General features: G+C 69.6%; 234 protein-coding genes and 3 tRNA genes (1 of these 237 cut by a window edge). 66 read left to right on the forward strand and 171 right to left on the reverse strand.

The annotated features are described in order from the left end of the window. Nucleotides 1-82: 82 nt before the first annotated feature. The 44 genes from truA to ACWEQG_RS10815 form a co-directional block, all read right to left on the reverse strand. Nucleotides 83-973, reverse strand: a complete 891-nt coding sequence (truA, locus tag ACWEQG_RS10600; RefSeq protein WP_452283625.1) for a tRNA pseudouridine(38-40) synthase TruA — start codon at nt 971-973, stop codon at nt 83-85. An 85-nt stretch (nt 974-1,058) separates the two neighbouring features. Next, nucleotides 1,059-1,580 (reverse strand): 50S ribosomal protein L17, encoded by a 522-nt coding sequence (gene rplQ / locus ACWEQG_RS10605; protein WP_452283627.1) that lies wholly within the window; start codon nt 1,578-1,580, stop codon nt 1,059-1,061. Between the two features lie 149 nt (nt 1,581-1,729). Continuing rightward, nucleotides 1,730-2,746 (reverse strand): DNA-directed RNA polymerase subunit alpha, encoded by a 1,017-nt coding sequence (locus ACWEQG_RS10610; RefSeq protein ID WP_030508347.1) that lies wholly within the window; start codon nt 2,744-2,746, stop codon nt 1,730-1,732. A gap of 155 nt (nt 2,747-2,901) precedes the next feature. After that, the gene (rpsD, locus tag ACWEQG_RS10615) at nt 2,902-3,528 is read right to left on the reverse strand and encodes a 30S ribosomal protein S4 (protein ID WP_142563118.1); all 627 of its coding nucleotides are present in this window, start codon (nt 3,526-3,528) and stop codon (nt 2,902-2,904) included. Between the two features lie 20 nt (nt 3,529-3,548). After that, nucleotides 3,549-3,953: a 30S ribosomal protein S11 gene (gene rpsK, locus ACWEQG_RS10620; RefSeq protein WP_020542285.1), complete on the reverse strand. Its 405-nt coding sequence runs from the start codon at nt 3,951-3,953 to the stop codon at nt 3,549-3,551. 34 nt (nt 3,954-3,987) lie between these two features. Then, the gene (gene rpsM / locus ACWEQG_RS10625) at nt 3,988-4,368 is read right to left on the reverse strand and encodes a 30S ribosomal protein S13 (protein WP_169951815.1); all 381 of its coding nucleotides are present in this window, start codon (nt 4,366-4,368) and stop codon (nt 3,988-3,990) included. A 224-nt stretch (nt 4,369-4,592) separates the two neighbouring features. Continuing rightward, nucleotides 4,593-4,706 (reverse strand): 50S ribosomal protein L36, encoded by a 114-nt coding sequence (gene rpmJ / locus ACWEQG_RS10630; RefSeq protein WP_003956441.1) that lies wholly within the window; start codon nt 4,704-4,706, stop codon nt 4,593-4,595. Nucleotides 4,707-4,751: 45 nt separating this feature from the next. Beyond that, entirely contained in the window at nt 4,752-4,973 is a 222-nt protein-coding gene (infA, locus tag ACWEQG_RS10635) for a translation initiation factor IF-1 (protein WP_030508344.1), read from the reverse strand. A 434-nt stretch (nt 4,974-5,407) separates the two neighbouring features. Continuing rightward, on the reverse strand, nt 5,408-5,863 hold the full coding sequence (locus ACWEQG_RS10640; protein WP_452283629.1) for a DUF1707 SHOCT-like domain-containing protein: 456 nt from the start codon (nt 5,861-5,863) through the stop codon (nt 5,408-5,410). A gap of 68 nt (nt 5,864-5,931) precedes the next feature. Continuing rightward, entirely contained in the window at nt 5,932-6,759 is an 828-nt protein-coding gene (gene map / locus ACWEQG_RS10645) for a type I methionyl aminopeptidase (protein WP_363468307.1), read from the reverse strand. Between the two features lie 87 nt (nt 6,760-6,846). Next, entirely contained in the window at nt 6,847-7,500 is a 654-nt protein-coding gene (locus ACWEQG_RS10650) for an adenylate kinase (RefSeq protein ID WP_169985176.1), read from the reverse strand. Continuing rightward, a complete protein-coding gene (gene secY, locus ACWEQG_RS10655) occupies nt 7,500-8,807 on the reverse strand; it encodes a preprotein translocase subunit SecY (protein ID WP_452283631.1) in 1,308 nt (435 codons plus the stop codon). The genes ACWEQG_RS10650 and secY overlap by 1 nt, the downstream gene beginning before the upstream one ends. Before the next feature lie 181 nt (nt 8,808-8,988). Then, on the reverse strand, nt 8,989-9,444 hold the full coding sequence (gene rplO, locus ACWEQG_RS10660; RefSeq protein ID WP_346225631.1) for a 50S ribosomal protein L15: 456 nt from the start codon (nt 9,442-9,444) through the stop codon (nt 8,989-8,991). Between the two features lie 2 nt (nt 9,445-9,446). Beyond that, nucleotides 9,447-9,629, reverse strand: coding sequence for a 50S ribosomal protein L30 (gene rpmD, locus ACWEQG_RS10665; protein WP_079319858.1), 183 nt, complete (start codon nt 9,627-9,629; stop codon nt 9,447-9,449). Nucleotides 9,630-9,631: 2 nt separating this feature from the next. Further along, nucleotides 9,632-10,264 (reverse strand): 30S ribosomal protein S5, encoded by a 633-nt coding sequence (rpsE, locus tag ACWEQG_RS10670; RefSeq protein ID WP_030508336.1) that lies wholly within the window; start codon nt 10,262-10,264, stop codon nt 9,632-9,634. A gap of 64 nt (nt 10,265-10,328) precedes the next feature. Then, the gene (gene rplR, locus ACWEQG_RS10675) at nt 10,329-10,712 is read right to left on the reverse strand and encodes a 50S ribosomal protein L18 (protein WP_363468314.1); all 384 of its coding nucleotides are present in this window, start codon (nt 10,710-10,712) and stop codon (nt 10,329-10,331) included. Nucleotides 10,713-10,714: 2 nt separating this feature from the next. After that, complete coding sequence (gene rplF, locus ACWEQG_RS10680; protein WP_452283632.1) at nt 10,715-11,257, reverse strand: 50S ribosomal protein L6; 543 nt, start codon at nt 11,255-11,257, stop codon at nt 10,715-10,717. A gap of 18 nt (nt 11,258-11,275) precedes the next feature. Then, on the reverse strand, nt 11,276-11,674 hold the full coding sequence (gene rpsH / locus ACWEQG_RS10685; protein WP_111699902.1) for a 30S ribosomal protein S8: 399 nt from the start codon (nt 11,672-11,674) through the stop codon (nt 11,276-11,278). Between the two features lie 111 nt (nt 11,675-11,785). Then, nucleotides 11,786-11,971, reverse strand: a complete 186-nt coding sequence (locus ACWEQG_RS10690; RefSeq protein WP_030451489.1) for a type Z 30S ribosomal protein S14 — start codon at nt 11,969-11,971, stop codon at nt 11,786-11,788. Nucleotides 11,972-11,973: 2 nt separating this feature from the next. Continuing rightward, the gene (rplE, locus tag ACWEQG_RS10695) at nt 11,974-12,543 is read right to left on the reverse strand and encodes a 50S ribosomal protein L5 (RefSeq protein ID WP_030508332.1); all 570 of its coding nucleotides are present in this window, start codon (nt 12,541-12,543) and stop codon (nt 11,974-11,976) included. Beyond that, nucleotides 12,543-12,842 (reverse strand): 50S ribosomal protein L24, encoded by a 300-nt coding sequence (gene rplX, locus ACWEQG_RS10700; protein ID WP_452283933.1) that lies wholly within the window; start codon nt 12,840-12,842, stop codon nt 12,543-12,545. The genes rplE and rplX overlap by 1 nt, the downstream gene beginning before the upstream one ends. An 8-nt stretch (nt 12,843-12,850) precedes the next feature. Continuing rightward, complete coding sequence (gene rplN / locus ACWEQG_RS10705; protein WP_030508330.1) at nt 12,851-13,219, reverse strand: 50S ribosomal protein L14; 369 nt, start codon at nt 13,217-13,219, stop codon at nt 12,851-12,853. A gap of 190 nt (nt 13,220-13,409) precedes the next feature. Next, complete coding sequence (gene rpsQ, locus ACWEQG_RS10710) at nt 13,410-13,697, reverse strand: 30S ribosomal protein S17 (protein ID WP_346225635.1); 288 nt, start codon at nt 13,695-13,697, stop codon at nt 13,410-13,412. Further along, on the reverse strand, nt 13,690-13,926 hold the full coding sequence (gene rpmC, locus ACWEQG_RS10715) for a 50S ribosomal protein L29 (protein ID WP_030508328.1): 237 nt from the start codon (nt 13,924-13,926) through the stop codon (nt 13,690-13,692). Before rpmC ends, rpsQ begins: the two co-directional genes overlap by 8 nt. Beyond that, a complete protein-coding gene (gene rplP, locus ACWEQG_RS10720; RefSeq protein WP_030508327.1) occupies nt 13,926-14,345 on the reverse strand; it encodes a 50S ribosomal protein L16 in 420 nt (139 codons plus the stop codon). Before rplP ends, rpmC begins: the two co-directional genes overlap by 1 nt. Before the next feature lie 2 nt (nt 14,346-14,347). Beyond that, entirely contained in the window at nt 14,348-15,196 is an 849-nt protein-coding gene (gene rpsC / locus ACWEQG_RS10725) for a 30S ribosomal protein S3 (RefSeq protein ID WP_363468319.1), read from the reverse strand. After that, nucleotides 15,196-15,549, reverse strand: a complete 354-nt coding sequence (gene rplV, locus ACWEQG_RS10730) for a 50S ribosomal protein L22 (protein WP_079319864.1) — start codon at nt 15,547-15,549, stop codon at nt 15,196-15,198. The genes rpsC and rplV overlap by 1 nt, the downstream gene beginning before the upstream one ends. A gap of 33 nt (nt 15,550-15,582) precedes the next feature. Continuing rightward, nucleotides 15,583-15,861: a 30S ribosomal protein S19 gene (gene rpsS, locus ACWEQG_RS10735; protein ID WP_030508324.1), complete on the reverse strand. Its 279-nt coding sequence runs from the start codon at nt 15,859-15,861 to the stop codon at nt 15,583-15,585. Between the two features lie 11 nt (nt 15,862-15,872). Continuing rightward, nucleotides 15,873-16,709, reverse strand: coding sequence for a 50S ribosomal protein L2 (rplB, locus tag ACWEQG_RS10740; protein WP_346225637.1), 837 nt, complete (start codon nt 16,707-16,709; stop codon nt 15,873-15,875). A 123-nt stretch (nt 16,710-16,832) separates the two neighbouring features. Beyond that, nucleotides 16,833-17,135, reverse strand: coding sequence for a 50S ribosomal protein L23 (rplW, locus tag ACWEQG_RS10745; RefSeq protein WP_076432505.1), 303 nt, complete (start codon nt 17,133-17,135; stop codon nt 16,833-16,835). After that, nucleotides 17,135-17,785, reverse strand: a complete 651-nt coding sequence (gene rplD / locus ACWEQG_RS10750) for a 50S ribosomal protein L4 (protein ID WP_363468325.1) — start codon at nt 17,783-17,785, stop codon at nt 17,135-17,137. The genes rplW and rplD overlap by 1 nt, the downstream gene beginning before the upstream one ends. Next, a complete protein-coding gene (gene rplC / locus ACWEQG_RS10755; protein ID WP_363468327.1) occupies nt 17,782-18,438 on the reverse strand; it encodes a 50S ribosomal protein L3 in 657 nt (218 codons plus the stop codon). Before rplC ends, rplD begins: the two co-directional genes overlap by 4 nt. Before the next feature lie 13 nt (nt 18,439-18,451). Beyond that, a complete protein-coding gene (gene rpsJ / locus ACWEQG_RS10760; protein ID WP_012887830.1) occupies nt 18,452-18,760 on the reverse strand; it encodes a 30S ribosomal protein S10 in 309 nt (102 codons plus the stop codon). A gap of 245 nt (nt 18,761-19,005) precedes the next feature. Then, entirely contained in the window at nt 19,006-20,199 is a 1,194-nt protein-coding gene (gene tuf, locus ACWEQG_RS10765) for an elongation factor Tu (RefSeq protein ID WP_346225640.1), read from the reverse strand. Nucleotides 20,200-20,366: 167 nt separating this feature from the next. Next, nucleotides 20,367-22,415, reverse strand: coding sequence for an elongation factor G (gene fusA / locus ACWEQG_RS10770; protein WP_452283935.1), 2,049 nt, complete (start codon nt 22,413-22,415; stop codon nt 20,367-20,369). A gap of 84 nt (nt 22,416-22,499) precedes the next feature. Then, a complete protein-coding gene (gene rpsG / locus ACWEQG_RS10775) occupies nt 22,500-22,970 on the reverse strand; it encodes a 30S ribosomal protein S7 (RefSeq protein WP_363639182.1) in 471 nt (156 codons plus the stop codon). Nucleotide 22,971: 1 nt separating this feature from the next. Continuing rightward, complete coding sequence (gene rpsL, locus ACWEQG_RS10780) at nt 22,972-23,346, reverse strand: 30S ribosomal protein S12 (RefSeq protein WP_030508316.1); 375 nt, start codon at nt 23,344-23,346, stop codon at nt 22,972-22,974. A 573-nt stretch (nt 23,347-23,919) separates the two neighbouring features. Further along, entirely contained in the window at nt 23,920-27,795 is a 3,876-nt protein-coding gene (locus ACWEQG_RS10785; RefSeq protein WP_363473858.1) for a DNA-directed RNA polymerase subunit beta', read from the reverse strand. A gap of 19 nt (nt 27,796-27,814) precedes the next feature. Further along, nucleotides 27,815-31,288 carry a DNA-directed RNA polymerase subunit beta gene (rpoB, locus tag ACWEQG_RS10790; protein ID WP_452283634.1) on the reverse strand — a complete coding sequence of 1,158 codons (3,474 nt, stop codon included), beginning with the start codon at nt 31,286-31,288 and terminating at the stop codon, nt 27,815-27,817. A 420-nt stretch (nt 31,289-31,708) separates the two neighbouring features. Further along, nucleotides 31,709-32,215 (reverse strand): hypothetical protein, encoded by a 507-nt coding sequence (locus ACWEQG_RS10795; protein WP_452283636.1) that lies wholly within the window; start codon nt 32,213-32,215, stop codon nt 31,709-31,711. After that, nucleotides 32,212-32,700: a hypothetical protein gene (locus ACWEQG_RS10800; protein ID WP_452283638.1), complete on the reverse strand. Its 489-nt coding sequence runs from the start codon at nt 32,698-32,700 to the stop codon at nt 32,212-32,214. The genes ACWEQG_RS10795 and ACWEQG_RS10800 overlap by 4 nt, the downstream gene beginning before the upstream one ends. Nucleotides 32,701-32,894: 194 nt before the next feature. After that, nucleotides 32,895-33,290 (reverse strand): 50S ribosomal protein L7/L12, encoded by a 396-nt coding sequence (gene rplL / locus ACWEQG_RS10805; RefSeq protein ID WP_079319156.1) that lies wholly within the window; start codon nt 33,288-33,290, stop codon nt 32,895-32,897. Nucleotides 33,291-33,368: 78 nt separating this feature from the next. Further along, the gene (gene rplJ, locus ACWEQG_RS10810) at nt 33,369-33,893 is read right to left on the reverse strand and encodes a 50S ribosomal protein L10 (protein ID WP_079319155.1); all 525 of its coding nucleotides are present in this window, start codon (nt 33,891-33,893) and stop codon (nt 33,369-33,371) included. Between the two features lie 224 nt (nt 33,894-34,117). After that, nucleotides 34,118-34,963 (reverse strand): LolA-like protein, encoded by an 846-nt coding sequence (locus ACWEQG_RS10815; RefSeq protein WP_363469024.1) that lies wholly within the window; start codon nt 34,961-34,963, stop codon nt 34,118-34,120. A gap of 183 nt (nt 34,964-35,146) precedes the next feature. Here ACWEQG_RS10815 and ACWEQG_RS10820 point away from each other — a divergent pair, with 183 nt between their 5' ends. Further along, entirely contained in the window at nt 35,147-36,355 is a 1,209-nt protein-coding gene (locus ACWEQG_RS10820; protein WP_452283640.1) for an amidohydrolase family protein, read from the forward strand. Nucleotides 36,356-36,368: 13 nt separating this feature from the next. On the opposite strand, the gene ACWEQG_RS10825 is transcribed toward ACWEQG_RS10820, so the two are convergent. The 6 genes from ACWEQG_RS10825 to ACWEQG_RS10850 form a co-directional block, all read right to left on the reverse strand. Next, nucleotides 36,369-36,866: a MarR family winged helix-turn-helix transcriptional regulator gene (locus tag ACWEQG_RS10825; RefSeq protein ID WP_452283642.1), complete on the reverse strand. Its 498-nt coding sequence runs from the start codon at nt 36,864-36,866 to the stop codon at nt 36,369-36,371. A gap of 127 nt (nt 36,867-36,993) precedes the next feature. Continuing rightward, on the reverse strand, nt 36,994-37,707 hold the full coding sequence (gene rplA, locus ACWEQG_RS10830) for a 50S ribosomal protein L1 (protein WP_169988796.1): 714 nt from the start codon (nt 37,705-37,707) through the stop codon (nt 36,994-36,996). Nucleotides 37,708-37,823: 116 nt separating this feature from the next. Beyond that, nucleotides 37,824-38,255, reverse strand: a complete 432-nt coding sequence (gene rplK / locus ACWEQG_RS10835; RefSeq protein WP_030510282.1) for a 50S ribosomal protein L11 — start codon at nt 38,253-38,255, stop codon at nt 37,824-37,826. 94 nt (nt 38,256-38,349) lie between these two features. Continuing rightward, the gene (gene nusG / locus ACWEQG_RS10840; protein ID WP_452283644.1) at nt 38,350-39,123 is read right to left on the reverse strand and encodes a transcription termination/antitermination protein NusG; all 774 of its coding nucleotides are present in this window, start codon (nt 39,121-39,123) and stop codon (nt 38,350-38,352) included. 55 nt (nt 39,124-39,178) lie between these two features. Then, nucleotides 39,179-39,436 carry a preprotein translocase subunit SecE gene (secE, locus tag ACWEQG_RS10845; RefSeq protein WP_363469032.1) on the reverse strand — a complete coding sequence of 86 codons (258 nt, stop codon included), beginning with the start codon at nt 39,434-39,436 and terminating at the stop codon, nt 39,179-39,181. Between the two features lie 75 nt (nt 39,437-39,511). Further along, nucleotides 39,512-39,584, reverse strand: a tRNA-Trp gene (locus ACWEQG_RS10850). Between the two features lie 235 nt (nt 39,585-39,819). Here ACWEQG_RS10850 and ACWEQG_RS10855 point away from each other — a divergent pair. Further along, complete coding sequence (locus ACWEQG_RS10855) at nt 39,820-41,025, forward strand: pyridoxal phosphate-dependent aminotransferase (protein WP_452283646.1); 1,206 nt, start codon at nt 39,820-39,822, stop codon at nt 41,023-41,025. A 444-nt stretch (nt 41,026-41,469) separates the two neighbouring features. On the opposite strand, the gene ACWEQG_RS10860 is transcribed toward ACWEQG_RS10855, so the two are convergent. Beyond that, nucleotides 41,470-42,468: a PASTA domain-containing protein gene (locus tag ACWEQG_RS10860; RefSeq protein WP_452283648.1), complete on the reverse strand. Its 999-nt coding sequence runs from the start codon at nt 42,466-42,468 to the stop codon at nt 41,470-41,472. After that, nucleotides 42,465-42,965, reverse strand: a complete 501-nt coding sequence (locus ACWEQG_RS10865; RefSeq protein WP_452283650.1) for a SigE family RNA polymerase sigma factor — start codon at nt 42,963-42,965, stop codon at nt 42,465-42,467. The genes ACWEQG_RS10860 and ACWEQG_RS10865 overlap by 4 nt, the downstream gene beginning before the upstream one ends. A 74-nt stretch (nt 42,966-43,039) precedes the next feature. Between ACWEQG_RS10865 and ACWEQG_RS10870 the strand changes: the two genes are divergently transcribed. Continuing rightward, complete coding sequence (locus tag ACWEQG_RS10870; protein ID WP_452283652.1) at nt 43,040-44,059, forward strand: adenosine deaminase; 1,020 nt, start codon at nt 43,040-43,042, stop codon at nt 44,057-44,059. 9 nt (nt 44,060-44,068) lie between these two features. Here the strand turns inward: ACWEQG_RS10870 and ACWEQG_RS10875 are convergent, their stop codons facing one another. Both ACWEQG_RS10875 and ACWEQG_RS10880 read right to left on the reverse strand, forming a co-directional pair. Next, nucleotides 44,069-44,812, reverse strand: a complete 744-nt coding sequence (locus ACWEQG_RS10875; protein ID WP_452283654.1) for a hypothetical protein — start codon at nt 44,810-44,812, stop codon at nt 44,069-44,071. Continuing rightward, the gene (locus ACWEQG_RS10880; RefSeq protein ID WP_452283656.1) at nt 44,802-45,338 is read right to left on the reverse strand and encodes an RNA polymerase sigma factor; all 537 of its coding nucleotides are present in this window, start codon (nt 45,336-45,338) and stop codon (nt 44,802-44,804) included. The genes ACWEQG_RS10875 and ACWEQG_RS10880 overlap by 11 nt, the downstream gene beginning before the upstream one ends. A gap of 172 nt (nt 45,339-45,510) precedes the next feature. Here ACWEQG_RS10880 and ACWEQG_RS10885 point away from each other — a divergent pair, with 172 nt between their 5' ends. The 4 genes from ACWEQG_RS10885 to ACWEQG_RS10900 all read left to right on the forward strand — a co-directional run bounded on the left by ACWEQG_RS10885 (nt 45,511) and on the right by ACWEQG_RS10900 (nt 50,394). After that, on the forward strand, nt 45,511-46,242 hold the full coding sequence (locus tag ACWEQG_RS10885) for a class I SAM-dependent methyltransferase (RefSeq protein WP_452283658.1): 732 nt from the start codon (nt 45,511-45,513) through the stop codon (nt 46,240-46,242). 139 nt (nt 46,243-46,381) lie between these two features. Then, entirely contained in the window at nt 46,382-47,080 is a 699-nt protein-coding gene (locus ACWEQG_RS10890) for a response regulator transcription factor (RefSeq protein WP_169988807.1), read from the forward strand. Between the two features lie 10 nt (nt 47,081-47,090). Then, nucleotides 47,091-48,476, forward strand: a complete 1,386-nt coding sequence (locus ACWEQG_RS10895) for a sensor histidine kinase (RefSeq protein ID WP_452283659.1) — start codon at nt 47,091-47,093, stop codon at nt 48,474-48,476. A gap of 40 nt (nt 48,477-48,516) precedes the next feature. Further along, the gene (locus ACWEQG_RS10900; RefSeq protein WP_452283661.1) at nt 48,517-50,394 is read left to right on the forward strand and encodes an acyl-CoA dehydrogenase family protein; all 1,878 of its coding nucleotides are present in this window, start codon (nt 48,517-48,519) and stop codon (nt 50,392-50,394) included. A 64-nt stretch (nt 50,395-50,458) separates the two neighbouring features. On the opposite strand, the gene ACWEQG_RS10905 is transcribed toward ACWEQG_RS10900, so the two are convergent. After that, nucleotides 50,459-50,617, reverse strand: a complete 159-nt coding sequence (locus ACWEQG_RS10905; RefSeq protein ID WP_346227517.1) for a hypothetical protein — start codon at nt 50,615-50,617, stop codon at nt 50,459-50,461. 291 nt (nt 50,618-50,908) lie between these two features. Here ACWEQG_RS10905 and ACWEQG_RS10910 point away from each other — a divergent pair, with 291 nt between their 5' ends. Continuing rightward, nucleotides 50,909-51,058: a hypothetical protein gene (locus tag ACWEQG_RS10910; RefSeq protein ID WP_169988811.1), complete on the forward strand. Its 150-nt coding sequence runs from the start codon at nt 50,909-50,911 to the stop codon at nt 51,056-51,058. 61 nt (nt 51,059-51,119) lie between these two features. On the opposite strand, the gene ACWEQG_RS10915 is transcribed toward ACWEQG_RS10910, so the two are convergent. From ACWEQG_RS10915 to ACWEQG_RS10945, 7 genes are all read right to left on the reverse strand, one after another. Continuing rightward, nucleotides 51,120-52,265, reverse strand: a complete 1,146-nt coding sequence (locus ACWEQG_RS10915) for an acetyl-CoA C-acetyltransferase (protein ID WP_363469050.1) — start codon at nt 52,263-52,265, stop codon at nt 51,120-51,122. Nucleotides 52,266-52,353: 88 nt separating this feature from the next. Continuing rightward, nucleotides 52,354-53,247, reverse strand: a complete 894-nt coding sequence (locus tag ACWEQG_RS10920; protein ID WP_452283663.1) for a hypothetical protein — start codon at nt 53,245-53,247, stop codon at nt 52,354-52,356. A 79-nt stretch (nt 53,248-53,326) separates the two neighbouring features. Beyond that, nucleotides 53,327-54,235 (reverse strand): class F sortase, encoded by a 909-nt coding sequence (locus tag ACWEQG_RS10925; protein WP_452283665.1) that lies wholly within the window; start codon nt 54,233-54,235, stop codon nt 53,327-53,329. 9 nt (nt 54,236-54,244) lie between these two features. Beyond that, on the reverse strand, nt 54,245-55,168 hold the full coding sequence (locus tag ACWEQG_RS10930; protein WP_452283667.1) for a hypothetical protein: 924 nt from the start codon (nt 55,166-55,168) through the stop codon (nt 54,245-54,247). Between the two features lie 156 nt (nt 55,169-55,324). Beyond that, nucleotides 55,325-56,638, reverse strand: a complete 1,314-nt coding sequence (locus ACWEQG_RS10935) for a hypothetical protein (protein ID WP_452283669.1) — start codon at nt 56,636-56,638, stop codon at nt 55,325-55,327. Between the two features lie 240 nt (nt 56,639-56,878). Next, on the reverse strand, nt 56,879-57,769 hold the full coding sequence (locus ACWEQG_RS10940) for a class F sortase (protein ID WP_363472280.1): 891 nt from the start codon (nt 57,767-57,769) through the stop codon (nt 56,879-56,881). An 11-nt stretch (nt 57,770-57,780) separates the two neighbouring features. Continuing rightward, on the reverse strand, nt 57,781-59,214 hold the full coding sequence (locus tag ACWEQG_RS10945) for a hypothetical protein (protein WP_452283671.1): 1,434 nt from the start codon (nt 59,212-59,214) through the stop codon (nt 57,781-57,783). A 237-nt stretch (nt 59,215-59,451) separates the two neighbouring features. On the opposite strand from ACWEQG_RS10945, the gene ACWEQG_RS10950 reads away from it, so the two are divergent. Continuing rightward, on the forward strand, nt 59,452-60,597 hold the full coding sequence (locus ACWEQG_RS10950; RefSeq protein ID WP_452283672.1) for an acyl-CoA dehydrogenase family protein: 1,146 nt from the start codon (nt 59,452-59,454) through the stop codon (nt 60,595-60,597). Between the two features lie 8 nt (nt 60,598-60,605). Here the strand turns inward: ACWEQG_RS10950 and ACWEQG_RS10955 are convergent, their stop codons facing one another. Both ACWEQG_RS10955 and ACWEQG_RS10960 read right to left on the reverse strand, forming a co-directional pair. Beyond that, nucleotides 60,606-60,767, reverse strand: a complete 162-nt coding sequence (locus ACWEQG_RS10955; RefSeq protein WP_169988820.1) for a hypothetical protein — start codon at nt 60,765-60,767, stop codon at nt 60,606-60,608. 68 nt (nt 60,768-60,835) lie between these two features. After that, nucleotides 60,836-61,612: an alpha/beta fold hydrolase gene (locus ACWEQG_RS10960; protein WP_452283674.1), complete on the reverse strand. Its 777-nt coding sequence runs from the start codon at nt 61,610-61,612 to the stop codon at nt 60,836-60,838. A 153-nt stretch (nt 61,613-61,765) separates the two neighbouring features. On the opposite strand from ACWEQG_RS10960, the gene ACWEQG_RS10965 reads away from it, so the two are divergent. Continuing rightward, a complete protein-coding gene (locus ACWEQG_RS10965; protein ID WP_452283676.1) occupies nt 61,766-62,656 on the forward strand; it encodes a hypothetical protein in 891 nt (296 codons plus the stop codon). 36 nt (nt 62,657-62,692) lie between these two features. Here the strand turns inward: ACWEQG_RS10965 and ACWEQG_RS10970 are convergent, their stop codons facing one another. After that, nucleotides 62,693-64,918 carry a SpoIIE family protein phosphatase gene (locus ACWEQG_RS10970; protein ID WP_452283678.1) on the reverse strand — a complete coding sequence of 742 codons (2,226 nt, stop codon included), beginning with the start codon at nt 64,916-64,918 and terminating at the stop codon, nt 62,693-62,695. Nucleotides 64,919-65,038: 120 nt separating this feature from the next. Further along, a complete protein-coding gene (locus ACWEQG_RS10975; RefSeq protein ID WP_363472269.1) occupies nt 65,039-65,743 on the reverse strand; it encodes a metal-dependent transcriptional regulator in 705 nt (234 codons plus the stop codon). 111 nt (nt 65,744-65,854) lie between these two features. Between ACWEQG_RS10975 and ACWEQG_RS10980 the strand changes: the two genes are divergently transcribed. Beyond that, nucleotides 65,855-66,433: a UdgX family uracil-DNA binding protein gene (locus tag ACWEQG_RS10980; RefSeq protein ID WP_452283680.1), complete on the forward strand. Its 579-nt coding sequence runs from the start codon at nt 65,855-65,857 to the stop codon at nt 66,431-66,433. 16 nt (nt 66,434-66,449) lie between these two features. Here ACWEQG_RS10980 and pdxH read toward each other — a convergent pair whose 3' ends face one another. Next, nucleotides 66,450-67,094, reverse strand: coding sequence for a pyridoxamine 5'-phosphate oxidase (pdxH, locus tag ACWEQG_RS10985; protein ID WP_346227501.1), 645 nt, complete (start codon nt 67,092-67,094; stop codon nt 66,450-66,452). 170 nt (nt 67,095-67,264) lie between these two features. Between pdxH and ACWEQG_RS10990 the strand changes: the two genes are divergently transcribed. From ACWEQG_RS10990 to ACWEQG_RS11005, 4 genes are all read left to right on the forward strand, one after another. Further along, nucleotides 67,265-68,371, forward strand: coding sequence for a citrate synthase 2 (locus ACWEQG_RS10990; RefSeq protein ID WP_452283682.1), 1,107 nt, complete (start codon nt 67,265-67,267; stop codon nt 68,369-68,371). A 225-nt stretch (nt 68,372-68,596) separates the two neighbouring features. Then, entirely contained in the window at nt 68,597-69,709 is a 1,113-nt protein-coding gene (gene serC / locus ACWEQG_RS10995; protein ID WP_452283684.1) for a phosphoserine transaminase, read from the forward strand. 149 nt (nt 69,710-69,858) lie between these two features. Continuing rightward, the gene (locus ACWEQG_RS11000) at nt 69,859-70,425 is read left to right on the forward strand and encodes an RNA polymerase sigma factor (protein ID WP_363473585.1); all 567 of its coding nucleotides are present in this window, start codon (nt 69,859-69,861) and stop codon (nt 70,423-70,425) included. Further along, a complete protein-coding gene (locus ACWEQG_RS11005) occupies nt 70,422-71,096 on the forward strand; it encodes a hypothetical protein (protein WP_452283686.1) in 675 nt (224 codons plus the stop codon). Before ACWEQG_RS11000 ends, ACWEQG_RS11005 begins: the two co-directional genes overlap by 4 nt. A gap of 12 nt (nt 71,097-71,108) precedes the next feature. On the opposite strand, the gene ACWEQG_RS11010 is transcribed toward ACWEQG_RS11005, so the two are convergent. Beyond that, nucleotides 71,109-71,735 carry a rhomboid family intramembrane serine protease gene (locus ACWEQG_RS11010; protein WP_452283688.1) on the reverse strand — a complete coding sequence of 209 codons (627 nt, stop codon included), beginning with the start codon at nt 71,733-71,735 and terminating at the stop codon, nt 71,109-71,111. Between the two features lie 135 nt (nt 71,736-71,870). On the opposite strand from ACWEQG_RS11010, the gene ACWEQG_RS11015 reads away from it, so the two are divergent. Both ACWEQG_RS11015 and ACWEQG_RS11020 read left to right on the forward strand, forming a co-directional pair. Beyond that, entirely contained in the window at nt 71,871-72,473 is a 603-nt protein-coding gene (locus tag ACWEQG_RS11015; protein WP_452283690.1) for a TetR/AcrR family transcriptional regulator, read from the forward strand. Then, a complete protein-coding gene (locus ACWEQG_RS11020; protein WP_452283692.1) occupies nt 72,470-73,378 on the forward strand; it encodes an SDR family oxidoreductase in 909 nt (302 codons plus the stop codon). The genes ACWEQG_RS11015 and ACWEQG_RS11020 overlap by 4 nt, the downstream gene beginning before the upstream one ends. 65 nt (nt 73,379-73,443) lie before the next feature. Here ACWEQG_RS11020 and ACWEQG_RS11025 read toward each other — a convergent pair whose 3' ends face one another. The 8 genes from ACWEQG_RS11025 to ACWEQG_RS11060 form a co-directional block, all read right to left on the reverse strand. Then, nucleotides 73,444-74,283, reverse strand: coding sequence for a hypothetical protein (locus ACWEQG_RS11025; RefSeq protein ID WP_452283694.1), 840 nt, complete (start codon nt 74,281-74,283; stop codon nt 73,444-73,446). A 278-nt stretch (nt 74,284-74,561) separates the two neighbouring features. Beyond that, nucleotides 74,562-75,359: a crotonase/enoyl-CoA hydratase family protein gene (locus ACWEQG_RS11030; protein WP_363465020.1), complete on the reverse strand. Its 798-nt coding sequence runs from the start codon at nt 75,357-75,359 to the stop codon at nt 74,562-74,564. A gap of 15 nt (nt 75,360-75,374) precedes the next feature. After that, nucleotides 75,375-76,154: an SDR family NAD(P)-dependent oxidoreductase gene (locus tag ACWEQG_RS11035; protein ID WP_363465017.1), complete on the reverse strand. Its 780-nt coding sequence runs from the start codon at nt 76,152-76,154 to the stop codon at nt 75,375-75,377. Between the two features lie 33 nt (nt 76,155-76,187). Beyond that, complete coding sequence (locus tag ACWEQG_RS11040) at nt 76,188-76,532, reverse strand: STAS domain-containing protein (RefSeq protein ID WP_363465015.1); 345 nt, start codon at nt 76,530-76,532, stop codon at nt 76,188-76,190. Between the two features lie 40 nt (nt 76,533-76,572). Further along, nucleotides 76,573-77,337, reverse strand: coding sequence for an energy-coupling factor ABC transporter ATP-binding protein (locus tag ACWEQG_RS11045; RefSeq protein WP_363465013.1), 765 nt, complete (start codon nt 77,335-77,337; stop codon nt 76,573-76,575). Then, nucleotides 77,322-78,086, reverse strand: a complete 765-nt coding sequence (gene cbiQ, locus ACWEQG_RS11050; protein WP_363465011.1) for a cobalt ECF transporter T component CbiQ — start codon at nt 78,084-78,086, stop codon at nt 77,322-77,324. Before cbiQ ends, ACWEQG_RS11045 begins: the two co-directional genes overlap by 16 nt. A 210-nt stretch (nt 78,087-78,296) precedes the next feature. Further along, the gene (locus ACWEQG_RS11055) at nt 78,297-79,346 is read right to left on the reverse strand and encodes an energy-coupling factor ABC transporter permease (RefSeq protein ID WP_452283695.1); all 1,050 of its coding nucleotides are present in this window, start codon (nt 79,344-79,346) and stop codon (nt 78,297-78,299) included. A gap of 75 nt (nt 79,347-79,421) precedes the next feature. Further along, nucleotides 79,422-81,278 (reverse strand): glycosyltransferase family 2 protein, encoded by a 1,857-nt coding sequence (locus ACWEQG_RS11060; RefSeq protein ID WP_452283697.1) that lies wholly within the window; start codon nt 81,276-81,278, stop codon nt 79,422-79,424. A gap of 182 nt (nt 81,279-81,460) precedes the next feature. Here ACWEQG_RS11060 and ACWEQG_RS11065 point away from each other — a divergent pair, with 182 nt between their 5' ends. From ACWEQG_RS11065 to ACWEQG_RS11085, 5 genes are all read left to right on the forward strand, one after another. Beyond that, a complete protein-coding gene (locus ACWEQG_RS11065) occupies nt 81,461-83,815 on the forward strand; it encodes a GH1 family beta-glucosidase (RefSeq protein WP_452283699.1) in 2,355 nt (784 codons plus the stop codon). A gap of 105 nt (nt 83,816-83,920) precedes the next feature. Further along, a complete protein-coding gene (locus ACWEQG_RS11070; protein ID WP_452283701.1) occupies nt 83,921-84,559 on the forward strand; it encodes an HD domain-containing protein in 639 nt (212 codons plus the stop codon). Between the two features lie 75 nt (nt 84,560-84,634). Then, the gene (locus tag ACWEQG_RS11075) at nt 84,635-84,856 is read left to right on the forward strand and encodes an EF-hand domain-containing protein (protein ID WP_452283703.1); all 222 of its coding nucleotides are present in this window, start codon (nt 84,635-84,637) and stop codon (nt 84,854-84,856) included. Between the two features lie 88 nt (nt 84,857-84,944). Next, entirely contained in the window at nt 84,945-85,568 is a 624-nt protein-coding gene (locus ACWEQG_RS11080) for an acyl-CoA-like ligand-binding transcription factor (RefSeq protein ID WP_452283705.1), read from the forward strand. A 239-nt stretch (nt 85,569-85,807) separates the two neighbouring features. After that, nucleotides 85,808-87,346 (forward strand): FAD-dependent monooxygenase, encoded by a 1,539-nt coding sequence (locus ACWEQG_RS11085; protein ID WP_452283706.1) that lies wholly within the window; start codon nt 85,808-85,810, stop codon nt 87,344-87,346. A 4-nt stretch (nt 87,347-87,350) separates the two neighbouring features. Here the strand turns inward: ACWEQG_RS11085 and ACWEQG_RS11090 are convergent, their stop codons facing one another. After that, entirely contained in the window at nt 87,351-87,920 is a 570-nt protein-coding gene (locus tag ACWEQG_RS11090; protein ID WP_452283708.1) for an isochorismatase family protein, read from the reverse strand. Between the two features lie 91 nt (nt 87,921-88,011). Between ACWEQG_RS11090 and ACWEQG_RS11095 the strand changes: the two genes are divergently transcribed. Continuing rightward, entirely contained in the window at nt 88,012-88,455 is a 444-nt protein-coding gene (locus ACWEQG_RS11095; RefSeq protein ID WP_452283710.1) for a MarR family winged helix-turn-helix transcriptional regulator, read from the forward strand. A gap of 4 nt (nt 88,456-88,459) precedes the next feature. Here ACWEQG_RS11095 and ACWEQG_RS11100 read toward each other — a convergent pair whose 3' ends face one another. Both ACWEQG_RS11100 and ACWEQG_RS11105 read right to left on the reverse strand, forming a co-directional pair. Next, nucleotides 88,460-89,695: an MFS transporter gene (locus tag ACWEQG_RS11100; RefSeq protein ID WP_452283712.1), complete on the reverse strand. Its 1,236-nt coding sequence runs from the start codon at nt 89,693-89,695 to the stop codon at nt 88,460-88,462. A gap of 75 nt (nt 89,696-89,770) precedes the next feature. Then, entirely contained in the window at nt 89,771-90,202 is a 432-nt protein-coding gene (locus ACWEQG_RS11105; RefSeq protein ID WP_452283713.1) for a nitroreductase family deazaflavin-dependent oxidoreductase, read from the reverse strand. 361 nt (nt 90,203-90,563) lie between these two features. Here ACWEQG_RS11105 and ACWEQG_RS11110 point away from each other — a divergent pair, with 361 nt between their 5' ends. Further along, nucleotides 90,564-91,103, forward strand: coding sequence for a GNAT family N-acetyltransferase (locus tag ACWEQG_RS11110; RefSeq protein ID WP_452283715.1), 540 nt, complete (start codon nt 90,564-90,566; stop codon nt 91,101-91,103). 105 nt (nt 91,104-91,208) lie between these two features. Continuing rightward, nucleotides 91,209-93,056 carry an FAD-dependent oxidoreductase gene (locus ACWEQG_RS11115; protein ID WP_452283717.1) on the forward strand — a complete coding sequence of 616 codons (1,848 nt, stop codon included), beginning with the start codon at nt 91,209-91,211 and terminating at the stop codon, nt 93,054-93,056. 101 nt (nt 93,057-93,157) lie between these two features. Here ACWEQG_RS11115 and ACWEQG_RS11120 read toward each other — a convergent pair whose 3' ends face one another. The 3 genes from ACWEQG_RS11120 to ACWEQG_RS11130 form a co-directional block, all read right to left on the reverse strand. Beyond that, nucleotides 93,158-93,559 (reverse strand): hypothetical protein, encoded by a 402-nt coding sequence (locus tag ACWEQG_RS11120; RefSeq protein WP_452283719.1) that lies wholly within the window; start codon nt 93,557-93,559, stop codon nt 93,158-93,160. Beyond that, entirely contained in the window at nt 93,556-94,113 is a 558-nt protein-coding gene (locus ACWEQG_RS11125; RefSeq protein WP_452283721.1) for a MarR family winged helix-turn-helix transcriptional regulator, read from the reverse strand. The genes ACWEQG_RS11120 and ACWEQG_RS11125 overlap by 4 nt, the downstream gene beginning before the upstream one ends. A gap of 69 nt (nt 94,114-94,182) precedes the next feature. Continuing rightward, nucleotides 94,183-94,671, reverse strand: coding sequence for a MarR family winged helix-turn-helix transcriptional regulator (locus tag ACWEQG_RS11130; protein WP_452283723.1), 489 nt, complete (start codon nt 94,669-94,671; stop codon nt 94,183-94,185). An 83-nt stretch (nt 94,672-94,754) separates the two neighbouring features. On the opposite strand from ACWEQG_RS11130, the gene ACWEQG_RS11135 reads away from it, so the two are divergent. Further along, on the forward strand, nt 94,755-95,399 hold the full coding sequence (locus ACWEQG_RS11135; protein WP_452283725.1) for an FMN-dependent NADH-azoreductase: 645 nt from the start codon (nt 94,755-94,757) through the stop codon (nt 95,397-95,399). Nucleotides 95,400-95,492: 93 nt separating this feature from the next. On the opposite strand, the gene ACWEQG_RS11140 is transcribed toward ACWEQG_RS11135, so the two are convergent. Next, a complete protein-coding gene (locus tag ACWEQG_RS11140; RefSeq protein ID WP_452283727.1) occupies nt 95,493-97,010 on the reverse strand; it encodes an alpha/beta hydrolase domain-containing protein in 1,518 nt (505 codons plus the stop codon). Nucleotides 97,011-97,281: 271 nt separating this feature from the next. Between ACWEQG_RS11140 and ACWEQG_RS11145 the strand changes: the two genes are divergently transcribed. Together ACWEQG_RS11145 and ACWEQG_RS11150 are read left to right on the forward strand one after the other, a co-directional pair. Beyond that, nucleotides 97,282-97,887, forward strand: a complete 606-nt coding sequence (locus ACWEQG_RS11145) for a DUF1707 SHOCT-like domain-containing protein (protein WP_452283728.1) — start codon at nt 97,282-97,284, stop codon at nt 97,885-97,887. 55 nt (nt 97,888-97,942) lie between these two features. Then, complete coding sequence (locus ACWEQG_RS11150) at nt 97,943-98,593, forward strand: class I SAM-dependent DNA methyltransferase (RefSeq protein ID WP_452283730.1); 651 nt, start codon at nt 97,943-97,945, stop codon at nt 98,591-98,593. 28 nt (nt 98,594-98,621) lie between these two features. Here the strand turns inward: ACWEQG_RS11150 and ACWEQG_RS11155 are convergent, their stop codons facing one another. After that, nucleotides 98,622-99,467: a class I SAM-dependent methyltransferase gene (locus ACWEQG_RS11155; protein WP_452283732.1), complete on the reverse strand. Its 846-nt coding sequence runs from the start codon at nt 99,465-99,467 to the stop codon at nt 98,622-98,624. 182 nt (nt 99,468-99,649) lie between these two features. Here ACWEQG_RS11155 and ACWEQG_RS11160 point away from each other — a divergent pair, with 182 nt between their 5' ends. After that, nucleotides 99,650-101,095 (forward strand): serine hydrolase domain-containing protein, encoded by a 1,446-nt coding sequence (locus ACWEQG_RS11160; RefSeq protein ID WP_452283734.1) that lies wholly within the window; start codon nt 99,650-99,652, stop codon nt 101,093-101,095. A 36-nt stretch (nt 101,096-101,131) separates the two neighbouring features. Here the strand turns inward: ACWEQG_RS11160 and ACWEQG_RS11165 are convergent, their stop codons facing one another. Next, on the reverse strand, nt 101,132-101,506 hold the full coding sequence (locus ACWEQG_RS11165; protein ID WP_452283736.1) for an ArsR/SmtB family transcription factor: 375 nt from the start codon (nt 101,504-101,506) through the stop codon (nt 101,132-101,134). Nucleotides 101,507-101,625: 119 nt separating this feature from the next. Here ACWEQG_RS11165 and ACWEQG_RS11170 point away from each other — a divergent pair, with 119 nt between their 5' ends. Further along, entirely contained in the window at nt 101,626-102,081 is a 456-nt protein-coding gene (locus ACWEQG_RS11170; protein WP_452283738.1) for an ArsI/CadI family heavy metal resistance metalloenzyme, read from the forward strand. A gap of 1,132 nt (nt 102,082-103,213) precedes the next feature. Here the strand turns inward: ACWEQG_RS11170 and ACWEQG_RS11175 are convergent. The 8 genes from ACWEQG_RS11175 to cysS all read right to left on the reverse strand — a co-directional run bounded on the left by ACWEQG_RS11175 (nt 103,214) and on the right by cysS (nt 110,327). After that, nucleotides 103,214-103,753 (reverse strand): GNAT family N-acetyltransferase, encoded by a 540-nt coding sequence (locus tag ACWEQG_RS11175; RefSeq protein WP_452283740.1) that lies wholly within the window; start codon nt 103,751-103,753, stop codon nt 103,214-103,216. A 340-nt stretch (nt 103,754-104,093) separates the two neighbouring features. Further along, a complete protein-coding gene (locus ACWEQG_RS11180; protein WP_452283741.1) occupies nt 104,094-104,375 on the reverse strand; it encodes a hypothetical protein in 282 nt (93 codons plus the stop codon). 216 nt (nt 104,376-104,591) lie between these two features. Beyond that, nucleotides 104,592-105,395, reverse strand: a complete 804-nt coding sequence (locus tag ACWEQG_RS11185) for a hypothetical protein (protein ID WP_452283743.1) — start codon at nt 105,393-105,395, stop codon at nt 104,592-104,594. A gap of 1,590 nt (nt 105,396-106,985) precedes the next feature. Further along, nucleotides 106,986-107,411 carry an NUDIX hydrolase gene (locus ACWEQG_RS11190; protein WP_452283745.1) on the reverse strand — a complete coding sequence of 142 codons (426 nt, stop codon included), beginning with the start codon at nt 107,409-107,411 and terminating at the stop codon, nt 106,986-106,988. Nucleotides 107,412-107,421: 10 nt separating this feature from the next. Then, nucleotides 107,422-107,706, reverse strand: a complete 285-nt coding sequence (locus ACWEQG_RS11195) for a UTRA domain-containing protein (RefSeq protein ID WP_452283747.1) — start codon at nt 107,704-107,706, stop codon at nt 107,422-107,424. 120 nt (nt 107,707-107,826) lie between these two features. Further along, nucleotides 107,827-107,899 (reverse strand) — tRNA-Thr (locus ACWEQG_RS11200). Between the two features lie 51 nt (nt 107,900-107,950). After that, a complete protein-coding gene (rlmB, locus tag ACWEQG_RS11205) occupies nt 107,951-108,910 on the reverse strand; it encodes a 23S rRNA (guanosine(2251)-2'-O)-methyltransferase RlmB (RefSeq protein ID WP_452283749.1) in 960 nt (319 codons plus the stop codon). Between the two features lie 22 nt (nt 108,911-108,932). After that, the gene (gene cysS / locus ACWEQG_RS11210; RefSeq protein ID WP_452283751.1) at nt 108,933-110,327 is read right to left on the reverse strand and encodes a cysteine--tRNA ligase; all 1,395 of its coding nucleotides are present in this window, start codon (nt 110,325-110,327) and stop codon (nt 108,933-108,935) included. A 405-nt stretch (nt 110,328-110,732) separates the two neighbouring features. Between cysS and ACWEQG_RS11215 the strand changes: the two genes are divergently transcribed. Beyond that, nucleotides 110,733-112,331, forward strand: coding sequence for a DUF2637 domain-containing protein (locus ACWEQG_RS11215; protein ID WP_452283753.1), 1,599 nt, complete (start codon nt 110,733-110,735; stop codon nt 112,329-112,331). A 366-nt stretch (nt 112,332-112,697) separates the two neighbouring features. On the opposite strand, the gene ACWEQG_RS11220 is transcribed toward ACWEQG_RS11215, so the two are convergent. From ACWEQG_RS11220 to ACWEQG_RS11230, 3 genes are all read right to left on the reverse strand, one after another. Beyond that, nucleotides 112,698-112,967, reverse strand: a complete 270-nt coding sequence (locus ACWEQG_RS11220) for a GlsB/YeaQ/YmgE family stress response membrane protein (RefSeq protein ID WP_346227461.1) — start codon at nt 112,965-112,967, stop codon at nt 112,698-112,700. A gap of 192 nt (nt 112,968-113,159) precedes the next feature. Continuing rightward, nucleotides 113,160-113,618, reverse strand: a complete 459-nt coding sequence (gene ispF, locus ACWEQG_RS11225) for a 2-C-methyl-D-erythritol 2,4-cyclodiphosphate synthase (protein WP_169987292.1) — start codon at nt 113,616-113,618, stop codon at nt 113,160-113,162. Between the two features lie 17 nt (nt 113,619-113,635). Beyond that, complete coding sequence (locus ACWEQG_RS11230; protein WP_030510364.1) at nt 113,636-114,118, reverse strand: CarD family transcriptional regulator; 483 nt, start codon at nt 114,116-114,118, stop codon at nt 113,636-113,638. Between the two features lie 257 nt (nt 114,119-114,375). On the opposite strand from ACWEQG_RS11230, the gene ACWEQG_RS11235 reads away from it, so the two are divergent. Continuing rightward, nucleotides 114,376-115,023: a copper chaperone PCu(A)C gene (locus tag ACWEQG_RS11235; RefSeq protein WP_452283755.1), complete on the forward strand. Its 648-nt coding sequence runs from the start codon at nt 114,376-114,378 to the stop codon at nt 115,021-115,023. A gap of 82 nt (nt 115,024-115,105) precedes the next feature. On the opposite strand, the gene ACWEQG_RS11240 is transcribed toward ACWEQG_RS11235, so the two are convergent. Both ACWEQG_RS11240 and ACWEQG_RS11245 read right to left on the reverse strand, forming a co-directional pair. Then, a complete protein-coding gene (locus ACWEQG_RS11240; RefSeq protein ID WP_363464933.1) occupies nt 115,106-115,795 on the reverse strand; it encodes a response regulator transcription factor in 690 nt (229 codons plus the stop codon). After that, nucleotides 115,792-116,982, reverse strand: a complete 1,191-nt coding sequence (locus ACWEQG_RS11245; protein WP_452283757.1) for a sensor histidine kinase — start codon at nt 116,980-116,982, stop codon at nt 115,792-115,794. The genes ACWEQG_RS11240 and ACWEQG_RS11245 overlap by 4 nt, the downstream gene beginning before the upstream one ends. Before the next feature lie 103 nt (nt 116,983-117,085). Between ACWEQG_RS11245 and phoU the strand changes: the two genes are divergently transcribed. Together phoU and ACWEQG_RS11255 are read left to right on the forward strand one after the other, a co-directional pair. Then, complete coding sequence (gene phoU, locus ACWEQG_RS11250) at nt 117,086-117,745, forward strand: phosphate signaling complex protein PhoU (protein WP_452283759.1); 660 nt, start codon at nt 117,086-117,088, stop codon at nt 117,743-117,745. 106 nt (nt 117,746-117,851) lie between these two features. Further along, a complete protein-coding gene (locus tag ACWEQG_RS11255; protein WP_452283760.1) occupies nt 117,852-119,291 on the forward strand; it encodes a hypothetical protein in 1,440 nt (479 codons plus the stop codon). 45 nt (nt 119,292-119,336) lie between these two features. Here the strand turns inward: ACWEQG_RS11255 and ACWEQG_RS11260 are convergent, their stop codons facing one another. From ACWEQG_RS11260 to mshA, 3 genes are all read right to left on the reverse strand, one after another. Next, nucleotides 119,337-120,080, reverse strand: a complete 744-nt coding sequence (locus ACWEQG_RS11260; protein WP_452283762.1) for a phosphoglyceromutase — start codon at nt 120,078-120,080, stop codon at nt 119,337-119,339. A gap of 39 nt (nt 120,081-120,119) precedes the next feature. Next, nucleotides 120,120-120,605, reverse strand: coding sequence for a type III secretion system chaperone family protein (locus ACWEQG_RS11265; protein WP_030510371.1), 486 nt, complete (start codon nt 120,603-120,605; stop codon nt 120,120-120,122). A 167-nt stretch (nt 120,606-120,772) separates the two neighbouring features. Next, nucleotides 120,773-122,056, reverse strand: a complete 1,284-nt coding sequence (mshA, locus tag ACWEQG_RS11270; RefSeq protein ID WP_452283764.1) for a D-inositol-3-phosphate glycosyltransferase — start codon at nt 122,054-122,056, stop codon at nt 120,773-120,775. A gap of 128 nt (nt 122,057-122,184) precedes the next feature. Here mshA and ACWEQG_RS11275 point away from each other — a divergent pair, with 128 nt between their 5' ends. From ACWEQG_RS11275 to ACWEQG_RS11285, 3 genes are read left to right on the forward strand one after another with little or no spacing between them, the layout of a single operon-like run. Next, a complete protein-coding gene (locus ACWEQG_RS11275; protein WP_452283937.1) occupies nt 122,185-122,976 on the forward strand; it encodes an SDR family oxidoreductase in 792 nt (263 codons plus the stop codon). Further along, nucleotides 122,973-123,782 (forward strand): class I SAM-dependent methyltransferase, encoded by an 810-nt coding sequence (locus ACWEQG_RS11280; protein ID WP_452283766.1) that lies wholly within the window; start codon nt 122,973-122,975, stop codon nt 123,780-123,782. Before ACWEQG_RS11275 ends, ACWEQG_RS11280 begins: the two co-directional genes overlap by 4 nt. Before the next feature lie 28 nt (nt 123,783-123,810). Then, on the forward strand, nt 123,811-124,335 hold the full coding sequence (locus tag ACWEQG_RS11285) for a GNAT family N-acetyltransferase (RefSeq protein ID WP_363461499.1): 525 nt from the start codon (nt 123,811-123,813) through the stop codon (nt 124,333-124,335). A gap of 17 nt (nt 124,336-124,352) precedes the next feature. Here ACWEQG_RS11285 and ACWEQG_RS11290 read toward each other — a convergent pair whose 3' ends face one another. After that, on the reverse strand, nt 124,353-124,871 hold the full coding sequence (locus ACWEQG_RS11290) for an O-acetyl-ADP-ribose deacetylase (protein ID WP_452283768.1): 519 nt from the start codon (nt 124,869-124,871) through the stop codon (nt 124,353-124,355). Nucleotides 124,872-124,922: 51 nt separating this feature from the next. Between ACWEQG_RS11290 and ACWEQG_RS11295 the strand changes: the two genes are divergently transcribed. The 5 genes from ACWEQG_RS11295 to ACWEQG_RS11315 all read left to right on the forward strand — a co-directional run bounded on the left by ACWEQG_RS11295 (nt 124,923) and on the right by ACWEQG_RS11315 (nt 127,671). Next, nucleotides 124,923-125,279: a BlaI/MecI/CopY family transcriptional regulator gene (locus ACWEQG_RS11295; protein WP_363461495.1), complete on the forward strand. Its 357-nt coding sequence runs from the start codon at nt 124,923-124,925 to the stop codon at nt 125,277-125,279. Then, the gene (locus tag ACWEQG_RS11300; protein WP_452283770.1) at nt 125,276-126,190 is read left to right on the forward strand and encodes a M56 family metallopeptidase; all 915 of its coding nucleotides are present in this window, start codon (nt 125,276-125,278) and stop codon (nt 126,188-126,190) included. The genes ACWEQG_RS11295 and ACWEQG_RS11300 overlap by 4 nt, the downstream gene beginning before the upstream one ends. Nucleotides 126,191-126,274: 84 nt before the next feature. Further along, nucleotides 126,275-126,709 carry a helix-turn-helix domain-containing protein gene (locus tag ACWEQG_RS11305; RefSeq protein WP_363461491.1) on the forward strand — a complete coding sequence of 145 codons (435 nt, stop codon included), beginning with the start codon at nt 126,275-126,277 and terminating at the stop codon, nt 126,707-126,709. Nucleotides 126,710-126,712: 3 nt separating this feature from the next. Next, nucleotides 126,713-127,081 (forward strand): hypothetical protein, encoded by a 369-nt coding sequence (locus tag ACWEQG_RS11310; protein WP_452283771.1) that lies wholly within the window; start codon nt 126,713-126,715, stop codon nt 127,079-127,081. 230 nt (nt 127,082-127,311) lie between these two features. Beyond that, complete coding sequence (locus ACWEQG_RS11315) at nt 127,312-127,671, forward strand: DUF2516 family protein (protein WP_310742274.1); 360 nt, start codon at nt 127,312-127,314, stop codon at nt 127,669-127,671. A gap of 7 nt (nt 127,672-127,678) precedes the next feature. On the opposite strand, the gene ACWEQG_RS11320 is transcribed toward ACWEQG_RS11315, so the two are convergent. Beyond that, nucleotides 127,679-128,650, reverse strand: coding sequence for a magnesium transporter CorA family protein (locus ACWEQG_RS11320; RefSeq protein ID WP_452283773.1), 972 nt, complete (start codon nt 128,648-128,650; stop codon nt 127,679-127,681). Between the two features lie 50 nt (nt 128,651-128,700). Then, nucleotides 128,701-129,117, reverse strand: a complete 417-nt coding sequence (locus ACWEQG_RS11325; protein WP_452283775.1) for a VOC family protein — start codon at nt 129,115-129,117, stop codon at nt 128,701-128,703. 110 nt (nt 129,118-129,227) lie between these two features. Between ACWEQG_RS11325 and ACWEQG_RS11330 the strand changes: the two genes are divergently transcribed. Further along, nucleotides 129,228-130,832: a DUF2207 domain-containing protein gene (locus ACWEQG_RS11330; protein WP_452283777.1), complete on the forward strand. Its 1,605-nt coding sequence runs from the start codon at nt 129,228-129,230 to the stop codon at nt 130,830-130,832. Between the two features lie 15 nt (nt 130,833-130,847). Here ACWEQG_RS11330 and ACWEQG_RS11335 read toward each other — a convergent pair whose 3' ends face one another. Further along, nucleotides 130,848-131,789: an asparaginase gene (locus ACWEQG_RS11335; protein ID WP_452283779.1), complete on the reverse strand. Its 942-nt coding sequence runs from the start codon at nt 131,787-131,789 to the stop codon at nt 130,848-130,850. 45 nt (nt 131,790-131,834) lie between these two features. Between ACWEQG_RS11335 and dtd the strand changes: the two genes are divergently transcribed. Next, nucleotides 131,835-132,260: a D-aminoacyl-tRNA deacylase gene (gene dtd / locus ACWEQG_RS11340; protein WP_363461478.1), complete on the forward strand. Its 426-nt coding sequence runs from the start codon at nt 131,835-131,837 to the stop codon at nt 132,258-132,260. Nucleotides 132,261-132,296: 36 nt separating this feature from the next. Beyond that, the gene (locus ACWEQG_RS11345; protein WP_452283781.1) at nt 132,297-132,815 is read left to right on the forward strand and encodes a VanZ family protein; all 519 of its coding nucleotides are present in this window, start codon (nt 132,297-132,299) and stop codon (nt 132,813-132,815) included. Between the two features lie 8 nt (nt 132,816-132,823). Here the strand turns inward: ACWEQG_RS11345 and ygfZ are convergent, their stop codons facing one another. The 9 genes from ygfZ to ACWEQG_RS11390 all read right to left on the reverse strand — a co-directional run bounded on the left by ygfZ (nt 132,824) and on the right by ACWEQG_RS11390 (nt 141,241). Further along, nucleotides 132,824-133,891 (reverse strand): CAF17-like 4Fe-4S cluster assembly/insertion protein YgfZ, encoded by a 1,068-nt coding sequence (gene ygfZ / locus ACWEQG_RS11350; protein WP_452283783.1) that lies wholly within the window; start codon nt 133,889-133,891, stop codon nt 132,824-132,826. A 64-nt stretch (nt 133,892-133,955) separates the two neighbouring features. After that, nucleotides 133,956-135,530, reverse strand: coding sequence for a SpoIIE family protein phosphatase (locus ACWEQG_RS11355; RefSeq protein ID WP_452283785.1), 1,575 nt, complete (start codon nt 135,528-135,530; stop codon nt 133,956-133,958). Beyond that, entirely contained in the window at nt 135,523-137,241 is a 1,719-nt protein-coding gene (locus ACWEQG_RS11360; protein ID WP_452283787.1) for an ATP-binding protein, read from the reverse strand. Before ACWEQG_RS11360 ends, ACWEQG_RS11355 begins: the two co-directional genes overlap by 8 nt. Then, nucleotides 137,241-138,236: an ATP-binding protein gene (locus tag ACWEQG_RS11365; protein ID WP_452283788.1), complete on the reverse strand. Its 996-nt coding sequence runs from the start codon at nt 138,234-138,236 to the stop codon at nt 137,241-137,243. The genes ACWEQG_RS11360 and ACWEQG_RS11365 overlap by 1 nt, the downstream gene beginning before the upstream one ends. Nucleotides 138,237-138,243: 7 nt before the next feature. Next, complete coding sequence (locus ACWEQG_RS11370) at nt 138,244-138,645, reverse strand: anti-sigma regulatory factor (protein ID WP_452283790.1); 402 nt, start codon at nt 138,643-138,645, stop codon at nt 138,244-138,246. Further along, entirely contained in the window at nt 138,642-139,007 is a 366-nt protein-coding gene (locus tag ACWEQG_RS11375) for an STAS domain-containing protein (protein WP_169987339.1), read from the reverse strand. Before ACWEQG_RS11375 ends, ACWEQG_RS11370 begins: the two co-directional genes overlap by 4 nt. Further along, a complete protein-coding gene (locus ACWEQG_RS11380; protein ID WP_452283792.1) occupies nt 139,007-139,849 on the reverse strand; it encodes an STAS domain-containing protein in 843 nt (280 codons plus the stop codon). Before ACWEQG_RS11380 ends, ACWEQG_RS11375 begins: the two co-directional genes overlap by 1 nt. Nucleotides 139,850-139,923: 74 nt before the next feature. Further along, on the reverse strand, nt 139,924-140,337 hold the full coding sequence (locus ACWEQG_RS11385) for a Fur family transcriptional regulator (protein ID WP_363461461.1): 414 nt from the start codon (nt 140,335-140,337) through the stop codon (nt 139,924-139,926). A gap of 412 nt (nt 140,338-140,749) precedes the next feature. Beyond that, nucleotides 140,750-141,241: an FABP family protein gene (locus tag ACWEQG_RS11390; protein ID WP_346227433.1), complete on the reverse strand. Its 492-nt coding sequence runs from the start codon at nt 141,239-141,241 to the stop codon at nt 140,750-140,752. Between the two features lie 119 nt (nt 141,242-141,360). Here ACWEQG_RS11390 and ACWEQG_RS11395 point away from each other — a divergent pair, with 119 nt between their 5' ends. After that, nucleotides 141,361-141,723: a DsrE family protein gene (locus tag ACWEQG_RS11395; RefSeq protein ID WP_169987347.1), complete on the forward strand. Its 363-nt coding sequence runs from the start codon at nt 141,361-141,363 to the stop codon at nt 141,721-141,723. A 21-nt stretch (nt 141,724-141,744) separates the two neighbouring features. Here ACWEQG_RS11395 and ACWEQG_RS11400 read toward each other — a convergent pair whose 3' ends face one another. The 4 genes from ACWEQG_RS11400 to ACWEQG_RS11415 all read right to left on the reverse strand — a co-directional run bounded on the left by ACWEQG_RS11400 (nt 141,745) and on the right by ACWEQG_RS11415 (nt 148,889). Beyond that, nucleotides 141,745-142,452 carry a type 1 glutamine amidotransferase gene (locus tag ACWEQG_RS11400; protein WP_363461458.1) on the reverse strand — a complete coding sequence of 236 codons (708 nt, stop codon included), beginning with the start codon at nt 142,450-142,452 and terminating at the stop codon, nt 141,745-141,747. Continuing rightward, nucleotides 142,442-143,716: a MurT ligase domain-containing protein gene (locus ACWEQG_RS11405; protein WP_452283794.1), complete on the reverse strand. Its 1,275-nt coding sequence runs from the start codon at nt 143,714-143,716 to the stop codon at nt 142,442-142,444. Before ACWEQG_RS11405 ends, ACWEQG_RS11400 begins: the two co-directional genes overlap by 11 nt. A gap of 28 nt (nt 143,717-143,744) precedes the next feature. Further along, nucleotides 143,745-146,834 carry an ATP-binding protein gene (locus tag ACWEQG_RS11410; RefSeq protein ID WP_363461454.1) on the reverse strand — a complete coding sequence of 1,030 codons (3,090 nt, stop codon included), beginning with the start codon at nt 146,832-146,834 and terminating at the stop codon, nt 143,745-143,747. A 126-nt stretch (nt 146,835-146,960) separates the two neighbouring features. After that, nucleotides 146,961-148,889: a hypothetical protein gene (locus ACWEQG_RS11415; RefSeq protein ID WP_452283796.1), complete on the reverse strand. Its 1,929-nt coding sequence runs from the start codon at nt 148,887-148,889 to the stop codon at nt 146,961-146,963. A gap of 145 nt (nt 148,890-149,034) precedes the next feature. Between ACWEQG_RS11415 and ACWEQG_RS11420 the strand changes: the two genes are divergently transcribed. The 3 genes from ACWEQG_RS11420 (at nt 149,035) to ACWEQG_RS11430 (ending at nt 151,318) form a co-directional block, all read left to right on the forward strand. Continuing rightward, a complete protein-coding gene (locus ACWEQG_RS11420; RefSeq protein WP_452283798.1) occupies nt 149,035-149,694 on the forward strand; it encodes a hypothetical protein in 660 nt (219 codons plus the stop codon). After that, entirely contained in the window at nt 149,694-150,371 is a 678-nt protein-coding gene (locus ACWEQG_RS11425) for a DUF4352 domain-containing protein (RefSeq protein WP_452283800.1), read from the forward strand. The genes ACWEQG_RS11420 and ACWEQG_RS11425 overlap by 1 nt, the downstream gene beginning before the upstream one ends. Before the next feature lie 95 nt (nt 150,372-150,466). Next, nucleotides 150,467-151,318 (forward strand): hypothetical protein, encoded by an 852-nt coding sequence (locus tag ACWEQG_RS11430; protein WP_452283802.1) that lies wholly within the window; start codon nt 150,467-150,469, stop codon nt 151,316-151,318. On the opposite strand, the gene ACWEQG_RS11435 is transcribed toward ACWEQG_RS11430, so the two are convergent. The 12 genes from ACWEQG_RS11435 to ACWEQG_RS11490 all read right to left on the reverse strand — a co-directional run bounded on the left by ACWEQG_RS11435 (nt 151,272) and on the right by ACWEQG_RS11490 (nt 158,066). Then, a complete protein-coding gene (locus ACWEQG_RS11435; protein WP_452283803.1) occupies nt 151,272-152,594 on the reverse strand; it encodes a hypothetical protein in 1,323 nt (440 codons plus the stop codon). The genes ACWEQG_RS11430 and ACWEQG_RS11435 overlap by 47 nt on opposite strands. Nucleotides 152,595-152,710: 116 nt before the next feature. Then, nucleotides 152,711-152,980, reverse strand: a complete 270-nt coding sequence (locus tag ACWEQG_RS11440) for a ribbon-helix-helix domain-containing protein (protein WP_452283805.1) — start codon at nt 152,978-152,980, stop codon at nt 152,711-152,713. 1 nt (nt 152,981) lies between these two features. After that, a complete protein-coding gene (locus ACWEQG_RS11445; protein ID WP_452283807.1) occupies nt 152,982-153,254 on the reverse strand; it encodes a hypothetical protein in 273 nt (90 codons plus the stop codon). Between the two features lie 113 nt (nt 153,255-153,367). Continuing rightward, nucleotides 153,368-153,667 carry a DUF1416 domain-containing protein gene (locus ACWEQG_RS11450; protein ID WP_030510411.1) on the reverse strand — a complete coding sequence of 100 codons (300 nt, stop codon included), beginning with the start codon at nt 153,665-153,667 and terminating at the stop codon, nt 153,368-153,370. Continuing rightward, entirely contained in the window at nt 153,667-154,506 is an 840-nt protein-coding gene (locus ACWEQG_RS11455) for a sulfurtransferase (protein WP_363461440.1), read from the reverse strand. The genes ACWEQG_RS11450 and ACWEQG_RS11455 overlap by 1 nt, the downstream gene beginning before the upstream one ends. Continuing rightward, nucleotides 154,503-154,913: a DUF4395 domain-containing protein gene (locus ACWEQG_RS11460; protein ID WP_363461438.1), complete on the reverse strand. Its 411-nt coding sequence runs from the start codon at nt 154,911-154,913 to the stop codon at nt 154,503-154,505. The genes ACWEQG_RS11455 and ACWEQG_RS11460 overlap by 4 nt, the downstream gene beginning before the upstream one ends. Before the next feature lie 57 nt (nt 154,914-154,970). After that, nucleotides 154,971-155,060 (reverse strand): putative leader peptide, encoded by a 90-nt coding sequence (locus ACWEQG_RS11465; protein ID WP_310742276.1) that lies wholly within the window; start codon nt 155,058-155,060, stop codon nt 154,971-154,973. 26 nt (nt 155,061-155,086) lie between these two features. Then, nucleotides 155,087-155,452, reverse strand: coding sequence for a TlpA family protein disulfide reductase (locus ACWEQG_RS11470; RefSeq protein WP_363461509.1), 366 nt, complete (start codon nt 155,450-155,452; stop codon nt 155,087-155,089). A 138-nt stretch (nt 155,453-155,590) separates the two neighbouring features. Then, entirely contained in the window at nt 155,591-156,526 is a 936-nt protein-coding gene (locus tag ACWEQG_RS11475) for an anti-sigma factor family protein (RefSeq protein ID WP_452283809.1), read from the reverse strand. Further along, complete coding sequence (locus ACWEQG_RS11480) at nt 156,523-157,035, reverse strand: sigma-70 family RNA polymerase sigma factor (protein ID WP_256862628.1); 513 nt, start codon at nt 157,033-157,035, stop codon at nt 156,523-156,525. Before ACWEQG_RS11480 ends, ACWEQG_RS11475 begins: the two co-directional genes overlap by 4 nt. Before the next feature lie 61 nt (nt 157,036-157,096). After that, nucleotides 157,097-157,777, reverse strand: coding sequence for an LmeA family phospholipid-binding protein (locus ACWEQG_RS11485; RefSeq protein WP_452283811.1), 681 nt, complete (start codon nt 157,775-157,777; stop codon nt 157,097-157,099). 40 nt (nt 157,778-157,817) lie between these two features. After that, complete coding sequence (locus tag ACWEQG_RS11490) at nt 157,818-158,066, reverse strand: MoaD/ThiS family protein (protein ID WP_169987494.1); 249 nt, start codon at nt 158,064-158,066, stop codon at nt 157,818-157,820. A gap of 246 nt (nt 158,067-158,312) precedes the next feature. On the opposite strand from ACWEQG_RS11490, the gene ACWEQG_RS11495 reads away from it, so the two are divergent. Next, nucleotides 158,313-159,026, forward strand: coding sequence for a winged helix-turn-helix transcriptional regulator (locus ACWEQG_RS11495; protein ID WP_346227418.1), 714 nt, complete (start codon nt 158,313-158,315; stop codon nt 159,024-159,026). A gap of 40 nt (nt 159,027-159,066) precedes the next feature. Here ACWEQG_RS11495 and ACWEQG_RS11500 read toward each other — a convergent pair whose 3' ends face one another. Continuing rightward, nucleotides 159,067-160,857 carry a bifunctional metallophosphatase/5'-nucleotidase gene (locus ACWEQG_RS11500; protein WP_452283813.1) on the reverse strand — a complete coding sequence of 597 codons (1,791 nt, stop codon included), beginning with the start codon at nt 160,855-160,857 and terminating at the stop codon, nt 159,067-159,069. A gap of 130 nt (nt 160,858-160,987) precedes the next feature. Between ACWEQG_RS11500 and mshD the strand changes: the two genes are divergently transcribed. Further along, complete coding sequence (gene mshD / locus ACWEQG_RS11505) at nt 160,988-161,878, forward strand: mycothiol synthase (protein WP_452283815.1); 891 nt, start codon at nt 160,988-160,990, stop codon at nt 161,876-161,878. 55 nt (nt 161,879-161,933) lie between these two features. Here the strand turns inward: mshD and ACWEQG_RS11510 are convergent, their stop codons facing one another. The 3 genes from ACWEQG_RS11510 to dcd all read right to left on the reverse strand — a co-directional run bounded on the left by ACWEQG_RS11510 (nt 161,934) and on the right by dcd (nt 164,282). Further along, nucleotides 161,934-162,932 (reverse strand): inorganic phosphate transporter, encoded by a 999-nt coding sequence (locus ACWEQG_RS11510; RefSeq protein ID WP_363461428.1) that lies wholly within the window; start codon nt 162,930-162,932, stop codon nt 161,934-161,936. Next, nucleotides 162,933-163,550 carry a DUF47 domain-containing protein gene (locus ACWEQG_RS11515; protein ID WP_169987386.1) on the reverse strand — a complete coding sequence of 206 codons (618 nt, stop codon included), beginning with the start codon at nt 163,548-163,550 and terminating at the stop codon, nt 162,933-162,935. 156 nt (nt 163,551-163,706) lie between these two features. Beyond that, a complete protein-coding gene (gene dcd / locus ACWEQG_RS11520) occupies nt 163,707-164,282 on the reverse strand; it encodes a dCTP deaminase (RefSeq protein ID WP_346227414.1) in 576 nt (191 codons plus the stop codon). A gap of 119 nt (nt 164,283-164,401) precedes the next feature. Between dcd and ACWEQG_RS11525 the strand changes: the two genes are divergently transcribed. Further along, nucleotides 164,402-164,475: transfer RNA gene (locus ACWEQG_RS11525), tRNA-Gly, on the forward strand. A gap of 101 nt (nt 164,476-164,576) precedes the next feature. Here the strand turns inward: ACWEQG_RS11525 and ACWEQG_RS11530 are convergent. The 9 genes from ACWEQG_RS11530 to ACWEQG_RS11570 form a co-directional block, all read right to left on the reverse strand. Further along, entirely contained in the window at nt 164,577-165,908 is a 1,332-nt protein-coding gene (locus ACWEQG_RS11530) for a tyrosine-type recombinase/integrase (RefSeq protein ID WP_452283817.1), read from the reverse strand. After that, complete coding sequence (locus ACWEQG_RS11535) at nt 165,908-166,114, reverse strand: excisionase family DNA-binding protein (protein WP_452283819.1); 207 nt, start codon at nt 166,112-166,114, stop codon at nt 165,908-165,910. The genes ACWEQG_RS11530 and ACWEQG_RS11535 overlap by 1 nt, the downstream gene beginning before the upstream one ends. A 13-nt stretch (nt 166,115-166,127) precedes the next feature. Next, entirely contained in the window at nt 166,128-167,741 is a 1,614-nt protein-coding gene (locus ACWEQG_RS11540; protein ID WP_452283821.1) for a replication initiator, read from the reverse strand. After that, complete coding sequence (locus ACWEQG_RS11545; protein WP_452283823.1) at nt 167,738-167,929, reverse strand: hypothetical protein; 192 nt, start codon at nt 167,927-167,929, stop codon at nt 167,738-167,740. The genes ACWEQG_RS11540 and ACWEQG_RS11545 overlap by 4 nt, the downstream gene beginning before the upstream one ends. After that, a complete protein-coding gene (locus ACWEQG_RS11550) occupies nt 167,926-169,347 on the reverse strand; it encodes an FtsK/SpoIIIE domain-containing protein (RefSeq protein WP_452283825.1) in 1,422 nt (473 codons plus the stop codon). Before ACWEQG_RS11550 ends, ACWEQG_RS11545 begins: the two co-directional genes overlap by 4 nt. Nucleotides 169,348-169,433: 86 nt before the next feature. Then, the gene (locus ACWEQG_RS11555; protein WP_452283827.1) at nt 169,434-169,736 is read right to left on the reverse strand and encodes a hypothetical protein; all 303 of its coding nucleotides are present in this window, start codon (nt 169,734-169,736) and stop codon (nt 169,434-169,436) included. Beyond that, nucleotides 169,733-170,155, reverse strand: a complete 423-nt coding sequence (locus ACWEQG_RS11560; protein ID WP_452283829.1) for a plasmid replication, integration and excision activator — start codon at nt 170,153-170,155, stop codon at nt 169,733-169,735. The genes ACWEQG_RS11555 and ACWEQG_RS11560 overlap by 4 nt, the downstream gene beginning before the upstream one ends. A 117-nt stretch (nt 170,156-170,272) precedes the next feature. Beyond that, nucleotides 170,273-170,962, reverse strand: a complete 690-nt coding sequence (locus ACWEQG_RS11565) for a GntR family transcriptional regulator (RefSeq protein WP_452283831.1) — start codon at nt 170,960-170,962, stop codon at nt 170,273-170,275. Nucleotides 170,963-171,239: 277 nt separating this feature from the next. Continuing rightward, a complete protein-coding gene (locus ACWEQG_RS11570) occupies nt 171,240-171,524 on the reverse strand; it encodes a hypothetical protein (RefSeq protein WP_079315398.1) in 285 nt (94 codons plus the stop codon). A 350-nt stretch (nt 171,525-171,874) separates the two neighbouring features. On the opposite strand from ACWEQG_RS11570, the gene ACWEQG_RS11575 reads away from it, so the two are divergent. Beyond that, on the forward strand, nt 171,875-173,170 hold the full coding sequence (locus ACWEQG_RS11575) for an XRE family transcriptional regulator (RefSeq protein WP_452283833.1): 1,296 nt from the start codon (nt 171,875-171,877) through the stop codon (nt 173,168-173,170). A gap of 39 nt (nt 173,171-173,209) precedes the next feature. Here ACWEQG_RS11575 and ACWEQG_RS11580 read toward each other — a convergent pair whose 3' ends face one another. From ACWEQG_RS11580 to ACWEQG_RS11610, 7 genes are all read right to left on the reverse strand, one after another. After that, on the reverse strand, nt 173,210-174,604 hold the full coding sequence (locus tag ACWEQG_RS11580; protein ID WP_452283835.1) for a hypothetical protein: 1,395 nt from the start codon (nt 174,602-174,604) through the stop codon (nt 173,210-173,212). Nucleotides 174,605-174,826: 222 nt separating this feature from the next. Next, complete coding sequence (locus tag ACWEQG_RS11585) at nt 174,827-175,402, reverse strand: HNH endonuclease signature motif containing protein (RefSeq protein ID WP_452283837.1); 576 nt, start codon at nt 175,400-175,402, stop codon at nt 174,827-174,829. A 664-nt stretch (nt 175,403-176,066) separates the two neighbouring features. Further along, nucleotides 176,067-176,492, reverse strand: coding sequence for a type II toxin-antitoxin system VapC family toxin (locus tag ACWEQG_RS11590; protein WP_452283839.1), 426 nt, complete (start codon nt 176,490-176,492; stop codon nt 176,067-176,069). Then, on the reverse strand, nt 176,489-176,734 hold the full coding sequence (locus ACWEQG_RS11595; protein WP_191055146.1) for a hypothetical protein: 246 nt from the start codon (nt 176,732-176,734) through the stop codon (nt 176,489-176,491). Before ACWEQG_RS11595 ends, ACWEQG_RS11590 begins: the two co-directional genes overlap by 4 nt. Nucleotides 176,735-176,743: 9 nt before the next feature. Then, nucleotides 176,744-177,751, reverse strand: coding sequence for a tyrosine-type recombinase/integrase (locus tag ACWEQG_RS11600; RefSeq protein WP_452283841.1), 1,008 nt, complete (start codon nt 177,749-177,751; stop codon nt 176,744-176,746). A gap of 468 nt (nt 177,752-178,219) precedes the next feature. Then, nucleotides 178,220-178,930, reverse strand: a complete 711-nt coding sequence (locus ACWEQG_RS11605; RefSeq protein WP_452283843.1) for a hypothetical protein — start codon at nt 178,928-178,930, stop codon at nt 178,220-178,222. Nucleotides 178,931-178,996: 66 nt separating this feature from the next. Then, nucleotides 178,997-185,605: a DNRLRE domain-containing protein gene (locus ACWEQG_RS11610; RefSeq protein ID WP_452283845.1), complete on the reverse strand. Its 6,609-nt coding sequence runs from the start codon at nt 185,603-185,605 to the stop codon at nt 178,997-178,999. Nucleotides 185,606-186,001: 396 nt separating this feature from the next. Between ACWEQG_RS11610 and ACWEQG_RS11615 the strand changes: the two genes are divergently transcribed. Further along, nucleotides 186,002-186,214, forward strand: a complete 213-nt coding sequence (locus ACWEQG_RS11615) for a CPCC family cysteine-rich protein (protein WP_452283847.1) — start codon at nt 186,002-186,004, stop codon at nt 186,212-186,214. Nucleotides 186,215-186,664: 450 nt separating this feature from the next. Here ACWEQG_RS11615 and ACWEQG_RS11620 read toward each other — a convergent pair whose 3' ends face one another. Both ACWEQG_RS11620 and ACWEQG_RS11625 read right to left on the reverse strand, forming a co-directional pair. Continuing rightward, the gene (locus ACWEQG_RS11620; RefSeq protein ID WP_452283849.1) at nt 186,665-187,285 is read right to left on the reverse strand and encodes a shikimate kinase; all 621 of its coding nucleotides are present in this window, start codon (nt 187,283-187,285) and stop codon (nt 186,665-186,667) included. Between the two features lie 271 nt (nt 187,286-187,556). Next, nucleotides 187,557-187,952 (reverse strand): hypothetical protein, encoded by a 396-nt coding sequence (locus ACWEQG_RS11625; RefSeq protein WP_452283850.1) that lies wholly within the window; start codon nt 187,950-187,952, stop codon nt 187,557-187,559. Nucleotides 187,953-188,247: 295 nt separating this feature from the next. Here ACWEQG_RS11625 and ACWEQG_RS11630 point away from each other — a divergent pair, with 295 nt between their 5' ends. Beyond that, complete coding sequence (locus ACWEQG_RS11630; protein WP_452283852.1) at nt 188,248-188,727, forward strand: hypothetical protein; 480 nt, start codon at nt 188,248-188,250, stop codon at nt 188,725-188,727. Between the two features lie 117 nt (nt 188,728-188,844). Here the strand turns inward: ACWEQG_RS11630 and ACWEQG_RS11635 are convergent, their stop codons facing one another. Then, nucleotides 188,845-189,438: a DUF6461 domain-containing protein gene (locus ACWEQG_RS11635; RefSeq protein WP_452283854.1), complete on the reverse strand. Its 594-nt coding sequence runs from the start codon at nt 189,436-189,438 to the stop codon at nt 188,845-188,847. A 1,066-nt stretch (nt 189,439-190,504) separates the two neighbouring features. Beyond that, nucleotides 190,505-190,894, reverse strand: a complete 390-nt coding sequence (locus ACWEQG_RS11640) for a YccF domain-containing protein (RefSeq protein ID WP_452283855.1) — start codon at nt 190,892-190,894, stop codon at nt 190,505-190,507. Between the two features lie 387 nt (nt 190,895-191,281). Here ACWEQG_RS11640 and ACWEQG_RS11645 point away from each other — a divergent pair, with 387 nt between their 5' ends. Next, on the forward strand, nt 191,282-191,662 hold the full coding sequence (locus ACWEQG_RS11645; protein WP_452283857.1) for a PLDc N-terminal domain-containing protein: 381 nt from the start codon (nt 191,282-191,284) through the stop codon (nt 191,660-191,662). A 179-nt stretch (nt 191,663-191,841) separates the two neighbouring features. On the opposite strand, the gene ACWEQG_RS11650 is transcribed toward ACWEQG_RS11645, so the two are convergent. Together ACWEQG_RS11650 and ACWEQG_RS11655 are read right to left on the reverse strand one after the other, a co-directional pair. Next, nucleotides 191,842-192,846 (reverse strand): hypothetical protein, encoded by a 1,005-nt coding sequence (locus tag ACWEQG_RS11650; RefSeq protein WP_452283939.1) that lies wholly within the window; start codon nt 192,844-192,846, stop codon nt 191,842-191,844. A gap of 112 nt (nt 192,847-192,958) precedes the next feature. Further along, nucleotides 192,959-193,366 carry a winged helix-turn-helix transcriptional regulator gene (locus ACWEQG_RS11655; protein WP_452283859.1) on the reverse strand — a complete coding sequence of 136 codons (408 nt, stop codon included), beginning with the start codon at nt 193,364-193,366 and terminating at the stop codon, nt 192,959-192,961. An 82-nt stretch (nt 193,367-193,448) separates the two neighbouring features. Between ACWEQG_RS11655 and ACWEQG_RS11660 the strand changes: the two genes are divergently transcribed. Further along, nucleotides 193,449-194,345, forward strand: a complete 897-nt coding sequence (locus tag ACWEQG_RS11660; protein ID WP_452283861.1) for an NmrA family NAD(P)-binding protein — start codon at nt 193,449-193,451, stop codon at nt 194,343-194,345. A gap of 6 nt (nt 194,346-194,351) precedes the next feature. On the opposite strand, the gene ACWEQG_RS11665 is transcribed toward ACWEQG_RS11660, so the two are convergent. Next, on the reverse strand, nt 194,352-194,936 hold the full coding sequence (locus ACWEQG_RS11665; RefSeq protein ID WP_452283863.1) for a dihydrofolate reductase family protein: 585 nt from the start codon (nt 194,934-194,936) through the stop codon (nt 194,352-194,354). A gap of 111 nt (nt 194,937-195,047) precedes the next feature. Continuing rightward, on the reverse strand, nt 195,048-195,866 hold the full coding sequence (locus ACWEQG_RS11670) for a hypothetical protein (RefSeq protein ID WP_452283865.1): 819 nt from the start codon (nt 195,864-195,866) through the stop codon (nt 195,048-195,050). A 141-nt stretch (nt 195,867-196,007) separates the two neighbouring features. Here ACWEQG_RS11670 and ACWEQG_RS11675 point away from each other — a divergent pair, with 141 nt between their 5' ends. Beyond that, nucleotides 196,008-196,304 (forward strand): hypothetical protein, encoded by a 297-nt coding sequence (locus tag ACWEQG_RS11675; RefSeq protein ID WP_452283867.1) that lies wholly within the window; start codon nt 196,008-196,010, stop codon nt 196,302-196,304. An 81-nt stretch (nt 196,305-196,385) separates the two neighbouring features. Continuing rightward, a complete protein-coding gene (locus ACWEQG_RS11680) occupies nt 196,386-199,490 on the forward strand; it encodes a BTAD domain-containing putative transcriptional regulator (RefSeq protein ID WP_452283868.1) in 3,105 nt (1,034 codons plus the stop codon). A 32-nt stretch (nt 199,491-199,522) separates the two neighbouring features. Here the strand turns inward: ACWEQG_RS11680 and ACWEQG_RS11685 are convergent, their stop codons facing one another. Together ACWEQG_RS11685 and ACWEQG_RS11690 are read right to left on the reverse strand one after the other, a co-directional pair. After that, nucleotides 199,523-200,371 (reverse strand): ABC transporter permease, encoded by an 849-nt coding sequence (locus ACWEQG_RS11685; protein WP_452283870.1) that lies wholly within the window; start codon nt 200,369-200,371, stop codon nt 199,523-199,525. Next, entirely contained in the window at nt 200,368-201,351 is a 984-nt protein-coding gene (locus tag ACWEQG_RS11690) for an ATP-binding cassette domain-containing protein (RefSeq protein ID WP_452283872.1), read from the reverse strand. The genes ACWEQG_RS11685 and ACWEQG_RS11690 overlap by 4 nt, the downstream gene beginning before the upstream one ends. A gap of 246 nt (nt 201,352-201,597) precedes the next feature. Between ACWEQG_RS11690 and ACWEQG_RS11695 the strand changes: the two genes are divergently transcribed. The 4 genes from ACWEQG_RS11695 to ACWEQG_RS11710 all read left to right on the forward strand — a co-directional run bounded on the left by ACWEQG_RS11695 (nt 201,598) and on the right by ACWEQG_RS11710 (nt 205,533). Then, nucleotides 201,598-202,431 carry a CPBP family intramembrane glutamic endopeptidase gene (locus tag ACWEQG_RS11695; RefSeq protein WP_452283874.1) on the forward strand — a complete coding sequence of 278 codons (834 nt, stop codon included), beginning with the start codon at nt 201,598-201,600 and terminating at the stop codon, nt 202,429-202,431. Then, on the forward strand, nt 202,428-203,579 hold the full coding sequence (locus ACWEQG_RS11700; RefSeq protein ID WP_452283875.1) for a sensor histidine kinase: 1,152 nt from the start codon (nt 202,428-202,430) through the stop codon (nt 203,577-203,579). The genes ACWEQG_RS11695 and ACWEQG_RS11700 overlap by 4 nt, the downstream gene beginning before the upstream one ends. Continuing rightward, complete coding sequence (locus ACWEQG_RS11705) at nt 203,576-204,235, forward strand: response regulator transcription factor (protein WP_363461382.1); 660 nt, start codon at nt 203,576-203,578, stop codon at nt 204,233-204,235. Before ACWEQG_RS11700 ends, ACWEQG_RS11705 begins: the two co-directional genes overlap by 4 nt. 113 nt (nt 204,236-204,348) lie before the next feature. After that, nucleotides 204,349-205,533, forward strand: a complete 1,185-nt coding sequence (locus ACWEQG_RS11710) for an SRPBCC family protein (RefSeq protein WP_452283877.1) — start codon at nt 204,349-204,351, stop codon at nt 205,531-205,533. On the opposite strand, the gene ACWEQG_RS11715 is transcribed toward ACWEQG_RS11710, so the two are convergent. The 7 genes from ACWEQG_RS11715 to ACWEQG_RS11745 all read right to left on the reverse strand — a co-directional run bounded on the left by ACWEQG_RS11715 (nt 205,534) and on the right by ACWEQG_RS11745 (nt 216,738). Beyond that, a complete protein-coding gene (locus ACWEQG_RS11715) occupies nt 205,534-207,261 on the reverse strand; it encodes an IlvD/Edd family dehydratase (RefSeq protein WP_452283879.1) in 1,728 nt (575 codons plus the stop codon). Nucleotides 207,262-207,308: 47 nt separating this feature from the next. Further along, nucleotides 207,309-208,190: a carbohydrate ABC transporter permease gene (locus ACWEQG_RS11720; protein ID WP_452283880.1), complete on the reverse strand. Its 882-nt coding sequence runs from the start codon at nt 208,188-208,190 to the stop codon at nt 207,309-207,311. Further along, a complete protein-coding gene (locus ACWEQG_RS11725; protein WP_452283882.1) occupies nt 208,190-209,131 on the reverse strand; it encodes a carbohydrate ABC transporter permease in 942 nt (313 codons plus the stop codon). Before ACWEQG_RS11725 ends, ACWEQG_RS11720 begins: the two co-directional genes overlap by 1 nt. 75 nt (nt 209,132-209,206) lie before the next feature. Next, nucleotides 209,207-210,604, reverse strand: a complete 1,398-nt coding sequence (locus tag ACWEQG_RS11730) for an extracellular solute-binding protein (RefSeq protein ID WP_452283884.1) — start codon at nt 210,602-210,604, stop codon at nt 209,207-209,209. Between the two features lie 194 nt (nt 210,605-210,798). Beyond that, the gene (locus ACWEQG_RS11735) at nt 210,799-212,976 is read right to left on the reverse strand and encodes an alpha/beta hydrolase-fold protein (RefSeq protein ID WP_452283886.1); all 2,178 of its coding nucleotides are present in this window, start codon (nt 212,974-212,976) and stop codon (nt 210,799-210,801) included. 165 nt (nt 212,977-213,141) lie between these two features. Then, complete coding sequence (locus ACWEQG_RS11740) at nt 213,142-214,182, reverse strand: LacI family DNA-binding transcriptional regulator (RefSeq protein WP_452283888.1); 1,041 nt, start codon at nt 214,180-214,182, stop codon at nt 213,142-213,144. Between the two features lie 162 nt (nt 214,183-214,344). Continuing rightward, entirely contained in the window at nt 214,345-216,738 is a 2,394-nt protein-coding gene (locus ACWEQG_RS11745; RefSeq protein WP_452283890.1) for a glycoside hydrolase family 3 N-terminal domain-containing protein, read from the reverse strand. Between the two features lie 137 nt (nt 216,739-216,875). Between ACWEQG_RS11745 and ACWEQG_RS11750 the strand changes: the two genes are divergently transcribed. Further along, complete coding sequence (locus ACWEQG_RS11750) at nt 216,876-217,745, forward strand: fumarylacetoacetate hydrolase family protein (RefSeq protein ID WP_452283891.1); 870 nt, start codon at nt 216,876-216,878, stop codon at nt 217,743-217,745. Between the two features lie 28 nt (nt 217,746-217,773). Here ACWEQG_RS11750 and ACWEQG_RS11755 read toward each other — a convergent pair whose 3' ends face one another. Beyond that, nucleotides 217,774-218,502 (reverse strand): hypothetical protein, encoded by a 729-nt coding sequence (locus tag ACWEQG_RS11755; RefSeq protein WP_452283893.1) that lies wholly within the window; start codon nt 218,500-218,502, stop codon nt 217,774-217,776. 122 nt (nt 218,503-218,624) lie between these two features. Between ACWEQG_RS11755 and ACWEQG_RS11760 the strand changes: the two genes are divergently transcribed. Next, entirely contained in the window at nt 218,625-219,353 is a 729-nt protein-coding gene (locus ACWEQG_RS11760) for a LuxR C-terminal-related transcriptional regulator (protein WP_452283895.1), read from the forward strand. Nucleotides 219,354-219,432: 79 nt separating this feature from the next. Then, complete coding sequence (locus ACWEQG_RS11765; RefSeq protein WP_452283897.1) at nt 219,433-220,017, forward strand: hypothetical protein; 585 nt, start codon at nt 219,433-219,435, stop codon at nt 220,015-220,017. Here ACWEQG_RS11765 and ACWEQG_RS11770 read toward each other — a convergent pair. The 3 genes from ACWEQG_RS11770 to ACWEQG_RS11780 form a co-directional block, all read right to left on the reverse strand. Next, nucleotides 219,948-221,234 (reverse strand): MFS transporter, encoded by a 1,287-nt coding sequence (locus tag ACWEQG_RS11770; protein ID WP_452283899.1) that lies wholly within the window; start codon nt 221,232-221,234, stop codon nt 219,948-219,950. The genes ACWEQG_RS11765 and ACWEQG_RS11770 overlap by 70 nt on opposite strands. Before the next feature lie 71 nt (nt 221,235-221,305). Beyond that, nucleotides 221,306-221,710 carry an SRPBCC family protein gene (locus ACWEQG_RS11775; protein WP_452283901.1) on the reverse strand — a complete coding sequence of 135 codons (405 nt, stop codon included), beginning with the start codon at nt 221,708-221,710 and terminating at the stop codon, nt 221,306-221,308. A gap of 52 nt (nt 221,711-221,762) precedes the next feature. Then, nucleotides 221,763-222,455, reverse strand: the 3' portion of a protein-coding gene (locus ACWEQG_RS11780; RefSeq protein ID WP_452283903.1) for an SDR family NAD(P)-dependent oxidoreductase. 15 nt of this gene lie beyond the right edge of the window; only the last 693 of its 708 coding nucleotides appear in the window; its start codon lies off the right edge, out of view; the stop codon is at nt 221,763-221,765.

Consider the following 222,455-nt stretch of genomic DNA (forward strand, 5'->3'; position numbering starts at 1 on the left):
GGCAACGGCAGGCCGGGGGCGGCGGCGCTGTGGGGTGCGGGTTCCACCGTGCCGCGGCGACCCGACGCCCCTCGGCCGACGGTCAGCGGTTCAACGTGCGCACGCGGCGGGTGGCGGCGGCCCGCCGCGCCAGTTCCTCCGGCTCGGGGTAGCGCACCTCCTCCAGCGTGAGGCCGTGCGCGGGCGCGACGTGCACGCCCGAATCCCGTACGGCTCGCGCCAGCACCTCAACCGGCCACTCGACGGGCCGCCTGCCCTCCCCCACGGTCAGCAGCGACCCGACCAGCGCCCGGACCATCGAATGGCAGAACGCGTCGGCGACCACCGTCGCGAGGAGGATCCCGTCCTCGCCCCTGACCCAGTCGAGCCGCTGCAACTCGCGGATCGTGGTGGCGCCCTCGCGCCTGCGGCAGAAGGCGGCGAAGTCGTGCTCGCCCAGAAGCCGGGCTGCCGCCGCGTTCAGCAGGTCCACGTCCAGCGGCCGGGCATACCACAGCACCTCGCGTCGCCGCAGCGGGTCGACCCCGCCGGGGGCGTCGGCGACCCGGTAGCCGTACCGCCTCGACAGCGCGGAGAACCGGGCGTCGAAGCCCTCTGGGGCCACGCTGACGGCGTGCACCCGCACGTCGGGGGGCAGCAGACCGGCGAGCCGCCTCGTCAGCGCAGCGAGCCACTCAGCGCCGCGCTCCTCCCACGCCTCCTCCGGCTCCGCCGGGACGGGGGCGCGCCCGGAGGCGGCGGCGGCCAGTGCGGCGAGCGGAACGTCGGCGTGCGCCACCTGTCCCCTCGCGTGGACGCCGGCGTCGGTGCGGCCCGCGACCGTGAGCGGCGGCGGGGCGTCCAGGCGCAGGATCCGGCCGAGCGCGTCCTCGATCTCCCCCTGCACGGTCCGCCGCCCGGGCTGGCGCGCCCAGCCCGAGAAGTCCGTGCCGTCGTAGCCCAGGTCCAGCCTCAGCCGCAGTTCTCGCCTCACGACATCCCTCGTACGGTGCACCACAAAAGAAGAGCGGGCCCAGCGTCCCCCGAAGGGAAGCTGAGCCCGCTCACGGAGCCTGGGATCAGGCCTCGTCCTTCTTGTCGCCCTCCGCCGGGGCGGCCTCGGCGGCCTCGGCGGTGGTGCTCTCCGCGGCCTCGTCCTGCGCCGCCGGCGTCTCCTCGACCTCCGCGGGGGCCGGAGCGGCCTCGGCGGCGGGAGCCGTGCGGGAGACCCGGACCGGGTTCAGCTGCTCGGTCACCAGCTCGATGACCGCCATGGGGGCAGCGTCGCCCTTACGCGGGCCGAGCTTGGTGATCCGGGTGTAGCCACCGGGACGCTCGGCGTACGTCGGGGCGATCTCGGTGAAGAGGTGGTGGACGACGCCCTTGTCGCGGACGACCGTCAGCACCTGGCGACGGTTGTGGATGTCGCCCTTCTTCGCCTTGGTGATCAGCTTCTCCGCGAGCGGGCGGAGACGCCTGGCCTTGGCCTCGGTGGTGGTGATCCGGCCGTTCTGGAACAGCGCGGTGGCGAGGTTCGCCAGGATCAGCCGCTCGTGGGAGGGGCTGCCGCCGAGGCGGGCGCCCTTGGTGGGCTTGGGCATGTGATGCTCCTCATGGATAACCCGCTCCGGCCGTGTCAGGTACCGGGGTCGGGCCGACCGGCGTACCGGTCGTGACTTGTCATCGCCGTCTCATGCCGCCCCGGAAGGGCGGCACGAGACGGAGGTGGCACTACTGGTGAGACGGACGCTCAGTACTGCTCGGTCTCGATGAACCCGCCGTCCTCGTCGTCGTACCCGCCGCCGGCGACGGCGGAGGGGTCGAACCCGGGCGGGGAGTCCTTGAGAGCCAGGCCCATCTCGTGCAGCTTCTGCTTGACCTCTTCGATCGACTTGGCGCCGAAGTTGCGGATGTCCAGCAGGTCCTGCTCGCTGCGGGCGACGAGCTCACCCACGGTGTGGATGCCCTCGCGCTTGAGGCAGTTGTACGAACGGACGGTGAGGTTGAGCTCCTCGATCGGCAGTGCCAGGTCGGCCGCGAGAGCCGCGTCCGTCGGCGACGGGCCGATGTCGATGCCCTCGGCCTCCACGTTGAGCTCGCGGGCCAGGCCGAACAGCTCGACCAGGGTCTTGCCGGCCGAGGCCACCGCGTCGCGGGGCTTCATGGACGGCTTGGTCTCGACGTCGAGGATGAGGCGGTCGAAGTCCGTGCGCTGCTCGACACGGGTGGCCTCGACCTTGTAGGTGACCTTGAGCACCGGGGAGTAGATCGAGTCGATCGGAATCCGGCCGATCTCCTGACCCGGCTGCTTGTTCTGCGCGGCGGAGACGTAGCCGCGGCCGCGCTCGACGGTCAGCTCCATCTCCAGCTTCGCCTTGCCGTTCAGCGTGGCGATGTGCAGGTCGGGGTTGTGCACCTCGACACCGGCCGGAGGCGCGATGTCGGCGGCGGTGACCTCACCGGGGCCCTGCTTGCGCAGGTACATGACCACGGGCTCGTCGTGCTCGGAGGAGACGACCAGCGACTTGAGGTTCAGGATGATGTCGGTGACGTCTTCCTTGACCCCGGGCACGGTCGAGAACTCGTGGAGCACGCCCTCGATGCGGATGCTGGTGACCGCCGCCCCCGGAATGGAGGACAGCAGCGTGCGCCGCAGCGAGTTGCCGATGGTGTAGCCGAAGCCCGGCTCGAGCGGCTCGATGATGAACCTGGACCGGTGCTCCTCGAGCGACTCCTCCTGGAGGCTCGGGCGCTGTGCGATGAGCATCTGGATCTCCTGGATCCGGGACGGCCCCGCCACCGTGGACGAGGGGTCCCTGGGTTACGGCGACGCCCGCTATTTGACGCCGCTCGCCTACAACCATGATGCCGTACGGCCGGGAGTGTACCGGCCGTACGGCGTCATTAAATGCCGGGGCCCTACTACTTGGAGTAGAGCTCGACGATGAGCTGCTCCTGGACCAGCGTGTCGATCTGCTGGCGGACCGGAAGCTGGTGCACGAGGATGCGCATGTTCTCGGCGGAGACGCCCAGCCAGGCCGGGACGGTCTTGTCGCCGGCGGTCGCGCGGGCCACCTCGTACGGGAGCAGGTTGCGCGACTTCTCGCGGACCTCGATGATGTCGTGCTCGCGGACGCGGTACGACGGGATGTCGACCTTCTTGCCGTTCACGAGGAAGTGGCCGTGGCGCACCTGCTGGCGGGCCGCGTCACGCGACTCGGCGAAGCCGGCGCGGTAGACCACGTTGTCGAGACGGCTCTCCAGGATCTGGAGGAGGTTCTCACCCGTCTTGCCGGCCTTGCGGTTGGCTTCCTCGTAGTAGTTGTGGAACTGCTTCTCGAGGACGCCGTAGATGCGGCGGGTCTTCTGCTTCTCACGGAGCTGGAGCTGGTACTCCGACTCCTTCGGACGGCCGCGGCCGTGCTCACCCGGCGGGTACGGGCGGATCTCGATGGGGCACTTGGCGGACTCGCACTTCTTGCCCTTGAGGAAGAGCTTGGTCTTCTCACGGCGGCAGAGCTTGCAGTCCGGACCCGTGTAACGAGCCATTTCTCTCTACTCTCCTGAGCTCAGACGCGACGGCGCTTGGGCGGACGGCAGCCGTTGTGCGGAACCGGGGTCACGTCCTGGATGGACCCGACCTCGAGGCCGGTCGCCTGCAGCGAACGGATCGCGGTCTCACGGCCGGAGCCGGGGCCCTTGACGAAGACGTCGACCTTCCGCATGCCGTGCTCCATGGCGCGGCGGGCGGCGTTCTCGGCAGCCATCTGGGCGGCGAACGGGGTGGACTTGCGGGAGCCCTTGAACCCGACGTGGCCGGCGCTGGCCCAGGAGATCACGTTCCCGTTCGGGTCGGTGATCGAAACGATGGTGTTGTTGAACGTGCTCTTGATGTGGGCGTGCCCGTGAGCGACGTTCTTCTTTTCCTTGCGGCGCACCTTCTTCGGTGCGCCCTGGCGGCTCTTCGGCGGCATTTAAGCGCTATCTCCTGGCAGTGGCTGCTAAGGACTACTTCTTGCCCGGCTTCTTCTTGCCGGCAACGGTCTTCTTCTTACCCTTGCGGGTACGCGCGTTCGTCTGCGTCCGCTGACCGTGGACAGGCAGCCCCTTGCGGTGCCGGATGCCCTGGTAACAGCCGATCTCGATCTTGCGTCGGATGTCGGCCTGAATCTCGCGGCGGAGGTCGCCCTCGATCTTGTAGTTCGCCTCGATGAAGTCACGCATCGGGACGAGCTCGGCGTCCGTGAGCTGGTGGACGCGCAGGTCGGGGCTGATGCCGGTCGCGTCAAGGATCTCCTTGGCGCGGGTGCGGCCGATTCCGAAAACGTAGGTGAGAGCGATCTCCAGCCGCTTGTCGCGGGGGAGGTCGACGCCAACCAGGCGGGCCATGGTCGGGCATTCTCCTTCAATGTGGCGGAGGTCTTGCGCCGCACTTCCCCTCCCATGCCCGGGCGAGGGCCCCGGCCTCCGACCGGGGGTCTCCCGCGTGGTACGGCTTGCGCCGCCTGCGCGGGTGTGTGACGCGATTTCGTTGTTCCGGCCCTCACGCGGCTCGAGCCCGCCACATGGGCGGACTCAGCAGGGGCCTGGTGGCGACGTACTGAGAGCTGGGCTCAGCCCTGGCGCTGCTTGTGGCGCAGGTTGTCGCAGATCACCATGACACGACCGTGCCGGCGAATCACCTTGCACTTGTCGCAGATCTTCTTGACGCTCGGCTTGACCTTCATAGTCCTTATTCGTTCCGCATACGGCCCGTCCCGCTGGCGGGCGGGCTACTTGTACCGGTAGACGATCCGTCCGCGACTCAGGTCGTAGGGGCTCAGCTCCACGACCACCCGGTCATCGGGCAGGATCCTGATGTAGTGCATCCGCATTCGCCCGCTGATGTGGGCCAGGACCTTGTGACCGTTGTCGAGTTGCACCCGGAACATCGCGTTCGGGAGCGACTCAATAACAGTGCCCTCAATCTCGATGGCGCCGTCTTTCTTGGCCATGGCCCTCGCGTTTCACAGATCGGATCGTCAGAGGCTTCGGAACACTAAGCAGCCGCGACCTTCGGGCGCTTGCAGAGAGCGGCGACCAGCCAGGCCGCCTAGGCGCAAAGGTCATAGTGAACCGACAAAGGAGTGTACGACAACCCGGGCCGAATTGCGAAACGACGGCAGGGGTCCCTACACAACCAGATCACAGGGTACCCCCGGCGAAGGCCGACGGCCAATCCCACGCGCGCGCATCGCGTGGTGGAGGGGAAACCACCGCACCCGCCCGCCCGGCACCGCCGAAATGCCGGGACGGGGCGGGTGCGGCCTGATCACCGCGGGGGCACGGCCCGAGTGGTGCCGTGCGTCGCGACACCGGACATCTACCCGCCCGCGGCTCCCGCGACGGCGGCCCTCCGGTAAAAAACGCTCAGGCGCCTGAAGAACGCTCAGGCGCCGCGCCGCCGGGACTGCCCGGCCGTACCGGCGATCGTGCTGACGAGGAGGATGACGCCCCAGGGGCCCATCACCCACAGCGGCCACGGATAGACGAAGTGGCCGGAGGACAGGCCGACGATGAGCCAGACCACCCAGTTCACGCCGCTGGCGCCCGCCCAGGTGGACCAGGCGGCCCGCAGACCCGCCCGCGCCTTGTCGTCGTCACGCCGGGCCGGCCGGGACCCTTGCGCGGGCTCGACGGCGGCCGGCAGGCGGTTCAGGTCGATGCCGGGCAGGTCGGAGGTGAGCCTGGCCAGTTCCCCGTACGTGCGGCTCTGGTAGACCTGCTCCAGCCGCTCGTTGAACTCGTCGAGCGTGAGCCTGCCCTCGGCCACGTGCTCGCGCAGCGCCGCGGCGACCCGGTCACGGTCGCCGTCCGAGGCCCGCATCTCCGGCGCTGCCGCCATCACCATCTCCCGGCTGTTCGAGCGATATGACCATTATGGTGCAGGTGCCGCCAGGACGGGCGGAGCCGTCAGGAGGTCTCCCCCGCCTCGGCCCCGGCGCCCGAGAAGCGGGAGGCGCCTCCGTCGAGCGCGGTGAGGACCAGCGGGCCGTTCTCCGTCACCGCGACGCTGTGCTCGAAGTGGGCGGACGCGCGGCCGTCGAGGGTGACGACGGTCCAGTCGTCGGCCAGCACCTTGGTCCGGTCGGTGCCGAGGTTCACCATCGGCTCGACCGCGAAGCACATGCCCACCTCGAAGCGGGGGCCCCGCCCCGGACGGCCGTGGTTGGCCACCCAGGGGTCCATGTGCATCTCGGTGCCGATGCCGTGCCCGCCGTACTCCTGGGGGATGCCGTAGCGGCCCTGAGAGCGCACGTACTGCTCGATCCGGTGGCCGATGTCGCTCAGGTGCCCGCCGACCCGCAGGGCCGCGATGCCCCGCCACATGGCCTCCTCGGTCACCCGCATGAGCTCGGTCAGCTTCGGGTCCACCTCTCCGATCCCCACGGTGATCGCGGAGTCCCCGTGCCACCCGTCGAGGATCGCGCCGCAATCGATGGAGATGATGTCGCCCTCGCGCAGCGCGCGGCGGTCGGTGGGGATGCCGTGGACGACCTCGTCGTTCACGGAAGCGCAGATCGTGGCGGGGAAGCCCTGGTAGCCCTTGAACGACGGGATCGCGCCCTCGCTCCGGATCGCCTCCTCGGCGATGGCGTCGAGGTCCAGCGGCGTCATCCCGGGCCGGACCGACGTCCGGAGCAACTCCAGCGTCCGGCCGACGACCAGGCCGGCCGCGCGCATCTTCTCCAGTTGCTCCGCGCTCTTGATCTGAATTCCGTGCCGGTTCTTTTTGAACACGTAGTCACACCCCCTGCCGAAATTCTCCCATATAAGCCTGAACGCCACCCCATGGAGTGGAGTGGCGTTCCCGGCCGCGGTAATGGTTCAGTCGGCGAACCGTCGCAGCGCCGACATCGCCCGCTGAGTGATCTCCTCGACCGGCCCGGTCGCGTCGACCCCCTGCAGAATGCCCTCGTCGGCGTAGAACGAGATGAGCGGCGACGTCTGCTCCTGATAGACCTCCAGGCGCCGCCTGATGGTCTCCTCGCGGTCGTCGTCCCGCTGGAAGAGCTCCCCGCCGCAGGCGTCGCAGACGCCCTCCACCGCGGGCGGGTCGAACAGCACATGCCACACCTTGCCGCAGGAACGGCACGTACGGCGCCCCGCGAGCCGGCGGACGACCTCGTCGTCCTCGACGACCAGGTTGAGGACCACGTCGAGCGCCGTGCCGAACTCGGCCAGCATCTTCTTGAGGACCTCGGCCTGGGGCACGTTGCGGGGAAAGCCGTCCAGGAGGAAGCCCTCCTGCGCGTCGTCCTCCGACAGCCGGTCGCGGACCATGGCCACGGTCACCTCGTCGGGGACGAGGTCACCGCGGTCCATGTACTCCTTGGCGAGTTTGCCGAGCTCCGTGCCGCCGGACACGTTGGCACGGAAGATGTCGCCTGTCGAGATTTTCGGGATCGACAGGTGCGATGCGATGAACTGGGCCTGCGTCCCCTTACCCGCTCCGGGGGGCCCAACCAGGACGACGCGCACTATCTCAGGAAGCCCTCGTAGTTGCGCTGCTGAAGCTGGCTCTCGATCTGCTTGACCGTGTCCAGACCAACACCAACCATGATCAGAATGCTGGTCCCTCCGAACGGGAAGTTCTGGCTCGCGCCGACCGCCCCGAGCGCGATGATCGGGATCAGCGAGATGAAGCCCAGATACGGAGCGCCCGTGGCCGTGAGCCTGTTGAGCACGTAGCTCAGGTACTCAGCGGTCGGCCGGCCCGGGCGGATGCCCGGAATGAACCCACCGTACTTCTTCATGTTGTCGGCCACTTCAGGGGGGTTGAAAGTGATGGACACGTAGAAGTACGTGAAGAACACGATCATCGCGAAGAACACGGCCATGTAGACCGCGCTGTCGCCCTGAACCAGGTTCCGGGCCAGCCAGTCGATCACCGCGTTGGGGTTCTGGCTGTTGCCGAACAGCGTCACCAGAAGCTGGGGCAGGTACAGCAGCGACGAGGCGAAGATGACCGGGATGATGCCCGCCTGGTTCACCTTGAGCGGGATGTAGGTCGAGGTGCCGCCGTACATCCGGCGGCCGACCATCCGCTTGGCGTACTGCACCGGGATACGGCGCTGCGCCTGCTCGATGAAGACGACGACGCCGATCATCACGATTCCGACGATCATGACGATGACGAACTTGAACGGGCTCTGGCGGAAGATGTTCACCAGCTCGGACGGGAACACCGCGATGACCTGCGTGAAGATCAGGATCGACATGCCGTTGCCGACGCCGCGGTCGGTGACGAGCTCGCCCAGCCACATGATCACGGCGGTACCCGCGGTCATCGTGACCACCATGGTCACCAGGGGGAAGACCTCCTGGCTCAGCAGGATCTGCTCGTTACAGTTGGGGAACAGCTGGCCGCTGCGCGCCAGTGCGACGAACGCCGTCGACTGCAGCACCGCCAGTCCGATGGTCAGATAACGTGTGTACTGCGTGATCTTCGCCGTCCCCGACTGGCCCTCCTTCTTGAGGGCCTCCAACCGGGGAATCACCACCGTCAGCAGCTGCAGGATGATGCTCGCGGTGATGTACGGCATGATGCCGAGCGCGAACACTGAAAGTTTCAACAGGGCGCCGCCGCTGAAGAGCTGCACCATCCCGTAGATGTTGCCGGAGTCTCCCGCCTGGGCCTGCTCGAGACACAGGGCCACGTTCTGGGCGTTGACGCCCGGCGTGGGAAGCACCGAGCCAAGCCGGAACAGCACGATGATGCCCAATGTGAAGAGCAGCTTCTTGCGCAGGTCCGGCGTCCGGAACGCCCGGGTAATCGCGGTCAGCACGGTCCCTCCTGCGCGCCAGTGACGCGGTAACGGTCGGCGATGGCCCGCAAGGCGTCCATCGACATGTCTTCCTGCCAGAGTGCTTGGTCAGGCACGGATGGAGCCCCGTGCCAGGCGAACTCTAACGCACTACGGGCGCGGAGGCTCATAACGAACCTCCGCGCCTCGTGCAGCGTCATGCCTACAGCTCGGAGACCGAGCCACCGGCCGCGGCGATCTTCTCCTTCGCGCTGGCGGAGAAGGCGTGCGCCTGCACGTTCACCGCCACGGAGATCTCGCCGGTGCCCAGCACCTTCACGGGCTGGTTCTTGCGGACCGCACCCTTGGCCACCAGGTCGTCGAGCGTGACGTCGCCGCCCTGGGGGAACAGCTCCCCGAGCCTGTCCAGGTTGACGACCTGGTAGGTCGTCTTGAACAGGGCGTTGGAGAAGCCCTTCAGCTTCGGCAGCCGCCGCTGGAGCGGGACCTGGCCGCCTTCAAAGCCCGGCATGACTGCCGTACGGGCCCGGGTGCCCTTGGTGCCACGGCCGGCCGTCTTGCCCTTGGAGCCCTCGCCACGGCCCTTGCGGGTCTTGGCCTTGTTGGAGCCGGGGGCCGGACGGAGGTCGTGGATCTTGAGCGGAGCGTTCTCGGTCATGACTAGTCGACCTCCTCAACCTCGACGAGGTGCGACACCTTGGCGACCATGCCCCGGATCTCGGGACGGTCCTCCTTGACGACCACGTCGCCGATTCGCTTCAGGCCCAGCGAACGCAGCGAGTCGCGCTGGTTCTGCTGGCCGCCGATCTTGGACCGGGTCTGGGTGATCTTCAGGCGAGCCATCGCTAGCTCACCGCCTTGGCGGCCGCCGCGGCCTCGGCCAGGCCCTCGGCGCGAGCCTTCAGCATGGCCTTGGGAGCGACGTCCTCGATCGGCAGGCCACGCCGGGCGGCGATCTCCTCGGGCCGGCTGAGGCCCTTCAGAGCCGCCACGGTGGCGTGCACAATGTTGATCGGGTTGTCCGAGCCGAGCGACTTGGACAGCACGTCGTGGATCCCGGCGCACTCCAGGACCGCGCGGACCGGACCACCCGCGATGACGCCCGTACCGGGCGAGGCCGGACGCAGAAGGACGACGCCGGCGGCGTCCTCGCCCTGCACCGGGTGCGGGATGGTGCCCTGGATGCGCGGGACCTTGAAGAAGTGCTTCTTGGCCTCCTCGACGCCCTTGGCGATCGCCGCGGGCACCTCCTTGGCCTTGCCGTAGCCGACCCCGACGAGGCCGTTGCCGTCGCCGACGATGACCAGCGCGGTGAAGCTGAAGCGCCGGCCGCCCTGGACGACCTTGGCCACTCGGTTGATCTTTACGACGCGCTCGATGTACGAGACGCCCTTGTCTGCGGCGCCACCGCGGCGGTCATCACGACGGTCACGCCGCTCGCCACCGCCGCCGGCACCGCGACGCGGAGCTGCAGCCATCAGTGGTTCCTCTTCTCGTTGCTCTTGGGACGGGTCATGAGGCGCGACCCTCGGACCGGAGCCATCAGAACTCCAGCCCGCCTTCACGGGCGCTGTCCGCGAGAGCGGCGATCCGCCCCGCGTAGCGGTTGCCACCGCGGTCGAACACGACAGCGGTGATCCCGGCGGTCTTGGCCCGCTGAGCGAGAAGCTCGCCGACCTTCTTCGCCTTCTCGGTCTTGTCACCCTCGGCGCCGCGCAGGGAGGCGTCCATGGTGGAGGCGCTCACCAGCGTGTGGCCCTGGGTGTCGTCGACGATCTGCACGAACAGGTGACGCGTGGACCGGTTGACGACCAGACGCGGACGCTCGGCCGTGCCGAACACGTTCTTGCGGACGCGGTTGTGCCGGCGGGCCCGGGAGACCGTGCGGGCGGCCGTGTGCTTGCCGAACGCAGCCTTTCCAGCCATGCCTACTTACCAGCCTTTCCGACCTTGCGGCGGACAACCTCGCCCTGGTAGCGCACGCCCTTGCCCTTGTACGGGTCCGGCTTGCGCAGCTTCCTGATGTTCGCGGCGACCTCGCCGACCTTCTGCTTGTCGATGCCGTCCACGTGGAACAGGGTCGGCTTCTCGACACGGAAGGAGACGCCCTCGGGCGCGTCGACGATCACCGGGTGGCTGAAGCCCAGCGAGAACTCCAGCTGCGTCGGGCCCTTGGCCGCGACGCGGTAACCGACGCCGACGATCTCCAGCGTCTTCGTGTAGCCCTGCGTGACACCCGCCACCATGTTGGCGATGAGCGTGCGCGACAGGCCGTGCAGCGCACGAACCTTGTTCTCGTCGTTCGGGCGGGTGACGGCGATGGTGCCGTCCTCGCCACGCGAGACCTCGATGGGCTCGGCGACCGTGTGAGTGAGCGTGCCCTTGGGCCCCTTGACCTGGACCGCCCGGCCGTCGATCGTGATGTCGACACCCGCCGGTACGGGGATGGGCAGCCGTCCGATTCGCGACATGCTGAGTTCCTCCCCTCGTTACCAGACGTAGGCGAGGACTTCCCCGCCCACTCCACGCTTGCTCGCCTGCCGGTCCGTCATCAGGCCGCCGGACGTCGAGATGATCGCGACGCCCAGACCGCCCAGAACGCGGGGCAGGTTGTCCTTCTTTGCGTAGACCCGCAGACCGGGCTTCGACACCCGGCGCAGGCCGGCGATGGAGCGCTCGCGGGTGGGGCCGAACTTCAGCTCCATCACGAGGTTCTTGCCGACCTTCGCGTCCTCGACGCTCCAGCCCTGGATGTAGCCCTCCTGCTGGAGGATCTCCGCGATGTGTGCCTTGATCTTCGAGTAAGGCATGCTCACGGTGTCGTGATAGGCCGAGTTCGCGTTCCGCAGACGCGTCAGCATGTCTGCGATCGGGTCGGTCATCGTCATGGCCGGTGGCCTTCCTCACCGCGGTTTCCCGATGGGACCTTCGGTGTGGTCGTGGGCGCTGTGGTCAGCGCCCGGTTGATAAGACTTCTTTGCGGCTGGCCCCGCGAGGGCTTACCAGCTCGACTTGGTGATGCCGGGCAGCTCGCCCCGGTGAGCCATCTCGCGGAAGCACACGCGGCACAGCCCGAACTTGCGGTAGACAGCGCGGGGACGGCCACAGCGGGAGCAACGAGTGTACGCCCGGACCTCGAACTTCTGCTTGCGCGCTGCCTTGACCTTCAGCGACGTCTTCGCCATGATCAGGCCTCCTTGAAGGGGAAACCGAGGAGCTTCAGCAGCGCCCGGCCCTGCTCGTCGTTCTTCGCGGTGGTCACGACCGTGATGTCCATGCCCCGCTGCCGGTCGACCTTGTCCTGGTCCACCTCGTGGAACATGACCTGCTCGGTGAGGCCGAAGGTGTAGTTGCCGTTGCCGTCGAACTGCTTCGGCGACAGGCCGCGGAAGTCCCGGATACGCGGCAGCGCCAGGGACAGCAGGCGGTCGAGGAACTCCCACATGCGGTCGCCGCGCAGTGTCACGTGCGCGCCGATCGGCATGCCCTCACGCAGCTTGAACTGCGCGATGGACTTGCGGGCGCGGGCGACGGCCGGCTTCTGGCCGGTGATGGCGGTGAGGTCGCGCACGGCGCCCTCGATGAGCTTCGAGTCGCGAGCGGCCTCGCCGACGCCCATGTTCACCTTGATCTTGGTGATCGTGGGCACCTGCATGATGTTCTCGATGCCGAACTCCTCGCGCAGCTTCGCGATGATCTCCTCGCGGTAGCGCTGCTTGAGGCGCGGAACGGTCCGCTCTTCAGTGGTCGCGGTCATCAGTTGTCCTCACCCGTCGCCTCGGCGTCGCCCTTCGCGGCGGCCTTCTTCTCGGGCTTCTTCTCGTCATCCTTGAGCTTCTTGACGTTGCTCACGTGGATGGGAGCCTCCATGGTCTGCACGCCGCCCTCCTGAGCGCCGCGCGGTCCCTGGTTGGTGACCTTGGAGTGCTTCTTGATCATGTTGACGCCCTCGACCACCACGCGCTCCTCGCGCGGGTAGGCGGCGATGATCCGGCCCTTGGCGCCCTTGTCCTTGCCGGCGATGACCTGGACGAGGTCGCCCTTCTTCACGTGCAGCTTCGGCATCACAGCACCTCCGGCGCGAGCGAGATGATGCGCATGAACTTCTTGTCGCGCAGTTCACGGCCCACCGGGCCGAAGATGCGGGTGCCCCGGGGGTCGCCGCTGTCCTTGATGATGACCGCGGCGTTCTCGTCGAAGCGGATGTAGGAGCCGTCGGGGCGGCGGCGCTCCTTCACGGTGCGCACCACGACAGCCTTGACAACGTCGCCTTTTTTAACGCCTCCGCCGGGAATGGCGTCCTTCACCGTGCCAACGATGATGTCGCCGATTCCCGCGTAGCGCCGACCCGAGCCGCCGAGCACGCGGATGCAAAGGATTTCCTTCGCACCCGTGTTGTCGGCGACCTTGAGCCGCGACTCCTGCTGGATCACGTCTACTCCTGTGTGTCGTGCCGGTTCTCACCCTCGTGGTGAGCCTGGCCGAACTGATGTGGTCTTTTTCCCTCGGCGACAGCCGTACGACCGCCGCCGCTGGCGGACGGGGCCGACAGCCGGCCCCGCCCCTTGGACACCGTCGTGGGGGGCGGGTCTCCCACCCCCCACGAGGCGCGTCTATGTGAGGTTACTTGGCCTTCTCGAGGATCTCGACGACTCGCCACCGCTTGGTGGCCGACAGCGGCCGGGTCTCCATCAGGAGGACGCGGTCGCCGACGCCGCAGGAGTTCTGCTCGTCGTGGGCCTTGTACTTCGTAGTACGGCGGATGACCTTGCCGTACAGCGGGTGCTTGACGCGGTCCTCGACGGCGACGACGACGGTCTTGTCCATCTTGTCGCTGACGACCAGGCCCTCACGGGTCTTGCGGTAGTTCCGCTGCGTCTCGGTGGTCGGGGTCTCGGTTGCTTCAGACATCGCTCGGCTCCTTCTCGACCGTGACGATCCCGAGCTCGCGCTCGCGCATCACGGTGTAGATGCGGGCGATCTCGCGGCGGACGGCGCGCAGCCGCCCGTGGCTCTCCAGCTGCCCGGTCGCCGACTGGAAGCGGAGGTTGAACAGCTCCTCCTTGGCTTCCTTCAGCTTCTGGACCAGGACCTCCTGGTCCTCGACTCGCAGCTCCGCGGCGGTCAGACCCTTAGCCATCACGCCTCACCCACTTCACGCTTGACGAAACGGCACTTCATGGGGAGCTTGTGCATCGCGCGCCGCATGGCCTCGCGGGCCACGGGCTCGGCGACACCGGACAGCTCGAACATGACACGGCCGGGCTTGACATTGGCGATCCACCACTCCGGAGAGCCCTTACCGGAACCCATGCGGGTCTCGGCCGGCTTCTTCGTCAGGGGACGGTCCGGGAAGATGTTGATCCACACCTTGCCGCCACGGCGGATGTGCCGGGTCATGGCGATACGTGCGGCCTCGATCTGGCGGTTGGTCACGTAGGAGTGCTCAAGCGCCTGAATGCCGAACTCGCCGAAGACGACCCGGGTGCCGCCCTTGGCGGCGCCGCTGCGGTCGGGCCGGTGCTGCTTGCGGTGCTTGACCCTGCGCGGGATCAGCATGGTCAGCTCCCTTCAGCACCCGGCTGCTCCGCCGGGCCGGTCTCGGGGGCGGCCTGCGCGGCCGCCTCAGTCCTGGGTGCACGGTCGGTACGGCCCGCGCCGCCGCGACGCGGACGGTCGCCGCCACCGCGACGCGGACGCTCGCCCGCACCACCGCGACGGTCGTCACGCTCACGACGCTGGCTCGCGCGGGCACCGGCCGCGGCCGCCTCCCGCTCGGAGCGGCTGGTCGGCGCCTCGCCCTTGTAGATCCACACCTTCACGCCGATGCGGCCGAAGGTGGTGCGGGCCTCGTAGAAGCCGAAGTCCACGTCCGCACGGAGCGTGTGCAGGGGCACGCGGCCCTCGCGGTAGAACTCCGAGCGCGACATCTCGGCGCCGCCGAGACGGCCGGAGCACTGGACACGGATGCCCTTGGCCCCGCTCTTCATGGCGGACTGCATGGCCTTGCGCATGGCCCGGCGGAACGAGACGCGGCTGGACAGCTGCTCGGCCACGCCCTGCGCGACGAGCTGCGCGTCGATCTCGGGGTTCTTCACCTCGAGGATGTTCAGCTGGACCTGCTTCTTGGTCAGCTTCTCCAGGTCGCCGCGGATACGGTCGGCCTCGGCGCCGCGACGGCCGATGACGATGCCCGGCCGGGCGGTGTGGATGTCGACCTGGACGCGGTCGGTCGTGCGCTCGATCTCGACCTTGGAGATGCCGGCCCGCTCCATGCCCTTCTGCAGCATGCGACGGATCGCCACGTCCTCAGCGACGTACGACTTGTACAGCTTGTCGGCGTACCACCGGCTCTTGAAGTCGGTCGTGATGCCGAGGCGGAACCCGTGCGGGTTAACCTTCTGGCCCACTAGCGGGTCCTTCCCTTCGGCTCGCGGGACTCCACGATCACGGTGATGTGGCTCGTCCGCTTGTTGATCCGATAGGCACGACCCTGGGCACGCGGGCGGAAGCGCTTGAGCGTCGGGCCCTCGTCGACCCACGCCCGGCTCACGAAGAGCGTGTCCCGGTCGAGCTTGAAGTTGTGCTCAGCGTTCGCGATCGCGCTCGAGAGCACCTTGTAAACGGTCTCGCTCGCCGCCTGGGGAGCGAACTGCAGCACGGCCTGCGCCTCCGAAGCGGGCAGCCCGCGAATGAGGTCCACCACACGGCGGGCCTTCCGGGGCGTGTGGCGCGCGTACCGCGCCTGTGCCCTGGCTTCCATCGCTTTCTCCTCTAACTGCTTGCTTGAAGGCGCTTACCGCCGGCTGCGGCGGTCTTCCTTGACGTGGCTGCGGAACGTCCGCGTGGGAGCGAACTCACCGAGCTTGTGACCGATCATCGACTCGGTGACGAAGACCGGAACGTGCTTGCGGCCGTCGTGCACGGCGATCGTGTGACCGATCATGTCCGGCACGATCATGGAGCGCCGCGACCACGTCTTGATGACGTTCTTGGTGCCCTTCTCGTTCTGAGCGTCCACCTTCTTCTGAAGGTGGTCGTCCACGAAGGGACCCTTCTTAAGACTACGTGGCATATCGGCTGCTCCTACCGCTTCTTCCTCTTGCTCCGACGACGGATGATCAGCCGGTCGCTGGGCTTGTTCGGCTGCCGGGTACGACCCTCGGGCTTACCCTTCGGGTTCACCGGGTGGCGACCACCGGAGGTCTTGCCCTCACCACCGCCGTGCGGGTGGTCGACCGGGTTCATGGCGACACCGCGGACCGTGGGGCGCTTGCCCTTCCAGCGGTTACGGCCGGCCTTGCCGATGCTGATGTTGGCCTGCTCGGCGTTGCCCACCTGGCCCACCGAGGCCCGGCAGCGCACGTCGACCTGACGCATTTCTCCGGACGGCATACGCAGGGTCGCGTACATGCCCTCCTTGGCGAGCAGCTGGATCTGCGCGCCGGCGCTGCGGCCGAGCTTGGCCCCGCCACCGGGACGCAGCTCCACCGCGTGGATGAAGGTACCGGTCGGAATGTTGCGCAGCGGCAGGCAGTTGCCCGGCTTGATGTCGGCCGTGGGGCCGTTCTCGATCCGGTCCCCCTGCTTGAGGCCGGCCGGAGCGAGGATGTAGCGCTTCTCGCCGTCGGCGTAGTGCAGCAGCGCGATGCGGGAGGTGCGGTTGGGGTCGTACTCGATGTGCGCGACCTTGGCCGGGATCCCGTCCTTGTCGTGGCGGCGGAAGTCGATGATCCGGTAGGCGCGCTTGTGCCCGCCTCCCTGGTGCCGGGCGGTCACCCGGCCGTGGACGTTGCGGCCGCCCTTGCTGTGCAGGGGGGCAAGCAGCGACTTCTCCGGAGTGCTGCGCGTGATCTCGGCGAAGTCCGAGACGCTCGCGCCGCGACGACCCGGTGTCGTCGGCTTGTACTTACGGATGCCCATCTTTTTCGTTCATCCTTCGTCGGTTCGTACCGGTCGGGGTCCGCCTCACGGCGGTCCCCCCGGCGCTTTCTCGTTGGGGCCCTCGCACGAGGCGAGGGACCCGTCTCCCCGCTGCGGCAGGTGCTAGCCGATCTGACCGAAGATGTCGATCCGCTCGCCCTCGGCCAGGCTCACGATCGCGCGCTTGGTGTCCGGGCGCTGGCCGTAGCCGTGCCGGGTCCGCTTGCGCTTGCCCTGGCGGTTGATCGTGTTCACGCCGGTCACCTTGACGCCGAAGATCTGCTCGACGGCGATCTTCACCTGCGTCTTGTTGGCACCCTTGCGCACCAGGAACGTGTACTTGTTGTGCTCATCGATCAGGCCGTAGCTCTTCTCGGAGACGATCGGCTTGAGGATGATGTCACGCGGGTCGGCGATCTTCTGCATCAGGCCTCTTCCTTCCCGCTCTTCGCCAGCCGGGCCACGACCTGGTCGTAGGCCTCACGGGTGAAGACCACGTCGTCGTGGCACAGCACGTCGTAGGTGTTCAGCTGTCCCGCGTCCAGCAGGTGGACCTCGGGCGCGTTGCGCAGGCTGAGCCAGGTGAGCTCGTCGTTCTCGTCGACCACGACGAGCACGCTGCGGGCCTGCGTGATCTTGCGCAGCGCCTCCAGGGTGGCCTTGGTCTTGGGCGTGTCGCCCGTGACCAGGCTGTCCACCACGTGGACGCGGCCGCCGCCGGCGCGGTCGGACAGCGCGCCCTTCAGGGCGGCCGCCTTCATCTTCTTGGGCGTCCGCTGCTCGTACGAGCGCGGCTGCGGGCCGTGGACGGTGCCGCCGCCGGCGAACTGCGGCGCGCGGGTCGAGCCCTGGCGGGCGCGGCCGGTGCCCTTCTGCCGGTACGGCTTCTTACCGCCGCCGGAGACGTCGCCGCGGGTCTTGGTCGCGTGGGTGCCCTGCCGGCGAGCGGCGAGCTGGGCGACGACCACCTGGTGGATCAGCGGGACGTTGACCTTGGTCCCGAAGACCTCCTCGGGGAGGTCGACGGTCCCCGTCTTGGCGCCGCTGGCGTCGAGGACGTCAATGGTCGTGGTCACTTCGCAGCAACCCCCTTCTTGGCAGCGGTGCGGAGGAGAACCAGGCTGCCGTTGGCGCCGGGGATCGCACCCTTGATCAGGATGAGGCCCTTCTCGGCGTCCACGGCGTGCACCTTGAGGCTCTGGACCGTCGTGCGCACGTTGCCCATCCGGCCGGCCATGCGCAGGCCCTTGAAGACGCGGCCCGGGGTGGCGCAACCGCCGATGGAGCCCGGGGAGCGGTGCTTGCGCTGGGTACCGTGCGAAGCGCCCAGACCACGGAAGTTGTGGCGCTTCATGACACCGGCGTAGCCCTTGCCCTTGCTCTTGCCAGTGACGTCGACGTACTGGCCGGCCTCGAAGGTGTCGGCGAGAAGCTCCTGGCCGACCGTGTACTCGGAGGCGTCGTCGGTGCGTACCTCGGTGAAGTAGCGGCGCGGGGTGATGTCGTGCTTGCGCAGGTAGTCGCCCAGGGGCTTGTTCACCTTGCGCGGGTCGATCTGCCCGTAGCCGAGCTGGATGGCGGAGTAGCCGTCCTTCTCCGGAGTGCGGACCCGGGTCACCACGCACGGACCGGCCTCGACGACGGTGACCGGGATCACCCGGTTCGCCTCATCGAAGACCTGGGTCATGCCGAGCTTCTTGCCCAGGACGCCCTTGATCTGCTTAGCCATGTCAGTGCGTTCCTTAGAGCTTGATCGAAATGTCCACGCCGGCGGGAAGGTCGAGACGCATGAGCGAGTCGACCGTCTTCGGCGTCGGGTCGATGATGTCAATCAGCCGCTTGTGCGTACGCATCTCGAAGTGCTCGCGGCTGTCCTTGTACTTGTGCGGCGACCGGATGACGCAGTACACGTTCTTCTCGGTCGGCAGCGGCACCGGGCCAGCGACCTTGGCGCCGGTCCGCGTCACCGTCTCGACGATCTTCTTGGCCGAGCTGTCGATGACCTCGTGGTCATACGCCTTAAGCCGGATGCGGATCTTCTGTCCCGCCATAATGGCCTCGGTGTCCTTCGCTGTCGTCCTATAAAGCTTCGCGCGGCCTGTTGCCGCAGGTCTGTTTCCACGAGGCCGACGCCCGGATCCCGTCCGGTGTTCCGTGATCTGGCAGTGGCTTCGGTCGAAGTGCGGCCGAAAGCACTGCGAGATCACGGTCTCGTCGTTCGTGGGGGGTCGTCTCCGGCCCCTGCGCGGTGCGGCGGTCAGGCCCCTGTGGACCCGACCGCCGCCCAGCGGTGCTGCTACTTGATGACCTTCGTCACGCGACCGGCGCCGACGGTGCGGCCACCCTCACGGATCGCGAACTTCAGGCCCTCCTCCATGGCGACCGGCTGGATGAGCTGGACGGTCATCTCGGTGTTGTCACCGGGCATGACCATCTCGGTGCCCTCCGGCAGGTTCACCACGCCCGTCACGTCAGTCGTACGGAAGTAGAACTGAGGACGGTAGTTGTTGAAGAACGGCGTGTGGCGGCCGCCCTCGTCCTTGGACAGGATGTAGACCTGCGCCTCGAACTCGGTGTGCGGGGTGGTCGTGCCCGGCTTGATGACACACTGACCGCGCTCGACCTCCTCACGCTTGATGCCGCGCAGGAGCAGACCGACGTTGTCGCCGGCCTGGCCCTCGTCAAGGAGCTTGCGGAACATCTCGACGCCGGTGACCGTCGTCGTGGTGCTCTTCTCCTTGATGCCGATGATGTCGACGGTCTCGTTGACCTTGACGATGCCGCGCTCGATACGGCCGGTGACGACGGTGCCGCGACCGGTGATCGAGAACACGTCCTCGATCGGCATGAGGAAGGGCTTGTCGGTGTCACGAACGGGCTCGGGGACGTTCTCGTCCACGGCGTTCATGAGCTCGATGATGGAGTCGCCCCACTTCTCGTCGCCCTCGAGCGCCTTGAGCGCCGATACGCGCACGACCGGCAGGTCGTCGCCCGGGAACTCCTGGGCGGACAGCAGCTCGCGGACCTCGAGCTCGACGAGCTCCAGGATCTCCTCGTCGTCGACCATGTCGGCCTTGTTGAGGGCCACGACGATGTAGGGGACGCCGACCTGGCGGGCCAGGAGGACGTGCTCCTTCGTCTGCGGCATCGGGCCGTCGGTCGCCGCGACCACCAGGATCGCGCCGTCCATCTGGGCGGCACCGGTGATCATGTTCTTCACGTAGTCGGCGTGACCGGGGCAGTCCACGTGGGCGTAGTGGCGCTTCTCGGTCTGGTACTCGACGTGCGCGATGGAGATGGTGATTCCGCGAGCCTTCTCCTCGGGCGCCTTGTCGATCTTGTCGAACGGGGTCGCCTCGTTGAGCTGCGGGAAACGGTCGTGAAGCACCTTGGTGATCGCCGCGGTCAGAGTGGTCTTGCCGTGGTCGATGTGCCCAATGGTGCCGATGTTCACGTGCGGCTTGTTCCGCTCGAACTTGGCCTTGGCCACTGGTCTGTCTCCTTAGAGATTCTGACTTGACTTGCGTCTTTTACCTCAGGCTCCGTACAGCGGGGCACCCGAAAGCGCCCCACCGTACAGCGAGCGGAACTGATCGTCCCGAGCCCCTCTGGCTACGGGGCGACGATCTCTCGGCGCCCCGCCACAGTGGTGCGGAACTATTCGCCCCGAGCCTTCGCGACGATCTCCTTGGCGATGCCCGGGGGCACCTCCGCGTAGGAGTCGAACTGCATGCTGTAGCTCGCCCGCCCCTGAGTGCGGCTGCGCAGGTCACCCACGTAGCCGAACATCTCGGAGAGCGGAACGAGCGCCCTGATGACACGGGCGCCGGACCGTTCGTCCATTGCCTGGATCTGCCCGCGACGACCGTTCAGGTCGCCGATGACATCTCCCATGTAGTCCTCGGGCGTGGTGACCTCAACGGCCATCATCGGCTCGAGGAGTACGGCGTCCGCCTTGCGCGCGGCCTCCTTGAAGGCCATCGAGCCGGCAATCTTGAAGGCCATTTCCGACGAGTCGACCTCGTGGAAGGCACCGTCCTGAAGCGTGACCTTGACGCCGACCATCGGGTAGCCGGCGAGCACGCCGAACTCGGCCGCCTCCTGCGCACCCGCGTCCACGGACGGGATGTACTCCCGCGGGATGCGGCCGCCGGTGACCTTGTTCTCGAACTCGTAACCGTCGTTGCCCTCGCCCAGCGGCTCCAGGTTGATGATCACGCGAGCGAACTGGCCGGAACCACCGGTCTGCTTCTTGTGCGTGTACTCGACCTTCTCCACCTTGCGGCGGATGGTCTCGCGGTAGGCGACCTGCGGGCGGCCGACGTTCGCCTCGACCTTGAACTCGCGGCGCATCCGGTCGACGAGGATCTCCAGGTGGAGCTCGCCCATACCCCAGATGACCGTCTGGCCGGTCTCCTCGTCACGGCGGACCTGGAAGGACGGGTCCTCCTCGGCCAGCCGCTGGATCGCGGTGCCCAGCTTCTCCTGGTCGCCCTTGGTCTTGGGCTCGATGGCGACGTTGATGACCGGCGCGGGGAACGTCATCGACTCGAGGACGACCTGCTTGACCGGGTCCGACAGAGTGTCGCCGGTGGTGGTGTCCTTCAGGCCCATGACGGCCACGATCTGACCAGCGGTCGCGGACGGGCGCTCCTCGCGCTTGTTCGCGTGCATCTGGTAGATCTTGCCGATCCGCTCCTTCTTGCCCTTGACCGAGTTCACCACGGTGGTGCCGGTCTCGAGCGTCCCGGAGTAGACGCGGATGTAGGTGAGCTTGCCAAGGTGCGGGTCGCTCATGATCTTGAATGCCAGCGCCGCGAAGGGCTCGTTCGGGTCCGCGTGGCGCTCGACGATCTCCTCCTCGTTGCCCACCGCGTGGCCCTTGAAGGCCGGGATGTCGGTGGGGGCGGGGAGGTAGGCGACGATCGCGTCGAGCAGGGGCTGCACGCCCTTGTTCTTGAACGCGGTGCCGCACAGGACCGGGTTGATCGCGCCGGCGACCGTCGCCCTGCGGATGGCCGCGACGAGCTGCTCCTCGGTGGGCTCGACACCCTCCAGGAAGAGCTCCATGAGCTCGTCGTCGTTCTCGGCGACCGTCTCGACCAGCTTGTCGCGCCACTCGCGGGCCGCGTCGGCGTGGTCGGCCGGGATGTCGACGGTGTCGTACATCTCGCCCTTGGCCGCCTCGGCGCTCCAGAGCAGGCCCTTCATCTTCACCAGGTCGATGACGCCCTTGAAGTCGGCCTCGACGCCCCAGGGAAGCTGGATGACCGCCGGGGTGGAACCCAGCCGGCTGATCATCATGTCGACGCAGCGGTGGAACTCCGCACCGACCCGGTCCATCTTGTTCACGAAGCAGATGCGGGGCACGCCGTAACGGTCGGCCTGACGCCAGACCGTCTCGGACTGCGGCTCCACGCCGGCGACGCCATCGAACACCGCGACCGCGCCGTCGAGAACACGCAGCGACCGCTCGACCTCGATGGTGAAGTCCACGTGTCCGGGCGTGTCGATGATGTTGATCGTGTGATCAAGCCAGCTGCAGGTGGTGGCGGCAGACGTGATGGTGATGCCGCGCTCCTGCTCCTGCTCCATCCAGTCCATGGTGGCAGCGCCCTCATGGACCTCACCCAGCTTGTAGTTGATGCCGGTGTAGAACAGGATGCGCTCAGTCGTCGTGGTCTTGCCCGCGTCGATATGGGCCATGATCCCGATGTTGCGGACCCTGGCCAGGTCAAGAGCGGTCGTGGTGGCCACTTCTTCGCGTCCTTAACTCGTCGTCGGTGCTCACTACCAGCGGTAGTGCGCGAAGGCCTTGTTGGACTCGGCCATCTTGTGCGTGTCCTCGCGCCGCTTCACGCTGGCGCCGAGGCCGTTGCTCGCGTCGAGCAGTTCGTTCATGAGCCGCTCGGTCATGGTCTTCTCGCGGCGCGCCCGGGAGTACTGGACGATCCACCGCAGCGCCAGCGTGGTGCTACGCGAGGCCTTGACCTCGACCGGCACCTGGTAGGTGGCGCCACCGACGCGGCGGCTCTTCACCTCAAGCGTCGGGCGGACGTTGTCGAGAGCGCGCTTGAGGGTGACGACCGGGTCGTTGCCGGTCTTCTCCTTGCAGCCCTCGAGGGCGCCGTAGACGATCGACTGCGCGAGGGAGCGCTTGCCGTCCAGGAGAACCTTGTTGATCAGCGCGGTGACCAGCGGCGAGTTGTGCACCGGGTCAGCGACCAGCTGGCGGCGGCCAGGGGAACCCTTGCGCGGCATGTCAGCTCTTCTCCTTCTTCGCGCCGTAGCGGCTGCGGGCCTGCTTGCGGTTGCGGACAGCCTGGGTGTCCAGCGAACCACGGATGATCTTGTAGCGAACACCCGGCAGGTCCTTCACACGACCACCGCGCACGAGCACCATCGAGTGCTCCTGGAGGTTGTGGCCCACCCCGGGGATGTAAGCCGTGACCTCGATGCCGTTGGTGAGCCGAACACGGGCCACCTTGCGCAGCGCCGAGTTGGGCTTCTTGGGGGTCGTCGTGTAAACGCGGGTGCAAACGCCGCGCCGCTGCGGGCTCCCCTTGAGGGCAGGAGTCTTGGTCTTGCTGACCTTGTCCTGCCGGCCCTTTCGGACCAACTGCTGAATGGTGGGCACCGCGTCTCCGTTTCGTGCCTAGCCGGTGATACGTAGGACCCGATCGAGGTGGCGATGCCGCCTCTCACAGGCTTGCAGGTACTGCCGGTGTCATGACCTGCTGGTTTTCGCTCCCCTTCGACCCACGCGCTCGGGCGTGTCGCGCTCTTGTCGCAGCACTCCCGGGCGGACCCGGTCGATCTGGAGGAGTCACACGGCGCCCCCCACGCGCCTCCCTATCGGAAAGCGGCATTTGAGCGCACGCATGCGAGCCCACAGACGGGCACGAAGGTAAAGCCTACCCGCCCCCGTACAACACGTCAAAACAGAGGAGGACGCCCCGGAGGGACGTGCCCCGCTGTCCTGACGTGCCGCTTCGCCGACGGCCCGAGCCGGACCGTCGAAGGACTCGGCCCCCTATCATACCGCCCCCACGAGGGGCTTCTCACGGTTTCGGCGCCGTCCCCGCCCTCGTGCCGCCGGATCCCCATGCCCGTACGCGGACCGCGCACAACGGGAAGCGGCCCGGGGCGTCATGCCCCGGGCCGCTTCCGTATGTTCACCGCCGCGGCGATCGCTCACCGCGGCGACCTGTCATCGGCCGTACTGGCCGAAGTCGTACTCCTCCAGCGGGACGGCCTCGCCGCTGCCCGAGCCGAAGGTGTAGTCCGCCGCCGAGCCGTCGTAGCCGCCGACCGTGTACATCGCGGCCTTGGCCTCCTCGGTCGGCTCCACCCGGATGTTGCGGTACTGGGGCATGCCCGTACCGGCCGGGATGAGCTTACCGATGATGACGTTCTCCTTGAGGCCGAGCAGCGAGTCCGACTTGGCGTGGATCGCCGCGTCGGTGAGGACTCGCGTCGTCTCCTGGAAGGACGCCGCCGACAGCCACGACTCGGTGGCCAGCGAGGCCTTGGTGATGCCCATCAGGACCGGACGACCGGCGGCCGGCTGGCCGCCCTCCGCCACGGTCTGACGGTTGATCGCCTCGAAGCGCGGCCGCTCGACCAGCTCGCCGGGCAGCAGCTCGGTGTCGCCGGACTCCAGCACGTTCACGCGCTTGAGCATCTGCCGGACGATGACCTCGATGTGCTTGTCGTGGATCGACACACCCTGCGAGCGGTAGACCTGCTGCACCTCGTCCACCAGGTGGAGCTGGACGGCGCGCGGGCCGAGGATGCGCAGGACCTCGTTCGGGTTGCGCGCACCGGCGATCAGGAGCTGACCGACGTCCACGCGCTGCCCCTCCGAGACCAGCAGCCGCGACCGCATCGACACCGGGTAGGCGATCTCGTCGGAGCCGTCGTCCGGAGTGATGACGATCTTGCGGGTCTTGTCGGTCTCGTCGATCCGGACGCGGCCGGCGACCTCGCTGATCGGGGCGACACCCTTGGGGATGCGCGCCTCGAACAGCTCCTGCACACGCGGCAGACCGTGGGTGATGTCCGCACCCGCCACACCACCGGTGTGGAAGGTACGCATGGTCAGCTGGGTGCCGGGCTCACCGATCGACTGGGCCGCGATGATGCCGACGGCCTCACCGACGTCCACCAGCTTGCCGGTGGCCAGCGAGCGGCCGTAGCAGGTCGCGCAGACACCGATCTTGGCCTCGCAGACGAGCGTGCTGCGGGTCCTGACGGTCTCGATGCCGGCGTTCACCAGCGCCGTGACCACGTCGTCGTTGATGTCGACGCCCGCCGACGCGACGAGCTTGCCGTCCACCTCGACGTCCTCGGCCAGGATGCGGCCGTGCACGTTGCTCTCGGCGTTCTCGGCCTTGACCAGGTTGCCCTGCGGGTCGCGCTCGCCGACGTGCAGCGGGACGGCCCGGTCGGTGCCGCAGTCGATCTCGCGCACGATGACGTCCTGCGCGACGTCGACCAGACGACGGGTCAGGTAACCGGAGTCGGCGGTCCGCAGAGCGGTGTCCGCCAGACCCTTCCGCTGGCCGTGGGTCGAGATGAAGTACTCCAGCACCGACAGGCCCTCGCGGAACGAGGACTTGATCGGCCGCGGGATCGTCTCACCCTTGGTGTTGGACACCAGGCCGCGGATGCCGGCGATCTGCCGCACCTGCATGCGGTTACCGCGGGCGCCGGAGTTGACCATCATCCAGACCGGGTTGGTCGCCGGGAACGCGTTGACCATGTCGGTCTCGACGTCCGCCGTCGCGTGGGTCCAGATCTCGATGAGCTCCTGACGGCGCTCCTCGTCGGTGATCAGACCGCGGTCGTACTCCCGCTGGACCTTGTCGGCGCGCTTCTCGTAGGACTCCATGATGGCGGCCTTGTTCGGCGGCGCCACGACGTCCTCGATGGAGATCGTGACACCGGCGCGGGTCGCCCAGTAGAAGCCGGCGTCCTTAAGCGAGTCGAGCGCGTTGGCCACCTCCACCTTCGGGTACCGCTCGGCCAGCTCGTTGACGATCGCCGAGAGCTGCTTCTTGCCGACCTGGTAGTTCACGAAGGGGTAGTTGGCGGGCAGCGTCTGGTTGAACAGGCACCGGCCCAGCGTGGTCTCCAGCCGGATCGGGTCGCCGGTCTCCCAGCCCTCGGGGGCCTCCCAGCCGCGCGGCGGCGGGACGTCCTTGAGGCGGACCTGGATCTTGGCCTGGATGTCCAGCTCGTGGCGGTCGTGGGCCATGAGGGCCTCCGACACCGTGGTGAACACCCGGCCCTCGCCCAGGCCACCCTCCTTCTGGGTGGTCAGCCAGTACAGACCGATGACCATGTCCTGGGTGGGCATCGTCACCGGCTTGCCGTCCGCCGGCTTGAGGATGTTGTTGGTGGACAGCATCAGGATCCGCGCCTCGGCCTGTGCCTCGGCCGACAGCGGCAGGTGCACCGCCATCTGGTCGCCGTCGAAGTCCGCGTTGAACGCGGTGCAGACGAGCGGGTGGATCTGGATGGCCTTGCCCTCGACCAGCTGCGGCTCGAAGGCCTGGATGCCCAGGCGGTGCAGGGTGGGGGCGCGGTTGAGCAGCACCGGGTGCTCGGTGATGACCTCTTCCAGCACGTCCCACACGACCGGCTTGGACCGCTCGACCATCCGCTTGGCGGACTTGATGTTCTGCGCGTGGTTGAGATCGACCAGACGCTTCATCACGAACGGCTTGAACAGCTCCAGCGCCATCTGCTTGGGCAGGCCGCACTGGTGGAGCTTGAGCTGCGGGCCGACGACGATGACCGAACGGCCGGAGTAGTCGACACGCTTGCCGAGCAGGTTCTGCCGGAAACGACCCTGCTTACCCTTCAGCATGTCGCTGAGGGACTTCAGCGGACGGTTGCCGGGGCCCGTGACCGGGCGGCCGCGGCGGCCGTTGTCGAACAGGGCGTCGACGGCCTCCTGGAGCATCCGCTTCTCGTTGTTCACGATGATCTCGGGCGCGCCGAGGTCGAGCAGACGCTTGAGGCGGTTGTTCCGGTTGATGACCCGGCGGTACAGGTCGTTCAGGTCCGAGGTGGCGAAGCGGCCACCGTCGAGCTGGACCATCGGCCGCAGGTCCGGCGGGATCACCGGGATGCAGTCGAGGACCATGCCGCTCGGCGAGTTGCGCGTGTTGAGGAACGCCGCGACGACCTTGAGCCGCTTGAGGGCGCGGGCCTTCTTCTGGCCCTTGCCGCTGCGGATGGTCTCCCGCAGGTTCTCCGCCTCGGCCTCCAGGTCGAAGCTGGCCAGCCGCTCCTGGATGGCCTGGGCGCCCATGCCGCCGCGGAAGTAGCGGCCGAACCGGTCGCGCATCTCGCGGTAGAGCAGCTCGTCGCCCTCGAGGTCCTGGACCTTGAGGTTCTTGAAGCGGCTCCAGACCTCCTCGAGCCGGTCCAGCTCGCGCTGGGCCCGGTCGCGGAGCTGGCGCATCTCGCGGTCGGCGCCCTCGCGCACCTTGCGGCGGGCGTCGCCCTTGGCGCCGGCGGCCTCCAGCTCGGCCAGGTCGGCCTCGAGCTTCTTCTGCCGGGCCTCGATGTCGGCGTCACGGCGCTGCTCGATGTGCTGCCGCTCGACGGAGATCTTCGCCTCCAGCGAGGGCAGGTCACGGTCACGCATCTCGTTGTCGACATGCGTGATCATGTACGCCGCGAAGTAGATGACCTTCTCCAGGTCCTTCGGGGCGAGGTCGAGCAGGTAGCCGAGGCGCGACGGGACACCCTTGAAGTACCAGATGTGGGTGACCGGCGCGGCCAGCTCGATGTGGCCCATCCGCTCGCGGCGCACCTTGGCGCGCGTGACCTCGACGCCACAACGCTCACAGATGATGCCCTTGAAGCGGACGCGCTTGTACTTGCCGCAGTAGCACTCCCAGTCCCGGGTCGGACCGAAGATCTTCTCGCAGAAGAGCCCGTCCTTTTCCGGCTTGAGGGTCCGGTAGTTGATGGTCTCCGGCTTCTTCACCTCGCCGTGCGACCACTGCCTGATGTCGTCGGCGGTCGCGAGGCCGATGCGCAGCTCGTCGAAGAAGTTGACGTCGAGCACTAGATAATCCCCTTTTGAATCAGACCTCGTCGACGGTCATCGCGCCCTCGTGGGGGCGCCGGGACAGGTCGATGCCGAGCTCCTCCGCCGCGCGGAAGACGTCCTCGTCGGTATCCCTCATCTCGATCGACATGCCGTCGCTGGAGAGAACCTCGACGTTCAGGCAGAGCGACTGCATTTCCTTGATGAGGACCTTGAAGGACTCGGGAATGCCCGCCTCGGGGATGTTCTCGCCCTTGACGATGGCCTCGTAGACCTTCACGCGGCCCAGCACGTCGTCGGACTTGATCGTCAGCAGCTCCTGCAGCGCGTACGCCGCGCCGTAGGCCTCCAGCGCCCACACCTCCATCTCGCCGAAGCGCTGGCCGCCGAACTGCGCCTTACCACCCAGCGGCTGCTGGGTGATCATCGAGTACGGGCCGGTCGAACGAGCGTGGATCTTGTCGTCGACCAGGTGCAGCAGCTTCAGGATGTAGATGTAGCCCACCGAGATCGGGTGCGGGAACGGCTCGCCGGAACGGCCGTCGAACAGCCGCGCCTTGCCGTTCTCCCCCACCATGCGGGAGCCGTCCCTGTTGACCAGGGTGCTGTCGAGCAGGCCGACGATCTCCTCCTCGTTAGCGCCGTCGAACACCGGCGTGGCGACCTTGGTCCAGGGCTCGACCCTGTCCATGTCCTTCTCACGCAGGCGCTCGGCCCAGGCCTCCTCGACACCGGAGACGTCCCACCCGCGAGCGGCGATCCACCCGAGGTGTGTCTCCAGCACCTGGCCGACGTTCATCCGCCCGGGGACGCCCAGCGGGTTCAGGACGATGTCGACCGGGGTGCCGTCCTCGAGGAACGGCATGTCCTCCACCGGGAGGATCTTGGAGATGACGCCCTTGTTGCCGTGACGGCCGGCGAGCTTGTCCCCATCGGTGATCTTGCGCTTCTGCGCCACATACACCCGGACCAGCTCGTTGACGCCCGGAGGAAGCTCGTCGCCCTCCTCGCGGCTGAACACGCGCACCCCGATGACCTTGCCGGACTCACCGTGCGGCACCTTCAGCGAGGTGTCACGCACCTCACGCGCCTTCTCTCCGAAGATCGCACGCAGCAGCCGCTCCTCGGGCGTCAGCTCCGTCTCACCCTTGGGCGTCACCTTGCCCACCAGGATGTCGCCGGTCACAACCTCGGCGCCGATCCGGATGATGCCGCGCTCGTCGAGATCGGCCAGCGCGTCCTCGGAGGCGTTGGGGATGTCGCGGGTGATCTCCTCGGGGCCCAGCTTGGTGTCGCGGGCGTCGACCTCGTGCTCTTCGATGTGGATCGACGACAGCACGTCGTCCTGCACCAGACGCTGGGACAGGATGATCGCGTCCTCGTAGTTGTGGCCCTCCCACGGCATGAACGCCACCAGCAGGTTCTTGCCCAGCGCCATCTCACCGTTGTCGGTGCACGGCCCGTCGGCGACGACCTGACCCTGCTCGACCCGGTCACCTTCGGCCACGATCGGCTTCTGGTTGAAACACGTGCCCTGGTTGGACCGCTTGAACTTCGCCACCCGGTAGGTCGTCCGCGTGCCGTCGTCGTTCATCACCGTGATGTAGTCGGCCGAGACCTCCTCCACCACGCCGGCCTTCTCGGCCGTGATCACATCACCGGCATCGGTCGCGGCACGGTACTCCATGCCGGTCCCGACCAGCGGCGCCTCGCTCTTCAGCAGCGGCACCGACTGACGCTGCATGTTCGAACCCATCAGCGCGCGGTTGGCGTCGTCGTGCTCGAGGAACGGAATCATGGCGGTCGCCACCGACACCATCTGGCGCGGCGAGACGTCCATGTAGTCGACCTCGGACGGGTGGACGGCCTCGAACTCGCCGCCCTTGCGGCGGGCGAGCACGCGGGTCTCGGCGAAGGTTCCGTCGGCGTTCAGGCCCGTGTTGGCCTGCGCGACGACGTGCCGGTCCTCCTCGTCCGCGGTCAGGTAGTCGATCTCGTCGGTGACCCGGCCGTCGACGACGCGACGGTACGGGGTCTCGACGAAGCCGAAGGAGTTGACCCGTCCGTAGGAGGACAGCGAGCCGATCAGGCCGATGTTCGGGCCTTCCGGCGTCTCGATCGGGCACATCCGGCCATAGTGGGACGGGTGCACGTCGCGGACCTCGAAGCCCGCGCGCTCACGCGACAGACCACCCGGGCCGAGGGCCGACAGACGCCGCTTGTGCGTCAGGCCGGCCAGCGGGTTGGTCTGGTCCATGAACTGCGACAGCTGCGAGGTGCCGAAGAACTCCTTGATCGACGCCACGACCGGGCGGATGTTGATCAGGGTCTGCGGCGTGATCGCCTCGACGTCCTGCGTCGTCATGCGCTCGCGCACGACGCGCTCCATACGGGCCAGGCCCAGCCGGACCTGGTTCTGGATCAGCTCGCCGACGCTGCGCAGACGGCGGTTGCCGAAGTGGTCGATGTCGTCGGTCTCGACGACCACCGAGTTGTCCGGGCCCATCGTCTCCTCGCCGGCGTGCAGCCGGACGATGTACTCGATGGTGGACACGATGTCCTCGTCGGTCAGCGTGCCCTGGGTGATGTCGGCCTGGACGCCCAGCTTCTTGTTGATCTTGTAGCGGCCGACCTTGGCCAGGTCGTAGCGCTTCGGGTTGAAGTACAGGTTCTCCAGCAACGCCTGCGCCGACTCCTTGGTCGGCGGCTCACCCGGACGCAGCTTGCGGTAGATGTCCAGCAGCGCGTCGTCCTGGCCGGAGGTGTGGTCCTTCTCCAGGGTCGCCCGCATCGACTCGTACTGGCCGAAACGCTCAAGAATCTGGTCGTTGGTCCAGCCGAGCGCCTTGAGCAGCACGGTGACCGGCTGCTTGCGCTTGCGGTCGATGCGCACGCCGACGCTGTCCCGCTTGTCGATCTCGAACTCGAGCCACGCGCCGCGCGACGGGATCACCCGGCAGCCGAACAGGTCCTTGTCGGAGGTCTTGTCGACCGAGCGGTCGAAGTAGACACCGGGCGACCGGACGAGCTGGGAGACCACGACACGCTCGGTGCCGTTGATGATGAACGTGCCCTTCGACGTCATGAGCGGGAAGTCGCCCATGAACACCGTCTGGCTCTTGATCTCACCTGTGGTGTTATTGATGAACTCCGCCGTGACGAACATCGGGGCGGAGTAGGTCATGTCCTTGTCTTTGCACTCATCGACTGAGTACTTGGGCGGCTCGAACCTGTGGTCCCGGAACGACAGGGACATGGTTCCGGAGAAGTCCTCGATGGGACTGATCTCCTCGAAGATCTCTTCGAGACCCGACTGGGCCGGGACGTCCTTGCGCCCGGCCTGGCGAGCCGCCTCAACCCGGCCCTTCCATCTCTCGTTACCGAGCAGCCAATCGAAGGACTCGGTCTGCAGGGCGAGAAGGTCGGGTACTTCGAGCGGCTCCTCGATACGTGCGAACGACACGGTACGGGGACCGGCGGGTACGGCGGAGGCGTTGCGCGAGGCTGCCAACAGATGTCCTTCCGAGGGCTCGCGGACTGACTACACGCACGCCAGACGACCAGGACTAAGAGTTACTCAGAGAGACGGTCGTCAAAGGGCAGCGCAAAGGGGCAGTGTAGCCGATCGGCATACACCTGTCCACTCCGCTATCGCTCTGCGCTCCACGTTGGTGGCAGCATCACCCGTCAGCGCCGAAACGTCAAGCCCGAGAGCCGACATTTCGCCTAACCGGCGGGCGTCACGCTGGGTTTTTCCCGCCCTTGGGACCGAGCGAGCGCCGGGACCCAGTCCCTACCCGGGACCGGAGACGGGTAACGCTCAGTCACACGAACGGGCCAACGCTGACCGTGGGTCGACGCCGCCATGCCCTGAATACCCAGCCCTAGCCCCGGCCTAAACGTCTTCTTTACTAACAATTTAGCCACGGGCCTAGGGGACGGGCGTGTCACCCAGCAGCGTGGACAGCCGGGAGGCTCTCCAGCCGTCGCCCTGCGTCACCATGACCAGGCGCGCTCTCCCCTGGCTGACCTGCTGCTTCGGCTGATCCTGACCCGGGCCCGAACGCGTCGTGACCATGTTCACGAACAGCAGCACCCGGACCTCTTCCGGCGTCGCCGACTCCACACCGGCCGCGGCCACGACGGCGTGCTGAACCGTCCGCCGCTCACGCGCCCGCGGTCCGAGTGTCGCCGCGAGCGTCCGGTAGTGCTCCGCCAGCTGCCCGGTGGCGTGCGCGCGCGCCCTCAGCATGTCCCGGTCGATCGTACGGTAGTCGTACGACAGCATGTCGGGCGCGTACGACCGGGCGGCCGCCAGGGCCTCGCGGGAGGCCGTCTCGGCCGCCTGGAGGCGGCGCAGGTCGAGCAGCAGCCACACGGCGGCGACGGCCAGCCCGGCCGCCACGAGGGCCGTCACCGACACCAGGAGGCGCCTCACCGCACCAGCTCCGCGCGGGAGACCAGCCACAGGCCCGAGGCGTTCGTGACGTCCATGCGCCAGCGGAAGAAGCGCTCCTCGGGAGGCGCCTTCCTGCCGTCCTCCCAGTGGATCACCGCATCGCCGACGATCAGCACCTGCGCCGTGCGCCGGTCGCCGTCGAGGGATGCGAGCGCGGAGGCCCGTAGGACACCCGTCTGGACGGCCTTGTTCTTCAGCGTGGCGTCCCGCAGCGCCGCCTGCCCGGCCGCGTAGCGTGCGCGCTCTGGGCCCGTGGAGGTGGCCAGCGCGCGCTTGATGTCGTCGTCGATGCGGCGGTGGTCGATGGACATGAGGCTCACGGCGTGCGCCGCGGCGGCCCTCACGGCCATCTCGCGGTCCTGTTCCGCCGCCAGGGCCTCCGTACGGGCCTGGAAGAGGCGCAGGACCGCCAGGGCCGACACGGCCACCAGGAGGACGAGCCCGACGGTCAGTGCGCGCCGCATCCCCGCACCTCCTGAGCACCGGTGGTCTCGGCCCGATCATGTCGCGCGGATCCTATGTCCGCACGATAGATCAACGGGCCCGGCCTGCTCATAAGGGTCTGGATCGCACTCGACTTCCGGACACGCGAAAGGGGCGGTCCCATCCGGCACCTGGATGGACCCGCCCCTTCGGTGAAGCGTGTTGCGAGACCGTCTTACTTGACGGTGACGGTGGCGCCGGCGCCCTCGAGGGCGGCCTTCGCCTTCTCGGCCTGCTCCTTGTTGACCTTGCCGTCGAAGACCGGCTTCGGAGCGCCGTCCACGAGGTCCTTGGCCTCCTTGAGGCCCAGGCTCGTCAGGGCGCGGATCTCCTTGATGACCTGGATCTTCTTGTCGCCGGCGGCCTCGAGGATGACGTCGAACTCGTCCTGCTCCTCGGCCTCCTCGGCGGCGGCACCGGCGCCACCGGCGGCCGGGGCGGCGGCGACGGCGACCGGAGCGGCGGCCTTGACGTCGAAGGTCTCCTCGAAGACCTTCACGAACTCGGACAGCTCAAGGAGGGTCATCTCCTTGAAGGTCTCGAGCAGCTCGTCGGTGCTGAGCTTCGCCATGATGTGTTCCTCCAGTGGATCTAGCAAAAAAGTGAAAAGGGACCGCGGTGCGCGCTTCCCCCCGTCCGCTGCGCGGACCTACTCACCGGCCTCTTCGCGCTTGGCGCGCAGAGCCTCGGCCAGTCGAGCCATGGTGGTGGGCAGCGCGGCGAAGGTGGCGGCAGCCTGGGACTGCTTGGCCTTCAGCGCACCGGCCAGCTTCGCGAGGAGCACCTCACGGGACTCAAGGTCGGCAAGCTTCGTGATCTCGTCGGGGGTCATCGACTTGCCGTCGACGACGCCGCCCTTGATCACCAGGAGGGGGTTGGCCTTGGCGAAGTCACGCAGACCCTTGGCCGCCTCCACGACGTCGCCCTTGACGAACGCGATGGCGGTCGGGCCCTGGAACAGGTCGTCCAGGGCGGTGATCCCGGCGTTGTTGGCCGCGATCTTGGTGAGCGTGTTCTTCGCCACGGCGAACTTCGCATTCCCACCGAGAGAAACGCGCAGCTGCTTGAGCTGAGCGACGGTGAGACCGCGGTATTCGGTCAGAACGGCGGCGCTGGATCCCTCGAACTCACTCTTGAGCTCGGCGATCGCGACGCTCTTCTCCGCCTTCGCCATGGGCCTCCTTCCAGATGTGCCGCCGGCGAAGGCCCTCGGAAAACAGACAAGCCCCGGCGCAGGCGCACGGGGCTTGGACGGACGTCGAACGTCCTCAAGCGTCTCCACACCTACGCGGGCCGTCCACTCAACGTGGATCCTTCGGTCGCCGGGCTGTACGCCCAGCGACGACCGGCGGTCTTCGGCAGGAGACAGACTACGTTGTCAACCGGCTGGACGCCAAATCAGCCGCCGAGGCCGGACGGCTGCGGCAGCGTCTGCGGCAGTTCGCCCACCTGGTCGGCGGCCGGCGCCTTGATCGAGACCGGCTCGTTGAACGACTTGAACATCGCGGTGGCCTTGAACGTGCCGGCGTCCGGCTTGCCGCCGCTCAGCTCGACCTTGCGGGGCAGGCCCTGGGCGTCGATCCACGCGTCGAACTTGACGTCCTTGGCGCTCGCGAGCTCGCCCTGCAGACGCCCGCGCTGCTCCTCGGAAAGCTGCTTGACCGCCTGGTCGACCGGGAACGTGCCCGAGTAGTGGGTGGTGTCCACCCCGCCGACCTGCTCGCTGCCGACCGACTTCACGTCCTTGGACGCGGTCAGCAGGGCGGCGCTCGTCTTCAGGTCGAACTGCTGGGCCTGGCCGAGGAACTGGTCGACGTTCACGCCGGCCTGCGAGCCGAGCTGCTTCAGGTCGAGCCTGATCCACGGCTTGGTGGCGCCCACCAGGGTCTTGAGCATGTCGAGCTTCACGTACGCCACGTCGCCCTGGAGGATCACCCGCACGCCGCCGGGCACGCTCTGCCCGTTGAACGACAGCTGGCTGAGGTTGATGTCAGAGGCGATCTGCGGTGTCTTCTGGTAGAGCATCGTCCCCTGGACGACCCCGCCCTGACCGCCCTTGGCGTCGGTCACGTTGACCACGAGGTCCGCGGCATAGGTGTTGACCTCGTCGGCCTTCTGCGCGGTCTGCTGAATGACCTCGGCCGCCGAGAGCTGCGCGTTCTGGAGAGACGGAGTCGCGGTCGTCCCGCATCCCGCGACCGTGATCGCGGCCACCGCTCCGGCGGCCACCAGTAGTCGTCGCATTGTGTCCATCCCTTCGGTTTCCCCCTTTACCTGCCCTTGACCCTATGTGCCTAACGCGCCGGGCGCGTCGGCTCCGGACGAACCACCACCAGGCCTGCACAATCCCCGCACATTCACGGTAGTTTGCAGCACCATAGTTAGTCTTCGTACTATCGGTTATCGAACTACACGGGGAGAGCGGACATGCGGACCCTGATTCGGGACGTGCGCGTCTTCGACGGCGAACGGACCATCCCCCGGGCGGACGTGCTCGTCGAGGACGGCCTCATCGCCGAGTACGACGGACGACGGGTGGACACCGAGATCGACGGAACGGGCAGGACGGTCCTCCCCGGCCTGATCGACGCGCACACCCATGTCTCCGACGGCATGCTCGCCCAGGCGCTGGCCTTCGGGGTGACGACGGAGCTCGACATGTTCTGCCTGCCGTCCAACCTCGCCAGGCAGCGGAGGCTCGCCGCCGAGCGGGACGACGTGGCCGACCTGCGCAGCGCCGGCGTCCTGGCCACCGCACCGAACGGCCACCCCAGCCAGATCATGGCCGCCGAGGCCGCCGCCGTCGCTCACCTCGGCGACGCCGTGGGCGCCTTCGACACGATCGCCGGCGCCGGGCAGGCGAAGGAGTTCGTCGAGGCCCGGCTGGCGGAGGGCATCGACTATCTGAAAATCGTCGTGGACGACGGCTCAGCGGCGGGGCTCGACCTGCCGGTTCTCGGCCCGGACGTCGTCGCCGCGCTCGTCGAGGCCGGGCACGCCGCGGGCCTGGCGGCCATCGCCCACGTGGCGACCGTGCGGGACGCCGCTGTCGCGATCGAGGCGGGGGTCGACGGCCTGGCGCACGTCTTCCACGACGCCCCGCCCGGTGATCCCGCCGTCGAGGAACTGGCGGCGCGGGCCGCCGCCCGCGGAGTGTTCGTGATCAGCACGCTGAGCTACATCGAGGCGATCACCGGCGGGACGGGCGGGGCGGAACTCGTCCGGGACGAGCGGGTCGCGTCGCGGCTGCCCGGCCACGCGCGGGCCGCCGTCCGCGACGACCCCGGTGCCGTACCCGTGCACCCCCAGGGCGTGGTGAACGCCGCGCACGCGGCCCTGGCCCTGCACCGCGCGGGCGTGCCCCTGCTGGCAGGCACGGACGCGAACTTTTTCGCCCCGCTGCACGGCGCGAGCATGCATCGCGAACTGCCGCTCCTCACCGAGGCCGGGCTCACTCCCGAGGAGGCGCTCGCGGCGGCCACCAGCGTCCCCGCCCGGCATTTCGGGCTTCACGACCGGGGGCGGATCGCGCCTGGCATGCGCGCGGACCTGCTGCTGGTGGACGGTGACCCGACCCGCGACATCACCGCCACCCGTGCCATCGCGGGTGTCTGGCGCCGCGGCGTACGCCGATGAGCCGGCGAGCGTGTCAGGCCAGCGAGGTGAGCAGGTCGCGCAGCAACCGGTCGAGCGTGTCGGCCTCCCGCCGGGAGAGCCCCGACGCGAGCCGGGCGAGGTTCGCCGCGTGGTCGGTGAGGGTCGCGTCGATCACCTCGCGCCCCTTCTCCGACAAGGTGATTTTGAAGCTGCGCCGGTCGGCCGGGTCGAGGCTGCGCTCGACCAGCCCGGCGGCCTCCAGCCGGTCGAGCCGGCTCGTCATGCCGGCACGCGACATCATCACCATGTCCGACAACTCGGAGGGGATCAGCGTGTACGGCGGGCCGGAACGGCGTAGCGCGGCCAGGACGTCGAAGTCTCCCGCACGCAGGCCGTGCCGGTCGAGGACCTCCTCGACCCGGCCCTCGACCATCCGGGTCACCTGGGCGAGACGGCCGAAGACCCCCATGGCCGACAGGTCCAGGTCGGGCCGCTCGCGTTGCCACTGGTCAAGGATGTGATCGACGGAATCCCTGCGCTCTTCGGTCACGCGCCGAGTTTATGCGCCGTCTGATCATGGGAAGACGCGCGGGAGCTCGTGATCCGTCCAAGACGCGCGGAAGCCCCCGCCCAGTGAGGGCGGGGGCTTCCGTCGTCGTACGGGCCGGGGCGACGGCTCAGGCGTCGATCTCGGCGGTCATCGCCCGCGTCACGTTGGGGTCGACCGGGATGCCCGGGCCCATGGACGTGGTGAAGGTGACCTTCTTGAGGTAACGGCCCTTGGCCGCCGACGGCTTGAGACGCAGGACCTCGTCCAGCGCCGCGGCGTAGTTCTCCACGAGCTGACGGTCGTCGAAGGACGCCTTGCCGATGATGAAGTGCAGGTTCGCGTGCCGGTCGACCCGGAACTCGATCTTTCCGCCCTTGATGTCGGTGACGGCCTTGGCCACGTCGGGCGTGACGGTGCCGGTCTTCGGGTTCGGCATGAGGCCGCGGGGGCCGAGCACGCGGCCCAGGCGACCGACCTTGCCCATCAGGTCCGGGGTGGCGACGACCGCGTCGAAGTCGAGACGGCCCTTGGACACCTCGTCGATCAGCTCGTCGGAGCCGACGATGTCGGCGCCCGCCGCGCGGGCCTCCTCGGCACGGTCACCGGTCGCGAAGACCAGGACCCGGGCGGTCTTGCCGGTGCCGTGCGGGAGGTTGACGGTGCCGCGGACCATCTGGTCGGCCTTGCGGGGGTCGACGCCCAGCCGCAGGGCGACCTCGACGGTCGCGTCGAACTTCGTGGTCGCGGTCTTCTTGGCCAGCCGTACGCCGTCGAGCGGGTTGTACAGGGCCGCGCGGTCGACCTCGGCCGCCGCGTTCTTCCAGTTCTTGCTGCGCTTCACTTCATGCTCCTCGTGGAGATCGTGGTCCGGGCCTGCGCTTCGGCCCTCCCACAGCGTTGGATTGCCGCGCCTGCGGCGCGGCGCCTCGGGCGCTTACGAGCCCCCGCGGAAGATTCTCAGTCGGCGATCGTGATGCCCATGGAGCGGGCGGTGCCGGCGATGATCTTCTCGGCGGCCTCGACGTCGTTGGCGTTGAGGTCCTGCATCTTGGTCTCGGCGATCTGGCGAAGCTGCTCGCGAGTCAGCTTGCCCACCTTGTCCTTGTGCGGGTTCGCGCTGCCCTTCTGCAGACCGGCGGCCTTCTTGATCAGCTCGGGCGCCGGCGGCGTCTTCGTGATGAAGGTGAAGGTGCGGTCTTCGAAGATGGTGATCTCGACGGGGATGATGTTGCCCCGCTGGGCCTCCGTCGCCGCGTTGTACTGCTTGACGAAGTCCATGATGTTGACGCCGTGCGGACCGAGCGCGGTACCGACCGGCGGCGCGGGGGTGGCCTGTCCAGCGGGAAGCTGGACCTTCACCAGGGCCGCGACTTTCTTCTTTGGAGGCATTTGTCCTTCTCCGGGTCCTTTGTCCTACAAAAGCCTCACGGGCACGCCGAAGCAGGGCGTGCGTGAGGACGGCTATCGAGTCTACGCGAGACGGTCAGATCTTCGAGACCTGGTTGAACGACAGCTCGACCGGGGTCTCTCGACCGAAGATCGACACGAGGACCTTGAGTTTCTGCGACTCGGCGCTGATCTCGCTGACCGTGGCCGGCAGCGTGGCGAACGGCCCGTCCATGACCGTGACGGACTCGCCGACCTCGAAGTCGACGGTCGCGGTGGTCGTCTTGGTCGTGGCCTTCTTGACTTCCTCGGAAGGCTCCGGGGCGAGCAGCTTGGCGACCTCGTCGAGGTTCAGCGGGCTCGGCTTGTTGGACAGGCCGACGAAGCCGGTCACACCGGGCGTGTTACGCACCGCGGCCCAGGATTCGTCGGTCAGGTCCATCCGGACCAGGACGTAACCGGGAAGCACGCGCTCCTTGATCGGAGTCTTCTTGCCGCCCTTGAACTCCGTGATCGTGTGCGTCGGCACCTCGACCTGGAAGATGAAGTCCTCCATGTTGAGGGACCCGATACGGCTCTCGATGTTCTGCTTCACGCGGTTCTCGTAACCGGCGTACGAGTGGATGACGTACCACTCGCCGAACTGACCGCGAAGCTGGCGCTTGAACTCCTCGACCGGGTCGACATCCGGGAGGACGTCACCGTCCTCGTCGACCTGCGGGGCGACCTCAGCCGCGTCTTCGCCGCCGTCACCACCGTCTGAGTCGGCGACCGTGGTCTCCTCGACCTCTGCTACGGCCTCGTCCTGCTCGGTGCCCCACTCGTCATCCTCGTCATGGGAGCGGTCGGCCGGCATCGGGGACTCGGACACGGGACTCTTCCTTCTTCGCTTGGTGTCTTGACGCGCTGCGACGTCTTGGGCGGGATCAGGATCCGCCGAAGAGCCAGAGCACACCCTTACCCAGCAGCGTATCGATCCCGAACACGAGCCCAACCATGATCACGACGAAGACCAGGACAACTACCGTGTACGAGATCAGCTCATTGCGCCTGGGCCAGATGACCTTGCGCAGCTCGGCGACGACCTGCCGGTAGAAAAGAGCGGGCGAGGTGCGCTTTGCCTTCTTCTCATTGGTCGGCTTGCCTGGCTTGCCAGCGGTCTCGCCGCGGGTGTCGATCGCCACAGTCCTCACCTGATCCGTCGTGTCCGTCGCAGTTGCGGCGCGCTTTCACGCCATTGTTGCGCGGACCGCACTCCGCAGGGCACGAGGGACTCGAACCCCCAACCGCCGGTTTTGGAGACCGGTGCGCTACCAATTGCGCTAGTGCCCTATGCCGTGCACCACGATACCCGAGAAACGCGGAGAAGCGTCCGTCCCGTCGTTCACGTGGCCCACTAGTCGGTGAAGTGTACGCGGGTTTCACCAGTCCGTCGAACCACGTGGTCGCCGCGCCGCCCGGAGAGGTGGCCCGAGTGCCGTTCGTGCGGTTCAAAGCTACCGCGAGAACCCGTCCGCATCCTGGATATGGAGACGAAACCGCATGGCGCGTCTGGAACGATGGAGCCATGACCCGACCTCGCATCTCCGCGCGTATTTCCGCGATCTCCGAGTCCGCGACTCTGGCCGTGGACGCCAAGGCCAAGGCGATGAAGGCGGCCGGTCGCCCGGTCATCGGCTTCGGCGCCGGCGAGCCCGACTTCCCCACGCCCGACTACATCGTCGAGGCGGCCGTCGAGGCGTGCCGGAACCCCAGGTTCCACAAGTACACCCCGGCCGGGGGCCTGCCCGAGCTCAAGCAGGCGATCGCCGAGAAGACGCTGCGCGACAGCGGGTTCCAGGTGGAGGCCGCCCAGGTCCTGGTGACCAACGGCGGCAAGCAGGCGGTCTACGAGGCCTTCGCCACGCTGCTCGACCCGGGTGACGAGGTCCTGGTCGTGGCGCCGTACTGGACGACGTACCCGGAGGCGATCAAGCTCGCGGGCGGCGTCCAGGTCGACGTGGTCACCGACGAGACGACCGGCTATCTGGCCTCGGTCGAGCAGCTGGAGGAGAAGCTGACCGACCGCACCAAGGTGCTGCTGTTCGTCTCGCCGTCGAACCCGACAGGGGCCGTCTACACCCCTGCCCAGGTCGAGGAGATCGGCCGCTGGGCGCTCGACAAGGGCCTGTGGGTCGTCACCGACGAGATCTACGAGCACCTGGTTTACGGCGAGGCGAAGTTCTCCAGCATCGCCACCGCCGTGCCCGAGCTGCGCGACCGGGTCGTCGTGCTGAACGGCGTGGCCAAGACGTACGCGATGACCGGCTGGCGGGTGGGCTGGCTGATCGGCCCGGCCGACGTGGTCAAGGCGGCGACGAACCTGCAGTCCCACGCCACCTCCAACGTCTCCAACGTCGCCCAGGCCGCGGCGCTCGCCGCCGTCTCCGGCGACCTGTCCGCCGTCGCCGAGATGCGGACGGCCTTCGACCGGCGCCGCCAGACCATGGTCCGGATGCTCAACGAGATCCCCGGCGTGGTCTGCCCCGAGCCGTTCGGCGCGTTCTACGCGTACCCGTCGGTGAAGGCCCTGCTCGGCAAGGAGCTTCGCGGCAGGCGCCCGCAGACCTCGGCCGAGCTGGCCGAGCTCATCCTGGAGGAGGCCGAGGTCGCGCTGGTGCCCGGCGAGGCGTTCGGCACTCCGGGTTACTTCCGTCTGTCGTACGCCCTGGGCGACGACGACCTGGTCGAGGGCGTCAGCCGGGTGACCAAGCTCCTGGCCGAGACGCACTGAGAAGCCGAGACGCACTGAGAAGCCGAAATGCGCTGAGAAGCCGAGACGCACTGAGGTGACGAGGCGCGCCGGCGTCACGAACCCGGCACGGAGGCCCGGTCCCCGCCACGCGGGACCGGGCCTCCGCCAATCCGCCGACCAGCCGGAACCCGGCTGCCGCCGACATCGCGGACGGCCTGTTCCACCACGCTGTGCGGGTCTCAGGACCACAGGACGCCGATGGGGGCGGCGACGATCCTCTCGTCCATCTCGTGGACGCGTGGGCCGGTGTGCAGGACGACACCGGCCACGAACCGTTCACCCAGCTCGTCCCGCAGCCAGCGCAGGTGCTTCGCGTCGTCGTGGCGTGGGGCGCGAGTACAAAGATGACCCAGGTGCCACTACAAAGACGACCCACCGCCTACCGGCCCCGGCCGGGGCGCGGAGGCGGTGGGACCGGCGGGGTCACTTGCCGAGGGTGGCTCCGGCGGCGATCTTCTTCAGCTCCTTGTCGGCCTCCGCCGTGCCGAGCTTGGCCGCGTAGTCAGGGCTGATCATGACCTCGGCCCCGACGCCGGGCGCGAGGGTCCACACGATCGTCCGGGTGCCGCCGTCCAGGATCCGGTCGCCGCCCTCCGACACGCTGACCAGGTAGGCCTTCCTGCCGCCGACCTTGACCGGCTCGGCGCCCTGCGCGGCGAAGCTCTGCATGCGCTTGGCCAGCACGCTCGCGGCGTCCTTCCGATAGACGACCATCTGGACGTTGTACATGCCGGGTTCCAGGCCGGGCTCCACCCAGCTCGTGGTGTAGGTCTCCTTGCCGAACCCGTCCTTGCCGGACCACTTGCCCCATTCGAGCCCTTCGGGCAGGTAGCCGAGGTGCACACCGCCGAGCGTCCGGCCGTCCCCCAGGTCGCCGAGGTCCTGGGGCATCCGCGGATCCTCGGCGCCTTCGGAAGGGGCGGAGGCCGGGCCGGCCGTTGTGGCGATCATGATCGTGACCGCCGCCCCGGGGGGAGCGGCCGTCCCCGGCTGCGGCATCTGGGCGAAGACCGTGCCCGCCGGGGCGTCGTCGTTGAGCATCTTCATGATCCTCACCGTGTAGCCGGCCTCTTTCAGGATGGCGTTGACCTCCGCGGCGCTCTTGCCGACCACGTCGGGGACGAGCACTTCCGGGGTGGCGACGGTGTCGCCGGAGGCGGCCGCGGACGCGACCGGGCCTTCCTGGCCGGTGGCGCCACTCCCGGCGAGGCCGCCTGCGTTGGAGGCGGTGCCGGGCCATGCGGTCAACGCCACCGGCACGCCCACGGCGACCGCCCCGGCGAGCACGACCGCCCCCGCCACACGAAATCTGACGACGTGGCGGCGGTTGCGCCGCCGGACGGCCTGGCCCAGGGACGGCGACGCGTGCACGCCGGCGACCTGAGCGGCCATGGCATCTCTCAGTGCCTCTTCGACGTTCATGCGGACGCTCCTTCCAGGTTCTCCATGCGTGCGCGCACGCGTGCCAGACCGCGGGCGGCCTGGCTCTTGACGGTGCCGACCGAGCAGCCGAGCAGCGCGGCGGTCTCGGCCTCCGACATGTCCTCCCAGTAGCGGAGGACCAGTACGGCCCGCATCCGGGCCGGCAGCTTCCTGAGCTCGGTGACGAGCACGTCGCGCAGGCCGAGATCCGGCGACTCCACGGGTGTCTCCGGCGGCTGGGCGAAGGTGATCTCCTGGAGCACCCTGCGCCGCCTGGCCCTGCTGATCGCGCCGTTCACCACGACCCGGCGCGCGTACGCCTCGGGGTTGTCGTGCCGGATGCGCGGCCAGTGCCGGTACACCTTCTCCAGCGCGCTCTGGACCATGTCCTCGGCGTCGGTCGCCGAGGCGCCGCAGACCAGGATCGCGGTGCGCAGAAGAGCGGTGCTGCGCGCGGCCAGGAACTCGTCGAAGGCCGCCTCGTCTTCTTCGGTCATGAGCTCCCCTTTCGCCCCTCCCCAACGCGCCAACCCGCCGACGGGTTGTCAACGGGATGCGGCAACATATGGAGATGGCACGTCCACTCGACACGCTCCCCAAAGCACACCTGCACCTGCACTTCACCGGCTCGATGCGGCATTCGACGCTGATCGAGCTCGCCCGGGAGCAGGGCGTCCATCTCCCCGACGCGCTCGTCGAGGACTGGCCGCCCAAACTGCGGGCCACCGACGAACGCGGCTGGTTCCGGTTCCAGCGGTTGTACGACATCGCGCGGTCGGTGCTGCGCCGGCCGCAGGACGTCTACCGCCTGCTGCGTGAGGCCGCCGAGGACGAGGCCCGGGAGGGGTCGCGCTGGCTGGAGATCCAGGTCGACCCGTCCGGGTACGCCCAGCGTTTCGGCGGGCTGACCGAGACCCTCGAACTCGTCCTCGACGCGACGGAGAAGGCCGCCAGACAGGCCGGGATCGGCATGGCGGTGATCGTGGCCGCCAACCGCACCCGGCACACTCTCGACGCCAGGACGCTGGCCCGCCTGGCGGTGCGGTACGAGGGCAGGGGCGTGGTCGGCTTCGGCCTGTCCAACGACGAGCGGCGCGGCCGGGCCAGGGACTTCGAGCACGCCTTCCGGATCGCCAGGAGCGCCGGGCTGCTCGCGGTGCCGCACGGCGGCGAGCTGCTGGGCGCGGCGAGCGTCGCCGAGTGCCTCGACGACCTGGGCGCCGACCGGATCGGCCACGGGGTGCGCGCGGCCGAGTCGCCCCGCCTGATGGAGCGGCTGGCCGACCGGCAGATCACCTGCGAGGTGTGCCCGCTGTCCAACGTGGGCCTCGGCGTGGCGGAACGGCCCGAGGACGTGCCGCTGCGGCGGCTGTTCGAGGCCGGGGTGCCGATCGCCCTCGGCGCCGACGACCCGCTGCTGTTCGGCGCCCGTCTGCTGCCGCAGTACGAGCTCGCCAGGGACGTGTACGGCTTCAGCGACGCCGAGCTCGCCGAGCTCGCCAGGCAGTCGATCCGGTCGTCCAGGGCGCCCGACGCGGTCAGGAAGGAGTTGCTGAGCGAGGTCGACGGCTGGCTCGCCTCCCCCGAGTGACGTTCCGGTTCATCGGACCGAGGAGGCGATCCGTACGGCCTCGGCGCGGTCCGGTCCCTCCAGCCGCATGCCGACCAGCCTGTGCTGCCAGACGAGCGTCGGCCCTGCCACCCGCTCCTCACGCGGCGTGCCGCCGAACGGCACGTACGACACGCCGTGGGGCTGCTGGATCCACCATCCGCGGACGGCGTCCACCTGCTCGGGAAACGGCTCGCCGAGTTCCTTGTGCCAGACGACGCTCAGCGTCCCGTCGAACTCGTCGAGCCGGACACCGGGCCACAGCAGCGTCACCACCCGGCCGCCGTCGGCGAGCCGCACGTCGGCGGGCTCGCCGAGCGCGGACGGCACGGCGAGGGGGAACCGCGCGGTCCGCCGCGCCTCCTCCAGCGTCACCCGGCGCTCGCCGGGCAGCGGGCTCGGCACTCCCGTGGGCAGCGGCCCGGCGCCGCCGACCTGGATCTCCACGCCCGCGAAGCGCAGCACCGACACCACCGCGGCCCGGCCCTGCGGGGTGGCCCCGAGCAGCACGGCCAGCAGGACCGCCACCGACGCCGCCGCCACGCGCGGCGACGGCCGCCGACCAAGCCGCCGCCAGCCGAGCCGCCGCGCCCGCTCGTCCTCGACACCCTCGTCCTCCAGCCGGGCACGTACGGCACGGGCCACGTCGGCGGGGGGCGGCGCGGGCACGGTCAGGTCGGCGCCGAGAGCACGCAGGCGCTCCTCGATCGACTCCGGCCGGTTGTCATCGCTCATCGCCCACCTCCTCCCGCAGGTGCCGCAGGGCCCGGAACGTCCGCGACTTCACCGTGCCGAGCCGTACGCCGAGGACCTCGGCCGTCTCCGCCTCCGACAACTGCAGGAAATACCGGCAGACCACGGCTTCGCGTTCCCCCTGGGGCAGCGCGCGTACGGCCTCCAGCAGGCGGGACCTGCCGTCGGCGTCCACGGCCGCGCTCTGCGGGTCCTCCGGCCCGTACGGCTCCCGCTCGCGGCCCAGCCGCACGGCGAGGTCGGAGCGGCGGCCACGCGACCGGGTGAGGTCGTGGGTCTCGTTGGCCACGATGCGCAGCAGCCAGGGGCGGAAGGACGAGCCCCGGCGGAAGCCCTTCAGGTGGCGGAACGCCTTGACGAACGCCTCCTGGACGACGTCCTCCGCCTCGTCGGCCGCGCCCAGCAGGCTCGCCGTACGGTGGGCGACCGCGCTGTACCGGGCGACCAGCACCTCGTAGGCGTCAAGGTCGCCGGCCAGGGCACGGGTCACTGCCTCGTCGTCGTCCATCTGAGGGAAATCGGGGCGGATCGGCGGACGGAGGTGAAGCCTACGAGCAGCCGGGCATTCCGTCCACAGCGTCGTCGGCAGCCCGCGGGCGGCCCCTCCGGCGAAGCGGACACCCGCCGATGGGGCGGGCACTACACTTTCCAAGACCGTCAGCGTGCAGATCGAGGATCCTATGTCTGGGTATGACCGAGTAGTCCAGCCGGCGGCCGGGGACGAGGCTCTGGAGAACCACCTCGGCGGCGACGAGGCCAAGAACTACCGGCAGTACGAGTTCGACATGGTCGCGCCGCACGTCGGGCGGTCGCTGCTGGAGATCGGTTCGGGTCTCGGGCACTTCGCCGAGCAGTTCCTGCCGCGCCTGGACAGGCTCGTGGTGAGCGACTTCGATCCCTACTGCGTCGAGCAACTGCGCAAGAGGTTCGCGGACCGCGACGACGTGTCGGTGCTCCAGTTCGGCCTGCCGACCGACATCCCTCTGGCCGAGCCGGTCGACACCGTCGTGATGATGAACGTCCTCGAGCACATCGAGGAGGACGCCGAGGCGCTGCGGTCGCTGGCCAGGGTGACCGCCCCCGGCGGCCGGATCGTCATCTGGGTGCCCGGCTACATGCAGCTCTACGGGGACTTCGACCGCAAGGTGGGACACGTCACCCGCTACACCCCCGCCACGCTGCGCAAGACGGTCACCGCCGCGGGCCTCGACGTCCAGGTGCTCAAGCCGATCAACTTCCTCGGCGGAATCGCCTGGTGGGCGGCAGTGCGGCGGGGTGGCGTGGGCTACCCCGACCCCCGGCTCGTGAAGATCTACGACCGGACCGTCGTGCCGATGACCCGGCTCATCGAGCGGTTCGTCCGCCCGCCGTTCGGCCAGACCGTGTTCTGCGTCGCCAGGGTCCCCAAGTAGCCGCGCCCGACCAGCGGGGCGCCAGGTAGCGGGGCACCAAGTAGCAGGGTGCCATGTAGCGGGGCGCCCAGGTGACGGTGCCGGAGCCGCGGACCCGAATTGTGCGACATATGCTTCCTGCCTGCACAATGGGTGCCGCATGAGTGAAACCAGGATCCTCGTCGTCGAGGACGAGCCGAACATCCGGGACATCGTGGAAGTCGCCCTCAGATTCCACGGCTTCCGGGTGACGGCCGTGGGCACGGGGGCCGCGGCGCTCGGCGAGGTCATGAAGGACCAGCCCGATCTGGTCGTCCTCGACGTCATGCTCCCCGACATCGACGGCTTCGAGGTGTGCCGGCGGATCCGGGCCGGCGGCGTGCATCCTCCTGTGATCTTCCTCACCGCCCGCGACGCGGTCGCCGACACCGTACGCGGGCTGACCCTCGGTGGCGACGACTACGTCACCAAGCCCTTCTCCGTCGAGGCGCTGGTCGCGCGGATCCGCGCCGTGCTGCGCCGTACGAGCGTGCCGGAGGCGGCCGAGCGGGCGCACGGGCCGATCCTGCGGGTCGCGGATCTGGAGCTCGACGAGGCGCGCTGGGAGGTGCGGCGCGGCGGCGTCCCGGTGGACCTGTCGCCGACCGAGTTCCGCCTGCTGGCCTTCCTGATGGCGAACGCCGGTCTGGTGCTCACCAAGCGGCGCCTGCTCGAGGAGGTCTGGGGCTACGGCGGCAGTTCCCAGGTGCTGGAGACCTACATCTCCTACCTGCGCCGCAAGCTCGATCCGCTCGGTCCGCCGCTGATCCACACCCAGCGCGGCATCGGATACGCGCTGCGCCCGCCGCAGGACATGTGACGGACCCGTGATGTCGCTCAGGACGCGCCTGCTCGCCGGGCTGCTCGGGGTGAGCGCGGTCCTGCTCGTCGTGCTCAGCTTCGTCAGCGTCGTCGTCCTGCGCGGGCACCTGCGTACGCGCCTGGAGGGGCAGGTGGTGGCGGCGACCGTCACCGCGGCACGCCGGGTGGTCGTGGGAGACCCGCTCGCGCAGGCGCTGACGGGCTCCACCTACGCCGTCGCCGCCTACGACCTCACGGACGGCCGGGCCCGCCTGGTGAGCGGCGACGCCGCCGACGCCGCGGCCGTGCCCGACCTCGCCGAGAGGCTCGGCGAGGACAACCTGCTGGCGTACGCGGCGCAGGGCCGCACCTTCGACCTCGACCCGAGCGGCGGCCACGACATGATCGCGGCCGCGGCGATGTCGCCGAGCGGCCTGCGGCTGGTGGTCGTCGCGGTCCCCCTGGACGCGGTCGACGATCCGGTGCGTCACCTCCTGATCAGCGAACTGGCGACCGGCGGGGCGCTGATCCTGCTGCTGGCGGCGGGCGGCCGGCTGCTGATCGCCGGCGGCCTGGCGCCCCTGGGCAAGATGGCGCGGACCGCGCATCTCGTGGCCGAGCGAGGCGACCTGTCGGCCCGGATGCCGGAGGGGCCTTCCGAGGTCGGCAGGCTCGGCGCGGCGATCAACCTCATGCTCGACCGCATCGCCGGCGCCTTCCGCGACCGCCAGGCGTCGGAGGACCGCGTGCGCCGGTTCGCCGCCGACGCCTCCCACGAGCTGCGCACTCCGCTGTCGACCATCTCGGGCTACGCGGAGCTCTACCGGGCCGGGGCGATCCCGCCCGAGGACCTGCCCAAGATCATGGGCCGGATCGAGGCCGAGGCCGACCGCATGGGCCGTCTGGTGGGCGAGATGCTGGAGCTCGCGCGGCTCGACCGGGGCGCCGCACTCGCGCTGAGCGAGACCGACCTGGCCGAGATGGCCCGCGAGGTGGCCGCCGACTCGGCCGCTCTCGATCCCGCCTATCCCGTGACGGTGGAGGCCCCGATCTCCCTGGTCGCGACGGTGGACGAGGCCAGGGTCCGCCAGGTGCTCGTCAACCTGCTCGGCAACGTCCGGGCGCACACCCCCGAGGGCACGAAGGCCACCGTACGGCTGGTACGCGCCCGGGACGCGGTGACGATCGAGGTGCGCGACACCGGCCCGGGGATGAGCCCGGACCAGGCGGAACGCGCCTTCGACCGGTTCCAGCGGGGGGAGGACCATCTGTCCGGCGGGGCGGGGCTCGGCCTGTCGATCGTGAAGGCCATCGTGGAGGCGCACGGCGGGCGATGCCGGATCGACTCCTCTCCCGGCGGAGGCACCGCCGTACACATCGAGCTCCCGGCGGTGCAAGAGGCTACTGGCGGGTAGGTAACGGGTACAGCTCGTTTCACCGCCGAGGAGGTCGAGGATGACGACCGATTACGCCAAGGCCAGGGAGGTGGCCGAGCAGGCGCGCGAGACGGAATGGACCCGCCCGAGCTTCGGCAGGCAGCTCTTCCTGGGGAACTTCCGGTTGGACCTCGTGCATCCCGCACCCCGCCTCACCGAGGAGGAGATCAAGAAGGGGGACGACTTCCTGCGCGCCCTGCGAGGGTTCCTGCAGGAGAAGGTCGACTCCGCGCTCATCGAGCGCACCGCCGTGATTCCCGACGAGGTGGTCAAGGGCCTGGCGGCCATCGGCGCGTTCGGCATGACCATCGAGGAGGAGTACGGCGGGCTGGGCCTGAGCCACCTGTACTACTGCCGTGCGCTGGAACTCGTGACGTCCTGCTCCCCCGCGCTCAGCGCGCTGCTGTCGGCCCACCAGTCCATCGGGGTTCCCCAGCCGCTACGGCTGTTCGGCACCCCCGAGCAGAAGCGCCGGTTCCTGCCCCGCTGCGCCCGTGGCGAGATCTCGGCGTTCCTGCTCACCGAGCCGGACGTCGGGTCCGACCCCGCCCGGCTGTCGACGATCGCCGTCCGCGACGGCGACGCGTACGTCATCAACGGGGTCAAGCTGTGGACGACCAACGGCGTGGTGGCCGACCTGCTGGTCGTGATGGCCAGGACCGGTGCCAAGATCTCGGCCTTCGTGGTCGAGGCCGACGCTCCCGGCATCACCGTCGAGCACCGCAACCAGTTCATGGGCCTGCGGGGGATCGAAAACGGCGTCACCCGCTTCCACCAGGTACGCGTGCCCGTGGAGAACCTGATCGGCCGCGAGGGCCAGGGCCTGAAGATCGCCTTGACCACGCTCAACACGGGACGTCTCTCGCTGCCCGCCACCTGCGTCGGCGCGGCGAAGTGGGCGACGAAGATCGCCCGCGAGTGGGGCCGCGAGCGGGTCCAGTGGGGCCGGCCGGTCGGTCAGCACGAGGCCGTGGCCCGCAAGGTCGCCTTCATCGCCGCCACCACGTACGCGCTGGAGTCGGTGGTGGACCTCGCCAGCCGGATGGCCGACGACGAGCGCAACGACATCCGCATCGAGGCCGCGCTGGCCAAGTTGTACGGCTCGGAGATGGCCTGGCGGCTCATGGACGAGCTCGTGCAGATGAGAGGCGGCCGCGGCTACGAGACCGCCGAGTCGCTGCACGCCCGCGGCGAGCGCGGCGTGCCGGTCGAGCAGATGCTGCGCGACATGCGGATCAACCGCATCTTCGAGGGCTCGACCGAGATCATGCACCTGCTCATCGCCCGCGAGGCGGTGGACGCGCACCTGTCGGTCGCGGGCGAGCTCGTCGATCCGAAGGCCGGCCTGCGGGCCAAGGGGCGGGCCGCCACCCGGGCCGGCGCCTTCTACGCCAGGTGGCTGCCGAGCCTGGTGACCGGGCCCGGCCAGGTGCCCACGTCGTACGCCGAGTTCGGCCCGCTGGCCCCGCACCTGCGGTACGTCGAGCGGACCAGCCGCAAGCTCGCCAGGTCGACGTTCTACGGCATGTCGCGCTGGCAGGCGCGGCTGGAGCACAGGCAGGGGTTCCTGTCGCGGATCGTCGACATCGGCGCCGAACTGTTCGCCATCACCGCGGTATGCGTGCGCGCCCAGGAGGAGTCGGCCGAGTTCGGGCGCAAGCCGTACGAGCTCGCGGACACCTTCTGCCACCAGGCCAGGCAGCGGGCCGAGGCGCTGTTCGACCGGCTGTGGGACAACACCGACGCCGGCGACGTGCGGCTGGCCCACCGGGTGCTCGACGGGCGGTACACGTTCCTGGAGGAGGGCATCGTCGACCCGTCGATGGAGGGCCCGTGGATCGCCCCGCAGCGCACCGGGCCGTCGATGTTCGAGGACGTCCACCGGCACATCGGCTGATGGGAACGGAACGGCCCCGCCCCCGGCGTGCGGGGGCGGGGCCGTGTCGCGAGGCCGGTCAGGCTCACACGTCGAGGCAGTACATCCAGCCGTAGCCCGAGACGTAGCAGCGGTACCAGCCATCGGGCTTCTGGGCGTGCGCCGGGGCGGACAGGACGCCGAAGGTGGTGACGGCGACGGCGGTGGTGGCGAGAACGGCCGCGGCGCGCTTGAGCGACTTCACTGGTATCTCCTGTGCAGGGGACGTTTGTTTGACGAGTCCGAGTACACAGGAACCCACTTGGCGAGATCTGGTGGGCGACTTGGAGGCCACTTGCACGGTTTGGATGCGTGAAAACCCTTTGTCCCGCGATGCGCGGGCTTGTTACTGTCACTCGCATGTGGATTCTGTACGGCGACCGCTGATCAGCCTCTGAGCCGCTGATCCGCTCAGCTTTCCGGCCCTGTCCATCCGACGCGGCAGCTGAGTGTCGGCACCTCGGTGCCGCGTTCCCGACGTACAAGGAGATCCCGTATGCGTACTCGCGCGTCCAGCAAGGGCGGCAAGCAGCAGAACCCGCGCACGCCGCAGCCCCAGCGTTCCTTCCCGCCGCCGCCGCGGCAGATCCCGGCCCCGCCCATGCGGCCGGTACGGCAGCCGCGGCGGCTGCCGAGGGCCAAGTAACCCCGTCCGGACACGGAAAGGGCACCCCGTCGCTCGACCGGGGTGCCCTTCGCCGTGAGCGTCAGAGGCGCTCGATGATCGTGACGTTGGCCTGGCCGCCGCCCTCGCACATCGTCTGCAGGCCGTACCGCCCGCCGGTGCGCTCGAGCTCGTGCAGCAGCTTGGTCATGAGGATCGCGCCGGTGCCGCCCAGCGGGTGTCCCAGCGCGATCGCGCCGCCGTTGGGGTTGGTCCTGGCCGGGTCGGCCCCGAGCTCCTTGAGCCAGGCCAGCGGAACCGGGGCGAACGCCTCGTTGATCTCGATGACGTCGATGTCCTCGATCGAGAGCCCGGCCTTGGCCAGCGCCTTCCGCGTGGCCGGGATCGGCGCCGTCAGCATGTAGACGGGATCGTCGCCGACCAGCGTCAGCGTGACGATCCGGGCGCGCGGGATCAGGCCGTGGTCGCGCACCGCCTGCTCCGAGGCGATGAGCAGCGCGCCGGAGCCATCGGAGATCTGCGAGGAGGTGGCCGCGGTGATCCGGCCGCCCTCCCGCAGGGTCTTGAGCTCGGCCATCTTCTCGAGCGTGGTGTCGGGCCGCGGGCCCTCGTCGTCGCTCACGCCGTTGACGGGGGCGATCTGCTCCTTGAAGTGGCCGTTGGCGATCGCCTTCGCGGCCCGCTGGTGGCTCTCGTAGGCGAATACCTCCAGGTCCTGCCGGGAGAATCCCCACTTCTCACACATCAGCTCCGCGCCGCGGAACTGGGAGATCTCCTGCTTGCCGTACCGCTCGACCCACTTGTCACCGAACGGGAACGGCATGCCCTTCTCCAGCGCCGCCGTGATGCTCGACCCCATCGGGACGATGGACATCGACTCGACGCCGGCCGCCACGACGAGGTCCTGCGTGCCCGACAGCACTCCCTGCGCGGCGAAGTGGATCGCCTGCTGCGACGAGCCGCACTGCCGGTCGATGGTGACCCCGGCCACCGTCTCCGGGAGGCCCGCGCTGAGCCACGCGTTGCGCGCGATGTCCATGGACTGCGGGCCGAACTGCATCACGCAGCCCATGATCACGTCGTCCACGGCGGCGGGGTCGACGCCGGTGCGCTCCACGAGCGCGGAGAGAGTGTGGGCGGCCAGGTCGACCGGGTGGACCGTGGAGAGCCCGCCCTTCTTCTTGCCGACCGGAGAGCGGACCGCCCCGACGATGTACGCCTCTGCCACAGTGCCTCCATAAGAAACCGAGCAATGTTCGGTTAGTGAGAGGTTACATCAGAACTTTCGTCCGGGCAGGCGACGATACGGGCAGGGCTCAGGCGTGACGTCCGGGTAGCACGTCGGCGGGCTCGGCGAGCAGGAATCCCCGGCTGTCGGCCGCGATCCCCCGGAGCCCGTTCGCGAGCGTCACCGCGACGGCCGCCCGCCCGACCAGATCCGCCCGCGCGTCGTCCTCGGGCACCAGGTCCGCGTCCGCGACGCCGACGGCCGCAAGAACGTCCTCCGGCCCGATCTCCGTGCTCTCCGCGTCCTCGCCGTTCGTCTCCTCCGTGCGGTCGACCGGCGAGACCCGCGCGACGGCGATCTCGGTGAGGTACGGCCAGCGCGTGCGGGCGACGGGCGGAATGCGGTGCCCCTCCTCCACGGTGAGGATGAGCGCGTCGCCCGCGTAGACGTCGGCCACCCTGCCGCGGCGGACGGGGACGTGGACGACGCCGTCGACGAGTTCTCCCTCGGGCCACCTCTCGGCGTCCACGGCGTCGACGAGACCCAGCAGCCCGCCGAGAACCTCCAGGACCTCCTCGGGCTCCGGTACGGCCGGCAGGTAGACCAGGGGGTCTCCGCCGTCCTCCGCGGGATCGAGCGGCTCGCCCTGGCAGAGCGACCAGCCGCCCAGGCGGTACGCGATGCCCTCGGCCAGGCTCTTGTCGAAGAAGTCGACGGGCAACGGGCCCTCGGCGGCGATCCGGCAGGCCCAGAGCCTGTCGGAGTCGGACACGCCGAGCTTGGCGAGGATGTCTCCGGTCAGCTCGATGGGCGGCTGGATGCGCGATCCGCCCGCGATGATGTCGTCGCCGTCCGTCGTCGCCTCGGGATCGGCGAGTTGCGCGACGGCCAGCAGTGTCTTCTGGTCCGGCCGAGCGGGCAGCAGCGCCGTGGGTCCCGTACGCAGCCGGCCGGGGAGCAGGACTTTCGAGAACCAGCCCACAGGCCCTCCTCATGATCGGTCGAAGAGACCATAGCCCCGACGGCCGCCGATCACGAGCCCTTCCGGCGAGGTGCCCGATTCAGGACCTCGACTTCGCGAGACGCGTGCCGGTCATCGTGGCGTAGACGATGACGTTGTCGTAGTAGTGACCGGTCGAATGGTTGTACTTGCCGCCGCAGGTGATCAGTCGCAGCTCGGCGTTGTCGGCGTGGCCGTACACCCGGTTGGTGGGGAACGTCTGCTTGTTCGCCTGCTCGACGCCGCCCACGGTGAAGATGGCCACGGTTCCGTCGAGGCGGTACACCTCGATTTTGTCGCCGTACGCCAGTTCGGGCACGCGGGCGAAGACGGCGCTGCGCGTGGCCGTGTCCTTGTGGCCGAGCATGACGGCCGGGCCCGCCTCCCCCGCCGTCGGGCCGCCGCGATACCAGCCGACCAGGTTCGGGTCGCTGATCGGGGGCGTCTGGATCGCCCCGCTGCGGTCGAGACCGAGCGACTTGATCGGCGCGTTGACACCGATCTTGGGAATGACCAGGCGCTTGGGCGTGGACGGCTGCATCGCCGGAGCCGCCGGGATGTTCGGCACCGGCGGCGGCGCGTCGGCGACCGCCTGCGTCAGCGGTTGCCCGCCGCCCGGCCCCACAGAGGGGGCGAGCCCGTTCTGCGGAGCCGCGAGCTTCAGCGTCTGACGGGTCGGCGCGGCGTACTCGTCGGGGTTGTTCACCATGATCACGACACCCACGATCACGACGACCAGGCCCACGACGGCCGCCGTGATCAGCAACCGCCGGATGGCCTGCGCGCCGTCGCCGGGAGGCTTCTCCTCCGGCGGCGGGGGCGCCGGCTGCGCGGGCTGCATCTGGGGCAGCATGACCGGCTGGAAGACCGGCTGGCCGTAAACCGGCTGCGGGTAGCCCTGCCCGCCCGGCCCGGGAGGCATGCCGTACGGCTGGCCCGGCGGGTACTGTCCAGGAGGCGGGGTCGTCATGGGCGCGTCCTAGTGCCGCACCGGTCGGCGCCGGGTCCGCAGGACGAGGCCGCCGCCCGCCGCCGCCAGCATCAGCGCGGTGCCGGTGAGGACGAAGAGACGGGCGTCGGGGCCCGCGTCGCCGCCGCCGCCGGTAGCCGCGCCACCCCCGGGCGTGTTCTCGATCTGGACGGACTTCGTCTTCGTCTTGGACGGCGTGGGCGACGCGAAGACCGTCTCGTACACCGTCCGCGTGTTGCGCGGCGACGGCGAGACGCTCGCGGACGGGCTGGCGCTGGGACTCGCACTCGGGCTCGCGCTGGGGGACGCCGAGGGGCTCGCCACCGCGATGGTCGCCGCCGCGGGCGTCGTGTTCGTGCCCGTCGCCGCGATGACGCAGTTGTAGAGCGTGGTGGGCGTCGTGGTGGTGGTCGAACCCGTGGTGCCGGGCGCGATCATGTTGATCTTGAAGTCCTTGGCGGTGAGCACGACGGAGGTGGCCCCGGCCGACGGCGTGACGGTCAGCGTCGCCGTCGGGAGGGTCGGCATGGCCCCCGCGGCCGCGATGGCCGACGTCAAGGCCGCACCCGTGGGCGAGGGCGTGGACACGCCCGCGTTCATGCCGGCCGGCAGCGCCGACGCCGACACGCTCGGGTGCAACTGGATCGACGCACCGCTCGCGATCTCCACCGGCGCGGGGAACGCCGCACCGGCGGCCGGCTGGATGCTCAGGGTCGCGGTGTACTGGGTGCCGCTTCCCGTCGAGGTGAGCGCCACGGTGAAATCGTGTGTGACGGGCGTGCCACCGCTGGTCGACGGAGTGCACGTGTACGTCACGGTCTTCGTGTCGGCTTGCGCGCCGAGCGCGGTCAGGCCCAGGAGAAGGCCCGCGCTGACCACTCCGGCCGCGGCGGCCCTCCCGGCGACACGGCCGCGCGCCTTTGACTTCAGCACTGACTTCTCTCCACTTCGATGCTCGCAGTCAACAGGCGTACCAGCATGCCAGCATACGGTCACGGTCAGGTAGAGATCTTACGGACAAAAACCCCAAGACCGCCTCCAATTGCCTAAACATTCTCCCGTTCGGACCATGACCGCGTCAGGCGGACGCTAATTCCGGCCGTACGAGCCGGGGTTCGGGCCGAAGCGTCGCAGCAGCAACCCTCCGGTCGTGGCGGCGGCCATCAGCGCCACACCGGTGAGCATCACGAGCCGGGCGTCCGGGCCCGCGTCGCCCCCGCCACCGGTCTGCGCGCCGCCGAGCGGCGTCGTCCTGACCTGCTTGGTCGTCGTACGGGAGACCGTCGCGGTGACGGTGGTCGACACGGTGGTGGTCGCCCTGGCCGTCGCCGTGGTGGTGGCCGACACCGTGGTGGTCGCCGTGGTGGTCGCGGTGGTGGTCGCCGTGACGGCGGCCGGGGACGTCGTCGTCTCGCCGGGGGTGGGCGACGCGTTCGTGTCGTCGTCGGAGGGCGTCGTGCCCGACTGATCGGATGACGAAGCGGAGACCACGAACGCGAGCGACGCGCGGGTCGCGGGATCCGGCAGCCGGCACGTGTAGAGCGCCTCACCCGCGCCTGTGGTGCTCCCGGCCGGCAGCAACCTCAGCGTGAAGTCCCCGGCCGCGACTCCCACCGTGCCCTCCGCCGTCGGGGTGAGCGTGACGAGCAGTTCGGGGATCGGCGACAGCGTGGCCGACGGCGCGAGGGACGTCTGCACGGCCGTGGACGCGGACGGGCTCAGCGTGATGGCCGAGGGGGTCTCGTCCTCGGTACCGGTTACCGCGCCGTCCGTGGCGGGCGTCGCGCTCGGAGACGGCGTGCCACTCGGAGACGGCGTCGCGCTCGGAGACGGCGTCGCGCTCGGGGACGGCGTCGCGCTCGGGGACGGCGTCGCGGAGGTGTCGGCGGCCACCTGGGACTGCGCGTCGCCGCCGGACTCCGCGCCCTCGGGGGAAGGCGAGGGAGAGGGAGTGGGCGAGGCGGAGGGCGAGGCGGAGGGCGACGGCGTGGCCGAGAGGGAGGGGCTGGGGGTCGGCGATTCGCCGGAAGTGCCGGACTCGCTCACCACGGGAGCGCCGGTCGCCTCCATCACGCCTTCGGCGACCACGACGTCATTCGCCGCGATGCCCGTCGCGGGCGCCACCAATGCGCTCTGTCCGTCCGACGGCGAGGCGGGAGCGATCCGCCAGGTCACGACCGCCGCGCTGTTCACCACCGCGTCGACCGGGGCGACCAGAGCCACGCTCACGGGGTAGGTCGCGGGGGCGCCGCCCGCCGGAGTGCAGGAATACAGCACGGTCGTGGGTTCGCTCGCCGCGAGCGCCGGCCAGGTCATCAGGGCCAGCGCGGCCGTCACTCCCGCCGCCGACCGGGCCGCGATGCGATGCCGGGCGCTCCTGCGCCGGGCACTGGGGTCGGGCACGACGTCTCTCCTGCCACCACAGTCGCGTACACGTGGCCAACAGTCTTCCAGTAGTTGACCACCGACATAACCGGCAGAGCATGATGTCAGGAAATTCTCAGGGAATGTTCATCGCCCTCCCACGCCGAGCAGGCCGTGAGCCGGGCCCCGGCGGCCGTACGGCGAGGCCGCACGGTCCACCCGGACGCGAGGCGCGGGAGGACGAAAGAGGTGGTCGGCGTGAGCCGACCACCTCGCGGGTCACTTGCCCTTGGTCTCCGTCAGCGTCGCGTAGACGATGATGTTGTCGGTGTAGTGGTGCTGCTTGGCGTTGTAGACCCCGCCGCAGGTGATCAGCCGCAGCGAGGACGAGATCGTGTTGCCGTAGACCCGCTTGGTCGGGAACGTCGACTTGCTGACCTGCTCGATCCCGTCCACCGTGAAGATCGCCATCTTGCCGTCCGCGCGCATGACCGCGATCTTGTTGCCGCGCTTGAGCTCGCGCAGGCGGCTGAAGACGGCGGCGCCCTTGCGGGTGTTCACGTGCCCGAGGATGATCGCCGGGCCCTGGTCGCCGGGGGCCGGCCCGAGGCGGTACCAGCCGGTGAGGTTCGGCTTGCTCAGCGGAGGCGTCTGGATGACGCCGGACTTGTCCACGCCCACCGAGCCGACGGTGGCCTTCACGCCGATCGCCGGGATGCTGATCTTGAGCGGCCTGCCGGTGACCTTCTTGGTCGTCGTCGTCTTAGTGCCGGTCGACGAGGACGACAGCGGCGTCGAGGACGACGAGGCGGCGCTCGTGAAGGTCAACGGGGCGATCGGCTTGATCGCGGGAAGCGGCGGCGGCGCGGTGGGGTCCGCTGCCGTCAGCGGCACGCCCGGCCCGCCCGGGCCCACGGTCGGCGGCAGCAAGGCCACACTGCCCGCGTCCTGGACGTGCACCTGCCCGCCCGGGACCGGTCCGCTCTCCTGCGGATCCGAGGGGCTGAGCGCGACGAGCACGCCGGCCATCACGGCCGCGATGCCGCCGAACGACCCGGCCACGAGCAGGGTCGCGAGGACCGGCTGAGGCAGCGGCTTACGCGTCTTCGTGGCGTCGCTCGCCGTCCCGTCCGGGACGGGAGCGGAGCCACCGTCGGGAGTCCCGTTCATCGTCATCCTCCTCAGCTCCGCTCGCCCGCGTGTGCCGCCCTGCGTCGCAGCATCGCCACGCCGCTGAGCATGCCGATCACCAACAGCGCACCGCCCGAGCCGATCAGCAGCACTCCCGAAGCGGCCATCCGCTCCGGAGCCTCACCGGTCTGCGCGCCGCCCTTCGGCGTGACCGCCACCTGGGCCACGGTCGGCGTCGCGGTCAGCGTCACCGTCCTCGTCGCCGTCGGCGACGGACTGCCCTGCGGGACCACCGCCACGACGTAGTTCTGCGTCGCCGACAGGTTCGGGCTCCTGCTCGGCGAAGGCGACGGAGACGGCGACTGACCGCCCGGCGACGCCGAAGCGGACGGGCTGCCCGAGGGACTCGGCGAACCACTCGGCGACACGCTTCCCGAAGGGCTGGCCGAGGTGTCCGGAGACGTGTCGGGAGACGCGTCGGGCGAACTGTCCGGCGACGGGCTGGCCGGGTTCTCGTCACCGCCGCCGATTTTCACCTGGACGGCGACCGGGTCGCTGATGAGCGTGCACTTGGCGCGGTACTGCTCCGGCGGGCCGGGCAGCTCACCCGTGATGACTCGGAAGGCGTCGAGCAGCGTCCGCTTGTCCTCGACGTTCTTGATAGTGATCGTGTGCTGTTTGTAGTCGAGCCCGGTGAAGCTCCACAAGGTCTGGCCACCGACGTTCGAGTCGTTCACCAGCGTGCCGTCGTCGTTCTTTGAGGGATCCACCCGCGGCGGCGTGCTCAGCTGGTCGTCGATCCAGATCTCCACCGGCCCGCCACGCCGGTCCTTCTGCGCGACGTACTCCACCCCGGTCCCAGTGAAGGTGAGCGACGCCCACGCACCGGCCTGCTTGGTCTGGTGGTAGTCCAGGTGGTAGTCGCCGTCCTCGCCCGGCCGGTCGTTGACGTCCCTCCACTGACCCGCGCTGTAGGTGATCGAGGGGTCGTCGTCATTGACCATGATCTCGGAGGCGGGCGGCCGGAAGTCCACGTACAGGTCCCCCGGCTTGACCGTCACCGTACCGGCCCGGGTGGTGTACGCGAAGTCGGAGATGGTGGCCGGCAGGTTGAGGGGAGTCCCCTTCTTCATCGGCCCAGCCTGGTCGACGCTCCCAACCGGCTGCAGCTGTCCCTTCCAGCCGTCGCTGAGGTTGACCTCTCCGGTCACGTAGATCCTGCCGCCGTTGGGCAGCAGGGTGGGCGCCCCGAAACGGGTTGCGTCCCGGTAAGCCAGGTTCCAGCCGACGTTGAGGGGATCCCGGACGTTCAGCGTGGTGGGAACGGTGAGCTTCGTCCGCAGGTAGACCGTCCCAGAACCCGTCGAGGCGATGCCCTGATTACAGGCATAGTCGACGACGAGATCGACGGCGTTGGCCTCCGCCGTTACCGACGGCACGACGATCGCCGCCGTACCCGCCAAGCCGAGGGACAGGGCAGCCATGGTCCTAGGGAGACCAGCTCTCCACCGTTTCACCGCATACTCCGATCACAGGTCCGTCCGGGCGGGCCTATAGCAAACCGAAGGTAGATCTTAGGGGGTACGGAAGTGGTCAAAGGGGTCGTTATCGCGATGGTGTCGGAGTTGTGACCAGCCGTACAAGAAGGCGACGCTGACTCGGGGAGCACCAGAATCGTATTCTGGTGCCGCCAACAGACCCTGAGCCGGAAGGCGTACCCGATGCGGCGAGACCTCTTCGACGAGGAGCACGACCTCTTCCGCGAGACCGTCCGTGAGTTCATGGCCCGCGAGGTCGTGCCCCACCACGCGCAGTGGGAGAAGGACGGCATCGTCCCCCGCGAGGTGTGGAAGAAGGCGGGCGAGCTGGGCATGTTCGGCTTCGCCGTCCCCGAGGAGTACGGCGGTTCGGGGATCACCGACTTCCGCTACAACGTCGTGATCGTCGAAGAGATCATCCGCGTCGGCGCCAGCGGCCTCGGATTCGGCCTGCACAACGACATCATGGCGCCGTACCTGGTCGACCTGACCGACGACGAGCAGAAGCAGCGCTGGCTGCCCGGCTTCGCGTCCGGCGAGCTGATCACGGCCATCGGCATGACCGAGCCGGGAGCCGGCAGCGACCTGCAGGGCATCCGCACCACCGCCGTCCGCGAGGGCGACCACTACGTGGTGAACGGGCAGAAGACTTTCATCACCAACGGCATCAACTCCGACCTCGTCGTGGTCGTGACCAAGACCGACCCCGCGGCGGGCGCGCGCGGCACCTCGCTGCTGGTGGTGGAGCGCGGCATGGAGGGCTTCACCCGCGGCCGGAACCTGGAGAAGGTCGGCATGCACGCGCAGGACACCGCCGAGCTGTTCTTCGAGAACGTCCGGGTGCCGGTGGCCAACCTCCTGGGCGCCGAGGAGGGCCAGGGCTTCTTCCAACTGATGAACAACCTGCCGCAGGAGCGGCTGTCGATCGCGGTGGCGGCCGTGGCCGCCGCGGAGACGGTGCTGGAGCAGACGATCGAGTACTGCCGCAACCGCACGGCCTTCGGCCGGAGCATCGGCAAGTTCCAGAACACCCGGTTCCTGCTGGCCGAACTGGCCACCGAGGTGGAGATCGCCCGCCACTACGTGGACAAGTGCGTGCGCGCGCTCAACGCCAAGGAGCTGACGGCGGTGGACGCGGCCAAGGCCAAGTGGTGGACGACGGAGCTGCAGAACAAGGTCGTCGACCGGTGCGTCCAGCTCCACGGCGGCTACGGCTACATGCTGGAGTATCCGGTCGCCAAGGCCTGGCTCGACAGTCGCGTGCAGACGATCTACGGCGGCACCACCGAGATCATGAAGGAGATCATCGGCCGGTCGTTCGGCTTCTGACCCCCGCCTCAGCCGCGCTGCTGCCCCCAGATCAACAGCATGGCCACCACGAACACGACCATCACGCCCCCGTAGGCCACCGGGCTCAGCCGGAAGAACCGGCGCACCTTGTTCAGCAGCCACGCGAACAGGAGCGCCAGGAAGACCAGAAGGATGAGTCCGGTGTCCACACTGATCAGTATGCGTGGGATTCCCCGCGGCCGCGTGCCCGTGGGCACAAGCGGCATCGGAAGACGGCTCAGCGGGGATCGCCGCAGCGTTCGGTGATCACCCGGGCGACCAGTTCCGGGTCGTCGCTCATCGGCAGGTGGCCGCAGCCCCGCAGCAGCAGCGCCCGCTGCCCCGCCCACCGCGCCGCCCGTACGGCCTGGCGGCGCGGCAGCAGCCGGTCTCGCTCGCCCCAGGCGATCGTGACCGGCACCTTGGGCGGCGCGGGGGGCGCGACCCACGCCAGCGAGTCCAGCGTCTCCTCGAATCCCGCGCAGTCGCGCAGCGCCTCGGCCGCCGCACGCACGGCCGCACCCGGCAACCGCCCGGGGCGGGCCACGAGCAGGCCCATGGCCAGCGCCTTGCCCTCGTCCGTACCGGCCGCGAGCGCGGGCAGCCCGTCCGCCCGCGCCCCCAGCCGCAGCAGGCGCAGCACCGCCCGCGCGTACGCGTACTCGGGCCGCGACCAGAACCCGGCGGGAGACAGCGCGACGGCCGTGCGGACGTCGGCGCAGGACGCCAGGTCGAGCGCGATGTAGCCGCCCAGCGAGTTGCCCGCGACGTGCGGCCGGCTCAGGCCGAGCCCGGTCCAGAACCCCCGCACCGCCCGCCCCAGCGTCTCCACGCTGTACGGCGTGCCGTACGGCAGCGGCGGGGAGTCGCCGTGACCGGGCAGGTCAACCGCGATGACATCGTGCCGCTCGGCGAGCAGGTCGAGAACCGGCGCCCAGCCGTGCCTGTGGTGGCCGATGCCGTGGAGGAGGATCAGCGGCGGCCCGCTGCCGCGGCGGTCGTGGGCGAGCTCCATACCGACGAGTCAAGCACCACGCACGGCCGGAAAGAAGCGCCGGCGCCCACGACGCGCAACCGAAGTCCCGTCCGGGCGGACCCGGTGCGTGCTCGTCGTTTCCGGCTGCAATCATGTTCCGGCACAACGACCACAGGCGGGACGCACGACACGATGACCATCACCAAGCCGGAGGAGCACACCGGCCACGCCGACCTGCCGGAGCCGGACGTGAAAGCCGGCGTCGTCGATCTGCTGGAACGCAGCGGATCGGTCGTGGTGCCGATCGCCATCGCTCTCTACGCGCTGCTCTACCTCGGCATCCAGCAGGTCTACGGCATCTTCGACATCAGCCCGGAACAGGCGGGAATCGACCAGGCCACGATGTTCGGCCGCCTGGTGGGAACGCTGGTCCTGCTCATCATCGGCGGCACGCTGCTCGCGGGTGTCGTCGTGGCGGTCCTCTGGCTGCTCGACAAGGCCACTCTCGGCCGTCTGTTCCGCCTCGCGCAGGCCGTACGCACCCGTCCGTGGGCCGCCGCGGCCGCCGGCGCGCTGTGGTGCGGGGCGAGCTACTGGGGCTTCCTCGGCTACCTCGGGCTGGGCGAGGGCGCCTCGCTGGCCGGCATCGTGATCACCTCGGTGGTGATCGGCGCCCTGGCCTTCCTCGTGCCGTTCCGGCTGCTGCGGCGGCGCCCCACCGGCCGCGCGGGCATGAAGATCGTGGTCGCCGCGTTCACCGGCATCGGGCTGGGCTTCGCGCTGATGGGACAGATGGAGAGCGACGCGCTCGCCGTCGCCGAGAAGGGCAGGCCCGCCAGCATCCTCCTGTCCATGGTGGGCTTCCAGGACCAGTGGGTGGTGCTCAACGACCGCGAGAGCGGCAAGGTGCTGCGCGGCGGCGTGCAGGTGCTGCTGCTCGGCGAACGCGAGGGCGCGTACGCGTTGTACGACTGCGCTCACCAGGAGACCTTCCGCATCTCCATGGAGGCGACCGTGCTGCGGCAGGTGACGCTCGAACCCGAACGCCCGGACGGATACAGCTGCATGAAGCAGAAGAACTGACGTGACGCGCCCCCCGCGCCGGGGGCGCGTCACGACCTAACGACCGCCGATGGGGATCTCGAACCAGACGGCCTTGCCCTCGCGGGTCGGGCGGGAGCCCCAGCGTCGTGCCAGCTGGTCGACGAGGTAGAGGCCGCGGCCGCCCTCGTCGTTCTCGCCCGCGCTGCGGATGCGGGGCAGGCGGAGATCCTGGTCGAAGACCTCGACCCAGACGGACTCCGCGCCCCTGCGCAGCCGCAGGGTGAACTCCTTGTCGCCCGCGATCTCCTCCTCGAAGCCCGGCACGTCCCACGACTCGTCGAACGGCAGCGGCGGCCCGTCGAGCACCAGCTCGCGGCGCGGCACGCTGGCACTGGCGGCGTGCAGGACCACGTTGGTCACGACCTCGGAGACGAGCAGGCAGGCCAGCTCCGCGCGTTCCTCGGGCACCTGCCATCCGGCGAAGGCCTCGGACGCCATGCGCCGCGCCTCGCTCACCATGATCGGCTGGGCCGGGAACGTCCGCTCCTGGGACTGCAGCTCCGTGCCGGCCGCGCGGACGACGAGGATGGCCATGTCGTCGTCGATCTCGCCGGGGACGGCCACCGTGGCCAGGTCGGCGATGCGCTCGACGGACTCCCCCGACGCCTTGGCCAGCTTCTCGCGCAGGATGCCCAGCGCCTCGTCGTCGTCGGGCGCGCTCGAGGCGGAGTCGCGCGGCGGCCTGCGGTCGACCAGGCCGTCGGTGTAGAGGAGCAGGGTCGCGCCGGGGGGCAGCTCCTTCGTCTCCTCCTTGTAGACCAGGTCGGCGTGCACGCCCTTGGCCCGCACCCCCAGGGGCTGGCCGACCTCGTTGATCTCCAGGTCCTTGACCTCGCCGTCCACCATCAGCAGCGGCGGCGCGTGCCCGGCGTTGGCGAACGACAGCTGCCTCGACCACGCGTCGTACACCATGTATTGGCAGGTGACGATCGGCGGGTTGGTGATGTCGGCGCCGAAGTCGTCGTGCTCGGGCGCGGCCACCACCCGGGTCCACTCGTCCAGGCGGGCGAGGATGTCGGCCGGCGGCTTGTCGTCCTGCGCGAAGGCCCGCAACGCGGCCCTGAGCTGGCCCATGACCGCCGCCGCCTTGGCCCCCCGGCCCTCGACGTCGCCGATCACGATGCCGACCCGACCGGCCGACAGCGGGATCACGTCGTACCAGTCGCCGCCCACCTGGGTCTGGATGCCCTGGCCGTGCGAGGCGAGCGGGGCGGCGGGGTAGTAGCGGACCGCGATCTCCAGGCCGTCCAGCGTGGGCAACTGGCGCGGGAGCAGGTGCTTCTGGAACGACTCCGCGGTGTGCCGCTCCTCTTCGAACAGCAGCGCGTTGTCGACGGCGAGCGCGACGCGGGTGGCGATGGCGCCGACGAAGTCGCGGTCGAAGGTGTCGTAGTGGGGCGAGCGCCGGTTCGTGAGATTCGACATGCCGAGGTACATCAGGCCGAGCGTCTCGCCGCGCACGCACAGCGGGGCGACGATGGCCGAGGTCATCCCGATCTCACCGCACAGCCGGGCCGCGCCCTCGCTCGGCGCCGGGTAGCTCACCTGGGAGAAGTCCTCGACCAGGATCGTCTCCTGGCGGCGCAGCGCGCTCTCGGCGTAGTGCCCCAGCGGGTATCTGATCTCCGCGCCCACCGGCCGCCAGGTGTCCGGCGGCGGCGTCCAGCCGTTCACGTGGGTGGAGACCTTGCGCACCAGGCGGTCGCCCTCGACCAGTTCGATGAAGCAGTGGTCGGCGAACTGCGGGACGAGCATCTCGGCGACCCGGTCGAGCGTCTCCTCGACGTACAGGGAGCCGGCGAGCCGTTCGCCGATCCGCTCCAGCAGGCCGAAGCGGTCCTTCTCACGCTCGTTGCTGCGCATCGCCTCGCGCGCGGTGATCACGATGCCGCTCACCGAGCCGGAGGGGTGCCGCAGCGGCACGGCCTGCGCGCGCACGTAGATCATCGTGCCGTCGCCGCGGGCCACGTCGAACGTGCCCTCCCACACGTTGCCGCGCAGCACGTGCTTGGCCAGTTCGGCCGCGAGCGGATGGTCCTTCTCCGTGATCCCCAGGGTGAGCAGCGACTCCTTGCCCGGAGACGCGCCCACACGGCCGAACAGCTGCTCGGCGAAGGGATTCCAGTACAGGACGTTGCTGAAGCGGTCGGTCACGACCACGGCCATCTCCGCGTGGTCGAGCACGGATCCGGCGGAAAGGTGGTCGTCGGCGTCCTGTGACAGATCTCCCCATCGCCTCATGCCACGACCGTCCCTTGACGAGGTGGGTTCGCTATGCCGGGCACGGGCGCTCCTGCGAAGGCTGGGTCGCGAGAAATGAAAGGACTCCCTAGGGGATTCAACCAGGCACAACTCATTCCGTCATCGTCTGGTGACAAAAACGTGTGAGGCGACGTCCCTCGGAAGATCCGCGGTCGTGGTCCCCACCTCACCATCAGCTGTCACCGTTACACCGTTGTCGCTCGCCGCGAGCGTCACCTCGCGTCCGGGTTGTATCCCAACTTGCTTGAGTTTAAGCATCAGGGCCGGGTCGCTTTGCACTTGTTCACTGATTCGGCGCACTACAACGGGCACGGGGGCCTGTCCCGCGAGGGTCACCATGGGTGACACCATCTCATCTCCGGTCGAACCGGGCTGCGGCACCCCCAGCTCGTCGAGGCCCGGAATCGGATTGCCGTGCGGGCACACGCGAGGGTTCTGCAGAAGGTTCACGAGCCGGGTCTCCACCGACTCCGACATGACGTGCTCCCACCGGCACGCCTCGATGTGGACCTCTTCCCACGGCAAGCCGATCACCTGGGTCAGCAGGCACTCGGCGAGGCGGTGCTTGCGCATGACTCGGATGGCCAGCGTCCGGCCCAGCTCGGTCATGCTGAGGTGCCTGTCTCCCTCAACCTTGACCAGGCCGTCGCGCTCCATGCGCGCCACCGTCTGGCTGACAGTCGGGCCGCTCTGCTGCAGGCGCTCGGCGATGCGCGCGCGGAGCGGCACGATGCCTTCCTCTTCGAGCTCGAAGATCGTCCGGAGATACATCTCCGTCGTGTCGATCAGGCCGTGTGCGGTCAAGGCTCCTCCAGTCCTTGTAAATCGATGCTACGACCTCCCCCGCGTTCGCAGCCGACCCTATTGGGGAAGCGACCCAGGATGGGAAACATCGGAGCGCAGCGATTCCTTCCGGTGGATATCAGCCTGCCCGCTCTCCGGGAGGCCGCGCGCCACTGCCAGGGCTGCGATCTCTATCGCGCCGCCACTCAGACGGTCTTCGGCGAGGGCGTGCCCGATGCGTCTCTCATGCTGGTCGGCGAGCAGCCGGGCGACCAGGAGGACCATGAGGGCGCGCCGTTCGTCGGGCCCGCGGGGCGCCTGCTCGACAAGGCGCTCGAGGAGGCCGGCATCGAGCGCGAGGCGGTGTACGTGACCAACGCGGTCAAGCACTTCAAGTACGAGCCCCGCGGCAAACGCCGGATCCACCAGAAGCCCACGGTGGGAGAGATCAACGCCTGCCGGCCCTGGCTGGAGGCCGAGATGAGCCTGGTGGACCCGGAGGTGACCGTGGTGCTGGGGGCCACCGCCGCCCGGGCCCTGCTGGGCCCGGACTTCCGCGTCACCAGGCATCGTGGGGAGCCGGTCCCCCGGCGTGAGGGGGCCTACTACGTGGCGACGATCCACCCCTCGGCGATCCTGCGCTCACCCGACCGGGACGAGGCGTACTCCGGCTTCCTCACCGACCTCAAGGTCGCGGCCGGGCTGCTCTGATCGGTCGGGCGTGCCCTCAGGGAGCGAGGCGCTCCAGCGTCCAGGACGCGCCGGTCCGCCGGTAGCGGAGCCGGTCGTGCATGCGGTCGGTCTGGCCCTGCCAGAACTCGACCTCCGCGGGCACCACCCGGAAGCCGCCCCAGAAGTCCGGCAGCGGCGGGTCCTGCGGCCAGCGGGCGGCCAGCTCCCGGAATCTGGCGTCGAGCTGCTCCCTCGACTCGACGACCGCCGACTGGCGGGAGGCCCACGCGCCGATGCGGGAGCCGTACGGGCGAGAGTGGAAGTAGGCGGCGCTGTCCTCGCGCGGGAGCCGTACGACGGAGCCCTCCACCCGGACCTGCCGCCTGATGGGATGCCACGGGAACAGCAGGCAGGCGCGCGGGTTCTCACCGAGGTCGCGGCCCTTGCGAGACTCGTAGTTGGTGAAGAAGACGAAACCGCGCTCGTCGAACCCCTTGAGGAGGACGGTGCGTGCGGAGGGGCGGCCACCGGCGGAGCTGGTGGCCACGACCATGGCGTTCGGTTCCGGCAGCCCCGCGGCGACGGCGTCCGCGAACCACAGCGCGAACTGCGTCACCGGGTCCGCCGCCATGCCGGACTCGATCAGGGGCTCACCTTCGTAACTGTGCCGGAGCCCGGGGAGGTGCGATGCGCTGTCCACGGAAAGGTATTCTCGCGTGCTCGGCATACGTCTCGAGCGGTGGCCCCCACCAGGGAGAACCCCGTTCGGTAGGGCCGGGGGCGCGACAGCCGGGCGCTGCGGGTTAAATTGACCCGCCGGTATCTCGACATCAAGGCTCTGGACTTCACAAGAGAGGGAGGCGGCCGAGAATGTCCGACTTCAAACCCGGGCTCGAAGGCGTGGTGGCGTTCGAGACCGAGATCGCGGAACCGGACAAAGAAGGGGGCGCCCTGCGATACCGGGGCGTCGACATCGAAGAGCTCGTAGGCAACGTCTCCTATGGACACGTCTGGGGCCTGCTCGTCGACAACTCGTTCCAGCCGGGGCTTCCCCCGGCGGAGCCGTACCCCGTTCCCGTCCATTCCGGCGACATCCGAGTAGACGTACAGAGTGCGCTGGCCATGCTGGCGCCCACCTACGGCTTCAAGCCGCTGCTCGACATCGACGACGACCAGGCCCGCGACGATCTCGCACGTGCCTCGGTGACCGCTCTGTCGTTCGTCGCGCAGTCGGCCCGCGGCCTGGGACTGCCCATGGTCCCGCAGAAGCGCGTGGACGAGGCCGAGAGCATCGTCGAGCGGTTCATGGTCCGCTGGCGCGGTGAGCCCGATCCGAAGCACGTGAAGGCCATCGACGCGTACTGGACGTCGGCCGCGGAGCACGGCATGAACGCCTCGACGTTCACCGCCCGCGTGATCGCCTCCACCGGCGCCGACGTCGCGGCCGCCCTGTCGGGCGCGGTCGGCGCGATGTCGGGCCCGCTGCACGGCGGCGCTCCCGCGCGCGTGCTGCACATGATCGAGGGCGTCGAGAAGATGGGCGACGCCCGCAAGTACGTCCAGAGCGAGCTGGACAAGGGCCAGCGGCTCATGGGCTTCGGCCACCGGGTCTACCGGGCCGAGGACCCGCGCGCCCGTGTGCTGCGGCGTACGGCCAAGGAGCTGGGCGCGCCGCGCTACGAGGTCGCCGCCGCGCTGGAGACCGCCGCGCTGGAGGAGCTGCACGCCCGCAAGCCGGACCGGGTCCTCGCGACCAACGTGGAGTACTGGGCCGCGGTCGTGCTCGACTTCGCCGAGGTGCCGTCGAACATGTTCACCTCGATGTTCACCTGCGCCCGCACCGCCGGCTGGGCCGCCCACATCCTGGAGCAGAAGCGCACGGGCAGGCTGGTCCGCCCCAGCGCGAACTACGTGGGCCCCAAGCAGCGCTCGATCAACGAGGTGCGCGGCGCCGCCGAGGTCGTCGGCAAGGTCTGAGCTCTCGCGCGGGTCCGGCCCAGCGGCGTGCCTAAACAGCTCCGAGAGGCCGCCGGGCCCGGCCCGCGCACCCTCGACGGCCCGTCCCTGCCCGGGCGGGCCGTTTCCGCATGCGCTGCGTGGTTCCACACGCAAGGCGCTGCGTGATCTCGAAACGAGACCATGACCGTCTCATCATCCGGACCATGGTCTAGAGCATCCGCGGGTCTCACTAGGCTGGAAGCCGTGGCTGACATCGTGATTCCCGCTGACATCAAGCCCGCCGACGGCCGCTTCGGCTGCGGGCCCTCGAAGGTACGCCCCGAGCAGCTCGCCGCTCTCGCCGACGCCGGGGCGAAGGTCATGGGCACCTCCCACCGGCAGAAGCCGGTGAAGAACCTCGTCGCCCGCGTCCGCGCCGGGCTCACCGACCTGTTCTCCCTCCCCGAGGGGTACGAGGTCGTGCTGGGCAACGGCGGCACCACGGCGTTCTGGGACATCGCGGCCTTCGGGCTGATCCGGGAGAAGTCGCAGCACCTGCACTTCGGGGAGTTCTCCTCGAAGTTCGCGACGGTCGCGAAGAAGGCCCCCTGGCTCGCCGATCCCTCGGTGATCAAGTCGGAGCCGGGCAGCCACCCGCTGCCGGTCGCCGAGGAGGGCGTGGACGTCTACGCGCTCACCCACAACGAGACCTCCACCGGCGTCGCCATGCCGATCAAGCGCGTCGCCGACGACGAGTCGCTCGTCCTGGTGGACGCCACCAGCGGCGCGGGCGGCCTGCCGGTCTCCGCCGAGGAGTTCGACGTCTACTACTTCGCCCCGCAGAAGAGCTTCGCCTCCGACGGCGGCCTGTGGATCGCGCTGTTCTCGCCCAAGGCGCTGGCCCGGGTGACGGAGATCACCGAGAGCGGCCGGTTCGTCCCCGAGTTCTTCAGCCTGCCGACCGCCATCGACAACTCGGTGAAGGACCAGACGTACAACACCCCGGCGGTCGCCACGCTGTTCCTGCTGGCCGACCAGATCGACTGGATGAACGCCCAGGGCGGCCTCGCCTGGACCACCGCCCGTACGGCCGACTCCGCCTCGCGCCTGTACACCTGGGCCGACAAGACGTCGTACACCACGCCGTTCGTGGCCGACCCGGCGCAGCGCTCCAACGTCGTCGGCACCATCGACTTCGACGACGCGGTGGACGCGGCGGCGGTCGCGAAGGTGCTGCGGGCCAACGGCATCGTGGACACCGAGCCCTACCGCAAGCTCGGCCGCAACCAGCTGCGCATCGCGATGTTCCCGTCGATCGACCCCGCCGATGTCGAGGCGCTGACCTCCTGCGTCGACTACGTGGTCGAGCGTCTCTGACGTTTCACGTGCGGCCGCCTGTCCGGCGGCCGCACGTTCTCGCCGACGGTCTCCGGGCCGTCGGCTTTTTCGTTTTTCCGGTCCTGTAACGGTGTGCGGCGCTCCGTCCAAGCAGGGATGTGTCTGTCACACAACCGAGGGGAGCGCCGGTGCGCCGTGAACAGACGGGTCCGGCGGGCTTCGCCCGTGATCCCGACGCATTCGAAGCCTTCTACCGGCGGCATGTCGACGCCGTGACGCGGTTCCTGGCCAGGCGGGTGGACGATCCGCACACCGTCGCCGACCTCACGGCGGAGGTGTTCCTCGCCGTGCTCGATTCCGCGCACACCTACCGCCCGGACAGGGGCAGCGAGATCGCTTGGCTCTACGGCGTGGCCCGCAACACCGTGCTGGCGCAGCGGCGCCGTACGGCGAGGGAGTTACGCGCCACCAGCCGGATCGCCGGCCGCCGCCTGCTCGACGCCGACGACATCGCCCGCCTGGAGGAACGCGTCGACGCCGAGTCGCCGGCCCGCCTGGCGCTGGAGGCGATGGCCGATCTGCCGGACGGCGACCGCGCGCTGCTGGAACTCGTGGCCGTGGACGGGCTCAGCCCCGCCGAGGCCGCCGCCGCGCTCGGCATCAGGCAGGGCACCGCCCGGGTCAGGCTGCACCGCGCCAGGCGACAGGTCCGGCGCTTTCCCGGAGTCATGGAACTGATCGGAGGAACGAAGTGAACGACACTTTCGAGGACAGACTCCTCGCCGAACTCAAGGCGGAGATCGTGGCCCGGGAGGCACGGACGCACGTGCCGGCCGTGCGCCGGATCGCCCGGCCCCGGTTTCTGGCCGGCGCCGCGATCGCCGCCGCCGCGGCCGTCGCCGTACCGCTCGTGGTCGGGCAGCAGACTCCGGCGTACGCGCTGACGAAGAACCCGGACGGGTCGATCAACCTGAAGATCAACGAGTTCAGGGACCCGGACCAGGTCGAGCGGGACCTGGCGAAGATGGGCGTCCCCGCCGACATCACCTATCTGCCGCTGGGCAAGAAGTGCGCCGACGGGCGCGCTCCGTTCGTGGCGGGCGACGACGCCTCCTTCACGAAGGAGGAGATAAAGAGCGACGACCCCGCGGTACGGGCGCGCGTCCGAAAAAAGATCGAGAACCTGGCGTCGAGCAGGGCGATCCAGCCGAAGAACGGCATCACGATCCACCCCGAGTTCGTCGAGCCGGGGCAGGTGGTCCTGATCGAGATCAACGAGAACCCCGTGCGACGGGACGCCGAGCACCCCGGAGTCGCCTGGCAGTTCAGCGGCCGCCTGACGGACGGCCCGGTCAAGCCCTGCCGGGTCGTCGACGACCCCACCGCGTTCGAGGTCGGGAACGCCACCCCGCCTCCCGGCTCCTGAGCCGTTCGCGCGTCAGGCCGTCACGGGCTTGCGGCGGCGCAGCAGCCACGCGGCGATCACGCCGCCGATGAGCCCGAACAGGTGGCCCTGCCAGGAGACGCCCGGCTGGGTGGGCAGGGCCCCCCACAAGATCGAGTAGTACAGCACGGCGACCACGACGCCGAGCACGATGTCGAGGGCCCGGCGGTCGAAGAGCCCCCGGGCCACGACGTAGCCGAAATATCCGAAGACGAGGCCGCTCGCGCCGATCGTCAGCGTGTCCGGCGGGCTGGTGAACCACACGCCCACCCCACTGACCAGGATGATGACCAGGCTCGCCGCGAGGAACCTGCCGATCCCCCGGATGGCGGCCAGGAACCCCAGGATGAGCAGCGGCAGCGAGTTCGCCATCAGGTGCCCGAACCCGGCGTGCAGGAACGGCGCGAACAGGATGCCGGGCAGGCCGTCCGGCTCGTGGGCGACGATGCCGTACCTGTCGAGCCGTCCGTTCTCCACGTAGTCCACGATCTCGATGGCCCACATCACCGCGACGAGCACGATCATCAGGATCGCGCTGCCCAGGGCGCCGGTGAGCAGCGCGGACGTCCGCTCCCGCATCGACCTGCCCGCCGGGGGCAGGCCGGGCCCGGAATCACTCATGGCTTCACCGTACGCAGTCCCTCTCACGAACGAGCGGACTGCCCGGATCCGCGGGGATCATGCCGGCGGAGTTGCCGCGACAGGCGAACGGGCTGTATTAATAAATGGACAGGCATTTATAAAAGGGAGAGGCCGGTGGCGGGACGCCCCCGAGGAGTGGACGATTCGGTGATCCTGCGCGCGGCGGCCGAGGTGATCGGCCGGGTGGGTCCGGCAGGGCTGACCCTCGCCGCCGTCGCCGACGAGGTGGGCCTCGTCCCCGGCACTCTCGTGCAGCGGTTCGGGTCCAAGCGCGGTCTGCTGGTGGCGCTGGCGAGGCAGTCGGCGCACGAGGCCGAGGCGCACCACGAGCGACAGCGGCAGGGGCGCACCTCCCCGCTGGAGGCGCTGCTGGCGCTGGCCGAGGAGTCGATGGCCCTCATGGACACGCCGGAGCGTTTCGCCAACCACCTGGCGTTCCTCTGCATGGACCTCACCGATCCGCAACTGCACGAGCACGCCCTGGCCATGCACGAGGCGCAGCGTAGGGCGATCCTGGCGCTGCTGGACGAGGCGGTGGCCGCGGGAGAGCTCCGCGCCGGCGCCGACACCGCCGCGTTGGCCGAGTCCGTCCAGTCGCTGATCGCCGGCACCGGTCTGACGTGGGCCCTCGACCGGCGGGGCACGCTGCCGGAGCGGCTCCGGCGGGCGGTGACCGCGCTCCTCTCACCTCACATCCCTTCGAAGGAGATGTCATGAACGACAGCCGGCCGCTCGCCGGGAAGGTCGCCCTCGTCGCGGGAGGCACGAGGGGCGGAGGGCGCGGCATCGCCGTCGAGCTCGGGGCCGCTGGCGCGACGGTCTACGTCACCGGCCGCAGCCACGCGGCCGGCCGTTCCGACCTGGACCGTCCCGAGACCATCGAGGAGACCGCCGCCCGCGTCACCGCGGCCGGCGGCACCGGCATCGCCGTGCGCGCCGACCACAGCGACCCCGGGGAGGTCCGCGCCCTGGTCGACCGGATCGCCACCGAGCAGGACGGACGGCTCGACGTCCTGGTCAACTCCGTGTGGGGCGGCGACGCGTTGACCGACTGGGCGCATCCCCTGTGGGAGCAGGACCTCGACACCGGTCTGCGGCTGCTTCGCCGGGCGGTGGACACGCATATCGTCACCAGCCGGTTCGCGCTTCCGTTGATGGTCGCCCGCCGGAGCGGTCTGGTCGTGGAGGTCACCGACGGCAACACCGCCCGGTATCGCGGCTCGTTCTTCTACGACATCGCCAAGTCCACCGTGATCCGTCTGGCCGTGGCCCAGGCGGCGGAGCTGAAGCCGTACGGCGTGGCGGCCGTCGCCGTCACCCCGGGTTTCCTGCGCTCGGAGGCCATGCTGGAGCACTTCGGCGTGACCGAGGACAACTGGCGGGACGCGGTGGCCAAGGACCCGAACTTCGCCCACTCCGAGACCCCCGCATACCTGGGACGGGCCGTCGCCGCCCTGGCCGCCGATCCCGGCGTCATGGCCAAGACCGGGAGGGCCCTGGCCACCTGGGGACTGTACGAGGAGTACGGCTTCACCGACGCGGACGGCACCCAACCGGACTTCGCCGCGCACTGGGCGAACGCTCTGGAAGCCGAGTACGGCCCCCTCGGCGACCCGCTCTGACCGCCTCGCTCCCGTACCGTAGACAGGGCGCTTCCGCACCGGCGATGAGCCGTCCTCCGGCTTCGTCAGCGTGACGGCGTGGCGGTCGGCGGGGTGGACGGCGAGGTGGACGGTGAGGTGATGACCTCGGGCACGCGGGTCACCATCAACGTGCCGTCGTAACCGACGTACTCGACGTTCGCCGATCGGCAGCTGAGGATCATGGGGCCGGGTGCGCTCAGCTTCGCGGTGGTGAAAAACTGGATCTTGGGCCACTCGCCCTGGTCCTGCTCGCTGCGGACTGAGACGACTCCGGTGGGCGTTTTGAGCTCGCACAAGGCGAAGTAGCCGGACGTCCCCGGTCCCTTACTCGACCAGGGATTGACGTCGACACGGGTTTGGACGATGTAGTCCCCCGCGGGCAGCTCGGAGACGCGCACTACATCCACCCACGCACCGTCCCGACGATCAACGGCCTGACGGACGTAGTGGGTCTGCCCGTACGTCGCGCCGGGCTCGCCCTTCTCGCCCTGCGGGCCCTGGGGTCCGGCCGGGCCCTGGGGTCCTTGCGGACCGGTCTCTCCCCTGGCCCCCTGGGGGCCGGTCGGCCCGGTGAGTCCCTGAGCTCCGGTAGGTCCGGCAGGACCGGTCGGTCCGATCGGTCCCTGGGGTCCGGCGGCGTTCCAGGACACGGTCCGGTACTCGACGGGACACGTGCCGCCGGGGGCAGGCGCGGCCACCTGCGCACCTTCGGTTCGGCCCTGGACCGACTCCTCCGGTGCCTGGGGCATCCGCATGACGCCGTCGGGGCCCACGCAGGCCACGATCGACGTGTTCGCGGTCGTGGCCACCGCGATTCCCCCGCCGCCCACGAGCAGCCCTGCCACCGCCCCGGTCGCCAGCCAGGCACTACGACCAGCTCTCACGTCCCTCACCCTTTCCTCGTTCCGCGGATGATCAGCATGAGGAAAGGTAGGCGCGCGAAAGTGAGCGGGGCGTCATCACCGCGGGGGATGTCCGGTCCGCCGTACAGGGGAGTGCGCTGCCACCGGTGTCCCCGCCGGGCGGAGCCGCCGGCGGCAGCGCCGTCGCGAGTCCGGGGAGATGCGCCCACGGCGGGCCGGAAACGGCTCGGGGCGCCCCTGCGCGGAGCGCCCCGAGCAAGCACTACGCGGAGCGCCCCGACGGATCTGCGGCGGGAGGGTTACTCGCCCTTCCAGACGGGAGCGCGCTTCTCGGCGAAGGCCGCGGCGCCCTCCATGGCGTCCTTCGAGGTGAAGACTGGGCTCACGATCTCGCCCTGCTTGCGGAACATCTCGTCGAGCGACCAGTCGGCCGACTCGACGATGACCCGCTTGGTCGCGGCCAGCGCCAGCGGCGCGTTCGCGGCGATCGTGCGGGCCAGTTCGAGCGCGCCGTTGAGCGCCTCGCCGGGGTACGTGATGCGGTTGACCAGCCCCAGCTCGTACAGCCGGGCCGCCGGGTAGTGATCGCCGGTGAGGGCGATCTCCATGGCGATGTGGTACGGGATGCGGCGCGGCAGCCGCATGACCCCGCCCGCGCCGGCCACCAGGCCGCGCTTGGGCTCCGGCAGGCCGAACTTCGCCTCCTCGGACGCGACGATGATGTCGCAGGACAGCGCCAGCTCGAAGCCGCCGGCCAGCGCGTACCCCTCGACCGCGGCGAGGATCGGCTTCTTCGGCGGCGCCTCGGTGATGCCGCCGAAGCCCCGCCCCTCGACCACCGGCATGTCGCCGGTGAGGAAGCCCTTCAGGTCCATGCCGGCCGAGAACGTGCCGCCGGCGCCGGTGAGGACGATCGCGGACACATCGGGGCTTTCGTCCAGCTCGTCCAGGGCGGCCGCGATTCCGCGCGCCACGGCGCCGTTCACGGCGTTCCTGGCCCTGGGCCGATTGATGGTGACGACGGCCACGCCGCCGTCGACGATCTCTACGAGTACCTCGTCCGGCTCAGCGGCCGGCCCGGAGTTGACCTCGGACACCTGACCTCACTCGGCTTACTTGGGCTGGAAGCGGATGCCACCGTCGAAACGGATGACCTCGCCGTTCATGTAGTCGTTCTCGATCAGCGCGCGGACCAGGTGGCCGAACTCGGCGGCCTTGCCGAGCCGCTTCGGGAACGCCACCGGCCCGATGAGCTTGGCCTTGAACTCCTCGGCGTTCTTGTCGCCGATCTTCCCGTAGATCGGGGTGTCGATGATGCCCGGCGCGATGGTCAGCACGCGGACGCCGATGGCCGCGAGGTCGCGGGCCGCGGGCAGGGTCATGCCGATGATGCCGCCCTTCGACGCCGAGTACGCCACCTGGCCCGTCTGGCCCTCGATGCCGGCGACCGACGCGGTGTTGATGACGACGCCGCGGGCGCCGTCCTCGTCGGCCGGCTCGGTCTGGGCCATGGCCGCGGCGCCGATGCGCATGAGGTTGAAGGTGCCGATCAGGTTGACGTCGATCACCTTGCGGTAGGACGCCAGGTCGTGCGGGGAGCCGTCCCTGCCGACGGTGCGCTGCGCCCAGCCGATGCCGGCGCTGCTGATCACGGCGCGCAACGGCTTGCCGGTGGCGACCGCGACCTCGACCGCGGCCTGCACCGACGCCTCGTCGGACACGTCGGTGTGGGCGAACACGCCGCCGATCTCGTCGGCCAGCGCCTTGCCTCGCTCCGCGTTGAGGTCGGCCACGACCACGGTCGCGCCGACGCGGGCCAACTCGCGGGCCGAGGCTTCACCGAGGCCGCTGGCACCGCCCGAGATGATTGCTGCTGCTCCGTTCAGATCCATAGCCGGACCTTAACGCGCGAACCGAATGAAGTTCTACTCGGGGTGCTGCAAAATCGCGGTATCGACGTCGGGGTAGACCTTGATCCGCCGGTCCAGGCCGGTCGTGCGCAGGATGCGGGCCACCGGAGGCTGCGGCGAGGCGAGGGACACCGTGCCGCCCTCGCTGGTGGCCAGCCGCCAGGCCTCGATGAGCACGCTCAGCCCGCTGGAGTCCATGAACGACAGCTCACCGAGGTCGAGCACGAGGGTGGGGCCGCCGTCACGGATGGCGTCGCGGATCTCGTCGCGCAGGAACGGAGCCGTGAACAGGTCGAGCTCCCCCTCCACAGCCACCACGACGGCATTGGAGAGCGATTGGCGCGCGAGCCGCAGCTTCATCGTCGGGACCTCCTCAGCTCCGGCCCACTTTACTTATCCATCACCCCGGCTGAGCAGGGACGGCGAACCCGTAAGGGAGTTCGAGCCGGTGCGCCGTGAGCAACCGCTCGTCGGAGAGCAGGGCATTCGTCGGCCCGTCGGCGGCGATCACCCCCTCGGACATGACGAGCGAACGCTCGCACAGTTCCAGCGCGTACGGCAGGTCGTGGGTGACCATCAGCACGGTCACGTCCAGGCTCTTGAGGATCTCGGCCAGCTCGCGGCGGGACGCGGGGTCGAGGTTGGACGACGGCTCGTCGAGGACGAGGATCTCCGGTTCCATCGCCAGCACGGTGGCCACGGCCACGCGGCGGCGCTGGCCGAAGGACAGGTGGTGGGGCGGCCGGTCGATCGCGTCCAGCATGCCGACCCGCTCCAGCGCGTCCCGCACACGGCGGTCGAGTTCCGCGCCGCGCAGCCCGAGGTTGGCCGGGCCGAACGCGACGTCCTCCCGCACGGTCGGCATGAACAGCTGGTCGTCCGGATCCTGGAACACCAGCCCGACCCGGCGGCGGATCTCCCGCAGGCTGTCCGCGCGCACCGGGAGCCCGGCCACCTCCACCGTCCCGTGCCCGGGGGTGAGGATGCCGTTGAGGTGCATGACGAGCGTCGTCTTGCCCGCGCCGTTCGGGCCGAGCAGGGCGACCCGCTCTCCCCGCTCGATCGTCAGGTCCACGCCGTACAACGCCTGGGTCCCGTCGGGATAGGCGTACGCGAGCCTGCTCACCGTGAGAGAAGGGCTGCCGGAGGTCACGTCGTGCTCCACGCCAGTAGGGCCGTCGCCGCGGCGAGACACGGAAGCATGCCCGCCATCGCCCAGTCTCGCCCAGTTGCCGATATATCCCTAATCGTCGGCATCTCGCCCGTGTAGCCCCGGCTCAGCATGGCGAGATGCACCCGCTCCCCCCGCTCGTACGAGCGGATGAACAGGGCGCCCGCCGACTTCGCCAGCACGGGGGCCTGCCGGAGGTCCCGCGCGACGAATCCCCGCGACTCCCTGGCGATCCGCATGCGCCGCATCTGGTCGAGGATCACGTCGAGGTAGCGCAGCATGAACGTCGCGATCTGCACGAGCAGCCGGGGCAGCCGCAGCCGTTCGGCGCCGAGCAGCATCATCCGGGGCTCGGTCGTGGCCGCCAGCAGGATCGAGGCGACCACGCCCAGCGTGGCCTTGGCCAGGATGTTCCAGGCGGCCCACAGGCCCGGGGCGCTCAGCGACAGACCGAGCACCTGGACCCGCTCACCCGTGCCGATCACCGGAATCGCCAGCGCGAACAGCACGAACGGCACCTCGATGACCATGCGCCGCGCGATCACGCCGGCCGGCACCCGGGCGGCCGCCGCGACGACGGCCAGCAGCAGCGCGTCGACGGCGAACGCCCAGAAACGCTCGCGGGGGGTGGCGACCACGAACACCGCGAACGCGACGACCGCCGCCAGCTTGCACTGGGGCGGCAGCCGGTGGACGGGCGTGTCGGCGGGCCGGTAGATCGGGTGATGGTGCCCGGCGCTCACTTCGCACTCACAGAGCCATCATCGCCGACCCGGGCCGCCCGCCCGCGCCGAGGGCGGGCACAGGGCGGGCACAGGGCGGCCACGGGCGGCTCATCGGGCTCACCGGGCTCACCGGGCTCACCGGGCTCATCGAGTTCATCGAGTTCATCGAGTTCATCGGAGTCGCCGGGCACCGCGCTCACGCGGCGTCCTCACGCGGGCGCCGTGCGCTCACTGCGCGTTCGCGGGGGTCATCCCGTCGGTCATCCGCCGGCGCCGGCGGAGGACGTAGAACACGCCGCCCCCGGCCGCGACCGTCAGCGCGACGCCCGCCACTCCGGCCAGGCCGCCGGACAGCCGCTGGTCCTCCACGCCCTTGACGGCGTAGTCGGCCAGCGGACCGTTCTCCACCGCGTGCGGCTTCTCCTGCGCGCTCAGGCCCTTGTCGGCCGCCACCTTCTCCAGCCCGTCGGGGTCGCCGGAGGCGTAGAACGAGAAGACACCGGCGAGCAGCACGGCCACGAGCCCACCGCCCACCAGCACAGGACGCAGGCCGATTCCGGCCTGGGGAGCCTCCGGGGCCGCCTCGCCCACCTGGACCTCCCCCTCCGCGGTGCGCAGCGTCAGCGCCCTGGCCATCCCGCGCGCGCCGTACACGAGATCGGGGCGGACGGCCAGCACGCTGCTCACGGTGAGCGCGGTGATGAAGCCCTCGCCGAGCCCGATGAGCAGGTGCACGCCGCCCATCGCGGCGGCCACCGAGCCCAGCTCGATCGGCGCGGTGCCGCCGAGCCAGAACAGGACCGTGAACACGAGCGCCGACGCCGGGACGGAGACCAGCGCCGCCACGAACGACGCGGCCACCAGCGTCGCCCGGCCGCGCGGCCCGCCCCGGGTGATCAGCCGGAACACCGCCCAGCCGACGACCGCGGTCACGATCGCCATCAGTGTGATGTTGACGCCCAGCGCGGTCAGCCCGCCGTCGGCGAAGAAGAACGCCTGGACGAGCAGCACGACCGCGACGCACAACACGGCGGTGTACGGCCCGACGAGTATCGCCGCCAGCGCCCCGCCGAGCAGGTGCCCGCTGGTGCCCGCCGCGACGGGGAAGTTGAGCATCTGCGCCGCGAAGACGAACGCGGCCACCAAGCCCGCCATGGGGGCGGTGCGGTCGTCGAGCTCACGTTTGGCGCCCCGCAGGCACACGGCCACCCCCGCGGCCGCGAAGGCCCCGGCGCCGACGGACACGGGGACATCAAAGAACCCATCGGGCACGTGCACGGCTATAACCCCTTCGAAACGGGCGAATTCCCTCCCACTTTAGAGCAGCAAGTTGTAGTTGCAAATGATTCGCAACTAGTGCTGCCGCAGGGCCCTGACCATTCGTCTGGCCACGGTGAGCGGCGTGGCCACGCGCACCGACACGCTGAGCCGCCGGTTGACCGCCGTGGCGTACGGCCGGACGGTCCATTGCGCGGGGACCCACCGCAACGGACTGCGCGCGTCCCGGGGCGCCGCGTCCCACGGCAGCGGGCCGCGCCACCACCGCAGCGGCCGGTCGAGTGCGTCCGCGTCGACGACCTTGACCGGGAAACGCACCGAAGGGCCACCGAGGTCGAGTTCGAGGTAGGCGTCCCAGGTGCCGGGCGGCAGGCCGGCCGTCTCGGCCGCGAACTCCCCCGGCCCGCACGCAACGGCCCGCTCGCGGTGCTCCCGCCCCGTCGTCCGCTCGCGCCAGATCAGGTGCCGTACGGCTCCGGCGGCGGCCTCGTCGCCCACCCGCGTCCGGCCCTCGACCCGCAGCCGCCTGCCCCGCCACCACGCCCGCGTCAGCCGTACGGCCGCGGGGACCCGCACGACGTGGCCCCCGACGTCGAGGCCGAGGTGGCCCTGGGACCGGGTCAGGAAGGGCACCGCGACGACCCCGCCCACCAGGTGGGCGACCGGAACCCCGGCTCCGTCGTCGCGGCGCGAGCCGAGCCGGACCAGCCTGCGCGCGCCCTCGCATTCGACGGCGACGTGGACGTCCCACACTCCCGCCGGCAGTGCGGCCACGTCGACCACGGCCGTGAAGGACCCGGCGGCTCCGGTTCCGCCGCGCGTCACGCGAGGCACGCGCTCCGCGCGCGTCAGGCGCTCGCGCAGCACCAGGCCCACGGTGGTGTCCGACGGTGGGATGTCCAGACCGGCGAGGGCGGCCCACCCGTCGATCACCAGGTGGTCGCCCCGCCACTCGACGCCGGTCAGCCGGTGCCGCAGCGGCGCGGCCTCGACGCGCGCGAGCCGTACGAGCCGGTCGGGATCGTCGAGCGCGGCGACGCGGGCGGCGTCCACGCCGTCGAGGTGGGCGCGCACACCCGGCGTCAGCCACTGTGCGCAGATGTCGGCGACCTCGACGGCGATCTTCTCGCGATGGGCCTCGCACGCGGCCAGGAACGGCGCCCCGAGCTGGGCGAGCACGTCACGGCGCAGGTGCCGCAGGAGCAGACGGTCGCGCAGCGCGCCGGGCGGCACGTGCCGCGCCATGACCTCGATGGGCGTGCGGACCACGCGCAGCCAGCCGAACGGATCGCGCGCGGACGCCTCGCTCCCGCCCTCGGCGTGGTAGCAGTCCCGGTCCGCGACCACGGAGACGACTCGGGCGTGGCAGTACGCGTGGACGGCGAAGGTCATGTCCTCGCCACGCCGGTGCGTCTCGTCGAAGCGGATGGCGTGCCGATCGAGGAAGTCCCGGCGGAAAAGCTTGAAACAGGACAGATCCTCGTAGACGGCGGTTAAGGAGGCCTTGTCGGCGCTGTCCCGCAGCCCCTGACGCGCGCCGGCGATCCTCCCCACGACGACGTCGGCGCCGGTCCGGTCGGCGGTGGCGACCAGGCGGGCCAGCGCGTCGGGGGCGAGGTGGTCCCCGGCGTCGCAGAAGAAGACGTACCGCCCGGCCGCCCGTTCGAGTCCGCGGTTGCGGGCGCGTCCGGGCGTGCCGGGCTGGGCGTCCTGCAGCACGGTGATCAACCGGGGGTGGTGCGCGGCGTAGAGGTCGAGGAGTGCCGGGGTCCCGTCCCGCGAGCCGCCGTCGACCACGATGATCTCTTTGGCGACGCCTTGCACGAGCAGCGAGGTGAGGCAACGGTCGAGTGACGCCCGGCGGTTGTACGCCGGGACGACGACGCTGACGTCGATCCCCCGATCGGCGCGCTGGCCACTCCCCGTATCCATCGCGCTTCATTATGTGCCGACGACCCGGGCGAACCCCGCCTGCGCCGCGCCGGGCGCGTCACATCGCGCCCGGTCCACCGCAGCCGCATACGGCCGGAGCCCGCGGCGGCCGTCTGAGTGGCGATGCCGGCGCGCGACGCGGCAGACTGAGCGCTCACCGAGTCACCGGGGGTTTCGCGTAGATGCGCACCGCGTTGTTCCCAGAGGGTTTCATCTGGGGAGTGTCCACGTCCGCGTTCCAGATCGAGGGCGCCACCGACCGCGACGGCCGGGGCCCCTCCATCTGGGACGCCTTCGCGGGCGGGAGATACGGCGACCCGGCCTGCGACCACTACCTGCGACACGCCGAGGACGTCCGGCTGATGCGGGACCTGGGCGTCGCCGCCTACCGGTTCTCGGTCAGCTGGCCACGCGTGCTGCCCGAAGGGCACGGCCGTGTCAACGGCCCTGGGCTCGACTTCTACGACAAGCTCGTGGACGAGCTTCTGGAGGCGGGCATCGCGCCGTACGCGACGCTGTACCACTGGGACCTGCCGCAGGCGCTGCAGGACGCCGGGGGATGGACCGCACGCGACACCGCCCGCCACTTCGCCGACTACGCCCGCGTCGTGTACGACAGGATCGGCGACCGGGTGGACACCTGGTTCACCTTCAACGAGCCGTGGGTGGCCGCCTTCCTCGGCCACGCCTCGGGGGTGCACGCTCCGGGCCTGCGGTCGGCGGCCGACGCCTTCGTCGGCGCCCACCACATGCTGCTCGCGCACGGGCTGGGACTGGAGGCGCTGCGCGCGGGGGGCGCCGCCAAAGCCGGCATCGTGCTGAACCTCTCCCCCGTCCTCACTCCCGCGCAGCTCGGGGACATGTCCACCGACGTCCCCGAGGAGGACGCCGAGGCGGCGGCGAGGATCGACACCCTGCACAACCGGCAGTTCCTGGAGCCGGTGCTGCGCGGCCGCTACCCCGCCGAGCTGCTGCCGCTGATCGAGAGGATCGCCGGGCTCGGCCACATCCGCGACGAGGACCTCGGCCTCATCGGGCGGCCCGTCGACCTGCTGGGGGTCAACTACTACACGCCCATCACCGTGCAGGCCCAGCCCAGCGCCGCGGCCGACCCGGCCTTTCCGGGCAGTGAGGGCGTCCTGTTCAGCAGCGTGCCCACGGCCGTCACCGCCATGGGCTGGCCCATCATGCCGAACGGCCTGTCCCTGGTCCTGCGGCGCCTGTCCGAGGACTACCCCGAGACCGAGCTGATGATCACCGAGAACGGCGCCGACTTCGAGGACGTCGTGACCGGCGACGGCATCCACGACGTCGACCGGATCAGCTTCGTCGAGGAGCACCTGCGGGCCCTGCGGACCTCGATCGACGAGGGCGCCCGGGTCCGCGGCTATCTGCTGTGGTCGCTGCTCGACTGCGTCGAATGGGCGGACGGCTACCGGCGGAAGTTCGGCATCGTGCACGTCGACTTCACCACGCAGCGGCGGCTGCTCAAGGACAGCGCGCTGTGGTACCGCGACGTGATCAAGCGCAACGGGCTCGGCTCGGAGCGGCCGAAGCGGCCCACGCTGGAGACCGTCGCCGCCCGCGCGGGCGCCTCCAGGGCCACGGTCTCCCGGGTCGTGAACGGGGATACGCGGGTCAATCCCGACGTGCGCGCCGCGGTGCTGCGCGCCGTCCAGGAGCTGGGCTACGTGCCCAACGCCGCCGCCAGAAGCCTCGTCACCCGCCGGACCGACTCGGTCGCGCTCGTCCTGTCGGTCCCCCGGCACGGCGGCGAGGCGCTCACCTCCGCCGTCGTGCAGTACGTCACCAGCGTCCTCGAAGGCGCCGGCAAGCAGATCACCCTCATGCTCGCCGACACGGCCGAAAGCCATCGGCGCATCATCCGGCACGTCGAGGCGCGGCAGGTCGACGGGGTCGTGCTCGTCCCTCCGGACGGCCCGGACACGCTCACCGAGCGGCTCGCCCGCACCGGGGTGCCGGTCGTGCTGCTCGGCAAGCCCGTGATCGCCTCTCTCGTGCCGCACGTGGACGTGGACAACGCCGGCGGCGCGAGGGCGGCCACCCGCCACCTCCTCGACCGGGGCCGCCGCCGCATCGGCGTGATCTGCGGCCCCATGGACCTCGTCGCCGTACAGGACCGCCTCAACGGGCACCTGGCCACACTCCACGAGGACGGGCTGCGGCCGGCGATCGCGCTCGCCGGCCTGGACGGCGCGTCGGGCGCCGCCGCGGCCCGCGAGCTCCTGTCCGGCGACCGGGACCTCGACGCGGTGTTCGCCACCTCGGACGAGCTGGCGATCGGCGCCATGGAGGCGGCGCGCGAGAAGGGACTGCGGGTGCCTGAGGATCTCGCGGTCGTCGGCTTCGGCGACATCCACGCCGCCTCCTGCACGACCCCGCCGCTCACCACCGTCCGGGTGCCCGCCGCGGACCAGGCCCTGGCCCTGGCGCGGCTGCTCCTGTCCCGCCTCGAGGGCCGTCACACCAGCCCGGTCGTCCTCCCCACGCGCCTGGTCGTCCGCGCCACCACCTGACCGCCGGTCACCCCGCCGCGCGGGCGGCCGATCCCCGTCCGTGCGGTCACGCGCATCGGTCAGGGGGAACGCTCCGGGAGGACCGAGCACACGAGGAGGGGTGTCATGAGCGAGACCATCGCCGGGGTCGAGGTTCCCGATTCGACGCTCGCCAGGGAGGCGACCGAACTGGTGCGGGAGGCGGCGGCCGATCTGCTCTACCACCATTCACGCCGGGTGTTCCTGTTCGGCTCGTTGCGGGGCCGGCGGCTCGGGCTGCGGGCCGATCCCGAACTGCTCTACGTCGGGGCGATGTTCCACGACCTCGGGCTCACCGAGCGATACCGGCGAACGGACCAGCGGTTCGAGATCGACGGCGCCGACGAGGCCCGCCGGTTCCTCGCCTCCCACGGTGTGCCCGAGGACGGCGTCCGCAAGGTGTGGGAGGGCATCGCCCTGCACACCACGCCGGAGATCCCGTACCGGCTGGAGCCCGAGGTGGCCCTGGTGACCGCCGGTGTCGAGGCCGACGTGCTCGGCCTCGGGCACGACGACCTCGCTTCCGAGGACATCGCCGCGGTCGTGGCCGCCCATCCTCGCCCCGATTTCAAGAGGCAGATCCTGGCGGCGTTCACCGAGGGCTTCAAGGACCGGCCCGCCACCACGTTCGGCACCGTCAACGCCGACGTGCTGGAGCATTTCGTGCCCGGCTTCCGGCGCGTCGACTTCGTGGAGGTGATTCAGAACTCCGCCTGGCCCGAGTGACCGGCCTGCTATCGATCTTTTCCCCGGTACGGCATAGGTTGTCCGTGTCGTCCCCCGGTGCGAAGGCAGGTCGTTGTGACTCAGGAGCTCAGCCACGAGCGGTTCGAGGCCCTCAAGCGCGAATTCGACGCGATCGACGGCGACGGCGACGGCTTCATCACCGAGGCCGAGCTGCTGTCGCACTTCCCCGGCCTGCCGCCGGAGGCGATCGGCGCGCTCGACCGGGACGCCGACGTGGACGCCGACGGCCGGTTCTCGCTTGAGGAGTTCATCCGCCTGGCCGGCGCCCGCGACTGACGAGCCCGCCCCCACAAAAGTGCGGCTCGCGCAAAATTACGACTCACGCATCTTTGCGTGATACGCAAGTAGCTGTATGGTGGTCCATGTGAGCAGGGAAGGCGAGCGTCCGGGACTGCGCGAGCGCAAGAAGCAGGAGACGCGCACTGCGCTGAGCTGGGCGGCGATCCGGCTCACCGTGGAGCGTGGGCTGGAGAACGTACGCGTGGAGGACATCGCGGCGGCGGTCGGCGTCGCGCCGCGAACCTTCAACAACTACTTCTCCAGCAAGGGCGAGGCGATCGCCGCCAGGCACCTCGACCGCACCCGCCTGGTCGCACAGGAGCTGCGCCGCCGCCCGGCGTCGGAGCCCCTGTGGGAGTCCATCAAGGTCGCCGTGCTGACCCAGCTCGCCCTGGGCGAGAACTACGGCACGGGGCAGCCGGACCAGCAGTGGCAGACCGGCGTCCGGCTCATGATCAGTGAGCCCTCGCTGCAGGGCGAGATGCTCAAGGCCGACGCCATCGCCGAGGCCGAACTGGCCGCGGCGATCGCCGAGCGGACCGGCACCGACGTCGCCCGCGACCTCTACCCGCGCCTGGTGGCGGGCGCCGCCGGGGCCGCGATCAGGGTGGCGATGGACCAGTGGCTGCGGGCCGATCCGCCCGTGCCGGTCGGGCCGCTCATCGAGGACGCGCTCGACCGGCTCGCCGCCGGACTGCCCGAGCCCTGACAGACGGACGCCCGCTCCGAGGCGTCCGAAGACCCGTCGTGTGACGTGCCACGCCGGTACGCCGCGCGGCTCCGCACGCCCTGACGCCGTCGCCGCGGCGGCCCGGGCGCCGGTCCTTTCACTCGCCATGCCGCAAATCCGGCCTGCCGCGAATTCACCCTGGCCGAAGTTCGCCCTGCCACGAGTTCTGCCATCTGTCCATGCGCGATGCCCTGACCGAACCGCCAAGGAGGACCACCATGACCGAAGACGTCGTGATCGCCGGTGCCGGACCGAACGGGCTGATGCTCGCCTGCGAGCTGAGCCTGGCCGGAGTCCGGCCGACAGTGCTGGACCGCCTGCCCGGGCGTACCGAGGAGAACCGGGCCAACGGGCTGGTCGGCCAGGTCGTGCGGGCCCTCGACCGCCGCGGCCTGTACGAACGCCTGAGCGGCAGCGCGGAACCGCCCCGGCCGAGCCCTGCCTTCGTGTTCGGCGCCATGCCGCTCGACCTGAGCCGGCTCTCCGACAATCCGATGTACGGCCTGCCGGTGCCGCAGCGCCGGATCGAGCAGGTGCTGGAGGAGCGCGCGCTCGAGCTCGGCGTCGAGATCCGCCGGGGACACGAGCTGACCGGGCTCTCCCAGGACGAGGAAGGCGTCACCGCGGAAATCGCCGGACCCGAGGGGTCCTATGGCCTGCGCACCCGCTACCTCGTCGGCGCGGACGGCGGGCACAGCGTCACCCGCAAGGTGTGCGGCATCGGCTTTCCGGGGGTGACCAGGGGCGACTCGGTCTCCCGGGGCGCGCACGTCAGCATGCCCGCCGAGCTGATCGACCCAATCACCGGGGGGCTGAACGTGCCCGGCTACGGGCCGATCCCCCCGTTCATGCACCACCGCACCGACCACGGCCTGTTCGTCTACGCGCCGTTCCCCACCGGGACGCTCGTCAACACCACCGAGTGGAGCCAGGACGGCGACGACGAGCCGATGAGCTTCGACGAGCTGAGGGAGAGCGTGCGCCGCGTGCTCGGCGTCGACCTGCCGTTCGGCCCGCCCGCGGGCCCTGGACCGCACCAGTTGCGCCGCCTGAGCGGCGGCAACACCCGCCTGGCCGAGCGGTTCCGGGACGGCCGGGTGCTGCTGCTGGGCGACGCCGCGCACGTGCACAGCGCGATCGGCGGCCCCGGCCTCAACCTGGGCCTCCAGGACGCGATCAACCTGGGCTGGAAGCTCGCCGCCGAGATCCACGGCTGGGCCCCGCCCGGCCTGCTCGACACGTACGAGACCGAGCGGCGCCCGGCCGCCGAACGCGTGGTCATGCACACGCAGGCGCAGGCGGCGCTCATCGCCCCCGGGCCCGAGGTCACCGCGCTGCGCGTGCTGTTCACCGAGCTGCTGCGCGACGAGCGCACCGTCAAGCACATCGCGGACATGATGTCCGGCGCGGACATCAGGTACGACCTCGAAGGAACCCACCCCCTCACCGGGCGTCCCGCCCCCGACCTCGTGCTGGAGACGGAGACCGGCTCCGTACGGCTCGCCGAGCTGACCCGGACCGCCCGGCCGCTGCTCCTCGACCTGACGCCCGGCGCCGCGCTGGCCGGGGCACTCGACGGCCGGCACGACCGCGTGGACCTCGTCGCCGCGAAGCCGAGCCGCGAAGGCCTCCCCACCGCGCTGCTGCTGCGACCGGACTGCTACGTGGCTTGGGCGTCGGACTCCCCTACCCCCGACGCGAAGGAGCGCGACGCCCTTCGTACGGCGCTGACCTCGGCGTTCGGCGCCGCCCGCTGAGGGATCAGGCGAAGGCGGCGAGGATGGCCTCGGTCGTGTCGATCTGCGCGATCCGCGGCAAGATCACCCCTAGAGCGTTCTCGTGCGCCGAGGCGACCAGGTCCGTGACCGCGTCGGAGGCCACCGCGATCTCGTAGCCCCGCTCCCTGGCGCCGCGCGCGGTGGACTCCACCCCGATGCTGGTGGAGATGCCCGCCAGCACGATCCCCGTGATCTTCCTGCGGCGCAGTTGCAGGTCGAGTTCGGTGCCGTGGAAGGCGTCCCAGCCCCGTTTGGTGATCAGGATGTCCGTCGGCCCGTCCGGGACGCGCTCGTCGTAGTCGGCGAAGTCCGGCGCGGGTGTGATCGCGGGCCCGGGCGCGTCCGTCCGGGCCCGCACCACGTCACCGCCGTCGGCGGAGAACGCCACCCGCACCCGGACGACCGGAAGGCCCCGCTCACGGGCGGCTCCCGCCAGCCGGGCGGCGTTGGCGGCCACCCCGGCCGCCGGATGCACGGTGGGCAGGGCGGTGATCCCCTTCTGGAGATCGATCAGGACGACGGCCGTACGGTCGTCGAGCAGTGTGACGGGCATGTGAGCTCCTCCGGAAGTTAGACAGCCAAACTGTACAGCCTTGCTGAACAAATTACCCAGCGAGGCTGTGCATCTCGGCTACGCTGAGCCCATGAGGGACGCGTCCGAGGTCGCCGCCGAGCTGAGGCTCGTGGTCGGGCAGCTGGTCAGACGGGTGCGTGAGGACGACCCGATGCCACCGGGAGTCATCGCGGTGATCGGCCTGCTCGGCCGGGAGGGCCCGATGACCACCAGTGAGCTCGCCGCCGCACGGCGGGTGCGCCCGCAGTCGATGGCCCGCACCGTCGGCCGGCTGATCGAGCAGGGGCTCGCCGAGCGCGGCACGCACCCCGTCGACGGCCGCAAGGCCCCCGTATCGCTGACCGCAGCAGGGCTCGCCACCCTGGAGGAGGTACGCGACCAGCGGGCCGACTGGCTCGCCGAGGCGATCGAGGACACGTTGTCCTCCTCCGAGCGGGAGACGCTGGCGAGCGCGGTGGACCTGGTCCGCCGCCTGGTCGACCGGGCGCCGTCCGCGCCGCGCCGCGGGACCTGAGGCGTCAGCCGGCGGCGCCGGACAGCTCGGGGTTCTGCTGGCGGATGGGAGTGAAGAACGCGGCGACCGCGATCAGCAGGCAGGCCACCCCGGCCAGCAGGCAGACCACCGCGACCCCGTGGTGCTGCGCGCCCCAGGTCAGCACGGCCGCCCCCGCGGGGCCCAGCGAGAAGTGGATCGTCCAGAAGGCCGCGGTGACCCTGCCCAGCAGGTGGTCGGGCGTGACCTGCTGGCGCAGCGACATCGAGCAGATCCCGGCCACGCTGACGCAGGCGAGGTAGACGGCGGCCGTCGCCGCGGCCACCGGGACGTGGGCGGACAGGCCGAGTCCCGCGATCGCGAGCCCGGCGAGCGAGATCGCCCCGATCCATGACGCGCCGAACCCCAGCCTCCGGCGTACGAGACCGACGAGGAGCGAGCCGGCGACGGTGCCGAGCGCGCCGATCGCGAGCACCGCCCCCACGGCGCCGTCGGGCTGGCCGAGGTCGTGCTTGAGGTGGTAGATCAGCACGTCGGTCAGCCCGAGGGTCAGGAAGATGAAGAACGACAGCAGGACGGTCAGGGCACGCAGCACCGGCTGCCGCCACAGGAAGCGGGCCCCGGCGAGCAGTTCGTGCCAGGGCCCCCGTGCTACCTCCGGCGAGGACGAGGGCGGGGGCTGCCGTCTGAGCCGGATCAGCAGGATGCCCAGCGCGGAGACCCCGAAGCTGGCCGCGTTGATCGCGATCGCGGCCGTGGGGCCGAACCAGCCCGCGACCACCCCGGCCAGCAGCGGCCCGCCGACCCCCGCCGCGGCGGCGGTGGCGCCCAGCCGCCCGTTGGCCTCGGTGATCCGGTCCGCGTCGACCAGGCCCCGCACCGCCGTGACGTACGCGACCTGGAAGACCATGCCGATCGCCTCGCAGAGCGGCAGGACCACGTAGAGCAGCCAGACCTTCGGCCCGAAGGCCCAGGCGACCGGGACGATCCCGTACAGGGCCATCCTCGCCACATCGCACCAGATCAGCAGGCGCCTGCGGTCGAGCCGGTCGACCAGGACCCCGGCGAAGACCCCGGCCAGCACCGACGCGGCGCTCGCCACGCCGGTCAGCAGGCCCATCTGCGCGACCGACCCGGTCACGTGCAGCACGAGCAGCGGGACGGCGATCAGGGCGAACGAGTCCCCCGCGACCGACAGCGTCTGGGATCCCCAGAAGACGGTGAAGTTCCGGTCACGCCACAGTTGTGATCCTTTGCCCACCCCGCCATGCTGCCGCACCGACCTGTGAAGGGCGCCCCGGGCCTTGGGGGCACGGTGGTCATCCGGTTCGGGCCGTCAACGGCCTTCCGGCGCGCCGGACGGGACCGTCAGGCGTTCGAGCACCACGACCGGGATGGCGCGGGCCGTACGAGCCTGGTAGTCGCCGTACCCGGGCGCGACGCGGACGACGTGCTCGAACAATCGCTCGCGCCGCTCCCCCTCGGCCGGCACGGCGACGGCGTCGAACACCTCCTCGCCCACTTCGACCCGTACGGCCGGGTGCGCCAGCAGGTTGTGATACCAGGCAGGGTGGCGGGGCGCGCCGCCCGCGGACGCGACGACGAGCAGCGCGTCGCCGTCGCGGACGTAGCCGAGGGGAACGGTGTGCTCCCGTCCCGACCTCGCGCCGACGGTGGTGAGCAGGAGCAGGTCGCCACCCTCGAAGGGGCCGCCGACCCTGCCCCCGTTGGCGCGGAACTCGTCGATGACGGACTGGTTGAAAGACACGCGGAGAACTCCAGGAACGATGCGGGTTTCGGGGCCTGCGAGATGTCGCGCAGGCGAAGTGCGGTGCCGGCACGTGCTTCGAGCCGGGACGGCCGAACGGGAACGGCACCGCGACGCGGCGATGCTCGGGGCGCCTGCTCCGGGAATACGATCACCCGGGGCTGCGGCGTCAGGCGGGAGGTGCGGAGTGGGTACTCACGGCGTCGGTCCCTTCACGAAGGTGCGGCCCGGCCACCGATCGGACCATCGCCGCCTCCCTGGGACGGCGTTCACGTGATCGGCGCCACGCGGCACGCCGATCATTAGAGCCGGGCCTGTCCGCACCTGTCAATGCCGGTACACACGCCGAGGAGACGGCCACATGGCGGACCAGGACACCACGATCCGGCTCATCCGGGTGGACGACGCCGAGGTCCTCGCGGCGCATCGCGCCCGCGACAGGCGGGCGTACGCCGCCTGGGAACCGGCCCAGCCGGACGAGTTCTACACGGCGGCAGGGCAGCGCCGGCGCATCGAGACCCTGCTCGACGAGCACGACCGGGGCGAGCGCTGGCCGGCGGTCGTCCTCGCGGGCGACGAGGTCGCCGGTCAGGTGACCGTGAGCACGATCCTGCGCGGCCCCTTCCGCAAGGGCTTCCTGGGCTACTGGGTCGCCTCGGCCTTCACCGGACGGGGGCACGCGACCCGGGCGGTGGGCCTGATACTCACCGTGATGGCCGAGGAGCTCGGGCTGCGCCGCGCCGAGGCGCACACGCGGCTGGAGAACCTGGCCTCGCAGCGGGTGCTGCGCGCCAACGGCTTCCGCCCCTGGGGCGTCGCCCATTCCCACATCTTCCTGGACGGCGCATGGCATGACGAGGTGTTCTGGGAGCGCCTGCTGGACGAGGCACCCCCGTCTTGACCATCGCCTGGTACACCAGTTGAACATTCCCGGCGCGTCGCGCGCCGCTCCTTGACCATGACGTCGAAACTCACCCTCCGTAACCGTCTCGCGGAGGAGGAGTTCGTGGTCACAATCGACCGTCGGGGATTCGCCAAACTGGCCGGGCTGGGCGCGGTGGGATCGGTCATGAGCCCGGCCCTGGGCGCGGCTCCCGCCTCGGCGGGGCGCGCGCCGTACACGGGAGAGCGCTGGCAGGCCTGTCTTCGGGTGGCGCGCGACCACCTGCTCGTCGACAAGGACGGCAACGACCTCAAGCACCGCTACCTGAAGGTGCTCATCGACGAGGGCCTGCCCAGGACCCGTACGCGCAAGAGGGTGCTGATCGTGGGGGCGGGCATCTCCGGCCTCGTGGCCGCGACGCTGCTGAAGCGGGCGGGACACCACGTCACCGTCATCGAGGCCAACGGCAACAGGATCGGCGGCCGGATCAAGACCTTCCGGACGGGGTTCTCGGACCGGCGGCAGTACGCCGAGGCGGGGGCGATGCGCATCCCCGACTTCCACCCGCTGACGCTGGCGCTCATCGACAAGCTCGGCATCACGCGCAGGCCCTTCTACAACGTCGACGTGCCGCCCGGCGCGCAGCCCCGCGGACCGGTGCCGCCGGTCGTCTACACCTCCTACCAGGGGCGGGAGTGGCGTTCCGGCCCGCCCAAGGGGACCTTCACCGCCCCCGCGCGGATGAACCACACCCTCATCCACGTCAACGGCCTCACTCAGCGGCGTGACGAGTACGCCACGGACCCTCGCCGGATCAACGCCTCGTTCGGCCTCAGGGACGGCCGCACCGCGGCCCGGATCCTCGACGAGGCACTGGACCCGGCGCGGGACTACTACTCCACTCGGAGGGGTGACAAGCGGATCGACAAGCCGCTGCCGGATCTGATCGAGGGCTGGGCCCGGCTGCTGCACGACTTCGACGGCTACTCGATGTACGCCTACCTGAAGGAGCACGCGAAGCTGAGCGACGAGGCGATCGACGCCATCGGCACGCTGGAGAACCTCACCTCCCGGCTGCCGCTGTCGTTCATGCACACCTTCCTCACCCGCAGCCTCGTCAACCCGGCCGTCACCTACTGGGAGATGGCCGGCGGCAGCAGGGAGCTGCCGTACGCGCTGGAGCCGGGCCTGCGCGAGGAGATCCGGATGGACCGCAGGGCCGTACGGATCGAGACGTCGAAGCGGGGCGTCCGCATCTCGACGGTCAGCGAGGCGGGCAGCACCGAGTCGGAGTTCACGCGGCAGACTCCACGGGAGACGTTCGAGGGCGACGTGGCGATCATCACGGTCCCGTTCTCCGCGTTGCGCCACGTCGAGATCGCGCCGGCCATGTCCTACTCCAAGCGCCGATCGATCATGGAGCTGCACTACGACTCCGCCACGAAGGTGCTGCTGGAGTTCCGCAGGCGCTGGTGGGAGTTCACCGAGGAGGACTGGAAGCGTGAGCTCGGCTCCCGCTACCGGCCGGGGCGGGCGGCGCACGTGACGGGCGGCGGCTCGGTCTGCGACAACGCCAACCGGTTCATCTACTTCCCCTCCCACCCCGTGCCCGGCAGTGAGGGCGGTGTCGTGCTGGCCAGCTACTCGTGGGCCGACGACGCGACCCGGTGGGACTCCATGGACGACGAGGAGCGGTACGGCTACGCGCTGCGCGGGCTCCAGGAGGTGCACGGAGACCGCGTCGCGGAGTTCTACACCGGCCGGGGCCAGACCCAGAGCTGGATGCGCAACCGCTACGCCTTCGGTGAGGCCGCGGTCTTCACGCCCGGCCAGATGACCGAGATCCACCCCGCCATCGCCGTTCCCGAGGGCCCGCTGCACTTCGCCGGGGAGCACACCTCGCTCAAGCACTCCTGGATCGAGGGCGCGCTGGAATCGGCCGTACGCGTGGCCCTGGAGGTCAACGGCTGACCCGTGCTCCCGCGGGGTCCTCGTGCCCGGGGCCCCGCGGGTCTCCCCACGGCCGGTGCCGGGACGTCCGGAAACGACCGGTCGCCCGGCACGCGCCGGCCCTACCGTTCCGGGCTCGCGGGTTCCGGCTCGATCTCGGCTCTCATCGGCTGCCAGGGCGAGGCGTCGAACACCAGCATGATCGAAACGATCTTGCCGTCGTCCAGGCGGAAGTGCTCGGCGGTCCGCTGCGTGCCGGCGGGCGTCGCGGTGTGCACGTCGTACACCAGCGTCGCCTCGGCGTCGCCGTACAGCTCGCTGATGAGATCGACCCCGGTCACGATCGACACGAATCCGGGCAACGTCGCCAGATGCCCCTCCCGGTCGGTGGAGCTGAAGAACGGGCTCTGGAACCGGAAGGGCTCTCCCAGGTGCGCGGCGGCCGCGGGCACGTCCCCGCGGAAACGAGCCTCGTGATACCCGCGTACCGCGCGGTGTGTCTGTTCTCGGGTGGACATGGTCATGACGGAGATCCCATCTGACGGAGGTGGGCGGCGAGGCGCTGCTGGTTGGCGGCCAGGCGCAGGCACAGATCGCGGAGCACGGCCAGCTCCTCGGACGCGAACCCCTGGAACAGCGCCTTCATGGCCTGCTGCGAAGGCTTGCGGAACGCCTCGACCCAGTCCCGGCCGGCCGGGGTGATCTCGGCGAGGACCGAACGCCGGTCTCCCGGGTCGGGGACCCGGCGGACCAGCCCGTCGCGTTCCAGCGTGTCGACCAGTCCGGTGACGTTGCGGGAGCTCACCCCGGCCGCCCTGGCGAGCTCGCCGATGCTGATCCCCCGGTCGCTCCCGGCGAGCCGGATCAGCAGGTCGAGAGCGCCCGCGCTGACCCCTCTGCCCTCGGAGCCGTGGGCCCGCAGCCGCTCGACCGCGTGCGACGCGGTGCGGACGGCCGCGCTCGCCTCGAACGCGGGCAGATCGCCCTCGTCACCGGCGATCCACGCCATCGCCGCCCTGGCTCGCGGGTCGTAGAGGAAACCGTCAGGATCGCGCTCATAGATATCTACGTCCTTCATAGTAAGAACGTAGATTAGTACGTACTTCCATATTTTGCGATCTCTTACCGCGGGCAGCCCGCCTCGCCCTCAGCAGGGCGGGGCTTCGTCGCAGGCGGCCACCTCCGCACAGGCCGTCTCCGTGCCGCCCGTGGCCACCTGCTGGAGCAGGCCGTAGAGGGTCTCGCGCTGGTCGTGGTCGAGCGCGCCGAGCACCTCGTCCTCGACCGCCGCCAGCGCGAACTCGGCCTTCGCGAGCCGCTTCGCCCCGGCCTCGGTGAGTTCGACGATGTGCCTGCGGCGATCCTCCGGCGACCGCCGCCGCTCGATCAGCTTCTCGGCCTCCAGGTCGTTGAGCAGTCCGACGACGTTCGTCCCGTCCATTTCCAGCGTGCTCGCGAGCGCCTGCTGGGTGCTGCCGCCGCGGTCCCGCAGCACCGTGAGGGCGACGAGGTGGCGGGGACGCAGGCCGAGCGGCGCGAGCACCGACTCGGAACGAAGGCGCAGACGGCGCGCGAGGTGATCGAGCAGCGCGCCACACCGGTGCACCGGCTGGTTGACGACGGGGAGGGACGTCATGGTCCAACTCTAGACGACTTGACCTCTGATAAGCAGAGGACTAATCATTGGTGCAGCATCAATCATCTGCGAAAGGCCAGAAGATGTCTCATCTGCTGCACATCGACGCGAGCATCCAGGGCGAGCGTTCCGTCAGCCGCAAGCTCACCGCGCGGGCCGTCGCCGCCTGGCGCGCCACGCATCCCGGGGGCACCGTCACCTACCGCGACCTGGGCGGCTCCCCGCTCCCGCATCTCGACCAGGACAGCGGCCTGGCCCGGATGCTCCCGCCGGAGCAGCACACCCCCGCCCAGGCGGCCTCGTGGAGGTTGACGGAACAGTTGGTCGGCGAGGTGAGGCAGGCCGACACGATCGTGCTCGGGCTCCCGCTCTACAACTACGGGGCGCCCAGCGCCGTCAAGGCCTGGGTCGACCACCTCATCGCCCCCGGGCTGTCGTACGACCCCACGACGGGGCAGGGTCTGCTGGGCGGGCGTGACTTCCTGGTCCTCGCGAGTCGCGGGGGCGGCTACGGAGCCGGAACCCCCCACGAGGGGTGGGACCACGCGGAGCCGTGGCTGCCGCACGGCCTCTCCATGACGGGCCTGCAGCCGCGCTTCATCACGGCCGAGCTCACCCTCGCCTACGTCACCCCCTCGATGACCGAGCTGATTCCGCTGGCCGACAAGAGCCTCGCGGCGGCGGAGCAGGCGATCGACGGCCTCTGGGCTCCCGTCGCCGCCGCATAAGGGGCCCCGGCGGAAGCGGGCATCCGCCCGGCGAAAGGCCCCTTCCCCGGCGCGGGAAGGGGCCTTCGCCGTCGAGGCGCCCCGATGGCCGCGTCAGCCGCCGATGCCGGAGTTCTCCGCGGCGGTGACGATCGTGGTCGCGTCCTCCGGCAGGAGATATCCGGCGTTCACCGACGCCTGCGCGGCCGCCCGCACCCTGCTCACGTAGTCGGCGTGCGTCGGATAGAGCCGGCCGAGCACCGGCTCGGCCGTACGCGGCAGGAACGGGTCGGACGGGTCGCCCCCGTTGTGCCGGTCCCACGAGTCGGCGTCGCCGTTCCACGGATCGCGGGCGCCGTAGAGGCCGCAGAAGACGCCGCTGCCGCTGGTGTCGCGCTCTCCCGTGAGCGTGCGCGTCGGCACCGCCACGTCGGGGAGCCGGATGCCGCCCACCGCCAGGCCCGTGCTCGGGTCGCGCAGGTCGGGGTGCAGCAACGCCCCGCTCGGCGGCCGGGGCCCGCCCCTCGCCCAGGTGGCCAGGTGACGCAGCGCCGCGTTCATGGAGTAGTGGCCGGGCCCGTCGTTGAACGGAGCCGACCCGGCGGCGCAGTCGGCGCTCGGCGCGGCGGAGCCCGCCGACTTCCGCACCGTCGCCTCACCGAGGTCGTACGCCCACTGGTCGCCGTGCGCCGTACCGGCCAATTCCCAGTGCACCACGCGGTCGGTGTCCGGTTGCCGGGCGGCGAACGCCGTCGGGACGTCGGTCTCGGTGAGCACGACGAACGTCGGCACTGGCAGGTCCGTACGGATCCTGCTCGGGTTCGGCATCGTCAACACGTCGAGCAGTTCGCCGCTGATCGGAGAGCCCACCGCACCGTTGCTGTGGATCAGGAAGCCGTCGTACACCTTCGACACGGGCTGAACGGCGTTGACGTAGGTCGTCATGAAGCCGGCCGACTGCGACTCGCCGTCGGCGAGCAGCGTCGTGACGTGCAGGCCGCCGAGCGGGTCCGGCCCGTCCGGCGTACGCAGCGCCTGCCCGGCCTGGGAGAAGATGTCGTACGCGTAGGCGTCGCCGGGGTGGACGAGGCTGCCGTACCGTGCCGGGTCCCAGCCCTTGAGACCGCGTATCTCGCCGAGGCCGCCGTTGACGCCGACCTCCTGCGCCGAGACGCCGACCCACGCGTAGCCCTTGCGCAGCAGTTCGTCGCGCTCGAACCAGTAGTCCGGGGACAGTTCGATCTGGCCGCTCACGTTGAGCCACTCCACCACGACCGTGCCGTTGAACCTCGCCGGGTCGGCGGGCCGACGGACCAGGAGCCGGGTCTTGTACGCGGCACGGCCGGAGGCCCGGACGTTCCACCGGCCGTCCGAGGTCCAGACGCCGGACTTGGCGTAGGAGGTGGCGGTGCCCTCGATGAAGTACTCGCTCTCGGTGAAGCCGAACGAGCCGAGATCCTCCGCCGCGGCGAGGAACGGGAAGCCGCGGTCGCCGGCGGCCGGGACGCTGACGACCGGGTTCGCCGCCGCGGCCTGGGCGGCCGGTGGGGCGCCGAGGAGGGCGGCGGCGAGCGCCGCCCCCAGCGCAGCGGCGGTGATCCGCCGCCGGGGGGACCGGACGGGTACGCGCACGGGTTACCTCCGTGAAACGAGTGCCGAAAAGGCTTGGACAAGTGCCGGGAAGGCTTGGACGAGTGTCCGGAAGGCACAGTGTCACCCGCTCTGCCGGGCCCGTAATCGGCGGAATCACCGGCGTTTCCTACTGGGCCTGAGTGTCGCCCGCCTGGGCCTGCCGGACGGCGGAACTCGTCGAACGACGCACGGCCGAGAGCGATCCGGGTGGACGCTGTCGTTTCCGAGGGGACGCTCCCTGGCGGGTCGAATGAGAACTATCGTGACCAACATGGAAAACGCCCCTCAGCGCCGCGACTCCCCGACGTCTCACCTGCGCGCCTCCGACAGCAACAGGGAGCAGGTCGCCGCCATACTCGGTGAAGCCCTGAGCACCGGGCAGTTGAGCCACGAGGAGTACTCCGAACGCCTCGACACCCTCTACCAGGCCAAGACGGTCGGGGAACTCGATGTCCTCACCCACGACCTGCAGGTCGAGCGGCAGCGCCCGGCCGCGAGCCCGGTGTCCTACGCGCCGAGCGCGAACACCGATCCGGACAACATCATCGCCGTCTTCGGCGGCGCCGACCGCAGGGGCCGCTGGCGGGTGCGTCGCCAGACCAAGGCGCTGGCCGTCTTCGGCGGCGTGCGGTTCGACCTGACCGAAGCCGAGTTCGAGGCCAAAGAGGTCGAGATCACGATCAACGCGGTCTTCGGCGGGGCCGAGATCATCCTGCCCGAGGGGGCCGAGGTGCGCTGCAAGGGCGTCGGCATCTTCGGCGGCTTCGACGTGGCCAACAGCCCGACCGTCGACCCGGCCGCGCCGGTCATCGTGATCAAGGGCCTGGCGTTGTTCGGCGGAGTGGCCGGCAAGGTCCGGCGCCGGCGCGACCGCTGAGCGACCCGCCCCGGGCGCTTCCCCGATCAGCGGCGGATGGATGAGGTGACCTGTCGTGGCCGAGCCGGACTTCCTGCTCTCCACACGAGCGTCGTACGACGCGGTGGCCTCGGCGTACGAGGGGCGCTTCCACGACGAACTGGCGGCCAAGCCCGTCGAACGCGCGATGCTCGCGGCGTTCGCGGAGCTGGTGCCGCCTGCCGAGCCGGTCGCCGACATCGGTTGCGGCACCGGTCACGTGACGGCGCATCTGCACGACCTGGGGCTGCCGGTGTTCGGGATCGATCTGTCGCCCCAGATGGTCGCGCTGGCGCGGCGGCAGCATCCCGGGCTGCGGTTCGACGAGGGATCCATGACGGCGCTTGATCTGCCGGACCGGACCCTCGGCGGCATCCTGTCCATGTATTCGATCATCCACATCCCGCGAGAGCGTCTGCCGCAGGTGTTCGCCGAGTTCCACCGGGTCCTGGTGCCGGGCGGCCGTGCGCTGCTCGTGTTCCAGGTCGGCGACGCCCACGAGCGTCGCACGGAGGCGTTCGGCCGGTCGATCTCGCTCGACTGCTACTGGCGGTCCCTGGAGCACATCGCCGGGTTGCTGGGCCGGGCCGGGTTCGCCGAGGACGCCCGCCTGCTGCGCGAGCCCGACGAGCACGAGAAGCTCCGGCGCGGCTGCCTCCTCGTCCGCCGACCGGCGGACGTCGTCTGATCGGCATCGGCCCCTTGTGACGTCGCCGTCACCGCTCGCCAGGCGGCTTGCGCCAGATCATGATCTCGGTCGCGGGAAGACGCTCGGCGAAGCGGTCGCCGGGTGACGCCTGCCGCAGCACCGTACGCAGGTCACGCTCGAAGTCCCCCAACTTGTCGCCGAACAGGTGCGGGGCGGAATCGGACCGGGAGAACACCCACGCCACGATGTCGTCTGCGGTGCGGTCGACCACTTCCCCGGCCGGCACGACATGTCGTTCGAAGTCCTCGAACCCGGCCCGTGCCAGGACGAGGTCCTCCCGGTCCGGCGTGCCGGCGGCGAGCGTTCCCTGCCCCGCGCGGCGTACCGGGCCGAGGTGCCGGCGCACCAGATCGCCGATCCGCGCGTACGGAGGAGCGGGCAACGGCAGTGGCGCCGGTTCGGCGGGCGGCGTCTTCGCATCGCTCATGTGGACGAACGCGCCTCCCGGCTCCAGCATGTCCCGCACTGTCGCAGCGACGCGATCCCGATCCGTCCAGTGGAAGGACTGAGCGAACAGAACGGCCCGGAACGTCCCCAGACCGGCCGGCAGGTCCTCCGCACGGGCAGCCACCCAGCGCGCGTTGGTCACCCCGCGACGCTCGGCCTGCCGCTCGGCCTCGGCCAGCATGTCCTCGTCCGGGTCGACGCCGACCACCTCGGTGAAGAACCGCGCGAGGGCGAGTATCACGGTGCCCGGTCCGCAGCCGACGTCGAGGAGCCGGCCCCGGCCGTCCAGGCCGAGGACCGCGGCCAGTGTTTCCGCGAACCCCTGAGCGTACGGAAGCCTGCCGCGCTCGTAGAAGGCCGCGCAGCCCTGAAACAGGGTGTTGTCCCACTGCCATCGGTCGGGCATGTCGATTCCTCCACAAGTCACAGGACGTCGGCGCTCGCCCGCACGAACCGGAGTCCACCCGTCAAGGTACCCCTTACTTCTGCAGGAGGGAAAAAGGAGCCGAGACCCGTTTGCGGCCCTGCCGAGCGGAAAAGCAAGCCCAATAAGAATGGCCCGCCCGGCGTTCTCGAAAAGACGCCGGAATGCTGGACAGCCGCACGCTCAATGGGGAGAAAATGGCCAAGTGTCCTAATGTTGTCGGGTTCGTTGCGATGTTCTCCGCTCTCACCGGCGGGGCCGTACCCTTGGGCACTCCCGCCGTCGCCGAATCCACTGTCGGCACCACCTTGACCAGCCAAGACGGCGATCACCCGGCAGCCCATAAGCGTCAACGCGACAAGCAGCGGCAGTCGGTACGCGAGCGGCAGCGCCAACGTCAGAACCTGCTCCGCGACGTCACGCTCGCCGTTACGCCGGCACAAAAAGGCGACACGGATTCGCGGGCTCTGCCGTACAACTGGCAGAAATCGGATGCGGTCGCGAATTCTTACAACAATCAGGACAGCCGGTCGGAAATCACAAGCCAGCCCGCACAGAACGCGGATTCGTCCTCGACCACGCCGGACGGCTCCCCCGGCGCGAAGATGCTGGCGTACCTGCGGGATCAGGTCGCGGACGAGAAGTTCACCGGCTCGGTGCTGGTGATGCGACGTGGAAAGGTGCTGGCGCGCTTCGCCGCCGGCGAGGCCGACGAGGAAAGGCACATTCCCAACCGGCCGGACACGATCTACCGGGTCATGTCGATCACCAAGCAGTTCACCTCGATGCTCGTGCTGAAACTGCGCGACCGCGGGCTGCTCAAGCTGGACGACCCGGTCTGCCCGTATCTCGTCCCGGCCTACATCAAGGCCTGCCCGGCGGCGTGGCGGCCCATCACGATCCGGGAGTCGCTCACACACACCTCGGGCATCCCCAACGTCGAGAAGCTGCCCGGCTACCTCGCCGATGTCACGCGGCCGACCACGACCCGGGAGCTCATCCGGAAGTTCGCGAACCTGCCACTGGACTTCAAGCCTGGCACCAGCTGGAAGTACACCAACTCCGGCTACGTCCTGGCCGGCGCGATCATCCAGGCGGTGACGCACAAGCCGTACGGCGCCGTGCTGCAGGAGCTGATCACCGGCCCGCTGAACCTCCGGAACACCGGTTACAGCAGGAGATATCCGCCCGAGGGATACGCGAAGGGTTACTACACGCTCGGGTCACCGGCCCCGCTCCTCAACGGCTCCGAACTGTTCGCCGCGACCGGCATCTACTCCACCGTCGACGACATCGCCCGCTGGGACCGGGCGTTCGGCTCCTACCGAGTCGCACCGCCCGCCACCGTCAAGCAGGCGTTCACGCCACAGGCGCCGTGCCCCTCCACCGGCTGCCTCGACCTGCCGTCGACCGCGTACGCCTTCGGCTGGCTCGTCGACCGGCTCCAGGGGCACCGACTCCGGTACCACCCGGGTCTTTTCCTGGGCTACACGGCCAGCAACATGTACCTGCCCGACGACGACATCCAGGTCGTCGTGCTCAGCAACGTGCAGGACACCGACACCGCCGGTATCGCCCGCCACCTCGCCACGCTGGCCCTCGACAGTTGAGCGCGGGCTGCCGTCACGCCTGCGGCCGCCGCGTGGTCACGCCGTGCCGGCGAGTGCGGGGGATGCCGGGCCGATCAGGGCCGACATGCGGGCCAGTACGGCGGGCTTGATCCAGTAGTACACCCACGTGCCCCGGCGTTCGGAGTCGATGAGCCCGGCCTGCTTGAGCACCTTGAGATGGTGGCTGATCGTCGGCGGGGTCAGGTCGAAAGCCTCCGTCAGGTCGCACACGCAGGTCTCGCCGCCCTCGTGACAGGCGATCAGGGACAGCAGGCGCAGCCGTACCGGGTCGGCGATCGCCTTGAACAGCGGCACCAGCTCGACGGCCTCGCTCTCCGACAGGGGCGCGCACGCCAGCGGTGCACAGCACGCCGCGTCCGCGTCGACGATGGGCAGCACTTGTTTCGACATACTTCTAATTTGACACACATCTATATACAGCACAAACTGCGGGTACACGTTGATTAGAAGTCCATCGAAGCAGCGGGATGTGGCCACGGCTGCCCGCCGCTTCCGGCCAAGGAGGGCCCATGTCCCGCGTCCAGCTCGCCCTGCGCGTCGCCGACCTGGAAGGTTCGATCGCCTTCTACTCCAAGCTGTTCGGCGTCGAGCCCGCCAAGCGGCGGCCCGGCTACGCCAACTTCGCCATCGCCGAGCCCCCGCTCAAGCTCGTCCTCCTCGAGGGCGAGGAGGGCGAGCCGACCCGGATGGATCACCTCGGCGTCGAGGTCGACGACAGCGCCCAGGTCACCGCCGCGACCGACCGCCTGAAGGAGGCCGGCCTCGCGACCTTCGAGGAGAACGACACCACCTGCTGCTACGCGCTGCAGGACAAGGTGTGGGTGCACGGCCCCGGCGGCGAGCCCTGGGAGGTGTACGTGGTCAAGGCCGACGCCGACACCCTCATCAAGCAGGCCGACCCCGTCTGCTGCGCCACCGACGACGCCGAAGAGGAGACTGTGAGCGCGAGCAAGTCCTGCTGTTAGACGGGAAGACGCCCGGCGGCCACCACCAGCGTGATCGCCGGGCGCTCCTGTGCGACCGGTCGAAGGACCGCAAATGGCGCTTGGCGTTGTCGAGTGGCTGCCCCAGTCAGCGGGCCCATTAGCGGGAGAGCCCCTTCGACAGTCGAGGGAGGCTCCGACCCCAGCGCCTTCTACTCCTCGACGGTCCATCCTCGGTCGAGGCTGCGAAGCAGTTCTCGAATCAGTCCGCGCGCCTGCGTGTCGTGCTCTGCGATAACGCGAAGGGTGTCGGCTGCTTGTCCTACTTGCCGCATAATCGCGGGGATGACCTCGACGCGGTTTCCGTTCTGATCTGTGTACGCCTCGAAGCCCGGTTCAGGCTGGAAACACCCCCACCAATCCAACAGGACACATAGGGCGGCGTTCCTTGGCGCACCGGGGCAGTCGATGATGATGTGGAGCAATACACCCGTGCCTGCGACGGCGGCCGGGTAGAGCGTCCCACCATGGTCATTACCGACGGCTGAGCGAATACCGCGACCCGGATCCTCGCCACCCCAAGTTGTACGAATCAAGGCCCTGAACGCCTCCGCCGCACAGTGGGGCGAATACCACTGCGGGCCGGGAATTGCAGCCCAGTTCACCCATTGGAGCGCCACACAGACAGGGTATGAGGGGATACCGGCTGCGGTGTGCACGGCGCATATTCCGCCGTCCTGACCTCCCGCCTGCTGTCGACCCATCGGAATCGAATGGCACCGGCCTTCCGCGCGGTCCGCTGGAGCTTCGCAAGTGCCATCTCTCGCACGGGCGAGCTGTTGTCGCCCTGCTCGAACTCCAGGCAGACCGGGCACTGGTAGTCCTCATAGATTTCCAGCGTCGGGCCTGGCACGTCAGGCTGAGCTATGCGGACGGTGCCATCCCACTCCAGCGTGACCAAGTCGTCGACGGCATGTGGAGCCGCAGCAGGCTCCTCACGTGTGTCGCACGCTGCCGCTGCCGTTACACACGCAAACGCCGACGACGAACTTCAGGAGCCGATTCGGGCGCGGAGCCATACGCACCTGCAAAATCTCTACAAGTGATCGAAGAAGTCACCCTAGTGATCTATGCGCGCTTGTCTCTACCGGTTCAGGGGAGGCTGCCGACGACCTCAATCCAGTACGCGCGTCATCCAGATCGTGTTGCCGCGTTCGGCGTCCTCGGTGATGCGATCGCTTCGATGGAAACCGAGCTTCTCGAGGACCCGGAACGAGGGTGCGTTCCACTCCCGCATGGTCGCCCAGAGGCGTCGGCGTCCTGTTCGCCTCGCGGCTTCGAGGACCGCACGGGCGGCTTCCGTCGCATAACCATGGCCGTGGAATCGCTGTGCCAGCTCGTATGCGATCTCAGGTTCGTCGAAAGACGCCTGGCCGACAGTCAGTCCGCAGTACCCGATGAACTCACCGGTGTCTCGCAGCTCGATCGGCAGCAACCCGAGCCCCTGATGCGCCATCAGCGGATTGTCGAGGAGCCGGCCGCGTATGTCATCGACCGTCGGGCGTCCTTCGTCGTTGATCCGCCGTGCCGGCGGCACTCGTGGGTCCCGCTCAAGCCATAGCCTGCGGTACTCCTCGGCATCCGACGGCGCCCACCGCCGCAACCGCAGCCGCTCGGTCATCAGCTCCGCCGGCAGATCCTCGTAGGTCCCCACTCAACCAACCTAATCCGGTACCGGCCAAGGGTGGGCACGGCGGTCAAACCAGTCACGGTGAGACGTCGCGGTGAGGACAGCACCACATCGGGCGTTCGCCCCGGGTCGCGATGCGCATCCTGCGGCACTACAGATCTCTCTAGCAATGCAAGAGGCCCTCACCGCATTGGAGAGGGCCTCTGAGCTGGAGCCGCCTTGGGGAATCGAACCCCAGACCTTCTGTTTACAAGGAAAGGGCAGCTGCCTCGTCAGGGATGCGCCGCCCTGTTCGATTGCTAGAAGGGGGTCGGTGGCGCCTGACCGTGTGAGGTGGGGTTGCTGTACAGCGCCTCCCGGCTAGCTAGCAAGATTCAGTATGGTGTCGATACCAGAACACCAGCTTTGCGGCGAACGCGTCTGTGCCTCTTGACTCTGGATCGAGACCGAAGTGCTCCTCGACCTCGTACCAGAGGTATTCGCTGATTCCCGCCACGTCAGCTCCGCTGGACAACCTCTTGAGAAGCGGACCGATCAGGCAGTCGTACTCGTCAGGCGGGAAGTTCAGCTCTTCGTCATAGACCCCGATGGGATCCCAACGATTGAGAAGGAAGCGCAACTCGTCCTGAAGGTCAACAGGGTTCACGTTGCCAAGTCTGGACTATCTCAGTGGCACCGCGGGCCGATGCAACGACCGGGGAAGCGGGGTCGAGTCGGCCTGTAGGCCGGGTTCAAATTCCGCATGGCCCCCACCTGCAAGGAATCGCCCGGCATCACAAGCGAACTGCGAGAACGCTTCCGTTCGTTGTCATCGCTTGCCAGTGCTTTCCGGCGCCATGTGCCCCGAAAGTGCCCCGGCCCGCTACGCGTAGTCGGCGGGCGGTTGAATGATGCCGACCCCACCGGTATGCGGCGTTGGCACATAGCCATCTGAAGCAGTAGGAAGCGCGTCGATGCAGTCCAGTGAACAGGCGTTGGCCAAGAGAGGAAGAGTGTCGGTGCCGACCCGCAGAGAGATCCAGGCTTGGTAGAGGCCGGCTTCGGCGATCGGTCGGTCGCAGACACTGCATGCCTGAATCGTGTCGGTTCCCCACACCCCGGGGTCGAGGTCCGTGAGATCGAGGTCCCGGGTTGATGCTCTGCCCGGCTGCAGCGAGGGAAACGGCGGTCGAACCTTGGAGTTGCCGTACAGCGAACGAGTGCTGACCGTGCTGGCCTTCAGGTCTCGGCATCGGGTTAGCTCGTAGGGGAACCAGTGCAGGCGATGCGAGGTGTAGGGGGTGAACTCCTGCAAGTTGATCATCGCGCCGATCTCCGGCGGGATCCGCAGCAGGTTGCTGCCATAGAGGACCAGATGCTTGACCTCAACGAGCTTGGCGATGGTCGGTGGCAGTGTGATGATCTGACGCCGTTCGGCCGGGCTGAGCTCAACCAGGGGCCGGAATACCTCTCGGCCGTCAGCCGCCGCTTCTTCTACGAGCTCAAGCAGGTGTTGCCACCCAGAAGATGCAGTGTCCTGACGCTGTCCGTGGAAGCGCACCACGTGCGGCGGACGTACCTCGTACTGATCGAAACACCGGCAGATCTCCCTGTCGGCCAAGTGTCCACCTTCGTCGACGGCGTCAGCCCATCGGTTGGCTAGAGGCGGAGCGGCTTCGTCCTCCATACACGCACCGTAGCGCGATCCGCCCTACTCTGATCAACCAGTCTAGAGATCGTCACTGCGCTCCCTCCCCTGGATGGGCCTCGTTGAGTACCTCATTTGGTACCAGGGCACACGCCTGAACGTAGGGCCGCCTCCTTATCAGGCAAGGAAAGCGTGGGTCTGAACTGCTTCTCTGGGCTGCTTACCTGGGGGGATGGTCCGTCATTGTCCACGGGCGTCCAAGCGTGTTGTCACGCAGTTGGTAACGCAGCGAGTCAGGGCATTGCTGGACTCAACCCGACCCCCCGCTGATCTGCGCCCATCCCGTGAGGGACGTGTACAGCGCAGTCACGAGAGGTGCCGCCAACTTCCGGCCGCCGATCGAGACCCGTAGGTCGTTCGTACGCTCATCACGGACCACCTTGCCCTTCTTGTCTCGCACGCTGCTCTTGCGGGTGAACGAGACTTGCGGGAAGGCCATACAGAGGAACATCACGAGGATTGTCATCAGCTCGGGGGTCGAGTTCAGCCCAGCACTGCCCGTTGATCAGCCTACAGCGAGGCGGCGCCAGCGCCTTACCCCCGCCCTGATCTTCCCGTCTGCCTTCGACCCGCCCCGGAGGGGCAGCGGGCTGGCGACGGAGGGGCAAGCTCGGCTTCACGTGTACCTGCTCCCGGTGACCTTCCTCGCCCGCTGGTCGCCCTACCCGCACAGCCGGGCTTGACCTGGAGGAGTCGGGCTGCTGGGCTTGCCCGGGTCGATGGTGGGCGGGACGATCAGGGTTCCACCTCAACCCCGTGCGGCCCCCGCGCGTGTCGCGATCATCTCGGAGCCTGAGCGCCCCGGGGTTTGGGGCAGCGCCCCAAGGTCCTGTCCCTTAGACCTTCCGCCCCGTCCCCTCCCGTTTCTCTTCCCTCTCCCTCGTCTGCCAGCGTCGCCCTCGTGGTCTCCGGGTTCTTCGGCGTCGTGGTACCGCTCGTGGCCCATCAACCGTTCACCCTCTTGGGGAGAGAGATCACTTCTCGCACATTGCCGCTTTGCCGCCATCGGTTGAACACCGCGCCGCTTGTCGGCGCAGGGTGCGCGCCGCCTGCCGGCGGGACTGGCCGGAGAGCCGCAGCCCGCCGGCGGGGCGGGCGCGCGGCCCAGCGGGAGACACAACTCGTGTCCGCGTGCCTTCCCCTCCGGGAGTGCGGGCCGTGATGGCTTCTGGCTGCGCTGTGCCTCCCACCGTCGTTCGACACCCTCACGGTGTCACTGGAAGACAGCTCAGAAAACAGCCCCTTATCTGCCGATCCCTTCCCCGGCGGGTCCTCCTCTTGATGGCCCGCCTTCTGCTCTGGATCGTTGAGCCCCGCCGCCCCTCTTGTGCTTGCATCCTTCCCTCCCGTCCCTGCACATTAAAGTGATCTCATCCCGACAAGCGGTGCAGAGAGGGCACCCGAGGCGCGGCCAAACCGGCGGGAGTACGAGGCGGTAGACGGGAGGCCCGTACGCGTGATGCACGACCGGCATCCTGAATAGTCCCCGCCGGACCTCTCCTCACTGCAATCCGCCGAAGGCGGCTTGAAGACGTAGGGAAACCTGTAACAGGGGAGATCGCAGCCTGGTTATAGCAGGCGCGTCCCGTCGTGTACTCGCACGAAGGGGCCGTCCTCCCGGAGCGCATCCATGATGCGAATGCCTCGCGCTTCGGGCATCCGGCTCTCTACCTCTTTGAGGGTCAGCCAGCTGGACTCCAGTGCTTCATCGCTGGGTCTGGGCTCGCCGGCGACTGGATGGCATCGGAAGGTGAGTGAGACCACTCCGAGGACCATGTTCTTGTAGACACCTGTCAGGACTTCCGGCTTGATCTGCACGCCGGTCTCTTCCAGGACCTCACGGATTACTGCCTGTTCCGGGGTCTCGTCCAGCTCGACCACGCCGCCCGGTGGAACCCAGCGCCCGTCATCTTCACGGCGGATGGCTAGGACCCGCCCATCGTCATGGAAGACGGCTGCAGTGACGCTAACGGAGTGTCGAGGAAGCTCAGACATAAGTGCTCTCCTACCCTGCCGTCCACTCGTATGACAGTCGCCATTGCTGGCTGGGGAAGATGTTGAACACGGTCTCGGCTGCGATGTCCTCGGTCGTGTAGGCGATCCGTGTGACCTCCAAGACCTGCTGAGCCTCGGTGAGCTTCAGAAATTCGGCTTCCTCTACGGAGGGGTGCCGTGCCTCGATCTCCTCGACAAAACGCGCGATGCGGTAGCCCCGCTCGCTGAGGCGACGGTAGAGGCCGCTCGGCCCTGTGTCGGGGAGGGCGATCTCCTCGCCGCCGGCGACGCGCAAGGCTCTCGATCGGCTCAGTGAGAGTCTCGACGGTGGCGCCTGAGGGCGTTGCTGTATTTCGCTGCTGTACGGAGATTGCAAAGGCCCCTCGCGATGATCGCAAGGGGCCTTTGACATGCGAGCCGCCTTGGGGAATCGAACCCCAGACCTTCTGTTTACAAGACAGATGCTCTGCCGATTGAGCTAAGGCGGCCTGCTACCCAGACGAGTTTAATGGGCCGAGGGCCCTACCGTCACGGTGAAATCACCGGCGGCGGTGGCGTGCGACCTCGTAGAGGGCGATCCCCGCGGCCACACCGGCGTTCAGCGACTCGGCGGCGGCGTTCATGGGGATGCGGGCGATCTGGTCGCACGCCTCCCTGACCAGGCGGGACAGGCCCTTGCCCTCCGAACCGACGACCACGACGAGCGGCTCGGTCGCGAGCTCGACGTCCGCGATGTCCGCCGTGGCGGTGCCGTCGAGGCCGACCACGAACAGGCCCTCCTCCCGGTACGCCTGAAGGGTCTGGGTGAGGTTCGACGCGCGGGCGACGGGGAGGGTCGCGAGGGTGCCGGCCGAGGTCTTCCAGGCGCCGGCGGTGACGCCCGCCGAGCGGCGGGACGGCACGAGCAGCCCGTGCGCGCCGAAGGCGGTCGCCGAGCGCGCGATGGCGCCGAGGTTGCGCGGGTCGGTCACGCCGTCCAGGGCGACGATCAGCGGCACCTCGGCCGCGTCCCTGGCCCGCTCGACGAGCTGCTCCGGGTGCGCGTATTCGTACGCCGGGACCTGCAGGCCGATGCCCTGGTGGACCGTGCTCTCGGTCAGCCGGTCGAGCTTGTCCCGCGTGACTTCGAGCAGCGCGATGCCACGGTCGGCTGCGATCTTGATGGCCTCACGGACCCGGTCGTCGTTGTCGACCCGCTGCGCCACGTACAGGGCGTTGGCGGGGACGCCGGCACGCAGCGCCTCGACCACGGGGTTGCGGCCGCCGATGACCTCGGGGGCGTCCTCCCGGCGCGTACGGCTCGGCGCACGGGAGGCCGAACTCCCACCACCCCGCGACTCGCGCTCGATCCGCTCGGCGCGCGCCTTGTCCTTGTACCAGTGCCGCATGTGCGCGGGCGGCGTCGCTCCCTTGCCCTCCAGAGAGCGCCTGACCTTGCCGCCCGTGCCCTTGGTCGGCCCCTGCTTCTTCGACGGCTTCCCTGAAGCCCTTCCCGCCATGGTCTCTAGCGTAGGGCCACGCCTACTGTGCCAGCTCCCACCGCGGGCCCTGCGGGGTGTCCTCGACCACGATTCCGGCCGCCGCGAGCTGGTCGCGGATCGCGTCGGCCGCCGCGTAGTCCTTGCGGGCGCGCGCGGCCTGCCGCTGCTCCAGCGCCACGGCCACCAGCGCGTCCACGACCTCACGGAGCCCCGAGTCGCCGGTCGACCGCCACTGCTCCGACCTGGGGTCGAGGCCGAGCACGTCGAGCATGTTCTGCGTCTCGGCGAGCAGCCGGGCGACCTGCTCCTTGTTGCCCTGGGCCAGCGCGACGTTGCCCTCGCGGACGACCTCGTGGATCACGGCGAGCGCCTGCGAGACGTTCAGGTCGTCGTCCATGGCGTCCACGAACGCCTGGGGCAGCGGCGCGGCGGCGTCCACGTCGTGGATCACCTCGGCGGCCCGCGTGACGAAGCCCTCGATCCGGCGGTATCCGGCCGCCGCCTCCTGGAGCGCCTCGTCGGAGTAGTCGATCGCCGAGCGGTAGTGCGCGGCGACCAGGTAGTAGCGGAGCTCCACCGCGCGCACCTTGCGGAGCATGTCGGGGATCAGCAGCGAGTTGCCGAGCGACTTGCTCATCTTCTCGCCGCCGAGCTTGAGCATGCCGTTGTGCAGCCAGTAGCGCGCGAAGCCGTCGCCCGCCGCCTGCGACTGAGCGATCTCGTTCTCGTGGTGCGGGAAGATCAGGTCGACACCACCGCCGTGGATGTCGAAGGTGCCGCCGAGGTACTTGGTCGCCATGGCCGAGCACTCCAGGTGCCAACCGGGACGGCCCTTGCCCCATGGCGTAGGCCACGTGGGCTCGCCGGGCTTGGCGCCCTTCCACAGCGCGAAGTCGCGCGGGTCGCGCTTGAGCGAGTCGGTGTCGGTGTCGGCGGCCGCCCGCATGTTCTCCAGCTTCTGGTTGGAGAGCTTGCCGTAGCGGTCGGCGTAGGAGACCACGTCGAAGTAGACGTCGCCGCCCGACGCGTACGCGTGCCCCTTGTCGATCAGCCGCCGCATCAGCTCGACCATCTCGGGCACGTGGCCCATGGCCCGGGGCTCGACGGTCGGCGGCAGGCACCCGAGCTGGTCGTACGCCCAGGTGAAGGCGCGCTGGTTGCGCTCGGAGACGACGAACCAGGGCACGCCTTCCTCGGCGGCCACCCTGATGATCTTGTCGTCGAGATCCGTGACGTTGCGGCAGAAGGTCACGTCGTAGCCCTGCCGCGTCAGCCACCGGCGGAGAACGTCGAAGTTGACTCCGGACCTGATGTGCCCGATGTGCGGCGGAGCCTGAACGGTCGCACCACACAGATACATCGAGACCCGGCCGGGCTCGACCGGTACGAATTCACGGACCGTACGCGTGCTGGTGTCGTAGAGGTGCAGGCTCACGAAGGCAAGGCTAACGCCTGACGGCATGGCACAGGGCTACTTGGGCGCCTGTGAACGGCATGGTGTGGGCGATCATGGAAACTTCTGACACATAAGTCCCGATATAACCCGAAACAAATTCCGTAACGATCCCGTACGGCCGTCGGAGTGACCAACGCGCGTCCGGCACGGGCCCGGCCGACACGCACCGTCACGGGAGCGCGCGCCGCAAACCGAGGCGCCCGGCGGAAGACGCGGGCGGAAGCGCCCCACGGATGCCGCGTCGCTTCTCGGCGAGACGTCCGCGAGGCTCACGCCCGGCGTGTCGGGCCGGAGGATTCCGCCGTAGCCCCCGGTTCCGACACGAAACGGGTGATCACGCAGGTGCGATCAATCGTCACTCCGATTCTGTAGGCTCGAAACGCCATGGACGTGACTCCCCCCGGCGCGGCAGGCACGGCCTCCCGCCCGTCCCGAACCACCCCCTCCGGAATCCCGCTGGTGCTGCGGCGTCTGGCCATCGGCCTCGCGGGCGCCGCCCTCGCGGTGCTCGCCGGGGTGGCCTGCGCGCTGTCCTTCGACGACCTGCGGGCTCTGGCCGTCTCCGGGCGGGCCGAGCCCCGGCTCGCCTACCTGTATCCCGCGGCCTTCGACGTCCTGCTGGTCGTCGCCCTGGTCAGCGTGCCGTTGCTGCGGACCGCGCGGTTCCTGGTCCGGCTGCAGGCGGGCTTCGTCCTGATCCTGCTCCTGGTGTCGGCCGCCGCCGCGAACGCCGCGACCGCCGCCGGCGTCTCCTTCGATCCCGACGTCACCGCTCTCGTCGTCGCGCTGCTGCCCTGGGTGATGCTCGCCGTCGGGTTGTGGCTGCTGCTGCTCCTGCTGAAGCACGTGCGTACCAGCCGGGCCGACCTGGACGGCGACACCGACGACGACCTGGTGCCTTTCGACGGCGAGCGGGAACCCCGGACCGCCGCCACCGCCCCCTATCCGGTGGCCGTGCGGGAGCGGCCGGCCCCCGCGAACGCCGCCGCCCAGGACCACGGCGTCGGCCAGGAGCACGGCGCCAACCAGGAGTACGGTGCCGGCCGGGAGCACGCCGTCACTCAGGAGCACGCTGTCACTCAGGAGCACGGGGCGCCGCCCCTGCAGCCGGTCCCCGAGGCCGTGGCGCCCCCCGACTATGTCCCCCCGCTGCCGGTCAGCCCGGTCTCCGAGACCGTCGCGCCACCCGAGTACGCCCCGCCGTTGCCCGTCACTCCCTTACAGGCCGAGGACGAGGCCGCGCCCTCCGAATTCGACGAGGACGGCGTACGACGGCCGCACGAGGTGAGCGGGGAAACCGCCCCCGCGGCCGAACCGCAGACGACGGGCCAGACGACGGGCCAGGCGCCGGACGAGGCCGAGACCCTGCCGGTCGTACCTCCGACGGCGGCGCCCGGCACCCCGCCCGTGACCGAGCCGGCCCCGCGACCCGCTCCGCGAGCGGACGCCGAGCCCGTGACCGAGCCGACGGCCGAGACTGTGGCAGACGAGACGGCGACGGACGAGCACGCTCGCGACGCGGAGCCCGCCGACACGCCCGCCGCACCCAGGCCGGACACCGAGACGCATGCCGAGACGCCCGCCGCACCCACGCCGGATACCGGCACGGATGCCGAGAAGGATGACCGCCCGGCGCCGCAGCCGCGCCGGAACCGCCCGGTGCGCTGGGGCGACCTCGTACGGCCGCACACCGGCGACGTCCTCGTGCACCCGCGGCCGAAGGCGGAAGACCCCGCCGACATCGAGGCGGATCGGCCCGAGGACGAGTCGGGCGTCGACACCCAGCCGCTCCGCCAGATCCGGGACGTGCCCGATCCCGCCCATGCTCAGGACAGCGCCGACCCGGACGAGGTGAGCGGGAGACTCGCTCCGCAGGCCGCGGAGTGCGGCGACCAGGACGCCGCGGAGGAAGCCGGTGAGGGCAACGTTCCGCTGGCACCTCCCTCCGGCCGGATGCGCAGCACGCCGCGCCCGCCCGCCTGACAACCCGTCGCACACCGGTCCGCCTGACAACCCATCACACACCGGCGCGCCCGGCAGACCCGCCGCGCCTGACGCGCCTGACAGGCCGCCCTTCGGAACATCCCGCACGCGGTCGCAGGCGGCATCCGCGGGCGCACCCTCGCCCCCACCCTGCGGCCGGGGACCGGGACTGGGGACTGGCAGCTGGGGACTGGGGGCCGGGGGCCGGGGGCCGGGGTGCAGAGATGCTCACGCTGCCGTCCGAGGGGACGGGCCCGACGCTCCGGAACCGGGCCGTACAGCGCGCAGGCCCGCCCGGCTGGGGAGCCGGGCGGGCCTGCGCGCGCTATGGGGTAAGGGCGGGGGCCGCCCTACCGAGCGGGTGCCTTACACTCGCGTTCCTCGCTTGAGGCCGGCGACGATGCCGACACCCACGACGGCCAGTACGACCTGCATGACCAGTTCGATCCAGTCGATGCCATCCGTCGTGGCCACACCCATGACCTGGGCGATCGCCGTACCGATGAGCGCCGCGACGATACCGACGACGATCGTGAGCAGCCAACCGATCGGCTGGCGGCCCGGCAGGAACAGGCGGCCCAGAGCGCCGATGACCGCACCGATGACGATGGCGCCGAGAATGGACTCGATTGTCATATCGACCTCCCGATGAGGGTGACCCTTTCATCCTCGGACTGTGGGATACCCCATGGAACGGAAATATGCGTCCCATGAAAGAAAAAAGAGGGCGGCGGCTCGATTCCGCGCCTTGGTCCGAGCCGCCGCCCACGTGTTAGTGAGACGCTCCTGGTCTCATTCAGGTTGGCATGTCCGCTTGGAACGAGACATTCACGCCGGAAGTATCAGGGCGGTCGCGATGGCCGCCACACCCTCGCCGCGCCCCGTGAGCCCGAGACCGTCGGTCGTGGTCGCGCTGACGCTCACCGGCGCCCCTGCGGCGGCCCCGAGGGCCTTCTCCGCCTCCGCACGGCGAGGCGCGACCTTCGGCCGGTTCCCGATGATCTGGACGGCCAGGTTGCCGATCTCGAATCCGGCCGCCCGCACCTGGCGGGCCGCCTCCTCCAGGAGAGTCACGCCCGCGGCGCCCGCCCAGCGCGGGTCGGAGGTGCCGAAGAGCGCCCCCACGTCTCCGAGCCCGGCGGCCGACAGCAGCGCGTCGCAACAGGCGTGCGCCGCCGCGTCACCGTCGGAATGGCCGGCCAGCCCGGTCTCGCCCGGCCAGAACAGTCCGGCGAGGTGGAGTTCCCTGCCAGACGCGAAAGGGTGGACATCGACCCCGATGCCCACCCTTGGCGATGTGATGTTCAGGAGTTCAGCACCTCGTCGAGCAGGGCCTCCGCCTTGTCCTCGTTGGTCTTCTCCGCGAGCGCGAGCTCGCTGACCAGGATCTGGCGGGCCTTCGCGAGCATGCGCTTCTCACCGGCGGACAGGCCGCGCTCCTTGTCGCGCCGCCACAGGTCGCGCACCACCTCGGCCACCTTGTTGACGTCCCCCGACGCCAGCTTCTCAAGGTTGGCCTTGTAGCGGCGGGACCAGTTGGTGGGCTCCTCCGTGTGCGGCATACGCAGCACGTCGAACACCCGCTCGAGTCCTTCTTGGCCGACGACGTCGCGCACACCGACGAGCTCGGCATTTTCCGCTGGTACCTGTACGGTCAGGTCGCCCTTGTCGACCTTCAGCACCAGGTAGGTCTTTTCCTCACCCTTGATGGTTCGGGTCGTGATGGCCTCGATCCGAGCAGCCCCATGGTGGGGGTAGACGACAGTGTCGCCGACCTGGAAAGTCATGTGACGAGTACCCCTTCCGCTGTACTCCAGAGTACCACGCGGTTACCGCCTCCCGGAACAGTGAAAGAAACATAACTGCAGGTCAAAGCCTCGTTTTGGGGCTTGACAAGCCATCCACTCTGTGAATCGACATAGAGGACGTACCGGGTGACCTGCACTGCTGCGACGTATGGACCGGGAGCCGACGCCGGACCGGTGACCGGCGCGGATAAGGTGATTGCTGCCCATACACGTGCGTACCAAGGAGACCTCGAACCGTGACCAGTAGCAGCCGTCGCAGGGCGATCGCCGTTGCCGCGCTCCTCGCCGCCGCCATCCCTGCACTGGCCGCGTGTGGCGCCGGTTTCGACGCCAACACCAGCGCGCCGTACGCCCCGAACGAGGCGGGCGTCCTCTATGACGGCGACGGCCCCGGCAAGGCCTACGGCAAGAACGGCGTCATGATCCCGCAGGCGTTCATCCTGGGGCCGGACTCCGGTGAGCAGCTCGCCACCGGGGGGTCGGCGCCGCTCTACCTGACTCTCCTGAACGGCACGGAGACCGCCGACCAGCTCACCAGCATCGTCCCCGAGGAGCAGAAGGCGACCTCGGTCAAGGTGCAGAGCCCCATCGACCTCCAGCCGGGCACGCTCGCCAAGACCCCCGGGGTCACGGTCGAGGGCCTGAAGACGGCGCTGCGCGGCGGGGAGAGCATCAAGCTCACGCTCCAGTTCAAGAACGCCGGCGACGTCGCGCTCGACGTGCCCGTCGTGGCCCGCAGCCGCGAGTTCGCGACGCTCCCGCCCGCGCCGACGGCCGCGCCCACGGCGGCACCCACCGCCTCGCCCCTTGCCACGGGCAGCCCGGCGCCGTCGGACACCGCGCTCCCGGAGGCCACCGAGTCGCCCGCCCCGGGCGCCGAGTAGCGATCCCTGAGCGACGACGCACAGGAGCCCCTGTCCCGGACGGACAGGGGCTCCTGAGACGTCGAGAGGGCCCGTACGGGACTCAGTCGTCGGCGGGGTCGAACTTGTAGCCCAGGCCCCGCACGGTCAGGATGCAGCGGGGGTTGGACGGGTCGGCCTCGACCTTGGCCCGCAGCCGCTTCACGTGCACGTCGAGCGTCTTGGTGTCACCGACGTAGTCGGCGCCCCAGACCCGGTCGATGAGCTGCCCGCGGGTCAGCACCCGGCCGGCGTTGCGCAGCAGCACCTCGAGCAGCTCGAACTCCTTCAGCGGGAGCTGCACCTGCCGGCCGCGCACGGCCACGATGTGCCGGTCGACGTCCATGCGCACCGGTCCGCCGGTCAGGACGGCCGACTCCACCTCTTCCACGTCGCCCTGCCTGCGCAGCACCGCGCGGATGCGCGCCACCAGCTCGCGGGACGAGAACGGCTTGGTCACGTAGTCGTCCGCGCCCAGCTCCAGGCCGACGACCTTGTCGATCTCGCTGTCCTTCGCGGTCAACATGATCACGGGCACCTTGGAACGCTGCCGCAGCGAGCGGCACACCTCCGTTCCGGGCAGGCCCGGGAGCATCAGGTCGAGCAGGACGAGGTCGGCGCCGTTGCGGTCGAACGCGTCCAGGGCCTCGGGGCCGGTGGCCGCGACCGCGACCTCGTACCCCTCTTTCCTGAGCATGTACGACAAGGCGTCCGAGAACGACTCCTCGTCCTCGACGACGAGTACCCGAGTCACTTAGCGGCCTCCTGGGGGATGGTCGTGCTTGGTACGGGGACCGCCTGACCGCCGAACGCGGGAAGGCGAAGAGTGAAGGTCGATCCGGAGCCTTCCTTGCTCCACACCGCGACCTCGCCTCCGTGCGCGACCGCCACGTGCTTGACTATCGCGAGGCCGAGGCCGGTGCCGCCGGTGGCCCGCGACCGGGCGGCGTCGACACGGAAGAACCGCTCGAAGATGCGCTCCTGCGCGCTCTCCGGGATGCCGATGCCCTGGTCGCTCACGCTCAGCTCGACGGCGTTCCCGGCCGGCCTGGCGCTGATGACGACGCGGGTGTGCTCGGGGCTGTAGGCGACGGCGTTGTCGATGAGGTTGCGCAGCGCGGTGACGAGCAGCTCCTCGTCGCCCCAGACCTTGAGGCCCTCGGTGCCGCCCGCGACGAGCGTGATGTCCTTGGCCGAGGCCTTCGTGTTGCACCGGTCGATGGCCTCGTGCACGGTCTCGTCGACCGGCACCTGCGCGGGCGCCGGTATGGGCTCGCCGCCCTGGATCCGCGACAGCGTGATCAGGTCCTGCACCAGGTAGGTCAGACGGGCCGCCTCGTGCTGCATGCGGCCGGCGAACCGCTTCACGGCCTCGGGATCGTCGGCCGCGTCCTGAACGGTCTCGGCGAGCAGGCTCAGCGCGCCGACCGGCGTCTTGAGCTCGTGGCTGACGTTCGCGACGAAGTCCCTGCGCACCGCCTCGACGCGCTGCCGCTCGGTCTGGTCCTCGGCGAGCACGAGCACCTGCCCGTGGGAGCCCAGCGGGGCCACCCGCACCGCGAACGACGTGGACTCCTGTCCGAACTTGCGGCCCGCCGTCTCTATCTCGCTCTCGCGGATCTCGCCGTCCCTGCGGACCTTCCTGGCCAGCGCGAGGAGTTCGGCGGCCATGAGGGACTCCCCGCGTACGAGGCCGAAGGCGCGGGCGGCCGAACTGGCGCGCAGGACCCGGTCCTCGCGGTCGAGCACGACCGCCGAGGAGGGCAGCACGGCGAGCACCGATGCCACTCCCGGAGGCAGGCCGTCGTCCACCGGCTCCTGGATTCGAGGCTTGTCCGCCTGCCGCCGGATCGCGAGCATGACGAAGGAGCCGGCGACGAATCCGCCCATCGCCGCCAAGCTCGCCAGCAACTCGTTCACATTCAGCAGCCTAAGCGGCATTTCCGGTTGGTCCACCTGCCCGACCTGGCCGGACTCCCTCTTTCCGGAAAAGTTCATCCGGCGGTCGGAATTCGTTCATCGGCCCGCGCGTAGCGTGGCGGCCATGCGCGACGCCTATCACGAAGATCTTGCGGCCCTGACCGACCGCCTGGTGGAGATGACCCGCCTGGTGCGGTCGGCCATGTCGAGGGGGACGACCGCCCTGCTCGACGCCGACCTGCAGCTGGCCGAGAGCGTCATCTCCCAGGACGCCGAGGTCGACCGGCTGCACCAGGAGCTCGAGGCCTCGATCTTCGAGCTGATGGCCACGCAGCAGCCGGTGGCGGTCGACCTGCGTACCGTCATCACCGCGCTGCGGATGGCCGCCGACCTGGAGCGTATGGGCGACCTGGCCGAGCACATCGCCAAGCTCGCCCGGATGCGTCACCCCGAGTCCGCCATCCCGGCCGAGCTGCGTGACACGTTCGTCGAGATGGGCGCCATCGCCGAGAATCTGATCACCAAGGCGGGCAGCTGCATCGCCTCCCGCGACATCGATCTCGCCAAGGAACTGGAGGAGGACGACGACGCGATGGACCGCCGTCACCGGCGGCTGTTCCGCGTCCTGCTCTCCAAGGACTGGGACCACGGCATCGAGGCCGCCATCGACATCACGCTGGCGGGCCGCTACTACGAGCGGTACGCCGACCACGCCGTACGCGTCGCGCGCGACGTCGTGTACCTCGTCACGGGTACGCGCGACGCGGACGCCCTCGCCGGCTGACGCGGCGGCGTACGGGGGGCGCGAAAGCCCCGGTCCTCGGGGGGCCGGGGCTTTCCGCGTTCGATCGCGCTCGATCTGTCGCCCATGCCGAATAGTCTTCGCTCTCGTGCCGAGACGATCATGGGCGCTCTGGGCGGCGGCGGCGCTGACCGCGGCGGCTCCCGGCCTCTACTACACGGTGGCGTCGCTGCTGACCGGCGACGACGGCGTCGAGAGCTACATCTCGATGTTCGTGTTTCCGGGCTCCTGCCCGGGCTGGGACACCTACGATCTGGTCTATTCCAGGGCACACGCGGTCGCCGGCTTCCCCCTCTTCTCGTACGGCGGGGGACCGCTGATCGTCCTGGGCTTCGCGGGCTGGTATCTGAGCGTCCGGAGAGCCCGGCCCGGGGTCGGCAGGATCGTCGCCCGTAGCGTCGCGGCCGTGCTGGTCGTCCTCAACCCGATCCCCGAGGCACTGCTCCCCGCCCTCGACGCGGCGCTCGGCCCCGGCTGCGCGGAGATGTGGGGGCCGCCCGAGCTGATGTCCCGGCAGGTCTGGTGGGGGCTCTACGACTGTGTCCCGCCGTTCCTCGTCCTGCTCGCCGTGCGGGCTCCCCGGCACCCGTACGTTCGGCGCGGCCCGGTAATCCGTACGACCGCCGCCGTCCTGGCGGTGACCGCGGTCGTCCTCGTCCCGGCGGCGTCGGCCGCACCCGGCGGGGTGAGCACCGAGCGGGAGCTCGACTGCGCCGGCTTCGGCGACGGCACGGTCAAGGGGCTCACCGAGACGGACAAACGCTTCCTCTGCGCGGTCCGGGGTTACGACCGCCCGTACGACTCCGGCGTGGAGGGGTGGGACGAGGTCTCCGACCAGGACGTCCTGGCCCAGGGGCACCACCTGTGCGCGCTGGCGACCCGGCACGGAGGAGACATCCGCGCCCGGGCGGTCCAGGAGGCGCCCCAGGCGTCCCTGGCGGGCATGCTCGCGGGCCTGTGCCCGGCCGTGGCCCGCGCGCAGCAGGCGGAGGCCGACCGTCAGCAGGCGGAAGAGGACGCGTACGTCGCCCAGAAGGAGCGGGCCTGCGCGGCACACCCCCGGCACCGGCCGAAGATCAGGCCGGTACGGCAGCGCCGGGCCACGATGTGGACGGAGTTCTGGACCATCGACGGCTGGGAGGAGGGCTACGAGGGCGATCCCCCGGACCTGGTCGAGGAGCTGGTGGGAAGCGGCCGGGGCACGCTGGCCATCTGGGCGGCCGACGAGGCCGGGCACGCGTGCGTGACCGTCGAGTCCTACACCCGGCGCCCGCCGCTGGAGACCAGAGGCTGGGAGGAGGTGGTCGAGGTGGAATACGAGAGCCCGTCCGGGTCCCTGGAACTGGTGGACGGCGACGGAACGAGCTTGACCGGGCTCACCACGCGCGGCCCGGGTTCGTACCGGGTCAGGGTGCATCTGCGCGGCCGAGAGCTCGTGACCCAGGTGATCGACGCCCCGGACGGCGCGGTGGAGCTCCTGGTCCAGGTGTTCCCCGGCACGGCGAAGAAACCGGTCGTCCACAAGTAAGGCCGCGCCCCCGGTGAGGGGCACGGCCTTCGGAAGCGGCAGGGATTACTTCTTGCCCTGGTTGGCGACGGCCTCGATGGCGGCCTTGGCGGCCTCCGGGTCGAGGTACTCGCCCTTGCCGACCGGGCGGAAGTCGGCGTCCAGCTCGTAGCGCAGCGGAATGCCGGTGGGGATGTTCAGGCCCGCGATGTCGGCGTCGCTGATGCCCTCCAGGTGCTTGACCAGCGCGCGCAGCGAGTTGCCGTGCGCCACCACCAGCACCGTGCGGCCCGCGGCCAGGTCCGGGGCGATCTCGTCATACCAGTACGGCAGCATGCGCCCGACGACGTCCTTGAGGCACTCGGTGCGCGGCACCAGCTCCGAGGGCAGCAGGGAGTAGCGGCCATCGCCGACCTGGGAGTACTCGTCGTCGTCGGCGATCGGCGGCGGCGGCACGTCGTACGACCGGCGCCACAGCATGAACTGCTCGTCGCCGAACTCGGCGCGGGTCTGCGCCTTGTCCTTGCCCTGGAGCGCGCCGTAGTGGCGCTCGTTCAGCCGCCAGGAGCGCTTGACCGGGAGCCACAGCAGGTCGGCCGCCTCAAGCGCGATGTTCGCGGTCCTGATGGCCCGGGTGAGCACCGAGGTGTGCACCACGTCGGGCCGGATCCCGGCCTCCAGGAGCAGCTGCCCGCCGCGCCGCGCCTCCTCCTCGCCGGCCGGCGAGAGTGTGACGTCCACCCAGCCGGTGAACAGGCCTTTGACATTCCATTCGCTCTCGCCGTGCCGCAGCAGCACCAAAGTCGCCATGCCGCCAATCCTATCGGCGTACGGCAGACCTCCCGTTGGTCAGGACTCGACCACCCGTGCGAACGCGCGGAGGTTGGCCAGCGACTCGCCGCGCTTGACCCGCCACTCCCACTCGCGCCTGATGGACGTCGCGAAGCCCAGTTCGAGGGCGCGGTCGAACGACTCGTCCGAGTAGGTGAGCACGCACCCGAGGACCCGGTCGATCTCCTCCTCGGTGACCGCGTCCAGCGGCAGCCGGCCCACCAGGTGCACGTCACCCGTGTCGTCGACGGCGAAGTGCACGCCGTACATCGAGCCGTTCTTGTGCAGCAGCCAGCGGTAGAACTCGGCGTGGTTCTCGTCGGGCTGCCGGCAGAAGAACGCCTCGATGTTGAGCGCCTGGTCGCCGACGACGAGCCAGGTCAGGGTGGCGAGCTTGTGCTGGCCCGGCAGCTTGACCAGGAACGCGCCCGGCTTCGGCCGCTCGTAGGACAGCTCGGCGGACTCCAGCGCCGACGCGATGACGGCTTCCAGATCCGGTCTCATGGTCACCACCCTAAGTCGTGTTTCAAAAGCCATGCCCTGCTGTGCGGGGGCGGCGCCTCGCGGCGTTGTCGTCGTCGCCCGTAGCCTCCGGCTACGAGCTCCTCCTCCGCCTTGCGATGCATCCACCTGGATCCCCGCTCGCGACGGGCAGCACTTTTTCAACACTCCTACGAGTTGACCGCGATGGGGGTCTGGTGGAGCTGGGCCATGGCGCCGGCGTACACCTCGGCCAGCCGGGCGGCGGTCGCCGACCAGCCGAAGGCCGTGGCGTGCCCCACGGCGCCCGCGGCGAGCCCGGCGAGCCGGTCCGGCCGCCCGGCGAGCAGGGCGAGCTCGCGGGCCCAGTCGTGCGGGTCGTGTCCCTCCACCAGGACGCCGGACACGCCGTCCTTGACGGCCGTGCGCAGGCCGCCGACCGCGGCCGCGACGACCGGCGTGCCGCACGCCTGCGACTCCAGCGCGACCAGGCCGAACGACTCGTTGTACGACGGCACCACGGTCACGTCGGCGGCCCGGTACCAGTCGGCCAGCTCCCGCTGCGGCGCGGGCGGCGCGAGCCGTACGACGTCGGCGATGCCCAGCTCGGCGGCGAGGTCGCTGAGCAGGGAGGGACGCGCGAGGCCGTTGCCGCTGGGCCCGCCCACGCAGGCCACGACGAGCCGCGACCGCAGTGAGGGATTCTCCACGAGCATCCGGGCGGCGGCCTTGAGCAGTACGTCGGGGGCCTTGAGCGGCTGGATGCGGCCCACGAACAGCAGCACGTGGGCGTCCTGCGGCAGCCCGAGACGATGGCGGGCGGCGCCCTTGGACTCCGGCTGGAAGACGGCGAGGTTCACGCCGGGGTTGACGACCGCCACCCGTTCGCGCGGCGCCCCGTAGAGGCTGATCAGCTCCTCGGCCTCGGCGGCGGTGTTGGCGACCAGCCGGTCGGCGACCTCCACGACCTGTTCCTCGCCGAGCACGCGCATCGCCGGCTCGGGCTTGTCGCCCTCGGCGAGCAGGAGGTTCTTCACCTTGGCCATGGTGTGCATGGTGTGCACGAGCGGCACGCCCCAGCGTTCCTTGGCCAGCCAGCCCACCTGGCCCGACAGCCAGTAGTGCGAGTGGATCACGTCGTACCGGCCGGGGTCGTACATCGCCTCGGTGCGCAGCACGCCGGACAGGAAGCCGCACAGCTGCCCCGGAAGGTCGGCGCGGTCGAGCTCCTCGTACGGCCCGGCCGTGACGTGACGTACGAGCACCCCCGGGCTCAGCTCGGCGACCGGAGGCAGGTCACGGGCGGTGCGCCGGGTGAAGATCTCCACCTCGATGCCCAGCGCCGCGAGACGTTTGGCGACCTCGAGGATGTAGACGTTCATCCCGCCCGCGTCCCCGGTACCCGGCTGGTCCAACGGGGACGTGTGCACGCTGATGGTCGCGACGCGGTTGACCCGACGCCGTAACACCGACACCCGAACCACCTCCGAAAGGGTTATAACCATCAAAATCATCACTGGATTCCCCGACATCGGTGAGCACCGGGGGTCCTGAGAGGATGTCGGCTGCCATCGGAGCAGCGTGGAAGGACGGAAGCGTGACGATGACCAATCCCGCGGCGACCAATCCCGCGGCGGCCGAGCCCGCGGTCAGGACCGCGGTGGTGACCGGCGCCAGCAGTGGCATCGGCGAGGCGACGGCCCGCCGGCTCGCCGCGGAGGGATACCGGGTCGTGGCGGCGGCGCGGCGGCGGGACCGGCTGGACAAGCTGGCGGCCGACGTGCCCGGCGTGCGCCCGGTGACGCTGGACGTGACCGACCAGGCGTCGGTGGACGCGCTGGCCGCCTCGCTGGAGCGCTGCGACGTCCTGGTGAACAACGCGGGCGGGGCGTTCGGCCTCGAACCGGTCGCCGGCGGCCGGGTGGACGACTGGCAGCGGATGTACGAGGTGAACGTGCTCGGCTCCCTGCGCATGACCAGGGCCCTGCTGCCGAAGCTCATCGAGTCGGGGGACGGCGTGCTGGTGATGCTCACCTCGACGGCCGGGCTGGTGTCGTACGAGGGGGGCGGTGGCTACTGCGCGGCCAAGCACGCGCAGACCTCGATGACCGAGACCCTCCGCCTGGAGCTGTGCGGCGACCCGGTGCGGGTCGTCGAGATCGCGCCGGGCATGGTGATGACCGAGGAGTTCGCCCTGACCCGCTTCCGGGGCGACGCCGAGCGTGCCGCCAAGGTCTACGAGGGCGTCCCCGATCCCCTGAGCGCGGACGACGTCGCCGACGTGATCGCCTTCGCGGTGACCCGCCCGTCGCACGTGAACATCGACAGGCTGGTCGTCCGGCCGCGCGCGCAGGCCGCCCAGCACAAGGTCCACAGGGTCGCATCGGGGACATGAGACCGGTCCGGCCCGTCGGCACGGTCACGCGGGGCACCACCGGGCACAACCGGCTGCGCCGCTGTGACCGCTGGATCACCGCCGTGTACGGCCCGCTGCTGCGCTCGGCCCGCGCGGGGACGGCGCCGCTGGTGGTGGACCTCGGCTACGGAGCGTCCCACGCCACGACGACCGAGCTGTTCACGCGGCTGCGCCGGGTCTGCCCCACCGTCGAGGTGGTCGGCGTGGAGATCGCCGCCGAGCGGGTCGCGGCGGCCAAGCCGTACGAGCGGGAGGGGCTGACGTTCGTCAGGGGCGGCTTCGAGCTGCCGGTGCCCCGCCCGCCGATGATCGTGCGCGCCTTCAACGTGCTGCGGCAGTACGGCGAGGCCGAGGCGTGGGAGCACTGGGACCGGCTGCGGGCCGGTCTGCATCCCTCGGGCGTGCTCGTCGAGGGCACCTGCTCGGAGGTCGGCCACCGGGCGACCTGGGTGGCGCTGGGCGCGCGGGGGCCGCGCACGCTCACCTTCGCGGCCCGCTTCACCGGCTTCGACCGCCCCTCCGACCTGGCCGAACGCCTGCCCAAGACGCTGATCCACCGCAACGTGCCCGGCGAGCGGATCCACGCGTTCCTGACGGACTGGGACCGCGCCTGGGCGACCTGCGCCTCCTTCGGCGCGTACGGCACCCGGCAGCGCTGGGCGAGGACGGCAGAGCTGCTGGCGCGGGACTGGCCGGTGGAGGCGACGCCGCCGACCGGCGGCCCCGGCCGCTGGCGGCTCGGCGAGCTCACCCTGCCCTGGAGCAGCGTCTCCCCCCGCGGCTGACGACCGGGGCGGTTGATAACGTCCGGCCATGCGCTTCGTCCTCGACCCGGAGATGACCCCCGAGCTCTTCGAGGAGCTCCTGAGCTGCTGGGCGGAGGTGACCAACGCGGACGGCGCGGTGGGATTCGTGCCTCCCGTGACGCCGGACGACATCAGGCCGACCGCGGAGAAGGCGTTCGCCCGCACCCGCTCCGCCGGCGGTCCGCAGGCCCCCGACAGCCTCCTCGCCGGCTTCGACGACGACGGCGTGGCGGCCTGGCTCATCCTCGGCGACAACGGCTCGGGCCTGCGGGCGCACTGGCGCTGGCTGCTGCGGGTCATGGTCCACCCCAAGCACCAGGGCAAGGGGTACGGCAGGGCGCTGCTGCTCGCCGCCGACGACGCCGCCAGGTCGCTCGGCCTGGAGGCGTTGCAGCTCACCTGCCGCGGCGGCACCGGGGTCGACCGCTTCTACGCGAGCGTGGGCTACCGGGAGGTCGGCCGTGTGCCCCGCTCGATCCGGGTGGCCCCCGGTGACGACCGCGACGAGATCTACATGCTCAAGTGGCTGTGAAACTTTTGGCCCAATGCTTATCCGATGTCCTGTAGGGCCGTCTCGAACACCGCATAGGCTGCGGTACTGAACAACACGAAGCGCACCTCTTCCACCACGGCCGGGGCTGCCTGCCGTACCGCGTTGATCGCGATGCGGGCGGCGTCCTCGACCGGCCACCGGTAGATCCCCGTGGAGATCGCGGGGAACGCCACCGTGCCGGCGCCCAGCCCGTCGGCGACGACGAGCGACTCCCGATAGCAGGAGGCGAGCAGATGGGATCGGTCCTCGCTCCGCGAGTGGACGGGCCCGACCGTGTGGATCACCCACCGCGCGGGCAGGCGGCCCGCGGTGGTCGCGACGGCCTGCCCGGTCGGCAGTCCCCTGCCGTACCGGGACGCGCGCAGCGCCCGGCACTCCTCCAGGATCTCGGGGCCGCCCCGCCGGTGGATGGCGCCGTCCACCCCTCCGCCGCCCATCAGGGACGAGTTGGCGGCGTTGACGATCGCGTCCACCCGCTGCTCGGTGATGTCTCCCTCGACCAGAACTATTCGCATGCCTCTCACCTCTCTACGGGACGTAGTACTACCCCGAGTAGGCTTGAAAACGTGAAGGGACTGGGAGAGCTCGAACGCAGCATCATGGACATCCTCTGGGCGGAGAACGCCCCACTGACGGCCCGCGAGGTGGGACGCCTCATCGAGGACCGCGACCTCGCGCCGACGACCGTGATGACCGTGCTCGACCGGCTGTCCCGCAAGGGCTTCCTCACCCGCACCCGCGACGGCCGCGCGTGGCGCTACCAGCCCGCCGCGAGCCGTGACGCGTACGTCGCCGAGGTGATGCTCGAGGCCCTGGACATGACCGGCGACCGGGACGCGGCGCTGACCCGCTTCGCCCGCGCCGTCTCCGGATCGGAAGCCGAGATCCTGCTGAAGGCCCTCACGGAGCTGGAGGAAGAGTGATCGCGGCGGCGGTCTTAGCGGCGCTCGCCATGGTGTGCGCGGTCGCCGCGTGGCGGCTGACCTTCGCGCGCTGGACTTGGCGTGCCCCGCGCACGGCGATCCTGTTGTGGCAGTCGCTGGGGCTGACCTGGGGGCTCGCCTCGACCGGCGCCCTGCTCGCCTTCGCGCTCGACCCCTACCGCAAGGGCGTCGTCCACGGCCTCGGGGAGTTCCTGCTGAGCGTGGAGTTCGGCGCGCGGACGCCGCACGACTACCTACGGCTGGCGGCGCTGGTCGCCGGTCTGTCGCTGCTCGCCGTACTGATCGCCCTGCCCCTCGCGGCCGGGGCGCAGACGCTGCGGGCCCGCCGCCGCCACCGGCTGCTGCTCGCGCTGGTCGCCCGGGACGAGCCGGCCGTGCCCGGAGTGCGCGTGGTGGACTTCCCCGGCGCCGCCGCCTACTGCCTGCCCGGACTGAAGTCGCAGGTCGTCATCAGCGACGGCACGCTCCACCTGTTGTCGTCCGCGGAGCTGGAGGCCGTGCTGGCGCACGAGGCCGCCCACGTGCGTGAACGCCACGACCTGGTGCTGCTGCCGTTCGCCGCGCTGCGCCGCGCGCTGCCCTGGTCGAAGCTGGTCAGCGACGCGCAGGAGTCGGTCGAGCTGCTGGTCGAGATGGCCGCCGACGACCGCGCCCGGCAGCGGTGCTGCCCCCGCAGGCTGGCCACCGCCCTGCTGCGCTTCGGCGCCTCGGCCGCGCTGCCGACGCCGCAGGGCGCGCTCGGCGCGTCCGCGCCGTCGAGCGTGATGGCCCGGGTCGACCGGCTCGTACGGCCCGAGGTGGCACTCCCGATCACCCACCGCTTCCTGATCCTGGCCGGATCGGTGGTGCTCGCCACCAGTGCCCCGCTGCTCTGGCTGCTTCCCGGCTGAACCGTTTCCTTGCCGAACCATGGGTGCTAGCTGGCGTTAGCCGCTCAGTTTGCAATTGCAAGCAGTGCGAGGCAGACTGGGGGCATGGAACTGCCCAAGGTCACCTCGCTCGGTGAGTACATCCGCCAGCAGCGGCAGCAGGCGAAGATCTCGCTTCGTCAGCTCGCCGCGCAGGCCGGGGTGTCCAACCCTTACCTGAGCCAGGTGGAACGGGGCCTGCGCAAGCCGAGCGCGGAGATCCTGAACCAGATCGCGAAGGGTCTGCAGATCTCCGCCCAGGCGCTCTACGTCCAGGCCGGCCTCATCGAGGACCGCGAGCCGCACAGTGACGTGCTGACCGCGATCCGGGCCGACGTCACACTCACCGGGCGGCAACGCCAGGTGCTGATCGATATCTACGAATCGTTCCGCAAGGAGAACCGGGCCGACACCGCCCAGCCGCCGCAATCGGCTGAGCATCTCGGGGACGACCCGGTTCTCCCGCGCGACGGCATTGCACCGGATTCGAGGGAAGGATAGCCCATGACCATCACGACCCAGGCCAAGAAGATCACGGAGTCCAAGCCGTTCTACGCGCTCACCGGCGCCGGGGACATCGCCGTGGAGAAGGCCCGCGCCTACGCCAGCACCGTGCAGGACAGGGCCGAGGCCGTCGCCAAGGACTTCCCGGAGAAGGCCAAGGGGTACGCCGACGCCGCCGCCGCCCGCTTCACCCGGCTGTACGACGACCTGGCCACGCGTGGCCGCAAGGTCGTCAGCCGCGTGAGCGGCGAGGCCGCGCTGGAGCTGACGGAGGTCTCGGAGGCCGCCGAGCCGGCGATCGCCGCCGAGACCACCGCCAAGCGGACCTCGACCGGCCGGACCCGCACCACCACCGCGGCCCAGAGCTGATCCGCGGCCCGCGCGAGTGACACCGCGGCGGCCCGCCTTCCCGCACGGGGAGGCGGGCCGCCGCCGTTACCGCCTGTTCTCCGTCCGGCCGCTCTCCGTCCGGGCTGCTCTCCGTGTGGCCGCTCTCTGTGCGGGCTGTTCTCCGTGCGGGCGGGATGTTCCCGGAGACCGGCCTCCGGCGCCCGCGCCACGTGTCGTCGCCGCCCATTAGTCTGGGGGCGTCAGCGACCGTGACCGTGTGGGAGAGTCCATTGTTCGGGCTGTACGGCATCCTCGACATCATCTTCTGGCTGCTTTCCGTCGGGGCCTTCGTTTTGTCCGGCTGGGCGCTGGTGCACGCCCTGCGGATCCCCTCACGCGCCTTCCCCGCGGCCGGCAAGCAGACCAAGCCGCTCTGGCTGATCATCCTCGGCCTCGCGACGCTGTTCACCTTCGCCGGCGCGATCAACTACATGGGCATGGGGATGGGGCTGCCCAACATCTTCACCATCGCCGCCGTCATCGCGGCGGGCATCTACCTCGCCGATGTGAAGCCCGCGGTCAACGGCTACCGCGGCGGCGGCAACCAGGGGCCGTACGGTCCCTGGTGACCCGCGCTCAGAGCCAGTCGCGGGCCCGGAACACCCGGTAGAGCGCGGCCGAGGCGACGACGATCAGCACGGTGGACGACCAGAAGCCCCACGGGTGCCCGAAGCCGGGAAACGGGATGTTCTGGCCGTAGAAGCCGGTGATCAGCGTGGGCACCGCGATGATCGCGGCCCAGCTCGTCACCCGCTTCATGATGAGGTTCATCCGGTTGCTCTGCATGGTCAGATGCGTCTCGCGGATGTTGCTGACCAGGTCGCGCAGCGACTCCGTCCACTCCGTGGCCCGCAGCACCTGGTCGTACACGTCTTGGAAGTACGGCGCCATCTCACCGTCGCCGATCAGGCCGTTGCGCCGCACGAGGGAGTTCACGGCCTCCCGCATGGGCATCACGATGCGCCGCAGCGTGACCAGGCTCTTGCGCAGCTCGAACGTGCGCCGCTGGTCCTCCGGACCGACCGGCCGGTCGCCGAACACCGTCTCCTCCAGGTCCTCCACCTGCTCGTCCATGGCCTCGACGGTCTCGAAGTGGCTGTCCACCACGTAGTCGAGCAGGCCGTGCAGCAGGAACGCCACGCCGTGCCGGGCCAGGTCCGCCCCCTCGTCCCAGCGCCGGATCACCTGCTCGACGGAGAAGTCGTCCGTCTGACGTACGGTGACCAGCGCGTTCTTCGTGACGAATGCGGCCGCGGGCGCGACCCGCACCCGGCCCGACTCGGCGTCGAAGGCCGCCGCGTAGACGCTCAAGAACATGTGGCTGTCGTAGACGTCGAGCTTGGGCCGTTGCCGGTGCTGCAGCGCGTCCTCCACCGCCAGGGCGTGCAGCCCCAGCTCCTCGCTGATGGTCTGCAGCTCCTCCTCGGTGGGGGCGCACATGTCGAACCACACCACGGCCGACGGGTCCTTGACGTGCTCGGAGACGTCGGCGACCGGAAAGCCCTCGGCCTCCAGATTCCCGTTCCGGTAGAGCCGGGTGTGTCCCATGGACGGCTAGCCTACCGATCCGGCGAACGCCCCCGAAGGGGCGCGTCGCGTCAGCCCTTGCCGAGCTGCTGGAAGCGGATCATGTTGCCCGCCGGGTCGCGGAAGGCGCAGTCGCGGACGCCGTACGGCTGGTCGACCGGCTCCTGCAGGACCTCGGCGCCGGCCGCGCTGATCTTCTCGAAGGCGGCGTCGCAGTCGGGGGTGGCGAAGACGACGGCGCGCAGCATGCCCTTCGCGAGCAACCGGCTCAGCGCCTCGCGGTCCTCCGGTGAGGCGGCCGGGTCGGCGTTGACGGTCTCCAGCACGATGTTGACGTCCGGCTGCGACGGCGGGCCCATGGTCAGCCAGCGCGCGCCCGCGTAGCCGACGTCGTTGCGCAGCTCGAGGCCGAGCACGTCCCGGTAGAAGGCGAGCGCGGCGTCGCCGTCGTCGACGATGATGTAGCAGTAGTGAAGGGTGAGTTCCATGCCCACAACGCTACGGACGGCGGTGTCCGCCGCGCTTCTCGATTCCTGACCGGTCCGATGGCCCATATCCGATCACTTGTGGAGTAACGGGACCGATAGGGTTGCGGCTCATGGTGGATCTCGCGCGCCGGCTCGGGCTGGCGGCACTGCTCGCCGTCCTCGCCGCCTCCCCCGCGCACGCCGTCACTGCGGCTTCCGCGCCTCTGGCGAAGGCCGAGGTGACGATGGAGCTCCGCGAGAACGGCGTGCTCCACGTGAAGGAGACGATCACCCCCGCCGGCGAGACGGTGCGGCGCACGCCGCCCATCCGGACCCGCTACGACGACGGTCACGACCGCGTCTACCGCATCTCGAACGTCAAGGGCGGCTCGTACGACGGGAAGACCCTGACGTTCAAGGGCACGGTGGAGTACGACGTGACCGGCGCCGTGACGCCCACGGCGTCGGGCGAGGAACTGCGCTGGTTCGCGGTGTCCGGCCCCGTGCAGGAGGCCGTCGTCACCGTGAGCGGACCCGGCCGGGTGCAGAACCTGTCGTGCTTCGCCGGTGAGCTCAGCGCCGCCATCGCCTGCACCGGCGCCTCGGTCGAGGAGACCGGCGCCACCGCCACCTTCGAGCAGCAGGGCCTCGGGGACGGCCAGACGCTGACGGTCGTCGTCGGCTACCCCAAGGGCGCGACGGGGGCCCGGCCGATCCTGGAGCGCAGGTTCGAACTGTCCACCGCGTTCACGCTGAACGCCGTGACCGGCGGCTCTCTGGCGGCGCTGCTGGTGCTGCTGCTCGGCGGCGTGGGGCTGCTGTACTGGACGCGGGGCCGCGACGCCCGCGTCGTCGGCAGCGAGTCCGCCCCGGTCAGCGGGCACCGCAACGGGCACTTCAGCCCGCCGGACGGCGTGCGCCCGGGGCAGATCGGCACGCTGTTCGACGAACAGGCCGACGTGGTCGACGTGACCGCGACCATCGTGGACCTCGCCGTGCGCAACTACCTGCGGATCGACGAGCAGCCGCGGCAGACCTACGACACCCCGGACTGGTGCCTGGTCAAGCTGCCCGGCGCCCGGATCGGCGACCTGCTGCCCTACGAGCGCGCCCTCCACGACGCGATCTTCGACGGCCGCGACCGGGTGCTGCTGTCCGAACTGCACGGGTCGTTCGCCGCCCGCCTGGCGACGGTGCGCGACGCGTTGTACCAGGACGTCGTGACGCAGGGCTGGTTCGCGCGGCGGCCCGACTCGACCCGGTCCCGCTGGACGACCCTCGGCCTGGTCGTCGTCGGGCTCGGAGTGGCCGCCACCGTCCTGCTCGCCTGGTTCACGACGTACGGCCTGCTGGGGCTCGCCCTGATCATCGCGGGGGCCGCGCTGGCCTTCGGCGCCCAGTACATGCCGGCCAAGACGGCGCAGGGCGCGGCGGCCCTGGCGCACACGCTCGGGTTCCGGGAGTACCTCGCCGGGGCGAACGTCGACGACGTCCCCGCCGGCCAGCGCGTGGAACTGTTCTCCCGCTACCTGCCGTACGCGGTGATCTTCGACAGCGTGGACCGGTGGGCTCGGGTGGTCAGCTCGTTCAACGGCAACGGACGGCAGACCGACCACCTGTACTGGTACCAGGGCCCGGCCGAATGGGACCTGTCCAGGTTCGCCGACTCCATGCGGACGTTCGTCATGACCACCTCCGGGGCGATCTCGACCTCCCGCCAGTTCCGTTCCCTGTAGGTCCCCGGGGAGCCGTCAGGCGGGACGGACCCGCACCTCGCCGACCGGGACCCCGCCGCCGAACAGCGGGGCGGTCGCGAGACCGGCCAGTTCCGGGGCGTCGACTCCGGCGGCGCGCAGCGCGGCGACCGTCACCGGAACGCGGGCCCGGCCGCCGCCGTCCACGATCTTCACAGCGCCGGCGCGGCCGTCGGCGTCGGCGAACGCGTCGAACGCCTCCGCGCCCGACTTCACCAGCAGCCCGGGAACGGCCCGCATCAGCAGGTTCTCCGCCCGGGTGGTGCCGCTCGTCCATTCGGGGTGCGCGCGCATCGCGTCGGCGACGCGCCGCTCCGCAGTGCCGGCGGGGGCGAGCGTGAGACTCCGGAAGGCACGCGCCACCCCCGCCATCGAGACGAAGAACAACGGCGCGCCGCAGCCGTCCACGCCGGTCGCCGCGACCCGCTCCCCGGTGAACTCCTCGACCGTGGCGCGGATGGCCCGCTGCAGCGGGTGGCCGGGGTGGCGGTAGTCGTCCACGGGCCAGCCGTTGACCACACAGGTGGCGAGCATCGCCGCGTGCTTGCCCGAGCAGTTCATGAGGATCCGGCGGGCGTCGCCGTGCTCCCGCAGGACCTGACGGCGCGCCTGCTCGTCGAGGGGCAGGTCCTCGGGGCAGCGCAGGAACGTCTCGTCCAGACCCGCGCCCGCCAGGATCTTCCGTACGCCGTCGATGTGGAAGGGCTCACCGCTGTGGCTCGCGGCGGCGAGCGCGAGCAGTTCGTTCTCGAGCGGCAGGCCGGCCCGGACCATCGCGAGCGCCTGCAGGGGCTTCATGGCCGAGCGCGGCGACGCGAGGCTCGACGTGTCGCCGCACACCAGGGCCGGCACGCCGTCCGCCCCGATCACGTGTACGCGGGCCCGGTGCACCGACTCGACGAACCCCGACCGGACCACCTCGACGAGCATCTCCGTCATGACGCGCAGTCTACGAAGCCCCCGGACATGGCAGAATTCGGGGCCATGCGTGCGGTCGTTCAGCGGGTCAGCTCCGCGTCCGTTGTGGTGGAGGGTCGGGTCGTCGGCGCCATCGACGAGCCCGGCCTGCTCGTGCTCGTGGGCGTCACCCACACCGACGGCCGGGCCGAGGCGGCCAGGCTCGCCGCCAAGCTGTGGGGGCTGCGGATCCTGCACGGCGAGAAGTCCTGCTCCGACATCGGCGCGCCGCTGCTGGTGATCAGCCAGTTCACGTTGTACGGCGACGCCCGCAGGGGCCGCAGGCCCACCTGGCAGGCCGCCGCGCCCGGCCCGGTGGCCGAGCCCCTGGTCGAGGCCGTGGTGGCCGAGCTGCGGGCGCTCGGCGCGCGGGTGGAGACGGGCGTCTTCGGCGCCGACATGAAGGTCACCCTCACCAACGACGGCCCGATCACCCTCGTCGTGGACGTCTGACCGCCGGTCCCGCGCCCCGCCTGGCATCATGATCGGATGCAACAGGCGTGGGGCACGTGGGGACACGTCGTCGTCGCGGCCGTCTGCGCCGTTCCCGCGGCCGTTCTCGCCGTCCTGCTCCTCACCCGTCACCGCGTCCGCCGGGGCCATCCCGCTCCCCGCCGTACGGCCGCCGCGGACGTGGTCATGGTGGCCGGAACCCTCCCCTGGATCTGGATGATCCTCACGCCGGGGACCGGGTCGGGGGTGCACGTCGTTCCCCTGGTGGACCTGGCGGGTCAGCTCGCGGTGTTGTCACCCGGAGCGGCCGTCGTGCAGATCGGCGGCAACCTCCTGGTCTTCTCCGCGCTCGGCGCCATGCTGCCGGTCCGCTCCGCGCGCTTCGCCTCGCTCGCGGCGGTGGCCGCCGTCGCGGCCACCGCGTCGCTCGCCGTCGAACTCCTGCAGTTCGGCCTGCGGCTCGGCCGGGTGAGCTCCGTGGACGACGTGATCCTGAACGCGGCGGGCGCCGTGCTCGCCGCGCTCTGCACCCGGCGGTGGTGGGCCCGCCGCTGAACGGAGGGCTATCGGATGCGCCGGCGGAGGGCGGGGTCGATCTTCACGTTCCGCCCGGCGTCCGGCGGCACCACGACCTCCTGGCTCGCGGCGACGCCGCCTGCCAGCAGGTCGATGTCCACCGGGACCGTCCGCTTCACGACCGCGAGGGCGATCGGGCCCAGCTCGTGGTGGCGGGCCGACGACCCCACGAAGCCGATCTGACCGGGCTCGGCGGAGCCCTCCACGGCGGCCTCCGGCTCGGCCTCGACCGGCGTGCCGACGCCGAGGGTCACCGGGGCGCCGTGCGGGGGCAGCTCGTCCACGCTGCCGTCGAGATGCAGGAAGACCAGGCGGCGGGGCGGATGGCCGAGATTGTGGACCCGGGCGACCGTCTCCTGCCCCCGGTAGCAGCCCTTGCTGAGATGGACGGCCGCCTCGATCCACCCGACCTCGTGGGGGATCGTCTTGTGGTCGGTCTCGAACCCGAGCCGGGGCACGTACGCGGCGATGCGCAGCGCCTCGTAGGCCCACAGGCCGGCGGGCCGCAGGCCCAGCTCGTCCGGGAGGCCGCCCAGCCGCTCGCGCGGCACGAGCACGTCGCCGCCCATCGCGACGGCGCCCTCCACGGGCACGCCGGTCGCGGCGGGGCTCTCGGCCGACGCGGGCGGGGCGACCGAGACCACCGCGTAGTCCGCGGTGACGTCGGCGATCTCGACCCGCAGCATGAACCGCATCTTCTCGAGGAAGGCCACCAGCTCGGCCGAGGTGCCGGGCTCCACGTGGGCCCACACGGCCTCGCCGTCGTCCACGAGCGTGAGATGGTGCTCCACGCGGCCCTGCGGGTCGAGCAGCAGCGTCTGGGTGGGCGTGCCCGGCTGGAGCGTGTCGAGCCTCTGCGAGCTGAGGTCGTTGAGCCAGCTCAGCCGGTCGGGCCCGCTGATCCGCACGACCTCGCGATTGCTCCGGTCGACCAGCGCGCGCCCGCCGGCCAGCGCCCGCTGTTCCGCGAAGGGATCACCGTAGTGGGCCGCGACGGTCTCGTCCGGCGCCTGCGCGGCCACCGCGCCGTGTGTGTCAAGCAATGGGCTCCGCATGCGTCCAAGGCTATTCGGTCCCCCGCCGCCGTCGTGGCGACGCCCGCTCCCCTGTGGACAACCGTCAGAACGGCACGCGACGGAGGGCGACCAGCGCCACGTCGTCCTCCCGTGCGCCGAAGGTGGCGATCAGCCGGTCGCAGAAGCCCTCCAGATCGTCGCCCACGCCCTCGGCCTGCTGACGGGCGACCTCCAGGCTCTCGTCCAGCAGTTTGTCGCGGTCCTCGATCAGCCCGTCGGTGAACAGCAGAACGGTGGCGTCCTCGGGCAGCCGGACCCGGTCCACCCGATACCGCTCTTCGGCCACGCCGAGCAGCAGGTTGCCGAACCGGTGATAGGCCGCCCCCTTCCCGGCCAGCAGCGGCGGGATGTGCCCGGCGTTGACGATCTCGGTCTCCCCCGTCGCGGGGTCGATCAGCATCAGGCAGACGGTCGCCGTCATGCCGGGGTGGTAACGCCGCAGGACCGCGTTGAGCAGGGCCATCGACCGGGCCGGGTCGACGGCGTCGATCACCGACGCCCGCAGCGCGTTGCGGAGCTCCGCCATCACGGTGGCGGCGTGCAGCGAGTGGCCCTGCACGTCGCCGAGCGCGACCAGCACCCGATCGCCGAGGGGCAGCACCTCGTAGAAGTCGCCGCCGACTTCCACACTGTCCACCGCGGGCCGGTAGCGCACGCTGACCAGCAGGCCGGGGGTCCGGGGGATCTCGGCGGGCAGCAGGCTGCGCTGCAACGTGAGCGAGATCGTGTGCTCCTCCGCGTACGCGCGGGCCGCGTCGACCGCCAGCGCCAGCGCCTGGCCGAGCTGCCGCAGCAGGCTCCGCTCCTCGCCATCGAGCGGCGAGCCCGTCTCCACCCCCAGGAACACCGGCGACCGGCCCGTCTTCGTACGGCACAGCACGCCCGACACGCGCGCGACCACGTCGCTGTCGGGGACGACGCGGGCCCACGTCTCGTTGTCGATCTCGAAGACCCGCACCCCGGCGGACTGGCCGATCGAGATGGTGCTCAGCCGCTCCAGGGTGTCGGGGTGGACCGGCCTGGGCGCCGCGGGCTCGCCCGGCCGGGCCGCGAACCTGCGCAGCCGCCCGCCGGGCTGGACCGCCATCACCCGAGAGTAACGCTCCAGCAGCCGGGAGCAGCCCTCGGCCGCCACCGCCAGCAGCCCTTCGAAGTCCTCCGCCTCGTTCATCGCCAGCGTGATCTCGGCCAGCTCGCTCAGCCGCTGCGCCATCCGCTCGGCCCGCTGCCGCGCCCGGTAGTACCGCAGGGTCGCCCGGACCGTCGCGGTGAACTCGTCGGGCTGGATGGGCTCCGACAGGTACGCGTCGGCTCCGCGCTCCAGTCCTTCGGCCCGGTCGGCCGGGGTGATGGCGTTCCCGGAGACCTGGATCACCGGGATCGAGGCGGTCCGCGGGCTCGCCTTGATCTTCTCGCACACCTCGATGCCGCTCAGGTCGGGCATCCGTACGTCGAGGACGACAAGGTCGGGCCTGAGCGCGTCGACGACGGCCAGTGCCTCCTCGCCGCCGCCGGCCTCGACGACCCGGTGCCCGGCGCGGCGCAGCCAGCTCGCCAGGATGTACCGCTTGGTGGGGACGTCGTCGACGACCAGCACCGTCGCCGCGGCGTCAATCATGGGCCCCGCTCCCCCACGTGTGCCCCTGCTTGTCGCGCACGGCCTCCCGGATCGCCTCCAGCAACTGGTCCCTGCGCAGTCCGTGCTTCGGCAGCACCGGGTGGGCCGCCACCGGATGTTCGGACACCACGGACACGACGACCGCGGGGATGCCCCGCAGGGTCTCGTCCTCGGACATCTCGTACAGCAGCGCCGTACCGTCCAGGCGCGGCATGAGCAGGTCGACCAGGACCACGTCCGGAGGGCTCTCGCGCATCATGCCGAGCGCCTCGACCCCGTCGGCGGCCTCGTCCACCTCGGCCGCGAACCCGAAGAGCATGCGCCGCGCCACGGCGCGGAACCCCTCGTCGTCGTCGGCCACGAGCACCCGGCCCGCCTCCGGCGTGGTCATCCGGTGCGGCACCCGCAGCGTGGCCGCGGTGCCCTCGCCCAGCCTGCTGTCCAGCTCCAGCGAGCCGCCGATCGCCTCCGCGAGCCTGCGGGCGTACGGCAGGCCGAGGCCGGTGCCCTTCGCCCTGAGCTGCAGCGACCCGGGCACCTGGAAGAACTCCTCGAAGACGCGCTCCAGGTGCTCGGCGGGAATGCCGACGCCGGTGTCGGTGACGGTGAAGACCGCCTCCGCCGTCGAGGGGTCCACCACCACTGTCAGCCGCACCTGTCCATACTCGGTGAACTTCAGCGCGTTCGACAGCAGGTTGCGCAGGATGGTGGTCAGCATGGTCTCGTCGACGAACAGCTCGCCGACCTCGTCCGACACGTCGACCGACAGCTCGACCCCCTCGGCCCGCCCGGCGGGGTGGAGCGTCATGCGCAGCCGCTCGGCCAGGGCGACCACGTCCACCATCGACGGCTGCGGGTCCAGCCGTCCGGACTCGGCCTTGGCCAGGTCGAGCAGTTCGCCCACCAGCGCCAGCAGCGTCTCCGCCGAGCTGCCGACGAGGGTGATCTGGTGCTCCTGCTCCTCGGTGAGCGGCTCCGCGCCCGAGCCGAGCAGCAACCTCACCAGGCCGATGATCGAGTTCAGCGGCAGCCGCAGCTCGTGGCTCACGCTGGCCCAGAACCGCTGCCTGGCCTCTGCCGCCTGGCGGAGCTGGGACGACTTCTCGTCGAGCTCGGCGTACAACGCCACGACGCCGCGGTTGGTCTCCTCCAGCTCGGCCGACAGCTGGTTGTACAGCGCCAGCACGCCCTGGTTGGTCTCGGTCAGCTCCGCGTTGAGCCGCAGCACCTCCTCCAGGGTGCCGGCCAGCTCCCTGTTCTGCTCGCGCAGCACGTCCATCGCCGTGCTGGGCGGCGACCGGCGGGCCAGCTCCTCGCGGATGCCGTCGAGCGACCGGGTCCTCTGCCCGGCCACGCCCTGCCCGGCGTGCTCGGGCACCCGCTTCACCAGCGTGACGCACCGGTCCTCAGTAGAGAGCGCGACCTGGTCGACCATGCGGCCGGCCAGCTTCAGGCCCTCGCCCGGCCGCACGTCGCCGCCGTCGTGGTAGTTCACCGTGATGACCAGGCGATCCCCACGCAGGTCGAAGACGACGTCGCTCTGCGCGCCGTACGCCAGCGCCTCGCGGCCGATCTCGCTGAGCGCGGTCGCGACCCGGATCTGGTCCTGTGATTCCAGTCCCACGAGCTCGGCGATCTGGCGGCCCAGCTGTCGTACGGCGAAGACGTCCTGCTCCCTGCAGATCTCCGCGCGGGTGAGAACCTCGCCCATCACTGCCCCTGTTTCACGGTGACGACGCAGGCGTCATCCCGGCGGCTGCCCGCGTCGCGCAGCAGGGTCGCGCCCACCACGGCCGGGGAATGGGCGAACAGCCCGGGGAAGGAGGCCGGATCCCAGCGGTCGGTGAGACCGTCGGTGTGCAGCACCACCGTGGCGTGCGGCGGCAGCGCGTACTCGTACTGCCGGGGCTGCCTGCCCTTGTGCCCGGCGATGCCGGGCAGCGAGAGCATCCCCTGACGCCCTTCTGCCTGCGCGATCCAGCCCGAGACGTTGCCCAGCCCGGCGAACGTGACGTTCTCACGGCCGACCCGCACCACCGCGACCGCACCGCCCCGGGTGTGGCCCAGCCCCCGGTGCAGGCGTTCGAGCGCGGCGGCCGGAGGGGCGTGCGGATCCTCCATGAAGATCCGTACGGCCTCGCGGGAGGCGTGCGCGGCGGCGCCGCCGTGGCCGAGCCCGTCGCAGACGAGCACGCTGATCGCGTCGCCCGCGTCGGCGAAGGCGAAGGCGTCGCCGCAGACGCTCTCCTCGCCGATCGGGCGGCGCAGCCCGCTCACCCGCAGCGGCGGGCCGGGCAGACCGTCCCGGGTGAAGTGCAGGACCAGCACCGTCCCCCTGCCGGGCATCGAGTGGACGTCCCAGCCCGTGGCCATGCGGGCGATCGCCCCGAGGCCGATGCCGAGCGTGCCCGAGGTGGAGTAGCCGTCCCGCAGGGCGCGGGCGAGGTCGGCGATCCCGGGGCCCTTGTCCACGGCCACGAGTTCGATCGCCCCCGGCCGTTCCGGATGAGGGCGGACCAGGACGGCGCCCTCCTCCGCGTGTTTGACCAGGTTCGAGACCGCCTCGGTCACCGCCACGGCGACCTGGCCGGTCCGGTTCTGGTCGAATCCGGCGGCGGTGGCCAGCGCGACGGCCGTCCTGCGCACCGCGCCGATCACACTCGGGTCGTTGGTGCGGATCCAGACGTCTTCGTGCCGGTGCGTCATCACCGAGTCACCGGGCCCACTTGGTCACCGTCACGCGGGTCCCCTCACCGGGAGCGGAGACGAGGTCGAACTCGTCGACGAGCCGCCGCGACCCGCTCAGCCCGAGCCCCAGACCCCCGGCGGTGCTCCAGCCCTCGGTCAGCGCCTGGTCGACGTCCGGGATTCCCGGCCCCTCGTCGCTGAAGACGAGTCGTAGCCCGGACCGCCGCCCGCCTTCCAGCACCTCGATGAGCACCCGGCCGCCTCCCGCGTGCACGAGGGCGTTCCTGGCCAGTTCGCTGGCGGCGGTCACGATCTTCGTCTGATCGACCAGGGAGAGCCCGATCTCGGCCGCGAGGCTTCTGACCTGCTGACGTACGAGCACGACGTCACCGTTCGTGGCGATGGGCAGCTCCCGGGGCCCGCTCACCCGGCGGCGCCCCTGACGTGTTCCAGCATGGCGACGCCCTTTTCGAGGTTGAGCGCCGTGCGCACGCCGCCCAGCGACAGGCCGAGCTCGACGAGTGTGATCGCCACCGCGGGACGCATGCCGACGACCACGGTCTCGGCGTCGAGCATGCGGGTCATCGCGGCGATCGTGGACAGCATCCGGCCGATGAACGAGTCGACGATCTCCACGGCCGTGATGTCGATGATGACCCCTCGCGCTCCCGAGGAGACCACCATGTCCGCCAGATCCTCCTGCAGGGCCAGCACGCTCTGGTCGTCCAGGTCGATCTGGATCGAGACGATCAGGATGTCGCCGAGCTTGAGAATCGGCACACGTTCCATCAGGCGCGCTCCGCCCTGACCGCGACCCGCGTCCGCGCGGCCCCCATGATCTCCACGCCGCTCCGCTTCAGCGCGTACGACAACGCGTCGGCCAGCGAGGCCTTGGTGACGATGTCGCCGAACTCGATGCCCAGCGTGACGATCGTGTGCGCGATCTGCGGGCGGATGCCGGAGATCACGCACTCCGCGCCCATCAGGCGGGCCGCGACGACGGTCTTGAGCAGGTGCTGGGCGACCTGCGTGTCGACGGCCGGCACGCCGGTGATGTCGATGACCGCGTGCTCCGAGCCCGTTTCGACCAGAGTCTGCAGCAGCTTCTCCATGACGACCTGGGTGCGGGCCGAGTCGAGCGTGCCGACGAGCGGTACGGCGACGATGCCCTCCCACAGCTTCACCACCGGCGTCGACAGTTCGAGCAGCTGCTCGGCCTGGTCCAGCATGATCTTCTCGCGGGCGGTGGAGTAGGTCTCGAAGGTGTACAGACCGAGGTCGTCGACGAGCCGGGAGAACCACACGAAGCCGCGCAGCGCCTCCGGGCCTCCGTCGTCCTCGACCACCTCGTACAACGCCTCCTTCAGCGAGAACACCAGCCGCGCGGTGTCGGAGGGCGTGTACCCCTGACGGACGCGGGCGCGGGAGAGCTCGGCGAGCAGCCCGCGCACGTCGGCGAAGTCGCCTTCCTCGCCACGGAGCGCCGTGCGCAACGCCTGGTAGAGATCACGGAGTTCGTCCAGGGACGCTCCGGACAATTGCGTCCACCGTTGGAGCAACCGCTCCTCGCTGGACAGGAAGAGATCCACTATGCGCCGCCTGGCGGCCTCCGCGGGAACGGTCACGCTCATCTCCTGACGAATCGGCGTGGTGCGCCACTCGTCACGCTACCCGTAGGCAACCCTCCCAAAGCGGGCTGTGATTATCAAAGTCGACATTTCCGGCAATTGCCGAAAACGGTGAGATGACGGACGTCGGTAGCAAAACCGAGCTCGGTGTCGAGGGTGGAGACGAGGCCGTCCACCATGCCCGGAGGGACCTCGGTCACCTCTCCGCAGCCCCGGCAGACGAGGTGGACGTGGTCGGCCTCGGAGGCGAGGTGGTAAGTGGGGGCGCCGTGCCCGAGATGCGTGTGCGTGACCAGCCCGAGCTCCTCCAGCAGCTCCAGGGTCCGGTAGACGGTCGAGATGTTGACGCCCCTCGCCGTCCGCTGCACGCGCGAACAGATGTCCTCGGGGGTGGCGTGCCCGAGTTCGGTGACCGCTTCCAGCACGAGCTGACGCTGGGGGGTGATCCGGTAGCCGCGCGCCCGCAGCTCCTCGTGCCAAGTCTCGGCCATGCCCCAGAGTTTAGGTCGTACCCGGCGAAACGTGCCCTACATCGGAGCGCTCCCCTGCCGCGCCCGGTGCATCTCCCGGGCTGTCGCAGGAGGAGAGGAAAGTTCGCCGGATTAATCGTTTGCCCGCGCCCGCGCCGCTCGCATAGCGTGAAGGCACGCAGAAGGGAGGTGGTCCAAACAATGGTTGATCATTCTTGGGCTAGCGAGGTGGCTGTCCGCTAGGACTCGTCCATCTGGACCTTCCGTCTGGATGTCGTACGACGTCCCGGCGAATCCTCGACAGTCACCGGAACCCCGGGCAGCCGGCGGCCGCGGACTTCCGTCCCCGGCCATGGTCCAGCCGGCCCGCCTCGTCAGGAGGCGGAGCGCGCCCGGGGTTCTTTCTTTTCCCTTACTCGTACTCGTCGAAGTCCTACTCTTCGAAGTCGCCGACCCGCTTGAGCTCCGCCGAGGCGTGCGACTGCAGCGGGTGCCCCATCGCCGACATGTCGTAGGCGTACATGAGATTGCCGTTGACCAGGCCGTAGAGCCGGTGGCCCGCGTTGTACTCCTTGGCCGTCGTGGTCCGCGCCACCACGTCCGTACGCAGCTCGATCTTGTGGAAGACGACTTCTCCCACGTAGATCTCCACGATGCCGGTCGGGTGCGCGAGGCACACCTCGATCTGGCGCTCGGGCTGGATCCGCCAGAACCCCGTCTCGGTGGACAGGGGCCGGACCTTGGCGCCCTCCGCGTCGAGCAGCCACGTGCGACTCTGATAGGTCAGGAACGGCTTCCCGTTGTGCCCGAAGACGATCTCCTGGCCGAAGTTGGCGCTCTCCATGGTGGGATAGCCGATCACCCCGGCCCCCTCCCAGCGGCCCAGGAGGAAGGCGATCGGCTCGAGGTCGGGATGTACGTCCATGGAGACGAGCTTAGAGCCGTGCGCACGGACCCTCGCACCATGCGCGGCATGTACGGATTGCCCAACTTGTACGGCAGGCGGCAGCGCGGCGCCGACCCCGGCGGACTAGGCTTTCGGCTATGGCACGATCACTGGTGATCAAGGTGACGGCCGGCGCGGACGCCCCGGAGCGCTGCAACCAGGCGTTCACGGTCGCGGCGGCCGCGCTGGCGAGCGGAGTCCCGGTCTCGCTGTGGCTGACCGGCGAGTCCTCGTGGTTCGCGCTGCCGGGACGGGCCAAGGAGTTCACCCTGGCCGAGGCCGCCCCGCTGGAGGACATGCTCGACGCCGTGCTCGCGGCCGGCAGGGTCACGCTGTGCACCCAGTGCGCCGCCCGCAGGGGCATCACCGTGGACGACGTGATCGACGGCGTCCGCATCGCCGGGGCCTCCACGTTCGTCGAGGAGGCCCTGGGCGAGGGTGTGCAGGCGCTGATCTACTGACCGGCCGCAGTCACCGGCCGGTCAGCTCGGCAGCACCGCGCGCAGGCGTTCGTCGCGCAGCGCCTGATACCAGCTGTCGTCGATCGTCGGCAGCGGCCCGGTGACCCAGCTCAGCAGCAGGTCGGCCAGCGCGGGGTTGCGGGCCAGCGCCGGGCCGTGCAGGTAGGTGCCGATGACGCGGCCCGCGTAGCAGCCCTCCGTGCCGTCGCCGTTGCCGGTGCCGACGATCGTCCGCGACAGCGGGCGCACGCCGGGGCCGAGCCTCGTCACGCCCATGTGGTTCTCGAACCCCGTCAGCGTGGGCAGCCCCAGCGCGGGGTCGACCTCCGCGGCCAGCTCGCCGACGGCGCGCCGCTCCCCGCGCCCCGAGCTGATGTCCAGCAGCCCGAGGCCGGGCACCGGCTGGCCCTCCTCGCCGCCGAACACCGTGCCCATGATCTGGTAGCCGGCGCAGACCGCCAGCAGGGCCGCACCCCGCTGGATCGCGGCGTGCAGGCCGCCGTCGCGGCGCAGCCGTTCGGCCCCGAGGATCTGCGGCCGGTCCTCGCCGCCGCCGATCAGGTAGATGTCGCCCTGCTGCGGGACGGGGTCGGACGAGCGCACGTGGACGGTCCTGGTCCGGATGCCCCGGGCCTGGGCCCGCTGCTCCAGCACCAGGACGTTGCCCTGGTCCCCGTACGTGCTGAGCAGGTCGGGATAGATCCAGACGATGGACAATTCAGACTGCACGGCCGAACTCCGCTCGGATCTGCTGGAACGCGGTGTAGTTGGCGATCACGTCGATCTTGCCGGGCGCCAGCGTCGCCACCGCCCGCTCGAACGAGTCGCAGAGCTGGAAGGGGACCCCGGCCACGGCCAGCCGCAGCGCGAGGTCGAGGCGGCGCTCGCCGGTGACGAGGACGGGCCTGCCGCGCAGGATGCGGTAGTCGACGTCCCACAGCCAGGAGGTGTCGCGGCCGTCCGGCCCCTGGGCGTTGACCGACAGGATGATCGGCAGCGCCGGGTCGGCGACGTCGAACGCCTCCAGCCAGCCGGCCGGGTTCTTGGCCAGCAGCAGCCGCAGCGACCGGCCGTCCCGCTCTACGGTCGTGTAACGCCCGGCGACCGAGGTGACCGCACGCAGCCTGGGCAGCGCCCGGGCGGGATCGAGGCCGAGCGTCTCGGCGACCGCCAGCGCGACGGCGGCGTTGGCCCGGTTGGCCTGACCGGGGAGCTGAATGTCCAGGCGCCAGTGCTGGCCGCGCGGGTCGGTCACGTACTCCCCGTCGAGCACCCAGCTCGGCTCGGGCCGGCGGAAGGTGCACTCGCGGCACGCCCAGCGCGAGTCGGCGAACTGGGCCGGGGTCAGGCCCTGACCGCCGTTGCCGAACCCGGCACGGTCGAGCGGCCCGCCGCACTCGGGGCAGCACCAGGAGTCCTCACGCCAGCGCTGCCCCGCGGCCACCCACGTGACCTGAGCGGCCGTGGAGGCGCCCCAGGTCACCAGCGGGTCGTCGCAGTTGGCGATCACGTGGGTGGGCCTGCCGGCGAGCGCGCGGCGCCACTTCTGGGCCAGCAGCCAGATCTCCGCGGCCCGGTCCATCTGGTCGCGGCTGAGGTTCATGAGGCAGACGATGCCGGCCTCTGTGGTGTCGAGGACCTCGGGGAGGTACTTCTCGTCGACCTCCAGCACGCCGTACGGCGCGTCCTTGTTGGAGGCGAGTGCCGACACGTGCCCGGCGGGCATGTTGGCCCCGAAGGCGTTCGTCGCCACGTCGCCGAACTCCTGCAGCGCCGAGGTGATCAGACGCGTCGTCGTGGTCTTGCCGTTCGTGGCGCTGACCAGGACGAGCTTGCGGTCGGCCGCGAGCTTGCGCAGCAGGTCGGGCTCCAGCATGAGGCCGACCCTGCCGCCGATCACCGAGCCGTCGCCACGCCCGGTGGCCCTGGACAGCGTCGCGGCCGTGCGGCCCAGGGCGCTGGCGAGCTGCGCCCGCAACGGTAGCTGACTCATGCCGCGATACTAATGGCCCTCCCGAGGATCACGATCCGAAGGACAGCTCGGCGGGGGTGTCGCCGTCGAACGGCAGGACGAAACGGCGCGGCCAGGACAGCACGGTCTCCAGCCAGCCCGCGCTCATCGTCTGGGCCACGTACTTGACCCGCTCGCGCGGCTCGACCCCGATGGCGACCGTCGTCACGTCCCGCTGGATGCCCTCGTGCTCGTCGTCGCCCAGGATGACCCGCCAGGCCAGCGCGCGGTTGCGGTCCACCTCCATCGACAGCGGGTGGTGACGCAGCGCCTTGGCGCGGTGGCCGAGCAGCTCGGTGCGCACGCCGACCGCGACCCCGCCCTCGGCCGGCTCGGCGCCGTTGACCCCCTGGTGGGGGTAGGGCCGGCCGGCGGGGTCGGTGCCGAACAGCGGATACTCCATCGCCGGGGCGGGACTGCGCAGGTTGGGCGCGGGATGGCCGAACGGGAACAACCGGTCCACCTCGTGCAGCCAGCGGACCTGCGGGATGACCCAGGCGGCGCCCGGCCGGTCGCCCGCCCGCATCGGCGGGTCGCCCTCCGCGCCGTCCGCCTGGCCGGCCGCCAGCAGTCCGGCGGCGACCTCGGCGGCCTTCTCGGTGAGCAGCGCGGGGTCGAACCACGTGCGCAGCGACCAGGCGCGGCGCGAGACCGACCGCTCGACCAGCGTGGCCAGCAGGCACTCGCGCCGCTTGGCCGGCAGCTCCGCCCAGATGTCGGCGAGCACGCGCGGCACGCCGGGCAGCGACCGGTTCGTCACGAACGCCAGGACGACCGTGTCGGTCCAGATCCGCAGCCACGCCCACTCCGGGGCCACCGCGAGCAGGTCGGCCTCGCGCAGCTCGACCAGCGTGCAGGCCTTCCCCGTACGGCATTCGCGCCCGCAGGCGGCCGAACGGCGCCCGCAGATCGGCGGCACCGGGCCGAGCGTCTCGCGCTCGCGGTCCTCGCCCAGCGGCACCTGGACGCGCAGCGGGCGGTCCATGCCGTCGGCGAACACCGCGGCGAAGCCCGGCTGGAGCGACACCACCTGGCGCGACTGGTCCTCGCTGAGATTCATCGCCGCGCCGACGAGCGCCCGGTCGTCCTCGGCCGGGAGCCGGTGCACCACCTTCAGCGCCGTGTTCTTGACGACGTCGGAGACGAGCTTGGTCGGGATCTGCTCGGCCACGATGATGCCCTCGCCGTACGCCCTGATCTCGGCGAGCATCCCGGCCAGCAGCTCGACCGCGTGGGTGGAGGCCCGCTGGGAGCCCCGGTCGCGCAGCAGCCGGTGGGCCTCCTCGATGACGATGACGTGCCGCAGACCGCCCGCGCCGTCCTCGCCCCGCGGTTCGGAGCGGGCGCGCATCCGCAGGTGCTCGACGATGCGGATGATCAGCGTGCCCATGAGGAACGCCTTGTCCTCGTCGTTGGCCACGTCCTCGATGGCGAGCACGACGTTGCGCTGGAGCAGGCCGCCGATGTCGGCGGGGTGGCCGCCCTCGAAGAACCGGCCCGCGCTGCCCACCCGCAGGCTCCGCAGGCGCAGGCTGATGAAACCCTCGACATCGGCCTGGACCTCGTTGCCGTACCCGATCTCCTGGATGACCTCCAGCGCGTGCTGCTGGAGCTGCTCCAGGGTCGGCACGGCCGGCTGCACGGCCGCCCCCGGGATGCCGCCGCCGGTGACCACGTCCCAGCCGTTGGCCTCGTAGACGCGCTGCAGCGCCAGCGACATGATCTGCGGGAACGGCTCCTCGGCGTCGAAGGCCGCCATGAACAGCGCCCTGACCATGTCGATGTGGGCCTGCACCGGGTAGCCGGGCTCGGGCGCGAGCGGATTGACGCTGATCGGCACGTTGTCGGGCGCCGAGGGGTTGATGACGGTCAGCGGCGCGAGGTGCTCGACCCGGCCGGCCATCGCCGCGTACTCCGACTTGGCCGGCTCGATGGCCAGCCACGGGATGCCCGCCTTGGTGAGCTGCTCCAGCAGGTGACGTACGGTCTGCGACTTGCCCGAGCCGGTGGCGCCGGTGACGAAGGCGTGGCGGTTCAGCGTGGCGAGCGGCACCCGGAACGTTCCGACGGCGCGGTCCTGCCCGTCGACGATCGCGCCGAGGTCGACGGTCTCCGCCGAGCCCTCGACCTCGGCCTCGCTGGTCACGTCGAAGAAGCCCGCGTCGAGCACCCGGACGCCCGGCACCTCGCGGCGCGGCAGCCCGGCGAGCGCGGCGAGTGCCCCGGCCGTCGCCGCGAACGGCGCCGCCGCGCCGTCGGCCGAATCCTGGAGGTCGACGGTCAGCGCCTCGCCGAAGCCGTAGACCGACTCACAGGTGCCGTCGCCGGTCAGGGCGGGCAGCGACATCGCGCTGCGCAGCCGGTAGGGGTGGTGGCTCATCTCCACCGAGCCGACCAGCACCGGCGCGATCTGGCGCAGCTCGTCGGGGCCTGCCGCGCCGGCGAGCACCCGGACGTTCCACAGCCCGGCCTCGCGGAAGGCGTCCAGCTCCTGCATCCTGCGTTCGGCCCGCTCGGCGTCGAACCGCGACCGTTCCGAGGCGTCGCCGTACTGGCGCAGCACGTTGAGCTGGGTGCGCAGATGGGCCACCTCGGCGTCGAGCAGGTCGGTCGGCTCGGCGACCACCACCCACGCGAACGGCCGGGACATGAGCGTGACCAGCGTCGACTCGAACAACGTGGGCCGCTTGGTCTCGTCGGGCTCCGGCTCGCGCCTGCCGTAGAGCGGCGGCGCCTGACGGCCGGGACACGGCGTCCAGACGAGGTCGGCGAGATCGGCCAGCCACTCGTCGCCGATCTCCACGCCGCGCGCGCCGCCGGGGAACAGCAGCGGCTGCGGACCGGTGACGGGCGGTTCGGGCGCCGTCGCCGCGCGCCGCGGCGGCTTGGGCGGTGTGAGCGGCCCCGCGTTGGTGATGAGCTCCAGCGGCGCACCCGACCCCCGCGACAGCCAGCCGATGACGAACGGCCGGTTGCGCTGCGCGGCGGACAGCACCGCGGGGAGCACGGTGACGAAGTCCCACTCCGCCGACGAACTACGCGACGGCGCCGTGATGGCCTGGATCCGGTACCACGGCCCGCTCAGGGGGAACGCGTGCATGAGACCCCTCGATTGACGACGAACAGGGGAGAGACTCCATCAACGATCACCTGTGCACAGCCGTGTTGACGATGCCCTTACCAGCAACGGACGGTGTCATGGCCGCATGTGACGTTTGGGCGGCGGTCATGACCGCTTGCGCCAGTCGAGGCGGGGTGGCGGGGGGCCCAGGTTCGGGGGCACGTCGGGCAGCATGGGCTCCTCCGGCTCCGGCTCCGGCTCGGGCTCCGCGGGCGCCAGGGCCGCCCGCCGGATCTCCTCGAACTCCCCCAGCGTCGTCTTGGGAAAGGTGAGTATCGCCGGGTTGGCGTCCGCGAGGCGCACCTGGCGTCCTTCGGCCGTCGAGTAGGTGATGATCACGGAGGTCGTGGGGAGTTGCTGGAGCTGGTGCGGCTCGACCAGGAACTCCCGTGACCGCTGCAGCACCCCGTCCGCGACCGTGGGCGCGCGCCGCCCCCACTCGGTCGACTCGGTGATGTCCTCCCGCAGGTCGCCCTCGCCCTTCTCCTCCCCCTCCGTACGGCTCTCGCCGACCGTGGAGGTGTAGAAGCCGCTCGGGCCGTTGACCGCGGAGCTGAACGTCTCGGTGAGCTGTGCGAGTTCCAGGCGGTGCTCGGTGCCGACGTGCTCGCTCGCCACGCGGGCGTCCTCGGCGTTGCCCAGGCGCATGAACGCGACCGCCGCGTGGCCCCGGCCGAGCCGCTCCCGTACGGTCGGGGTGAGGCTGCGGTAGGTCAGCACGAGCCCGGTGCGCGAGGTCTCACAGGCGTCCATGAGCCGGTCGAGCACGTCGCCGCGGAGCTTGTCCGCGCCCGCGACGATGATCGTGTGATACCAGGGCCGCTCGCTGGCCGGCGACTGACGCAGGATGTGCGTCAGCGCGGTCGCGACGTAGGTCCCGAGCACCCGGTTGCCGAAGACCCCCGCCTGCCGGTCCATGCTGACGACCCGCAGCCGCGCGGGCGGCAGCCGTACGGCCTCCGAGCCCAGCGTCTCCAGCTTGCGCAGCTGGGACTCCAGCGCCCAGGCCCGCTCGATGACGACCCGGTCGGCCACCCCCCGGCCGAACAACGTGCCGATGCGTTCGAGCTGCGACGCCGTGAGCAGGCCGCACTTCATGTCGTCGCGCGGGTCGCCCACCTGGGCGAGGGCCCGCAGGGCGGCGGTGACCTGGCTGATCGTGGCGTTCTCGCCCAGGACCTCCAGCACGCGCTCCAGGATCGCGTTGTCGAAGCCGATGTCCCTGCTGGTCTCCTCGCTGACGCTCACCACGTGGGCGAGCACGTCGGCGAACGCCTCGGGCTTGAGCGTCGAGCCCAGATCGAGCCGGGGCAGGTCCACCGGGAGCACCCAGACGAGCGGGTCGTCCCCGCCCCGGCGCGCCAGCTCGATGAGGTCCTTGGCGATCGCGCCCTCCGACAGGTCGAGCACGGTCAGGTGCCCGCCGCTGTAGAGGCGCGTCGCGCCGATCAGCGTCACCAGCGCCGACCAGCCGGTCAGCGTGCCCCCGGCCACGTCCACGCGGTCGATCTCGTCGGGCACCGCCACGGCGTACCAGTTGATCTGCTGGTCGAAGCGGCTCTTCTTCTCGGCCCAGTCGCGGTATTTCGCGGCGTGCTCCTCCTGCGCCGTGACGATCTCCCGCTGGCGGCGCTCTTGCTCGCGCAGCGCCTTGCGGCGGCGCTCGTCGAGCCGCTCGTTGACCGTACGGTCTCCCTGCCGGATGGCGTAGGTGCAGATGGCGGCCACGCCGCCCGCGGCGACCAGGCCGAGCATCACGAACGACCAGGTGAGCAGTCCGGTCACGCCGAGGATCAGGATCCCCGCGGCCACCACGGCCATGAACGTACGGAAGATTTTGACCGGGCGGTTGAGCAGGTCCTTCTGCAGCCGCTCCCGATGGACCCACTCGGTGTCCACCGGAGGCTCGGTGACGTCCTCCCTGGCCGGTCGCTTCGGCGGCGGCCCGGGATCCGGGTACAGCAGCGCATACTGCCAGCCCAGGTAGATCCGGTCCGCCTGCAACTGGGCATGCTCGGGGTGCGGGTCGCCCACGGGCCCTCCATGTCCGCCTCGGTCACAGCGTAGGAGCTGGAAGCCCTGTCAGGGCGGGCTTCTCGCCATTCGGACGTATTTCCGCCCGGGGGACCGAACCAATGCGACCAATGGGGCAAGTGTGGTCGTACTACGATCGACTGCCATGACGTCATCCCCCAATGGCGCCCGCCGACGACGCCCGGTCCTCGTCCCGGTCGCCTCCGCGCTGGCCGTCGTGGGCATCGGCGTCACCGCCGCCTTCGGCGGCTTCGCGGAGGCCCCGGAGAAGCCCCCGGCCACGGTCTCGCCCGGAGACGTGATCGATCAGGGGCGGTTCCACACCCAGTTCATCAAGGCGATCGACACCACCGAGAAGGGCGACTTCGGCACCACGAAGCGCTACCTGGAGCTCGTCCTCAAGGTCACCAACATGGGCAAGGAGACCGCCTCGGTCGGCGTCATGCCGGAGCCCGGCAAGGGCTTCACCCAGAGCACGACCTTCGCCAGCTCCCTCCTGCGGACCCGCCCGGAGATCAAGACGAAGTACGGCCCAACGGTCTCCGTGCTCAGTCTCGGCGTCGAGAGCCACCAGCTGCATCCCGGCATCACCACGACGGTCGTGGTGAAGTACGAACTCGAGCCCACCGCTACCGCGCCTCCCGAGATCAGCCTCGACGTGGGCTCGTTCGCGTACGAGGGACTCGGACTGCTCAACCAGGGTCATGACTGGATGCTCGCGGGCGCGTACAAGGACGACGACGGTCCCTTCGAGCCCGAGGTGGCCACGCGGATCACCCTTCCCGTACGGAAGGAGAGCGCCTGATGGCGGTCACTCAGGCGGAGCGCCGCACCTCCCGTCGTGCCGCGGCCCGCAAGCCACCCCGGCGCGGACTGATGCGGCGCGTCGGCGCGGGACTGGCGGGAATCGCGCTCGCGGCTGCCGCGGTCTACGCCCAGCAGAACTTCTCGATGTCCTTCGAGCAGCGCGTCTCGTACCTCACCTACAAGGGCCGGGCCGGCGAGACCGTGGAGACCAAGCGCTACGCGGTGAAAGTCTTGTCCGTGAAGGCCGCCCGGGCCGTGGACACCACGGACTACTCCAACAAAGTGACCGAAGTGGCCACGAGCAACCTGTTCCTGCTGGTCGACGTCTCGGCCACGAGCACGCGCGAGCCCTTCAGGCTGAGCAAACTCGCGCCCCCCGTCCTCCTGACGGCGGACGGCCGGCGCTACCAGCCGACGGACAAGGTCAACGAGACGCTGACGCTGTTCAACAGGTACATCCAGCCGGGGTTCTGGTCCAGTGGGCTACTCGTCTTCGAGGTGCCGAAAGACGCCGTGGCGGGCGCGAACCTCGTCTTCATCCCTCCCGTCAGCCCGCTGGTCAGCGACAACTACGCGCCCGAGGCGCAGATCGACCTGGGGCTGTCCGGCGGCGCCGCCGCCCGGCTGATCTCACAGGCGGAGGACCACCACTCACTCGTGAGCGCGAGCCGATGACCGATACGCCCATGGATGGAACCCCGCCGAGGAACGGCGCCCCTCGGAGGAGGGCGCGTGACTGGTTCGCTCCCCCGGCCGAGCAGCCCTCCGACATGACGGACATCACCTACAACGGGCCGCTTCCCCCGCCCCTGCCGACGGCGCCACCCGCGGTACCCATCCCCGGCACGCTGAAGCCGCCGACGGACCTGCGCGTGTGGCCGCCTCTGGAGCCCGAAGGGGAGGACAGGTCCACCCAGCCCTTCCCGGCGCTGCGGACGAACCGGCAGCCGCCTCCCGCGGCGCTCGCGCCCACTCCCCCGCCTGCGGAGGCGCCCCCGGAGGCACCCCCCGAGTCGCCCCCGGAGCCGCCCGCCGCGGAGGCGCCCCCGGCGCCGGCGAGGCGGCGTACGGGCCTGCTGGCGGGCGGAACCGTGCTGTCCATCGTGCTCGCGGTCGGCGCCCCCACGCTGTTCGGCTACCAGGCCTACAAGTACGGCCGCCCCGCTGACATCGTCCATGTCGTGCAGCCCGGCCAGGCGGGAGTATGGCAGCACGTGTCGTGGCGGGTCACCGTCGACAAGATCAAGGACCCCACCGGCAAGCCGGAGCGGTCGGACCGCCAGTGGCTGAAGGTCGTGGCGACCAGGACCGCGCTCGACGCGGAAGGCGCCATTCGTCACGGAGCGCCGGCCGAGGTCAAGTTCACCGACCGGGCCGGGCGCACCTGGCAGATGGAGAAGGTGAACGACGAGACGCCACCCGACGTCAAGGACAACAAGGTCGGCACGCCGTACCGGCTGGAGTTCATGGGGGTGGTCCCGCCCTCCGTGGCCGACGAGGTCGAGGTCGCCCTGCGGCCGAGCAGCTACCGGGACGTGCCCGAGCAGTCGGCCGAAGATTTCGTGAAGGCGGCGTTCACGTCGACGGAGAGGGACGATCAGGTTCTCCGGTTCCGCCGGTGAGCCTGCTGCGGGTCGCGGCGAGGTCGAACGTGGCGGCGATCAGGCACATCGTCACCAGGGTCACGATCAGGTCCGCCACATAGACGACCGGCACACCGGTCGCGAACCACAGGTACGGCTCCTCGCTCGCCGTGAGATAGCGACCCGCCCTGAGGAGAAAGTCGCCGCCGATGTGCAGGCCGACGTAACAGAGGGCGAACAGCCCGAACAGCGGGGCGCCCCCACGCACCGTCAGGCGCAGGGAGTTGAGCAGCGGGATCCAGCGGCCGGTCCAGCCTGCGCTCAGCTTGACGAGGGCGAGACGCGTCCAGTTGTGGGTGCGCTCCAGGTGGACCGCCGCCTGCTCCAGGCGGGTTCCCCTGATCGTGGTCCGGGTGTCCTCCGCGTAGGCGCCGTAGACGAGGATGCCGACGGTCAGCCACGCGAGCGGAATTGCGAGGGCGTCGATGACGTACGGCCAGACGCCGGCCAGCCACTCCGAGACCGGCTTCCACCCCGGGATGCTCTCCTCGGCCTTGGCCGCGAAGTCGTGCCAGGCGGCCACAGCCGACCGCTGCCCGATCCAGTCGGAGCGCGCCCCCACGGCGGCGGCGACCGCGTTGATCCCGTAGAACGCGAACGCGAGCTCCCCGAACGTGGCCAGCATGCCGGAGTAGCGGCCCTCCTTCGCCTCGTGGCGGCGGCCGAAGTACCACTTCAGCACGTAGGCGACCGCCATCGCCGCCAGGGAGACCTTCGGGTCGAGGTTGAGCAGCCCGGCCGCCACCCCGCTGTCATCCCCACTGCCGGCATCGAGCACGTACCGGTCCGGCTGCCGCATCATGTCGATGCCCGAGAACTCGCGAGCGTCCTCGGCGACGAATCCCCAGGTCGTGTAGATGCCGGCGAAGACGAGCGCGGTGCGGTTGAGGGCGTTGAGCAGGCTCTCCTTGGCCTCGCCGCCCGCGCGCCGGGCCTGCGTCTCCAGCAGCGCCTCGCGGATGACGTACAGCATGCCGACGGTCGTCGCGAGCGACGTCATCACGACCAGCGTGAAGAGGAACATCACCACCACGAGGCGGGCCTGGTACCACGAGCCGTGCGAGATGGTGGCGGCCAGCAGGAGCAGCGCCCACCGCACGAGCCGTCCGGCCGAGAACCAGAGGATCAGCGGGAGGGCGCACTTCGCGAGGATCCGCAGGGCGTTCAGCGGCAGCGCGTACGGCGACAGCGCCCAGGAGGCCCGGCGCGGCGCGGCATCCTGGCGAGGGGCGGCAAGTGCGGACGTTCCGGACACCTGCCGCATGCTATCGGGTCACACCTCCAACTACCTCGCGTTGCGCCCGATCACCCCGTCGCCACCTGAGAGCGCGTTTCCGCGATCCACCCGCTCCTCCTGGCGGCCTTGACGCGTCAGGCCACGTGAAGCCATGCGCGCAGTGCTCGGCGAATGACTTCGCTGGCGCTGGTTTGATCGCGCTTGGCCCTTGTGATCAAAGCGGAGCGCAACTCGGGATCGAGCCTCACCGGAACCACATCGGCAGGCGCGGAACCGATGGGACGCCTGCCTCCCCGGCGACGAAGCGTCTCCACGTCGTATCCCTCTTCGGCTTCTTCCGCCAGGGCGGTTATGAGCTCGTCCGTAACCGGCACGCCATTCGAGGTCGGAACGTCTTCGTCCATCCTAGACATGCTCCCTCCTCGATCCCCCTTGCAAGAGATCCCGGTATTTCCGCCTCATGGGCATCGCATGTATAGCGAGTTCCCGGCCGTCATCGAGGTGAAGCACGATCGTTTCCAGCAGGTTCCCCGCACGGTCCGGACCGAGTCGCAGCTCCCGTCGCGGCCCCTCTTCATCCTCGCGAGCGAGGGGATAGGCAATGAGGAACCCCCTTGTCGCGTGAACCACGTCCTCGTAGGCGATGCCGTGCTTGAGCGCGGCCTTGTGCACCTCCACGGTAGCAAACGTAATACGAAACGTTTAGTCACGCAGGGTAAACTGAACATCACCTCTCGCGCAGAAGGCCGGTGCGTTCGCGGGAACGGACCGGCCTTCTGTGAAGCGGTGGATCAGACGGCGACCGAGAGCTGGGCGACCTCGCCGAGCTTGGCCTCGACGGGGACGTCCTTGGTGACGCCGCCGCCGGCGATGATGCGGACGGTCCACTGACCGGGAGCCGCGAAGAAGCGGAAGATGCCCTCGTCGGAGACGACGACCTCGCCGGTGAACTCGCCGCTGTGGTCCAGCAGGCGAGCGTACGCCGTGCCGGCGCCGGACACGACGCCCTGGATCACGGCCTGGTTGGACAGGTCGATACCGGCCGGCAGCGCGACGGTCTGCTCAGGAGCAGCGCAACCCTGGGTGGTCATCAGCGGGCCTCCCCCAACTCGATCGGCACGCCCACGAGCGAGCCGTACTCGGTCCACGAACCGTCGTAGTTCTTGACGTTGGGCTGGTCGAGCAGCTCGTGCAGCACGAACCAGGTGTGCGCGGAGCGCTCGCCGATGCGGCAGTAGGCGATGGTGTCCTTGGCGAGGTCCACGCCGGCGCCGGAGTAGAGCTCGCGGAGCTCGTCGTCGGAGCGGAAGGTGCCGTCGTCGTTGGCCGCCTTGGACCACGGGATGTTGCGGGCGGTGGGCACGTGGCCACCGCGCTGCGCCTGCTCCTGCGGCAGGTGGGCCGGGGCGAGCAGCTTGCCGGTGAACTCGTCGGGCGAGCGCACGTCGACCAGGTTCTGCTTGCCGATCGCGGCGACGACGTCGTCGCGGAAGGCGCGGATGTCGTTGTTCGGCTCCTGGGCCACGTACTGCGTGGCCGGGCGCTCGACGACGTCCTCGACCAGCTCGCGGGACTCCAGCTCCCACTTCTTGCGCCCGCCGTCGAGCAGCTTGACGTTCGCGTGGCCGTAGACCTTGAAGTACCAGTAGGCGTAGGAGGCGAACCAGTTGTTGTTGCCGCCGTACAGAACGACGGTGTCGTCGTTGGCGATGCCCTTGGCGGACAGCAGGGCCTCGAAACCGGCCTTGTCGACGAAGTCGCGGCGGACCGGGTCCTGCAGGTCCGTCCTCCAGTCGATCTTCACGGCACCGCGGATGTGACCCTTGTCGTAGGCGCTGGTGTCCTCGTCGACCTCGACGAGCACGACACCCGGCGTGTCGAGGTTGGCCTCGACCCAGTCGGCGTCCACCAGAACGGCGGAGCGGCTCATTGGATTCTCCCAGGTTGTAGACGGCGAATGAGCAGGTACGTTTCGCAGCCCAGGCAGAAGCCGAACGCTGCGTTGAGGAAGGCGGCCAGCAGTGCCGCTGCTGTCGCACCCAAGGCCAGTGCGGTGATCCCCACCGCGAATCCGATCAGTCCCACCATCGCGAACCCCAGCCCGACGGCCTGCGCGAACCGCGGCGGCGCCGCGTCCTCCGTCTCGGCCGGCGGCCCCAGCCTCGGACGTACGAACCGGCGGAAGACCAGCCCGTACGGCGACGCGTCAGCGGCGCCGAGCGCGAAGACGAGCGCCTGCGCGGCGAGGAGCCAGGGATTCTGCGTGACCAGTACGGCCGCGAGGACCAGGCTGGTCACGGCCGCGCCGAAACGCGGGCCACGAGGGTCGATCTGCATCGTGGGGATGCTCCTGAAGGATTCTTGGAACGCGGCACGAAGCCGCAGGAATCACCCTCAGGCCATGCGACAGAGCGAGGTCGCGACGCGGCAGAAGTCCACCGCGCGCCGCTTCGTGAGCAGCTCTGTCGTGGGAGTCATGGTCATGACAGTACCTTCCGTCTCGGCATCTGTCACACCTTGTCCGATGGATGAGACGGCCCATGAGACGCGCCGTCCACGGCCGCGCCGAGGGCCGCGATCACGTCGGCCTTGCGCGGCTGGCCCGCCGCCCTCTTCACGACGTTGCCCGATTCGTCCAGGACGAGCACGGTGGGGGTGCGCAGCACCTCGAAGCGCCTGACCAGGTCGAGGCGCGACTCCGCGTCGATCTCCACGTGCCGGACGCCGGGCACCAGGGCGGCCACCTCGCCCAGGATCCGGCGAGTGGCCCGGCACGGCTGGCAGAACGCGGTCGAGAACTGCACCAGCGTGGCGCGCTCGCCGAGGTCGGCGCCGAGATCCGCGCTCGTCACCGGGGCGTGTTCCACGGCCCGCATCCTCCCGTCACGCCGTCTCAGGACCAGTCCGACTACCACGCCCAGGACGAGCGTGGCCACGAGGGTCGAGACACCTGCCATCACGGTGTGCAACCGTACGCCCGGTAAGGCTGATTCCCGTACCAGATCACGGGAAGGTCACAGCGTGGCGGTCACCAGGACGCGGCCGCCCGAGTCGGCGAGCTCGATCCGGTCGATCTGGCCCGGCCGCAACGCCGTCGAGCCTTCGAGGACCATCTTCTGCCCGCGGTATTCCCCCGCTCCCACGGTCCAGCTGCCGAGGGCCGAGACCGTGCCGTCCTTCGCGACCGCGCGCAACGTGCAGACTGTGCCCGCGGGAACTCCCGCGACCCTGGCGACGACCTGCGTCCCGCCGTCCTGCGGGACGAGCCGTACGGCGATGCGCGCGTCGCCGCTGCGCCCGCGGGCCTCGGGCGGCGCCGTGACGGTGGCCTCCGCGGGCGGGTCCTCCACCTTCTTCGCCACGGCGCCCGGCGACCGCTCGGGTCCCGGCGACGACGCGGCCGGCTCCCGCAGGTCGAAAAGCCGCTGCTCCGGCACGTCCTGCTGCGCCGCGGGCGCCTGGCCGGCGGCCGCCGAGTCGGCGGCCCCGCCCACGGCGCTCTGCGTGGCCGGCGCCGCGGCGACCGATGCGGCGTCGTCCGAGACGTCCTGCGCCGCCGACAACCACGCCGTGCCGCCCACCGCCGCGACCACGACGGACGCGGCGAGCGCCAGCAGCACCCGGGACGGGCGCTTGCGGCCGGCGGGCGGGACCGACGCCGCCGCGACCTCGGGAACACCCTCGGGAACGCTCTCCGGAACACTCTTGGAGACACCCGAGACGACACCCGCGACGACGCCGTCGAGCACGGCGCGCGGCGGCGCCGCGGCGCGCTCGATGTCCTCGGCCGACACACGGGCCAGCAGCGGCGGCAGGCCGGACAGCTCGGCCAGCTCCGCCCGGCACGCCGCGCAGGTCTCCAGGTGGGCCTCGACCTCGGCGGTCTCCTCGGCGTCGAGCGCCCCCAGCACGTACACGCCGAGTGAGATCCGCACCTCCTCGCAGGTCATGGCGCCAGCCCCCGTTCCTCCAGGGCGAGTTTCAGCGCCCGGAGGGCGTAGTAGGTCCGCGACTTCACCGTGCCCGGCGGGATGCCGAGGATCTCCGACGCCTCCTTCACCGATCTCCCCCGGTAGTACGTCTCCAGGAGCACCTCGCGGTGCTCCGCCCTGAGCGAGGCCAGCGCCTCGGCCACCCCCCACGACTCGACGGCCCGTTCGAGCTCGTCGTCGGCGGGCAGCACGGCGAGCGCCTCGTCCCCCGTCTCCTGCGGCCTGGACTTGCGGGCCCGGTGCTGGTCGACGACGAGGTTGCGGGCGACGGTGAACAGCCACGCGCGAACCGGGCGTCCCTGGAGCCCGGAGGGATGCCGCCAGGCCCGAAGCAACGTCTCCTGCACCACGTCCTCCGCCCTGCCCGGATCACCGGTCAACCGCAGCACGTAGCCGTACAGCGGCCCTCCGTGATCCTCCCAAAGTGCGCGTATGAGCTCCTCGTCGGCGGTTCCGGCTGGACTCACATCCTCATCACGTACGCCGGGACCCGGCGGTTCAGCGGTGTGACGATCGTCACGCGGGCCCTCAGCGGAGGGGGACATCGGACGCGGTGCCCTGCACCGCGAGCCCTTCGCTCGTGGACTTCACCCGGGTGATCCTGAGGTTGAGCGGCAGGTCCTTCACCGGCACCGTGAACGAGATGAGCCGCTCGGGGTTCGGCACGGGGATGCCGCCGGCGATCTTCACGTTGGTGGGCGTGAGCCGTATCGCGCCCTGCACGACCTGGATCTTCAGGTCGGCGGTGACCGGCACCTGGTTGCCGAGCACGCTCACATTGCCCGAGACGCGGAGCGCGTCGTCGCCGGTGCCCTCGACCTTGATGCCGCGGGGGGCGCGGGCCGACAGGGTCTCCCGGGAGATGACCACGGTCCCCGTCACGCGCTCGGCCCGGATCTCGGTGGCGGCGGCGTTCTGGATCAGATCGGAGAGCGGGGCGGTGACGCCGTACAAGGTGGCGTCGATGCGCTCGAGCCGGATGCCCTCCCGCTCCACCTCGCCGATGCCGATGGCGATCTCCTCGTACCGGCCCGAGAGGGCCTGGGTGAGGAACGGTATGCCCTTCACCTGCACCGACGGCGTCTGTGCCAGGTCGTACTTCGCTTCGACCTGCCGGGCGATCTCACGCTGCACCCCGACCACGGCGACCCGGTCGAGCACGACGAGCAGGATGGCCAGCAGGGTCACGGCCACGACCAACTTGCGCATCCGACTCCTCCGAAGGCGCCTTTGTGATCAGAGTAGTGCCTCATCCCCCGGCGAAGGGAGGTAAAACCTCGACCACGGCACCCTCGGGCAGGTCGATCGCCGCCGGATCGCGCGTACCCGCCGGGGCGCCGTCGACGAGGAAGGAGCACCGGCGCAGCACGCGCTCGACGGCCGGGTCGCGTGAGACCTGCGCGAGCAGGTCCCCCAGTGTCTCGGCGTCGAACGCCTCCTCAGGCACGCCCGCGGCATCCTTCGCCGCCGCCCAGTAGCGGATCGTTCCCCTGGCCATGACGCGCCGCTCCCCTCGATTCCCGGCCACCCGCCGGTAGCTCTCCGTCACCGTCACGTTACGGCGGTAAAGCACGTGACGTGTTGTTCACACGGGTGACGCTCATTGGACGCAAACTTCGTGTGGGCTACCCTACGAATTATGGACTCGGGCGATGTGGCCCCCGGGTCCTTACGTGTTTGTACGGCTGTCGCGGTTTCCAGTGCTGCAAACGGCGCCGAGCCGACATGGTGCGAGGAGGCTCATGTGAGCAATCTGCTCCTGCTGACCAACGCTCTGGAGCCGTCGGCGGAGGTGCTCCCGGCCCTCGGACTGCTGCTTCACTCGGTGCGGGTCGCGCCCGCCGAGGCCTCCGCGCTGATCGACACGCCCCCGGCCGACGCCATCCTGGTGGACGCGCGCCGCGAGCTCGTGCAGGCCAAGAGCCTGTGCCGGCTGCTGCGGACGACCGGCGTCACCTCCCCGCTGATGGCGATCGTGACCGAGGGCGGTCTGGCGGCGATGTCGGCGGAATGGGGTGTCGACGACGTGCTCCTCGACACCGCGGGACCGGCGGAGGTCGAGGCCCGGCTGCGCATGGCGGTGGGACGGCTGGCGCTGGCCGCCGCCGAGGAGGTCCCCGACGAGATCCGCAGCGGCGACCTGACGATCGACGAGGCGACCTACACGGCCCGGCTGCGCGGGCGCGCGCTGGACCTCACGTTCAAGGAGTTCGAGCTGCTGAAGTACCTCGCCCAGCACCCGGGCCGGGTCTTCACCCGGGCCCAGCTGCTGCAGGAGGTCTGGGGCTACGACTACTTCGGCGGCACCCGGACCGTGGACGTGCACGTAAGGCGCCTGCGGGCCAAGCTGGGCGCCGAGTACGAGGCGCTCATCGGAACGGTCCGCAACGTCGGCTACCGCTTCGTCCCCGACCGTGGCGGCGAGCAGCAGAACGAGGCCGAACCCGCTCGACGCTGATGGCCCGCCCCGACGGGGGCGGGCCACCGCGTTTCGCCGGTTACCTGACGAGGTTGATACGGCCGGTCGCCGGCGGGGCGATCGGCGAGTGCGCGCCCATGTAGGCGACGAACGCGTCGATGTCCAGCGGCCCGCTCCACAGGTCGGTGCCCTGGGTGAAGACGCTGAAGCCGTCACCGCCGCCGACGAGGAAGTTGTTGGCGGCCACCCGGATCTGCTGGGCGTCGGTCACCGCGGTCCCGTTGATCTTGATGTCGGAGACCCGCGAGCCCACCGGCTTCGTCGTGTCGAAGGTGTAGGTCAGCGACGCGGACGGCTGGAGGATCCGCTGCGTGATGCCGCCGGTCACCGGGTCGACCGTCCAGATCTGCTGCTCCAGCAGCGCCTTCAGCTGGGCCCCGTTGAGCGTGACGACCTGCATGAGGTTGTTGAACGGCTGCACCTGGAAGGCCTCGCCGTACGTCACGACGCCGTCGCCCTCGGAGCCGCTCTGCGCGTAGGTCAGGTCGGTCCGCACGCCGCCCGGGTTCATCAGCGCGATCTCCGCGTTGCCGCCGTCCTTCGTCGCCTCCAGCTGCGCGTCGGCGATGAGGTCGCCGAGCGGGGTCTCGCCCACGTTGCTGCCGCGCCCGATGTTGGCCGTGATCTGGCCGACCGGCTTGTTCGCGACGGTCGAGACCCGCTCCTGCCAGGTCTTGATGTACGCCTCGGTGTCGGCGTCCGGGGTGACGGTGCGCGTCACCACGTTGTTCTTCGCGACGACGCTGGAGCGGACGATGTCCTTCGTCTTACGGTCGACCCGGAAGTCGATCTGCGTGATCGCGCGGCCGAACGACGAGCCCTGGGTGTAGACGCGGTCCTGGCCCGCCGGGTCCTTCACCTTGCAGACGTACGCCTGGTGGCTGTGGCCGCTGATGACCAGGTCGATCTGCGGGTCGAGGCCCTTGGCGATCCGCGAGCCGTTGCCGGGGACGACCGGGCACGAGCTGGGGTCCTGGTTCGGGGTGATGTTGTCGCCCTCGTGGACCAGCACGACCTGTGCCTTGACGCCGTGCTTGGCGAGCTCCTTCGACACCTTGTTGGCCGCCGCGACCTCCTCGGTGAACTGCAGGCCCTTGATGCCGGCGGCGGTGACGATGTTCGGGGTGGTCTGGGTCACCAGGCCGATGAAAGCGATCTTCACGCCGTTGATCTTCTTGACGTAGAAGGGCGGCAGGGCGTAGTCGCCCTTGCCCTCCTTGATCACGTTCGCCCCGAGGTAGTCGAAGCTCGCGCCCTTCCACTCACCGGCGGGGGAGCAACCGTCGACGGGGTGGCAGCCGCCGTTCATGATGCGGTTGAGCTCGTCGATGCCCTCGTCGAACTCGTGGTTGCCGGCCGAGGAGGCGGTCAGGCCGAGCGTGTCGAGCAGGGCGACGGTCGGCTCGTCGTGGTAGGCGGCGGACAGCAGCGGCGAGGCGCCGATGAGGTCGCCCGCGCCGACCAGGAGGGTGTTGGGGTCGCGCAGCTGCTTGAGGTGCGCGGCCAGATAGGAGGCGCCGCCCGCGATCGAGTACTTCCCGTTGGGGAGACCGGTCTGCGTACCCTTGGCGTCGTCGGTGAGCGGCCCGTTCGGGTCGAGGATCCGGGAGCTGGACCCGGTCGGGGGCTCGAGGTTGCCGTGGAGGTCGTTGATGGTCAGCAACCGGACGGGGACGGAGGGGCCGGGCTTCTTGTCGTGCTTGCCGGCTTGGGGAGAGGGAGATGCGGCGGCCGTGCCCATCGTGAGGGCCGCGACGCCCACCACGGCGGCGCCGGCGACGGCCAGTCGCGTCAGGGATGCTCGGGTCATGACCTCCGACAGTAGAGCGGGGACCTGAGCGGGAAATTGCGCAGAGATAACGATTCAGGGAGGGAACGCATGGCGTCTATTGCCGAAGCCCGGTACGGGAATCGCCTGTCCTTCACCTATCGTGCCAGACATGGACGTACGCGTGGAGATCACGGAACGGCTCGATGACGAGCAGGTGGCGGCGGTGCTCGCCCTGGTGGAGGCGGCCGCCGAGGCCGATGGTGTCGGTCCGCTCAACGAGCACGTGATGCTCCAGGTGCGCCACGGCTCCGAGCCGGGCGCGAGAGCCGTACTGCTGTACGCGGACGGGAACGTCGCGGGCTTCGCCCACCTCGATCCGGCGGACCCCGAGGAGGGGCCCAGCGGCGAACTCGTGGTGCATCCCGCCTTCCGCCGGCGCGGCCTGGGCCGGCGACTGCTCGGCGCCGCGCTGGAGGCGAGCGGGGGCCGGCTGCGCCTGTGGGCGCACGGCGACCTGCCCGGCGCCGCCCGTCTCGCCGCGAGCGCGGGCCTGGCCCGGGTGCGGTCGCTGTGGCAGATGCGCCGCCCGCTGTCGGAGCCCCTGCCCGCCGCCGTCCTCCCTGAGGGCGTACGGCTGCGCGCGTTCGAGCCCGGGCGCGACGAGAAGGCGTGGCTCGCGCTCAACGCCCTGGCCTTCGCCACCCACCCCGAGCAGGGCTCGTGGACGCTCGACGACCTCGAACTGCGGGAGCGGGAGGCATGGTTCGACCCCGCCGGCTTCTTCCTCGCCGTACGGGGAGACGCGCTGGCGGGCTTCCACTGGACCAAGGTGCACGACGGCGACGAGCCGATCGGTGAGGTCTACGTGGTGGGGGTCGCGCCCGGCGAGCGCGGCACGGGCCTCGGCCGGGCGCTGACCCTCGCCGGGCTCGCCCACCTGCGCGCGCTCGGCCTCGGTCACGTCATCCTCTACGTGGACGAGGAGAACGCCGCGGCGGTCCGGCTGTACGAGTCGCTCGGCTTCACCCGGTGGAAGACCGACGTGATGTACCGGCGGTGAACGCCGACGGGCCGGTCCCCTTCCGAGGGCCGGCCCGTCTGTGGAGAAGTGTCCTCTATCCCAGGATGAGATTGAGGATGAAGTAACCGATCGCGGCCACGACGGCCGCGGCCGGAATCGTAAGGACCCATGCGGTCACGATGTTGCCGGCGATGCCCCACCGCACGGCCGACAGCCGCTTGGTGGCGCCGACGCCCATGATGGCGCTGGTGATCGTGTGCGTGGTCGAGATCGGCGCGCCGAACCCGATGGCCGCCGTGTAGAGGACGCCGGCCGCCGCCGCCTCGGCCGCGAAGCCCTGCGGCGGGTCGAGGTGGATGATCCTGCGGCCCAGCGTGCGCATGATGCGCCAGCCGCCGGCGTACGTGCCGAGGGAGATCGCCAGCGCCGACGCGGTGATGACCCACTCGGGGATGTCCGAGTTCTGGGGGACGTACCCTCCGACGACCAGCGCGAGGAAGATCACGCCCATCGTCTTCTGCGCGTCCTGCAGGCCGTGGCCGAGGGCCATCCCGGCCGCGGACACCGTCTGGGCGTACCGGAACCCCTTGCCCGCCTTGTGGGGATTGGCCTTGCGGAAGATCCACAAGATCGCGATCATGATGAGCGCGCCCAGGAAGAAGCCCACGACCGGGGACAGCACCATCGGGATGACGACCTTCTCGACCACCCCGCCCCATTTCACGGCCTCGGTCGCGGCCAGGGCCGAGCCGATCAGGCCGCCGATGAGAGCGTGACTGGAGGACGAGGGCAGGCCGAAGTACCAGGTGATGAGGTTCCAGACGATGGCCCCGATCAGTGCGGCGCCGACGATGATCAGGCCGTGCCTGCCGTCCGGAGGAGCGATGATCCCCTTGCCCACGGTCGAGGCGACCGACGTGCCCAGATGCGCGCCGATGAAGTTCATGACCGCGGCCATGAGCAGCGCCAGCCGGGGTGTCAGAGCGCGGGTCGAGACGGAGGTGGCGATGGCGTTGGCCGCGTCGTGGAAACCGTTGGTGTAGTCGAACACCAGCGCGATGACGACCACGCCGATGACAAGCGCGAGCTCCACTTAGCTTTCCTTGACCGCGATCGACTCGATCGTGTTCGCGACGTGCTCGAAGGCGTCGGCCGCGAGCTCGAGCTGCTCGATGACCTCGCGCATCTTCATCACGGTCAGCGCGTCGTACTCGCCGCTGAACAGCTTCGCCAGCAGCCTGCGGTAGACCTGGTCGGCCTGGTTCTCGAGTCGGTTGATCTCGATCCAGTACTCGTTGAGGTGCTGCATCCCGCGCAGGCGCGGCATCGCGTCCGCCGTGAGCTCAGCGGCCCGTTCGAGGACCTCCACCTGGCGTACGACCTCTTTGGGCAGGTGGTCGATCTGATACAGGACGATCAGGTCGGCCGCGGCCTCCATGTAGTCCATCACGTCGTCGAGATTCGACGCGAGGCGGTAGATGTCCTCACGGTCGAAGGGCGTGATGAAGCTCTCGTTCAACCGGTTCATGATCGCGTGAGTGCGCTCGTCGCCCGCGTGTTCGCAGGCGCGCATCTTCTCGGCCAGAGCCTCCCGGTCCGAACCGTCGCTGATGATCTCGACCAGCAGACGCGATGCGGTGACGAGGTTGTTCGCCGAGTCGGCGAACAAGTCGTAGTAGCTGTCCTCACGGGGCGTGAGACGCAGGCGCACGTCGTTTCTCCAGATGTGCGGGGACGGTCCGCAGAGAAGGGTACGGGTTACCAGTGGAAATGCGAAGTTCAGGCCGTACAAGCCCGCTTGTAACCTACTCTTCCCCTTCCCGCTGCCCAGAACGGCTCCCGTGACACACTTGTTGCCTCAGACGCTTCAGATCTTGGTGCGGTGGAAGTTCAGGAACGATCTGCTCGGCGTCGGCCCCCGCTGCCCCTGGTAGCGCGAGCCGTACCGGTCCGAGCCGTACGGGAACTCGGCGGGCGAGCTGAGCCGGAACATGCAGAGCTGCCCGATCTTCATCCCGGGCCACAGCTTGATCGGCAGTGTGGCGACATTGGACAGTTCGAGTGTGACATGTCCCTCGAAACCGGGGTCGATGAAGCCGGCCGTCGAGTGCGTCAGCAGGCCCAGCCGCCCCAGGCTCGACTTGCCCTCCAGCCGCGAGGCGATGTCGTCGGGCAGGCTGATCACCTCGTACGTGCTGGCGAGCACGAACTCGCCAGGATGCAGGATGAACGGCTCGTCGCCGTCCGGTTCCACCTGCCGGGTGAGATCGGGCTGCTCGATCGCGGGGTCGATGTGCGGGTAACGATGGTTCTCGAACACCCGGAAGTAGCGGTCCAGTCGCACGTCGACGCTGGACGGCTGGATCATCGCCGGGTCGTAGGGGTCGAGCTTCACCCTGCCCGACTCGATCTCGGCACGGAGGTCACGATCGGAAAGCAGCACGGGTGCAAGGCTAGTAGGCCATTTCAGCGGCAGGTGTCGCGGATCTTCGCGTCGGGACTGCAGGAGCACGCCCTGTATCCGCTACAGTAGGGGCAGCGACAGGCTCCACAGCCGGTCACGCGGGTGTAGTTCAATGGCAGAACATCAGCTTCCCAAGCTGACAGCGCGGGTTCGATTCCCGTCACCCGCTCCACTCACGAAGGCCCAGGTCAGGGACAGATTCCCAACCCGAGCCTTGATTCTTTCTGCGGCTCTTTGATCTTCTCGTGCCATTAGCGTGCCATTAGCCCTTGGTCAGCTCACCGGAGCCAGCAGCCCGGCCGGGTCGTCGCCCTCGTCGTCGTCGCGCCGGATGATCTGCCGGTCGATGGCATCCGTGATCGTCTTGTCGGCACCGCGTACGGCGTGCTGATAGATCATCGCGGCTCGGACGTTGTCGTGACCCATCCGGGCCATGAGGTCCTTGAGCCCCGCACCCGACTCGGCCGCGAGCATGTTTCCGGTGTGACGCAGATCATGGAAGTGAAGGCCAGGGAGACCCATCTCCTTGACCACATCCACCCAGCGCGTACGGGTGTTGAAGCCGCTACGCCGCAACGGGCCACCCTTAGCACCGGGGAAGAGGAGCGCGCCCGGATCGTCCTGGACGTAGGTCGCCAGGTGCTCACGCAGGGCCGGAGTGATGCCTTGGGGGATGCCGACCACTCGCCGACCCGCCTTGGACTTGGGCGGCCCGAGAACCAGTTCCCCGGTGGAGCGTTCGACGAAGGCCGCCCGAACACGCACGGTCCCGGCGTCCAGGTCGAGGTCACTGCGACGAAGGGCGCTCACCTCACCCCATCGCAGACTGGCGAAGGTGGCGAGCAGCACCAGGGCGCGGAAACGTCTGTCCTGAGTGCAGTCGGCCCGGCCGTCCATGCCCATCGCCCAGAGCGCTCGTTCGGCGTCCGCGCGAGTCCGGAAGACCTCGGGATGAGTGCGCATCTCGCCATGCCGCTGGAAGCGCAGCCGGTACGCCCCGTTCTTGAGCTTGCGGACATTGCCGACAGGACGACGGCCAACCCGGTCCGCCAGGTCGAATACCTGAGCGACAGTGAGCACCGGACGCTCTTGCGCATGCTCGTCGCCGGCCCCGCGGATCCGGCATGGGTTGCGCGGGATGATGTGGTCCTCCTCGGCCGCCGTCATCAGCACGGCCCGCAGCAGCCGGTACGCCTTGGCCGCGACCGACACGGAGACGCCGTTGCCGAGCAGGTCGGCCCTCCACTGCCGAATCATGGCCGTCGAGAGCTTGCCGAGCTGAACACCGCCGAGGTGCGGAGTGATGTGCTTGTTCAGCAGCCACCTATAGAGATCGACAGTGCGGGGACGCAGGCCGGGACGCTGGGATATCCAGTTCTCGGCATAGTCGCGGAGCTTGACCTTGCCGCGATCGGGGTCGGTCCACTCCCCCTTGATGATCTGTGCTTCAACGAGGGACAGGGCCCGCTCGGCGTCACCCTTGCGTTCGTAGGTCTCGGACCCCGAGCGGATCTGTCCGTCCGGGCCGGGATAGCGGATTTGGTAGCGCCCGGACGGGAGCTTGCGGATGTTGCCGAAACGGCGGTGACCGTCCTTGTTGGCCATCAGGCCGCCCTCCCGGTGACGTCATGGGCCGTCAGCGGCGCGACCGTGCTCGCGACGACGAAGGCGGTCAACGCGGACTCGGAGATGCGGACGTGGCGACCGACCTTCACGAACTCGATGCGCCGTTCGGCCACCAAGCGGCGGACGAAGCGGACCGAGGTGTTCAGGCGGGCCGCCGCTTGCGGGACAGTGAGCAGTTGATCCAAGGTGGTCCTCCTTTCACGCGGCGGACTGAGTTGCCGAAAGATCTCGACCCTCTGCTTGGGCTTGGAGCTGGTTCATGTGGTTGCGCCAGCGCTGGCGTTCGTGGACCGAGCGCAGGAGCCGGACGCCGATGGGGGCCAACTCGGGATCACCGGGCTTGACCGGCCGCCAGATGTAGCGGTGGGGATCGACCGGCTCGTCAGGCAGGCCGAGCGCTTCCAGGACCCAGGTGCGCCGGTCTTGCTTGTGCTCCGTGAGGGTCTTGTTCGACCACTTCCGTGAGACGAGGACGCGTCGGCCTGCGTAGCCGAGGTGATCGGGCTTGTGTGCCTTGCCCTTGCACCGCCCAGGGGCCATGCCGGGCTTGGCGCCTTTGGGCTGGACGCCGTACCGCAGCCAGTTCGGGCACGTCGGAGAGCAGGGTTCGAACCGCAGGGCGTCGAGCAGCCGTTCGGCGTGTGCCTTGCGGCGTGGGTCGTCGGTGCCGAGGGCGTCGCCGAGGCTCTTGGTGAGGTGCTTGGACAGGTACTGGATGAGCTGGTCGGCGTCCGGGGTTCCGGCGAGGACGCTTTGTATGTCGAGCTGGTCGCCGAAGCGGAGGACGTGCAGGGGTTCGGCCTCGTCGTCCTGGTCGAGCTTGTCGAGGGCCTGTTCCCAGGTCGGCAGCAGTTCCCCGGTGGCGGGGTCGAGGTAGCCGGTCCCGTCCTCCCACACGGGCAGGTGGTCGCCCTCGAAGCGGACTTCGTCGGTCGGGGGCCACCACACTTGGTGGTAGGTGGCGACGATGATCTGCCGCAGTTCCGCACGGGGCAGGGTGCCGCGGATCGCCATGTGCAGGTGCGGGGCGAGCCGCTTTTGCGGTTCGACGGTGGCGAAGTACTGCACGTCATATCCGGCGACCCGGCGGAGGTTCTGCACGAAGCGGTCCACGAGCTTGGAGAAGTGCAGTGCGTCGCGGGCCGCCCGCGCGTAGTCGTACCGGTCCGGGTCGAGGGGCGCACCCTCCAGCACCCGCCCGTAGGAGGGCAGCGTGAGCGTGACGAACATCGACGGCCGGTAGACCTTGCCGTCCGAGCCGGTGAAGGTCCGCCCGAGCGTGGTCTTGGTCATGTGCCGCTTGGGCAGGTCCGGGGCATCCTGCCGCCGCTTCGTGGAACGGGATCGCTTGCCGGAGGTGCGGCCGAGGACGTTGCCGCGCATGCCCGCGGCGTTGATGTCCTCGTCCAGGTCCTCGATCGCGGCGTCCAGGTCGGTGGTGTCGCCGCCGGCCTTTTCCACCTCGTCCCGCCACGTCTGCGCGTCGGCCCGCAGCTCCACGAGGTGACGCTGATACTCATCGGCGTTGTCCGGAAGGTTCACCGGCTCGGCTTCCAGGTGCCAGCCCTCCCGGCACTGCGCCCGCCGAAGCTGCCGGTTGCGCTTGGCACACGGCGGGCACTTGCTCTCCAGCGTCGCCCCGCATGGCACGTCGACCACTTCGACTTGCCCGGTGAGGATGTCCTGCCGCCGCAGCGGCACCGGCCGGATGCAGACGCCGTACTGCTTGGCGATCTCTTCCACAACCTCACGGGCCAGCGGTTGAGCCATCCGCACGGCGCGAGGTGTGGAGCGGTCATGCGGGTTGGTCACCGGTCACCGTCCCAGGAGCCGAGGGGGTCGAGGAGGTCGGCCGGGCCGAGGCCATCGACCATCACCGCGGCCTTTTCGCCGCACTCGTGGCACTCGACGATGCCGCGCACCGGATCGAGCCACAGCACATCGAGCGCCCCGCAGCCCGAGCAGCGCAGGCCGTCGAGGACGTGAGCCAGGCGCATCATCGGCCCTCCCCCGCGAACTCGGCGACCATCGAGCGGATATCCGTGTCGGAGACGTAGGCGGCCCGGACTCGCACCGGATCGGGTGAGGTCTCCAAGCGGATGTAGCCGACGCCCGCGCCCAGCTCGGGAACCGGTGAGATGTGATCAGCGAGGGCTCCCCGGTCGCGGGCACCGTCGCCGAGAACCATGTCCACCTGCTCGGACTCGTCCAACCGGAGCGCGATCTTGTCGGGAAACAGGTTGCGGATGTTCATGACCTCCTTGCGGGGGTCCTGGAGCGCGGCCATGACCCCGACGCCGACCGCCCGGCCCTGCGTGGTCAGGGTGGCCAAGGCCGCCGTGATCCGCTGACGGAGTTGCTTGTCCGGTTGGTAGGCGGTCAGGAACGCCACCTCATCCACGAGCACCAGGACGAACGGGTCGCTGGGCGTGGATGTGTGTGAGCGCTGGAGGCCGGCGAACCGGTCGGCCCGCTCCTGCATCACCAAGACCGCCTCGTCGAGCAGGTCGGCGCACTCCTTCGGATCGGCCGCGTACCGGGAGCCGAACAGCGCGCGGCCGAAGGACAATTCCATCCGCTTGGGGTCGAGCGCCCACACCTGTACCAGGCCCGCCCGCATCGCCGGGAGAAGCCCGCGGATTGTCGACCACAGGTAAGAGCCCTTACCGGCCCCGGTCGCGCCCGCGATCAGGACATGCGTGCCATGGACCTTCAGCCGCAAGGGTGTGCCGTCCTCGCACCGCCCGATCTCGACCGGCCCCACCGAGGCGACCTCGGGCACCGGCAGCGCGGGCAGTGGCTCGGCGAGCGGATCGCGCCGGGGGAAGGTGAGCACGAGCCGCCCGGCCCGAGCAATCGCGACCCGGCAGGAGGGCGCGCCGAAGCCGTGGGCCAGGTGCTCGATGCGGTCGGCCCAGTCCGTGACGGCCTGGCCGTTGAGCATCTTCACACTGACGCGGTCGGCCCAGCCGTCGCACTCGACACGGATCAGGCGGGGCAGGTAGTCGCGTCCTCGGATGTGCCGTCCGAGGCCGGAGACGACCATGACCGGTTGCCAGTGCCGCCGGTAGACGGAGACGAGTCGCCACCAGGCCAGCAGGGGCCAGCCGACCATGCGCAGGAACGAGGCCCGATCCAGCAGCGCCCACGACAGCCCGGCCGAGGGCAGGAACCCGGCCATCACCAGGGCCAGGCGCCAGCCGTACAGGGTCCAGATCACCCCGAGGCCGACCGGCACGGCCACCGCGACCGGATGCCGAACCACGAGGCGGACCAGGCCCGTGAGCAGGCGGGATAGCCAGATCACGAGGGTGACGATGGCGGGGGTTTGCATGACGGCCGGGCGGAAGACCACGGCGGTGTCTGGGGTGGTGGAGACGAGGTTGCGTGCCTCGTCGCCGGGAAGTTTCTTGAACATTAGGCTTGGTGTCCTCTCAGGCATTGGCGTGTGTGAGAGATCCCGGGGGCCGCTGGAATGCCAGTTCCAGCGGCCCCGCTCGTGTGTCAGGCCGCCGTGTCCGTGGCCTGGGCGTGTTCGGCGTGCAGTCGTTCGCAGTCGGCCAGGTACCGCGCGGCGGCGTTGAAGATCTCCCTGGCGATCTCCAAGTCCTCGGTGGTGACCGGCCCGGCCCCGGTGGTCGAGACCGTCACGTCCGCCTCGTCGGACTCCAGGACCAAGTACGGCCGCCCGGACTCCAGCGCCCGAGCACGCGCCCGAGTGATCGAGGCGTAGAACGAGATCCCGATGCGCGGACGTTCGCCGGGGTCGATCGACATCGACAGGTGCGTATACGGCCGCCCGGTCACGCCGCCGCCTCCTTACCGCCCGCGTGTCCGGACTTGGCCGAGCCTGTCCGAGGCGGACGCATGTCCCGGACGCGGATGGAGTAGGCCAGGCGGCCGTTTCCGTTGACGTACGGGGTGACGGTGACGCCGTCGAACTCGACCGGCGTGAAGGGCAGGCCCGCGACCGGGGCCGGAGGCACCGGCTGGAGGGGCGCGATGATCTTTACGGCGACGGTCTTTTGAGCGGGCTTGACCTGGGGGTCGGCGTCCATGACGGCGATCTGCCAGACCAGTTCGCCGCTCTGCTTGTCGCGCGCCTGCACGAATCGGCCGTTGGTAGAGGCGTCGAAGTCCTTGACCGCCTCCACCTCACCGACGAGGTAGCAGCCGTGCGGGAAGACCATGTCGAAGCTGACGGGGATCGGACCTTGTAGAGCCATTGGACACCTTCCTCTCTCGACTGATAGGCACTTAACCTATCGAGTGCCTTGAGCATAAGAGAGCCCACTTGCTAGGTCAAGTGCCTAAGCTAAGTGGGCTCCGAAGGTGAGGCGTTCCTACCCGATGGGATAGGCATCCTCCAGCTCGTGACGGTCGGCAGGCAGCACGACAGCCAGCACGGCAAGGGGCCGGCCACCGGGGTCACGTACAGCCGCATAGACGTCGAGGACCGGCGTGTTCTTGGTCATGCCGAGCTGCTTGACCTCTTCAGAGGCAGGCATCCGGGCCGTGATCTGCTCGATGACGTGATCGAACCGCACGCCCTTACGCGCCTGGATATGCTCGCGGATGCCCTGGGCCAGCGGCTCGGCGCTCGTGAGGTTCGTCCCCTCCGACAGGTCCAGGGGCAGCCACAGCGAGACGATCTCGGAAGGCTCATCGCCGCGTGAGACCAGTCGGCGACGGAGGAACGCCTTACTCTTGGGCGATAGGTCGAGCAGAGCGGCGATCCTGTTCGGTACGGCTACCGCGCCAACTTCCAGCAGTTCGGCCGAGGGTGTCTCGGCGCTGGTGAGGTAAGCGTGGCCGGGCCGAGGTTGTTCGAGCGAGGCGAGGGCGGGGCGGCCCCGCACGAAACGGCCCTTGCCCTGCTGGGACTCGATCCAGCCCTGTTCCCGAAGCACGCGCAGGGCCGCTACGACGGTCGGACGGGAGACGCCGAACTCATTGATGAGCTGATTCTCGCTCGGCAGGAGGGTTCCGGGAGGGTAGTCCCCCGCTTCGATACGCCGCTGAAGCGTCTGCACAAGCTGTGCATACTTCGGAGGCACGGACTCTAGAGACATCACGACCGTCCAGCAGCCGACAGGTTGTTTTACCAAGTTTGAGCCTAGACCGGCTCGATGCTTCTGTCACCTCGTTCGGCTGCACTCGCAGTCCGGGAGGAGAGGTCCGGCAGGACCACACGGGGGGACACGGGGGCGAGTCACTGTGGCCCTGCCGGAGATCAAGAGCGCGACGAAGCAGGGATTGATGGCTGCCGACCGCGCCCCGCCGTCGACTCACTGCCTCGCCGCGCCCGCTCTAACGGCAGATGTAGGCGGCTATCGCCTTCGCGGCGCCCTCCAGATCGGACACCGGGTGCCGCCTGCCTGCCGAGTTCCATGAGTAGTACTGGCCGCCGTAGCCAACGAAGACCCACACCGGCATGCCCCGCCCACTCGGCGGGTTTACCATCAGCGCCGTGTTGTTGTCGCGCAGCTCAGCGTTGATGCTGAGCCGGGTCAGCGCGTCACGCAGTCGGATGAGCTTGTCCGCCTCGTCGCTTCGGTTCATGTAGGCCACCGCCGCAACCTCGATCGGGTTCATGTTCCGCTCCCTTCGGCCCGGCCGTTTCCGAGGCAGTCGAGGCACTCCCGCTCCCCACCCGAGTCGCGATCGTCACTGGTGTCGCCGCCGACGACGAGCTGACGGCGTGAATGGCACTGCTTGGTGCCACGTCCCCGACACGAAGGACAGGGTCTTGCCTCGCTGTTCTCGTCTGGCCGGGTCACCGTCGCCATCTCCTCGTTCATCCGGCGTTCCCTGTGGCGGGAAGCCGCTTGACGTACCGTGGTTGGTTGATGGCAAGTCCACCGGCAAAGCGAGCGCGATAGGACCCCCGAAAAGCCCCCCTCTTAACCCCCTGATGACCCCCCCGACGGGAGGAAGACCCCGAGATGCCAGACAGCATCCCGAATGTCCAACTCCGCGCATGGCGCAACGCGCAACAGCTCACCCGCGCCGAATTCGCCGAGCGGATCAACCGGACCCCTGTGGGCATCAAGGAACGTCTCGCCGTCGATGAAGAACGCATCAGGCGATGGGAGGCCGGCGAAGTCTCCTGGCCTCGTGCCCCATTCCGGCTCGCGCTGACTCAAGCCACCGGACTACAGCCCGAAGATCTCGGCTTCTCTCCCACAAAGAGAGGCAGCGGCAATAGCCGCCTCATCGAGGCACACATCATGCCGGTCGACGCGCTGCGGGCCGAGGCCGACCTGTACGGCACGATGGAACTCGCGCAGCAGCTCCAGGCGTCCGATGTCGGAACCGGCACCCTCGAAGCCCTCGCCGAGGCCGTCGACCTCCTGTGCCGCGCCTACCCCGTTGTTCCCGCCGCGACATTGCGCGACCGGACACAAAAGCGCCTCGCCCAGGTAACCCGGCTCCTGTCCGGCAGGATCACACTCGACCAGCACCGCGAATTACTGGTCATCACCGGATGGCTTACCGCCCTGCTCGGCTGCGTCCATTACGACCTGGGCGAGCGCGAAGAAGCCGAGACCGCCCGTCAGGCCGCCTACGAGATGGGCCGCCAGGTCGGGCACGGCGAACTCATGGGCTGGGCACACGAGATGTCCGCATGGTTCGCCCTTGTCGAAGGCCGATACGAGGACGTCGTCACCGCCGCCCGCCAGGGCCAGGCCCTCGCCGGCCAATCCAGCGCACAGGTACAACTCACCTTGCAAGAAGCCCGCGGATTGGCCCGCATCGGCGATCGCCGCGAGGCAGACAAGGCGCTCTCACGCGGAGCCGACATCCTCGCCAAACTGCCGCTACCCGAGAACCCGGATCACCACTTCGTGTTCGACCACGCCAAGTGGGTGTTCTACGCCGCCACCGCCTACACCTGGCTTGAGGACAACGACCGGGCCGAGGAACACGCACTGGAGACCATCCAGATGCACACCCGCCCGGACGGCACCTCAAACGCTCCTATGCGGGTCGCCGATGCTCACATAGATCTCGGCATCGTCCACGCCCGACGTGGAGACCTTGACGCCGCCGTCGAGCAAGGCATGGCCGCATTTGACATCGAACGCAAGTCCCTCACCGACCTCGTTAACCGGGCTGGAGATCTCGACCGCGTCCTACGTCAACGTTATCGGCGTGAGGCCCTGGCGGAGGAGTTTCACGATCGTTATCTGATGGCCCGGCGGGCACTCGCTAGCCGACGTCCTGAATTTCTAGATTAGAGCGAGCGCTTCAATTAGAAGCCAAGAGATCAGTTAATGCTATTTGCTCTGCGCATCCAAAATGACCTCCGTAGCAAGAAGTCTGATTAGCTGTACATCGGGCCCTAACATTTCCGCCTCATCGCTTCGAGGAAGAAGCACACGCTCATTCACAAAGCGAGGGTCATCTTTAGCATGAACGATGCGATTTCGAATTTTGTAGATGCGACTAGCAACCTGATCCAAGATGTCCCTGTTGCCGTTATCGGGATTCAACGGCTCTACACCCTTGATGGGGCCTCTCTTGGTGAAGTGCTCTCCCCAGCCTCCGGATGCGAGGAAGTCGACTACGCGATCCCGCCTTACACATTCAGAGATCAGCGTAGAGAAGTGGCTAGCCTCGTCCGGCCTAGTGGAAGCTTCAACTACCGCCAATATGCGCACCAGATCTTCATCTCGCGATCTATCGAAGAGAGGATCAGTCAACTCCTTTCGCATTCGACGGATTGCGCTCTTGCGAGCCGCAATAGGAATAAAGTACTCAAGGCTCTGATAGTAAGAGAGAAAGGCAAGCGGCCAGTTGCCGACAGCCGAGCCAGCGAAGTTAAAAAGCGAAGCTACTTCGTGACGAACTTCCGTCTCAGGGAAACGCACAGTTGGCAAACGTTGCTCATGCCCTCCATTCCCGATGCGAGATGACAAGAACTCGCGTCTCTCTAAATTCAGCACCAGCTTATTTCTGATATCTAGCTCGTACAGGAACGACTGTATGAGCCGTTCCGAATCATGTAGTAGCTGCTCCTTTGGCATAGAACGCTGAAAATCTAATTTGATGCTGCCCACAAACCTATCCAGGCCGCTTCTGAACCGGGGGTAAAACAGCAGGGCGAGAGGAGAGATATTAGATATCTCCATACATACGGTCAGGGCTGCATCGTGCACATGGACGCGCGGACTCTCACGCGCTTCCCTATCAGAGTAGAGGATTCTAGCCTTGAGCGATGGCAGCGCTCGCGCAGGATCTGAGTGAACACAAGGAGAACCGCCCTCGGCAGAGAGCTTCGAAATTCTAGCACCTACAATATCGGGGCGCCGCATGCTATTCACGACGACTAGCTCGACTACCCCTCTTGAAGGTGCAATATACCCTCGATAGACAGGATGTTCCTCGAAGTCCCACGCCAATTGCTCTCTGAGATCTGCGACAGAATAACGAGGCAGCTCAACGGGCCCTTGGAACCGCGATTCTTGCTTTTCCGGCACAGAGAACTGAAGGCTCAATATAGAGTAGGAGACAAACGCATATCCGATACGACTTAATTCCGATATAACTTGCTTTTCGTCATCCGAGATAGCGGGCCTATAGATCTTTCTTACTCTTCCAGAGCCATCTCGCATCTGGACATCGCCATCTGCAACATCATCCTCAGACGCCTGCGACATGTCGTCAGTCACCGAACTTCCTCTGAGTCAAAGCAGTACGATCAACCACAGTTTTGCTACCAGAGAAACAAGGCGGCTGCATCAACCTCCTGCTTTCGTTGCCGAATTGTGCTTACAAGGATCAAGGGCGGCGCTACGCGCCGCCTCGCGGCCCGTCGCCCGCTCGGCGGCCGGGCATGCGGCCTGGGGGCCGGTCCCGGCCGCCGGCAGCTTGGGCCTCCGCGAGAGCGGCTCTCACCAAGCCTGAGCCCAGATTCGAGCCTCGACAATCTCAACCTCCGCCAGCAACCCATCAAGGCTTGAAACCGCCCGGCGATGCGGTGTGCGATCGTCAGCGAAGTGCGCGGCCGCAAACTGCCACTCTGTCGGATTGGCCAACGCATCAGCTCGGGCCAAATCGTATGCGGTCCTAAACTCGTTCCAATGCGTGCTGATAGAGGGATGTCGAGTTCGTGCGATCAGCCCGTCCAGCTTCTCAATAAGCTCTTGGCCCATACGGCTAAATACAAGCGCTTTGTCGAAGACCAACCCGGTCCCATCCCCGAGCATCGCCTTCAACTCGCCAGCCATTTCGCGAATTCTTTCGATACGCAGATACTTAAGGCCTGGAGGCAGCACATCACCGTGCTCGCTGGCCATGCGCTCTTCATGCTCACGCTTAATAGACAGGAGGCGAGAAATAGGCCACAATGCGACCTGATCATCTATGATCTTGTGATCCCTGCGACATAGAAGAATTAGATTGTCGTAGTGATCTATATCTCCTTGATAATCGGGATCGCCTCTAGGCCCATCGGGCTTCTGCGCCACAATGTGGGCTTCCTCTCCCACAACCGAGGGATCGTCGCGTTGGTCGCCAGCTGGAACAACTAGCCGTTGCCTACAGATAGAACAGCGTCCACCCGCTAGGCCCCAAAGTACCCGACGGGTCTTGTCTGTGATCGACACAAGAACACTGTATTCCGCGCAGTCATCAGCTGACAGCACTTCAGTGAATAGCCAGCGAGGTGACTACGGGGATCAGTTACTACCCGCCTCCGGCGGGGGCGCTCCGGCTCCGGGGTGATCACCAAAGGCCTGCTCGCCATGGCCGACCGTAGCTGGCTGAGGTAGGGGCCTGATCGCCCCGCCCGCCATCGACCCGGGACAAGCCGAGCAGACCAAGGCTGCCGGGTCCAGGTCGTTCGTCCAGTTGGGCGCTCCACCTGGACCCGGCAGCCTTGGCCCGCTTCCCCTTCGGGCGGGTCGACGGCGGACGGGGTGATCAGAAGACGGAGGCGTGCGCACCGCGCGGGTAAGGCCAGGTCACGGGCTGATCGTCGTGCCATTAGCGTGCCATTAGGCAGGGTGACGAGGGGGCAACCACGGTCACTCATGACCGGCTTCACGCCCAGCTCAGCGCCCCTACGGGCCATGATCCATGCAATTCCCAAGCTGACAGCGCGGGTTCGATTCCCGTCACCCGCTCCAAGATCTAAGCGAGCACCTCCGGCAGCAGCCTGAACGAGGCCACATGTCGGGGCCGGATCAGGCCGAAATCGCGCCGGTCAATCGTCGCGATTTGTGTGATTCCCAGACGCTCGGCGATTGCGACCACGGACACATCGGCAGGGTCGAGACGAGCATCTTTGTAAAGCCGGACGAGTTCGGCCATACGTCGTACGTCAGCGGCAAGCAGATCGACCAGCTCGAACTCCTCGGTCACAAGATCGAGGAACCGCGCATGTACAGCAGGTCCCATATGCCTGTTGATCGTCCAACCAGCCTCGATCAAGATGGTCGAAGGAAGAAGCAACGGCCCTTCCAACTGCTCAAGGAGACGCACGCATGAGGCATGGTGCTTGTCATCGCGATCGACAACGGCGATCAGCGGCCCTGTGTCCAGGAGCGTAGCGGTCACACCGACCGATTGAACCGCTCCGCCAGCAGATCTTCGACCCGTTCGGACAGATCGCCCTCTCCGGATGCGCCGATCCCAGCGATAGACAGCCGACGACGCCGTACCGGCTCGGGCAGGTCCTCGTTCGCGGCCTCAGCGAGTTCCGGGTCTGTCCTGACCAATCGCAACAGCCGACCCGCCTGGTCCGGCGACAGCCGATCCACCAGGTGATGAAGCTCCTCATGCGCATGCCCAGCGCTCATGCTCCGAGTCTACGCTTGCGATCTCGCTAGCGTCAGGGACACCGTGGCCGTGCCCGTTGCGTGCCCGTTCGGATGGCGATCAGCGGGAAGCCACGGGGACTCACGATGACTCGACAGCCATAGGCCCAGGTTGTAGTTTTCCGCGGCGAGCATGTTCCCCGTATGACGCAGATCATGGAAGTGGAGACCGGAGAGACCCATCTCCTTGACCACGTCCACCCATCGCGTACGGGTGTTGAAGCCGCTACGTCGCAGCGGGCCGCCCTTGGCACCGGGGAAGAGGAGCGCGCCCGGATCGTCCTGGACGTAGGTCGCCAGGTGCTCACGTAGGGCCGGAGTGATGCCTTGAGGGATGCCGACCACTCGCCGACCCGCCTTGGACTTGGGTGGCCCGATGACCAGCTCCCCCGTGGAGCGCTCGACGAAGGCCGCCCGAACGCGCACGGTCCCGGCGTCCAGGTCGAGGTCACTGCGACGAAGGGCGCTCACCTCACCCCATCGCAGACTGGCGAAGGTGGCGAGCAGCACCAGGGCGCGGAAGCGCCGGTCCTGGGTGCAGTCGGCCCGGCCGTCCATACCCATCGCCCACAGCGCTCGTTCGGCATCCGCTCGGGTGCGGAAGACCTCGGGATGGGTGCGCATCTCCCCGTGCCGCTGAAAGCGCAGCCGATAGACGTTGTCCTTGAGCTTACGCACGTTGCCGACCGGGCGACGGCCCACGAGGTCCGCCAGCTCGAAGACCTGGGCCACGGTGAGGACCGGCCGCTCTTGTGCGTGCTCGTCGCCGGCCCCGCGGATCCGGCAGGGGTTGCGCGGGATGATGTGGACCTCTTCGGCCGCCGTCATCAGCACGGCCCGCAGCAGCCGGTACGCCTTGGCCGCCACCGACACCGAGACGCCGTTGCCGAGCAGGTCGGCCCGCCACTGCCGAATCATCGCGGTCGAGAGCTTGCCGAGCTGGATAGCCGGCGCCGTCGCCTCGGTCGGGCTGCGCCGAGCCGCAAAGCTGGGCCTCATCCCGGGCGCCCTGGCCGCGGGATGTCCCCGACCGCTACGGCCCCTGGGAGACCCTGCACGAGCGGCTGCGCCGGTGAAGTGCCGACGGCACTGGGAGCGAATCTTCGAGCACGCCAAGGTAAGTGTCCAGGGCGAGGAGGCGAGGCTAGACGAAGCGGTGATGATGCGCCGGTCGCTTACAGCGCCCGCGCCACCCGCCACGACCTGCGGCGACGTCGGATCGCCGCCACGATCCTCGAAAAGAAGGACCAGCTGGCCCACCGCAGAAGCCGGGGCTCGCGGGACGGCCGGCCGTACGCTCTCGATCCGGAGGTCTACAAGCGACGCAACGTCGTGGAACGCGCGATCGCGCGGCTCAAGCGCTACCGCGCGCTGGCCTCTCGCTATGCCAAACGCGCGGTCATCTACCGCAGTCAAATCCTGCTGGTCGCCACCGTGGGCCGGCTTTCCTGATTCACAGGACAGGCCTTAGTTGTCGATCAGGTAGCAGAAATGGGTGCCTCGCATCCAGTCATGTCCGAACTCCGTGCCGGTGACGCGGCCGATGAGCACGAAGGCGGAGGTGACGCACTCCGCGAGGGGTGGGCTGTAACCCTCCAGAGACAGCTGGGTGAAGTCCTCCCACTCGGCGGGCATGTCCTCCTCGTCCTCCTCCCCGTGGGTCTCCGACCACTCCTCGTAGGCGAGCCAGCCGGGCAGCAGGTCGGGATCGGTTCGCCAGCTCGTGTCCGCCCAGTCGAACCGCAGCCCCTCCGCGTAGGCGTCGAGCGCGTACGGGTCGCCGCCGCGACGGGCCCTGGGCCGAGTGATACTCATCTCGGTCAGATAGCTGCCGTTGGCCGCGTATAGGAGGGTGCCGGGATCGTTCACATGCCAGCTCAGCCCAAGCGCCCGGCCGCCCGTTGACAGCTTGTCGAGAGCGTCGATGGACTGAACGCCGTGGTACTGCACCACCTGTGTCCATCGGTCATTCAACCGGCCGATCCACACCGCCCCCTCGTCGTCGGAGAAGTTGCGCTTCCCAAGTTCAGCCCAGCTCAGCTGAACTTCGCTCCCGAGATCCGCGCCCATGAGCCGCGCCGTGTCATGCACTCCCCAGTTCTCCACCCATAGGCCCAGGAATTCCTGGCCCATGCCGTAGGACCGGATGAGATGCCACAGCCGCTCCTTATCTCTCACTTTTCCTCCTCGCGAATCGGGCAGAGGCCGCCGGTACGGCTTTCGCCGCGCCGGCGGCCGGCGTTTCTACTTGATATTCACCCAGAACTTGTCGTTGGCGAGCACCCGATATCTGGCGTAGAAGATATTCAGGTGCCTGCCGGCACTCGTGTTCTGGCTACCCAGGATGTTCTTCACCGAGAAGTTCTTCGCCCCATACCTGTCATGGACGAACGCGGCGCCCTGCTTGGTCGAGGCGAACGGGAACTCATCGCACTGCTCCCATTTCGTCTTGTCCTTCTCGCCCGTAAGCTTACGCGGCCGATCATCGAAGAACTCCTCGCAGACCTCGTCCTTCGCGTCCTGGTTAGCCTTGTACCGCGGGTCCTTGCTGGTGATTCTGGACAACGCCTCCCCGCTCGGCCACTTGCCGGGGAAATGCTTGGGCCCGTCCGTCTTGAAGGGCACGGTGTCCTGCGGACGGGTGTAGGCCAGCTCGATATGACGGGCAACCGCTCCGTTGTCGAGGTCGAGACGTGACATCTCGTAGACCCGGCTCGAACCGTAGAAGACGCATCCGCCCCGGTAGGTGGCCGTCTTCGCACCCATGGAGAGGCTGTCGCAACGAACGGTGGGCGCCCCCGCAGACTTGTCGTTTTCGGGCTTACCCCACGCGGAGACCGCGATCTTGTCCCAGTCTCCCGCGTGCACCGGGTCGTTGTAGACCATCCAGGGTCGGATCGAGCATCGGCTGGCCCTTCCCGTGCCGAAGGTCGAATGGAAGATGAAGACGTCGTCTCCGTCGTCCATCCACTTCTTCACGTTCCCGGTGCGGGTCAGGCCGCCGTTGTCTCCGGAGGAGAACACCTTGACGCAGTCGTTGGTGCCTCCGACGACGTCCACCTGCAACTTGAAGCTCTGGTACAGGTCAGTAGGGTTCGTACCGCCCAGGCCGAGCAACATGTTCCAGAAGTCGTCGTCCGCCGTCCAGAAGTTGTCGACTCTGGTCCAGACCTTGATGTCGCGGGGTGACAGGCTGGTTCCCGCCCCGCCGATCACGCTCAGCCCGTCGGCGGAGCCGAGGTAGCTGTGCATGACCACGGTCATGTCGAAGTTGAGGTAGTCCTCCACCCCGGTAGTCGTCAACATGCACTTGCAGTGCTTGTTGTACTTCGTGCTCCGCTCGTAGATCGCGAAACTGAGGTGACGGCTCCAGCAGCCACTGTAGGGCGAGATGGAGTCCCAGCCTTCGCCTCCGTTCCAGATGTCGGAGCCGCCAGTGCGCTGGTCGCGGCCCCGTTCACAGTCCTCCAGGGACATGTGGTCGTACTTGAAGTCGGCCGACGCCTGCGCGGACGCCTTCGCCGGTCGCGAGGCGAGCGGAGCCGGTGCGAACTGCGGCGCCTGGAGAGCGGTGATCTCCGGCAGTGTCAGGTTCTTCAGGTGAACGCGGACCTCGTCGATGCTCCCGACCATGGCGCTGCCCACGGTCATGAGCCGGGCGGCGTCCCAGGCGGGGAAGGTGAGCGTGGCCGTACCGATGGCAGTGCCGTTGAGATAGATCGTGGCTGTCTTGGCGGCCGCGTCGTAGACACCCGCCAGGTGGAACCACTCGCCCGCCGGGGGCTCCACGCCGGAGCGTACGCCCTCGACGGTGGCGTCGGCGGAGTCGGCGCTGGTGAAGGTGAACACCAGCCCATGCTCAGGGTCGTTGCCCAGCCGGAAGGGAGCCTGGTGGGCGCCCTTCTGCTCGACGACGCTGTAGGTGCCGTCCTTGTCGTTCCAGTGCAGCCAGGCGGCCACGGTGAAGCTCTGGTCGGTGCGGATGACCGGTCCGGCGGTCTGGGCCAAGGGCTCTTCACCGGGCTGGGCGACGTCGACGGTGACCTGCTGCCAGTCCGACCAGGTCGAGGCGGCCTGCTCGCTGACCGCGCGGACCCGCCAGCGCACTTTCCACCCGTCGGTCAGCTTCCCGGCGGGGACGGTGAGGCTGGTCTGGGTGCCGGAGGCGACGTTGTCGGCGCTGCCGCTCCAGATCTGGCCGGTGCCCTGACCTTCGGGGGCTGCCGGGTCGTGTTCGATCTCGGCCTCGGCGCGCAGGGCCTGCCCGGTGGGGTGGGTGAGGGTGGCCTTCAGCGTGGGGGTGCTTGTGGTGGTCACCGTCACGCCGTCCACCACCTTTGAGGGGGTGAGGGTCAGGTCGGTGGCGGTGGGTTTGGGCAGGCTGACGGTGAAGGATTGCCAGTCCGACCAGGCCGAGGCGGCGGTGGCCGAGACCGCGCGTGCCCTCCAGCGGACCTTCCACCCGTCGGCCAGGGTGTCGGCCGGGACGGCGATGTTCGCCTGGGTGCCGGCTGGGACGTTGTCGGCGCCGCCGGTCCAGATCTGGCCGGTGCCCTGGCCCTCGGGTGCGGCGGGGTCGTGCTCGACTTCGACCTCGGCGCGCAGCGGCTTGCCGGCGGGGTCGCTCACCTGGGCCAGCAGGGCCGGGGTGAGGGTGGGGGTGACGGTGGTGCCTTCCACCTGCTCGGACGGGGCGACCTGCAGCGCGCCAACGGCGGGTTCGGAGACCGGGTCGGGCACGTCCACGGTCAACGCCTGCCAGTCCGACCACGGGGAGCCGACCGTGGTGGCGGTGTTGACCGCCCGGACTCGCCATCGGACCTTCCACCCGTCGGTCAGCTTCCCGTCGGGCACGGTCACCGACGCCGGGGTGCCGGAGGCGACGTTGTCCACGGCGCCGGTCCAGATCTGGCCGGTGCCCTGTCCGGTGGCGGCCGGGTCGTGCTCGATCTCGAACTCGGCACGCAGCGGTTGCGCGGCCGGGTCGGTGACCGTGGTGTGCAGGGCCGGGGTCAGGCTGGTGGCCACGGTGCCGCCGTCCACCATGTGGGAGGGGGTGACCTGGAAGGCGGCGACCGTCGGGTTGGGCACGTCGATCGTGGCGGTCTGCCAGTCCGACCACGCCGACGTGGTCGACGCACCCGCGTTGACCGCCCGGGCCCGCCAGCGGACCTTCCACCCGTCGGCCAGTTTCCCGGCCGGGACGCTGACCGTGGCCTGGCCGCCGGAGGCGACGGCGGCCGAGCCGCCCGCCCAGATCTGGCCGGTGCCCTGGGAGGTGGCGGCCGGGTCGTGCTCGATCTCGAACGCGCCGGTCAGATCGCCGCCGGCGGTGTCGCTGACGGTGGCGGCAAGCTGCGGTGTGAGCGAGGTGGCCACAACGCCGCCGTCCACGCTGTGGGCGGGGGTGATGGCCAGGGCGCCGACCGCCGGCGCCGAGGCGGGCCCGCTGGTGGTGATGGTCAGGGTCGGCGGCAGGGTGAAGTCGGTGTCCTCCGAAGAAGTGAACACCCGGTAGTTGTCGACGTCCGTCTCACCGGGCGACTTGAGCACCAGACCGTGGTTGGCGGCGCCGGCGGCCCAGTCCTGGACGATGCCGGTGACGTTCCAGTCCATGCTGTCGGGATAGACGGCGCAGTCGGAGGTGACTCCCTTGAAGTTGGTGGAGGCGTCTTCAGTGGTGTGCGCGGGCTTGTTGGCCCAGTAGATGTTGTCGGGGTTCCACGCGCCGGTCAGGCGGGCGACCTGGATACCTCGGGAAAGCGCGGGGCCGCAGTTGTGGCTGTCGATGGTGTTCATCGACAGCGTGGCGCCGGTCACCGTGCTGCCCTGCAGGCCGGCGGTGTCGAACCGCAGGTGCACCCGCGACTTGATGAACCCGCTCATGGTGCCGGCCATGAGGTACGCGGTGTCCGGGACAGCGGGCGAACCCGCCGTGTCGAAGGTGGTGACTTCCACGTCGGCGGCGAGGGGCAGCGTGACCGCCGACGCCACACGCACCGGATAGGCGGTGCCGCCATCGGCCAGGAACGCCTGATCCGGCGTGATCACCAGCTCCGTACGGCCGTTCTTGATGACCACGTCCGTACCGGCCTCGCCTCGCCTGGCCGGCAGGTCCCTGGCACCGCCGTCCGACACCATCGGCCGGGTTCCCGCGACGACCAGCTTGTTGTCGGTGCCCTTCAGCAGCAGCCGGCCGCCCTTGCCCTCCGACAGGGTCAGGCCCTCGTCCTCGACGCCGATCCGCAGCTCCAGCGGCTTGGCCGGCCGCTGCCGCAGCACCACCTCATGCCGGAACCCCGTGGGCAACGCCGTCACCACCAGATCGGCCCCCACACCGGCGGCGTCGGTGTAGGTGGCCACACTGCCCTTGACCGTCGGCTTGGGCAACGGTGTCGGCCAGCGCAGCGCGTACGATTTGCCATCGGCCGTCATCTTCACGAACGGATCCGTGCCACCGGCGGAGAACTCCACGGCCGCGCCCTCGGCCAGAGTCTTGGGCCGCAGCTTCCCGCCCTGCTCGGTCAAAGCGGTGTCGACGGGCATCCAGCCGCTGCCCTGCCTGGTCCGCACCGGGCCGGCCGTCACCTCGGTCTTGAACGTCTTCCCGTCCGGCTGGGCATAGGTGATGCTGGTCGCGGTCGTCTCATCCGCGACCTCGACCGCCTTGCCCTGCTTGACCGCCGCCGCAGAGGCGGCGACCCGCGCCTGCGACGGCGCGTTGGAGATCGCGTTCCCGCTCTTGCCGGTGATCCACGCCGCCGTGTCGTTCAGGCTCGCGTCGTGACCGTTGCCCGAAGAGTCGGCCGTGGTGGAACCTGTACCTTCGTCGAGCTTCCAGTGGGCGGCCAGCGTGCTGACCGTGAACGACCACGGGTGGGGGTCCATCTTGTTGTCGGAACCGTCGCGAGCCCCGCTGACCAGCGCGGTGTACGTGGCTCCTGGCGTCAGCGGTCGGCCTGGCGTGAACGTCAGGACCTTGTTGCCAGCGTCCATGGCCGAGATGCCCTCGACCACCGCATCCTGGGCGTCCTTGACCGCCATGACGGCACCGGTGACCATCTCGTTGAACGTCGCGGAGATCTTGGTGGAGGGCAACGCGTCGGTCGAGTCCTCCACAGGGCTGACCGCGCTCACCTCCGGGTCGAATTCGTCCATCTCCGGATCGACGTCCGTGGTCCAATCCTCGCCTGGCAGGGGCGTCAGGTTCTGTGGACCCACGAAGTACGGCGTGGCCGCGTTGCTCTCCAGCCTCTCGGCGAGCGCGTCCGACATGGGCCCGAGGTCGATGACGGAGGAATCGGCCTGCCTGGCCAACGCGAGCGCCTCCTCCGGTGTGGGCTCGGACCGCCTTGGAGCGCCGCTCTCCGTCCAATGCAGGACGCTCCGCTCGACCGTTGCGGGCTCGTACTCGACCATAAGGGTGGGCGGGTGGCGAAAGCCCGGGTAGGGGCTGCCGCCGTATTCGCTGGCGTAGTACTGGCGCCAGTTGATCGCCGGGCTCTCGGTGACCGCCCGCAGCAGCAACCCGTGGTTGGGCTCGCCCTCTTCAATCCAGGCGCGGGCCATGCCGGTGATCCGGTGGACGAGCGCCTCTTCCTTGGCGCACCACCCAGTAGCGTTGGAGTCGGTGCTGTAGCCGTATTTGTTGCCGCTGCCGCCCTCGGTGCCGTTGTTCAAGGGCTGGTTGTTCCAGCTCAGGTTGGTCGACGTGCCGTCGAGGGTCCACGAGGAGGTGACGCGGGAGGCCACGATGCCCGACCCGATCTCGCCACACAGCTGGTTGTCGGGCCCGCCGGACTTGTAGTTCCACACATACAGGTCCGCGTCGATGACCCTGGCGCCCTCCAGCTCTGGGACGGTGGTGTCGAACTTCAGGTACACGCGGGCGACGTCCGCGCTGGTCTGCGTAGTGCCCACGCGCAGGTATCCGGCCGCGGCGTTGTTGGCGCTGGGGTTGTTCTTGTTGACCCAGGCGTCGGTGGGGACGCCGCCGCCGAACCATTCGGAGGCGGCCGCGATCGTCACCGGGTAGGTCACCGCTGGGTCGGCCAGGAACGTCGTATCCGGGGTGAACACCAGCTCGTGGGTCTTGCCGGAGGATTCCACGCTCGCGGTGACCGGGGAACTCTTGCCCTTCTCGGGCGAATTCTCCACCTTGGCGTCCATCGCGGTCAGCACGATCGGCGCCGCCTTCGGCTGTCCCTTGGCGTCCTGCAGCTGCGGCTGCCCCTCGGTGCTCTTGCCGAACTTCGTGTCCTTGGGCAGCGTGAGCGGCAGCCGCACTGTCACTGGGCCGGTCGGCTTGCGCCGGAAGACCACCTGGGAGACGAACCCGTCGGCCAAGGCCAGCATCACCAGGTCCGCCCCTGGCGCGACGGCGTCGGGGTAGGTGATCGTACTGCCGGAGATCTTGGGTTCCGGCAGTGCCCGGGTCACGCCCAAGCCGCTCTTGCCCTTTTCCCCGGTCGCTGACACCAGGTGTTTGGTGCCGCGTCCGCCGAAGGTCAGCGGGGTCTTGACCCGGGCCGCCTGCAGTTTGCCGTCGCGGGTCACGATACGGGTGTCGATGGGCTCCCAGGCGCCGCTGTCGGGGTTCTTCAGCTGGACGGGCCGGGTGTGCAACTCGGCACGCAGGTTCTTGCCGTCGGGGTCGGCCCAGACCTTCATGGTTTCGGTGGAGCGGGAGGGGACCTCGACGGGTTTGCCGGACTTGACGGCCTTCTCCCAGGCGATCTTGAGGGCCGGATCTGAGGCGGCGTCTGGTGGTGTCGTCGATGCGGCGGTCGGGGTGGGGGATGGCGTGGGGCCCTGGGCGATCGCGGGCGCGCTCATGAGCGAGAGCGGCAGCATCAGTGTTGTGATCAGGGCAGCGCGGCGGTGCGTCCGGGCGGATAAGCCGGACGCTGATCGGCGTGTTTTCACTCACAGCCTTTCGAACATATGTGGCAAAACAAAGTGATCATCACATCAAGCGAAGATGAAAGTAAAGATCGTTTCCGGTATCAGGAAAGCGCTGCTCCGTGATCACCGCACGTCGTCCACTCGCAGGCGCAGCCGCGATCCGCTCGTGGCCTTGAGAACGCCGGCACCTGCTCTCCGTCGGCACCGTCCCTCAGCCGGACGAGGACCTGCCCGGCGACTTCGACCGCGACGTGCACTACGGCACCCTGGCCAACCCCCCGGGATGCGCCAGGCGTTCATCTCCGACCTCAAAGACTCGCGCGGCTGGTACCAGATCTGCCCCGTGTGCTTTGGGAGGACGACGGGCAGGACGACCACGATGCCGACGACGTCCGGCGCGGCGGCCCCAACTATGGACTGAGCCTCACCCAGGCCCGCCTCAACTTCCAGCAGATCGGCGCCTACCGCGAGCGAGCCGTCCGCCATGTACGCCCCCCACGGCGCGAGGAATTCCCCACCGAGACAACCCCAGGGCCGCCTACCCGCGATCCGGACTGAAGCGCGCAGGCCAGACACGTGATCGTCGTGCAATTAGCCAGGGGAACGAGGGGGCGATCACGGTCACTCGTGACCGACTCCAAGCCCAGGTCAGTGCGCCTAACGGCCGTGATCCATGCAATTCCCCAGCCGACAGCGCGGGTTCGATTCCCGTCACCCGCTCTCAGTGCGAAGGACCAGGTCAGGGAGCACATCCCAACCCGGGCCTTGATTGTTTTCGGGGCGCTTTTATTTCCGCGTGCCATTGGCATGCCATTCGGAGCCAGGGCATCAGACAGCCGCTGGTGAGCCAGCGAGGTAGCGGCTGGCGAGCTTGTCGAAGCGGGTGGCGATGGCCCGCCACTGCTTGAGCTTGCAGAAGCAGCGCTCGACCAGGTTGCGCTGCTTGTAGGCCTCGGCATCGACTTGAAGTGCCGATGGGCTTCGGCCGCTGAACCTCGCGTCGACCGCCTACGCCTCAAGACCGAACACCGCGGAGACTCGCCGTTCGAGATCTTCCTCGGTGTCCCCGGAAGCCACCCTGAGCCCGTAGAGACCTAGATTCCGGGTCTGCGCTCTGAGCCGATCGGTGAACAGTGCGTCGCGTTGGAGCAGGTTCTGCAGCGCCCGCTGCGGGTCGCCAGTGTTGGCGAGGTATCCCCACGTCGGCCCGCCGCGGCTGTCGAACACCGCCTGGCGAAACTGGGGAGTCGGCAGCAGCCACACGGCATGGCGCCGTTCGGCGAGCAGGGGTTGGACGAGGCCGGGCAGCAGCCGGAATCCCTCGGCGACCACTGGCAGGTCGGCGGGGAGGGTTAGAAGGTCTTGAACGATCAGCTTGAATCCTTCGCCGTGAAACCAGTGGAAGGTGTCGAGCATCTCGCGCGGACTTCTGGCCACCCAGCGTTCGTCCATGTCCATGGCAGCGAACTTGCCCAGGTAAGGAGCTTGTTCCATGGGAATGCGGCGGGCGTGGTCGCGCATGACCGCGTCGGTATCGTACAGACGCATCCCGTACCGATCGGCGATGCGTCGCGCGATGGTGGATTTTCCGGCTCCACTCCCGCCGCCGATCCAGTAGACGTGGCGCAAGCGTTCCCTCCGAACCCTGGGAGAAGCACCTTCGTGCGGTTCAGAGCGCATCCGTTAGCTCCTGTCGACTGCTGCCCGATGGGCGGTTGAGGACGAAAGCCTGGTGCACAACCGGCCGGCCGTAGCTGGCTGCGGCAGGGGCCTGATCGCCCCGCCCGCCATCGGCCCAGGACAAGCCGAGCAGACCAGTGCCCGCTTCCCCTTCGGGCGGGTCGACGGCAAACGGGGTCGCGGTGATCAGGTAGGTGCGAGGCGTGCGCGTCCGCGCAGACTATGGTTGCTGGTCCTCAACGATAAGGACTCCGGCGCCCCGATGAGTTGCCAGGAAGGCGGCAACATCTGCGGGATCAGTCCGTTGAGTTCCCAGGCTGTCACCATCTCGCCTCTGGTAAGCAGCCAGAATCTCGCCAATCAATTCATCATCAAGCCGAGGAACGACATAGTTCGGCATGGTACCCCGTAGGAAGAGCAGGGAAGAGATACGACGAGCCGGGCCGGGAACATCGTCACCATGCTTGTCCAGTACCGTCCCAAGACGGAGATGGGGAGCGACCGCCACGAGATCGTCAAGCAGCGGCGTCTCTTTCCAGTTCCACCACCTCCTGATCTCGTCGTCCGGAATATTGTGATCGACGGCCACCAGGGAGATGTCATGGGTCGGATCCATCACATGGTCATCATGGTGGCTCGTCACGCTCTCTGCACGCGACTCCGATCGACGGGCCATTAGCAGGCCATTAAGCAGGGTGACGCGGGGTCGACCACGGTCACTCATGACCGGTCTCACACGCAGGTCAGCGACTCTACGGGCCCTAATCCATGCAATTCCCAAGCTGACAGCGCGGGTTCGATTCCCGTCACCCGCTCCACTCACGAAGGCCCAGGTCAGACATGAATCAAGACCCGGGCCTTGTTTGTTCTCGAGGCGCTTTGATGGTTCAGGAACAGGCTGAGGGGGCGGGATGAACAGGGTCGTGGTTCTCGGGCGGGGTGGCGCGGGCAAGTCCACGCTCGCGGTCCGGCTCGGTGAGGTGCTGTCGCTGCCGGTCGTCGAACTGGACAAGCGCTTCTGGAGCGCCGGGCTCTCTCCCACCCCCAAGGAGGAGTGGGAGGTCGTTCAGCAGCGGCTCGTCGATGCGCCCCGATGGGTCCTCGATGGTGACCTGGGCCCCTACGACGTCCTCGACGTCCGTCTACGAGCCGCTGACACGGTGGTCGTCCTGGACTTTCCGCTGTGGCGCTGCGCCTGGCGTGCGCTGCGCCGCTCCCGCGAGGATCTGACCTTCTGGCGCTGGGTCCTCACCTACCGGTGTCGCGCTCTGCCCCTCGTGATGGACACGATCGCCGAACACGCGGGCACCGCCGAACTCCATGTGCTGAAGAACCCCGACGGAGTCGAACGGTTCCTGGCCAGAGCGAACGGGGCCACGCCCCGGCCCTAACAGCCCGACCGGGTGGTCGCCCTCGTCGTCACCGCGTCGAGTGATCTGCCGGTCGATCGCGTCCGTGATCGTCCTGTCGGCACCCCGTACGGCGTGCTGGTAGATCATCGCGGCGCTTCAGGCGACGGTGCCACCCAGCCACGGTCCGTTCAGGGTCTCCTCCGTCAGCATCACCCCGGTCAGCCTCGCCATGAGCAGCAGTGCCGAAGCCACGTTTGGACGTCTGCCGGTCGCACCGTCGTGGCTGTCTCCTGGCGTGTAGTCGGGATCGAAGCCCGCATCCCGCATCACATTCACCAGGCGATCCGGGTCACTCCCGGAGCGCCAGGCGGGAATTCCAGGGCTGAAGCAGGTGATCAGTTCCCCGTCGACTGCATACGCGAAGTCATCACTTGCGTAGTCGTGCCGTAAGACAGATACGGACTCTGTCCCGCTCGACAGTGCCCGTAGGGTGTCGATCTCTGTGGCGTGCCACCCGTACACCTCGATAAGCGCGGTCCAATCGCCCAGGCGTCCAGCCAGAACCGTGTCGGGAAACAGCCCCCCGTCAATCAACTGCTCGTACGTGAGCGGCTCAATGCTCTCTTCACTGGCACCCATCCGGCGAAGAGCCTCAACCTCATCAACGTCCCGAACGAAGGTCAGACACCAGAGATCACCCAAGCCCCACTCGGGGTACAACCACGCGATATCAGCCCGCGAGATGTTCATAGTCAGCACTCCCTAGTCCATCCCCCCTCCAGGTCCCGACAAGGTATCGACTCGATCCGACATTCGCTCCCTCTCGCCCCCTTCAGCGAACGTCAATGCCTCCGGCGGGGGCGCTCCGGCTCCGGCGTGATCACCAAGGCCCCGCTCATCATGGCCGGCCGTAGTTGGCTGAGGCCGGCGAGGATGCCTTTGGCGAGAACTCAGGCCAAGGTCACCGATGGCAGCCGCAGTGTGGGTACCCGCGCCCGCGCATTGCCATACAGCAGTTCCCTCCGCGAAGGCGGCATGGCAGCCAAGCCGATGCTCGGGACAGGTAGGCCACACTCCCCAGATGTGTTCCATGACGACGTCCTGGACCGCGTCTGCGATCTCGACAAGCGCGACGCCGGCGTCTTTACCGCTGCTGGGCCAGATGGGAGGACCGCCACAACCGCCGCAGCACCCCACCCGCGCACAGCCGCTGTCATCCCAGTCCGGGATCGTGATCCCCAGCACCGCATCGATACCTGAGGCGCGGACATCGCCTTCCACGACCTTCACTGCTGTCTCCAGCGTGGCCCAGAGTTGATCGAAGCCTGTCGCCGTAAGCAGGTCCCGCCCGAGCTGGGCCACTTCCTCTGATGTCAACTCCGCTGTCGGGCGTTCCAGGATCTTTCTCGCAGGAGGGCAGCCTAGATCGGCTTCCTCCATCAGGCACGCAAGCTCGACAACCGGCTCGGCGCCAAGGTCGCCCTCACGCAACCCCCGGTAGATCTGGGCGGCGAACCGCCCGGCGTCGCTCCCGTCCTGGTAAATGGAGTACACGTCAGGAATGGTCTCCCTACTCGACATGAATGACCAACGCGAGCCCAGATAGCGAAGCGGCCAGGCCCAGGTCAGGGGCACATTCCCGACCCAGGCCTCGATTGTTTTCAGAACCATCGCGACTCGGGCGCACTGATTCCCACGACGTCCTCGTGGCCGTCAGAGTCCGTCACCGACAATTTCTGCTATTCGGCAGGCCGGTCGTTCCCGCGCACGGGACGCGCTTGATCCCCGAGAAGACCGGCTTGTCGTCGCCGACCACTCATCCGCGGCTCACGGGAACGATGTCCTTACCCAGCGGCATCAGCGAGATCGGGATCATTTTGAGGTTCGCGATCCCCAGCGGGATGCCGATGATCGAGATGAACAGCGGGATCGCGGTGGCGATGTGCCCGATCGCCAACCAGATCCCGGCGACGAGCAGCCAGATGACGTTGCCGAGCACCGACCACGCGCCGGAGGACGGCTTGTCGGCGACGGTCCGGCCGAACGGCCACAGCGCATAGCCCGCGATCCGGAACGACGCGATGCCGAACGGGATGGTGACGATGAGGATGCAGCAGATGATCCCCGCCACGACGTAACCCAATGCGAGCCACAGGCCAGCGAAGATCAGCCAGATGACATTCAGGACGGTGTTCATACTGCTCACTGTTCCACCCGGCCAGCTCAGCAGGTAGCGGACGGTCCTTACACAACAGGCGGTGACCGCCTGGCGGTCAAGGGGGCGACGGGCGATGAGCGCACTCCGTCATATCAGACGGTGCTGAGGGCGTCGTCAGCCCCATGCTCATCACCCCAATCGCTGGGACGATGCTCGCCCTCGGAGTTCAACAGGACCAGGCCATCGGAGAACCAGACATCCTCGTCGCGATCATGCCGAGAGTTGGCGGCGTCCGTGCCAGATGGGTGCGGGAACGGACGGCGATCAACGGAGAATCGCGGGGCCGCATCGGAAAAGATCCGGTACCGGGAAAGCCGCGTCGGACGAAGATCGGATCCACTACGCTCTGCGCGTCTGACACCGGGAGGATTCGGGATGCCCCTCATCTACGGCGGGTTCGGTCTGGTTCTGCTCGCCTTATGGATCTTTTGCCTGTTCGACGTGATCGTCACGGCGGAGGAGGACTGCCGCAACCTGCCCAAGGGATTGTGGATCATGATCGTCCTGTTCCTCCCGGAGGTCGGATCGATCCTGTGGCTGCTGTTGGGCCGGCCGCAGAGCGTGACGCGACCCGGCGGGCTGCCCTACAAGGGCAACGCCGGGCACTTCCCCGAGTACGACCGGCCGGGCCGGTTCGTCCCCTCCAACCCTGACGACGACGAGGAGTTCCTCCGGCTCTGCCGGGAGCGGGCCGAGGAGCAGCGCCGCGCCTACCGCGAGCAGCAGCGTCAGGCGGAGAAGAACCAGGACCAGTAGTGCGTGGCCACGGGGTGAGCCCGATCCGGCACAGCGTCATCGCTCGCGCAACGGAACGCCCCGACGCGTCGTGGCGAGGCCGACCGGCCCGAGCCGCCGGCGTTCGAGCGCGCCGTGACCGGCCCCGCAGCCCCACCCCCATCGCCGTCACCGCCGATGTCCTGCTCCGGCCCGTGTGATCAGGTCGCGGCCAGCGGTGCGCCGATCTGAATATCGAGATAGGCCACCAGATCATCTCCCTTGGCGGCGCCCCGGCGCGCGTCGATGATCACGATTGTTCCGGCCACGATGCCGGCGAAGCCGGTGCCGGATCGCCGGGACTGTTCAATGCGCTCGGTGACCGGACGGCGGACGGCCTCGGTGAGGAAGGTGAGGCCGTGCGGGAACTCCTCCCCGAGCAGGTGTCGTTGCCGGCCCGCCTCGATCAGGCTGCCGATGCCGAACTGGGCCGAGACGATCTGGTCACCACGGAGGGCGACGCGGAAGTAGCCGTTCGACTGCGTACGGTTGCAGCTCTGCTGGGGTGGATAGAAGCAGTCGTAACCACCGGCCACGAGATCATCGACGGCGGAGCTCATCGTGGTCGCGTAGTGCTCCGAGCCGAACGGCCAGCGTCGCACGGAGGAGCCCCGGGCGGTGACGATCAGCCCGGTGTTCCTGTCGTAGCTGTAGTCGGCGTGCGTGTCCCGCCAACTCGTCCGGGGAATGTCGCCACTTCGTCGCGTCGCACGTGTCTCGAGATCGCGGTCGAAGTCGTCGATCTCCTGCCGCACGCGATCAACGGCGTCGGGCCAGATCGCGGTCAGCGCCGGTGCCGCGGCCGCGGCAACGTGGTCCTCCTCATGGTTCGCCTCCGTGGACGGGAACCATGCCCAGGCGAGCCGGTCGTCGCGGTCGAGCAGGAACTGCGCCACCTGCGGATAAACCGACTCCGCCTCGTCGCGATGACCGACCCGGCACCATACGGCACGGCCGTCCGTGTTGGCTCGGACCTGCGCGCAGAACCAGCCGGCCTCCCGCAACGGCCGGGTGACGGCCCCCGCCGTACCGTCGGCCGGAACCGGCTCGGCCCGCGAGTTCTCACCCGCCGCCTCATGCTCGTAGACGCCGGCGGGCGGCAGGGACGGCGGCTCGTCCGATCGGGTGCAGCCCGTCAGCGCGAGCGGACCGAGGCACATGAGCATGAAGGTCACGGCACGAGCTCCACGGACCGGTCGATGCCGGCCTGCGGGCGCGGGAGATGGGCCGGACACGGAGCTCATCGGCCCGGCTGCGGACGGCGTCGCGCCAGGAGACTCACAGGTGCTCCTGATCCCAGCGGCCGCGGGCCGCGGCGACGGCGTCCTTGTGATCGCGGGACCAGTCGGCCAGGGCGAACACCATGTCCGCCAGGCTCTTGCCCATCGGCGTAAGCCGATAGTCGGTCTGCGGTGGGATGGTCGGATAGACGGTCCGTTCGACCAGCCCGTCGCGGCACAGCCGTTTGGTCGTCAGTGTGAGCATCCGCTGCGAGATACCGGGAATCGCCCGCTCCAGTTGCCGGAAGCGGCGGGTTCCCTTGGACAGCTCGACCAGGACCAGCACGGTCCATCGATCACCGAGCCGGTCGAGCACATCGCGGATCCCACAGTCGTCATCACCACAGGGTCCGGCGGGAACAGGGCCGCTGACCTGTGGGATTACCGCCGTGTTCGTGACTGACACGAAAGTGCCTCCTTACGATGCCGCGGTGCGGCGCGGATGATCGGGTGCTGTTCCAGCCTGCACCAACATCGAGGAGCTTCGAATGATTCTCGTCACCGGCGTCTCCGGAGGGCTCGGCGGCCTGATCTTCCGTGGTCTGTCCGCCGAGGACGGCCTTGACGTGACCGGCGGCACTCGCTCGGGCGACGGGGCGACCGCACGCCGGATCGACTTCGACGACCCGGGCTCGCTCGCCGAGGGATTTCGAGGCGTTGACGTTTTGGTGTTCGTCTCGGCCGGATACGCCGAGGACGACGTGGTGCTGGCCCGCCATGGCGCGGTGGTGGACGCGGCCGAGGCGGCGGGCGTCCGGCATGTCGTCTACACCAGCCTGGCGAGGTCGGGCGACCTGTTGACCATCGCGCTGCCCCACCGCTGGACCGAAGCCCGCCTCGCCGCGGCCCCGTTCGATGTGACGATCCTGCGCAACGGCCTGTACGCCGAGGTCGCGGCCGGGCTCGCCACGGCCGCCGCCGCGTCGGCGGCCGAGACCGGCGTCTTCGCCGCCGCTTTCGGCGCCGGGCGGATGTCCGTCGTGGCGAAGGAGGACCTGGCCGAGGTCGCCGTCCGGGTCGCCGCGGAGATCCAGCGTGACCTCGCCGCGGGCCGCCGCAGCCGGCACGCGGGCAAGACCTACGAACTGGAGGGCGTCGAGGCGATCGGCGGCCAGGACATCGCCGAGGTGCTGACCGGCGCACTGAACCGCCCGGTCCATTACCAGCCGATCTCTCTGTCCGCCGCGCGCGAGGCACTGGCCGACAGCGGCCAGGACCCTTACCAGATCACCCACACGCTCTCGATCTTCTCCAACATCGGCGCCGGATGCCTCGAGGCCCACGACACCGATCTGACCACCCTCCTGCCGGCCGGGCCCCGCGGCGTACGAGACCACATCGTGCAGGCTGTCGGTGCTCACCAGCCGGTCCCCAGCCGGGCCTGATTTCTCTCACCCCGCGCCGGGCCGGTAGGTGGCGATGACGACGCCGGTCCTGGTCGTCGTGGAGTCGACGAGCTCGAAGGACTCCGGCGTGGTCCCCTCGAACAGCCGCCGCCCCGAGCCCAGCACCAGGGGGTGGACCAGGACGACGATCTCGTCGACCAGCCGGCGGGGCAGCAGCGACCTGACGAGGACCCCGCTGCCGAACACCACGAGGTTGCCGTCCAGCTCCTCCCTCAAGCCGGCTACCGCGTCCGCGGCGCCGCCCTTGAGAAGGGTGGAGTTCTGCCAGGTCAGCGGCTCGGTCAGCGTGGTGGATGCGACGTACTTCTGCACACGGTTGAGCGCGTCGGTGAACGGGTTCGGCGCCTGCGCGGGCCAGTAGTCCGCGAAGCGCTCGTAGGTGATCCGGCCCGCCAGCAGGGACCAGGCGTCCGTCATCCGTGCGCCCATCGCCTCCTGCATGGCGGGGTCCTGGCGGCTGGTCGCCCATCCCCCGTGCCGGAATCCGTCGCGGGGGTCCTCGTCGGGGTGCCCCGGTGCCTGCATGACGCCGTCGAGTGTCAGATGCTCGATGGCGACGACCTTGCCCATGCCGCTTCTCCTCCGTGGTCGTGTTCGCCGGGAACGCGCCCGGTTCACCCTCTACACGAACGGCAGACGGCCGGATCGACAGCGAGCATCGTGCCGGACATGCCGATGTCGTCAGCTTCGGCCCGGCCTGTCCCCCGGCTCCCGGTCATCCTGCCGCCGAAGTAGCCGCCGCCGATGACCAGGAGGGCGTGCGGCGAGGGCCAGGACGGCGCAGTAGATCGGGAGGAACACCTCCCACGTGTCGCCGCGCACCGCGGGTAACACGGGACGCAGCAACTCGTACGCGACGCCGAGGAGCAGCGCGGCGAGCGGATAGAGCAGAGACCGCCGTACAGCCGCCTCACTCCTCTTCCACCGGACGACCAGGGAGGCGAGCACGAGGACGATCGCCAGGAGGACGGCGGCGAGTGTGACGACCATCAGCGAGTTGCTGGAAAGCGGCGGCAACGCCGCCGGGTTGCCGCCGGCACCGCCGTCGCTGCGCGGCCAGTTGGAGGTCGCGACGGTGAACGACGCCACCGCGATGGCGAACACCGAGAGCTTCGCGGCGAGCGGCAGCGCGGGGCGCCCGTCCGGAAAGATCGCGGTCGCGAGCAGCAGGGGTGTCATGACCTGCGGCACCCAGATCCAGTAGTGCAGCCACGAGTTCCAGCTCGCCGCCGATCCGTCGGACGCGATGACGAGGCCCGGCAGCTCGCACGCCAGCCCTGCCACGCCCAACAGCCCGCCGAACAGGAGGATTCGCCCGATACTCCGGCTTTGGGCCCGGCCGCCCGCCCACGCCCCCGCCAGCAGCATCACGCCCGCGCGGAGGGCCTCCGCTACGGTGCCGGTACGGGCGACGGGACCATCGGCGATCAGCGTGACGATGACGGGGAGGGCGGCCAGTCCCAGCAGCGCCGTCCCCCAGAATCGGAGCGAAGCCCACATGACAGACATGATCCGCCGGCCCACAGGAGTACGAGAAAGATCGGGGCGATGACCGGACACAGGCCTGATGTACACGCCCGGCGTACGGGAGGAACAAGGGGTGGGCTCTGGGGGCCCGTTCTGGCGAACCTCGGACTCGGCGTGCCCGCGATCGTGCCGTTCTCTCTGGCGTGGTGGCTGCTGACCGAGTACGTGCCGATGGACTGCAAAACCTCTGAGGACCTTGTCAAGCCGGGGCTCACCAACTGCGACTACACGACCCTCGATCACGCGTACCCCGTCATGCTGCTCCTGGCGGTGACCGGCGTCCTCACCGTGGCGTTGGTGGTCGTGATCGACGTGATGCTCCCGCTCGGACGCGGGCGAAAGCCGGCGGCATGGCTCGGCGCGGCCGCGCTCATCCCCGTCCCGTTCGCGGTGTGCCTGGCGCTGGCCTGACCTGGCTCGGCCTCGCGGCGGCCGGGTGCGCGGCCGAAAATGAGAACGGGTGGACGCCCCGGCGAAGCCTAGACTGGCGCCATGCCGATCGACCTGAGCCTGCTCGCCGGGGCGCGGTGGCGGGGGCAGCCGGTGGTCGGCGAGAGGGCTCAGGCACTGCTCGCGGCCCTCGCGTCCGCGCCCCGGACCGTGAGCGCGGACCGCCTCGTCGCGGAGGTGTGGGGGGACGACGAACCGGCCAATCCGGCGAAGGCGCTGCAGGTCCTGGTGTCCCGGACCAGGTCGGTCGTGGGGCCGGAGACGCTGGTCACGGAGGGGGGCGGCTACCGGCTCGACGTCCCGCCCGACCGGGTCGACGCCAGCTTGCTGCATCGTCTGACGGACCGGGCGCGGGCGCTGCTCGCCGAGGACCCGGCCGCCGCGGCCGCCACGGCCGGGGAGGCGCTCGCGCTGGGCATCGGAGCGCTGCCGCCGGAGGGCGGCGGCCCGCTGGCCGGGGTGCGCCGGCGCGCGGCACGCGACCTGGCCGCCGCGCGGGTGGTGCTCGCCCGCGCCCGGAGCCGCAGCGGTGACCACGACATGGCCCTGCCCGAGCTCGAGGAGGCCGTGCGCGTCCGCCCCGAGGACGAGGGACTGCTCGCCGATCTCCTGCACAGCGAGGCGGTGGTGCGCGGAACGGGCGCCGCGCTCGACCGGTTCGAGCGTTACCGGTCGGACCTGCGCGACCGGGTCGGCGCCGACGTCGGCCCGGAGCTGCGGCGGGTCCATCGTGAGCTGCTGGCCCTCGACAATCCCGTACGCGCCGGCGTGCGTTTCGACACGACCCCGCTGCTCGGCCGCGACGACGACCTCCGGCGGGTGCGGGCCCTGCTCGCCACCTCCCGGGTGGTCTCGATCCTCGGTCCGGGCGGGCTCGGCAAGACCCGGCTCGCCCATGCCGTCGCCCGCGAGGCCCTGCAGCCGGTGGTGCACTTCGTCGAACTGGCCGGTGTGACCGCGCCCGAGGACCTGGTCGGCGAGGTCGGGTCGGTGCTCGGCGTCCGCGACTCGGTGACCGGACGCCGCACGCTCACCCCGCGGCAGCGCGCCGACGTCCGGGCCCGGATCGCCCAGCAGCTCGATCCGGCCCCGACGCTGCTGGTGCTCGACAACTGCGAGCATCTGGTGGAGGCGGTCGCCGACCTGGTCGCGTACCTGGCCGCGACCACACGGGAGCTGCGCGTCCTCACCACGACGCGCTCGCCGCTGGCGATCGCCGCCGAACGCGTCTATCCGCTGCCCCAGCTGGGGACCGGCGACGCGATCGAGCTGTTCCGCGACCGCGCGACCGCGGCCCGGCCCGGTGTGCACCTCGACGAGGATGACGTACGCGCCGTAGTGACCCGCCTGGACGGCCTGCCGCTCGCCATCGAGCTGGCCGCGGCGAAGGTGCGGGTGATGTCACCGGCCGAGATCGCCCGGCGGCTGGAGGACAGGTTCTCGCTGCTGCGCGGCGGCGACCGGAGCGCGCCCTCCCGGCATCAGACGCTGCTTGCGGTGATCGACTGGTCCTGGAACCTTCTGGGCGAGCGGGAGCGCCGGGCCCTGCGCCGCCTCTCGGCCTTCCCGGACGGCTTCGCCCTCGACGCCGCGGAGGAGGTGCTCGGCGACGGCGCTCTCGGCGACGTCGAGGAGCTCGTGGAGCAGTCCCTGCTCACCGTCGTGGAGACGGCCGAGGGCGTCCGGTACCGCATGCTCGAGACGGTGCGGGAGTTCGGCCGGATGCGGCTGGACTCGGCCGGCGAGACCGACGAGGCGCGGGCCGCCGTACGCGCGTGGGCCCTCGGTCACGCCGACCGGCACGGCGGCCGGCTGTACTCGCCGGAGCAGGTCGACGCGATGGACCGGCTGCGTGCGGAGGAGACGAACCTCTCCGACATCCTGCGAGAGGCCCTCGCCGGCCCCGACCCGGAGGCGGTCGTGCTGCTGTTCTCGGCGCTGGGCGGCTACTGGTCGATCTGCGGAGACCATCCGCGCAGCATCGTCCTCACCCCCGCCGTCGCGGCCGCCCTGAGCGACTGGACACCGCCGCCCCGGCTCCTCGACCGGACCCGGGCGGCCCTGAGCATCGCGCTGTTCAACACCATGATCGTTCCTCTGGAGGAGTCCGGGACGCTGGTGCGGCTGCTGTCCGAGCTGGGCGCCGACTCGGCGAACCCCGACCTCCGGGCGGCGGTGACCGCCCTGCTCGCGGCGGCGTCGGATCCCGAGCGCGGCATGGACAAGCTGGCCGCCGACCCCGACCCTGTGATCCGCCGTATCGCGCTGCACTGGCTGAGCCACGGCCGGGAGAACGTCGGCGACCCGGTCGGCGCGATCGAAGCGGCCCGTGCCGCCCTCGACCTCGTCGGCCTTGACGGCGGCCCTTGGCACCGGGCGGTGCTGCACACGCACCTGGCCGGCCTGTACGCGCACCTCGGTGACACCGCCTCGGCCTCCAGGCATGCCGTCGAGGCGCTCCCGGTGCTCGAACGCCTCGGGGCGGTGGACGACGCCGTCCAGATCCGCGCCTCCCTCGCCATGGCGGCGCTCGCCGAGGGCCGCCGCGACGAGGCCGCGCGTATGGTCGACGACCTGGAGGCGCTCGCCTCCCAGGGCACCTACGCGGAGGTCCTGTCGGTCGCGGCCGCCAGGGCCCAGCTGACCCTCGCCGACGGCGACATCGCCGAGGGACTGCGGCGGCATCGCGAGACCGCCGAGGCGCTGCGGAACCTGCGCGTCCCGGGCGCGGGGGACGGCATCACACCGTGGGGCTTCCTTGGCGAGGTCGTCGCGCTCTCGGCGTTCGCTCTGTACGGCGAGGGCGACGACGGCGCGGACCTCTTCGAGTCGTTGCGGGCCGAGGTCCGGACCGCCTTCACGCCGGACCACACGGACTACCCCGTGATGGGGATGGTGCTCGCCGGGCTGGGCATCTGGGGCCTGCGTAAGGGGGCGCTGCCCGCCGAGGAGGCGGTCCGGCTGCTCGTGCTCGCCGACAGGTTCGCCTACAACCGGTTCGTCCCGACGCTGCAGTGGTCGGTCCTGTCCGGGCACGCCGAACGGATCGCCCCCGGCGTCATGTCCCGGATCGAGGCCGAGTACGGCGAACAACGCGGCCCCGACCTGCTGGCCGAGGCGCGTGCCGTCCTGGAACGGCTGTTCTGACACCGCTGATGACACCGCTGATCCGGCACCGGCTACATCTTGCGGGAGTACGAGCGGACCGCCAGTGGGGCGAAGACCGCGACGACGACCGCGCAGCCGATGACCGCCCAGCCGACCTCGGCCGTCACGGCCCCGTCGTTGAACAGGTCGCGCACCGCGGAGACGACGTGCGACACCGGGTTGACCTTCACGAACGCCTCCAGCCAGCCGGGCAGCGTCTCGGCGGGGACGAAGGCGTTGGACAGGAAGGTGAGCGGGAACATGATCATCATGGAGATCCCCTGCACACTCTGCGCGGAACGCGCCATCGTGCCCAGCCAGGTGAAGATCCACGCCAGCGACCAGCCCGCGATCACGGTGAGCGCGACGCCGCCGACGCAGCCGAGCACACCGCCGCCGGGGCGGTAACCGATGATCAGGCCGGTGACGACCGTCAGCACCGACGCGATGCCGTAGCGGATCAGGTCGGCGATCATCGGACCGGCCAGGGGGGCGATCCTCGCGATCGGCAGGGACTTGAAGCGGTCGAACACCCCCTTGTCCATGTCTTCACGCAGTTGCACGCCCGTCGCCATGCAGACGGTCAGGGCCGTCTGGGCGAGGATGCCGGGGATCAGCACCGGGAGGTAGTTCGACACGCTGCCGGAGATCGCGCCCCCGAAGATGAACGCGAACATCGCGGTGAACAGCAGAGGCTGGATGAGGACGTCGAAGAACTGCTCGGGCTTGCGGCGCATCTTCTTCAGGGCACGCCACGCCATGGACAGGGTCTGGACCCAGGTCTCCTGCAGCGAACTGTGGGAGGTCGTGCGGGCGACCACGACGGACGGGTCGACGCGCCGGGGGTCGAGCGGGGTCGGGGTAACGGTGGTCGTGGTCATCGGGCCGCCTCCATCTGGGGCTTCGTCTGGGATTCGTCGTCGGCGCCGTGGCCGGTCAGCGCCAGGAAGACCTCGTCCAGCGTCGGCTTGGCGACGCTCACCGAGGAGATGCCGAGGCCCGCTTCCCGCAGGCCGATCAGGACGTCCGCGGCCCGGTCGGGGTCGGGGAGGGGGATGTTCATGCGTCCCGATTCCGGGGTCAGGACCGGGTCCTCGCCCAGCAGCCGTCGGACGACGTCCGCGCCCAGGGCGACGTCGGCGCCCTCCGCCAGGCTGAGCTGCAGGGTCGACTCGCCGACCTGGGTCTTCAGCGCGTCGGGGGTGTCCTCGGCGACCTTCCGGCCCCGGTCGATCACGGCTATGCGGTCGGCCAGCTGATCGGCCTCGTCCAGGTACTGCGTGGTCAGGAGGATCGTGGAACCGTCGGTGACCAGCTCGCGGATGGTGTCCCACATCTGGCCCCGGGTTCTCGGGTCGAGGCCGGTCGTGGGCTCGTCCAGGAAGATCAGAGGCGGGCGGGTGATCAGGCTCGACGCCAGGTCGAGGCGGCGGCGCATGCCGCCGCTGAACTGGGACAGGGGACGGTCGGCCGCCTCCTGCAGGTCGAAGCGGGCGAGCAGGTCACCGGCGATGCTCTTGGCCCGGGTGCTCGTCAGGCCCTGCAGCCGGCCGAACAGCCACAGGTTCTCCCGCGCGGTGAGGTCCTCGTCCACCGAGGCGTACTGGCCCGTCACGCCCACCAGCTGCCGGATGCGGTGCGGCTCCCGCCGGACGTCGACGCCGAAGATCTCCGCATGGCCGCCGTCGATGGGGAGCAGGGTGGCGAGCATCCGGAGGGTGGTGGTCTTGCCCGCTCCGTTGGGGCCGAGGACTCCGAAGATCTCGCCCTGCCGTACGTGGAGGTCGATTCCGTCCACGGCCCGGAAGTCGCCGAAGGTCTTGACCAGGCCGTCCGCCCGGACGGCACTGAGGTCCGCCATGACGCGTCTCCTCTCTCCGCCGGGTACCTCCCGGCGTACGAGAAGAGCCTCCGGCCCACTGGATTCATCGCGGCTTCACACCGGTTTCACCCCTGAGCTGGCGGTTTCACCGGCTTGTCCCCGTGTCCCCCGTGAGAGCTACCCGCGAATGTCCACCGCGCGGTGACGATTCCCGGCTGCCGAATCCCTAGCGTTTCTCCGCGTAGCCGCGGCGCTCCGGTCGCGGAATCTTCCCAAGGAGTCGTCATGCGGCTGTTGAAGCAACTCGTGCCTGTCGCGCTGGTCACCTTCGCCGGCGGTGCGGCCGTGGCTGCGGTACAGGGGAACGCGTTCCTCACCCTCATCCTCGGTGTCGCGACAGCCGTCCTCGCGGTGTTCGTGTACCGCTGGGCGGTGCGATGGTCCGAGCGCCGCGCGCCGGTGGAGGTGGCCGGGAAAGGCGCCGTCCCCGCCGTCGGCCGGGGGCTGCTGATCGGAGTCGGGATGTTCGCGGCCGTCATCGTGAACCTCGCCTTCCTGGGGTACTACCGGGTCGACGGCCTCGGCTCGGTGACGGGCGCGGCCGGGCTGATCGGCTTCATGGCCGCCGCCGCGGTGACCGAGGAGTTACTGTTCCGCGGCGTGCTGTTCCGGATCATCGAGGGATGGGCCGGCACGTGGATCGCGCTGGCCCTGACCGGCCTGGTGTTCGGCCTGATGCACCTGAGCAACGAGCACGCCAACCTGTGGGGCGCGATCGCCATCGCGATCGAGGCGGGCGGCATGCTCGCCGCCGCCTACGCCGCCACCCGCACCCTGTGGCTGCCGATCGGCCTGCACTTCGGCTGGAACTTCGCCGCGGCCGGCATCTTCAGCACCGAGGTCTCCGGCAACGGCGCGAGCCAGGGGCTGCTGCACAGCGTGACGTCGGGCCCGGCCCTGCTCACCGGCGGCGACTTCGGTCCCGAGGCGAGCCCGTACTCGGTGCTGTTCGGCCTGGCGCTGACGATCGTGTTCCTGTGGCTGGCCCGCCGGCGCGGCAACCTGGTCCCCATGCGGCGCGGCGCCCGGGCGGACGCGACCGCTACGCTCACCCAGTGATCGACTTCCGGCGGGTCACCGACCTGTGGCGGCGGTGCGACGTCGTGGTCCGGGACGCACCGTTCGGGCTGCTGCTGGCCGTCGTGTCCCTGATTCCGGCGCTCCACGGCAAGGGGACGCAGGTCGGGGACCTGCCCGTCCGTCCCCTCGACGCACTGGCGCTCGTGGTGATCGCTCTGGAGTGCCTTCCGCTCGCCGTGCGCCGCCGGTGGCCGGCCGTGTGTCTGGCTCTGGTGACGCTCGGCTTCGTCCTCGACCAGATCCGCGCCTACCACGTTTTCGCGAGCAACGCGATGACCGTCGCGCTGATCAGCACGGGCGCACATCTGGAGCGCTACCGGCGTGCCACCGTGATCCTCCTCTCCATGGCGTACGTGCCGCTGGCGGTCGCGCTCGACCGGCTCGGCGCGACGGAGAAGGTGGAAGGGTACGTGGTGTTCTACCTGACTCTGGTCCTCGCGTGGGGCATCGGGGCCTGGATGCGCTCCACCCGGGCCGCCGAGACCGAGCGCCGCCGCCACATCGCCGAGGCCACCCGCGCCGCCGAACGCACCCGCATCGCCCGCGAGCTCCACGACGTCGTGACCCACCACGTGACGGCCATGGTCGTACAGGCCGAGGCGGCACGCTACCTGACCGCCGCGCCCGATCGCCTCGACGCGGCCCTGAGCGCCGTCACCGACACCGGCCGGCGAGCCATCGCCGACCTGCGGCACCTGCTCGACCTGCTCAACCCGGACCACCACACCGACGTGAAAATGCCGTCCGTCGCCGAACTGCAGACACTGGTGGAGCAGACCCGCCAGGCCGGGCAGCCGGTGGAGTTCGCCGAGGAGGGCACGCCGCCCGAATCGGGCGGCAGCGCCGAATTGGTGGCCTATAGGGTCGTGCAGGAATCCCTGACGAACGCTCTCAAGTACGCACACGGCAGCGCCACCGCGGTCCGCGTGCGCTATGGCAAGGAGATCATCGTGGAGGTCAGCACCGACGGCTCCGGCTCGCGGGCCGGCTCGCCCGGCGGGAGCGGCCGTGGGCTTGCCGGGCTCCGCGACCGCGTGGACGCCCTGGGCGGCGAGTTCGACGCCGGCCGGCGGGCCGACGGCGGCTTCGTCGTACGGGCGCGCATCCCCGCGGGAAGCCCGTCGTGAGCACGCCGGTCCGGGTCCTGGTCTGCGACGACCAGGCGCTGATCCGCACCGGGTTCGCGACGATCATCGACGCGCAGCCCGACCTGGAGGTGGTGGGCGAGTGCGGGGACGGCCGCGCCGCGGTCGACCTCGCCCGCCGGCTGAACCCGGACATCGTGGTGATGGACGTACGCATGCCGGTGCTCGACGGCATCGAGGCGACCCGTCTGCTGGCCGGCGCCGGGGTGGAGAATCCGGTCAAGGTGCTCGTGGTGACGACGTTCAACCTGGACGAGTACGTGTACGAGGCGCTGCGCGCGGGGGCGAGCGGGTTCCTGCTCAAGGACGCTCCCCCGGCGCAGCTGCTGCACGGCATCCGCACCGTCGCGTCGGGCGCCGCGCTGCTGGCGCCCGAGGTGACGCGGCAGCTCGTCGGCAGGTACGCGGCGCGGATCCGCCCCGCCGAGGGCACGCCGGACGACGTCGCGCTGACCCCGCGCGAGCTGGAGGTGCTGCGCCTCATCGCCGACGGCCTGTCCAACAGCGAGATCGCCGCCGAGCTGGTGATCAGCCAGGAGACCGTCAAGACGTACGTCTCGCGCATCCTCACCAAACTCGGCCTGCGTGACCGCGTGCAGGCGGTCGTCTACGCCTACCGCAGGGGCCTGGTGGCCTGAGACCCGCCGGCCCGGCATCGCCTCCCGCCGAATGGGTAAGGCGGTCGCGAACGAGGGGCGGACAAGGGGGAGTCGCCATGGTCGTCAGCACTCGTGCCGGAACGGAACGGTCTTTGAACATCACCGTGATACGGCAGGCACCACCGATGTCCCGTACGGTCTCGGCGGCGGGGCTCGGCGCCGTCGGGGGCATGGTCACCGAGTATCTGTTCGATCCCGAGCTGGGGCGGAGTCGCCGCGCCCGGCTCCGGGACAAAGGCGTCCATCTGACGCACGGGGTCAGAAACGGAACCAGAACCGTCGTCCGCGACGTCCGCAACCGAAGCCAGGGCATCCTCGGCGCGGCCCGCTATCGGACCACCGGACGGGAGGCCGACGACGACGTCCTCCACGAGCGGGTACGCGCCGAGCTGGGCCGGCACGTCCGCCACCCGCGTGAGGTGGACGTCCACGTGGAGAGCGGTCACGTCACCCTCACCGGTGACGTGCTCGGCAGGGAGAGCCGTCGGGCGCACCGGGCGGTGGCCCGGATACCCGGCGTCACGGGCGTGGACGCGAACTGGACCACCCGCCACGACGCCACGCGAGCGCCTCGGTCGCGGGAAGACGGCGGGCCGATGGAGGCGGTGCTCGACCTCTTCCGGCAGAGGTGGTCACCGGCCGGCAGGTCGCTCACCGGTCTGGCCGCCGCCGCCGTCTGGTCGCTGTCCGGACGCCTGCCGCGGCCGCTCGGCTACCTGGTGCGCGCCGGCTGCGCGGTCCTGGCCGCGCGTGCCGCGACGAACCTGCCGCTGCGGCGGCTCACGGGCATCGGCGCGGGCCGCAGCGCGATCGACGTACGGGACTCCATCTCCGTGGCCGCGCCACCCGAGGAGGTCTGGCCGGTGCTGAGCGACTACAGCCTCTTCGCCCGGTGGCTGCCCGACGTCCTCGACGTGCGGCGCTCGGACGACGGCGGGCGGTCCCAGTGGCGGGTCTCGGGACCGGTCGGAGTGCCGATCCGGTTCGAGGCCGTGGAGACCGCCCGTGAGGAGGGCCGCAGGATCGCCTGGAAGACCACAGAAGGACAGCTGGTCGCCCACTCCGGCGAGCTCAGTGTGACGCCGGAGGACGCGGGCCGAAGCCGCATCCAGGTCCGGCTCACCTACAATCCGGTTCTCGGCGCGGTCGGTCACGCCGTGGCGAAGATCTTCGGAGCCGATGCCGGACGCAAGCTCTCCAAGGACCTGATGCGGCTGAAGTCGCTGATCGAGACGCGCGGGGCGCCGGTCGGCGCCGGCGCCGGTCCGCGAGGGTGATCAGTGTGAGTGGCGGGGCGGGGCGCTGCCGCTGCCGCCGGTGAGGAAGTCCAGGTCCGCGCCCTTGTCGGCCTGGAGGACGTGCTCGCTGTACAGGCGCACCCAGCCCCGGTCGGCGGCCGGCCGCGGGGGCTGCCAGGCGGCGCGGCGGCGCTCGAGTTCCGCGTCGTCGACCAGCAGGTCCAGACGCCGCGTCGGGACGTCGAGCCGGATGACGTCGCCGGTACGCACGAGGGCGAGAGGGCCGCCCACCGACGCCTCGGGGGCCACGTGCAGGACGCAGGTGCCGTAGCCGGTGCCGCTCATGCGGGCATCGGAGATCCGCACCATGTCGGTGACCCCCTCGGTGAGCAGCCGCCGCGGCATGGGCACGTTGCCCACCTCGGGGAAGCCCGGGTAGCCGCGTGGTCCGGCGTTCCGCACCACGATGACCGTGTCGGCGGTGACGTCCAGATCCGGGTCGTCGGCCACGGCGATGTAGTCCTCGATCCGGTCGAACACGAGCGCCGTTCCGGTGTGCCGGAGCAGATCGGGCGAGGCGGCGGAGACCTTCAGCACGGCCCCGGACGGCGCGAGCGACCCGCGCAGCACGACCGTCCCCGACCCGGCGGGCTGGAACGGCTCCTCCATCGTGCCGATGACCTCCCGGTTCCAGCACTGGGCGCCGCTGACGTTGTCGGCCACGCTCTTCCCGCTGACGGTGACATGGTCCAGGTGCAGCAGGGGGGCGATCTCCTTCATCACCGCCGGGAGCCCGCCCGCGTACGCGAAGTCCTCCATCAGGTGCGTGCCGGAGGGCATCAGGTTCACCAGCATGGGCACGTCGGCGGTGAGCGTGTCGAAGTCCTCCAGCGACAGGGGTACGCCGAGGCGTCCGGCGATCGCGAGCAGGTGCACCACGGCGTTGGTGGAGCCGCCGATCGCGGCGTTGACCCGGATGGCGTTCTCGAAGGCCTCGCGGGTGAGCACGGTGGACAGCCGCTGGTCCTCCTCGACCATGGCCACGATCCGGCGCCCGGCGGCGTGCGCGAGCGCGTACCGGCGGGAGTCGACCGCCGGTACGGCGGCGGCCCCCGGCAGCTGGACGCCCAGCGCCTCGGTCACGCAGGCCATCGTGGAGGCGGTCCCCATGGTCATGCAGTGCCCACGGCTGCGGGACATGCAGATCTCCGCCTCGGCGCAGTCGGCCGCCGTCATCCGGCCGGCGCGCTGCTCCTCGGTGAAACGCCACACGTCGGTGCCCGATCCGATGTCCCGGCCGCGGAACTTGCCGTTCAGCATCGGACCACCGGTGATCATCAAAGTGGGCAGGTCGACACTGGCCGCGCCCATCAGCAGTCCAGGCGTGGTCTTGTCGCAGCCGGACAGCAGCACCACTCCGTCGAGCGGGTTGGCCCGGATCAGTTCCTCGGCCTCCATCGCCAGCAGATTGCGGTAGAGCATGGTCGTCGGCCGCATCAGCGGCTCCCCCAGGCTCATCGCCGGAAACTCCAGCGGCAGGCCGCCGCTCTCCCACACGCCGCGCTTCACCGACTCGGCCAGGTCGCGCAGATGGGCGTTGCACGGAGTCAGCTCCGACCACGTGCTGGCGATGCCGATCACCGGACGGCCGTCGAAGACGTCGTCGGCGAACCCCTGGTTGCGCATCCACGATCGATGGATGAACCCGTTGCGGCCCTCCGCGCCGAACCACTCCTGACTGCGCAGCGGGCGATTCGTCATCGACATCGGCACACCTTCCTGTCGTTTCGATTGTCTGCGGACACCGGCCGCGGCTATCTCAGGCCTCCGACGGACAGTCCGCCGCGCCAGTGCCGCTGGAGGGTGAAGAAGGCGATGATGAGCGGGATCACCGAGACGAGCGCGCCCAGGATGATGAGGCTCCAAAGAGAGGTACTACCCGAGTTGTTCGCCGAGGCGATTCCCTGCCAGAGGCCGAGCCCGACGGTGACGGGGAAAAGCCGGTTGTCGGAGAGCATGGCGAGGGGCAGGAAGTAGTTGTTCCAGGACGCGACGGCGGACAGGAGCAGCACCGTGACCACCGCGGGCCGCATCAGCGGGAAGGCGACCTGGATGAACGTCCGAAGTTCACCCGCGCCGTCGACCCGCGCCGCGTCCAGGATCTCGTCGGGCACCGCGTCGCGCGCGTACACGTGCATCAGATAGACGCCGAACGGATTGAGCAGCGACGGGAGGATCACCGCCCAGATCGTGTTCGTCAGGCCGAGCCCGGAGAACATCATGAAGGTGGGGATCACCAGGGCGGTCGCGGGCACCATCAACGCGCCCAGCAGGACCGAGAAGCTGAATCGCCTGCCGGCGAACCGGTATTTGGCGAATCCGTAGCCCGCCATGACGGCCAGGATCGTGGCGCCGATCCCGCCCGCGAACGCGTACAGCGTGGAGTTGAGGATCCACCTGCCGTAGATGCCGCCGTCGTAGGTGAACAGTCGCTGGAGGTTCCCGAAGTAGTCGATCGAATCGGCGAACCACAGGGTGTTGCTGCCGCTGAACAGGCCGGGGGCGTCCTTGGAACTGTTGACGATGACCCACCAGAACGGCACCAGGAAATACACGACCAGGAAGCCCAGGAAGATCTGCACGGGGAGGTGGCGCTGGGGACGGCGGCGTGCGCCGGCGCGGGAGCTGCCGGTCATCAGAAGAAGCTCCTCCGCTTGCGGGTGAAGAACAAGAAGGCGTAGACGCAGACGAACACGATCCCGCCGAGGGCGAAGGAGATCGCCGATCCGTAGTTGAAGTTCGCGAGCCCGAACGCCTGCTGGTAGGCGTACATGTTGGGAGTGAATCCCGGCGCGATCGTGCCGGCCGCGAGGTAGCGCAGAATCTGTGGTTCGTTGAAGAACTGCAGGGTGCCGATGAGCGAGAAGACCAGGATCAGGAGCAGCGCGGGGGCGATCAGCGGGATTTTGATCCGGAGCGCGATCTGCCATTTTCCGGCACCGTCCATACGGGCGGCCTCGTAGAGCGTCGGGTCGATGCCCTGGAGCGCCGCGTACAGGATGATCATGTAGTAACCGGCCCACTGCCAGGTGACGACGTTGATCAGGCCGTAGAAGATCAGATTGCTGCTGAAGAAGTCGGGCGCGGTGGCGCCGAACAACCCGAAGATGTCGGTGAGCGGCCCGAAGCTCTTGCTGTACAGGAATCCCCACATGACCGCCCCGATGACCGTGGGGATGGCGTAGGGAAGGAAGATCATGAGGCGGGAGAAGCGGGTGAACAGCGAGGTCACGGCATCCAGGATGAGTGCCATCGCGAGCGCGATGACGATCTGCAGCGGGATGGCGACGAGCGAGAAGCGGATGACGAACCACGCCCCGGACAGGAAGGTCGGGTCGGTGAACGCCTTCACGTAGTTGCCGAGGAAGACGAAACTGGTGCCGCCGATCAGCTTCTTCTGCCAGAGGCTGAGGTAGAACGCGTACGCGAGCGGCGCGATGAGAAGCGCCAGGAAGACGATCGCGAACGGCCCGACGAAGAGCCACCCCATCAGGTGCTCACGGAGGCGCACCTTGCCGCGGACCTTGTGCGCTTTCTCTTGAGTGCTCGCTGCACTCTCCTCGATCAGGAGGGTCATTGTGGGCTCCGGGAAGTCGATGCTGGGGGTGACGGGCGGGCCGGCCGGGGACGCCCGGCCGGCCCGCCCGTGGTGTCACTGGACGGTGAACCCTTGCTCCTTGGCGTAGCCCACCACGTCCTCCTGGAGCCGGTCGGCGGCCTGCGCACCGGTGACGGAGCCCTGGATGATCGCACTGACCTGCTTCGTCATGGCGTCGAAGTAGTACTGGCCGAACGGGGCGTAGGTCATGCCCTTGTAGGCGTTCGCCGCCGGGACGTAGACCTCCTTGTTCGCCTGCTGACCGTCGAAGAAGTTCACCTTCAGGTCCACGAACTCGGGACTGTTGAGCGCCTTGAGGTTCAGCGGGAAGATGATCTGGTTGGTCCAGCCGTCGGTGAGCGACTCGTCGTCGGCGTAGAGGCCGTACGCCACCTTCGCCGCGAGTTCGGGGTTCTTCGCCTGGCTCGTCACCGAGAAGGCCGACCCGCCCCAGTTCACCTGCACCGGGTTGGCGGGATCCCACTGCGGGAGCGGCGCCACCGCCCACTTGCCGGTGTCCTCGCCCTTGCCGACGCCGGCGCCGGTGAGGTATCCGGGCGCCCACGCCGCCGAGATGTACGTCGCGTACTTCCCGTTGACCACACCGGCGATGTACTCCGGCGTGAACTGGTCCTGCGTCCCGACCAGGCCCTTCTTGGCAAGGCCCCCCCAGTAGTCGAGCACGTCCTTGGACGCCTGGTCGTTCAGCTTGACGCCGATCGTCTCCGGCTTCGCCGGGTCGTAGGTGAACGGATTGGCGCCCTTCTGGATCTGCAGCGCCATCAGGACGGCCGGCACGTTCGCGCCCAGGTCGCCGAACAGCGGGCCCCCCGCGTCCTTCACCTTCTGCGCCGCCTGCTCGTACTCGGCCCACGTCTTCGGCGGCGTGATCTTGTACTTGTCGAAGATGTCCTTCCGGTAGATCATCGCCATCGGGCCGCCGTCGACCGGCACGCCGTAGACCGCGCCGCCGATCGAGACGTCCTTCCACGCGCCCGGGCCGTAGTTGTCCTTGACGGCGTCATAGCCGTACTGCTTGATGTCGACGAGCGCCTTCTGGATCTGGAAGGTCGGGATCCGGTCCGCCTCGATCATGATCACGTCGGGCGCGCCGGTGCCCGCCGAGATGGCCGTCTGGAACTTGTCGTACTCGTCACCGCCCTGACCGACGTTGGTCCAGCAGACCTGCACCTCGTTGTTCTGCTTGTTGAAGTTGTCGACGACGAGCTGCATGTTGGGGTACCAGCCCCAGAAGGTCACGACCGGCAGGTCCTTCTTGCTGATCGTGTTCGTGCAGTTGCTCGCGTTGTTCCCGCCCGCGTTGTCCGCGGGCGCGGCGCTTCCGCCCGCGGTGTTCGCGCCCCCTCCCGCGTCGGGGGCGCAGGCGGCGAGCGCGCTCGCGGCGGTGAGCATGGCCGCCGTGACAAGTAATCTTTTCGTCTTCATTGACATGATCTCCCCTTCGGGGTCACAGCGCACAAGGGTCCATGCGCCGCCGCTGAGGCCGGGCGATCGGCCGGGACGGGGCACGGATGCCACATCCGCGCCCTGTCCCTCGTGCCGATCTCTCGGATGTGAGCGCTCACACGCCCACGTGCGTGGCGAGCATCACCGGGGCCCGGTGGTGTCGCCTCCAACGGGCCTGGTCAGCGCTTGAACAAGCGCGGTGCCAGGTCGATGAGGTTCTTCTGCCACACGTCCCAGCCGTGCGGCCCGGGGGTGACCCCGTCGAACTCGTAGTGGATGCCGAGGTTGTCCATCGTGGTCAGTCCCGCCATGAACGACGGGTACACGAAGTCGGTCACGTCGCCGACGTACACGCGCAGCAGCTTGGTGCCGTTGTTGATCGCCGCCACGTCGACGCCGGTCCCGCCGCCGAACCCGGCCGAGAACGCCGCGATGTAGGCGAACCGGCCCGGGTGCGCCTTGAGCATCGTCATCGTCTGACCGCCACCCATCGAGAGGCCGGCGAGGGCCTGCCGCGACGGATCGCCGGAGACGTGGTAGCGGGCGCGGACGGCCGGGTCGATGTTCTCCAGCAGTTCCTTGTTGAAGTCGGGCACGTTGCCGTTGCTCATCACGACCACCATCGGCACCAGGTTGCCGTCAAGGGAGTGGTTGTCGAGGATCTGCTTGGCGCGTCCCATCTCGACCCAGTCCGTGTGGTTCTGGCCGCCACCGTGCTGCAGGTAGAAGACGGGGTACGGCTCGGCACGGTTCGGGTCGTAGCCGGGCGGGGTCCAGACCAAGGCGGTCCGGTCCTGGTTCGTCACGTTGCTCCGGTACGTCAGGCTCTCGACCTTCCCGCCCTGACCGGCGGGAACGTCCGTGAGCATGCGTGCCCTCTCACCCGGGACGAGGAAGGTGCTCCAGGTGGGCTCGGTGGTCACCTTCGTCGGGTTCGACGCGTCCTTGACCGCGACCCGGTCCACGATGAGCCGGTAGTAGTAGAACCACGGTTCCAGCGGGCCCACCGTCGCCCGCCACCGGTCGCCCTCACGGGACAGCGGGACCCGCAACCAGCTCCCGCCGGGAGCGATGTTCGCCCACACCGTGACGTGCTTGGCGTCCTTGAAGTCCGTCGTGGTCTCGAAGGTGACGAAACCGTCCTTCAGGAACGGCGTCGGCGTGGTGCCGGGCGCCGGCGGGTCGAACTCGCCCTTCAGCGGCCCGTGGCCGGCGCTCGGGCCGTGATCCGGCACCTTGCGGAACAGCCGCGGCACGAAGTCGATCAGGTTCTCCTGCCAGGCGGTCCAGTTCGCCCCGCCGTCGGGGTTGACCCCGTCGAACTCGTACTTGACCCGGGCGCGGTCCAGCGCCTTCGTCAGACGGACGGTCGCGTTGTACGCGGGATCGGTCACGTTCCCGGTGTACAGACGCAGCAGCTTGCCACCGGGGCGCGGTCCGGGACCGGGCTTCCCAGCGGCGACCTCCGTGAGCAGACCCGAGAACGAGCCGGCGTACGCGAACTGGCCCGGACCGGTCAGGGCGGCGCGCAACGCCTGTGACCCGCCCTCCGACACTCCGGCGATCGCCTGGTGCTCCCGGTCGCGATGGACGCGGTAGGCGTCTGCGACCGCCTTGCGGAGGTCCTTGAGCTCCTTGTCGTCGTCCGGTCCGCGACCGTCGGTGATCACGACCACCATCGGCTCCATTGAGCCCTGGGCCGACAGGTTGTCGAGGATCTGCTTGGCCCGGCCGAGGTCGAGCCAGTCCGTGGCGCTCCTGTCCGTGCCGGACTGCAGGTACAACACCGGATACGGCTTGCCGCCCTTGGCCGCGTACCCCGGCGGGGTCCAGACCAGAGCCGACCGCTCCTCCTTCTTGACCCGGTAGGTCAGGGTCTCGACCTTGCCGCCCTGCCCCTCGGGCGCGTCCGCCAGCAGGCGCGCCGAGTCGCCCCGGACGAGGAAGGTGCTCCACAGGGGCTTGGACGCCACAGTGGTGCTGTTCGTCGGGTCCTTGAGAACCTTGGTGTCGTCACCCGTGACCTGGTAGTAGTACAGCCCCGGCTTGAGCGGGCCGAGGGTTCCCGTCCAGGCGGCGCCCCCGCGGGTCAGGCCGTACTCCACCCAGGTGGAGGAGGGGCCGAAGTTCCCCTCGATGACGACCTGGGACACCTGGCCCATGCCGGCCTGGACATCCGCCGCCGGGACGCTGAACGACACGTAGCCGTCGTCCGAGACAGTCAGCCACGGCGTGGCCGCCGCAGCCGGCCGCGGCGCGAGTAACACCGCCGCGAGCGCCATGACTCCGGCGACGAGCGCCGCCGAGAGCCGGCGTGCGCCCAAGGGGCGCATCCTGCCGTGATACAGTAACGTCATACCGAAACTCCTTTGATGGTCGGCAGCGGGTGGGGCCGCTCAGCCGACCTAGTTTCTCGGTGAGTGTGACGCGGTTACCGTGTGTGTCTGCACCTCCGTCTGTCGCTGTTTTCGCGTATTCCTGAACACCCAGGTGCACCTGATCCGTGCACCTGGGGTCGGGTGTCAGGCTCTTGTGGCGATCTTCGATGGCGCGGTGACCTTCGGTGGCGCGGTGGAGCCACGGGCCACCAGGCGGGTCGGAAGCAGTATCTGGCGGGGGCCCTCCCAGTCGCCGGTCACCAGCGACTTCAGCATGTGGGCGGCCTCGTATCCGAGGCGGTACATCGACTGGTCCACCGTGGTGAGCGCCGGCTCGGCCAGCGCCGACTCCGGAATGTTGTCGAATCCGACCACCGACAGGTCGCCGGGCACGTCGAGCCCCAGGTCCTTCGCGACCTCCAGGACCTTCAGGGCCATCCCGTCGCTCGCCGCGAAGATCGCCGTCGGCCGGTCCGGCCTTTCCAGCAACGCGCGCGCCAGCGGAATCGCGGACTCGGGATTGAAGTCCCCCCTGCCGATCAACGTCGGATCGGCCGGAACTCCCGCTTCGGCAAGCGCCCTTCGATAACCCTCCTCACGCGACCAGGCCGCCGCGAGGCTGGAGCGGCCCGCGATGAATCCGATACGCCGATGCCCCAGGCCGAGCAGATGCTCGACCACCTGGGTGGCGCCCGCGAGGTTGTCGGCCGTCACGGACGGCACCGTCGAGTCCCTCACCGGATCGATGACCACGACCGGAGTGCTGCTCCGCACCTCACCCCAGGGCGTGACCACGATGCATCCGTCCGTGAGCGTGCCCGACAGGCGGGTCAGGTGCCGCTGCTCCCAGCCCTCGGAGTACGTCCCGTAGAGATCGCTGTTGGCATAGATGATCAGGTCGAAACCGGACTGGCTCAGGGCCTCCATCACGCCCTTGAGCACCTCGGCCGTATAGGACTGGAAGCTGTGCGTCACCAGGCCCAGAACGTTGGTACGGCTGCGGCGCAGGCTGGTCGCCACGAGACTCGACTCGTACCCCAGCCGCTCGATGGCCGAACGGACCTGTGCGATGGTGCTGGCGCTGACGCCGTAACGCCCGTTGACCACCCGCGACACCGTCGCGGTGGAGACGCCCGCGAGACGCGCCACGTCACTCATCGTCACCGGCGTATCGCCGTCGGCCATGCCACCCTCTCTACATTGCAATCGTTATCGGTTACGTTTCCAACATTTAACGCGATAACGAAAGCCAAGACAAGACCCATTTCGGACTCGTAACACGCGGACCGGATGTCCGAAAAGGACATGGCCGGATCGCCCCGATCCCCCGGCCCACCTGCCGCGCCGTCATCTCGGCCGCGCGGTCGCCGGCGGCACTTCCTCGACGCTGACGGTGCCCGTGTAGGCCTTTCGGACCTCGGGGCGGTCGGCGTCGCCGGTGATGGCGAACGTTCCCGCGAGAGCGAGAGCATCGGAGGAGAAACCGACATGTACCTCAATATGTCCGGTCTCCACTGTGTAGTCCATGTTGCGGTCATAGAAACCAAGCTGGCCCGTCGGAAGGCGGAACCGTACGGCCGTCCGCCGCCCCGGACCGGCGCATACACGGGCGAAGCTCTTCAACTCGAGCACGGGCCGGGTGACCGTCGCCTGCGGATCCCGGATGTAGAGCTGGACCACTTCCTCGCCTGCCCGGTCGCCCGCGTTGGCCACGGTGACCTCCACGGTGACGCTGTCCCCGGCGGTCACCTCGGCGCGGTCCAGCGTGACGTTCTCGACGACGAACGGGGCGTACCCGAGCCCGTGGCCGAAGGGGTATCGCGGACTGACGGGCGAGTCGACGTAGTCGCCGTGCCAGTGCGACCGTCCCCCGGACACCTTGTGCCCGTAGAAGACGGGTATCTGGCCCACGGAGCGCGGGTAGGAGATGGGCAACTTCCCGCTCGGGTTCACCTCGCCGAGCAGAACCTCGGCGATCGCCCGTGCCCCGGTCTGCCCGGGCAGCCAGGCCATCAGCACCGCGGCGCACTCCTCGTGCAGGAAGTCGCCGCCGACCGGCCTGCCGGCGACGAGCACCGCCACCACGGGGGTGCCGGTGGCGACGACGGCACGGACCAGGTCCTCCTGGACGCCGGGCAGTTCCAGGCTGGACCGGTCCCTCGACTCTCCCGTCGTGGCCTGGGTCGTCAGCCCCGAACGGTCTCCCAGGACCAGCACCGCGACGTCGGCGGCCGCGGCGGCCGCGACCGCCTCGTCGAACCCGTCCCTCGACGCGTCGATCACGTCGCACCCGTGCGCGTAGCGCACCCTGTCGCCCAGGCGAGCCGTGAGCTCGTCGCGCACCGTGGGCACCCCGTCCGTGCTCTCCTCGATCTCGAGGTCGTCCGGGACCGTCATCGTCTGGCCGAGCAGTCCCTTGCGCTCGCGCGCCTCCAACAGCGACTCGACGTGCGCCGCGAAGGAGTAGTCACCGAGCAGATGCCGCGCGCTGTCGGCGTTCGGCCCGATGAGGGCGACCGTTCCGGCGCCCGGCCGCAGCGGCAGGACACCCTCGTTCTTGAGCAGGACGAGGCTGCGGCGAGCCGTCTCGAGCGCCACCTCCCGATGCCGCTCGGCGTCCACCGTCACCGCGACCGCGCTCTCGTCGACGTAGGGGTTCTCGAACAGGCCCAGCTCGAACTTGTGCCGCAGAACCCGTGCGACCGCTTCGTCCAGTTCCCCTTCGCTGACCTGACCGGCGTCCAGGGCGTGTGCCAGCGCGTCCGCGTACGCGTCCGTCGCCGGAAGCTCGACGTCGGTGCCCGCGCCGAGCGCCGTGGCCGCCGCCTGCCGCTTGTCCTCGGCGAAGTGGTGATACGAGTGGAGATCGTCGACGGCGAAGTAGTCCGACACGACGGTGCCCGTGAAGCCCCACTCCCGGCGGAGGACATCGGTGAGAAGCTCATGGTTGGCGTGGCAGGGAATGCCGTCCAGTTCGTGGTAGCCGGCCATCACCGACTGAAGGCCCGCCTCGCGGACCGCCGCCTCGAACGGATACAGATACACCTCCCGCAGCAGACGAGGCGGCAGGTGCGCCGGAGCCCAGTTCAACCCGCCCTCGGACGCCCCGTAGCCGACGAAGTGCTTGGCCGTCGCGATGACGCCCTCCGCCGGAGAGTCGCCCTGCAGGCCCCGGACGAACGCCACGCCCATGCGGGCCACCAGATACGGGTCCTCGCCGTAGGTCTCCTCCGTCCGGCCCCACCGCGGGTCCCGCACCACGTCCAGCACCGGTGAGAGCCCCTGGTGGCTCCCCATCGCGCGCATCTGCGCACGGACCGCGTCCGCCAGCCGCCGGTTGAGCTCCGGCTCCCAGGTGCTCGCGACCCCGATCGCCTGGGGGAAGATGGTCGCCTCGCGCGCCATCAGGCCGGAGCACACTTCCTCGTGCACGATCGCCGGAATCCCCAGCCGGGTCCGCGTCACCAGAAACCGCTGGATCGCGTTCGCCACCCGCGCCACCTGTACGGCCTTGAGATTGGTGGCTCCGGCGACCCGGGTCACGTGCCCCAGGCCGTGCCGCAGGACCGTCCGTGCCCGCTCCTCCGAATACCGGCCGCCGTCCAGCACCGAGAACGCCCAGACGCTGCCCAGCTGCGCGAGCTTCTCCTCCCGGGTCATCCGGGCGAGCAGATCCGCCACGCGCTCCCCCACGGGAGCGGCCCGATCGGTGTAGATCGCCCCGGACTCCACAGTGGTCACCCGATCACCCCAATCCGTTCTTGCAAACGTAATCGGTAACGTTTACAACGTCACCGTCGCCGATCACAATGACTTTGTCCAGAGCTCGCATCAGGGCGCCTGAGGTCATGCGCTTCACCTGCGGAAGGAAACCCGGAGTGCACATCGTTAGGTATCGGCGGCATGCCGACCCCCGCCCGCACATCGCGGTGGTGGATAACGGCGTCCTGTCCACCCTGCCGGTGGCCGGCATGTTCGAGCTTCTCCAGCACCGGAAGGAGGAGATCGAACGGATGTGCGCCGACGCCATCCCGGACGGCCTGCTCAGCGAGGTGCGTCTGCTCGCCCCCGTGGACGGCGCCACGGAGGTCTGGGCCTCGGGCGTCACCTACCTGCGCTCCCGGGACGCCCGGGTGGAGGAGAGCGCGCTCAAATCGGTCTACGAACTGGTCTATGACGCCGAGCGTCCCGAGTTGTTCTTCAAGTCGCCCGCCTGGCGAGTGGTCGTCGACGGCGAACCCGTCGCCATCCGTTCCGATTCGGCGCTCAACGTGCCCGAGCCCGAGCTGGCGCTCGTGGTGAACCGGTTCGAGGAGATCGTCGGCTACGTCGTCTGCAACGACATGAGCTCACGGTCGGTGGAGGGCGAGAACCCGCTCTACCTGCCGCAGGCCAAGACGTACGCCGGCGCGTGCGCCCTGTCCTCCGGCATCAGGCCCGCATGGGAGGTCGATCCCGCCGGCCTCGCCATCCGCATGACGGTCGCCCGCGAGGGCGCCGTCGTCTGGGACGGCACGACCTCCACCAGCCAGATCAGGCGCCCGTTCACCCAGCTGACGGCCTACCTGTTCCACTCCGAGAACCATCCCCACGGGGTCGTGCTCTCCACCGGGACCGGCCTCGTGCCCGAACTCGACTTCCGGTTGCAGGCGGGCGACCTGATCAGCGTGTCGATCGAGGAGGTCGGAGAGCTCCGCAACCAGGTCGTCGTGGGCAAGGACCACTTCGGCTTCCTGACGCCCCCGTGAGCCCGGAAAGGACGGGCTACGACGGGTGTCAGCGGTAGTCGTTCAGCCAGTAGCCCGGGATCGAATCCCGAATGCGGTCGAGGTCTGCCTCGGACCGGCCACGGACGTAGATGCCCGCACCCCCGTCGTCCCGCAGAAGGACGTCCTGCCCCAGGAACCACCGAGGCCCGGAGCCCTGCCGGCTCGTGGGATACGCCGGGAACGGCAGCTGGACACACAGCTCCTCCACCAGCCGGACGCTGTCGTCATCGGGTTCGAGATAGTCGCAGAGCTCGGAGTCGGCCTGTACGGACTCGGACATGACGATCTCGACGAAGCAGAGGGACAGACGCTCCAGCCACCCGTCCCACCGCTCGTCGGTCTTGTCGGCGAGGTCCAGCCGGAGGTGGACCGCGGGGTCCTCGTCCTGGAGATCATCGAGGAGTACGCCCCAGGACGCGGCTCCTTGGTTCTCGTGCCGGAAGACCAGTGCCTCTTCGGTGTCGTCCACGTACAGTTCCGCCGGGCCGAGCAGCACATCGTGGTCGCCGGTGAGGTCCCGGCGGCGCCCGAACAGCAGGTACGCCTCGCGCATCGTAGGCGGGAGCCGGACTCCCAGCCCTCGCTCCGCGGCGGCGAGATCGGCTTCCGTCCACCCGTCGCCGCTCTCCAGAGGGCTGGCCCAGTGGGCGGCGAAATCCCGGATGAAGCTCCAGGCCCCGCTGCGGCTCGCGACCCCTCTGCCGAGAGATTCAGCGAGATCGAATCCCGGTGTCATGGCAGGACGATATCCGTACGCGCGCGTCGGGCGTTTCGGCCGGGCAGCGGCTTCGGGCCGGGCAGGGCGAGATCGGTAACCTGGCACCGCCGGAAAGCACACTTCCGGGTGACAGGAGGCGCGTGGACGCGAGCACGACCGAGTTGGCCCAGCTGGCCCTTCAGCTCGAGCATGCCGTGGACAAGCTGCGTGGCATCCCCGTCGGCGTCGAGCTCGTGGACGACAACGAGCTCGTCCAGCAGCGGATCATGGAGGCGGTGCACACCGCTCGCGAGCTGCGCGCCATGCACCCGGTGGGCTCGACGGACAAGGGGCGCCAGGAGCAGAGGAGCAGGCGCAGGGTGCTCGACGCCCTGCAGCGTGGCATGGAGATGCGCACCATCGTCCACGCGAGCGTGCTGGACGATCCCGGCAAGGCGGCGCGCATCAGGGAGCTGCACTCCTCCGGCGATCTGCACCGTGTGGTCGACGAGCCGATCCAGCAACTGCTCGTCTTCGACCGCACCGTGGCGTTCGTACGGACGACTCCCGTCGCCTACTCGCCGGGCGCTCTTCTGATCAGGCACCCGACCTTGATCACCATGCTCGTCGACCTGTTCGAGCACATGTGGCACAAGGCCAGGGACGTCACCGAGCCGGTGCAGCGACTGACCGCGCGCGAGCGCGAGGTGCTCGCACTGATCGCGGAAGGGCGTTCCAACAGCGCCGTGGCCCGCGCGCTGTCGATCACGGAGGCCGCCGTCGGCAAGCACGTCGCCAGTGTGTTCGCCAAGCTCGAGCTGCCGGCGACCGATGACGTCAACCGGCGGGTGCTGGCCGTGCTCGCCTATCTGCGCGGCACGGCGAGGTAGTGCCAGGCATACCTCGTTCTCGGCTTGGCCCCCATGCGTCCGCGATGTCGCGTCGACTTCAATGGATCACATGCAACGAATGACCGGATTGCTGGTCGGCGCGGTGTTCGGCGCGGTATTCGTGATCGTCAACGCGCAGAATCCGCTCCATCCCGTGGCCGTGAACCTGTTGAAAGCGGCCGCCTGCCTGGCGGCCACGGGCGTCCTGGCCATGTGGTTCGTCGCCGCCCGGAGGGAACGGCCGGCCGAGGGGCCGCGGCGGCCGATGTTCGGCCGCGGCTACCTGATCGTCGTCGCCGCCGAGGTGGTCCTGCTCATCGGCGGAATCCGGGTTCTGGCGATCCTGGGGCGTCCCGAGGAGACCAACGTGGCCTGGGTGGCGTCGGTGGTCGGCGCTCACTTCATCGCACTCGCCCCGATCTGGAAGGAGTGGGCCATCGCCGCACCGGGTGTGCTCCTGTCCGTGCTCGGCGTCGTCGGTCTTGTCCTGGCCTCGACCGCCGCCGTCACCTGGGTGCCGCTCGTCAGCGGAGTGCTGTCCGGACTGGTGCTGCTGACTGGCGCCGTCGCCTTCGGCTGGCGTGCCGTGACAGCTCACGGCGTTCCGAGCGGGGAGGCCGCCTCCGGGGTGGGATCCCCGCGGAGTGGGGCGACGTCGCTCTGAAAGCGGGACATCCCGCGCAGGAAGACGGTCGCCATCGGCACGGCGAACCCGGCGACCGCGCCGATCAGCAGCAGCGTCGGGCGGCCGATCACCGCGCCGGCCGGACCGGTCAGTGTCAGGCCGAGGGGCGTCACGACCGAGGCGGCCAGCCAGTCGACGGAGGTGACCCGGGCGAGGCGCTCCGGCGGGATCTCCCTCTGGAGGTTCACCACCCACTGCACGGCGAAGATCTCCAACCCGAGACCCGCGGCGATGTAGCACGCGTAGACGAACTCCGGCGACACCGGCCAGGCGAGCGCGAGCGGTACGACGCCGTAGAGGGCGAGCCCGGCGATCGCGGCCAGTCCCGGCCGGGCGGGTCTCCACCTCATGCCGATCAGCCCGCCCGCCAGGCCCCCGACCGACAGCAGGGCGAGGGCGGTTCCGTACACGGCGTCGCCGCCGAAGGCCTCACGGGAGACGAGGGGCAACAGGACCTGCGCCGGCGCGATCGTGAACATCTGCTGGAGCGCGACGGCGATGATGACCCCCAGGACCCACCGTCGCCGTGAGACCTCCGCGAGGCCCTCGCCGATCTCCCGTACGGCCGACGCCCGCGGCCCCGGCCTGACGACGGGTTCGCGCAGCGGCAGGAGAAGGACGAGACCGAGCAGATAGGCCGTCAGCACGGCGAGGAATCCGATTCGGGCGGACCACGCCGTCACGACGTACGCGCCGAGACCGGGCCCGATGACGGCGCCGAGCCGCCAGGAGACGGCGGTCAGCGCCGCGCCGGCCGGACGCTGGGCGGGGGTGAGCACGGATGACAGGCACGCCTGGTAGGCGGGCCGGTGGAACGCCTCCGCCGCTCCGACGAGGAAGACCAGGAGCCCGAGGAGCCAGGTGGAGGTGCCGCCGGACAACCCGACGGCGGCCACACAGCATTGGAAACCCAGCGAGGCGACCATCACCGTACGGCGCGGCAGCCGATCCGCCCACAGCCCGCCGAGCAACGCGAACACGATGATCGCGATCCACCGGCAGGTGAAGATCGCGCCGACGGTCGAGGCCGTGCCGCCCGCGTCGAGGGCCGCGATGGTGATCGTGACCGGGAAGATCTGGTCGGCCGCCACCGACATCGTGAAGCTGAGCCACAGCATGCGGAATTCGCGATTGCGCGCCAGAGAACCGTCCGCGAAACGAGCCGGAACCATGAGCTTTCGCAAGCGACTGCGCATGGTAAGCAATGAATCCCGATCGAGCGGAACCCGCAAGACGACGATCGGCTACCGTGCCACGACGAGCCCCTTCAGGCTCCCGGCGCTTCGAGCACCTGCTTCAGCCTGGTCAGGTCGGCCTGCACGAGACCCGCGTCGCGGGCGAAGTCCTCGTCGCTCACGCCCGGGAGGCGGCGCAGGGTGAACACCACCTCGCAGCCGTCGCCGTCGGGGATGACCCGCATCGGGTTGTGGACGACCTCGCCGGAGGGCAGCGTGACCTCATGATCGAGGACGCCGTAGGTGTTGCGCTCCACGAAGGCGAAGCCGGCCCGTCCCGACGGCGTCTCCACGAACCACTGCCCGTCGGCGTTCTCCACCGCCTCGCCGAGCCCGGGCGCCCAGACGGGGAGATTCGCCGGGTCCGATGCGTAGTCGTAGACCTCGTCCGCCGGCCGGTCGATCCGCTCGCTGATGTGTCTTGATTCCGACGCCATGCACGCCAGTATTCCGGCAACGGCTTCTCGGCAGGGCCGGCGCCGACGCGGGTCACCAGGGAAGGCGGCCCCGGGCGTCGAAGTAGCCCCCGGTCGGGCCGTCCGGACCCAGCCTAGCCATGCGGACGATGATCTCGGCGCCCTCCTCGACGGTCTGCGTGCCCGTGCGCCCGTTCAGGTCCGTGGCGGTGTATCCGGGCTCCACCGCGTTGATCCGCATGCCCGGGAACGCCTTCGCGTACTGCACCGTGATCATGTTGACCGCGCTCTTCGACGCCGGGTAGGCGACTCCCGGGTACGCGTACCCCGGCGAGCCGGGGGTCGTGGCGCCGGCGAGCGAGGCCAGGCCGCTGCTGACGTTGACCACGACCGGCGCGGCGGACCGCTCCAGCAGCGGCAGGAACGCGTGGGTGACGCGCACCAGGCCGAAGACGTTCGTCTCGAACACGCGCCGCATCATGTCGGCGGTGGTCCCCGCGGCGCCGGTGACCGCGTTCGTCTCGGTGCGCTCCTCGATGCCGGCGTTGTTGACCAGCACGTCCAGTCCGCCGTCCGCCTCGACGGTCTTCGCGGCGGCGGCCACGGACGCGTCGTCGGTGACGTCGAGGAGGACCCAGCGCGCGCCCAGCCGTTCGGCGGCCCGGCGCCCGCGCCCGGCGTCCCGGCTGCCGACGTAGACGGTGTGACCCGCCTCGACGAGCCGGCGGGCCGTCTCGAAGCCGAGTCCCTTGTTCGCTCCGGTGAT

The organism is Microbispora sp. NPDC004025 (genome assembly GCF_053604425.1).

Bases quoted from the DNA above. Each gene is read 5' to 3' on its own strand.
- rplQ (WP_452283627.1), bottom strand. From the start codon at position 1,580: ATGCCCAAGCCCACCAAGGGCGCCCGCCTCGGCGGCAGCCCCTCCCAC.
- ACWEQG_RS10610 (WP_030508347.1), bottom strand. From the start codon at position 2,746: ATGCTCATCGCACAGCGCCCGAGCCTCCAGGAGGAGTCGCTCGAGGAG.
- rpsD (WP_142563118.1), bottom strand. From the start codon at position 3,528: ATGGCTCGTTACACGGGTCCGGACTGCAAGCTCTGCCGCCGTGAGAAG.
- rpsK (WP_020542285.1), bottom strand. From the start codon at position 3,953: ATGCCGCCGAAGAGCCGCCAGGGCGCACCGAAGAAGGTGCGCCGCAAG.
- rpsM (WP_169951815.1), bottom strand. From the start codon at position 4,368: ATGGCCCGCCTGGTTGGCGTCGACCTCCCCCGCGACAAGCGGCTGGAG.
- rpmJ (WP_003956441.1), bottom strand. From the start codon at position 4,706: ATGAAGGTCAAGCCGAGCGTCAAGAAGATCTGCGACAAGTGCAAGGTG.
- infA (WP_030508344.1), bottom strand. From the start codon at position 4,973: ATGGCCAAGAAAGACGGCGCCATCGAGATTGAGGGCACTGTTATTGAG.
- ACWEQG_RS10640 (WP_452283629.1), bottom strand. From the start codon at position 5,863: ATGGCGGCAGCGCCGGAGATGCGGGCCTCGGACGGCGACCGTGACCGG.
- rplO (WP_346225631.1), bottom strand. From the start codon at position 9,444: ATGACCGAGAACGCTCCGCTCAAGATCCACGACCTCCGTCCGGCCCCC.
- rpmD (WP_079319858.1), bottom strand. From the start codon at position 9,629: ATGGCTCGCCTGAAGATCACCCAGACCCGGTCCAAGATCGGCGGCCAG.
- rpsE (WP_030508336.1), bottom strand. From the start codon at position 10,264: ATGGCTGCAGCTCCGCGTCGCGGTGCCGGCGGCGGTGGCGAGCGGCGT.
- rplR (WP_363468314.1), bottom strand. From the start codon at position 10,712: ATGGCTGGAAAGGCTGCGTTCGGCAAGCACACGGCCGCCCGCACGGTC.
- rplF (WP_452283632.1), bottom strand. From the start codon at position 11,257: ATGTCGCGAATCGGACGGCTGCCCATCCCCGTACCGGCGGGTGTCGAC.
- rpsH (WP_111699902.1), bottom strand. From the start codon at position 11,674: ATGACGATGACCGACCCGATCGCAGACATGCTGACGCGTCTGCGGAAC.
- ACWEQG_RS10690 (WP_030451489.1), bottom strand. From the start codon at position 11,971: ATGGCGAAGACGTCGCTGAAGGTCAAGGCAGCGCGCAAGCAGAAGTTC.
- rplE (WP_030508332.1), bottom strand. From the start codon at position 12,543: ATGACCGCGACCACTGAAGAGCGGACCGTTCCGCGCCTCAAGCAGCGC.
- rpsQ (WP_346225635.1), bottom strand. From the start codon at position 13,697: ATGTCTGAAGCAACCGAGACCCCGACCACCGAGACGCAGCGGAACTAC.
- rpmC (WP_030508328.1), bottom strand. From the start codon at position 13,926: ATGGCTAAGGGTCTGACCGCCGCGGAGCTGCGAGTCGAGGACCAGGAG.
- rplP (WP_030508327.1), bottom strand. From the start codon at position 14,345: ATGCTGATCCCGCGCAGGGTCAAGCACCGCAAGCAGCACCGGCCCGAC.
- rplV (WP_079319864.1), bottom strand. From the start codon at position 15,549: ATGGAAGCCAGGGCACAGGCGCGGTACGCGCGCCACACGCCCCGGAAG.
- rpsS (WP_030508324.1), bottom strand. From the start codon at position 15,861: ATGCCACGTAGTCTTAAGAAGGGTCCCTTCGTGGACGACCACCTTCAG.
- rplB (WP_346225637.1), bottom strand. From the start codon at position 16,709: ATGGGCATCCGTAAGTACAAGCCGACGACACCGGGTCGTCGCGGCGCG.
- rplW (WP_076432505.1), bottom strand. From the start codon at position 17,135: ATGCAGAAGATCGCCGACCCGCGTGACATCATCCTCAAGCCGATCGTC.
- rplC (WP_363468327.1), bottom strand. From the start codon at position 18,438: ATGGCTAAGCAGATCAAGGGCGTCCTGGGCAAGAAGCTCGGCATGACC.
- rpsJ (WP_012887830.1), bottom strand. From the start codon at position 18,760: ATGGCGGGACAGAAGATCCGCATCCGGCTTAAGGCGTATGACCACGAG.
- fusA (WP_452283935.1), bottom strand. From the start codon at position 22,415: ATGGCCCATATCGACGCGGGCAAGACCACGACGACTGAGCGCATCCTG.
- rpsG (WP_363639182.1), bottom strand. From the start codon at position 22,970: ATGCCGCGCAAGGGTTCCCCTGGCCGCCGCCAGCTGGTCGCTGACCCG.
- ACWEQG_RS10800 (WP_452283638.1), bottom strand. From the start codon at position 32,700: ATGCGGCGCGCACTGACCGTCGGGCTCGTCCTCCTGGTGGCCGTGTCG.
- rplL (WP_079319156.1), bottom strand. From the start codon at position 33,290: ATGGCGAAGCTCAGCACCGACGAGCTGCTCGAGACCTTCAAGGAGATG.
- rplJ (WP_079319155.1), bottom strand. From the start codon at position 33,893: ATGGCGAAGGCGGAGAAGAGCGTCGCGATCGCCGAGCTCAAGAGTGAG.
- ACWEQG_RS10815 (WP_363469024.1), bottom strand. From the start codon at position 34,963: ATGCGACGACTACTGGTGGCCGCCGGAGCGGTGGCCGCGATCACGGTC.
- ACWEQG_RS10820 (WP_452283640.1), top strand. From the start codon at position 35,147: ATGCGGACCCTGATTCGGGACGTGCGCGTCTTCGACGGCGAACGGACC.
- rplK (WP_030510282.1), bottom strand. From the start codon at position 38,255: ATGCCTCCAAAGAAGAAAGTCGCGGCCCTGGTGAAGGTCCAGCTTCCC.
- ACWEQG_RS10855 (WP_452283646.1), top strand. From the start codon at position 39,820: ATGACCCGACCTCGCATCTCCGCGCGTATTTCCGCGATCTCCGAGTCC.
- ACWEQG_RS10860 (WP_452283648.1), bottom strand. From the start codon at position 42,468: ATGAACGTCGAAGAGGCACTGAGAGATGCCATGGCCGCTCAGGTCGCC.
- ACWEQG_RS10865 (WP_452283650.1), bottom strand. From the start codon at position 42,965: ATGACCGAAGAAGACGAGGCGGCCTTCGACGAGTTCCTGGCCGCGCGC.
- ACWEQG_RS10870 (WP_452283652.1), top strand. From the start codon at position 43,040: ATGGCACGTCCACTCGACACGCTCCCCAAAGCACACCTGCACCTGCAC.
- ACWEQG_RS10875 (WP_452283654.1), bottom strand. From the start codon at position 44,812: ATGAGCGATGACAACCGGCCGGAGTCGATCGAGGAGCGCCTGCGTGCT.
- ACWEQG_RS10880 (WP_452283656.1), bottom strand. From the start codon at position 45,338: ATGGACGACGACGAGGCAGTGACCCGTGCCCTGGCCGGCGACCTTGAC.
- ACWEQG_RS10885 (WP_452283658.1), top strand. From the start codon at position 45,511: ATGTCTGGGTATGACCGAGTAGTCCAGCCGGCGGCCGGGGACGAGGCT.
- ACWEQG_RS10890 (WP_169988807.1), top strand. From the start codon at position 46,382: ATGAGTGAAACCAGGATCCTCGTCGTCGAGGACGAGCCGAACATCCGG.
- ACWEQG_RS10895 (WP_452283659.1), top strand. From the start codon at position 47,091: ATGTCGCTCAGGACGCGCCTGCTCGCCGGGCTGCTCGGGGTGAGCGCG.
- ACWEQG_RS10900 (WP_452283661.1), top strand. From the start codon at position 48,517: ATGACGACCGATTACGCCAAGGCCAGGGAGGTGGCCGAGCAGGCGCGC.
- ACWEQG_RS10910 (WP_169988811.1), top strand. From the start codon at position 50,909: ATGCGTACTCGCGCGTCCAGCAAGGGCGGCAAGCAGCAGAACCCGCGC.
- ACWEQG_RS10925 (WP_452283665.1), bottom strand. From the start codon at position 54,235: ATGACGACCCCGCCTCCTGGACAGTACCCGCCGGGCCAGCCGTACGGC.
- ACWEQG_RS10940 (WP_363472280.1), bottom strand. From the start codon at position 57,769: ATGAACGGGACTCCCGACGGTGGCTCCGCTCCCGTCCCGGACGGGACG.
- ACWEQG_RS10945 (WP_452283671.1), bottom strand. From the start codon at position 59,214: ATGGCTGCCCTGTCCCTCGGCTTGGCGGGTACGGCGGCGATCGTCGTG.
- ACWEQG_RS10950 (WP_452283672.1), top strand. From the start codon at position 59,452: ATGCGGCGAGACCTCTTCGACGAGGAGCACGACCTCTTCCGCGAGACC.
- ACWEQG_RS10960 (WP_452283674.1), bottom strand. From the start codon at position 61,612: ATGGAGCTCGCCCACGACCGCCGCGGCAGCGGGCCGCCGCTGATCCTC.
- ACWEQG_RS10965 (WP_452283676.1), top strand. From the start codon at position 61,766: ATGACCATCACCAAGCCGGAGGAGCACACCGGCCACGCCGACCTGCCG.
- ACWEQG_RS10970 (WP_452283678.1), bottom strand. From the start codon at position 64,918: ATGAGGCGATGGGGAGATCTGTCACAGGACGCCGACGACCACCTTTCC.
- ACWEQG_RS10990 (WP_452283682.1), top strand. From the start codon at position 67,265: ATGTCCGACTTCAAACCCGGGCTCGAAGGCGTGGTGGCGTTCGAGACC.
- ACWEQG_RS11010 (WP_452283688.1), bottom strand. From the start codon at position 71,735: ATGAGTGATTCCGGGCCCGGCCTGCCCCCGGCGGGCAGGTCGATGCGG.
- ACWEQG_RS11020 (WP_452283692.1), top strand. From the start codon at position 72,470: ATGAACGACAGCCGGCCGCTCGCCGGGAAGGTCGCCCTCGTCGCGGGA.
- ACWEQG_RS11035 (WP_363465017.1), bottom strand. From the start codon at position 76,154: ATGGATCTGAACGGAGCAGCAGCAATCATCTCGGGCGGTGCCAGCGGC.
- ACWEQG_RS11040 (WP_363465015.1), bottom strand. From the start codon at position 76,532: ATGAAGCTGCGGCTCGCGCGCCAATCGCTCTCCAATGCCGTCGTGGTG.
- ACWEQG_RS11060 (WP_452283697.1), bottom strand. From the start codon at position 81,278: ATGGATACGGGGAGTGGCCAGCGCGCCGATCGGGGGATCGACGTCAGC.
- ACWEQG_RS11065 (WP_452283699.1), top strand. From the start codon at position 81,461: ATGCGCACCGCGTTGTTCCCAGAGGGTTTCATCTGGGGAGTGTCCACG.
- ACWEQG_RS11070 (WP_452283701.1), top strand. From the start codon at position 83,921: ATGAGCGAGACCATCGCCGGGGTCGAGGTTCCCGATTCGACGCTCGCC.
- ACWEQG_RS11085 (WP_452283706.1), top strand. From the start codon at position 85,808: ATGACCGAAGACGTCGTGATCGCCGGTGCCGGACCGAACGGGCTGATG.
- ACWEQG_RS11090 (WP_452283708.1), bottom strand. From the start codon at position 87,920: ATGCCCGTCACACTGCTCGACGACCGTACGGCCGTCGTCCTGATCGAT.
- ACWEQG_RS11095 (WP_452283710.1), top strand. From the start codon at position 88,012: ATGAGGGACGCGTCCGAGGTCGCCGCCGAGCTGAGGCTCGTGGTCGGG.
- ACWEQG_RS11110 (WP_452283715.1), top strand. From the start codon at position 90,564: ATGGCGGACCAGGACACCACGATCCGGCTCATCCGGGTGGACGACGCC.
- ACWEQG_RS11120 (WP_452283719.1), bottom strand. From the start codon at position 93,559: ATGACCATGTCCACCCGAGAACAGACACACCGCGCGGTACGCGGGTAT.
- ACWEQG_RS11125 (WP_452283721.1), bottom strand. From the start codon at position 94,113: ATGAAGGACGTAGATATCTATGAGCGCGATCCTGACGGTTTCCTCTAC.
- ACWEQG_RS11130 (WP_452283723.1), bottom strand. From the start codon at position 94,671: ATGACGTCCCTCCCCGTCGTCAACCAGCCGGTGCACCGGTGTGGCGCG.
- ACWEQG_RS11135 (WP_452283725.1), top strand. From the start codon at position 94,755: ATGTCTCATCTGCTGCACATCGACGCGAGCATCCAGGGCGAGCGTTCC.
- ACWEQG_RS11145 (WP_452283728.1), top strand. From the start codon at position 97,282: ATGGAAAACGCCCCTCAGCGCCGCGACTCCCCGACGTCTCACCTGCGC.
- ACWEQG_RS11155 (WP_452283732.1), bottom strand. From the start codon at position 99,467: ATGCCCGACCGATGGCAGTGGGACAACACCCTGTTTCAGGGCTGCGCG.
- ACWEQG_RS11160 (WP_452283734.1), top strand. From the start codon at position 99,650: ATGCTGGACAGCCGCACGCTCAATGGGGAGAAAATGGCCAAGTGTCCT.
- ACWEQG_RS11165 (WP_452283736.1), bottom strand. From the start codon at position 101,506: ATGTCGAAACAAGTGCTGCCCATCGTCGACGCGGACGCGGCGTGCTGT.
- ACWEQG_RS11170 (WP_452283738.1), top strand. From the start codon at position 101,626: ATGTCCCGCGTCCAGCTCGCCCTGCGCGTCGCCGACCTGGAAGGTTCG.
- ACWEQG_RS11185 (WP_452283743.1), bottom strand. From the start codon at position 105,395: ATGGAGGACGAAGCCGCTCCGCCTCTAGCCAACCGATGGGCTGACGCC.
- ACWEQG_RS11190 (WP_452283745.1), bottom strand. From the start codon at position 107,411: ATGTCTGAGCTTCCTCGACACTCCGTTAGCGTCACTGCAGCCGTCTTC.
- rlmB (WP_452283749.1), bottom strand. From the start codon at position 108,910: ATGGCGGGAAGGGCTTCAGGGAAGCCGTCGAAGAAGCAGGGGCCGACC.
- ACWEQG_RS11215 (WP_452283753.1), top strand. From the start codon at position 110,733: ATGGACGTGACTCCCCCCGGCGCGGCAGGCACGGCCTCCCGCCCGTCC.
- ACWEQG_RS11220 (WP_346227461.1), bottom strand. From the start codon at position 112,967: ATGACAATCGAGTCCATTCTCGGCGCCATCGTCATCGGTGCGGTCATC.
- ACWEQG_RS11230 (WP_030510364.1), bottom strand. From the start codon at position 114,118: ATGACTTTCCAGGTCGGCGACACTGTCGTCTACCCCCACCATGGGGCT.
- ACWEQG_RS11245 (WP_452283757.1), bottom strand. From the start codon at position 116,982: ATGCCGCTTAGGCTGCTGAATGTGAACGAGTTGCTGGCGAGCTTGGCG.
- phoU (WP_452283759.1), top strand. From the start codon at position 117,086: ATGCGCGACGCCTATCACGAAGATCTTGCGGCCCTGACCGACCGCCTG.
- ACWEQG_RS11260 (WP_452283762.1), bottom strand. From the start codon at position 120,080: ATGGCGACTTTGGTGCTGCTGCGGCACGGCGAGAGCGAATGGAATGTC.
- ACWEQG_RS11265 (WP_030510371.1), bottom strand. From the start codon at position 120,605: ATGAGACCGGATCTGGAAGCCGTCATCGCGTCGGCGCTGGAGTCCGCC.
- ACWEQG_RS11275 (WP_452283937.1), top strand. From the start codon at position 122,185: ATGACCAATCCCGCGGCGACCAATCCCGCGGCGGCCGAGCCCGCGGTC.
- ACWEQG_RS11280 (WP_452283766.1), top strand. From the start codon at position 122,973: ATGAGACCGGTCCGGCCCGTCGGCACGGTCACGCGGGGCACCACCGGG.
- ACWEQG_RS11285 (WP_363461499.1), top strand. From the start codon at position 123,811: ATGCGCTTCGTCCTCGACCCGGAGATGACCCCCGAGCTCTTCGAGGAG.
- ACWEQG_RS11290 (WP_452283768.1), bottom strand. From the start codon at position 124,871: ATGCGAATAGTTCTGGTCGAGGGAGACATCACCGAGCAGCGGGTGGAC.
- ACWEQG_RS11305 (WP_363461491.1), top strand. From the start codon at position 126,275: ATGGAACTGCCCAAGGTCACCTCGCTCGGTGAGTACATCCGCCAGCAG.
- ACWEQG_RS11310 (WP_452283771.1), top strand. From the start codon at position 126,713: ATGACCATCACGACCCAGGCCAAGAAGATCACGGAGTCCAAGCCGTTC.
- ACWEQG_RS11320 (WP_452283773.1), bottom strand. From the start codon at position 128,650: ATGGGACACACCCGGCTCTACCGGAACGGGAATCTGGAGGCCGAGGGC.
- ACWEQG_RS11325 (WP_452283775.1), bottom strand. From the start codon at position 129,117: ATGGAACTCACCCTTCACTACTGCTACATCATCGTCGACGACGGCGAC.
- ACWEQG_RS11330 (WP_452283777.1), top strand. From the start codon at position 129,228: ATGGTGGATCTCGCGCGCCGGCTCGGGCTGGCGGCACTGCTCGCCGTC.
- ACWEQG_RS11335 (WP_452283779.1), bottom strand. From the start codon at position 131,789: ATGACGGAGATGCTCGTCGAGGTGGTCCGGTCGGGGTTCGTCGAGTCG.
- dtd (WP_363461478.1), top strand. From the start codon at position 131,835: ATGCGTGCGGTCGTTCAGCGGGTCAGCTCCGCGTCCGTTGTGGTGGAG.
- ACWEQG_RS11345 (WP_452283781.1), top strand. From the start codon at position 132,297: ATGCAACAGGCGTGGGGCACGTGGGGACACGTCGTCGTCGCGGCCGTC.
- ygfZ (WP_452283783.1), bottom strand. From the start codon at position 133,891: ATGCGGAGCCCATTGCTTGACACACACGGCGCGGTGGCCGCGCAGGCG.
- ACWEQG_RS11355 (WP_452283785.1), bottom strand. From the start codon at position 135,530: ATGATTGACGCCGCGGCGACGGTGCTGGTCGTCGACGACGTCCCCACC.
- ACWEQG_RS11360 (WP_452283787.1), bottom strand. From the start codon at position 137,241: ATGGGCGAGGTTCTCACCCGCGCGGAGATCTGCAGGGAGCAGGACGTC.
- ACWEQG_RS11365 (WP_452283788.1), bottom strand. From the start codon at position 138,236: ATGACGCACCGGCACGAAGACGTCTGGATCCGCACCAACGACCCGAGT.
- ACWEQG_RS11375 (WP_169987339.1), bottom strand. From the start codon at position 139,007: ATGGAACGTGTGCCGATTCTCAAGCTCGGCGACATCCTGATCGTCTCG.
- ACWEQG_RS11380 (WP_452283792.1), bottom strand. From the start codon at position 139,849: ATGAGCGTGACCGTTCCCGCGGAGGCCGCCAGGCGGCGCATAGTGGAT.
- ACWEQG_RS11385 (WP_363461461.1), bottom strand. From the start codon at position 140,337: ATGGCCGAGACTTGGCACGAGGAGCTGCGGGCGCGCGGCTACCGGATC.
- ACWEQG_RS11390 (WP_346227433.1), bottom strand. From the start codon at position 141,241: ATGGACGTACATCCCGACCTCGAGCCGATCGCCTTCCTCCTGGGCCGC.
- ACWEQG_RS11395 (WP_169987347.1), top strand. From the start codon at position 141,361: ATGGCACGATCACTGGTGATCAAGGTGACGGCCGGCGCGGACGCCCCG.
- ACWEQG_RS11405 (WP_452283794.1), bottom strand. From the start codon at position 143,716: ATGAGTCAGCTACCGTTGCGGGCGCAGCTCGCCAGCGCCCTGGGCCGC.
- ACWEQG_RS11410 (WP_363461454.1), bottom strand. From the start codon at position 146,834: ATGCACGCGTTCCCCCTGAGCGGGCCGTGGTACCGGATCCAGGCCATC.
- ACWEQG_RS11420 (WP_452283798.1), top strand. From the start codon at position 149,035: ATGACGTCATCCCCCAATGGCGCCCGCCGACGACGCCCGGTCCTCGTC.
- ACWEQG_RS11425 (WP_452283800.1), top strand. From the start codon at position 149,694: ATGGCGGTCACTCAGGCGGAGCGCCGCACCTCCCGTCGTGCCGCGGCC.
- ACWEQG_RS11430 (WP_452283802.1), top strand. From the start codon at position 150,467: ATGACGGACATCACCTACAACGGGCCGCTTCCCCCGCCCCTGCCGACG.
- ACWEQG_RS11440 (WP_452283805.1), bottom strand. From the start codon at position 152,980: ATGGACGAAGACGTTCCGACCTCGAATGGCGTGCCGGTTACGGACGAG.
- ACWEQG_RS11450 (WP_030510411.1), bottom strand. From the start codon at position 153,667: ATGACCACCCAGGGTTGCGCTGCTCCTGAGCAGACCGTCGCGCTGCCG.
- ACWEQG_RS11455 (WP_363461440.1), bottom strand. From the start codon at position 154,506: ATGAGCCGCTCCGCCGTTCTGGTGGACGCCGACTGGGTCGAGGCCAAC.
- ACWEQG_RS11460 (WP_363461438.1), bottom strand. From the start codon at position 154,913: ATGCAGATCGACCCTCGTGGCCCGCGTTTCGGCGCGGCCGTGACCAGC.
- ACWEQG_RS11465 (WP_310742276.1), bottom strand. From the start codon at position 155,060: ATGACCATGACTCCCACGACAGAGCTGCTCACGAAGCGGCGCGCGGTG.
- ACWEQG_RS11470 (WP_363461509.1), bottom strand. From the start codon at position 155,452: ATGCGGGCCGTGGAACACGCCCCGGTGACGAGCGCGGATCTCGGCGCC.
- ACWEQG_RS11475 (WP_452283809.1), bottom strand. From the start codon at position 156,526: ATGACCTGCGAGGAGGTGCGGATCTCACTCGGCGTGTACGTGCTGGGG.
- ACWEQG_RS11485 (WP_452283811.1), bottom strand. From the start codon at position 157,777: ATGCGCAAGTTGGTCGTGGCCGTGACCCTGCTGGCCATCCTGCTCGTC.
- ACWEQG_RS11490 (WP_169987494.1), bottom strand. From the start codon at position 158,066: ATGGCCAGGGGAACGATCCGCTACTGGGCGGCGGCGAAGGATGCCGCG.
- ACWEQG_RS11500 (WP_452283813.1), bottom strand. From the start codon at position 160,857: ATGACCCGAGCATCCCTGACGCGACTGGCCGTCGCCGGCGCCGCCGTG.
- mshD (WP_452283815.1), top strand. From the start codon at position 160,988: ATGGACGTACGCGTGGAGATCACGGAACGGCTCGATGACGAGCAGGTG.
- ACWEQG_RS11530 (WP_452283817.1), bottom strand. From the start codon at position 165,908: ATGGCCAACAAGGACGGTCACCGCCGTTTCGGCAACATCCGCAAGCTC.
- ACWEQG_RS11545 (WP_452283823.1), bottom strand. From the start codon at position 167,929: ATGATGCGCCTGGCTCACGTCCTCGACGGCCTGCGCTGCTCGGGCTGC.
- ACWEQG_RS11550 (WP_452283825.1), bottom strand. From the start codon at position 169,347: ATGTTCAAGAAACTTCCCGGCGACGAGGCACGCAACCTCGTCTCCACC.
- ACWEQG_RS11560 (WP_452283829.1), bottom strand. From the start codon at position 170,155: ATGGCTCTACAAGGTCCGATCCCCGTCAGCTTCGACATGGTCTTCCCG.
- ACWEQG_RS11570 (WP_079315398.1), bottom strand. From the start codon at position 171,524: ATGAACCCGATCGAGGTTGCGGCGGTGGCCTACATGAACCGAAGCGAC.
- ACWEQG_RS11575 (WP_452283833.1), top strand. From the start codon at position 171,875: ATGCCAGACAGCATCCCGAATGTCCAACTCCGCGCATGGCGCAACGCG.
- ACWEQG_RS11595 (WP_191055146.1), bottom strand. From the start codon at position 176,734: ATGAGCGCTGGGCATGCGCATGAGGAGCTTCATCACCTGGTGGATCGG.
- ACWEQG_RS11600 (WP_452283841.1), bottom strand. From the start codon at position 177,751: ATGAGGCCCAGCTTTGCGGCTCGGCGCAGCCCGACCGAGGCGACGGCG.
- ACWEQG_RS11610 (WP_452283845.1), bottom strand. From the start codon at position 185,605: ATGCTGCCGCTCTCGCTCATGAGCGCGCCCGCGATCGCCCAGGGCCCC.
- ACWEQG_RS11625 (WP_452283850.1), bottom strand. From the start codon at position 187,952: ATGGATCCGACCCATGACATCTCCCTGGTGGCCGTCGATCACAATATT.
- ACWEQG_RS11630 (WP_452283852.1), top strand. From the start codon at position 188,248: ATGAACAGGGTCGTGGTTCTCGGGCGGGGTGGCGCGGGCAAGTCCACG.
- ACWEQG_RS11635 (WP_452283854.1), bottom strand. From the start codon at position 189,438: ATGAACATCTCGCGGGCTGATATCGCGTGGTTGTACCCCGAGTGGGGC.
- ACWEQG_RS11645 (WP_452283857.1), top strand. From the start codon at position 191,282: ATGCCCCTCATCTACGGCGGGTTCGGTCTGGTTCTGCTCGCCTTATGG.
- ACWEQG_RS11650 (WP_452283939.1), bottom strand. From the start codon at position 192,846: ATGCTCATGTGCCTCGGTCCGCTCGCGCTGACGGGCTGCACCCGATCG.
- ACWEQG_RS11660 (WP_452283861.1), top strand. From the start codon at position 193,449: ATGATTCTCGTCACCGGCGTCTCCGGAGGGCTCGGCGGCCTGATCTTC.
- ACWEQG_RS11665 (WP_452283863.1), bottom strand. From the start codon at position 194,936: ATGGGCAAGGTCGTCGCCATCGAGCATCTGACACTCGACGGCGTCATG.
- ACWEQG_RS11670 (WP_452283865.1), bottom strand. From the start codon at position 195,866: ATGTGGGCTTCGCTCCGATTCTGGGGGACGGCGCTGCTGGGACTGGCC.
- ACWEQG_RS11680 (WP_452283868.1), top strand. From the start codon at position 196,386: ATGCCGATCGACCTGAGCCTGCTCGCCGGGGCGCGGTGGCGGGGGCAG.
- ACWEQG_RS11685 (WP_452283870.1), bottom strand. From the start codon at position 200,371: ATGACCACGACCACCGTTACCCCGACCCCGCTCGACCCCCGGCGCGTC.
- ACWEQG_RS11690 (WP_452283872.1), bottom strand. From the start codon at position 201,351: ATGGCGGACCTCAGTGCCGTCCGGGCGGACGGCCTGGTCAAGACCTTC.
- ACWEQG_RS11695 (WP_452283874.1), top strand. From the start codon at position 201,598: ATGCGGCTGTTGAAGCAACTCGTGCCTGTCGCGCTGGTCACCTTCGCC.
- ACWEQG_RS11715 (WP_452283879.1), bottom strand. From the start codon at position 207,261: ATGTCGATGACGAATCGCCCGCTGCGCAGTCAGGAGTGGTTCGGCGCG.
- ACWEQG_RS11720 (WP_452283880.1), bottom strand. From the start codon at position 208,190: ATGACCGGCAGCTCCCGCGCCGGCGCACGCCGCCGTCCCCAGCGCCAC.
- ACWEQG_RS11725 (WP_452283882.1), bottom strand. From the start codon at position 209,131: ATGACCCTCCTGATCGAGGAGAGTGCAGCGAGCACTCAAGAGAAAGCG.
- ACWEQG_RS11730 (WP_452283884.1), bottom strand. From the start codon at position 210,604: ATGTCAATGAAGACGAAAAGATTACTTGTCACGGCGGCCATGCTCACC.
- ACWEQG_RS11735 (WP_452283886.1), bottom strand. From the start codon at position 212,976: ATGACGTTACTGTATCACGGCAGGATGCGCCCCTTGGGCGCACGCCGG.
- ACWEQG_RS11740 (WP_452283888.1), bottom strand. From the start codon at position 214,182: ATGGCCGACGGCGATACGCCGGTGACGATGAGTGACGTGGCGCGTCTC.
- ACWEQG_RS11755 (WP_452283893.1), bottom strand. From the start codon at position 218,502: ATGACACCGGGATTCGATCTCGCTGAATCTCTCGGCAGAGGGGTCGCG.
- ACWEQG_RS11765 (WP_452283897.1), top strand. From the start codon at position 219,433: ATGACCGGATTGCTGGTCGGCGCGGTGTTCGGCGCGGTATTCGTGATC.
- ACWEQG_RS11770 (WP_452283899.1), bottom strand. From the start codon at position 221,234: ATGCGCAGTCGCTTGCGAAAGCTCATGGTTCCGGCTCGTTTCGCGGAC.
- ACWEQG_RS11775 (WP_452283901.1), bottom strand. From the start codon at position 221,710: ATGGCGTCGGAATCAAGACACATCAGCGAGCGGATCGACCGGCCGGCG.